The organism is Bacillus sp. (in: firmicutes) (genome assembly GCF_031983925.1).
Classification (GTDB): Bacteria; Bacillota; Bacilli; order Bacillales; family Bacillaceae_G; genus Bacillus_A; species Bacillus_A pacificus.
Window position 1 is genome coordinate 469125 of the sequence record NZ_DALYZR010000001.1, and the last position, 230686, is coordinate 699810.

231 protein-coding genes, 4 pseudogenes, 1 riboswitch and 5 other annotated features (2 of these 241 only partly in view) are annotated in these 230686 nt (G+C 34.6%); of the genes and pseudogenes, 186 read left to right on the forward strand and 49 right to left on the reverse strand.

Going from position 1 to position 230686, the window contains the following annotated elements; translation table 11 throughout:
* From nagA to RTP99_RS02595, 9 genes and pseudogenes are all read left to right on the forward strand, one after another.
* On the forward strand, window positions 1-353 hold the 3' end of the coding sequence (gene nagA, locus RTP99_RS02555) for an N-acetylglucosamine-6-phosphate deacetylase (protein ID WP_001110429.1). The gene continues 811 nt to the left of window position 1, outside the view; 353 of the gene's 1164 nt are visible here — the last part of the coding sequence; the start codon falls outside the window, past its left edge; it ends in the stop codon at window positions 351-353.
* 4 nt (window positions 354-357) lie between these two features.
* Window positions 358-1203: a tagatose-bisphosphate aldolase subunit GatY gene (locus tag RTP99_RS02560; protein ID WP_000961492.1), complete on the forward strand. Its 846-nt coding sequence runs from the start codon at window positions 358-360 to the stop codon at window positions 1201-1203.
* Between the two features lie 12 nt (window positions 1204-1215).
* Entirely contained in the window at window positions 1216-2139 is a 924-nt protein-coding gene (gene pfkB / locus RTP99_RS02565; protein ID WP_000562124.1) for a 1-phosphofructokinase, read from the forward strand.
* A gap of 19 nt (window positions 2140-2158) precedes the next feature.
* Window positions 2159-3100, forward strand: coding sequence for an ROK family protein (locus RTP99_RS02570; protein ID WP_000521667.1), 942 nt, complete (start codon window positions 2159-2161; stop codon window positions 3098-3100).
* Window positions 3101-3372: 272 nt separating this feature from the next.
* Window positions 3373-4185 (forward strand): polyphosphate kinase 2 family protein, encoded by an 813-nt coding sequence (locus tag RTP99_RS02575; RefSeq protein WP_000427383.1) that lies wholly within the window; start codon window positions 3373-3375, stop codon window positions 4183-4185.
* A gap of 176 nt (window positions 4186-4361) precedes the next feature.
* Window positions 4362-4899, forward strand: a pseudogene (locus tag RTP99_RS02580) (PadR family transcriptional regulator).
* A 36-nt stretch (window positions 4900-4935) separates the two neighbouring features.
* Window positions 4936-6693 carry an MFS transporter gene (locus tag RTP99_RS02585; protein ID WP_000438143.1) on the forward strand — a complete coding sequence of 586 codons (1758 nt, stop codon included), beginning with the start codon at window positions 4936-4938 and terminating at the stop codon, window positions 6691-6693.
* Between the two features lie 285 nt (window positions 6694-6978).
* Window positions 6979-7314, forward strand: a complete 336-nt coding sequence (locus RTP99_RS02590; RefSeq protein WP_000023130.1) for a YrdB family protein — start codon at window positions 6979-6981, stop codon at window positions 7312-7314.
* Window positions 7315-7462: 148 nt separating this feature from the next.
* The gene (locus RTP99_RS02595; protein ID WP_041184660.1) at window positions 7463-8728 is read left to right on the forward strand and encodes an MFS transporter; all 1266 of its coding nucleotides are present in this window, start codon (window positions 7463-7465) and stop codon (window positions 8726-8728) included.
* Between the two features lie 50 nt (window positions 8729-8778).
* On the opposite strand, the gene RTP99_RS02600 is transcribed toward RTP99_RS02595, so the two are convergent.
* Complete coding sequence (locus RTP99_RS02600) at window positions 8779-9762, reverse strand: ketoacyl-ACP synthase III (protein ID WP_001086301.1); 984 nt, start codon at window positions 9760-9762, stop codon at window positions 8779-8781.
* A gap of 175 nt (window positions 9763-9937) precedes the next feature.
* On the opposite strand from RTP99_RS02600, the gene RTP99_RS02605 reads away from it, so the two are divergent.
* Both RTP99_RS02605 and hflX read left to right on the forward strand, forming a co-directional pair.
* Window positions 9938-10492 carry a hypothetical protein gene (locus RTP99_RS02605; RefSeq protein ID WP_000859753.1) on the forward strand — a complete coding sequence of 185 codons (555 nt, stop codon included), beginning with the start codon at window positions 9938-9940 and terminating at the stop codon, window positions 10490-10492.
* 483 nt (window positions 10493-10975) lie between these two features.
* On the forward strand, window positions 10976-12235 hold the full coding sequence (gene hflX, locus RTP99_RS02610) for a GTPase HflX (RefSeq protein WP_046646891.1): 1260 nt from the start codon (window positions 10976-10978) through the stop codon (window positions 12233-12235).
* A gap of 41 nt (window positions 12236-12276) precedes the next feature.
* Here hflX and RTP99_RS02615 read toward each other — a convergent pair whose 3' ends face one another.
* The gene (locus RTP99_RS02615; RefSeq protein ID WP_000725774.1) at window positions 12277-13917 is read right to left on the reverse strand and encodes a peptide ABC transporter substrate-binding protein; all 1641 of its coding nucleotides are present in this window, start codon (window positions 13915-13917) and stop codon (window positions 12277-12279) included.
* A 222-nt stretch (window positions 13918-14139) separates the two neighbouring features.
* Here RTP99_RS02615 and RTP99_RS02620 point away from each other — a divergent pair, with 222 nt between their 5' ends.
* The 4 genes from RTP99_RS02620 to RTP99_RS02635 all read left to right on the forward strand — a co-directional run bounded on the left by RTP99_RS02620 (window position 14140) and on the right by RTP99_RS02635 (window position 17789).
* Complete coding sequence (locus RTP99_RS02620; RefSeq protein WP_001149430.1) at window positions 14140-15351, forward strand: MFS transporter; 1212 nt, start codon at window positions 14140-14142, stop codon at window positions 15349-15351.
* Between the two features lie 10 nt (window positions 15352-15361).
* Entirely contained in the window at window positions 15362-16279 is a 918-nt protein-coding gene (cysK, locus tag RTP99_RS02625) for a cysteine synthase A (protein WP_000762260.1), read from the forward strand.
* A gap of 79 nt (window positions 16280-16358) precedes the next feature.
* Window positions 16359-16871 (forward strand): GNAT family N-acetyltransferase, encoded by a 513-nt coding sequence (locus RTP99_RS02630; RefSeq protein WP_000771306.1) that lies wholly within the window; start codon window positions 16359-16361, stop codon window positions 16869-16871.
* 93 nt (window positions 16872-16964) lie between these two features.
* Window positions 16965-17789, forward strand: coding sequence for a DUF4037 domain-containing protein (locus tag RTP99_RS02635; protein WP_000420654.1), 825 nt, complete (start codon window positions 16965-16967; stop codon window positions 17787-17789).
* A gap of 40 nt (window positions 17790-17829) precedes the next feature.
* Here RTP99_RS02635 and RTP99_RS02640 read toward each other — a convergent pair whose 3' ends face one another.
* Entirely contained in the window at window positions 17830-19464 is a 1635-nt protein-coding gene (locus RTP99_RS02640) for a putative polysaccharide biosynthesis protein (protein ID WP_000107870.1), read from the reverse strand.
* A 220-nt stretch (window positions 19465-19684) separates the two neighbouring features.
* Window positions 19685-19907: a binding site (T-box leader), on the forward strand.
* A gap of 300 nt (window positions 19908-20207) precedes the next feature.
* On the opposite strand from RTP99_RS02640, the gene RTP99_RS02645 reads away from it, so the two are divergent.
* Complete coding sequence (locus tag RTP99_RS02645) at window positions 20208-21545, forward strand: sodium-dependent transporter (RefSeq protein ID WP_001088180.1); 1338 nt, start codon at window positions 20208-20210, stop codon at window positions 21543-21545.
* Window positions 21546-21580: 35 nt separating this feature from the next.
* Here RTP99_RS02645 and RTP99_RS02650 read toward each other — a convergent pair whose 3' ends face one another.
* Window positions 21581-22285 (reverse strand): polysaccharide deacetylase family protein, encoded by a 705-nt coding sequence (locus RTP99_RS02650; RefSeq protein ID WP_000726884.1) that lies wholly within the window; start codon window positions 22283-22285, stop codon window positions 21581-21583.
* Window positions 22286-22611: 326 nt separating this feature from the next.
* On the opposite strand from RTP99_RS02650, the gene RTP99_RS02655 reads away from it, so the two are divergent.
* The 5 genes from RTP99_RS02655 (at window position 22612) to RTP99_RS02675 (ending at window position 25843) form a co-directional block, all read left to right on the forward strand.
* On the forward strand, window positions 22612-22875 hold the full coding sequence (locus tag RTP99_RS02655) for a CD3324 family protein (protein WP_000878311.1): 264 nt from the start codon (window positions 22612-22614) through the stop codon (window positions 22873-22875).
* Between the two features lie 160 nt (window positions 22876-23035).
* Window positions 23036-23722, forward strand: coding sequence for a DUF421 domain-containing protein (locus tag RTP99_RS02660; protein ID WP_001015537.1), 687 nt, complete (start codon window positions 23036-23038; stop codon window positions 23720-23722).
* A gap of 110 nt (window positions 23723-23832) precedes the next feature.
* Entirely contained in the window at window positions 23833-24474 is a 642-nt protein-coding gene (locus RTP99_RS02665) for a FusB/FusC family EF-G-binding protein (RefSeq protein WP_000387088.1), read from the forward strand.
* 163 nt (window positions 24475-24637) lie between these two features.
* On the forward strand, window positions 24638-25420 hold the full coding sequence (locus tag RTP99_RS02670; protein WP_001106808.1) for an RCC1 domain-containing protein: 783 nt from the start codon (window positions 24638-24640) through the stop codon (window positions 25418-25420).
* A 222-nt stretch (window positions 25421-25642) separates the two neighbouring features.
* A complete protein-coding gene (locus RTP99_RS02675; protein WP_000476275.1) occupies window positions 25643-25843 on the forward strand; it encodes a hypothetical protein in 201 nt (66 codons plus the stop codon).
* A gap of 162 nt (window positions 25844-26005) precedes the next feature.
* Here RTP99_RS02675 and msrA read toward each other — a convergent pair whose 3' ends face one another.
* Window positions 26006-26542, reverse strand: coding sequence for a peptide-methionine (S)-S-oxide reductase MsrA (gene msrA, locus RTP99_RS02680; protein ID WP_001291900.1), 537 nt, complete (start codon window positions 26540-26542; stop codon window positions 26006-26008).
* A 90-nt stretch (window positions 26543-26632) separates the two neighbouring features.
* Window positions 26633-27391: an SDR family oxidoreductase gene (locus RTP99_RS02685; protein ID WP_000911811.1), complete on the reverse strand. Its 759-nt coding sequence runs from the start codon at window positions 27389-27391 to the stop codon at window positions 26633-26635.
* A gap of 201 nt (window positions 27392-27592) precedes the next feature.
* Window positions 27593-27838, forward strand: a binding site (T-box leader).
* A gap of 62 nt (window positions 27839-27900) precedes the next feature.
* Window positions 27901-28140: a binding site (T-box leader), on the forward strand.
* A 153-nt stretch (window positions 28141-28293) separates the two neighbouring features.
* Here RTP99_RS02685 and ilvE point away from each other — a divergent pair.
* From ilvE to ilvA, 6 genes are read left to right on the forward strand one after another with little or no spacing between them, the layout of a single operon-like run.
* Entirely contained in the window at window positions 28294-29193 is a 900-nt protein-coding gene (gene ilvE, locus RTP99_RS02690; RefSeq protein WP_000528130.1) for a branched-chain-amino-acid transaminase, read from the forward strand.
* A gap of 22 nt (window positions 29194-29215) precedes the next feature.
* Window positions 29216-30931 (forward strand): acetolactate synthase large subunit, encoded by a 1716-nt coding sequence (gene ilvB / locus RTP99_RS02695; protein ID WP_000813479.1) that lies wholly within the window; start codon window positions 29216-29218, stop codon window positions 30929-30931.
* The gene (locus tag RTP99_RS02700) at window positions 30928-31158 is read left to right on the forward strand and encodes an ACT domain-containing protein (RefSeq protein ID WP_000019916.1); all 231 of its coding nucleotides are present in this window, start codon (window positions 30928-30930) and stop codon (window positions 31156-31158) included. Before ilvB ends, RTP99_RS02700 begins: the two co-directional genes overlap by 4 nt.
* 14 nt (window positions 31159-31172) lie before the next feature.
* On the forward strand, window positions 31173-32180 hold the full coding sequence (gene ilvC / locus RTP99_RS02705; protein ID WP_000861128.1) for a ketol-acid reductoisomerase: 1008 nt from the start codon (window positions 31173-31175) through the stop codon (window positions 32178-32180).
* 46 nt (window positions 32181-32226) lie between these two features.
* A complete protein-coding gene (gene ilvD / locus RTP99_RS02710) occupies window positions 32227-33900 on the forward strand; it encodes a dihydroxy-acid dehydratase (protein ID WP_001255810.1) in 1674 nt (557 codons plus the stop codon).
* A 31-nt stretch (window positions 33901-33931) separates the two neighbouring features.
* Window positions 33932-35194: a threonine ammonia-lyase IlvA gene (gene ilvA / locus RTP99_RS02715; RefSeq protein ID WP_000250332.1), complete on the forward strand. Its 1263-nt coding sequence runs from the start codon at window positions 33932-33934 to the stop codon at window positions 35192-35194.
* A gap of 79 nt (window positions 35195-35273) precedes the next feature.
* On the opposite strand, the gene RTP99_RS02720 is transcribed toward ilvA, so the two are convergent.
* Window positions 35274-35501, reverse strand: a complete 228-nt coding sequence (locus RTP99_RS02720; protein ID WP_000910223.1) for a hypothetical protein — start codon at window positions 35499-35501, stop codon at window positions 35274-35276.
* 52 nt (window positions 35502-35553) lie between these two features.
* On the reverse strand, window positions 35554-36657 hold the full coding sequence (locus tag RTP99_RS02725; protein WP_000854506.1) for a CapA family protein: 1104 nt from the start codon (window positions 36655-36657) through the stop codon (window positions 35554-35556).
* Between the two features lie 212 nt (window positions 36658-36869).
* Here RTP99_RS02725 and RTP99_RS02730 point away from each other — a divergent pair, with 212 nt between their 5' ends.
* The 3 genes from RTP99_RS02730 to RTP99_RS02740 all read left to right on the forward strand — a co-directional run bounded on the left by RTP99_RS02730 (window position 36870) and on the right by RTP99_RS02740 (window position 39839).
* A complete protein-coding gene (locus RTP99_RS02730; protein ID WP_000236008.1) occupies window positions 36870-37586 on the forward strand; it encodes a DUF554 domain-containing protein in 717 nt (238 codons plus the stop codon).
* A gap of 18 nt (window positions 37587-37604) precedes the next feature.
* Window positions 37605-38456, forward strand: coding sequence for a GNAT family N-acetyltransferase (locus RTP99_RS02735; protein WP_000390879.1), 852 nt, complete (start codon window positions 37605-37607; stop codon window positions 38454-38456).
* 168 nt (window positions 38457-38624) lie between these two features.
* Complete coding sequence (locus tag RTP99_RS02740; RefSeq protein ID WP_000179308.1) at window positions 38625-39839, forward strand: multidrug efflux MFS transporter; 1215 nt, start codon at window positions 38625-38627, stop codon at window positions 39837-39839.
* Window positions 39840-39889: 50 nt separating this feature from the next.
* Here RTP99_RS02740 and RTP99_RS02745 read toward each other — a convergent pair whose 3' ends face one another.
* Window positions 39890-40651: a DODA-type extradiol aromatic ring-opening family dioxygenase gene (locus tag RTP99_RS02745; RefSeq protein WP_000982923.1), complete on the reverse strand. Its 762-nt coding sequence runs from the start codon at window positions 40649-40651 to the stop codon at window positions 39890-39892.
* A gap of 204 nt (window positions 40652-40855) precedes the next feature.
* On the opposite strand from RTP99_RS02745, the gene RTP99_RS02750 reads away from it, so the two are divergent.
* The 7 genes from RTP99_RS02750 (at window position 40856) to RTP99_RS02780 (ending at window position 47229) form a co-directional block, all read left to right on the forward strand.
* Window positions 40856-41779: an alpha/beta hydrolase gene (locus RTP99_RS02750; RefSeq protein WP_001102608.1), complete on the forward strand. Its 924-nt coding sequence runs from the start codon at window positions 40856-40858 to the stop codon at window positions 41777-41779.
* 54 nt (window positions 41780-41833) lie between these two features.
* On the forward strand, window positions 41834-42439 hold the full coding sequence (locus RTP99_RS02755; protein ID WP_001288920.1) for a pentapeptide repeat-containing protein: 606 nt from the start codon (window positions 41834-41836) through the stop codon (window positions 42437-42439).
* 81 nt (window positions 42440-42520) lie between these two features.
* On the forward strand, window positions 42521-43165 hold the full coding sequence (locus tag RTP99_RS02760; protein ID WP_000389708.1) for a LytTR family DNA-binding domain-containing protein: 645 nt from the start codon (window positions 42521-42523) through the stop codon (window positions 43163-43165).
* A 127-nt stretch (window positions 43166-43292) separates the two neighbouring features.
* A complete protein-coding gene (scpC, locus tag RTP99_RS02765; protein ID WP_000429779.1) occupies window positions 43293-44807 on the forward strand; it encodes a succinyl-CoA:acetate CoA-transferase ScpC in 1515 nt (504 codons plus the stop codon).
* 212 nt (window positions 44808-45019) lie between these two features.
* Window positions 45020-45463 (forward strand): GNAT family N-acetyltransferase, encoded by a 444-nt coding sequence (locus RTP99_RS02770; RefSeq protein WP_000701906.1) that lies wholly within the window; start codon window positions 45020-45022, stop codon window positions 45461-45463.
* A gap of 27 nt (window positions 45464-45490) precedes the next feature.
* Window positions 45491-45850 carry a YunG family protein gene (locus RTP99_RS02775; protein ID WP_000342915.1) on the forward strand — a complete coding sequence of 120 codons (360 nt, stop codon included), beginning with the start codon at window positions 45491-45493 and terminating at the stop codon, window positions 45848-45850.
* Between the two features lie 53 nt (window positions 45851-45903).
* Window positions 45904-47229 carry a bifunctional S-methyl-5'-thioadenosine deaminase/S-adenosylhomocysteine deaminase gene (locus RTP99_RS02780; protein WP_113938121.1) on the forward strand — a complete coding sequence of 442 codons (1326 nt, stop codon included), beginning with the start codon at window positions 45904-45906 and terminating at the stop codon, window positions 47227-47229.
* Window positions 47230-47382: 153 nt separating this feature from the next.
* On the opposite strand, the gene RTP99_RS02785 is transcribed toward RTP99_RS02780, so the two are convergent.
* Window positions 47383-48765, reverse strand: coding sequence for an alpha/beta hydrolase family protein (locus RTP99_RS02785; RefSeq protein WP_001035253.1), 1383 nt, complete (start codon window positions 48763-48765; stop codon window positions 47383-47385).
* Window positions 48766-49351: 586 nt separating this feature from the next.
* Between RTP99_RS02785 and RTP99_RS02790 the strand changes: the two genes are divergently transcribed.
* Complete coding sequence (locus RTP99_RS02790) at window positions 49352-50980, forward strand: peptide ABC transporter substrate-binding protein (protein WP_000823508.1); 1629 nt, start codon at window positions 49352-49354, stop codon at window positions 50978-50980.
* A 51-nt stretch (window positions 50981-51031) separates the two neighbouring features.
* Here RTP99_RS02790 and RTP99_RS02795 read toward each other — a convergent pair whose 3' ends face one another.
* The gene (locus tag RTP99_RS02795) at window positions 51032-51562 is read right to left on the reverse strand and encodes a GNAT family N-acetyltransferase (RefSeq protein ID WP_000483966.1); all 531 of its coding nucleotides are present in this window, start codon (window positions 51560-51562) and stop codon (window positions 51032-51034) included.
* Between the two features lie 142 nt (window positions 51563-51704).
* On the opposite strand from RTP99_RS02795, the gene RTP99_RS02800 reads away from it, so the two are divergent.
* The 4 genes from RTP99_RS02800 to RTP99_RS02815 all read left to right on the forward strand — a co-directional run bounded on the left by RTP99_RS02800 (window position 51705) and on the right by RTP99_RS02815 (window position 55264).
* Window positions 51705-52403, forward strand: coding sequence for a response regulator transcription factor (locus tag RTP99_RS02800; protein ID WP_000414533.1), 699 nt, complete (start codon window positions 51705-51707; stop codon window positions 52401-52403).
* Window positions 52393-53460 carry a HAMP domain-containing sensor histidine kinase gene (locus tag RTP99_RS02805; RefSeq protein ID WP_000695286.1) on the forward strand — a complete coding sequence of 356 codons (1068 nt, stop codon included), beginning with the start codon at window positions 52393-52395 and terminating at the stop codon, window positions 53458-53460. Before RTP99_RS02800 ends, RTP99_RS02805 begins: the two co-directional genes overlap by 11 nt.
* Before the next feature lie 82 nt (window positions 53461-53542).
* Window positions 53543-54403: a M23 family metallopeptidase gene (locus tag RTP99_RS02810; RefSeq protein ID WP_000265707.1), complete on the forward strand. Its 861-nt coding sequence runs from the start codon at window positions 53543-53545 to the stop codon at window positions 54401-54403.
* A gap of 12 nt (window positions 54404-54415) precedes the next feature.
* Window positions 54416-55264 carry an alpha/beta fold hydrolase gene (locus RTP99_RS02815; RefSeq protein ID WP_000263703.1) on the forward strand — a complete coding sequence of 283 codons (849 nt, stop codon included), beginning with the start codon at window positions 54416-54418 and terminating at the stop codon, window positions 55262-55264.
* Window positions 55265-55332: 68 nt separating this feature from the next.
* Here RTP99_RS02815 and RTP99_RS02820 read toward each other — a convergent pair whose 3' ends face one another.
* On the reverse strand, window positions 55333-56628 hold the full coding sequence (locus RTP99_RS02820; protein ID WP_001030651.1) for an Nramp family divalent metal transporter: 1296 nt from the start codon (window positions 56626-56628) through the stop codon (window positions 55333-55335).
* A gap of 477 nt (window positions 56629-57105) precedes the next feature.
* Between RTP99_RS02820 and trhO the strand changes: the two genes are divergently transcribed.
* Window positions 57106-58065: an oxygen-dependent tRNA uridine(34) hydroxylase TrhO gene (trhO, locus tag RTP99_RS02825; protein ID WP_000246219.1), complete on the forward strand. Its 960-nt coding sequence runs from the start codon at window positions 57106-57108 to the stop codon at window positions 58063-58065.
* Between the two features lie 257 nt (window positions 58066-58322).
* Here trhO and RTP99_RS02830 read toward each other — a convergent pair whose 3' ends face one another.
* Window positions 58323-59798 carry a hypothetical protein gene (locus RTP99_RS02830; protein WP_000387446.1) on the reverse strand — a complete coding sequence of 492 codons (1476 nt, stop codon included), beginning with the start codon at window positions 59796-59798 and terminating at the stop codon, window positions 58323-58325.
* Window positions 59799-59973: 175 nt separating this feature from the next.
* Here RTP99_RS02830 and panE point away from each other — a divergent pair, with 175 nt between their 5' ends.
* Window positions 59974-60918 (forward strand): 2-dehydropantoate 2-reductase, encoded by a 945-nt coding sequence (gene panE / locus RTP99_RS02835; RefSeq protein ID WP_001221931.1) that lies wholly within the window; start codon window positions 59974-59976, stop codon window positions 60916-60918.
* Window positions 60919-60973: 55 nt separating this feature from the next.
* Here the strand turns inward: panE and RTP99_RS02840 are convergent, their stop codons facing one another.
* A complete protein-coding gene (locus RTP99_RS02840) occupies window positions 60974-61102 on the reverse strand; it encodes a hypothetical protein (RefSeq protein ID WP_000031869.1) in 129 nt (42 codons plus the stop codon).
* Between the two features lie 139 nt (window positions 61103-61241).
* Window positions 61242-61388, forward strand: a riboswitch (cyclic di-AMP (ydaO/yuaA leader).
* A gap of 144 nt (window positions 61389-61532) precedes the next feature.
* On the opposite strand from RTP99_RS02840, the gene RTP99_RS02845 reads away from it, so the two are divergent.
* The 12 genes from RTP99_RS02845 (at window position 61533) to RTP99_RS02900 (ending at window position 75191) form a co-directional block, all read left to right on the forward strand.
* On the forward strand, window positions 61533-63359 hold the full coding sequence (locus RTP99_RS02845) for an APC family permease (RefSeq protein ID WP_000254878.1): 1827 nt from the start codon (window positions 61533-61535) through the stop codon (window positions 63357-63359).
* Window positions 63360-63958: 599 nt separating this feature from the next.
* A complete protein-coding gene (nheA, locus tag RTP99_RS02850) occupies window positions 63959-65119 on the forward strand; it encodes a non-hemolytic enterotoxin NHE subunit A (RefSeq protein WP_000751819.1) in 1161 nt (386 codons plus the stop codon).
* Between the two features lie 31 nt (window positions 65120-65150).
* Complete coding sequence (gene nheB, locus RTP99_RS02855; RefSeq protein ID WP_000162964.1) at window positions 65151-66359, forward strand: non-hemolytic enterotoxin NHE subunit B; 1209 nt, start codon at window positions 65151-65153, stop codon at window positions 66357-66359.
* Window positions 66360-66619: 260 nt separating this feature from the next.
* Window positions 66620-67699, forward strand: a complete 1080-nt coding sequence (gene nheC, locus RTP99_RS02860; RefSeq protein ID WP_001172021.1) for a non-hemolytic enterotoxin NHE subunit C — start codon at window positions 66620-66622, stop codon at window positions 67697-67699.
* A gap of 678 nt (window positions 67700-68377) precedes the next feature.
* On the forward strand, window positions 68378-68521 hold the full coding sequence (locus RTP99_RS02865; protein ID WP_095209882.1) for a Phr family secreted Rap phosphatase inhibitor: 144 nt from the start codon (window positions 68378-68380) through the stop codon (window positions 68519-68521).
* A 653-nt stretch (window positions 68522-69174) separates the two neighbouring features.
* Window positions 69175-70122, forward strand: coding sequence for a DNA-binding transcriptional repressor DeoR (locus RTP99_RS02870; protein ID WP_046646893.1), 948 nt, complete (start codon window positions 69175-69177; stop codon window positions 70120-70122).
* A gap of 308 nt (window positions 70123-70430) precedes the next feature.
* On the forward strand, window positions 70431-71102 hold the full coding sequence (gene deoC, locus RTP99_RS02875) for a deoxyribose-phosphate aldolase (protein ID WP_001017443.1): 672 nt from the start codon (window positions 70431-70433) through the stop codon (window positions 71100-71102).
* A gap of 102 nt (window positions 71103-71204) precedes the next feature.
* Window positions 71205-72386, forward strand: coding sequence for a NupC/NupG family nucleoside CNT transporter (locus RTP99_RS02880; protein ID WP_000876191.1), 1182 nt, complete (start codon window positions 71205-71207; stop codon window positions 72384-72386).
* A 36-nt stretch (window positions 72387-72422) separates the two neighbouring features.
* A complete protein-coding gene (locus RTP99_RS02885) occupies window positions 72423-73724 on the forward strand; it encodes a pyrimidine-nucleoside phosphorylase (RefSeq protein ID WP_001983022.1) in 1302 nt (433 codons plus the stop codon).
* Window positions 73725-73757: 33 nt separating this feature from the next.
* Window positions 73758-74153: a cytidine deaminase gene (locus RTP99_RS02890; protein WP_000358527.1), complete on the forward strand. Its 396-nt coding sequence runs from the start codon at window positions 73758-73760 to the stop codon at window positions 74151-74153.
* A gap of 147 nt (window positions 74154-74300) precedes the next feature.
* Complete coding sequence (locus tag RTP99_RS02895) at window positions 74301-74696, forward strand: DUF2871 domain-containing protein (RefSeq protein ID WP_000737882.1); 396 nt, start codon at window positions 74301-74303, stop codon at window positions 74694-74696.
* A gap of 15 nt (window positions 74697-74711) precedes the next feature.
* Window positions 74712-75191 carry a CcdC family protein gene (locus RTP99_RS02900; RefSeq protein ID WP_000561063.1) on the forward strand — a complete coding sequence of 160 codons (480 nt, stop codon included), beginning with the start codon at window positions 74712-74714 and terminating at the stop codon, window positions 75189-75191.
* Window positions 75192-75238: 47 nt separating this feature from the next.
* Here the strand turns inward: RTP99_RS02900 and RTP99_RS02905 are convergent, their stop codons facing one another.
* On the reverse strand, window positions 75239-75469 hold the full coding sequence (locus RTP99_RS02905; RefSeq protein ID WP_000789787.1) for a DUF896 domain-containing protein: 231 nt from the start codon (window positions 75467-75469) through the stop codon (window positions 75239-75241).
* Window positions 75470-75658: 189 nt separating this feature from the next.
* On the opposite strand from RTP99_RS02905, the gene RTP99_RS02910 reads away from it, so the two are divergent.
* On the forward strand, window positions 75659-76942 hold the full coding sequence (locus tag RTP99_RS02910) for an aminopeptidase P family protein (RefSeq protein WP_000843007.1): 1284 nt from the start codon (window positions 75659-75661) through the stop codon (window positions 76940-76942).
* Window positions 76943-77052: 110 nt separating this feature from the next.
* Here RTP99_RS02910 and RTP99_RS02915 read toward each other — a convergent pair whose 3' ends face one another.
* Window positions 77053-77598: a hypothetical protein gene (locus tag RTP99_RS02915; protein WP_000458515.1), complete on the reverse strand. Its 546-nt coding sequence runs from the start codon at window positions 77596-77598 to the stop codon at window positions 77053-77055.
* Window positions 77599-77931: 333 nt separating this feature from the next.
* Between RTP99_RS02915 and topB the strand changes: the two genes are divergently transcribed.
* The 6 genes from topB (at window position 77932) to RTP99_RS02945 (ending at window position 85765) form a co-directional block, all read left to right on the forward strand.
* On the forward strand, window positions 77932-80076 hold the full coding sequence (gene topB, locus RTP99_RS02920) for a DNA topoisomerase III (protein ID WP_000766743.1): 2145 nt from the start codon (window positions 77932-77934) through the stop codon (window positions 80074-80076).
* A gap of 464 nt (window positions 80077-80540) precedes the next feature.
* Window positions 80541-81197 carry a TetR/AcrR family transcriptional regulator gene (locus RTP99_RS02925; protein ID WP_000070077.1) on the forward strand — a complete coding sequence of 219 codons (657 nt, stop codon included), beginning with the start codon at window positions 80541-80543 and terminating at the stop codon, window positions 81195-81197.
* A 53-nt stretch (window positions 81198-81250) separates the two neighbouring features.
* Window positions 81251-82195, forward strand: a complete 945-nt coding sequence (locus tag RTP99_RS02930; RefSeq protein ID WP_000268447.1) for an ABC transporter ATP-binding protein — start codon at window positions 81251-81253, stop codon at window positions 82193-82195.
* On the forward strand, window positions 82182-83063 hold the full coding sequence (locus RTP99_RS02935) for an ABC transporter ATP-binding protein (RefSeq protein WP_001128282.1): 882 nt from the start codon (window positions 82182-82184) through the stop codon (window positions 83061-83063). Before RTP99_RS02930 ends, RTP99_RS02935 begins: the two co-directional genes overlap by 14 nt.
* Window positions 83064-83078: 15 nt before the next feature.
* Entirely contained in the window at window positions 83079-83864 is a 786-nt protein-coding gene (locus RTP99_RS02940; protein ID WP_000491565.1) for an ABC transporter permease, read from the forward strand.
* A 653-nt stretch (window positions 83865-84517) separates the two neighbouring features.
* Window positions 84518-85765, forward strand: a complete 1248-nt coding sequence (locus tag RTP99_RS02945; RefSeq protein WP_000354058.1) for a DUF4153 domain-containing protein — start codon at window positions 84518-84520, stop codon at window positions 85763-85765.
* A gap of 126 nt (window positions 85766-85891) precedes the next feature.
* Here RTP99_RS02945 and RTP99_RS02950 read toward each other — a convergent pair whose 3' ends face one another.
* Complete coding sequence (locus RTP99_RS02950) at window positions 85892-86857, reverse strand: arsenic resistance protein (RefSeq protein WP_000108721.1); 966 nt, start codon at window positions 86855-86857, stop codon at window positions 85892-85894.
* 293 nt (window positions 86858-87150) lie between these two features.
* Between RTP99_RS02950 and RTP99_RS02955 the strand changes: the two genes are divergently transcribed.
* From RTP99_RS02955 to RTP99_RS02975, 5 genes are all read left to right on the forward strand, one after another.
* On the forward strand, window positions 87151-87843 hold the full coding sequence (locus RTP99_RS02955; RefSeq protein WP_000522523.1) for an FMN-dependent NADH-azoreductase: 693 nt from the start codon (window positions 87151-87153) through the stop codon (window positions 87841-87843).
* 240 nt (window positions 87844-88083) lie between these two features.
* On the forward strand, window positions 88084-89442 hold the full coding sequence (gene brnQ, locus RTP99_RS02960; RefSeq protein WP_001284773.1) for a branched-chain amino acid transport system II carrier protein: 1359 nt from the start codon (window positions 88084-88086) through the stop codon (window positions 89440-89442).
* An 83-nt stretch (window positions 89443-89525) separates the two neighbouring features.
* Window positions 89526-89945 (forward strand): VOC family protein, encoded by a 420-nt coding sequence (locus RTP99_RS02965; protein ID WP_000750843.1) that lies wholly within the window; start codon window positions 89526-89528, stop codon window positions 89943-89945.
* Between the two features lie 330 nt (window positions 89946-90275).
* The gene (locus RTP99_RS02970) at window positions 90276-91925 is read left to right on the forward strand and encodes a copper resistance CopC/CopD family protein (protein ID WP_000114295.1); all 1650 of its coding nucleotides are present in this window, start codon (window positions 90276-90278) and stop codon (window positions 91923-91925) included.
* Window positions 91926-91959: 34 nt separating this feature from the next.
* On the forward strand, window positions 91960-92580 hold the full coding sequence (locus RTP99_RS02975; RefSeq protein ID WP_000821417.1) for a YcnI family copper-binding membrane protein: 621 nt from the start codon (window positions 91960-91962) through the stop codon (window positions 92578-92580).
* A 42-nt stretch (window positions 92581-92622) separates the two neighbouring features.
* Here the strand turns inward: RTP99_RS02975 and RTP99_RS02980 are convergent, their stop codons facing one another.
* Complete coding sequence (locus tag RTP99_RS02980; protein ID WP_000192788.1) at window positions 92623-93528, reverse strand: DMT family transporter; 906 nt, start codon at window positions 93526-93528, stop codon at window positions 92623-92625.
* Between the two features lie 97 nt (window positions 93529-93625).
* Here RTP99_RS02980 and RTP99_RS02985 point away from each other — a divergent pair, with 97 nt between their 5' ends.
* The 7 genes from RTP99_RS02985 to RTP99_RS03015 all read left to right on the forward strand — a co-directional run bounded on the left by RTP99_RS02985 (window position 93626) and on the right by RTP99_RS03015 (window position 99600).
* Entirely contained in the window at window positions 93626-94495 is an 870-nt protein-coding gene (locus tag RTP99_RS02985; RefSeq protein ID WP_046646894.1) for a LysR family transcriptional regulator, read from the forward strand.
* A gap of 120 nt (window positions 94496-94615) precedes the next feature.
* Window positions 94616-95047 carry an Rrf2 family transcriptional regulator gene (locus RTP99_RS02990; RefSeq protein ID WP_000704072.1) on the forward strand — a complete coding sequence of 144 codons (432 nt, stop codon included), beginning with the start codon at window positions 94616-94618 and terminating at the stop codon, window positions 95045-95047.
* Window positions 95048-95117: 70 nt separating this feature from the next.
* The gene (locus RTP99_RS02995) at window positions 95118-95768 is read left to right on the forward strand and encodes a DsbA family oxidoreductase (RefSeq protein WP_000216684.1); all 651 of its coding nucleotides are present in this window, start codon (window positions 95118-95120) and stop codon (window positions 95766-95768) included.
* 57 nt (window positions 95769-95825) lie between these two features.
* Window positions 95826-96428, forward strand: coding sequence for a nitroreductase family protein (locus RTP99_RS03000; protein WP_001277021.1), 603 nt, complete (start codon window positions 95826-95828; stop codon window positions 96426-96428).
* Between the two features lie 126 nt (window positions 96429-96554).
* Window positions 96555-96686: a hypothetical protein gene (locus tag RTP99_RS03005; protein ID WP_000997344.1), complete on the forward strand. Its 132-nt coding sequence runs from the start codon at window positions 96555-96557 to the stop codon at window positions 96684-96686.
* A 111-nt stretch (window positions 96687-96797) separates the two neighbouring features.
* Window positions 96798-98408, forward strand: coding sequence for an amidase family protein (locus RTP99_RS03010; protein WP_046646895.1), 1611 nt, complete (start codon window positions 96798-96800; stop codon window positions 98406-98408).
* A gap of 178 nt (window positions 98409-98586) precedes the next feature.
* The gene (locus RTP99_RS03015; RefSeq protein WP_001006583.1) at window positions 98587-99600 is read left to right on the forward strand and encodes an AI-2E family transporter; all 1014 of its coding nucleotides are present in this window, start codon (window positions 98587-98589) and stop codon (window positions 99598-99600) included.
* 54 nt (window positions 99601-99654) lie between these two features.
* On the opposite strand, the gene RTP99_RS03020 is transcribed toward RTP99_RS03015, so the two are convergent.
* Window positions 99655-100599 (reverse strand): L-lactate dehydrogenase, encoded by a 945-nt coding sequence (locus RTP99_RS03020; protein ID WP_000715326.1) that lies wholly within the window; start codon window positions 100597-100599, stop codon window positions 99655-99657.
* Window positions 100600-100800: 201 nt separating this feature from the next.
* Here RTP99_RS03020 and RTP99_RS03025 point away from each other — a divergent pair, with 201 nt between their 5' ends.
* From RTP99_RS03025 to RTP99_RS03055, 7 genes are all read left to right on the forward strand, one after another.
* Window positions 100801-102237 carry a flavin monoamine oxidase family protein gene (locus RTP99_RS03025; protein WP_000983552.1) on the forward strand — a complete coding sequence of 479 codons (1437 nt, stop codon included), beginning with the start codon at window positions 100801-100803 and terminating at the stop codon, window positions 102235-102237.
* Between the two features lie 103 nt (window positions 102238-102340).
* Window positions 102341-103258 (forward strand): CobW family GTP-binding protein, encoded by a 918-nt coding sequence (locus tag RTP99_RS03030; RefSeq protein WP_001044953.1) that lies wholly within the window; start codon window positions 102341-102343, stop codon window positions 103256-103258.
* Between the two features lie 286 nt (window positions 103259-103544).
* Window positions 103545-104762, forward strand: a complete 1218-nt coding sequence (locus RTP99_RS03035) for a substrate-binding domain-containing protein (protein ID WP_000062013.1) — start codon at window positions 103545-103547, stop codon at window positions 104760-104762.
* A gap of 88 nt (window positions 104763-104850) precedes the next feature.
* Window positions 104851-105624 (forward strand): ABC transporter ATP-binding protein, encoded by a 774-nt coding sequence (locus tag RTP99_RS03040; RefSeq protein WP_000149326.1) that lies wholly within the window; start codon window positions 104851-104853, stop codon window positions 105622-105624.
* Window positions 105602-106303: a branched-chain amino acid ABC transporter ATP-binding protein gene (locus RTP99_RS03045; protein WP_001196702.1), complete on the forward strand. Its 702-nt coding sequence runs from the start codon at window positions 105602-105604 to the stop codon at window positions 106301-106303. The genes RTP99_RS03040 and RTP99_RS03045 overlap by 23 nt, the downstream gene beginning before the upstream one ends.
* A gap of 21 nt (window positions 106304-106324) precedes the next feature.
* Window positions 106325-107185 carry a branched-chain amino acid ABC transporter permease gene (locus RTP99_RS03050; protein WP_000382789.1) on the forward strand — a complete coding sequence of 287 codons (861 nt, stop codon included), beginning with the start codon at window positions 106325-106327 and terminating at the stop codon, window positions 107183-107185.
* Window positions 107186-107234: 49 nt separating this feature from the next.
* The gene (locus RTP99_RS03055) at window positions 107235-108188 is read left to right on the forward strand and encodes a branched-chain amino acid ABC transporter permease (protein ID WP_029141105.1); all 954 of its coding nucleotides are present in this window, start codon (window positions 107235-107237) and stop codon (window positions 108186-108188) included.
* Window positions 108189-108286: 98 nt separating this feature from the next.
* Here RTP99_RS03055 and RTP99_RS03060 read toward each other — a convergent pair whose 3' ends face one another.
* Window positions 108287-109075 carry a LysR family transcriptional regulator gene (locus tag RTP99_RS03060; RefSeq protein WP_000405018.1) on the reverse strand — a complete coding sequence of 263 codons (789 nt, stop codon included), beginning with the start codon at window positions 109073-109075 and terminating at the stop codon, window positions 108287-108289.
* A gap of 120 nt (window positions 109076-109195) precedes the next feature.
* On the opposite strand from RTP99_RS03060, the gene RTP99_RS03065 reads away from it, so the two are divergent.
* The 15 genes from RTP99_RS03065 to RTP99_RS03135 all read left to right on the forward strand — a co-directional run bounded on the left by RTP99_RS03065 (window position 109196) and on the right by RTP99_RS03135 (window position 125366).
* Window positions 109196-109735, forward strand: a complete 540-nt coding sequence (locus RTP99_RS03065; RefSeq protein ID WP_000579880.1) for a DUF4865 family protein — start codon at window positions 109196-109198, stop codon at window positions 109733-109735.
* A 41-nt stretch (window positions 109736-109776) separates the two neighbouring features.
* Window positions 109777-110184, forward strand: coding sequence for a tautomerase family protein (locus tag RTP99_RS03070; RefSeq protein WP_001117257.1), 408 nt, complete (start codon window positions 109777-109779; stop codon window positions 110182-110184).
* Window position 110185: 1 nt separating this feature from the next.
* On the forward strand, window positions 110186-110509 hold the full coding sequence (locus RTP99_RS03075; protein WP_000980852.1) for a carboxymuconolactone decarboxylase family protein: 324 nt from the start codon (window positions 110186-110188) through the stop codon (window positions 110507-110509).
* A gap of 153 nt (window positions 110510-110662) precedes the next feature.
* Window positions 110663-111106, forward strand: a complete 444-nt coding sequence (locus RTP99_RS03080; protein WP_001205526.1) for a MarR family winged helix-turn-helix transcriptional regulator — start codon at window positions 110663-110665, stop codon at window positions 111104-111106.
* Between the two features lie 120 nt (window positions 111107-111226).
* Window positions 111227-112282 (forward strand): LLM class flavin-dependent oxidoreductase, encoded by a 1056-nt coding sequence (locus RTP99_RS03085; protein ID WP_000417589.1) that lies wholly within the window; start codon window positions 111227-111229, stop codon window positions 112280-112282.
* A 605-nt stretch (window positions 112283-112887) separates the two neighbouring features.
* The gene (cydA, locus tag RTP99_RS03090) at window positions 112888-114291 is read left to right on the forward strand and encodes a cytochrome ubiquinol oxidase subunit I (RefSeq protein ID WP_000448882.1); all 1404 of its coding nucleotides are present in this window, start codon (window positions 112888-112890) and stop codon (window positions 114289-114291) included.
* Window positions 114278-115294: a cytochrome d ubiquinol oxidase subunit II gene (gene cydB / locus RTP99_RS03095; protein WP_000950072.1), complete on the forward strand. Its 1017-nt coding sequence runs from the start codon at window positions 114278-114280 to the stop codon at window positions 115292-115294. The genes cydA and cydB overlap by 14 nt, the downstream gene beginning before the upstream one ends.
* Window positions 115294-117009 carry a thiol reductant ABC exporter subunit CydD gene (cydD, locus tag RTP99_RS03100; RefSeq protein ID WP_000824088.1) on the forward strand — a complete coding sequence of 572 codons (1716 nt, stop codon included), beginning with the start codon at window positions 115294-115296 and terminating at the stop codon, window positions 117007-117009. The genes cydB and cydD overlap by 1 nt, the downstream gene beginning before the upstream one ends.
* A gap of 2 nt (window positions 117010-117011) precedes the next feature.
* Complete coding sequence (gene cydC / locus RTP99_RS03105; protein WP_000073483.1) at window positions 117012-118736, forward strand: thiol reductant ABC exporter subunit CydC; 1725 nt, start codon at window positions 117012-117014, stop codon at window positions 118734-118736.
* Between the two features lie 161 nt (window positions 118737-118897).
* A complete protein-coding gene (locus tag RTP99_RS03110) occupies window positions 118898-120046 on the forward strand; it encodes a hypothetical protein (RefSeq protein ID WP_000664269.1) in 1149 nt (382 codons plus the stop codon).
* A gap of 106 nt (window positions 120047-120152) precedes the next feature.
* Window positions 120153-122714 carry a glycosyltransferase gene (locus tag RTP99_RS03115; RefSeq protein ID WP_001260399.1) on the forward strand — a complete coding sequence of 854 codons (2562 nt, stop codon included), beginning with the start codon at window positions 120153-120155 and terminating at the stop codon, window positions 122712-122714.
* A 19-nt stretch (window positions 122715-122733) separates the two neighbouring features.
* Complete coding sequence (locus RTP99_RS03120) at window positions 122734-123864, forward strand: aminotransferase class I/II-fold pyridoxal phosphate-dependent enzyme (RefSeq protein WP_000427944.1); 1131 nt, start codon at window positions 122734-122736, stop codon at window positions 123862-123864.
* Window positions 123857-124423 carry an acyltransferase gene (locus tag RTP99_RS03125; RefSeq protein WP_001084178.1) on the forward strand — a complete coding sequence of 189 codons (567 nt, stop codon included), beginning with the start codon at window positions 123857-123859 and terminating at the stop codon, window positions 124421-124423. The genes RTP99_RS03120 and RTP99_RS03125 overlap by 8 nt, the downstream gene beginning before the upstream one ends.
* A gap of 184 nt (window positions 124424-124607) precedes the next feature.
* Window positions 124608-124829, forward strand: coding sequence for a hypothetical protein (locus RTP99_RS03130; protein WP_000459099.1), 222 nt, complete (start codon window positions 124608-124610; stop codon window positions 124827-124829).
* A 90-nt stretch (window positions 124830-124919) separates the two neighbouring features.
* Window positions 124920-125366: a DUF6376 family protein gene (locus tag RTP99_RS03135; protein WP_000695229.1), complete on the forward strand. Its 447-nt coding sequence runs from the start codon at window positions 124920-124922 to the stop codon at window positions 125364-125366.
* A gap of 44 nt (window positions 125367-125410) precedes the next feature.
* Here RTP99_RS03135 and RTP99_RS03140 read toward each other — a convergent pair whose 3' ends face one another.
* The 3 genes from RTP99_RS03140 to RTP99_RS03150 form a co-directional block, all read right to left on the reverse strand.
* A complete protein-coding gene (locus RTP99_RS03140) occupies window positions 125411-125749 on the reverse strand; it encodes an EamA family transporter (protein ID WP_001089876.1) in 339 nt (112 codons plus the stop codon).
* Complete coding sequence (locus tag RTP99_RS03145; protein ID WP_000805132.1) at window positions 125742-126083, reverse strand: EamA family transporter; 342 nt, start codon at window positions 126081-126083, stop codon at window positions 125742-125744. Before RTP99_RS03145 ends, RTP99_RS03140 begins: the two co-directional genes overlap by 8 nt.
* A 144-nt stretch (window positions 126084-126227) precedes the next feature.
* On the reverse strand, window positions 126228-127229 hold the full coding sequence (locus RTP99_RS03150; RefSeq protein WP_001130815.1) for a S66 family peptidase: 1002 nt from the start codon (window positions 127227-127229) through the stop codon (window positions 126228-126230).
* A gap of 206 nt (window positions 127230-127435) precedes the next feature.
* Between RTP99_RS03150 and RTP99_RS03155 the strand changes: the two genes are divergently transcribed.
* Complete coding sequence (locus tag RTP99_RS03155; RefSeq protein WP_000825886.1) at window positions 127436-128389, forward strand: D-alanyl-D-alanine carboxypeptidase family protein; 954 nt, start codon at window positions 127436-127438, stop codon at window positions 128387-128389.
* Window positions 128390-128632: 243 nt separating this feature from the next.
* Window positions 128633-129235: a nitroreductase family protein gene (locus tag RTP99_RS03160; protein ID WP_172656209.1), complete on the forward strand. Its 603-nt coding sequence runs from the start codon at window positions 128633-128635 to the stop codon at window positions 129233-129235.
* A gap of 108 nt (window positions 129236-129343) precedes the next feature.
* On the opposite strand, the gene RTP99_RS03165 is transcribed toward RTP99_RS03160, so the two are convergent.
* A complete protein-coding gene (locus RTP99_RS03165) occupies window positions 129344-129514 on the reverse strand; it encodes a hypothetical protein (RefSeq protein WP_011040231.1) in 171 nt (56 codons plus the stop codon).
* A 674-nt stretch (window positions 129515-130188) separates the two neighbouring features.
* Here RTP99_RS03165 and entFM point away from each other — a divergent pair.
* The gene (gene entFM, locus RTP99_RS03170) at window positions 130189-131469 is read left to right on the forward strand and encodes an enterotoxin EntFM (RefSeq protein WP_000755518.1); all 1281 of its coding nucleotides are present in this window, start codon (window positions 130189-130191) and stop codon (window positions 131467-131469) included.
* 97 nt (window positions 131470-131566) lie between these two features.
* Here the strand turns inward: entFM and RTP99_RS03175 are convergent, their stop codons facing one another.
* Entirely contained in the window at window positions 131567-132331 is a 765-nt protein-coding gene (locus RTP99_RS03175) for an alpha/beta fold hydrolase (protein ID WP_001194311.1), read from the reverse strand.
* Window positions 132332-132570: 239 nt separating this feature from the next.
* Between RTP99_RS03175 and RTP99_RS03180 the strand changes: the two genes are divergently transcribed.
* From RTP99_RS03180 to hitS, 3 genes are all read left to right on the forward strand, one after another.
* Window positions 132571-134331, forward strand: a complete 1761-nt coding sequence (locus tag RTP99_RS03180; protein ID WP_000453871.1) for an ABC transporter ATP-binding protein — start codon at window positions 132571-132573, stop codon at window positions 134329-134331.
* An 88-nt stretch (window positions 134332-134419) separates the two neighbouring features.
* Window positions 134420-135097, forward strand: a complete 678-nt coding sequence (hitR, locus tag RTP99_RS03185) for an envelope stress response regulator transcription factor HitR (protein WP_000937028.1) — start codon at window positions 134420-134422, stop codon at window positions 135095-135097.
* Window positions 135094-136167, forward strand: coding sequence for an envelope stress sensor histidine kinase HitS (gene hitS, locus RTP99_RS03190; RefSeq protein WP_312364013.1), 1074 nt, complete (start codon window positions 135094-135096; stop codon window positions 136165-136167). The genes hitR and hitS overlap by 4 nt, the downstream gene beginning before the upstream one ends.
* A 23-nt stretch (window positions 136168-136190) precedes the next feature.
* On the opposite strand, the gene RTP99_RS03195 is transcribed toward hitS, so the two are convergent.
* Window positions 136191-136712, reverse strand: a complete 522-nt coding sequence (locus RTP99_RS03195) for a DUF3139 domain-containing protein (RefSeq protein WP_373696333.1) — start codon at window positions 136710-136712, stop codon at window positions 136191-136193.
* Between the two features lie 260 nt (window positions 136713-136972).
* On the opposite strand from RTP99_RS03195, the gene RTP99_RS03200 reads away from it, so the two are divergent.
* The 5 genes from RTP99_RS03200 to RTP99_RS03220 all read left to right on the forward strand — a co-directional run bounded on the left by RTP99_RS03200 (window position 136973) and on the right by RTP99_RS03220 (window position 140874).
* Window positions 136973-137692: a 3-ketoacyl-ACP reductase gene (locus RTP99_RS03200; RefSeq protein WP_000818985.1), complete on the forward strand. Its 720-nt coding sequence runs from the start codon at window positions 136973-136975 to the stop codon at window positions 137690-137692.
* A gap of 148 nt (window positions 137693-137840) precedes the next feature.
* Window positions 137841-138512 carry an O-methyltransferase gene (locus RTP99_RS03205; RefSeq protein ID WP_000061725.1) on the forward strand — a complete coding sequence of 224 codons (672 nt, stop codon included), beginning with the start codon at window positions 137841-137843 and terminating at the stop codon, window positions 138510-138512.
* Window positions 138513-138645: 133 nt separating this feature from the next.
* The gene (locus RTP99_RS03210; RefSeq protein WP_001258521.1) at window positions 138646-139518 is read left to right on the forward strand and encodes an aminoglycoside 6-adenylyltransferase; all 873 of its coding nucleotides are present in this window, start codon (window positions 138646-138648) and stop codon (window positions 139516-139518) included.
* 117 nt (window positions 139519-139635) lie between these two features.
* Window positions 139636-140463, forward strand: coding sequence for a peptidoglycan-N-acetylglucosamine deacetylase (locus RTP99_RS03215; RefSeq protein ID WP_000291219.1), 828 nt, complete (start codon window positions 139636-139638; stop codon window positions 140461-140463).
* A gap of 72 nt (window positions 140464-140535) precedes the next feature.
* Window positions 140536-140874, forward strand: coding sequence for an SdpI family protein (locus RTP99_RS03220; RefSeq protein WP_000271089.1), 339 nt, complete (start codon window positions 140536-140538; stop codon window positions 140872-140874).
* Window positions 140875-140926: 52 nt separating this feature from the next.
* On the opposite strand, the gene RTP99_RS03225 is transcribed toward RTP99_RS03220, so the two are convergent.
* A complete protein-coding gene (locus RTP99_RS03225) occupies window positions 140927-141535 on the reverse strand; it encodes an NUDIX hydrolase (protein ID WP_000141400.1) in 609 nt (202 codons plus the stop codon).
* Window positions 141536-141617: 82 nt separating this feature from the next.
* Here RTP99_RS03225 and RTP99_RS03230 point away from each other — a divergent pair, with 82 nt between their 5' ends.
* The 16 genes from RTP99_RS03230 (at window position 141618) to bcbE (ending at window position 159218) form a co-directional block, all read left to right on the forward strand.
* On the forward strand, window positions 141618-142256 hold the full coding sequence (locus tag RTP99_RS03230; protein ID WP_000510724.1) for a pyridoxamine 5'-phosphate oxidase family protein: 639 nt from the start codon (window positions 141618-141620) through the stop codon (window positions 142254-142256).
* 234 nt (window positions 142257-142490) lie between these two features.
* Window positions 142491-142722: a binding site (T-box leader), on the forward strand.
* 114 nt (window positions 142723-142836) lie between these two features.
* Window positions 142837-143068 (forward strand) — a binding site (T-box leader).
* 154 nt (window positions 143069-143222) lie between these two features.
* Window positions 143223-144518: a homoserine dehydrogenase gene (locus RTP99_RS03235; protein WP_001067136.1), complete on the forward strand. Its 1296-nt coding sequence runs from the start codon at window positions 143223-143225 to the stop codon at window positions 144516-144518.
* The gene (gene thrC, locus RTP99_RS03240) at window positions 144511-145569 is read left to right on the forward strand and encodes a threonine synthase (RefSeq protein WP_000276440.1); all 1059 of its coding nucleotides are present in this window, start codon (window positions 144511-144513) and stop codon (window positions 145567-145569) included. Before RTP99_RS03235 ends, thrC begins: the two co-directional genes overlap by 8 nt.
* Window positions 145566-146459, forward strand: a complete 894-nt coding sequence (gene thrB / locus RTP99_RS03245) for a homoserine kinase (protein ID WP_000612678.1) — start codon at window positions 145566-145568, stop codon at window positions 146457-146459. The genes thrC and thrB overlap by 4 nt, the downstream gene beginning before the upstream one ends.
* A 112-nt stretch (window positions 146460-146571) precedes the next feature.
* On the forward strand, window positions 146572-146781 hold the full coding sequence (locus RTP99_RS03250; protein ID WP_000808278.1) for a DUF6366 family protein: 210 nt from the start codon (window positions 146572-146574) through the stop codon (window positions 146779-146781).
* 265 nt (window positions 146782-147046) lie between these two features.
* The gene (locus RTP99_RS03255; protein WP_000738133.1) at window positions 147047-149353 is read left to right on the forward strand and encodes a glycoside hydrolase; all 2307 of its coding nucleotides are present in this window, start codon (window positions 147047-147049) and stop codon (window positions 149351-149353) included.
* 399 nt (window positions 149354-149752) lie between these two features.
* A complete protein-coding gene (locus RTP99_RS03260) occupies window positions 149753-150754 on the forward strand; it encodes an LCP family protein (RefSeq protein ID WP_011040234.1) in 1002 nt (333 codons plus the stop codon).
* A 164-nt stretch (window positions 150755-150918) separates the two neighbouring features.
* Complete coding sequence (locus tag RTP99_RS03265) at window positions 150919-152166, forward strand: hypothetical protein (protein ID WP_001174820.1); 1248 nt, start codon at window positions 150919-150921, stop codon at window positions 152164-152166.
* Window positions 152167-152179: 13 nt separating this feature from the next.
* Window positions 152180-152869 carry a response regulator transcription factor gene (locus tag RTP99_RS03270; protein ID WP_046646896.1) on the forward strand — a complete coding sequence of 230 codons (690 nt, stop codon included), beginning with the start codon at window positions 152180-152182 and terminating at the stop codon, window positions 152867-152869.
* Window positions 152866-154227, forward strand: a complete 1362-nt coding sequence (locus RTP99_RS03275) for a sensor histidine kinase (RefSeq protein ID WP_000824510.1) — start codon at window positions 152866-152868, stop codon at window positions 154225-154227. The genes RTP99_RS03270 and RTP99_RS03275 overlap by 4 nt, the downstream gene beginning before the upstream one ends.
* Window positions 154228-154328: 101 nt before the next feature.
* On the forward strand, window positions 154329-155150 hold the full coding sequence (locus RTP99_RS03280; protein WP_000409389.1) for a peptidoglycan-N-acetylglucosamine deacetylase: 822 nt from the start codon (window positions 154329-154331) through the stop codon (window positions 155148-155150).
* Between the two features lie 14 nt (window positions 155151-155164).
* Entirely contained in the window at window positions 155165-155821 is a 657-nt protein-coding gene (locus tag RTP99_RS03285; RefSeq protein ID WP_000873548.1) for a YkyA family protein, read from the forward strand.
* A 159-nt stretch (window positions 155822-155980) separates the two neighbouring features.
* Window positions 155981-156661, forward strand: a complete 681-nt coding sequence (locus RTP99_RS03290) for an MgtC/SapB family protein (protein ID WP_000119508.1) — start codon at window positions 155981-155983, stop codon at window positions 156659-156661.
* Between the two features lie 94 nt (window positions 156662-156755).
* Window positions 156756-157280, forward strand: a complete 525-nt coding sequence (locus RTP99_RS03295) for a GNAT family N-acetyltransferase (protein WP_046646897.1) — start codon at window positions 156756-156758, stop codon at window positions 157278-157280.
* A gap of 266 nt (window positions 157281-157546) precedes the next feature.
* Window positions 157547-157753, forward strand: coding sequence for an alpha/beta-type small acid-soluble spore protein (locus RTP99_RS03300; protein ID WP_000113545.1), 207 nt, complete (start codon window positions 157547-157549; stop codon window positions 157751-157753).
* 235 nt (window positions 157754-157988) lie between these two features.
* On the forward strand, window positions 157989-159218 hold the full coding sequence (gene bcbE, locus RTP99_RS03305) for a bacillibactin exporter BcbE (protein WP_046646900.1): 1230 nt from the start codon (window positions 157989-157991) through the stop codon (window positions 159216-159218).
* Window positions 159219-159271: 53 nt separating this feature from the next.
* Here bcbE and RTP99_RS03310 read toward each other — a convergent pair whose 3' ends face one another.
* Window positions 159272-159886, reverse strand: a complete 615-nt coding sequence (locus RTP99_RS03310; protein WP_001287294.1) for a LysE/ArgO family amino acid transporter — start codon at window positions 159884-159886, stop codon at window positions 159272-159274.
* Window positions 159887-160001: 115 nt separating this feature from the next.
* On the opposite strand from RTP99_RS03310, the gene RTP99_RS03315 reads away from it, so the two are divergent.
* Together RTP99_RS03315 and RTP99_RS03320 are read left to right on the forward strand one after the other, a co-directional pair.
* Window positions 160002-161447: an aminotransferase-like domain-containing protein gene (locus RTP99_RS03315; protein WP_116733349.1), complete on the forward strand. Its 1446-nt coding sequence runs from the start codon at window positions 160002-160004 to the stop codon at window positions 161445-161447.
* A gap of 12 nt (window positions 161448-161459) precedes the next feature.
* Entirely contained in the window at window positions 161460-161627 is a 168-nt protein-coding gene (locus RTP99_RS03320) for a DUF3933 family protein (protein WP_000816383.1), read from the forward strand.
* A gap of 105 nt (window positions 161628-161732) precedes the next feature.
* Here the strand turns inward: RTP99_RS03320 and RTP99_RS03325 are convergent, their stop codons facing one another.
* Both RTP99_RS03325 and RTP99_RS03330 read right to left on the reverse strand, forming a co-directional pair.
* Complete coding sequence (locus RTP99_RS03325) at window positions 161733-162698, reverse strand: patatin-like phospholipase family protein (protein ID WP_000686819.1); 966 nt, start codon at window positions 162696-162698, stop codon at window positions 161733-161735.
* 87 nt (window positions 162699-162785) lie between these two features.
* Complete coding sequence (locus tag RTP99_RS03330) at window positions 162786-162941, reverse strand: YjcZ family sporulation protein (RefSeq protein ID WP_000540426.1); 156 nt, start codon at window positions 162939-162941, stop codon at window positions 162786-162788.
* A gap of 224 nt (window positions 162942-163165) precedes the next feature.
* Here RTP99_RS03330 and RTP99_RS03335 point away from each other — a divergent pair, with 224 nt between their 5' ends.
* From RTP99_RS03335 to RTP99_RS03350, 4 genes are all read left to right on the forward strand, one after another.
* Entirely contained in the window at window positions 163166-163918 is a 753-nt protein-coding gene (locus RTP99_RS03335) for a YwqG family protein (protein ID WP_001041264.1), read from the forward strand.
* A gap of 145 nt (window positions 163919-164063) precedes the next feature.
* The gene (locus tag RTP99_RS03340; RefSeq protein WP_000520871.1) at window positions 164064-165224 is read left to right on the forward strand and encodes a transglutaminase domain-containing protein; all 1161 of its coding nucleotides are present in this window, start codon (window positions 164064-164066) and stop codon (window positions 165222-165224) included.
* Between the two features lie 108 nt (window positions 165225-165332).
* A complete protein-coding gene (locus RTP99_RS03345) occupies window positions 165333-165530 on the forward strand; it encodes a DUF4083 domain-containing protein (RefSeq protein WP_014893815.1) in 198 nt (65 codons plus the stop codon).
* Window positions 165531-165561: 31 nt separating this feature from the next.
* Window positions 165562-166023, forward strand: a complete 462-nt coding sequence (locus RTP99_RS03350) for an NUDIX hydrolase (protein ID WP_014893814.1) — start codon at window positions 165562-165564, stop codon at window positions 166021-166023.
* Between the two features lie 48 nt (window positions 166024-166071).
* Here RTP99_RS03350 and nadE read toward each other — a convergent pair whose 3' ends face one another.
* The gene (gene nadE / locus RTP99_RS03355; protein ID WP_000174882.1) at window positions 166072-166890 is read right to left on the reverse strand and encodes an ammonia-dependent NAD(+) synthetase; all 819 of its coding nucleotides are present in this window, start codon (window positions 166888-166890) and stop codon (window positions 166072-166074) included.
* Between the two features lie 271 nt (window positions 166891-167161).
* On the opposite strand from nadE, the gene RTP99_RS03360 reads away from it, so the two are divergent.
* The 3 genes from RTP99_RS03360 (at window position 167162) to RTP99_RS03370 (ending at window position 170709) form a co-directional block, all read left to right on the forward strand.
* The gene (locus RTP99_RS03360) at window positions 167162-169042 is read left to right on the forward strand and encodes an FtsX-like permease family protein (RefSeq protein ID WP_046646899.1); all 1881 of its coding nucleotides are present in this window, start codon (window positions 167162-167164) and stop codon (window positions 169040-169042) included.
* Window positions 169043-169158: 116 nt separating this feature from the next.
* Window positions 169159-169446, forward strand: coding sequence for an AbrB/MazE/SpoVT family DNA-binding domain-containing protein (locus RTP99_RS03365; RefSeq protein WP_000648331.1), 288 nt, complete (start codon window positions 169159-169161; stop codon window positions 169444-169446).
* Between the two features lie 312 nt (window positions 169447-169758).
* Window positions 169759-170709 (forward strand): serine protease, encoded by a 951-nt coding sequence (locus tag RTP99_RS03370; RefSeq protein ID WP_001089044.1) that lies wholly within the window; start codon window positions 169759-169761, stop codon window positions 170707-170709.
* 40 nt (window positions 170710-170749) lie between these two features.
* Here the strand turns inward: RTP99_RS03370 and RTP99_RS03375 are convergent, their stop codons facing one another.
* Window positions 170750-171058, reverse strand: coding sequence for an ArsR/SmtB family transcription factor (locus RTP99_RS03375; RefSeq protein ID WP_001259918.1), 309 nt, complete (start codon window positions 171056-171058; stop codon window positions 170750-170752).
* Window positions 171059-171165: 107 nt separating this feature from the next.
* Between RTP99_RS03375 and RTP99_RS03380 the strand changes: the two genes are divergently transcribed.
* Window positions 171166-172101: an aldo/keto reductase gene (locus RTP99_RS03380; protein ID WP_000877939.1), complete on the forward strand. Its 936-nt coding sequence runs from the start codon at window positions 171166-171168 to the stop codon at window positions 172099-172101.
* Between the two features lie 169 nt (window positions 172102-172270).
* Window positions 172271-172534, forward strand: a pseudogene (locus RTP99_RS03385) (MFS transporter); the annotation flags it as partial.
* 193 nt (window positions 172535-172727) lie between these two features.
* On the opposite strand, the gene RTP99_RS03390 reads toward RTP99_RS03385, so the two are convergent.
* Entirely contained in the window at window positions 172728-172952 is a 225-nt protein-coding gene (locus RTP99_RS03390; RefSeq protein ID WP_000162606.1) for a hypothetical protein, read from the reverse strand.
* A gap of 84 nt (window positions 172953-173036) precedes the next feature.
* Window positions 173037-173384, reverse strand: a complete 348-nt coding sequence (locus RTP99_RS03395; protein WP_000426318.1) for a DUF4257 domain-containing protein — start codon at window positions 173382-173384, stop codon at window positions 173037-173039.
* A 193-nt stretch (window positions 173385-173577) separates the two neighbouring features.
* Between RTP99_RS03395 and RTP99_RS03400 the strand changes: the two are divergent.
* From RTP99_RS03400 to RTP99_RS03420, 6 genes and pseudogenes are all read left to right on the forward strand, one after another.
* Window positions 173578-174093, forward strand: a pseudogene (locus tag RTP99_RS03400) (DinB family protein).
* Between the two features lie 191 nt (window positions 174094-174284).
* Window positions 174285-175334, forward strand: a complete 1050-nt coding sequence (gene rsgA / locus RTP99_RS03405; RefSeq protein WP_001073064.1) for a ribosome small subunit-dependent GTPase A — start codon at window positions 174285-174287, stop codon at window positions 175332-175334.
* Between the two features lie 306 nt (window positions 175335-175640).
* Window positions 175641-176579, forward strand: a pseudogene (locus RTP99_RS27915) (HAMP domain-containing protein); the annotation flags it as partial.
* Between the two features lie 123 nt (window positions 176580-176702).
* Window positions 176703-177521 (forward strand): methyl-accepting chemotaxis protein, encoded by an 819-nt coding sequence (locus tag RTP99_RS27920; protein WP_416335412.1) that lies wholly within the window; start codon window positions 176703-176705, stop codon window positions 177519-177521.
* Between the two features lie 199 nt (window positions 177522-177720).
* The gene (locus RTP99_RS03415) at window positions 177721-178026 is read left to right on the forward strand and encodes a hypothetical protein (RefSeq protein ID WP_000539578.1); all 306 of its coding nucleotides are present in this window, start codon (window positions 177721-177723) and stop codon (window positions 178024-178026) included.
* Between the two features lie 296 nt (window positions 178027-178322).
* Window positions 178323-178691 carry a DUF3979 family protein gene (locus tag RTP99_RS03420; protein WP_000965086.1) on the forward strand — a complete coding sequence of 123 codons (369 nt, stop codon included), beginning with the start codon at window positions 178323-178325 and terminating at the stop codon, window positions 178689-178691.
* Between the two features lie 38 nt (window positions 178692-178729).
* On the opposite strand, the gene RTP99_RS03425 is transcribed toward RTP99_RS03420, so the two are convergent.
* Entirely contained in the window at window positions 178730-179770 is a 1041-nt protein-coding gene (locus tag RTP99_RS03425; protein WP_000370194.1) for a YkvI family membrane protein, read from the reverse strand.
* Window positions 179771-180011: 241 nt separating this feature from the next.
* Here RTP99_RS03425 and RTP99_RS03430 point away from each other — a divergent pair, with 241 nt between their 5' ends.
* The 3 genes from RTP99_RS03430 to RTP99_RS03440 all read left to right on the forward strand — a co-directional run bounded on the left by RTP99_RS03430 (window position 180012) and on the right by RTP99_RS03440 (window position 182218).
* Window positions 180012-180455 carry a Dps family protein gene (locus tag RTP99_RS03430; protein WP_000105198.1) on the forward strand — a complete coding sequence of 148 codons (444 nt, stop codon included), beginning with the start codon at window positions 180012-180014 and terminating at the stop codon, window positions 180453-180455.
* A gap of 155 nt (window positions 180456-180610) precedes the next feature.
* Window positions 180611-181066, forward strand: a complete 456-nt coding sequence (locus tag RTP99_RS03435) for a DUF3939 domain-containing protein (protein ID WP_000488187.1) — start codon at window positions 180611-180613, stop codon at window positions 181064-181066.
* A 207-nt stretch (window positions 181067-181273) separates the two neighbouring features.
* Window positions 181274-182218 carry an alpha/beta hydrolase gene (locus RTP99_RS03440; protein ID WP_000798305.1) on the forward strand — a complete coding sequence of 315 codons (945 nt, stop codon included), beginning with the start codon at window positions 181274-181276 and terminating at the stop codon, window positions 182216-182218.
* 45 nt (window positions 182219-182263) lie between these two features.
* Here the strand turns inward: RTP99_RS03440 and RTP99_RS03445 are convergent, their stop codons facing one another.
* Window positions 182264-183265 carry an LLM class flavin-dependent oxidoreductase gene (locus tag RTP99_RS03445; RefSeq protein ID WP_000594030.1) on the reverse strand — a complete coding sequence of 334 codons (1002 nt, stop codon included), beginning with the start codon at window positions 183263-183265 and terminating at the stop codon, window positions 182264-182266.
* Between the two features lie 105 nt (window positions 183266-183370).
* Window positions 183371-183562 (reverse strand): DUF3896 domain-containing protein, encoded by a 192-nt coding sequence (locus RTP99_RS03450; protein WP_000805517.1) that lies wholly within the window; start codon window positions 183560-183562, stop codon window positions 183371-183373.
* A 177-nt stretch (window positions 183563-183739) separates the two neighbouring features.
* On the opposite strand from RTP99_RS03450, the gene RTP99_RS03455 reads away from it, so the two are divergent.
* Both RTP99_RS03455 and RTP99_RS03460 read left to right on the forward strand, forming a co-directional pair.
* Window positions 183740-185212 carry a flavin monoamine oxidase family protein gene (locus tag RTP99_RS03455; RefSeq protein ID WP_001168132.1) on the forward strand — a complete coding sequence of 491 codons (1473 nt, stop codon included), beginning with the start codon at window positions 183740-183742 and terminating at the stop codon, window positions 185210-185212.
* 75 nt (window positions 185213-185287) lie between these two features.
* Window positions 185288-185872 carry a GNAT family N-acetyltransferase gene (locus RTP99_RS03460; protein ID WP_001068760.1) on the forward strand — a complete coding sequence of 195 codons (585 nt, stop codon included), beginning with the start codon at window positions 185288-185290 and terminating at the stop codon, window positions 185870-185872.
* A gap of 24 nt (window positions 185873-185896) precedes the next feature.
* On the opposite strand, the gene RTP99_RS03465 is transcribed toward RTP99_RS03460, so the two are convergent.
* A complete protein-coding gene (locus RTP99_RS03465) occupies window positions 185897-186799 on the reverse strand; it encodes an aldo/keto reductase (RefSeq protein WP_000442802.1) in 903 nt (300 codons plus the stop codon).
* Window positions 186800-186964: 165 nt separating this feature from the next.
* Here RTP99_RS03465 and RTP99_RS03470 point away from each other — a divergent pair, with 165 nt between their 5' ends.
* Window positions 186965-187915, forward strand: a complete 951-nt coding sequence (locus tag RTP99_RS03470; protein ID WP_000613443.1) for a CobW family GTP-binding protein — start codon at window positions 186965-186967, stop codon at window positions 187913-187915.
* A 96-nt stretch (window positions 187916-188011) separates the two neighbouring features.
* On the opposite strand, the gene RTP99_RS03475 is transcribed toward RTP99_RS03470, so the two are convergent.
* Window positions 188012-188482 (reverse strand): GNAT family N-acetyltransferase, encoded by a 471-nt coding sequence (locus tag RTP99_RS03475; protein WP_000172424.1) that lies wholly within the window; start codon window positions 188480-188482, stop codon window positions 188012-188014.
* Between the two features lie 135 nt (window positions 188483-188617).
* Window positions 188618-189568, reverse strand: a complete 951-nt coding sequence (locus tag RTP99_RS03480) for a metal ABC transporter substrate-binding protein (RefSeq protein WP_001126183.1) — start codon at window positions 189566-189568, stop codon at window positions 188618-188620.
* Window positions 189569-189835: 267 nt separating this feature from the next.
* Here RTP99_RS03480 and RTP99_RS03485 point away from each other — a divergent pair, with 267 nt between their 5' ends.
* Together RTP99_RS03485 and RTP99_RS03490 are read left to right on the forward strand one after the other, a co-directional pair.
* The gene (locus RTP99_RS03485) at window positions 189836-189985 is read left to right on the forward strand and encodes a hypothetical protein (RefSeq protein ID WP_000540926.1); all 150 of its coding nucleotides are present in this window, start codon (window positions 189836-189838) and stop codon (window positions 189983-189985) included.
* A 115-nt stretch (window positions 189986-190100) separates the two neighbouring features.
* Complete coding sequence (locus RTP99_RS03490; protein ID WP_001042754.1) at window positions 190101-190760, forward strand: oxidoreductase; 660 nt, start codon at window positions 190101-190103, stop codon at window positions 190758-190760.
* A gap of 29 nt (window positions 190761-190789) precedes the next feature.
* Here RTP99_RS03490 and namA read toward each other — a convergent pair whose 3' ends face one another.
* Window positions 190790-191827 carry an NADPH dehydrogenase NamA gene (gene namA, locus RTP99_RS03495; protein WP_001107020.1) on the reverse strand — a complete coding sequence of 346 codons (1038 nt, stop codon included), beginning with the start codon at window positions 191825-191827 and terminating at the stop codon, window positions 190790-190792.
* A gap of 133 nt (window positions 191828-191960) precedes the next feature.
* Here namA and RTP99_RS03500 point away from each other — a divergent pair, with 133 nt between their 5' ends.
* The 6 genes from RTP99_RS03500 (at window position 191961) to RTP99_RS03525 (ending at window position 196982) form a co-directional block, all read left to right on the forward strand.
* The gene (locus tag RTP99_RS03500; RefSeq protein ID WP_000283887.1) at window positions 191961-192413 is read left to right on the forward strand and encodes a methylated-DNA--[protein]-cysteine S-methyltransferase; all 453 of its coding nucleotides are present in this window, start codon (window positions 191961-191963) and stop codon (window positions 192411-192413) included.
* A gap of 25 nt (window positions 192414-192438) precedes the next feature.
* Window positions 192439-193428, forward strand: coding sequence for a DUF2628 domain-containing protein (locus RTP99_RS03505; RefSeq protein WP_041184661.1), 990 nt, complete (start codon window positions 192439-192441; stop codon window positions 193426-193428).
* A 234-nt stretch (window positions 193429-193662) separates the two neighbouring features.
* Window positions 193663-195324, forward strand: coding sequence for a peptide ABC transporter substrate-binding protein (locus RTP99_RS03510; RefSeq protein WP_000823005.1), 1662 nt, complete (start codon window positions 193663-193665; stop codon window positions 195322-195324).
* Between the two features lie 58 nt (window positions 195325-195382).
* Window positions 195383-195799 (forward strand): FosBx1 family fosfomycin resistance bacillithiol transferase, encoded by a 417-nt coding sequence (gene fosB, locus RTP99_RS03515; RefSeq protein WP_000931692.1) that lies wholly within the window; start codon window positions 195383-195385, stop codon window positions 195797-195799.
* A 13-nt stretch (window positions 195800-195812) separates the two neighbouring features.
* Window positions 195813-196358: a short-chain dehydrogenase gene (locus RTP99_RS03520; protein WP_000543148.1), complete on the forward strand. Its 546-nt coding sequence runs from the start codon at window positions 195813-195815 to the stop codon at window positions 196356-196358.
* Between the two features lie 12 nt (window positions 196359-196370).
* Window positions 196371-196982: a phosphoserine phosphatase 1 gene (locus tag RTP99_RS03525; RefSeq protein WP_000859178.1), complete on the forward strand. Its 612-nt coding sequence runs from the start codon at window positions 196371-196373 to the stop codon at window positions 196980-196982.
* Between the two features lie 44 nt (window positions 196983-197026).
* On the opposite strand, the gene exsB is transcribed toward RTP99_RS03525, so the two are convergent.
* Window positions 197027-197569, reverse strand: a complete 543-nt coding sequence (gene exsB, locus RTP99_RS03530) for an exosporium protein ExsB (protein ID WP_000817473.1) — start codon at window positions 197567-197569, stop codon at window positions 197027-197029.
* A gap of 181 nt (window positions 197570-197750) precedes the next feature.
* On the opposite strand from exsB, the gene cotH reads away from it, so the two are divergent.
* The 8 genes from cotH (at window position 197751) to RTP99_RS03570 (ending at window position 205454) form a co-directional block, all read left to right on the forward strand.
* Window positions 197751-198827 carry a spore coat protein CotH gene (gene cotH, locus RTP99_RS03535; protein WP_000937980.1) on the forward strand — a complete coding sequence of 359 codons (1077 nt, stop codon included), beginning with the start codon at window positions 197751-197753 and terminating at the stop codon, window positions 198825-198827.
* 105 nt (window positions 198828-198932) lie between these two features.
* Entirely contained in the window at window positions 198933-199550 is a 618-nt protein-coding gene (locus tag RTP99_RS03540) for an NUDIX hydrolase N-terminal domain-containing protein (RefSeq protein WP_000216928.1), read from the forward strand.
* A 104-nt stretch (window positions 199551-199654) separates the two neighbouring features.
* Window positions 199655-200257, forward strand: a complete 603-nt coding sequence (uptA, locus tag RTP99_RS03545; RefSeq protein WP_000881210.1) for an undecaprenyl phosphate transporter UptA — start codon at window positions 199655-199657, stop codon at window positions 200255-200257.
* 97 nt (window positions 200258-200354) lie between these two features.
* Window positions 200355-201734 carry a putative polysaccharide biosynthesis protein gene (locus tag RTP99_RS03550; protein ID WP_011040245.1) on the forward strand — a complete coding sequence of 460 codons (1380 nt, stop codon included), beginning with the start codon at window positions 200355-200357 and terminating at the stop codon, window positions 201732-201734.
* Window positions 201735-201918: 184 nt separating this feature from the next.
* Window positions 201919-202860: a magnesium transporter CorA family protein gene (locus RTP99_RS03555; RefSeq protein ID WP_000932390.1), complete on the forward strand. Its 942-nt coding sequence runs from the start codon at window positions 201919-201921 to the stop codon at window positions 202858-202860.
* 198 nt (window positions 202861-203058) lie between these two features.
* Entirely contained in the window at window positions 203059-203955 is an 897-nt protein-coding gene (locus RTP99_RS03560; RefSeq protein WP_000418724.1) for a permease, read from the forward strand.
* Window positions 203956-203958: 3 nt separating this feature from the next.
* The gene (locus RTP99_RS03565) at window positions 203959-204828 is read left to right on the forward strand and encodes a TIGR03943 family putative permease subunit (protein ID WP_000488039.1); all 870 of its coding nucleotides are present in this window, start codon (window positions 203959-203961) and stop codon (window positions 204826-204828) included.
* Between the two features lie 119 nt (window positions 204829-204947).
* Window positions 204948-205454 (forward strand): acyl-CoA thioesterase, encoded by a 507-nt coding sequence (locus tag RTP99_RS03570; protein ID WP_000141171.1) that lies wholly within the window; start codon window positions 204948-204950, stop codon window positions 205452-205454.
* A gap of 126 nt (window positions 205455-205580) precedes the next feature.
* On the opposite strand, the gene RTP99_RS03575 is transcribed toward RTP99_RS03570, so the two are convergent.
* Window positions 205581-205667 carry a YjcZ family sporulation protein gene (locus RTP99_RS03575; protein ID WP_000505094.1) on the reverse strand — a complete coding sequence of 29 codons (87 nt, stop codon included), beginning with the start codon at window positions 205665-205667 and terminating at the stop codon, window positions 205581-205583.
* Window positions 205668-205827: 160 nt separating this feature from the next.
* On the opposite strand from RTP99_RS03575, the gene cls reads away from it, so the two are divergent.
* From cls to RTP99_RS03595, 4 genes are all read left to right on the forward strand, one after another.
* On the forward strand, window positions 205828-207012 hold the full coding sequence (gene cls, locus RTP99_RS03580; protein WP_000680138.1) for a cardiolipin synthase: 1185 nt from the start codon (window positions 205828-205830) through the stop codon (window positions 207010-207012).
* A 30-nt stretch (window positions 207013-207042) separates the two neighbouring features.
* Window positions 207043-207501 (forward strand): spore coat protein, encoded by a 459-nt coding sequence (locus RTP99_RS03585; protein WP_000340558.1) that lies wholly within the window; start codon window positions 207043-207045, stop codon window positions 207499-207501.
* A gap of 179 nt (window positions 207502-207680) precedes the next feature.
* Window positions 207681-207860, forward strand: a complete 180-nt coding sequence (locus RTP99_RS03590; RefSeq protein ID WP_001045960.1) for a hypothetical protein — start codon at window positions 207681-207683, stop codon at window positions 207858-207860.
* 101 nt (window positions 207861-207961) lie between these two features.
* On the forward strand, window positions 207962-208582 hold the full coding sequence (locus RTP99_RS03595; RefSeq protein WP_000861638.1) for an NAD(P)-dependent oxidoreductase: 621 nt from the start codon (window positions 207962-207964) through the stop codon (window positions 208580-208582).
* Window positions 208583-208606: 24 nt separating this feature from the next.
* Here the strand turns inward: RTP99_RS03595 and RTP99_RS03600 are convergent, their stop codons facing one another.
* From RTP99_RS03600 to RTP99_RS03610, 3 genes are all read right to left on the reverse strand, one after another.
* Window positions 208607-209089, reverse strand: coding sequence for a DUF456 domain-containing protein (locus RTP99_RS03600; RefSeq protein ID WP_000217327.1), 483 nt, complete (start codon window positions 209087-209089; stop codon window positions 208607-208609).
* Between the two features lies 1 nt (window position 209090).
* A complete protein-coding gene (locus RTP99_RS03605; protein WP_000353746.1) occupies window positions 209091-210398 on the reverse strand; it encodes a hemolysin family protein in 1308 nt (435 codons plus the stop codon).
* A 208-nt stretch (window positions 210399-210606) separates the two neighbouring features.
* The gene (locus tag RTP99_RS03610; RefSeq protein ID WP_000055297.1) at window positions 210607-211476 is read right to left on the reverse strand and encodes a hypothetical protein; all 870 of its coding nucleotides are present in this window, start codon (window positions 211474-211476) and stop codon (window positions 210607-210609) included.
* Between the two features lie 244 nt (window positions 211477-211720).
* On the opposite strand from RTP99_RS03610, the gene cbpA reads away from it, so the two are divergent.
* From cbpA to RTP99_RS03630, 4 genes are all read left to right on the forward strand, one after another.
* Window positions 211721-212368, forward strand: a complete 648-nt coding sequence (gene cbpA / locus RTP99_RS03615) for a cyclic di-AMP binding protein CbpA (RefSeq protein WP_001220507.1) — start codon at window positions 211721-211723, stop codon at window positions 212366-212368.
* Window positions 212369-212804: 436 nt separating this feature from the next.
* A complete protein-coding gene (gene brnQ4 / locus RTP99_RS03620) occupies window positions 212805-214142 on the forward strand; it encodes a branched-chain amino acid transport system II carrier protein BrnQ4 (protein WP_073569329.1) in 1338 nt (445 codons plus the stop codon).
* A gap of 66 nt (window positions 214143-214208) precedes the next feature.
* Window positions 214209-214538 (forward strand): chaperone CsaA, encoded by a 330-nt coding sequence (gene csaA, locus RTP99_RS03625; RefSeq protein WP_001263035.1) that lies wholly within the window; start codon window positions 214209-214211, stop codon window positions 214536-214538.
* Window positions 214539-214555: 17 nt separating this feature from the next.
* Window positions 214556-215083, forward strand: a complete 528-nt coding sequence (locus RTP99_RS03630) for a DUF1572 domain-containing protein (protein WP_000351113.1) — start codon at window positions 214556-214558, stop codon at window positions 215081-215083.
* Here RTP99_RS03630 and RTP99_RS03635 read toward each other — a convergent pair.
* Together RTP99_RS03635 and RTP99_RS03640 are read right to left on the reverse strand one after the other, a co-directional pair.
* Window positions 215056-215361: a hypothetical protein gene (locus tag RTP99_RS03635; protein WP_011040252.1), complete on the reverse strand. Its 306-nt coding sequence runs from the start codon at window positions 215359-215361 to the stop codon at window positions 215056-215058. The two genes, RTP99_RS03630 and RTP99_RS03635, sit on opposite strands and share 28 nt — an antisense overlap.
* Before the next feature lie 4 nt (window positions 215362-215365).
* Window positions 215366-215662, reverse strand: coding sequence for a hypothetical protein (locus RTP99_RS03640; RefSeq protein ID WP_000770752.1), 297 nt, complete (start codon window positions 215660-215662; stop codon window positions 215366-215368).
* Between the two features lie 88 nt (window positions 215663-215750).
* On the opposite strand from RTP99_RS03640, the gene spoIIP reads away from it, so the two are divergent.
* From spoIIP to RTP99_RS03665, 5 genes are all read left to right on the forward strand, one after another.
* Window positions 215751-216905 (forward strand): stage II sporulation protein SpoIIP, encoded by a 1155-nt coding sequence (gene spoIIP, locus RTP99_RS03645; protein WP_001079296.1) that lies wholly within the window; start codon window positions 215751-215753, stop codon window positions 216903-216905.
* 224 nt (window positions 216906-217129) lie between these two features.
* Window positions 217130-217627: a GNAT family N-acetyltransferase gene (locus tag RTP99_RS03650; protein ID WP_000617585.1), complete on the forward strand. Its 498-nt coding sequence runs from the start codon at window positions 217130-217132 to the stop codon at window positions 217625-217627.
* Window positions 217628-217638: 11 nt separating this feature from the next.
* Window positions 217639-218379 (forward strand): M15 family metallopeptidase, encoded by a 741-nt coding sequence (locus RTP99_RS03655; RefSeq protein WP_000747655.1) that lies wholly within the window; start codon window positions 217639-217641, stop codon window positions 218377-218379.
* 23 nt (window positions 218380-218402) lie between these two features.
* Window positions 218403-218849, forward strand: coding sequence for an NUDIX hydrolase (locus RTP99_RS03660; protein ID WP_000217587.1), 447 nt, complete (start codon window positions 218403-218405; stop codon window positions 218847-218849).
* 184 nt (window positions 218850-219033) lie between these two features.
* Window positions 219034-220509 (forward strand): amidase family protein, encoded by a 1476-nt coding sequence (locus RTP99_RS03665; protein ID WP_000405424.1) that lies wholly within the window; start codon window positions 219034-219036, stop codon window positions 220507-220509.
* Window positions 220510-220554: 45 nt separating this feature from the next.
* Here the strand turns inward: RTP99_RS03665 and RTP99_RS03670 are convergent, their stop codons facing one another.
* Entirely contained in the window at window positions 220555-221772 is a 1218-nt protein-coding gene (locus RTP99_RS03670; RefSeq protein WP_001172136.1) for an MFS transporter, read from the reverse strand.
* 273 nt (window positions 221773-222045) lie between these two features.
* Between RTP99_RS03670 and RTP99_RS03675 the strand changes: the two genes are divergently transcribed.
* From RTP99_RS03675 to RTP99_RS03720, 10 genes are all read left to right on the forward strand, one after another.
* Entirely contained in the window at window positions 222046-222474 is a 429-nt protein-coding gene (locus RTP99_RS03675) for an NfeD family protein (protein ID WP_000741991.1), read from the forward strand.
* Window positions 222475-222476: 2 nt separating this feature from the next.
* Window positions 222477-223445, forward strand: a complete 969-nt coding sequence (locus tag RTP99_RS03680; RefSeq protein ID WP_000226264.1) for an SPFH domain-containing protein — start codon at window positions 222477-222479, stop codon at window positions 223443-223445.
* 243 nt (window positions 223446-223688) lie between these two features.
* A complete protein-coding gene (locus tag RTP99_RS03685) occupies window positions 223689-225161 on the forward strand; it encodes a 4-hydroxyphenylacetate 3-hydroxylase family protein (protein WP_046646903.1) in 1473 nt (490 codons plus the stop codon).
* 149 nt (window positions 225162-225310) lie between these two features.
* Window positions 225311-226057: an IclR family transcriptional regulator gene (locus RTP99_RS03690; protein WP_000561978.1), complete on the forward strand. Its 747-nt coding sequence runs from the start codon at window positions 225311-225313 to the stop codon at window positions 226055-226057.
* Window positions 226058-226073: 16 nt separating this feature from the next.
* A complete protein-coding gene (locus RTP99_RS03695; RefSeq protein ID WP_000022932.1) occupies window positions 226074-226622 on the forward strand; it encodes an FAD synthetase family protein in 549 nt (182 codons plus the stop codon).
* A 29-nt stretch (window positions 226623-226651) separates the two neighbouring features.
* Window positions 226652-227191, forward strand: coding sequence for a 3-hydroxyanthranilate 3,4-dioxygenase (gene nbaC, locus RTP99_RS03700; RefSeq protein WP_000047732.1), 540 nt, complete (start codon window positions 226652-226654; stop codon window positions 227189-227191).
* Window positions 227176-228213, forward strand: coding sequence for an amidohydrolase family protein (locus RTP99_RS03705; RefSeq protein WP_011040255.1), 1038 nt, complete (start codon window positions 227176-227178; stop codon window positions 228211-228213). Before nbaC ends, RTP99_RS03705 begins: the two co-directional genes overlap by 16 nt.
* Window positions 228191-228649: a RidA family protein gene (locus RTP99_RS03710; protein WP_001190047.1), complete on the forward strand. Its 459-nt coding sequence runs from the start codon at window positions 228191-228193 to the stop codon at window positions 228647-228649. The genes RTP99_RS03705 and RTP99_RS03710 overlap by 23 nt, the downstream gene beginning before the upstream one ends.
* Before the next feature lie 12 nt (window positions 228650-228661).
* Window positions 228662-230131 (forward strand): aldehyde dehydrogenase, encoded by a 1470-nt coding sequence (locus RTP99_RS03715; protein WP_001031166.1) that lies wholly within the window; start codon window positions 228662-228664, stop codon window positions 230129-230131.
* Between the two features lie 128 nt (window positions 230132-230259).
* On the forward strand, window positions 230260-230686 hold the 5' portion of the coding sequence (locus RTP99_RS03720; RefSeq protein ID WP_172656210.1) for a 2-keto-4-pentenoate hydratase. The gene runs 347 nt beyond the window's last position; the window shows 427 of its 774 coding nt (coding positions 1-427); the start codon lies at window positions 230260-230262; its stop codon lies beyond the right edge, outside the window.

A 230686-nucleotide genomic window follows, 5' to 3' on the forward strand; every position in this document is an offset into this window, starting at 1 on the left:
TTAGTGACTGTATGCGAGCGGGCTTATTAGGGGATGGCACATATAATTTAGGAGAATTTGTTGTCCAAGTGCAAGACGGCATTGCCCAAACAGAGGCGGGTTCTTTAGCAGGAAGTACACTTCGATTTATTGATGGTGTGAAGAATATAGAGAAATGGACAAATGCATCGTTATGGGAATGTGTTCATATGGGATCGTTAATTCCTGCTAAAAGTATTGGAGTTGATAATGAAATTGGAAGTATAGCACTAGGGAAAAGAGCTGATTTTCTTATATTAACAGAGGATTTAGATCTTATAGGAACAGTTGTAGGGGGAGAAATGAAATATAAAAAGAATAAAGAGAGGATTTGAGAGTATGCTTGTTTCAACTCAATTTATACTGAGAAATGCACAAGAACAGGGTTATGCGGTTCCGGCTTTTAATATTCATAATTTAGAAACTTTAAAAGCAGTAATTGAATCCGCAGTAGAGCTTAGGTCACCTGTTATTATAGCTGCTACACCAGGCACAATAAAATATATGGGAAAAGAATATCTTTTGCATATGATTGAAGCAGCGAGAAAGCAATATGAAATACCAATTAGCCTACATTTAGATCATCATGAGGATATAAGTGATATTAAAAATTGTATTGATTCAGGAGTTCGCTCTGTTATGATTGATGCATCGCATCATCCATTTGAAGAAAATGTTCAGATTGTTCAGGAAGTTTCGTTGTATGCAAAACAATATGGAGTAACAGTAGAGGCTGAATTAGGGCAATTATCAGGAATAGAAGAAGATATAAAAGTAGAAAACTCAATTTATACAGATCCTTACCAAGCGAAAGAATTTGTAGAACGCACGAATATTGACTCATTGGCAGTTGCAATTGGAACGGCACATGGACTATATAAAGGGGAACCAAAATTAGATTTACAAAGATTAATAAATATCAGAAAGCAAGTCAATATTCCTCTTGTACTACATGGTGCCTCTGGGTTATCGGATAGTTTAGTGCAAGAAACGATTCGTTTAGGAATTTGTAAAGTGAATATTGCAACAGAGTTGAAAATTGCATTCGGAACAGCATTACGTCATTATCTACATTCTCATCCAGAAGAAAATGATCCGCGTAAATATTTTTCAGATGCAATTATGGCGATGAAACGGGTTGTTGTAGATAAAATAAAGATGTGCAAAAGTTTCAATCGTGTGTAAGGGGATATTCTTATGATCGCGACAATTACATTGAATCCATCTGTTGATATGCGATATGAATTAGGGGAATTAAAACTAAACAAAGTACATCGTACGAAAGACTATGAAAAAACTGCCGGTGGAAAAGGTATTAATGTATCGAGAGTACTTCGTTTGCTGGGAGAAGAAGTAACAGGAGTTGGGTTACTCGGTGGTAGTAATGGCGAGTTCATAAGGGGGAAATTGGAAAATCTATCAATTGTTGATGAGTTTGTTTCCATTAAAGAAGAAACTCGTAATTGTATAGCGTTAATCACAAAAAAATCTGCGTCGGCTACTGAAGTGTTAGAAGCAGGGCCAACTATTTCGGAGGATGAAATAGCTCTTTTTATAAAAAAATATGAAAAGATAGTAAAAGATTTTGAGTTTATTGTTGCATCGGGAAGTTTACCTAAGGGTATTTCAAAGTCATTTTATAAACAGTTGGCACAAAAGGCGGCTGAAAATGGTAAGAAATTCATATTAGATACAAGTGGAGAGCCCTTATTTCATGGCATACAAGGAAAACCATTTTTAATTAAACCAAACAGGCAAGAAATTTGTCAGTTGCTTCAAAAAAAACGTGTGTCACAGGAAGAAATGATTGCGGAAGCAACTAAAATTTGTGAGAGGGGCGTGCAGTATGTTTTGTTATCACTTGGAAGAGAAGGAGCGATACTTATTACGAAAGATGAAAGCATAAGGGCAATTATTTCAGAAGTAAAAACTATCAATGCCGTTGGCTCAGGTGACGCAATGGTTGCAGGAATAACGTTAGCACTCGCAAAGGGGTATGGGATAAGGGATGCACTTCGTTTTTCAGTGGCGTGTGGAATGGCTAACGCAGCTGAGGAAATAACAGGTTACATACAACTTAAAAATGTAGAGAATTTCTATAATGAAATTACAATTGTCTAAAAGTAGGAAGGGGAGAAATATGGGGAAGTACGTTGCTTGTTTTGATATTGGAGGAACTTTTATAAAATATGCAATGATTGATGAACAAGGAATAGTACATGAACAAGGGAAAATAAAAACACCAGTACAAAGTCAAAAGAAAGAAATTTTGTATCGCATTTGTGAAGTAATATATGAGTTTGAAAAGAGCTATAAAATTCATTCTGTAGGTGTATCATCGTGTGGGATTATCGATAATATCAAGGGGGAAGTTCTGTATTCTGCCAATATTTCGGGATATAGCGGTACAAAAATAGCAGATTACATTTATAGTGAGACAGGGTATGTGGCGAGTATTGAAAATGATGTTCGTTCAGCTTGTCTCGGTGAAATGTGGAAAGGAGTAGGGCAGGGGAAAGAACATATTGTTTTAATCACACTTGGAACCGGGATTGGTAGTGGAATCATTACAAATGGCAAAATGCTTCAGGGAGTGAAAGGATTAGCAGGAGAGCTTGGTCATATGATAATTGTTCATAATGGAGAAAAATGTAGTTGTGGTGGAGAGGGATGTTATGAGAGATATGCATCGACTTCGGCATTGATTCGTCAGTATAAAGAAGCATCAAAAATTCAAGGGCTAGAGATAGGCACAATCACAGGTGAAGAAATTATAGAACGTATGTACAGAGGAGAACGATTGGCAAAGGATGTATATGAGCAGTTTCTACAGTATGTTGTTGCTGGTTTAGTAAATATTACTTATATATTTAACCCCGAATTAATTATTATTGGGGGAGGTATTACAGAGCAAGGTGAACCATTTTTGAAACAAATTCAAGAAAGGTTCCATGACAAAATAATGGATATCTATCAAAATAAGGTGGAAATCGCTTTAGCATCATTACATAATGATGCTGGTGTATATGGAGCTTGTTATGTAGCGTTGAATCAATGTGAGGAAAAATCAATGAATATATAATTTTAGAAGATATTTATCGAGAATAGTTAACACGTAGAGCTTTTTATTTTCAAACAACCATTATCTTGTTTATATATCAGCTGATGGTTGTTTTTGTTTGAAATATTAATAGGAATATACATTTGTTGATGATGTGCTATAAAATATGTACGGATGTGATTTATCATTTCGGTTCTCGATTTGAAGTATAAGTCAAAAGGAATATAATTATGAAGAAATTACCAAAAAGTATGGTAAGATAACATTGTCATACAACAAGGGGGATTTGTTTTATGGAAAATGGAGTTCTTGCTAAAGTAGATGTAACGAAAAGAATTGAATCGAAATCTAAGTACAATAAGAAACTTGAAAAATATCAAAGGCGCTTATTAGCGTTGCAGCAAATTGTAAAAGAAGAAAAAATTGCAGTTATGCTCGTTATGGAAGGCTGGGATGCGGCTGGAAAAGGCGGAGCGATTAAACGAGTGACAGAGCACCTTGATCCGCGTGGGTTTCAAGTAAATCCAATTGGAGCACCAGCACCTCATGAGAAACGGTACCATTACTTGCAACGTTTCTGGCGGAAACTACCTCAGTACGGGCAAATTACTATTTTCGATCGCTCGTGGTACGGCCGCGTGTTAGTTGAGCGTGTTGAAGGTTTTGCTACAAAGGAAGAGTGGATGAGAGCGTATGGTGAGATTAATGATTTTGAAAAACTACTAACAGATGATCATTATATAATCGGGAAGTTTTTCTATCATATTAGTAAAGATGAACAGTTAAAGAGGTTTAAAGATAGAGAGAATAATCCTTTAAAAAGATGGAAAATTACAGATGAAGATTGGCGTAACCGTGAAAAATGGGACGAGTATGTTGAAGCAATGGAAGACATGTTTGAAAAAACAAATAAGCCAAATGCAAAATGGCAAATAATCGCGAGCAACGATAAATTATACGCACGTTTGAAAACGTTGAAAGTGATTATTTCGTTAATTGAGGATTATTTTGTAGAGCATGGTATAGAATTGCCTTCTTATTATTATGAAATGAAAGAAGGTAAGACGGAAGACTTTGAAACGAATCAAGATGTAGTTGTAAAATAGTACAAGGTTTACATATGAAATATAAAGTAGAGATACCCTGTAATTTGGAACAACAAAATTACAGGGTATTTTTTATTTAGAAACATTTTACAATTAACAGAATAAGGTATATAATCAATAATCATATTAACAATGTTAATATGATTATTGATTATATGCTATGTGGGGGTCTTATTTTGAAGGGAAGAGATGTTGTTTTAGGTTTGTTGATGGAAAAAGAATTATCTGGTTATGATATTAAAATTGTGTTTGAAGACGTATTTACTCATTTCTTTGATGGAAGTTTTGGAATGATCTATCCAACGTTACGACAGTTGGAAAAAGAGGGGAAAATAAAAAAAGAAGTTGTTATGCAAGAAGGGAAACCAAATAAGAAAATGTACTTTATTACAGATGAGGGGCGTGAAGAGTTTTATCAATACATGCAAACGGATGTAGAGAAAGATGTTTTACGTTCAGATTTTTTAATGAGGATGTATTTCGGTAATTATAGCGATGATCAGGCGATAAAAAAATGGATTAAGGACGAAATTGAAAGGAAAGAAGCATACATTGCGGATCTACGTCTGAAATATGAAAAGTGGAGAGAAGGTATTACTTTTGTTGAGGAAATTTCACTCGATGTAGGTATCGCATCGTATAGTGCTCAAGTTGAGACATTGAAAAGAAAACTAGAACAATTAGAAACAAAAAAACAATAAAACAGAAGAATGAAAAGCACGTTCACAATAAATAAAGGGGTGGATGAATATGGAGCAATCAAAGGGTATTAAGATTGTCCTTTTAATGTGTTTAGGTATATTTCTTTGTATGATTGATACGACTATTATGAATATAGCTTTGCCAGCGATACAAACGAGTGTAAATACTTCATTGGAAAAGATGTCTTGGGTATTAAATGTTTATACAATGACAATAGCAGTACTTGCTATCCCACTAGGGCGGATAGCTGATATCTTTGGAAAAGCAAAGATGTATATTCTTGGTTTGGTGATTTTTGGTGGCGGGTCAGTACTGTGTGCTTTTGCTAATACGGGAGATTTTCTTATCTTTTCTCGCTTTATCCAAAGTGTAGGGGCAGCGATTTTATTTCCAACTAGTATGGTAATTGGTGTATCAGCTATGCCGTTAGCTAAGAGGCATGTTGCACTTGCAATTTTAGGCGTAACACAAGGTCTGTCAGCTGCAATGGGACCAGTAATAGGTGGAATTATTACACAAAATTTCGGTTGGAGATGGGTGTTCTTCGTAAATGTTCCAATTTGTATTCTTGGAATCCTTTTATGCTGCACTATGTTAAAAATAAAAAATGAAGAACGTATTATCTCAAAAATAGATTGGGTAGGACTACTATTAAGTAGCTTAGCAATTTTTTCTTTTACTCTCATATTAGTAAAAGGAAATACATGGGGATGGCAAAGTAATATAGCTTTGTCTTGTTATGCACTTAGTACTATTTCTCTTATTCTATTTGTTCTAGTAGAGCGAAAGATTCATAATCCGATGGTGAATTTAAATTTATTTAAAGATCGAATGTTTGTCGGAGCATCTATCGTTGTCATATTAAGTAATGTATTTTTAATTGGAGTTACTGTATTACTTCCAACATTCTTAACGAAAATACAAGGTCGAACGGAAATTGAAGCAGCTTTTTTAGTGACACCTATTTCAGTAATGATATTTTTTGTCTCACCAGCTGCAGCAACTTTAATTAAAAAACTCGGAAAAGTAACTATTATTTTATCAGGCTTTCTTGTTATGGGCCTATCTTATTATTGGTTGCAAATGATTGATGTTAATTCAACAAATATAGAAATTATTATTCCATGTATGATATTAGGTGCTGGATATGGTTTAGTAGTAGGGCCAATTACAGTTTTAAGTGCGTCTTCGTTTGAAGGAGAATTATTAACTGCTTCTCAAAGTGTTGTATCGATGTTACGACAAGTTGGAATTGTATTAGCGGTCGCAATATTTGTATCTAACTTAACTCACAACTTAACTGTAAATAAAGAGAATGTATATCGTTATGCAGAAGAAAAGGTGCGTAATATTCATGTGAGTAGTGTCGAGCAAGCTGAGATATTACAAGTAACAAAAGAAAAAATAGAGAATCAAAGTATAGAAACGAATGTAGAAAAGCATCAAAATGAAAAATTTGTAGGGTTAAATAAAGAGAAAAAAGACGAATTAATTCACCAAAAAGTAGATGAAGTATTAAATGCTGTTCCAGTAGAATATAGAGATATAAAAAGAGAAGAAGTTATGAATCAAGTGACAAATGAAGTTGAAAAACAAGAAGAAAGTATAAAGAAAGAAGTACGTGCATTTTCGAACGATGTGAATCATTATGCTAAGAATCAGATGGCTATGAGTTTTACAGATTTATATAAAGCGAGTGTGCCAATTATTTTACTCTTTGCTTTAGTGAGTTTGTTATTTTGGGAAGGGAAAGCTTTGAGTAAAAGAAGGGAAAAAAGGGTAGTAGGGGGATTGGAAGGGAAATAGGCCAAACATGAATTTTATTCTAATTATTGAAAGTTGGCTATTAACAAAGGAAAGAACTCCACGGACGAAACATGAATGGCGGAGTTCTTTCCTTTGTGCTTATAGACATATGTGTCACTATCATGAAGTATTTACTCTCATTCATTATCAGCCAAAATCAAAGATGAACTGAATAGTATGAATAAGTATTTTTACATACAATGAATAGGTACGTATCAAGTTCAAATATAGGATGCATAATATTACTTTTATAGGATTCTACATATGTTTTCAAGGAGGTTGTATATGTCTATAAAACATATAAATCTGGGGATTCGATTTTTTCTAGAATTATGTGCTCTTGCATCACTATGTTATTGGGGCTTTCAATTTTTTTGGAATGTATATGGGAAATATGTTTTTGGTATTGGTTCACCACTACTTTTTGCAATAATATGGGGGCGGTTCATTGCACCTAAAGCATCATTAAAATTGCCAGAACCATATAGGTTTATGCTAGAAATCATCTTGTTTGGAGTTAGCTCTGTTGCTCTATATGTTGTTGATCAAAAATCCTTTGCTATTATTCTTGCCGTGTTATTTATAATAAATCGCACTTTAATCATTGTCTGGAAACAGTAAATTTACTACAGTATCTATATAAAATTACATGTCATGTAGTTTTATATTGTATTTTAATAATACAAAAGAGCGGTGTTAAAAATTAGAGGATTTTGTTGTTCTATAGTACATTAACAAAGGGGATTAGTTTTATAGAGAGGATGAGGAAATAATAGATACAGCAGATGTTTCAATAAGCAATCGTATGTATACAGAAGATGAGCAACAAAAATTATACAAACGAACGTTAATAATCGTAAGTATTTCACAAATGTTCGGCGGAGCAGGATTGGCTGCTGGCATTACGGTAGGTGCACTTCTTGCGCAGCAAATGCTAGGGACAGATGCATTTGCAGGTTTACCGGCTGCTATGTTTACGATGGGATCGGCGGTAGCGGCTTTCTTTGTTGGGAAGTTATCACAAAAGTATGGTCGCCGCGTAGGGCTTGCAGCAGGTTTTATAGTAGGCGGACTAGGAGCTATTGGCGTTGTGTTGGCAGCTTTAATAAATAGTATTATTCTTTTACTAGTTTCTTTACTCATATATGGCGCGGGCACAGCTACAAATTTACAAGCGCGTTATGCTGGAACGGATTTAGCGAATAAGAAGCAAAGAGCAACTGCTATTAGTATTACGATGGTAATGACGACTTTTGGTGCGGTCGCAGGTCCCAATTTAGTAGGTGTAATGGGAAGGTTTGCTCATTCAATTGGAATTCCTGAACTTGCTGGTCCGTTCATATTATCAGCAGCTGCATTTATACTGGCGGGTCTTGTACTATTTGTTATGCTTCGTCCCGATCCGTTACTTATTGCTAATATGATAGAATCATATAAACAAGAACATACATATAAAGGCCAACCGGTAACAGAAGAAGCGAAAGAAAATAAAAGAGGCATTACAGTTGGAGCTATCGTAATGATACTTACGCAAATCGTGATGGTTGCGATTATGACGATGACGCCAGTGCATATGGGACACCACGGTCATGGATTAAGTGCAGTAGGACTTGTGATTGGTTTTCATGTGGGTGCAATGTATCTTCCGTCTCTTGTTACAGGAATGTTAATTGATAAAATCGGTAGAACTACGATGAGTATAGCAGGCGGAGTAATTTTACTAGCAGCAGGTGTCATAGCGGCGATAGCGCCAAGTGATTCTTTAATACTATTAATTGTTGCTTTGTCATTACTTGGATTAGGATGGAACCTCGGTTTAATAAGTGGTACGGCTCAAATTGTTGATGCAACTATCCCTTCCACACGTGCAAAGACACAAGGGAAAATAGATGTGTTTATTGCGCTAGCTGGAGCTTCAGGTGGAGCGATGTCAGGAATGGTAGTGGCGAATTCAAGTTATGCGGCATTATCATTAGCTGGAGGGGGGTTAGCTTTCATGCTTATTCCTGTTGTGATATGGTCCCGAAAAGGATAACGAAATTGAAGTGAGGTTCTAGTTACTAACTAGAACCTCTTTTTATAAACTTAAATTAAATCCCACTTCACAATAAGCCCTAAATGCGTAAGACCACCGCCAAATCCGTATAGTAAAAGTGTGTCTCCGTTACTTAATTTTCCATCTTTTCTAGCTAAATCTAGTGCGAGTGGAATAGAGACGGAAGATGTATTCCCCATAAATTCCACACTCGTTAATGTTTTTTGTATTGGAATTTGAGATTTTTCACAAATAGATTCGATCATTCGTAAATTAGCACTATGAGGAATGAACCAGTCTATATCATCCTTTTGCATATTTGCGGTATGTAATAGTTCTTTTATCCCTGTTGGCACCGTGCGTGTTGCCCATTTATATACTTCTCTTCCATTTTGCACGATTTTTTCATTTGTTTGCAGTGGTGTACCATTCATAGTTGTAGATAAGTTTGTTCTGTATAGATGAATACCACCGTCCCCATTTGTTCCCATGTGTGCGGCAATAAAGCTTGGTTTGTTTTCATCTCTTTCTAATAAAATAGCTCCAGCACCATCGCCAAATAAAATGCAGGTCGTTCTATCGGTGTAATCAGTAACTTTTGATAATGTCTCTGTCGCTATAACAAGTACTTTTTTATGTGATCCAGAAGTAATCAAGCTATTACCGACGTGCAAGCCATATGTGAAACCAGCGCAAGTGGCATTTAAATCAAATGCTATTGTATGAGGTATGTTGAAGTATTGTTGTATTTGGCAAGCAACACTAGGGAAAACGTAATCAGCAGTAGTAGTAGCGACAATGATACAGTCGACATCTTCTAAGTTTTTCTTATATGTTGTACATAAATTTTCAATTGCTTTAATGGCTAAGTGTGAGGAGTATTCTTCTTCGCTAGCAATCCTTCTTTCCTTCATTCCTGTTCTTTGTACAATCCATTCATCATTCGTATCGATCATTTTTTCTAAATCATTATTAGAGAGTATTTGATTTGGAACATGAGTACCAATTGCAGTAATACAAGATTTAGAATTCATAGGAACAGCTCCTAACTTTATTTTATAACCTGATACTAATATCAGGTTATAAAAATGTCAATATAGATTTTGGGTGTATTGAACGACTTAGCTTACTATGAAGGAATTTAGCGAGTGTTGTAAAAAATAATATACGAGAAGTTTTTAAAATTGATAATGAAGTGAGTTGAGCTCCTTGAAAACAGTTTTACGCATGTTGCCTGTTGTCATTATTTGTAGCTTTATTCTTATTATTTTTTCAGAGAAATCGTATGCTTGTGATTGTATTAACGTATCAGCAGAAGAGGCCTTTCAAAAAAACGATGTAGTGTTTGAGGGAAAAGTAATTGAGGTTGGAAGGAAAGAAGGGGTTGGAATTGAAGTATTATTTGAAGTGAAGAAAATTTGGAAAGGGATAAATTCTTCGCAAATTAGTGTATATACAAATGGTGGTGATTGTGTGTTTCACTTTGTGGAAGGAGGAGAGTACTTAATATATTCTTCTCAAAGAGGATCTGAAAAACAATTATACACAAATAGTTGTAGTGGAACGAAGAGATTAGATGAGGCAGGGGCGGACAAAGTTACTTTAAGTCAAATTGCAAAAGAATCTGTTCCGACAAAGAAAGTCGATTTAAAAGGTGGCATGTTGAACGTTTTAAGCTGGTGGCAAGTTGTTACTCTTTCTGTAGGTCTGTTACTGATAGTAGCTCTTGTGATTTTTATTGTAAGAAAAAAGCGCAAAAAATGACGATTAAAGTAAAAATACAAAGATTTTCTTTCAGTTTCTATAGGTGGTTTAACCTTGTGAAAGCGAATTACTTATGCTACACTTTATGTAACTTAAAATGAACGGAGGGGCTTCCTTTGATCTTAATCAGATTACGTCTCAATACTTTGTGCCAATAATTGAATAGCGCTCAAAGGCTCTGTCTGTGTGCAGAGTGAACGGGATTGGTCTGCCTATTTTAAAGGAACCCTTTATTAAGCTTATATGTGAAAAAGAGGGAGGGACGAATACGCCCTCTTTTTGTTTTGCCTTTATAAATAGAATGGGATCGTATAGGTGAACACTTATAGTGGATACGTATACGATCTTGGGACTTTTTAACTATGAGATAGGATGAAAGCACAACTTTCTTCTATTTCTTTGGTGAACCCTTATCCGTTTACGAAAACACAGGCAGCGACCTGTGTTTTTTATTTTACGTAATCGAAATGGAGGAATAAATATATGGAAGAATTATTACAAAGAGCAGTTTTAGTTGGAGTAAATTTAGGTAATGAGGATGATTTTGCATATTCGATGGAAGAGCTAACGAATCTTGCAGAAGCTTGTGATGTAGAGGTAATTGGACAAGTGACGCAAAATTTACAACGTGTAAATCCATCCCATTATATTGGAAAAGGAAAGATTGAAGAAGTAGCAGCCTATGTAAATGAAGTAGGTGCGAATATGGTAATCTTTAATGACGAATTATCGCCTTCTCAAATTCGAAATTTAGAAGCAGATTTAGATTGTAAAGTAATTGACCGTACCATATTAATTTTAGATATTTTTGCGCAACGTGCGAAAACGAAAGAAGCGCAGTTGCAAGTAGAAGTGGCCCACCTTCAGTATATGATGCCTCGTTTAATTGGTCTTCGTGAATCGTTAGGAAGACAGAGCGGCGGTGTTGGTACGAAAAATAAAGGTGTCGGTGAGAAGAAATTAGAGTTGGATCGTCGTAAAATTGAAGAACAAATTTCAGTTTTAAATAAAGATTTAGAAGCTCTTGTTGCGCAGCGTCAAACGCAGCGAAAACAACGTAAGAAAAATGAAATTCCTGTTGTAGCATTAGTAGGTTATACGAACGCGGGAAAATCAACGACGATGAATGCGATGCTTGAAATTTACAATGGTACAGAAGAAAAACAAGTATTTGAAAAAGATATGTTATTCGCGACGTTAGAAACATCGGTGCGAAATATTGATTTGCCAGATAACAAATCATTTTTATTAACGGATACAGTTGGATTTGTAAGCAAATTACCGCATCACCTTGTGAAAGCGTTCCGTTCAACGTTAGAAGAAGTAGCGGAAGCAGACCTACTTATTCACGTTGTAGATTACGCAAATCCAAATTACGAACAGTTAATTGATATTACAAATGAAACGTTAAAGAAAATTGGAGTAGAAAATATTCCAACCATTTATGCTTATAACAAATCAGATATGGTAGATGTTGAAATTCCAAAAGTACAAGAAGACCGCGTTTATTTATCAGCGAAGAAACATGTTGGGATAGAAGAGCTTGTCGAAATGATTCGTTCACACATTTATAAAGAGTATACGAAGTGTGAAATGTTAATTCCATATGATCAAGGACAGGTAGTTTCTTATTTCAATAATCATGCGCACGTCCTATCTACGAGTTATGAAAACGAAGGTACGAAACTAGAAGTAGAATGTAAGACGAGCGATTACGAAAAGTATAAGCGTTTTGCAATGTAATAAAAAAGGCGATCCTAATATGTTTTAGGATCGCCTTTTTCTTATTCTGTAATAGAGGCCCACTTATAAGAAAAAATTCCTGCAAATGGACGAACAACAACATCTTTTACTGTTGGACGTTCTAAATATACGAGTCCTGATTGGAAGATTGGAGCGATAGCTGCATCATCTTCAAGTAAGATTTTCTCAGCATCTTGGAACGCTTTCCAACGTGCTGGTAAGTCAGTTACTAAAGTAGAGCTCGTTTTCTCAATTAATTCGTCGTATTGTTTGTTTGAGTAACTCATCTTATTAAACGGTCCGTCTGTAACGAACATATTTAAAAATGTTGTAGGATCAGGATAATCTGGTCCCCATGTAGAAAGTGAAATGTCATAATCACCATTTCCTTCACGATCTAAAAATGCTTTTACTGGAAGGGGGTGTAATGTGATTTTTAAGCCAGGTAAGTTTTTCTCTAGTTCACCTTTTAAAAACTCACTAATTTTTTTATCGTTAGATTCATCAGTTGTTATGATTGAAAGAGAAGCGTTTTGTAAATTTGTTTCTTTTTTCGCAGTTTCCCATAGTGTTTTAGCTTCTTTCACATTTGTTTCTACTTTTACATTACTTGTACTGCGAAAATCTTTATTGTCAGGTCCTTTTACGAATCCTTTCGGAACGAATGCATTCGCAGGTATAGAACCATTGTTTAAAATCGTTGTTGCGATTCCTTGTTTATCAAAAGCAAGAGAAATAGCTTTACGAGCATTTTTGTTTGCTAATAAAGGATTCTTTTGACTAAATCGGAAAAACGTCACAGAAGGACGTTCCATTTTCTTTAAGCTCGGATCTTTTTGATACTTATCAACAAACTCTGAATTAATTGTAATTCGGTCTACTTGTTTGCTTTCAAATAAATTAACAGCTGTTGAAGTATCTTTTACGATATTTACATTAATTTCATTTAACTTCACATTTTTATTATCCCAATAGTTCGGGTTTTTCGTCATTTTATAACTTGTATCATGTTTCCATTCGCTTAATTGAAACGGCCCGTTATAAACTACATTTGCAGCTTCAAGTCCGTAATTTTTCCCTTGTGCTTCTACAACTTTTTGGTTTTGAGGATAAAATGTTGCAAACCCCATTAAACCTAAAAAGTATGGAACAGGGTGTTCTAACTGTACTTCAAGTGTTTTATCATCAATTGCCTTTACACCAAATGAATCAATTGGTAATTCTTTTTTATTTATTTTTTCAGCGTTTTTAATATCGAACATAATGTGTGCGTATTCAGAAGCAGTTTCTGGATTTACGGCACGTTTCCATGCATATTCAAAATCATGAGCAGTTACTGGATCGCCATTTGACCATTTTGAATCGTGTAATATAAATGTATATGTTTTTCCGTCTTCACTCAGTTTGTATGATTCAGCAGCTGCAGGAACAGGTTTATTGTCAGGACCAGGCATATATAATCCTTCCATTACGTTGTTTAATGCAGCGTAAGAAAACCCATCGGTTGCGACAGATGAATCAAGTGTAGAAATTTCCCCAGCTTCTACAATGTTTAATACTTGTTTCGAAGATTCTTTTTTCTTCTCCCCGGTAGTTGTTGCCTCTTGTTTTTGACCACATGCTGTTAAAAACATAGATAATGTGATTGAGAGTGCAACGATCCCTTTTGCTTTTTTCTTCATATTTGTCAACCTTCCCTTCATCTCTGCCTTAGTATAAAAGAAAATATAGAAAATTTCTATAAATAAATCCGATAAAGCATATAGAAAAAATGTATTATGTAAGAAGTGATATTTCTGGAAAAAGAAATGAAACCAGTATAGAATAGAAATGTTTCAAAAGTCAGAATTTATTACACCTACTGTAATAAATATATATTTTGTACAGGAAGGAGAGATTCATATATGCAGGCAGTTTCGCAAAAAAACACGGTAGAAACACCGACAATATATCGAATATTATTTGCGATTAGCTTCGGTCATTTTTTAAATGATTCGATGCAAGCAGTTGTGCCCGCTTTATTTCCTATTTTGGAAAAAACGATGAATTTATCCTATATGCAAGTAGGGTGGATTGCGTTTGCATTAAATATGACGTCATCGATTATGCAGCCAGTTTTTGGTATGTATTCGGATAAGAAGCCGTCACCATTTTTATTACCGCTCGGTATGTTTTCAAGTATGCTCGGGATGATCGGACTTGCATTTGCACCGAATTTTATTATTGTTATTATTTCTGTTTTATTTATCGGATTAGGTTCCGCAGTCTTTCATCCAGAAGGTGCCCGAGTGGCTTATATGGCGTCCGGTGCAAAACGGGGATTAGCGCAAGCGATTTATCAAGTGGGAGGAAATACAGGGAATTCTCTAGCTCCTATTTTTACAGCGTTAATTTTCGTTCCGCTCGGTCAAATTGGTTCTTTAGGTTTTACAGCCTTTGCAGCGGTAGGCATTGTGTTATTAATTTTCGTATCAAATTGGTATAGAAATGAATTAGCAACTGGCGCTGTGAGAAGAAAAAAGAGGGCTGCGCTTGAGGCGGAACATGCGATTGTAAGTACACATATTAAATTTGTTATTTTACTTCTTGTTTTTCTTACTTTTGTACGCTCTTGGTACGGTGCTGGTATCGGGAATTTTTATCAATTTTACTTAATTGAGCATTACGGTTTATCGATAAAAAATGCTCAGTATTTCGTATTCGCATTTATGATTGCTGGTGTGTTAGGAACTTTCTTCGGTGGTCCATTAGCAGATCGATTTGGAAAGAAAACAATTATTGTATTTTCAATGCTAGGTTCAGCGCCACTCGCACTTTTATTACCTCACGTTTCGCTCGTGTGGGTCGTACCGCTATTTTTATGTATCGGTTTTATTAGTTCAAGTAGCTTTAGTGTAATTGTTGTATATGCGCAAGAGCTTGTTCCTGGAAAAGTAGGAATGGTATCAGGATTAATTGTAGGGCTTGCGTTTGGACTCGGCGCTTTAGGCTCTGTAGTTCTTGGGAAATTGGCTGACATATATAGTCTACAATTCATTATGTTACTATGTAGTTGTCTACCATTAATTGGACTTACTTCATGGTTACTACCAAATGATAAGAAAACGATAGAATAGGGGATACGCTATGAAATTATGTGAAAACGTAACAGAATTAATAGGAGATACACCTGTCGTCAGATTATCTAAATTTATTCCAGAAGACGCAGCAGATGTGTATGTAAAACTAGAAATGTTTAATCCATCACGCAGTGTGAAAGACCGTGCTGCCTATAATTTACTGCATGTTGCAGAAGAGAATGGTCATATCAAACCAGGAGATACAATTATTGAGCCAACAAGTGGTAATACAGGGATAGGTTTAGCGATGAACGCGGCTGCAAAAGGGTATAAAACGATTTTAATTATGCCGGATAATATGTCTAAAGAAAGAATTAACTTATTGAAAGCATACGGAGCAGAAGTAGTTTTAACACCAGCAGAACAAAGAATGCCAGGAGCAATTGCGAAGGCGTTAGAATTGCAAAAGCAAATTCCAAATAGTTTTATTCCGCAGCAATTTGAAAATCCAGCAAACCCGAATATTCACCGTTATACGACTGCACTTGAAATTTATGAACAAATGGATGGAGAGCTTGATGCTTTTGTAGCAACTGCTGGAACGGGTGGAACTATTACAGGGACTGGAGAAACGTTAAAAGAGAAACTACCAAACTTATATATCGCAGTAGTAGAACCGAAAGGATCTCCCGTACTATCGGGAGGTGTTCCAGGTCCTCATAAACTAGTAGGAACAAGTCCGGGATTTATCCCGAAAAACTTAAATACAGAAGTGTATAACGAAATTATTCAAATTGCAGACGAAGAGGCTTTAACGACAATGAGAAACTTAGCTAGACAAGAGGGATTGTTAGTTGGGCCGTCTTCAGGCGCTTCTGTTTACGCAGCGATTATGATCGCAAAACGCTTAGGCGCTGGTAAAAAAGTTTTATGTATTGCACCTGATACAGGGGAGCGGTATTTGAGTATGGGATTATTTGAATGAAAATGATAAAAACACCTTACTCGTGAAATTGTTACGAGTAAGGTGTTTGTTTTAGGTTGTAAAGAGGGGGAGAATAAAAATGAAACTATTAAAACCAACACATGAATATAGTGGAGAAATTATGGAATATAAACATGCGTTTTTACAATCAGGAGAACAACCACATGGCAGTAGTTCTTTACAAAATTTTGATTCTCTCGATGATTGGTTTGAAAAAGTGAATATACAAGAACTTGAGGAAAACTTAAAAGCTAATCGAGTACCATCTAGTCAATTTTTAAGTTTTGAAAAAGGGGAACTTATAGGTTTTGTGAATATTAGACATCGATTAAACGAAGAATTATTGCGGGAAAGTGGTCATATTGGATATAGTGTACATCCAAATAAACGTCGTCAAGGTTACGCGACAAAACAATTGAAACTCGCATTATATGAAGCGCAAAAGTTAGGGTTGCAGAAAGTGTTAATAACTTGCGATAAAGCTAATATTGCTTCGGCTAAAACGATTCAAAAGGTTGGCGGTGTGCTAGAAAATGAAGTAGTTTCTTCTCATACTGGGGAAATTGTTCAGCGTTATTGGGTAGAAATATGATTTAGTGGAACATTGAAAAGGGAGTGCAATGCATAATATCGAAATAGATAAATGAAAAGTTAAATGTGTACTGCAATTATAGGGGGAAATGAAGTGGAATTAAAAGAGAAAGCAATAGAAATGTCGGAGGTTTATAGGCAAAATCCGAAAGTGGAGGCTATTATTTTAGCTGGTTCAGTAGCTAGAAAGCTAGAAGATGAACATTCAGATATAGAACTACATATTTTATGGTCAATGCCACCAGAGGATGAGGATCGTAAAGGGCCTATTAACTATATTGGTGGAACAATTTTGTCATACCATCCTTACGAGGAAGAAGAATGGTCAGAAACATATTTGACGAAAGAAGGAATTAAATTAGAGATTAGTAACTTTTTAACAGAAACAGTAGAGAAAGTTATTGAGGATGTGGTGGTTCAATATGATATAAGTTATGAAAAACAATGTATCGTATCATCCATTCATGACGGTGCTAGTTTGTATGGAGAAGAGAAAGTACATGAATTAAAAGATAGGGTGTTGGCATATCCAGAAGACCTAGCGAAACGGATGATTTCAGAAAATCTTTGGTTAAGCAATCGCTGGCATAATCGAGAGGCTCTTTTAAAGCGAAAAGATTGGCTTATGCTATATGATGTTATTTGTGAAGCGCAAAGAAATATATTTGGGGTCTTATTTGGTTTGAATAAAATGTATGTACATCACCCAGCGTTTAAATGGATGCCATATAATGTGGAACGAATGATTATTAAGCCTGAAAACTTATATGAGCGTATGACGAATACGTTAATAGGGAAACCGGAGTATAGTATACAGGAGTTAGGAGTGTTAATCGAGGAGCTATTACAGTTAGTAGAACACCATGCTCCGGAATTACATATTGCTGAACAGCAAAAGCGTATTCAATATGCGAAATAAAAAACAAAGAGATGTAACCCTTGTTACATCTCTTTGTTTTTTATTTTACTAATTTCCCCAGTATAGGTAAGCGTTGAATTCTATCACCGAGAATATGTGAAGCAAGTCCACTAGTTAATACGAATAAAAGGTAAACAAGTCCTCCTACAGCGCCGCATATAACAACAATGAGAAGTGATTCGATATAAGATTGTCCAGGAATTAACCATGTTAAAATTGATTTTAATGCCATCACAACAGCAGACATTGCTGCGGAGTAAATTGTAATAAGAAATACTGTTTTTGCTGTCTCACCAATTTTAAATTTCGCAAACTTAACGATGCAGTACAACATAATACTATTGGAAACGAGGTATCCAAGAATGGTTCCAAGTACAGCACCGTGTCCGCCAAATAAATGTAAGAGCGGTGTATTTACTACAACTTTAACGAGAATCCCGGCTGAGAATGCAATCATTGTTTTTCTTTGATAATCGATTCCTTGTAAAATAGCTGCTGAAACTGTGAAAATCGCACTTAATATAGCAGACGGTGCGAATGAAATTAAATATTGTGATCCACCAAGTGCGATTTCAGGATTTACATAAACCATGCGGAATGCATCGTAAGCGATGCTAGCAAGACCAAATGCAGCCGGGATCGTGAAGAATAACAAGACTTGAAATATCTTTGAAATTTGTTCTTGTAATTCTTCTAATTTCCCGCTTGTATAAGATTTCGTTATAGCCGGAATGATCGTTAAGGAGAATCCAGTTGCAAGTGAAGCTGGAATCATAATTAACTTTTGGGCATAGTTCGTTATATAAGCGAAAACTGCATTTGCTGTTTCTAACGGCTCTCCCATCGCTCTAAGGACATCAGCTACAGTATATTGATCTACTAACGTGTAAAGTGGAATTGCGATGCCGACAAATACAATTGGGATTGCATAGCGAAGTAATTCTATATAAATATTTTTTAATGGGATATTGGATGCTCTTGATTTTAATTCACCTTCGGGAGGTTTTAACCCATTATATTTTTTCCAGTACATCATTAAAATAGAAACGCTTGCAAGTGCTCCAATAACAGCACCAAACGTAGCAACTGCAACCGAAGAAGCTACTGAACCCCCTAATAATTTTGAGACGATGAAGCTACCAACTAAAATGAAAACAACACGTGCAATTTGTTCCACGACTTGAGAAACAGCACTTGGCTTCATATGTTGAAAACCTTGGAAATAACCACGTGTAACACTCATAGCTGGTACGATAATAAGTGCAAAACTTAATGCTCGCATCGTAAGTGTTACGTCAGCGATAAATTGTGGATCTGGCGTTTTCGAGCGAATAATAAATTGTGATATGTACGGTGCTCCAATAAATAAAATTAAAAATCCTAAAAATCCCATAAACAACATTAATTTTACACTAGAGTTGTATAATTTTTTGCTTGTACTATAATCACCAAGCGCATTATGCTTTGCAACGAATTTGGAAACGGCAATAGGAATACCCGCTGTTGAAAAGCTTAATAAAATACCGTACCAAGAGTATGCATATCCATATAAAGCAACCCCTTGCGTTCCAACTAGTAATTGAAAAGGGAAGAAGTATATAAAACCTAATATACGTGAAATCATTGTGGCCCCGCTTAATAAAGCAGTTCCTTTTAAAACTTTTGACGTAGACAAAATTATTTCCTCCTACTCTTGCTGTCTTGCATTCATCGTATACTACTATAAACCTGCTAGGGAAGTTAATACAGTATAAACCATAAATGTTCTAATACTATTCATTTAAAAGTCATATTTTGAATTTTTAAATAGAATGTAATACATAAAAATTCAAAATATAAGTTGACACTATTTTTAATGTATGATAAAAATGATAGTAATCAATTCGGAAAATAATATTTGGGCAATGAAAGGGTATAGTAGTGAATATCTCCCTATTTCAGAGAGCTGATGGTTGGTGTGAATCAGTATATAGATTATTCATGAAGTTCGTCCTGGAGCATCTTTCATAAATCTCACATTATGAGGAAATGAAAGACGGTAGTTTATACCGTTATCAAATAAAGTGGTGAAGATTGTTTCACAACTAGGGTGGTACCGCGATATTTATCGTCCCTACGTATTTACGTAGGGACGTTTTTTATTTAGGTCTTACTTTGTTGTGGCTTCATAACTAGGGTGGTACCGCGATAATTTATCGTCCCTACGTATTTGCGTAGGGACGTTTTTTATTTAGGTCCTAACTTTGGTGTATCTTCATAACTAGGGTGGTACCGCGATATTTTTGTCGTCCCTACGTATTTACGTAGGGGCGTTTTTTATTAGTAGAGAGGAAGTGAACGTATTAGAAAAGAGTGTGGATAGAACAATATAAATACCGAATTGTAAAACAGAAAAAGATAAAGAGAGGAGATTAACAAATGAATTCACAGCAATGGACATCGAAATTAGGTTTCGTATTAGCTGCAGCAGGTTCAGCAATTGGTCTAGGGGCAATTTGGAAGTTCCCGTATATGGCCGGAATTGGAGGGGGCGGCGCGTTCTTCCTTATTTTCATCGGTTTCACATTATTAATTGGTTTACCGCTATTATTAGCTGAATTTGTTATCGGAAGAAGTACACAAAAAGAGGCCGTTGATGCGTATAGAGAAATCGCACCAAAAACACTATGGCCATGGTTAGGGAAATTAGGGATTGTAACATGTTTCATATTACTTTCTTTCTACAGTGTTGTAGGAGGCTGGATTTTATTATACTTATGGAATGCAATTACAGGTAGACTATGGGAAGGAAATGGGGCATACGAAGCTACGTTTGGTGAAATCATTTCTAATCCGTATTTAGCAGTTGGCTCGCAGCTATTATTCATCCTTATTACTATTTTTATCGTAAGTAAAGGTGTACAAAATGGTGTTGAAAAAGTAAATAAATATTTCATGCCAGCACTATTCGTTTTATTCTTTGTATTAATCGTTCGTGCACTTACGTTAGATGGTGCGGGAGAAGGAGTTCGTTTCTTCTTACAACCTGATTTCGCAAACGTAACATCAGAAGTCATTTTATATGCAATGGGGCAATCGTTCTTCTCGCTATCTGTCGGTGTAGCTGTTATGGTAACGTATAGCTCATACTTGCCGAAAGAAGAAAGCTTACCGCGTTCAGCATTTTCTATTGTAGCTTTAACACTTGTGATTACATTACTTGCAGGACTTGCAATTTTCCCAGTAGTGTTCGCATTTGGAATGGAACCATCTCAAGGACCGGGGTTATTATTTATCGTACTGCCAGCTATTTTCAGTAAAATGGCATTTGGAAAATTATTCTTCATTGTTTTCTTATTACTATTCTTCTTTGCTACTATTACATCAGCGATTTCGATGTTAGAAATTAGCGTGGCATCTTTAACTGCAAAAGGTAAAGGGAAACGTGAAAAAATGGCTTTAATCGTAGGTTTATTAATCTTCGTTGTAGGAGTACCGTCAGCATTGTCATTTGGTATATTAAGCGATCTGAAGATTTTCGGAAAGACAGTCTTTGATTTAGCGGATTATGCAGTTAGTAACGTACTCATGCCACTGGGTGTTTTATTAGTTTCTATCTTTGTTCCTTTAAAAATGAAGAAAGATGTATTAATGAGAGAGCTTGGTGTAAGTAAAAATAAAGGCTATAAATTGTTTGTATTATGGTTATTCTTACTTCGCTTCATCGCACCAATTGCGATTATTATCGTATTCTTAAATGTACTTGGCATTATTTAAAAACGGTAGCGTATCGCTCTGGATACGCTACCGTTTTATTTTGCTCTTTTTTGCAATTCATTTACTGTTACGAACTGATAGCCCTTTTTAGTTAAAGAGTCTAAAATACCTTCTATGGTCTGTAAATTTTCATTAGACTCATCATACATAGAGTGCAGTAAAATGATAGAACCTGGTTTTACATTTTTATTAACATATTCAATTTTATCAGTTGCAGATTTATAAAAAGTATCAGGTTCAAGGTCCCAGGTGATTGTTTCGATATTGTTTTTCTTTAAATAATAGGGCAGGCCAATTAGTTTTTTCCCGTTAGGTGGTCTAAAATCAATTGCGCCTGTAAATCCTGTTTGGCGGATTAATGAATTTGTTTTTTCGATTTCTTCTTTAATAAAAGAAGGTGTTTTAAAAACCATTCTGTTATGAGAATATGTATGGTTTCCAATTTGGTGTCCAGATTGTACGATAGCTTCTCCTAACGATAGGTTTTTCTCTAATTCATTTCCGATTAAAAAGAAAGTAGCTTTTGCATTGTATGTATCTAGTAGCGGTAATATTTGTTTTACATTGTTAGTAGGGCCATCATCAAAAGTTAAAGCAATCACTTTTTCATTTGTTTCTACTCGATTTGTTAAATCTCCAAACAATTGAAAGCTTCTTGCATTCATCAATTTGTATGTTCCAAATAATGCTACAGTAATACTGAATAATGTAACGATTGTAATGATTATTTTCTTTTTCATAAAGCAACCTCACTATACTTTTCGATTGGACTAAAAAGTATTATATCAAACTAAGTAGTTTCATGCTTTAAAAAGGATGTGGATGCAAGAGGAAGGAATTTATCATATAATGTAATGAAAAAGGTATATTAGGAGGTGTTTACATGGCGATTACAATTCAATTGCCGGACACTGCAGCGTCTCATGCAAAGCCAAGTATGGAAATGGCGATACTTTGCGTGAGGTAGACAAGTAATATACAATCGCCTAAATGAGCTCGTATCATTTTTTATATTTGGCTTTGCACCTTATTGAAATGAACCATAAAAAATAAGGGGCGAGCAGAAATGAAATACGTTAAAGCAGCGACGGTTTTACCAGAAAGTTTAATTGTTGAAATTCAAAAGTATATACAAGGTGAAACAATTTACATTCCAAAACAAGAAACAAAACGTTATAAATGGGGTACACGATCTGGAGGAAGAAAACAGTTAGATGAAAGAAATAAAGCGATTAAAGAAGCGTTTAAAAGCGGAATTGCTATTCATCAACTTGCAGAAGAGTATTTTCTTTCCGGAGAAACGATTAAAAAAATTGTGTATTCTAAATAAGAGAAAAAGAGTCTGATGCAAATGTTATTTTGCATCAGACTCTTTTTGTTTTATATGTATTGGATATATGGACTGTGACAGGGCATACTAATAGAAAAAATGTGCCGTTTTTTTATTAAAAGTTATACCGAGCACTTGAAAAGTAGAAAGGTGAGCTTCTATGAATCATATTGGACAAATAACGATAGAGCTTTTAGTTGGCTTTTTTGTGCTGTTAATTGCTACGAAAATATTAGGGAAAACACAAATATCACAGCTAACACCCTTTGATTTTATTTCTGCTATCGTCCTTGGTGAGCTTGTTGGAAATTCAATATATGACCCTAAAATTAAAGTGTGGTCTATTTTATACTCAGTATTTGTATGGGTAATTTTAATTTATTCAATAGAAGTGATAACGCAAAAAATAAGAGGAACAAGAAGGTTTTTTGAAGGGTATCCTTCCATTATTATTCGTAACGGAAAGATTGACCGAGAACAATTAAGTTCAAATCATTTGGATATTAATCAATTACAACAAATGCTTAGACAACAAAAAGATATTTTTTCAATTCGAGAAGTTGAATATATGATATTGGAACCTAACGGAAACATAAGTGTTCTGAAAAAGAGCGAATATGAATCTCCTACTATAAATGATTTAAGTTTAAAACATAAGCCTGTATACTTACCAATTTCATTAATTAGTGACGGAAAAGTAGTGAAAGATAATTTGAGAGAAGCTGGTTTTGATGAAGGATGGCTGTATAAGCAAATAAAACAAAAGGGGATTACTAAGTTTGAAGACGTATTATATGCGGAATGGAAAACAGATGATGGCTTCTTTTGTCAGGAAATGCAGCGGTAGAGTACAAGCTATGTATGTAATGTTTATTTCCAAGTTATCTTTTACATATCAAAAAACGTAATCATTGTATACAATAAAACTAGATCAACAATTTGTATGGAGTGATAAAGATGGAAGCATTTATTAGAAGTGATCAATACAATTTTATAAAATCACAAGCTTATAATTTAGCAAACGGGCATGCAACTGCAAATGATAGAGGTGTTATTCAAGCGTTAAAATCACTTGCGATTGAAAAGATAATACATGTATTTGAGAATTTAACAGATGAACAGAAAGAGTTAATCGATACGGTATTAACAGTTCAAAATAGAGAAGATGCAGAAGCATTCTTAATGAAAATAAATCCGTATGTCATTCCTTTTCAGGAAGTGACAGCACAAACATTAAAAAAATTATTTCCTAAAGCGAAAAAATTAAAACTTCCTGATATGGAAGAAATAGATATGAAAGAAATATCTTATTTAAGTTGGGTTGATAAGGGGTCAAGCAGGAAATTTATTATAGCGAAAAATGATAAAAATAAGTTTGTTGGTCTGCAAGGAACGTTCCAAAGTTTAAATAAAAAAAGCATTTGTTCATTATGTCATGGACATGAAGAAGTTGGGATGTTTTTAGTTGAAATTAAAGGTGATATACCAGGAACTTTCGTTAAAAAGGGAAACTATATTTGCAAAGATGGTGTAGCTTGTAATCAGAATATGAAATCACTTGATAAATTACATGATTTTATTGAGCGATTAAAGAAATAAAATGGAAGACCTCTAGTGCTTAAACTGGAGGTCTTTATTTTGGAAGAAGTAATAACAGGTTTCTTTTGTAGCTGTAGATTTATAAAAAAAGTCAGGTCATTTATAATGAAATTTGATGAAAATATCTAATTGGACACGGTTGTTTATATGCAAGGAGGTAAACATGAATTATATTTCACCGAAAGAAGAGGTATTAAAAGTGAAACGGTGGCCTAAAAATACGATAGCAGCAGGTCGTGGTCATACCGTTGCTCTTAAATCGGATGGCACAGTTGTGGCAGTGGGGCGAAATAAAGAAGGAGAATGCAATGTAAGCAGTTGGTGTGATATTGAAGCCGTCGCAGCGGGCAATGTTCATATGGCGACGAACACAGGTAATGCTCATACAATCGCTCTTAAAAGTAATAATACTGTGGAAGCGGTGGGATGGAATAAGCATGGTCAATGTGATGTGAACGACTGGCATAATATTGTAGCGGTAGCGGCTGGGTGGCGTCGTACCATTGGCCTTAAACTGGATGGAACGGTAATGGCAGTAGGGCGAAATAAAGAAGGAGAATGTAATGTAAGCAGCTGGCGAAATATTGTGGCTACGGCGGCGGGTGACTGGCATACAGTCGGTCTTAAAGTGGGCGGCACAGTGATGGGGGTGGGGAATAATCGATATGGACAATGCGATGTGAGCAGCTGGCGAGATATTGTAGCGGTAGCGGCTGGGTATCTTCATACTGTTGGCCTTAAAGTGGACGGCACAGTGATTGCAGTGGGGAATGATAAACATAACCAATGCGACGTAAGTGGCTGGCGAGGTATTGTAGCGATAGCAGCTGGTACGAATCATACAATCGGCCTGAAATCAGACGGCACGGTGGTAGCAGTAGGTGAAAATACATACGGTCAATGTGACGTAAGTAGCTGGCGTAACATCCGGTTGCCTGGAAAATAGTCAATTTACAATAAATCATTAGTAATATTATTCTATTTAGGAGTAATTATGGAATAGGATATGTAGAAAATAATTAAACTTAAATCTGCTGAATAAGAATCCCTTTTGAAAAGGGATTCTTATTGTTTTTCGTAAAATGATTGTCTAAATGGAATTTTTGAACAAACTTTATTGCAAAGTTGACAGTAGAAGAGATAAATAAAGTAAAGGGGAGAAAAAGGAATGTTTAAAAGGTTTTTACTTTCTTTACTGGATGTTTTACTTATATGTATCGTTCTCTACATAACATATACAAATTCTTTTAGTTTTGGAAAGATGTTAGTAATTTCAATTGCAATTGGAATTATTGGTGGTTTTATTATAAGAATATGTAAGGATTTATTTACTTTTATCCAGTGGACAATTGAACAAAAGAAGTCTTGACTATGCTTAATTGTTACTAGGAGGGGATGGAATGAATCAGAAAAAGAGTAGGGTGAAAAACGAGATAGTACTTTGGGCATTAACAGCTGTTGTTTTTATCATTGTATGGTACTTTTATCAAAAATAAAAACGCATCGTACTAAAAAGCACGATGCGTTTTTATTATTTTTTTTGCCAATTTTCTTTTATAAAGTCTTCACGGCCAGATTCTTTTTGCTCAGTAGCATATTTTTCTGGGTTCTTTTTATAGAAATGTTGGTGGTATTCCTCGGCTTCATAAAAAGGTGCAGCCGGGCGAATTTCAGTTACGATTGGCTCTTTAAACATACCGCTTTCTGCAAGAGCTTGTTTTGATTTTTCAGCAAGCTCTTTTTGTGTTTCGTTATGATAAAAAATAGCAGTGCGATAAGAGGGACCGCGGTCAAAGAATTGTCCGCCATCATCAGTTGGATCGATTTGTGGCCAATATAAATCTAGTAATTTTTTATACGGAAAAATAGAAGGATCGAATGTAATTTGTACAACTTCTAAATGACCAGATGTTCCAGCTTTTACTTGTTCATATGTTGGGTTTTCTACATGACCACCTGCATAGCCAGAACGTACTTTATGAATACCAGGAAGTTCATCAAATGGCTTTACCATGCACCAAAAGCAACCGCCTGCAAAGGTTGCGAGTTCGTATGTTTTTTCGGACATTGCTGTAATCCTCCTAAATATATATGTTTTATATAGTATTATACAATTTGTTTTATTGCGCAATAAAAAAGATTTGAAAATATATGTTTTTTATAAACAAGATCCTCCGCTCACATCAATTAATTGTCCAGTAACCCAGCGGCTGTCTGGAGAAGCAAGAAATGCGGCAGTATCGGCAATGTCTTCTACTTCACCTAAGCGATTGAAAGCGGAAATAGTAGTAGCGTACTGCTTCATCATTGGATCGCTCAAGAGTTCTGCATTCATATCCGTTTTAATAAACCCTGGAAGTATTGCATTCACCGTTATTCCTCGTGCTCCAAGCTGTTTTGCTAGTGTAAAAGTCATTGTATTAATAGCGCCTTTCGTCATACTATATGCAACAAAATCAGGTAAAGAAATGCGGGTCGCAGCGGATGAAATATTAATAATTCGGCTATTGTCACGTAAACGTGGAAGTGCTTGTTGAATGATAAAGAATGGTGCTTTTGCATTTACTGAAACCATTCTATCAAAAAATTGTTCAGTCGTTTCTTCAATAAAAGCACCAGGACCAATGCCAGCATTGTTTATTAAAATATCAAATTGTGTTTCACCAGTGCGCTTTTGTAATTCAGTATCTAAAGCGTTATAAAGGTTTTCTACACCGTGTAAGGATTCTAAATTTGCGCCGATAGAAAAAGCTTGACCACCCTCTGATCGAATTTCATGAACAGTTTCTTCAGCGTCATCTTTTCGATTACCGTAATGAACAGCAACCAATGCACCGTCATTTGCTAAACGTTTAGCGATCGCTCGTCCAATTCCTCGGCTTGCTCCTGTAACTAACGCTACTTTCCCTTTTAACATAGTCTCCTCATCTCCTCGTAAACTTTATAAGTTTTTCTTTATGTAGTAATGCAAACATACTTAAGTAATATATGAGTGTATGTAAGTAATGTATTCCAATTTTGATTTTTTTGAAAAAACATGTTGACAATGAAAAGAACAACGTCCTATAATACGTGTAACAAATAAAAGTTAATTAAGAATTTTCTAACTTTATATGTTATATATGCAAAGAAGAGGAAAGTAGATGGTTATGATCGTTTCAGAGAGCTGCTCCTAGGCTGTGAGAGTGGTAACAATCGAATCATTGAAGATCACCTCGGAGCATCGCTTGCGAAAGGGAAACTGAGTAGAGAGCGACGGCATCGTCTCCGGTAAAAGGACGGGGGTCTAATTGGACCTACAGAGCTTATATTTCGCGAGAAGTATAAGGAAGCTGAGTGGTAACGCGAAACTCTCGCCTCAGCAATCAAAGCTACTAAATTGTAGTAGTTGATTGCTGAGGCGAGAGTTTTTATTTTTAAAAATAAGAGAATGCGTAGAAGAGGAGAGTAAATGATAAAAATTGTTTCAGAGAGCTACCCAGATGCTGTGAGGGTGGCAACAATTTCATCATTGAAGATCACCTCGGAGCACTACTTTTGAAAACTAGTAAAAAGTAGCGGAGTTGTTTCCGATAGAAAAACAAAAGTCTAATTGGACTTGCAGAGCTTATATTTCGTGAGAAGTGTAAGGAAGCTGAGTGGTACCACGATTCCCTCGTCTCAGCAATGGATCGCTACAAGTATGTATGTAATCGATTGTTGAGACGAGTATATTTTTAAGGTTTATATACTGAATATTCTGTTAAAAAACACTCATCTCAGCAATCGATATAGAAATAGATTGCAAAAATAGAGAGAAAAAAAGAGGAGCGATGTGAGATGGGAAATCAGTACATTTATATGAATGGGGAATTTGTAGAAAAAGAAAAGGCAGTTGTTTCAGTATATGATCACGGTTTTTTATACGGAGACGGTGTATTTGAAGGGATTCGTAGTTACGGTGGAAATGTATTTTGTTTAAAAGAACATGTAAAACGATTATATGAATCGGCAAAATCTATTTTACTTACAATCCCGCTGACGGTTGACGAAATGGAAGAAGCGGTTTTACAGACACTTCAAAAAAATGAGTATGCAGATGCTTATATTCGGTTAATTGTTTCAAGAGGAAAAGGGGACTTAGGGCTCGATCCGAGAAGTTGTGTGAAACCGAGCGTTATTATCATTGCAGAACAATTAAAGTTATTCCCACAGGAATTTTACGATAATGGATTAAGCGTTGTATCTGTTGCATCAAGACGTAATACACCAGATGCATTAGACCCACGCATTAAGTCGATGAACTACTTAAATAACGTACTTGTAAAAATTGAAGCGGCACAAGCAGGAGTGCTAGAGGCTCTTATGTTAAATCAACAAGGATATGTTTGTGAAGGATCTGGAGATAATGTTTTCGTTGTGAAAGATGGAAAAGTATTAACCCCGCCATCCTATTTAGGAGCATTAGAAGGTATTACAAGAAATAGTGTTATTGAGCTATGTGAACGACTGAATATTCCGTGTGAGGAAAGACCATTCACTCGCCATGACGTATATGTAGCAGATGAAGTGTTTTTAACAGGAACGGCAGCGGAGTTAATTCCAGTTGTAAAAGTTGATTCAAGAGAAATTGGAGATGGGAAACCAGGAAGTGTAACGAAACAATTGACCGAAGAATTTAAAAAATTAACGAGAGAAAGAGGAGTACGTGTCCCCGGGCTGACGGAAAGCTTAGCATAAATAAAGAGAGGAGTTAATTGAAATGAAGCAGCAGTATACAGCGTATGAGAAGTTACAGTATGAAGAAATGACAGGCGCTGGGCACGTGATTCAATGTTTGAAGAAATTGGGTGTAACGACTGTTTTCGGTTATCCGGGTGGAGCGATTTTGCCAGTATACGATGCGTTATACGGAAGTGGTTTGAAGCACGTTTTAACTCGTCATGAACAAGCTGCCATTCATGCGGCAGAAGGATATGCGAGAGCTTCTGGAAAGGTCGGGGTAGTCTTTGCTACCTCTGGCCCAGGGGCGACGAATTTAGTTACGGGTTTAGCGGATGCTTATATGGATTCGATTCCTTTAGTTGTCATTACAGGGCAAGTTGCAAAGTCTTTAATTGGTAAAGATGGATTTCAAGAAGCGGATGTTGTTGGAATCACAGTACCTGTTACGAAGCATAATTACCAAATTCGTGATGTGAATCATTTATCACGCATCGTACAAGAAGCTTTTTACATCGCCGAAAGCGGGCGGCCGGGGCCGGTATTAATTGATATTCCAAAAGATATTCAAAATGAAAATGTAACAAGTTTTTACAATGAAGTGATTGAGATTCCAGGGTACAAACTAGAGCCTATGCCAGACAGTATGAAACTGAAAGAGGTAGCTAAAGAAATTTCAAAAGCGAAACGCCCACTTCTTTATATTGGAGGAGGTGTCATTCATTCAGGTGGATCTGATGAACTTATCAAATTTGCGAGAGAAAATCGTATTCCAGTCGTGTCAACTTTAATGGGACTAGGTGCATATCCGCCGGGAGATTCATTATTTTTAGGAATGCTCGGTATGCATGGAACGTACGCTGCAAATATGGCAGTAACAGAATGTGACTTATTACTTGCTTTAGGTGTTCGCTTTGATGATCGTGTAACAGGAAAATTAGAACTCTTTTCTCCCTATTCAAAAAAGGTACATATTGATATAGATCCTTCGGAGTTTCATAAAAATGTAACTGTGGAATATCCAGTTGTTGGGGATGTGAAAAAAGCGTTACACATGTTGTTACATATGCCGATTTGTACACAGACGGATGAATGGCTTACGAAAACCGAGGAATGGAAAGCAGAATACCCTCTTTCCTATAATCAAAAAGAAAGTGATTTAAAACCGCAGCATGTTATTAGCTTAGTAAGTGAATTAACGAATGGTGAAGCGATTGTTACGACAGAAGTAGGACAGCATCAAATGTGGGCTGCGCATTTTTATAAAGCGAAAAATCCACGAACTTTTCTCACATCTGGCGGACTAGGAACGATGGGGTTTGGTTTCCCGGCGGCAATTGGTGCTCAGCTTGCGAAAGAAGAAGAACTCGTCATTTGTATTGCGGGTGATGCTTCTTTTCAAATGAATATTCAAGAACTACAAACAATTGCTGAAAATAACATCCCTGTAAAAGTATTTATTATAAACAATAAATTTTTAGGGATGGTAAGGCAATGGCAAGAAATGTTTTATGAAAATCGTTTATCAGAATCAAAAATTGGATCGCCAGATTTTGTGAAAGTGGCAGAAGCTTATGGAGTGAAGGGGTTAAGGGCTACAAATTCAATAGAGGCGAAACAAGTGATGTTAGAAGCAATTGCTCATGAAGGTCCTGTCGTAGTTGATTTTTGTGTAGAAGAAGGTGAAAACGTATTTCCGATGGTTCCGCCAAATAAAGGGAATAACGAAATGATTATGAAGAGGTGGGAAGAATGAGTCATACTTTTTCACTCGTTATTCATAACGAGCCAAGCGTCTTATTACGTATAAGTGGGATTTTTGCTCGGCGTGGCTATTATATTTCTTCTTTACATTTAAACGAAAGAGATACTAGTGGCGTTTCTGAAATGAAACTCACAGCAGTTTGTACTGAAAATGAAGCGACATTACTCGTTAGTCAGTTGAAAAAATTAATTGATGTACTGCAAGTAAATAAATTATAAGGAGTGTATCGAATATGAAAACGTATTATGAAAAAGATGCAAATGTAGAGTTATTAAAAGGGAAAACAGTTGCGGTAATTGGTTATGGATCTCAAGGTCATGCGCAGGCACAAAATTTACGTGATTCTGGTGTGGAAGTTGTAGTTGGTGTTCGACCAGGTAAGTCTTTTGAAGTAGCAAAAACAGATGGATTTGAAGTAATGTCTGTTTCAGAAGCAGTTCGAACCGCGCAAGTTGTACAAATGTTACTGCCAGATGAACAGCAAGCACATGTGTATAAAGCAGGGGTAGAAGAGAATCTCCGTGAAGGGCAAATGTTACTTTTCTCACATGGATTTAATATTCACTTCGGACAAATTAATCCGCCAAGTTACGTAGATGTAGCGATGGTCGCGCCAAAAAGTCCAGGACATCTCGTTCGCCGTGTATTTCAAGAAGGAAATGGTGTTCCGGCGTTAGTCGCAGTACATCAAGATGCAACGGGCACCGCATTACATGTAGCACTTGCGTATGCAAAAGGTGTAGGGTGTACACGTGCAGGTGTAATTGAAACGACATTCCAAGAAGAAACAGAGACGGATTTGTTTGGTGAGCAAACGGTACTTTGCGGAGGTGTAACTGCACTTGTGAAAGCTGGTTTTGAAACGTTAACAGAAGGCGGATATCGCCCTGAAATTGCATACTTCGAATGTTTACATGAATTAAAGTTAATTGTTGATTTAATGTACGAAGGTGGTTTAACGAACATGCGCCATTCTATTTCCGATACGGCAGAGTTCGGAGATTATGTAACAGGATCGAGAATTGTTACAGATGAAACGAAGAAAGAAATGAAACGAGTACTTACAGAAATTCAGCAAGGTGAATTCGCGAAGAAATGGATTTTAGAAAACCAAGCTGGGCGTCCAACGTATAATGCGATGAAAAAAGCAGAGCAAAATCATCAGTTAGAAAAAGTAGGGGCTGAGCTTCGTGAAATGATGAGCTGGATTGATGCACCGAAAGAATTAGTAAAGAAATAGAGTAATAGATTGCAAGTGAAAAATACGTAAGAGGGGATTTGACAAGATGAGAAGTGACATGATTAAAAAAGGTTTTGATAAAGCGCCGCATCGTAGTTTATTAAAAGCAACTGGTTTAAAAGATGAAGATTTTGATAAACCGTTTATAGCAATCTGTAATTCTTTTATTGAAATTATTCCAGGTCATAAGCACTTAAATGAGTTTGGGAAACTTGTTAAAGAAGCAGTGCGTGCAGCAGGTATGGTTCCATTTGAATTTAATACAATTGGAGTAGATGACGGTATTGCGATGGGGCATATCGGTATGCGTTATTCGCTTCCGAGTCGTGAAATTATTGCAGATTCAGTAGAAACGGTTGTAAATGCCCATTGGTTTGATGGTATGATTTGTATTCCAAACTGTGACAAAATCACACCTGGTATGATGATGGCGGCACTTCGTATTAACATTCCAACTGTTTTTGTTTCAGGTGGTCCGATGGCGGCCGGGAAAACATCTAAAGGAGAAGTTGTCGATTTAAGTTCTGTGTTCGAAGGAGTAGGAGCATATCAATCTGGGAAAATTTCAGAAGAAGAATTAAAGGATATTGAAGATCATGGCTGTCCATCTTGTGGTTCTTGTTCTGGTATGTTTACAGCGAATTCTATGAATTGTTTATGTGAAGTATTAGGTTTAGCTCTTCCTGGTAACGGTAGTATTTTAGCTATTGATCCAAGACGCGAAGAATTAATTAAACAAGCAGCAGAGAAATTAAAGATTTTAATTGAAAGAGATATTAAACCGAGAGACATCGTAACAGAAGAAGCAATTGATGATGCGTTCGCGCTTGATATGGCGATGGGCGGTTCAACAAATACAGTGTTACATACATTAGCACTCGCACATGAGGCAGGACTAGATTATGATATGAGCCGTATTGATGCCGTTTCAAGGCGTGTACCACATTTATGTAAAGTAAGCCCTGCTTCCAATTGGCATATGGAAGATATTGATCGTGCAGGCGGGATTAGTGCAATTTTGAAAGAGATGAGCCGAAAAGAAGGAGTACTTCATTTAGATCGTATTACTGCTACGGGGCAAACATTAAGAGAAAATATTGCTCATGCAGAGATTAAAGATAAGGAAGTTATTCATTCTCTTGAAAACCCTCATAGTGAAGAAGGGGGATTACGTATATTAAAAGGAAACCTCGCGAAAGATGGAGCAGTTATTAAAAGCGGAGCAACTGAAGTAAAACGATTTGAAGGACCATGCGTTATTTTTAATTCACAAGATGAGGCTCTTGCGGGTATTATGCTTGGGAAAGTGAAGAAAGGAGATGTAGTTGTTATTCGTTATGAAGGACCAAGAGGCGGTCCTGGTATGCCGGAAATGTTAGCACCAACGTCAGCAATTGCTGGCATGGGATTAGGTGCAGATGTTGCGCTATTAACGGATGGTCGTTTCTCTGGTGCTTCACGTGGTATTTCGGTAGGGCATATTTCACCAGAAGCAGCTGCGGGCGGGACGATTGCACTTCTTGAACAAGGGGATATCGTTTGTATCGATGTTGAGGAAAGGTTGTTAGAAGTAAGAGTGAGTGACGAAGAATTAGATAAGCGTAAAAAAGAATGGAAACGACCAGAACCGAAAGTGAAAACGGGCTGGCTTGGGCGTTATGCACAAATGGTAACATCGGCGAATACAGGTGCAGTCTTAAAAGTCCCGAATTTTGATTGAGCTAATTAAAAAGAGATAAGGATGATATGAAATGGTGCAAAAGGTAAAGGAGAGAGTGAAAATTGAAGATATCTTAATGGCTCATAATTGCATGAAAGATATCGTTATTAAAACACCGTTACAACGTGATACAGTTTTATCTGAGAAATATGATTGTGACGTTTATGTAAAACGAGAAGATTTACAATTGATTCGCTCTTTCAAAATTCGTGGTGCGTACAATTTAATTCAAAGCTTACCGAAAGAACAATTACAAAACGGTGTTGTTTGCGCAAGCGCTGGTAATCACGCACAAGGGGTAGCTTTTACGTGTAATTTATTGAAGATTCCGTCAAAAATCTTTATGCCAACAACGACGCCGAAACAAAAAGTATCGCAAGTACAATTTTTCGGTGGTGATTTCGCAGAGATTGTATTAGTTGGTGATACATTCGATAGCTCTTTTCAAGAAGCACAGCGTTATTGTGAAGAAAATAGAATGACGTTTGTTCATCCATTTGATGATCCGTATGTGGTTGCTGGTCAAGGAACAGTGGCAGTTGAAATTATGCATGATATGGAGAAACCAGTGGATTATATCTTTACAGCAATTGGCGGCGGTGGATTAGCATCAGGTGTTGGTACATATGTGAAAGGTGTTAGTCCTGCTACAAAGGTTATTGGGGTAGAGCCAATGGGAGCAGCATCTATGAAAGAGGCTTTTCTTCAAAACGATAATGTCGCATTGGAGAAAATAGATAGTTTTGTTGATGGAGCAGCAGTTAAAAAGGTAGGAAAGTTAACATTTGAAACGTGTAAAGATGTAATTGATGACATCGTTTTAGTACCAGAAGGAAAGGTTTGTACGACGATTTTAGAACTGTATAAGAAAAATGCGATTGTAGCAGAGCCTGCTGGTGCACTTTCTATTGCCGCACTTGATCTATACAAGGATGAAATTCAAGGTAAAACAGTTGTATGCACATTAAGCGGTGGAAATAACGATATTGATAGAATGCAAGAGATGAAAGAACGTTCTCTCATTTACGAAGGATTAAAACATTATTTCATCATTGAATTCCCGCAGCGTTCAGGTGCGCTAAGAGAATTTCTTGATAAAGGATTAGGACCAGAAGATGATATTACGCGCTTTGAGTATATTAAGAAACATAATAAGGAAAATGGTCCAGCGTTAGTCGGAGTAGAGTTAAAACATAAAGAAGATTACGCGCAGTTAATTACCCGTTTTAAAGAAAATAACATTCAATTTATGGAGCTTAATAAAAATCCTGTTTTGTTTGATTTACTTATTTAATAGAAAGAAAGAGTTAGCATCCAAATAAAAAAGATAGATACAAGCAATGGAAATGCTGCTTGTTCTATCTTTTTTATAGTTAAACTATATACTTTCCATATTCAAGAAGGATAAAGCTAGTTAACCAAAAGAGTATCGCAATGCGAATAATTACATACATAGTAAATTCAAAGGTAGTAAGTTTTCGCTCGCGTTTTATTTTTTTTAGAAGTCTAACAGAGAAAAATGAACATAAAAGTAGAACGGCTATAGATATTTTATAAATGTTTTCTAACAAACTTACATTTTCTAATAAATCTTTCAGCATGTTCATCACCTATTCTGTAAAGTATGTTACAGAGAAATAGATCTTGCGTTGTCTAGTTTCGTTTGTTTTTTATGTTCCCTGTATCATCAATGTCTACATCAGTTGAAATTGTTTGTAAGTATTGTAGAGCTTTTCTCTTTTCTTCCTCATTTACAGGGGAAACTTGATTGTTACGGATGATATAAGGATTGAATGACATTTGGACATCCTTTCCTTTAAAAGTTAAAGTTAATACGCCAGTTTCGGCACTTTTTCCGTTCACATAACTTGGGAATAAAAAGTTACCTAATGAATAAGCGATAGGAACTTTATTATAATACTCAAATCCTTGTAACCAATGCGGGTGACTCCCGACAATCGCGTCAGCCCCTGCTTCAACCATTTTAGGTACATATTGTTTTTGGTATTCTACAGGACGATTTGATTTCTCAACGCCCCAATGCATATAGACGATTAAATAGTCTGCGTCTTTCTTTTGTTCTTTAATTGTTTTTGTTACGAGATTTAAATCATACCCATTCGCAACACCAGGTTTATTGTCACCAGCTACCCAATTCGTATCAGGCATAAATCGAACGAAGGAAAGAAATTTGAATTTTTTTCCTTTTACAGTCATTTCTCGTGCTGTATATGCATCTTTTGCATTTTTTCCGGCTCCGATATAAGGGAACTTTAATTTTTCTACATGAGAGATTGTATCTAATAATCCATCTTGCCCATAATCAAGTGTATGGTTATTCCCGATATTTACGATGTCATAACCGGTGTTTTTTATAGCTTGAAGCGTGGATGGATCACTTTTAATCCAAAACAGTTGTCCTGGAGCTTTCTTTTCTCTCGTTGTAAATGCTGACTCTAAATTAACGAAAGAAATATCAGCTTTTGTTATTTCTTCTTTTACATGTTGGAATGGATAATCAGCCCCGTTTTTTTCGATTACCGGACGTAATTGCCAATCGAACATTGTATCACCAGAAAAGGTGAGGGTAATTTCCGGGTTTTCTATTTTCTTCTCGCTCGTTGAAGCAGTTTTGCTAGATTTGTTTTGGAAATCGGGTTTGTCTTTCGCTTTTGAAGTAAAAGAGTGGTTAATTAATACAACAATTGGCGTAATGCAAAAGGCTATTAACAAAAATCGTTTTAGTAAAGTTTTCATAAATACCTTCCCTTTTGAGTTTATCCCGCAATTCAATTAGCAATGAGTCTACAAAAAAGTAATTGGTTTATGTACAGATATAAAAAATGCGGTTTATGCAGTGGAAAACATTTGTTAATATTCTCAATATTAAGTTAACATATAGATAACCTGTAAATCAATGAATAAACCAAAATATAGAAATAAAGAATTTGAAGGGTGAAGAATGAGAAATGGTTATATTAGGAGCAGTTGTAAATGGAATTTGCATTATATGTGGTACTTTACTAGGTAAATTATTTAGTAGAATTCCAGAAAGTATGAAGGGAACAATTATGCATGCAATCGGTTTAGCGGTTACTGTACTTGGACTTCAAATGGCATTGAAAAGTGAAAATTTTCTTGTTGTCATACTAAGTTTAGTAATTGGTACCGTTATCGGGGAATGGTTACAATTAGAGGGAAAGTTAAAACAGTTAGGAGATTGGCTAGAAAATAAAGTTGGATCGAAAGGGAAAGGGAGTATATCAGAAGGTTTTGTAACAGCTACTTTAATATTTGCAATTGGTGCGATGGGTATACTTGGTGCACTCGACAGTGGGATTCGCGGAAATCACGATATTTTATTTACAAAGGCAATTATCGATGGATTTATTTCTATTATATTAACGACAACTCTAGGGATTGGCGTAGTATTTTCAGCGATTCCAGTAATTTTATATGAAGGTGGCATCGCAGTTTTTGCAACACAAATTAATAGTTTGGTCCCGAAAGAATTAATGAATCAATTTATAGTAGAAATGACAGCTACAGGTGGTATTATGATAGCCGCTATCGGATTGAACTTACTTAGTATTATTAAAATTAAAGTGGCAAATTTACTGCCAGGTATATTGATAGTTGGAATCATTGTTTCACTTATTTATGGTTACGGTTTAATAGTAAAGTAGTAGGGGATGAAGGTACATATGGAGGAATTTCAATTTACAAAACGTGTTCATAACATATTGAAGATTGCAGCAGAAGAGGGAGAAAGTAATATCATTCAACCAGTTCATTTATTTATTGGCATGTGTAAAGAAGGTACTGGCGTATGCAGCGAGTTGTATATGTATTTGTTTCGTAACGTGGGGACGGATTTTTTAGAAAAACTTTCATTACGAAAACAAGACGATTTAACGGATCAAGAGTATGAAAAAATAGGGCAATATAAGGTATCTTATAAGGTGCTAGAAATTTTACAAATAGCGAAGAAACGTATGGAACGTTTTCAGCAAGTATTAATGAACGAAGGACATGTTATATATGCACTCTTTCGCGCGGATACGTTTATTGAAAATCCACAAATACAAAAAGAGATATTACGTATTGTAGAAGAGCCAAGAGATTTAGCGGTTGATTTAAAATGTTTTGTTCCTGCTTATACTCATTTAACTTGTCATGTTAGAAAGGCTAACTCTTCTGATTTTGGGAAATTAGTAAGTTTTGTTAGTGAGGAATTTGGTGAACGTTGGTTACATTCGATAGAGTACGGATTTCGTACATATAAAGAAAATGTACCTATTTATATAGCAGAACAAAAAGAAGTGATAGTAGGTTTCGCTTGTTATGACGTAGTGAGAGGAAAGAAAGGATTGTTTGGTCCAATGGGCACGGCGAAACAAAATCGTGTGAAAAGTGTAGGGAAGCAATTGTTACATTGTAGTCTGCATAGTATGAAGCAAGATGGATATGAATATGCAATTATTGGACAAGCAGGTCCGGTAGAGTTTTATGAGAGATGTTGTAATGCGCGTTTAATACCAATCATGGATTATTAACCAACTTCATTTAGGTGGAGTTGGTTTTATTATGAAAATAATGTAGAGATGTAGTGATTCTTATTAGAAAATAGCGGGTTTTGTAGTAAATTTTACATATAAAGCAAATTACTAAACTTTTTACAAGAAAGGGTGTAGAATGGGTATCTAAAGAAAGAAGGTGTGAAAATGGCCAGCTGGAAACGAAATTTAATGATTTGTTGGCTAGGTTGTTTTACCACTGCAGCCGGTATGAGTTTAGTAATTCCTTTTTTATCTTTTTATATTGAGGAATTAGGTGTGACTGGCACTTCTAGTATTGCACAGTGGTCGGGACTTGCATTTGGTGTAACATTTTTAATGGGTGCGATCGTATCACCAATATGGGGAAAGCTTGGTGATATACATGGACGGAAATTGATGCTAATTCGTGCTAGCCTTGGTATGGCGATTATTATGACGCTTATGGGGTTTGTAACGGATGTATATCAATTAGTCGCACTAAGATTTTTAATGGGAGCAGTATCTGGTTTCCTTTCAACCGCGATGACATTTATTGCAGCAGAAACTCCGAAAGAACATTCAGGTTGGGCAATTTCTACAATTTCAACTGGTGGCGTGAGCGGTTCTTTACTTGGTCCATTACTTGGAGGATATTTGTCTGAGTTAATTGGAATGCGCCATGTTTTTCTTGTTACAGGAGCTTTTTTATTCCTTTCCTTTCTCATCGTTTTTTTCTTCTTACATGAAGAAAATCACTCTGCTCAAGCAAAAAAAGTACAAACGAAAAAAGTATGGACGATGGTTCCAGCTAAGCATTTAATTATTAGTTTGTTTGTAACAACATTTATTATTCAACTTGCTAATATGTCTGTTCAGCCAATCGTTACATTATACGTGAAAAATTTAGTTGGTCCTCAAACTGCGCATATTGAAACAATTGCGGGCGCTGTTATGTCAGCGACAGGATTAGCTGTTATTTTGGCAGCACCAAGACTCGGACGATTATCAGATCATATCGGTCCTCAAAAAACGTTAGTTGTAGCGTTGTTTGCTGCAGGAATTATTTTTATTCCACAAGCATTTGTAACCTCAGCTTGGCAACTATTAATTCTTCGATTTTTATTAGGTATCGCACAAGCAGGATTATTACCTTCCGTACAAACTCTACTAAAACAACATACACCAACCCATGTAACGGGGCGAATATTTGGGTATAATCAATCGTTTCAGTTTTTAGGAAATATGATTGGACCAATACTTGGTGGACAAATTGCAGCGCATGCTGGTTTCCAATATGTTTTCTTCTCTACATCATCACTATTGTTTATTGCATGCATTTGGGTTTATTTTCATAATAAGAACGAAGAGGTATCAGAGAAACGACATTTGGAAGTTAGTTAACTAAGTGAAAGAAAAAAGGATGAAGCAATGAATGCTTCATCCTTTTTTCTTTAAAATTGGAGACAAAGATAACTTAATGTACCAAGCTCGTAACTGCGATGAATGACTTCACCGCTATTTTCACCACTTCCCATAGCGATAAATAAAGGTACAAAATGCTCTGCTCTTGGTACTGCTAATTGTGCATGAGGGGCATTTTTCTCCCAATTAAATAATGCATCTTTATCAGCAGCCTGCATATGTTTAATAATCCAATCATCAAATTCAATTGCCCATTGTTCGGGCGTAGTTTGATTCCATTTCAGTGCTCGTAAGTTATGAACGGTAACACCACTACCGATTACTAAAATATCTTCCTGTCCAAGTCCTTTTAATGCTTCTCCAATCTTAAATTGTTCTTTTGCAGAAAGGAATGGATTTACTGATATTTGGACGACAGGAATATTTGCTTCTGGATACATGCGATGCAAGAGTGTCCATGAGCCATGATCTAAACCTCTCGTCATATTATGATGGACTGGAATACCTTTGTTTTTAAACTTTGTTTCTAACATGGATGCAATGCTAGAAGAACCTTTTGCACGATATTTAATTTCGTATAACTCTGGAGGAAAACCTCCAAAATCATAAATTGTTTCATATTCGTTATCTGATGAGGAAATCGTTAATACTTCACTTTCCCAGTGAGCAGTGAAAATAACAATTGCTTTCGGTTTATACGTTTCTCCAAGTATTTTTAAAAAACTTGTATAATCTGTATCTTGAATAGCGAGCATTGGTGAACCATGTGCTAAAAATAGTGATGGCATCATAGTAGAAACCTCCTAAAAATATAATGATTACTTTATGTAAGTAACTATATAATTTTATGTCGTTTTCGTCAACAGAAATAGTTTGACAGCTAATAGGAAAAGGAAGGCATTTGTCATAATGAAAGCAATTGCATATAATACATAATAAGAATAATGAATAGATATTCATTTTTGAGATACATAATAGAGTTGGGGGCTGACGAAATGAACGTACAGGAAAGTTTCGTTACGGCAATGGATGGATCGGAAATTTATTTACGCAAGTGGTTACCAGAAGGTGAACCGAAAGGGATTATTCAAATTGCACATGGTATGACAGAACATGCAGGTGTTTATACAGATTTTATTGCTGCTTTATTAGAAGCAGGCTATGGTGTTTATGCACATGATCATAAAGGCCATGGGAAAACGGTAAAAAGAGAAGAAGATTATGGTCATTTTGAACCAAATGTAGGTTGGAGTAAGGCTGTATCTGATGTTATTTTTGTATCAGAAACGGTAAGAAAAGAGCAGACATGCCCGTTATTTTTACTTGGCCATAGCATGGGTTCTTTTTTATCAAGACGTGCTGTACAACTGAAAGGTGGATTATATGATGGATTCCTTATTTCAGGAACCGGTGGAAACCCAGGGCTTTTAGGAAGTATCGGTCATAAAGTAGCGACAATTGAGATGAAATTACGCGGGGCAAAAACGAAAAGTCCGATGCTAAACTTTTTATCTTTCGGAAATTTCAATTCGCACTTTAAACCAAATCGCACAAAATTTGATTGGCTATCTTCAGATAACAGTCAAGTAGATAAATATATTGCGGATCCATTATGTGGATTCATTTGTACGACTAGTTTTTATCGAGAATTATTTTCTGGTGTGTTAGAAGTAAATAAATTAGAAGAGTTTAAGAAAACACCGCAAAATCTTCCAATACATATTTTTTCAGGAGATTGTGATCCTGTTGGAGATATGGGAAAAGGTGTAAAAGAAGTATATGAAAATTATAAAAAATGTGGCGTGAAAGATGTAACGCTGCGTCTATATGAAAATGGAAGACATGAAATGTTCCATGAAGTGAATAGAGAAGAAGTATTTCAAGATTTGATTTCTTGGTTAGATGGACATAGTGTATGAGAAGAAACCTCACTTTTTGAAGTGAGGTTTCTTTAAGGATATGGAGGAATAGTTATGAGTGAATTTGTAAATAAAGAATATGTAGAAATAGATTTTCAAGATATTTTGATTAAAGAAGAGGAATTGAAGAATTGTACGTTCATAAAATGCCGTTTTAGAGGGATAGATGCATCGGAAATTTCTACTGAAAATTGTAATTTCATAGAATGTGATTTTACCGGTGCTCTTTTTAACGCTTCTATCCATCAAGGAACTACATTTGCAAATTGCAAGTTTGTTGGTGCGAATTTATTTGTATCAAAGTTTGAAGAATGTAAAATGACTGGCTCTGATTTTGAAGAAGCGAATTTAGACGGAATAACTATCATATCGGGTGATTGGTCATACACGAATTTAAGGTTCGCGAACTTAAGCAAACAAATGTTAAAGGGGATACGTTTAATGGAAGCTGACCTATATGAATGTAATTTAGAAAAAGCAGATTTACGTGAAGCGGATTTAACCGGTGCACAGTTAGGTAAGGCGAAACTTAGCAGTGCAAATTTAAAAGGAGCGATAGTTGATAGAATTGATTTTACAAGTTTCGATTTGAAGAATGTAAAATTAGATATAGCGCAGGCGGTTGCAGTAGCAAGGTGTTATGGAGCTAAGGTGAACTAAATTGTTTGAAAAACCGTTCAAAACGCTGAACGGTTTTTCAAATCATAATAGTAGTATAATAGTGAATGAGGTGTTAATAGAATGGAAGATAAAACATTAGGTTTACTATTAGATGTTGTTGGGGAATTATTTTCAGATGAAATTTCAATTGCTGTATCGAATACGAAAGAATATATATACTATCGGCCGAGTAAACGAATTGATTTAAAGATTAGCGCCGGGGATCCTATAAAGGAAGGAACGATTGCTCATAAAGCAATGGTGACGAACCAAAAAACCTCTGAGTTTATGAATCGTGATGTTTTTGGTATTCCTTATCATGGTATGGCCGTACCATTCTCAAACAATGGAAAGCTTGAAGGGTGCGTGACAGCCATTTATCCAGCTTTAACGGACGGAAAATCAGTCGTTACTTTAAAAACAACGGACGGCTGGATTCCGGTTCCTTTTTCAAAAGTCATGTATTTAGAGGCGAAAGATAAAAAGACGTATGTAAATGCAGAAGAGTTAACAGGGACACATAAATACTCGTTACAAGAATTCGAATATTTACTTCCGAAAGATTCATTTATTAGATGCCACCGTTCCTTTATTGTAAATGTGAATCATATTAAAGCAATTTATCCTGATACGCATTCAACTTTTTTACTTTCTATGGATAATGGTGAAAGGGTACCAGTGAGTCAGTCATATGCTAGTTATTTTCGTAAGCTTCTAGGATTCTAAATTATTCTGCTTTAGAGGTTAGATTCGCTGTTTTGTCTGAATTTTTGCCATTGTATACTGAAATCCCTATTTAGATACTGTTAAAGTGTAAAATAATTATGAATATTCATAGGGAGAGGAATTACATATGGAGAATAATTTGGATAGAATTAGGGATGAACGTCTGAAAGATCGCGTAGTTACACCTGAAGAAGCAGCTTCATGGATTGAAAGTGGAATGACTTTAGGCTTAAGTGGGTTTACACGTGCAGGTGATGTAAAAGCAGTCCCATTTGCGCTTGTAAACCGAGTTAAGAATGATACATCTTTTAAAGTAAATGTTTACACTGGTGCCTCTTTAGGTTCTGATGTAGATAAATTATTTGCGGAAGCAGGAATTTTAGGGAAAAGATTGCCTTTCCAAGCTGATGCGACTATGCGAAAAGGAATTAATAACGGAGATTTTTTATTTGTGGACCAGCACTTATCTCATACAGCAGAGTTACTTCGCGCTGATGTTATGGATGTAGATTTTGCTATTTTGGAAGCGGTTGCAATTACTGAAGATGGCATGATTATTCCGACAACTTCAATAGGAAATTCTTTAGCGTTTTCTTTAAATGCTAAGTCCATTATTATTGAAATGAATATGGCTCAATCCACGCAGTTAGAAGGACTGCATGATTTATATGAACCAGGTAAGCAAGGAGAAAGACTTCCAATTCCGATTGTGAAAACGGATGATCGAATTGGAACGATTGGCATTCCAATCGATGTTGAAAAGGTGAAAGGGATTGTGTTTACGAACCAATTAGACTCACCCTCGACAATTGTTCCTCCGGATGAAGAAACTGTTATTATGGCACAGCATTTAATAGAGTTCCTTCGAAAAGAAGTCGAAGTAGGTCGATTAACAAATCGTTTAGCGCCGCTACAATCAGGAATTGGCTCAGTGGCTAATGCAGTTCTTCATGGAATGTTAGATTCGGAGTTTGAAGATTTAGAAGTGTATTCTGAAGTTTTACAAGATGCGGTCTTTGATCTTATGGATGCTGGAAAAGTCAATTTCGCTTCATGCTGCTCAATCACACTTTCTGAGGAGAAAATGCAAAAAGTATTTTCCAACTTTGAAAAATATCGTGACAAATTAATGATGCGCCCGCAAGAGATTTCTAATCATCCTGAAATCATTCGTCGCCTCGGATTAATCTCGATTAATACTGCTTTAGAATTAGATATATACGGAAATGTGAACTCTACTCACGTTTTAGGCACAAAAATGATGAACGGTATTGGTGGTTCTGGTGATTTTGCGAGAAATGCTCGCCTAGCTATCTTTGTTACGAAATCGATTGCGAAAGGTGGTAACATTTCAAGTATCGTTCCTTTTGTTTCACATGTGGACCATACGGAACACGATGTAGATGTTATCGTCACTGAACAAGGGTATGTTGATCTAAGAGGACTTGCCCCAAGAGAAAGAGTGGAATTAATTATAGAGAATTGCGCACATCCAATGTATCGTGATCAGCTAAGAGCTTATTACGAAGAAGCTAAAACGAGAGGTGGACAAACTCCTCATGTTTTAGAAAAAGCTTTTTCTTGGCATACGAATTATGCTAAAAATGGAACAATGCTTGAAGCGGTAGTAGAAACTGTATAGGTGTATCGTTAGAAATAGTAAAACGAAAGATTGAGTTTGAAAAAAATTTTAGAAGAAGAAAACGCCAACTTTCAAAGATGGCGTTTTTTTCTTTAAATACATTGTTACAGGCCGTACTGATTATAATAAAGATTTATGAAAATAAGAGGGTTTTTTAATTACTTTTCGAATCATTTTAATAGTTTACATATCGAAGGTGAGGAGAAAGAATCATGAAGATAAGAGAAGCGTTATTAAGTGAAGCAAATGAATTAAGTGAACTCGCACTACAATCAAAAGCGACGTGGGATTATAGTGAAGAATTCATAATTGCCTGTAAGGAAGATTTAACTATTACAGAAGAGTATATAAATAATAATTTTGTATATGTTTTTGAAAACGATAATACGAAGATTGGATTTTTCTCATTTTTACGTAATGATCAAGCTCTCGATTTCCTGTACATTCATCCTCGTTATAAAGGGAAAGGCTATGGGAAAATACTTTGGAAGTATGTAATAGAAAAAGCAAATGAACTAGGCTTAAAAAGTTTTACGATTGATAGTGATCCGAATGCAAAAGGATATTACTTGAAAATGGGCGCACAGTTAATCGGAGAGACACCATCAACGGTCTTTAAGAATCGTTTACTGCCTCTTTTAAAATATGATGTGTAAAACTATTAATAGTAGGGGAAGATTAGAGTGGATGATGTAAAGGAAAAAAGAATATATGAAGCACTAATAAGATCGTGGTCGATTGAAACAAGTTCAAAGTGGACGACTGAGAATCCAGCAAAGGGACAGTGTGGTGTTACAGCTCTAGTCGTTCAAGACATATACGGAGGAGAGATTAAAAAGACAAAAGTAAGAGAGGCGTGGCACTTTTATAATTTTATAGATGGACAGAGGTTTGATTTTACAGCGGCTCAATTTAATGAAAAACTGAATTATATGGATATAGAATCAAATCGAGAAGAAGCATTTGCAGATACAAATGAAAAACAATATAGCATGTTGAAGAAAAAGATAACGAAAGAATTGAAATTATCTTTTGACTCTTAATCTTTAATAAGTTACTATAATGGTGGTAACTTATTAAAGGGAACTTCATAGAGTTGAAAGGGGAAATACTTTTGAAAACAACTTATGTAAACGCTACAATCGTAACGATGAATGAACAAAATGAAGTGATAGAAAATGGATATATCATTGTAGAAAATGATCAAATTATAGATGTGAAGAGCGGAGAATTCGCTAATGATTTTGAAGTAGATGAAGTAATTGACATGAAAGGAAAGTGGGTTTTACCAGGGCTTGTAAATACACATACACACGTTGTAATGAGTCTCTTAAGAGGTATTGGTGATGATATGTTATTACAGCCGTGGCTTGAGACGAGAATTTGGCCACTTGAAAGTCAGTTTACTCCAGAGCTTGCGGTCGCTAGTACGGAATTAGGATTACTTGAAATGGTGAAAAGTGGTACAACATCATTCTCTGATATGTTTAATCCAATTGGAGTAGATCAAGATGCAATTATGGAAACGGTATCAAGGAGCGGGATGCGAGCTGCTGTTTCAAGAACTTTATTTAGCTTCGGAACGAAAGATGATGAAAAAAAAGCCATTGAAGAAGCTGAAAAATATGTGAAGCGTTACTATAACGAAAGTGGTATGTTAACTACGATGGTTGCACCGCATAGTCCATATACATGCAGTACAGAACTGTTAGAAGAGTGCGCTCGTATTGCAGTAGAAAATCAAACGATGGTTCATATACATCTTTCGGAAACAGAGCGTGAAGTACGTGATATTGAAGCACAGTACGGAAAACGTCCAGTAGAATATGCAGCAAGTTGCGGATTGTTTAAACGCCCAACAGTTATTGCACACGGTGTAGTATTAAATGAAAATGAGCGTGCATTTTTAGCAGAACATGATGTTCGAGTAGCACATAACCCGAATAGTAATTTAAAACTAGGTTCTGGTATAGCGAATGTAAAAGCGATGCTAGAAGCAGGAATGAAAGTAGGAATTGCAACAGATAGTGTGGCATCAAACAACAATTTAGATATGTTTGAAGAAATGCGTATAGCGACTTTACTACAAAAAGGTATTCATCAAGATGCAACAGCGTTACCGGTTGAAACAGCTCTTACACTTGCAACTAAAGGAGCGGCTGAAGTAATCGGCATGAAACAAACAGGATCACTTGAGGTTGGAAAGTGCGCTGATTTCATTACAATTGATCCGTCTAATAAGCCTCATTTACAACCAGCGGATGAAGTGTTATCACACCTTGTATATGCTGCTAGTGGAAAAGATATAAGCGATGTAATTATTAACGGAAAACGTGTCGTTTGGAATGGCGAATGTAAAACGTTAGATGAAGAGCGTATTATATTTGAAGCAAGTCGTTATAAACGAGGTTTGCAAAGATAGGTATTTTCAGGCTGTGGAGAAAGACTTCTCCACAGCCTGTTTTTGTGTCTGAACCTTTTTTATTAATAAAACAGAAGAGAATGAGTTAGATAAAATCACTAGTTTCAAAAATCCTTCACGTAATAATGATTATATGAAGGATTTGAATGTTTCTTATTTTTTTGTGTCGTTGACCCATTTAATAATGTCCTGGATAACGTACTCAGGAACATTAGCAGGGATTTCATATTCACTAGGAAGGCTTAATGCCCCATCACCCTCCGTGAAGAAATGATTCAATTTTGGGTATTCATTGAACTGAACATTCTTGCGATTTGAAAGCCCTTCCTGCCATTTTGTATATTCATTTTTTACTGTTACTTGATAATCGCGTGTTCCTTGCAGAATCAGTAAAGGCTCTTTTCGTGATTTTGCTTCTTCAACTGGACGCCACCTAGAAACATCATACATAAAATGGGGTGACCCAAAATTGTAGCCGGCTGGAGGGTGGTCAGGATTGAAAGTAGGATCCTGGATAAAAGCGACTTGTCTTTTTAGTTCATCCATTACTTCCTTTGGGGCCCCGAGGTATTGATTCTGATCAATGGCAATGTCAGTTAATGCCCGTGCAGGTGGTGCGAGTAGGATACTTCCTCTAACAAGTAAGGAAGGTGCTTTGCTTAGTATACGCGGCATTGTGCCAGCTCCTAGACTATGTCCAAGAATGAAAATATTGTTTGGATCAATGCCTTCCTGCTGCGCTGCTGATTTTGCTGCATATATGGCATCATCTGTAGTATCACGGTCTAACGTAACAGGTTCTGCACTCATCTTTAATGCGTGTTCTAAGGTGCGTTTTTCATAGCGCAACACTGCAATTCCGTTGGACGAAAGGCCTACCGCAAGGTCTCGTAAAATTTTTGTTCCCATATATGTACTATCGCGATCGTGGATGCCAGCACCATGAACAAGAACAACTACGGGTACCTTCTCACCAGCTTTATGTTTCGGAACTGTTAATGTGGCTGGTAACGGATAGGTAGAATTTCCAATGACGATTTCACGTTCTTGATAGAAAGCAGGTTGATCATAGCTAGGATGCGGGATAATATAAGATTCCGGAGGCGTCCTTACCCCAACCTCATCTACTTTCCCCCCAGGTGTGAATTTAAGGAGTAACGGTATGGTAGTACCTTGGGTAGTTCCTGAAATTTCCACCGTCTGATGGACTAAGTTTCGTTCTTTTATCACGGGGGTTCCTATGATTTTTATCACGCTCCAACCACTTTGTGTCCACCAGTTTTGTAATGTGTTTGCTGTGAACTTGGATTGAAAAGCAGCAGACGTCAACTGAAGTGCCTCTACATAATTACCTTGCTGGAGATATTCAAAAAATAATGATGTACGCTCCGTTAAAGAGACTCGTTTTTTTTCTACAGATGGTTCCTCACGTGTATCTGCGTGAATAGCTGTTGTAAGCGAAAAAGATGAAATGCCTAAAGAAAAGAGCAGGGTAAAGGAAAGTACTGATTTTTGTATTTTCTTTTTTTTATTCATGTTTTAACCTCCCATATGTGATGGTAAAAAACAGGTATGATAAATTAAGGTTTTGTTGTAAAAACGTCTAAACCATTGATATGTTCATCTAAAACCAACAGTTCTTGTTTTGGCTTAATCGCTCTGGTAACTTCACCCCTCTCTTTCTTCCTTCACTTTATATTTTGACTATACGAAACAAAGTTCTCGTTTTTCTTACTTGATTCTTACAAAATCCTTAAGTGTATAAGATTTGTAAAATATCATTTTCTACTTAACCTGAATTCCCAAAAACAAAGTGGCATTGCTGAATGGAGATACGAAAATATCCTAACCAAACTGTAACCTATACGTCTATTAAGTTAGTTATGGGGCATTTACATGAAACAGAGAAAAGTTAAAATAAAAAAGGAGGTATGCAATAAGAGTTTTTTATAAACACTTGAGCGAACAGCGCAGATTAAACATTCAATATTTAGCTATCCTTTTTAAAAGAGTAGCTTTTTTTGAACGAATAAATATTCAAAAGAATGTCGCATCTTTCTGTTCATATTTCTGCTATAATATATAACGCTTTATAATATTTTATATTTAAGGAGAACGATTCATGAAGCGAAAAAAGAGCCATTTAATGGTAATGGCACTTGTTACATCTTTATTATTAACAGCTTGTAATAATAAAGCGAATAAAAGTGACAGAGAGGCAAAAAAACAAGTATTAAATGTAACAGTATCAGAAGAAATTCCTTCACTTGATACAGCGAAAACGATGGATGGTACGTCAGCGCACGTTATGCAGAACATATTTGAAGGGTTGTATGTATTAGATGATCAAGATCAGCCGATTCCAGCAGTAGCAAAATCGTTTAAAAGAAGTGAAGATGGTAAAAAATATACATTTGATTTGCGTAAAGATGCAAAATGGTCAAATGGAGACAGTGTGACAGCAAATGATTTTCTGTTTGCATGGAAACGTGCAATTAATCCTGAAACAGCGTCTCAATATGCGTATATGCTTTTTTACGTGAAAAATGCAAAAGAGATAAATAAGGGAACAGTGCCTCTTGCTGAACTTGGGGTTAAAGTTATAAATGATTATAAATTGGAAGTGGAACTTGAACAGCCAATCCCGTATTTTTTACAGTTGTTAGCGCTACCTATTTACTTACCACAGCATGAATCATTTTTGAAAGAACAAGGAAAGAATTATGCATTGGAACCTAGTAATCTCATATATAATGGGCCATTTGTATTAGAGAAATGGAAGCATGAACAAGAGTTTCAATTAAAGAAAAATGCTACATATTGGGATGAAAAGAAAGTGAAATTAGACGAGATAAACTTTCAAATTGTAAAGGATACAATGACCGCTGTTAATTTATACGAAGCTGGTAATTTGGACCGGGTGCCTATTAATTCTCAATTTGTAGACAAGTATAAAGGGCATAAGGAGTTACATATGTCGAGCGAACCTGCAATTGCTATGCTACGTTTTAATGAAAAAAATAGTGCGTTAGCAAATAAGAAAGTGCGTCAGGCTATTTCATTCGCGTTAAATAAAGAGGATTTCGTTGCTCATTTTATTAATAACGGAGCAAAACCTGCAACTGGGCTAGTACCAGTTGGGCATATCAATGAAGAAACGGGAAAAGATTTCAGGGAAGAAAACGGAAACCTTTCTTTATATGATGTACAAAGTGCGAAAAAGATTTGGGAAGAAGCGAAAAAAGAGCTTGGAGTAGAACAAGTAAACCTCGAGTTTTTAACGTTTGAACAAGATAACGCAAAACGTATGGCAGAATATATAAAAGGTGATTTAGAAAAGAATTTACAAGGATTAACGATACAAATTAAACAACAGCCATTTAAGCAAAAATTACAGTTAGAACAAACAGGTGATTACGATATAACTATGGCAAATTGGGGACCCGACTATAAAGACCCAATTAGTTATTTAGAACTATTTACGACGGGTAATCAAAATAATAAAATGAATTATTCTAACCGTCACTACGATGAATTAATAAAGAAAGCGAAAAGCGATCTAGTATTAGATCAGAAGAAAAGATGGGAAGCATTGCAAGAGGCCGAGCGTATTCTATTAGGGGATGCTGCGGTCGCACCGCTTTATCAAATGGGCTCAGCTTACGTACAAAATGATTATGTAAAAGGAATTGAAAAGCATCAATTTGGTGGTATTTATACTTATAAGAATGCTTATATTGCTAATGAATAAATACAAAAAACCTTACTTTTTAAAAGTAAGGTTTTTTACACATGAATTTTATTAAACCGATTTTAATAAAGAATAAAAATTCGTATCATATGGAATATCATCTTGATACATATAATTTTTTAGAACGCCTTCTTTTTCAAATCCTAATTTTAATAGCACTTTATTGGAAGCTTCATTTTCAAGAAAGACAATTGCTCCGATCCGTTTTAAATGAAGTGTGTGGAAACCGTATGATATAACTTCAGAAATAGCTTCTGTCGCATATCCCTTTCCCCAGTGTTCAGGGAGAAAGGCATAACTTATATTGGCCCGTTTATGCTCAGAAGACCAATCGTGAAAACCAATTGTTCCAATGAGTTCTTTCTTGTTTTTTAATTCGATTCCCCATTTTATACCACTTCTTGCATTGTAACTCAACTTAAAGTTATGAATGATTTGTTTTACTTGATCAATATCCTGTAATGGCTTTTGCCCATAATAGCGCAGTACGTCAGTATTAGAAAAGCATTGTAGTATACCCGGTGCATCTTCTTCGGTAAGTTCTCTTAAAATGAGTCGATCGGTTTTCAATATAGGAAACATGCTTTCACTCCATTTCTTCTGAAACTAGAATGTGTTGTTATTATATAATGTAATCTGAAAAAAAAGATTATTCAAGAGGGAGGTATGGTTTTGATTTATGATAAAATTGATTGTGGAATATATTTCAAAAAGAGGTTTGTATATGGAGAAAAATTCAATTTTAATTGTAGATGATGATCAAGATATTGTTAGATTTATGAACGTGAATTTAATGCAAGAAGGTTTTAAAGTTTTTAGTGCTCATAATGGAGAAGAGGCTTTAGAAATAATAAATAAAAATAACATTCAACTTGCTATTTTGGATATTATGATGCCACAAATGGATGGGATAGAATTGTGCAGAAGGATTAGAGAGAAACATAGTTTACCAATTATGTTTTTAAGTGCAAAATCATCGGATGTAGATAAAGTAATTGGATTTAGTACTGGGGCAGATGATTATATAGTGAAGCCGTTTAGTACAATTGAATTTATAGCGAGAGTGAAAGCTCAATTAAGAAGGTATACATATTTCAATCAAAATGCTGTCCAAGTAATAAAAAAGAAAATAAACATTAGAGGTTTAGAAATAGATGAAGTGTCTAGAACAGTAATGTTATATGGAGAAACAATCAATCTTACAAAAACGGAATATGATATTTTGTATTTAATGGCAGCTGCAAAGAATCGTGTATTTACTATTGAAGAAATATATGAGAGCGTTTGGAAAGAAAGAGCCTATGAAAGCAATAATACAGTAATGGTTCATATCGCAAGGTTAAGAAATAAAATTGAAGAGGATCCAAAAGAACCGAAGTTTATTCAAAATGTTTGGGGAGTCGGATATAAAATTGAAGATTAAATCATTACAAGGCATTAGAGCTAAGTTTTTTACCGCATTCATATGTAGCATCTTGTTAGCAACTGTAAGTATAATAGTGCTTCAAATTTTAATTGGAAATATATACAGTCATGTTACTGCGTTAGAAGAAAAATATTCATTTTTATATTTTATAGTTTTTTTAATTTTTACTACGACATACTTTGCATGTATGACAAAAACAATGATGAAAAGATTGTCTGAAATTAATAAGAACGTGAAGGAAATAAGTAATGGTAATTTTGAAGTACATATACCTATTTCAAAAAATGACGAGATTGGTGAATTAGCAGCGAATGTTAATAGAATGGCTAAAAGTTTAAAAGAGTCTATTGAGAATGAAAAAAAATCACAGGAAATGAAAAATGAAATGATTAGTAATATTTCGCATGACTTACGAACACCTGTAACATCTTTAATCGGTTATGCGGACTTGTTAGGAAATAAGTTGCATTCAAATGGAGAAGAATGTGAACAGTATGTAAGCATATTAAAGCGAAAAAGTTATGAATTAAAAAATCAAGTAGATGATTTGTTAGAATACTGTCAAATAAATTATAGAGAGATTGAATTACATAAAAGTGTAGTAAATATGAAAGCGTTAATGGAACAAATTATGATTGATTTTGTGCCACAATTAGATGATGCTGATATGAGCTTTTGTATTAAGGGGGATAAAGAGTTACATGTGGAAATGGATGTAGCACTTATGGTGAGGTTATTCGAAAATGTAATTAGTAATAGTATTATGTACGGGAAAGACGGAAAGGAGATTGTAATTCAAGTTTCTAAAAGAGACATGAATGTTGAAATAGAAATTAAAAATTTTGGACAATGTATTCCAGATGAGAACCTTCCTTACGTTTTTGAGAAGTTTTATCGTGGTGAAAAATCACGTAGCTCCCATACAGGTGGAAAAGGAATGGGACTTGCAATTGCGAGAAGTATAGCAGAGCTTCATAAAGGGGATATCACTGTGCGCAGTAACGAGAAAGAAACTGTTTTCACTATCGCTTTACCGCAGCATAAAAAATTGTAAAAAAGTCGTAAGTATTTCTTTTATATGTCGTAATTTTTAATTCGTATCATGTAGAACAAAGATATGAGAGTAGGGATACGACATGTGGAAGAAATATGTATTAGTAATTTTAGTTGCTTTTGTACTTACAAGTTGGAGTATAGTTTATTTAGCTAAAGGTGTTATATCAGTCATTGGGTGGTGGAGTATACAAGCCTTTAGCATAGTATCACTCTTTATTTTAATAGGGGTAACGTTACTAATTGTGTGGAAAGGAATTTTCAGACAACGAATAGATGGAGCGCTACTCTTCATCGTTATTTTCTCTATCATTGGAGCTTGGCCTTTAGGATGGTTTGCGAACATTGGTAGACTTGCTTACCCGGCAGATGTACATTCTACGAGCCCTAAAGTAGTCGTGCGCTTTCCTTTGAATGAACGAGCATTAATTGGCTGGGGTGGTGATCGTTTAGAATCGAACTATCACGTTATCAAACCGAATGAACGATGGGCATATGATATTCTCATTCCACCTGCTGAAGTGAAAAGTAGTAAGTTAGAGGATTACGGAATATATGGAGCGAAAGTAATGGCACCAGCTTCTGGGACGGTTGTATCAATTAATAATAATGAACAAGATTTAGTTCCTGGATCGGATGATTTTCAATCAATGGCGGGTAATCATATTTATTTACGACTAGATGAATCAGGGACATATTTAATTCTTGCCCATTTAAAGCAAGGATCCATTAAAGTTAAAGAAGGACAACATGTAAATGAAGGAGAATTTCTTGCTCAGGTCGGTAACTCAGGAAGTTCAAGTGAGCCACATTTACATATTCATCATCAAAGGCAGGATCCATCCAAGGTAATCATATTTCTTTCGGAAGGATTACCACTTTACTTTCGAACTGAGAAGGGTGTGATAATGCCGGAAAAAGGAGAATATATAAAAAGACATTAGGGGGAAACGCTGATGTGGGAGAAATATTATATCGAAACTGATAGAGGGAAATTTGAGTATTTTCAAAAGGGAGAAGGAAAACCACTTTGTGTAACACATTTATACAGTGAGTTTAATAGTAATGGTAATTTATTTGCTTCTGCATTTACGAATCATTACACAGTGTATCTTATAAATTTAAGAGGATGCGGAAATTCTACACATGACACCACTAAATATAATTTGGGAATGGTAGATGCAGTACGTGATTTAGAAGCGATACGTGAGGCGTTGAATTTTAAAGATTGGACATATGCAGGTCATTCAACAGGTGGAATGCTAGCTTTACAATATGCGATAATGTGTCCAGAGAGGCTTGTAAAAATTATAGCTGGCGGATTATGTGCATCAGCTGAGTATATGAATCACAAAAATAGTATTTATTGTAGAGATAATAATCAAAATGCTCGTTTAAGAGAAATATTTGCAGTGCTCAGGGACGTAGCTTCTACAATTGATGAGAGGCGTGCCGTAAATAAAGAGTGGACAATGATGTCTTTATATAATGAATCAGCGTATGATGAAATGATTGCTAGACCGAACAGCGGTAAAACAGTATCAAAGCGCCTTGATTATTTTTCTTATAAGGAGTTACCTACATTTGATTTACGTTTACAATTAGAGAATGTAAATATACCAGCCCATATTTACGCTGGAATTTATGATGCACAGTGTCCGCATGAATTTGCAGTGGAAGTAGCGGAGCTTATGCCAAATGCGATAATGTCGACATTTGAATACAGTAATCATTTTCCATTTATTGAGGAGGAAGAAGAGTTTATAAAATTTGTTGAAAGCACGGTCTGTCATGTAAATGGATGATGAAAATCTATAATTTAAAAAGAAGAAGGCTGTCTTCAACACAAATTTGAGACAGCCTTCTTCTTTCATTATCCTACAAACGTTTGATACAGTAAGAAAATATTTAAAATGATAACAAGTATAGCAATGATCCAAGCGATCAAGGTTGTTATACGGTGGTTAACGAGCGCACCCATAATTTTTTTATTACTTGTAAACATAATAAGTGGTACTAATGCAAAGGCAATACCGAATGATAAGACAACTTGACTCATGACTAGAGCGTAAGTTGGATTTACGCCTAAAGCGATAATCACTAGTGGTGGAATCATTGTAATAAATCGGCGTAAGTATAACGGAATATGCATTCGAATGAAACCTTGCATAATAATATCACCTGACATTGTACCGACAGAAGAGCTTGATAGTCCTGCTGATAAGAGACCAATTCCAAATAAAGCAGCTGATACAGGGCCCACTAAAGTACTGAACTGGTTAAAAGCAACATCAAGATCTTCGACATGCAAGCCGTTTTTAAAGAATAGTGCAGCAGCAACAATTAACATACTTGCATTAATTGCTCCAGCGATAACCATTGCAATAATGATATCAATAAACTCGAAGCGGAAAATCTTTTTCTTTTGTTCATCATTTGTTCCGACTACGCGGCGTTGCGTTAAGGCGGAATGTAAATAGATTGCGTGCGGCATAACTGTCGCCCCTAAAATTCCGGCTGCAAGTAATATACTGTCTACACCTTGGAATTTTGGAATAAATAGTCCTGAAAGCAAAGGGCTTAATTCCGGTTTTGCATAAAAGACTTGTACACCGAAAGCGATAACAACGATAAAAATCATTCCTGTTATAATAGCTTCTAATGGACGGAAGCCTCTGCGTTGAAATTCAAGAATAATAAATGATCCAGCAGCTGTAATTAAAGCAGCTGGTAACATTGGAATTCCAAATAATAAATACAATCCGAGTGCTGCCCCGATAAATTCAGCTAAATCAGTAGCCATAATAACGAGTTCACCTTGTATCCATAAGCCGATGGAAACAGGTTTTGGGAAGTTTTCTCGAGCAATTTCAGGAAGGTTTCTACCTGTAGCGATTCCTAATTTAGCTGATAAAGTTTGGATTAATACAGCCATTAAATTAGAAGCGAGAATTACCCAGAGTAATAAATATCCATATTGTGATCCAGCGGCAATATTTGTCGCGAAATTGCCAGGGTCAATATAAGCGACTGAAGCGATGAAAGCGGGACCTAAGAATGGTAATAGTCTTTTTAAGCCTTTCGTTTGTCCGCTTAATGCTAAATGCGCTGATTGAACAGTTGTACTTTGAGAAGGGACATGTTCATCTTTTGATATATCTTTATTCATAGTAGTTTTCCCCTTTGGTATGTTAACTTGATGAAATTATTGTAAGTATTCTTATTCTTTATTTCAATACATTTAAATGTACTAGGTTATATTTTTTATTTGAACATAAATGTTTCCTTAGTGCAAATTATATGCCTTAATACAATGAATGGTGTGGTGTTATTAAAAATTGGGAGTTTATGGTGTGATGACGTGGGGAAACATAATGAATTAAAGGGCTGTTTTTGAAATTTATGTGAACATAAAGCCGATAATACAGCATATTAATTGATGGAATTGCATTTGTATGATATATAATATATTGGGATTACAACATAACCATAGTGTTTTGGTGTGTAATCTTGTTTTTTATTTTTGTTAACTGATAGAAAATAGTATAAAGAGAAGAAAATGGGATTCATTTTCTTATTATATATGTTTTGATATGAACGTTAACTTATACATGATTTTAAAAATTAGATAGGTGGTAGAAATACATTGGCAACTACAAAACCATACAGAGTATTACTATATTACATGTACACAACAATTGAAAACCCAGAAGAATTCGCGGCAGAGCATTTAGCATTTTGTAATTCACTTGAATTAAAAGGTAGAATTCTTGTAGCAAAAGAAGGTATTAACGGAACTTGTTCTGGTACTGTAGAACAAACAGAGAAATACATGGAAGCTATGAACAACGATCCACGTTTTGACGGTATCGTATTTAAAATAGATGAAGCTGATGGTCATGCATTCAAGAAAATGCACGTGCGTCCTCGCCCAGAATTAGTTACACTTCGTCTAGAAGATGATATTAATCCACACGAAATAACTGGGAAGTATTTAGAGCCAAAAGATTTTTATGAAGCAATGAAACAAGAAGATACAGTTATCATTGATGCACGAAATGATTATGAATTTGATTTAGGTCACTTCAAAGGTGCGATTAAACCTGATATCGAATCATTCCGTGAATTACCAGATTGGATTCGTGAAAATAAAGAAGTACTTGAAGGTAAAAAGATTTTAACGTACTGTACAGGCGGAATTCGTTGCGAGAAGTTTTCTGGTTGGTTAGTTCGTGAAGGTTATGAAGATGTAAGTCAGCTTCACGGCGGTATTGTAACGTACGGAAAAGACCCAGAAGTACAAGGTGAGCTTTGGGATGGACAATGTTACGTGTTCGATGAGCGTATCGCTGTACCAGTAAACCAAAAAGAACATGTTATCGTTGGTAAAGACTACTTTACAGGTGAACCTTGTGAGCGCTATGTAAATTGTGCCAATCCAGAATGTAACAAGAAAATTTTATGTTCTGAAGAAAACGAAGCGAAATATTTACGTGCATGTTCTCACGAATGCCGTGTAAGCCCACGTAACCGCTACGTAATACAACATGAATTAACGGAAGAACAAGTAGCTGCTGCATTAGAGAAAATCGAAGCAGGGAAGTAAGAGGAATTCGTGTAATAAAAAAGGGTACTCCAAACTTTATGTTGGAATACCCTTTTTATATTGTCCGGTTCAGCCTTTTGTCGGTTTCTGTCGGTAAGTCGATATATCTGGAAAATCGCCGATATATTTTGAGTTGCGCTGATATATTTAAAAAATCGCTGATATATTTCGAGATGCGCCGATATATCCGAAAAATCGCTGATAAAAATTTCAATTACTGTAGCGTACCACATACTTCAATGTAAAAATAATCTTCTTTATTTCGAATCATCTTTCTCTCTCACAGCAGAAAGTACAGTTTGTTTAACCCATGCTTTTCTTCGTTTATGTTGTAGACCCCATTGGTATAAACTTTGCGCACCTAAAATAAGTGAAATGACGATGCCGCTAATTGCTATTAAAAGCGCGAAAAATTCAAGTGGCGACGATATTTTGTTTGAATCGGTGTTTCTTAATAGGTCAATCATAGTAAACCCTAACATTTGGCCCACAACAGAGTAAAGCGTTAAAATTAATAATAAAAGACTATCCTTTTTAGAAGCGACATTTTCTTGATATTTAAACAAACTATCAAGATTTTGTTTTGCATTCGAGTATAAAACCTCGATGTTAAAAAGCTTTCTTAAGCGAAAGAAAATATCTTCACTCTGTGATTGGGATACGAGCTCTAAAGAAAAGTAATTCGCAGTAAATGAATTGATTGAATAAATTAATTTCTCGATTTCATTTGTATCTTTTTCAATGTTTAGTTCAGCATAAGCGTTTGCCATTTTTAACAAAACAATTTTATGAAATAGATTTAATAATAAAGCGTAATAAAACTCCCCATACATTTGACTCGCAAGCTTAGTAAATTCGTGTTCCCCCTCATTTGTTACACAGGTGAATATATGTTCTTCCATTATGAAATAGCGATTTGGAGCCCACCTCTGGTAAGCGTGTTGTTTTAAATAATCATGAATATAAGGAAGATTATTTGCACTTACATAAGCCTTGCCGTTACTTGTTAATCCAGAAAGGCTGGAAGTACGATAAACATCCACTTCGGTAAGCTCCATATCTGCTTTTATACATAGTAAAGTTTGAACGTACATTCTTTGATCTTCAAAGAAAGGAAAGGTTTGAAAGTAAGAACTTCTTAATCTCTTCTTCTCAAAGAAATCTGTTACGCCATGAAATAAATAACCAAAAATGAATCTTTCTACTTGGGAATATTTTTTTCCATTACATTCAATGCAAATCGTTTCATTTGTATCATTTTTAGTTTCAAGTACACGGAAGCGGGCGGCGAATTCAATTGCTTCTGATAATGTCATGTTTGGAGCGGTCTCTACTTCTGTCCGAATTGTTAAGAAGCCAAGCTCATAAGGACAAAGTGTTACGTCAATAGAATGAATCTTAAATGGAACGGAAATAAGATTTGTTGTTAAATGTCCAGTTAAATTAAGGTCTTTAGAATAGCGCTGCAACCCCTTTTGATGTTCTGAATGAGGAAATAAAATTTTATTTGTAAATGAAAGATAGTATGCTTCCATATTTTGATGTGAAACTTGAAACTTTCCATAGTATGTATTTTCATTTTCAAGATGATCGAGTCGAAAAGGGCGAAAGTCATTTTTCTGTAAGAAAGGGAACATATTTTGTTCATACCCAGTTTTAAAAGAAAACGGGAATATAAATTGAAATATAGCTGTTGTTACATCTTTTTCTTCAATTGTTTGTATTGCCTCCATTTACATTGTTTCCTTTCCATATATGCTATAAAAACAACATGCCCAAATTTATTTGAAAATAACCACTGTTTTATACTTGATTAAGAATGAAAATTCAGCTTATTTAGTAGGGGACATGTATAATGTTATGTATACTAAAAGTTATAAATTGATATTTTGAAAAGGGGGATGTTGTATGCGGATTTTAGTATTAGGAGCTGGCGGCGTTGGAGGATTTTTTGGGGGACGCTTAGTAGAAAAGAGAGAAGAGGTTACGTTTCTTGTTCGCAGTAAAAGGAAAAAACAATTGGAGGAAAGAGGACTTGTAATCCGCAGTGTTAACGGGGATTTTTCCTTCCAACCGAAATTAATAACGAAAGAAGATCGAACTGCTCCATTTGATGTCATTTTATTTTCAACAAAAGCGTATCACTTAAACGAGGCAATTCAAGATGTGAAGCCGTTTGTAGGTGAAAACACTGTAATCATTCCATTGTTAAATGGTATCGCTCATGTATCACTATTACAAAAAGAATTCGGCGAGGAAAAAGTAATTGGTGGTTTATGCTTTATCGAGACGACTTTAAACGATCAAGGAGAAATTGTACAAACTAGCACTGCCAACAGACTTGTGTTTGGAGAAATGAAGTCTCAAGATTCAGAGAGAATAAAGCATATTTCTAAAGCATTTGCAGGTACGAAATCTAGTTTTGTTTTAAGTGAAAACATTATGCAAGATATGTGGCATAAATATTTATTTATTACTGTAATGTCGGGTGTGACGACATTAATGCGGGCACCGATAGGACCGATTCGTGAAAGCGAAGGTGGACGCGATTTTATCCAAAACTTATTTGAAGAATGTATGCAAATTATGAGATGTATAGGAGCGCCAATTAAAGATAATATTGTCCAAGAACATATGAAAACAATTGATAAAATTTCGTATAATATGAAGTCATCGATGCAGCGTGATATGGAAAAAGGTTCGTCTATTGAAGCGAAGCACTTACAAGGATACTTACTAGATGTAGCAGAACAATTTTCTATAGAAGCACCATTATTAGGAGCAGTATATCAAAATTTGAAAGTGTATGAAGAAATGACCTTTAACAAATCAGCAATACAATTGGATGTATGAAAAAATAAAAAAGAAAGCAATATATAAGTGTATTGCTTTCTTTTTTTATGACAAATCATTTATTTCTTTTTGTTCTATCTGTCAAATTTATTTCCTGTTCACGTTTACCGTATAATTGATTAATTTCATTTGCTAATGCATCTAAATAGGAATCGGAAAAAATAGGCTTCTTTTCTTTAGACATATAGGTCTCCTTTATTGATTTTTTAGTATTCATTATGTATATTTACCGGCGGATTATGCGCAATCATTTTAATTTTTTCTTTTTAAAAATTTTTGTTTACATTTTGAAAATAAAGGAGTATTATAATCCACAGTTTCAATTTTCTAAATCGCTGAAACCGCATGGTACGGGGGACCCGTTCTTATGGATTAGTTCTTAATCCAATGGGGTGAATCCTTGAAAAAGGTAGGGCTACTCATAGGCCCGAATCCGACAGCTAACCTCGTAAGCGTTATATTGAGAAGGAAGGTGGAGCTTGTGCGACAAAAAAAATAATGTCTACAAGTCTATTTCGCTATGGCTTGTAGACATTTTTTGTTTTCTGAAGAAATAGTTTACTGGCTGTAACAAGCAGAATCGTTCGTACAAAATTATTGGAGAGTGGACAGCATTGGTTTCATCTATTAAAAGGTTTTTAATTGGAAGGCCCTTAAAATCAACTGAGTTAGGAGAGCAAAAGCTTAATAAAACGAAGGCGCTAGCCATTCTTTCTTCTGACGCATTGTCATCAGTTGCATATGGTCCAGAGCAAATATTAATTGCACTAGCAGGTGTTGGAGCGATCGCTTATTGGTATTCTATTCCGATAGCCATTGGGGTATTAGTATTATTGACAGCCCTTATTTTATCTTATCGTCAAATTATTTTTGCTTATCCGCATGGCGGAGGCGCGTATGTTGTATCAAAAGAAAATTTAGGGATGAATCCGGGCTTAATTGCTGGAGGATCTTTATTAGTCGATTATATTTTAACTGTTGCAGTAAGTGTGTCTGCAGGTACAGATGCGCTAACATCTGCTTTTCCTAGTTTACATGCACATAATGTAATCATTGCGATTATATTTGTTATATTTATTACCATCTTAAATTTAAGAGGGGTAACGGAATCAGCTTCCGTTTTAGCATATCCTGTTTATTTATTCGTTTTAGCATTATTTATATTAATTGGTGTAGGGATATATAATATTTTAACTGGTCACGTGTCACCGAATTTACACACGCCGATTGGAACACCAGTTGCAGGGATTAGTTTGTTTTTACTGTTACGAGCATTTGCATCAGGAAGTTCTGCTTTAACAGGTGTTGAAGCAATTTCAAACGCAATTCCAAACTTTAAAGATCCTGCACCTAACAATGCAGCGAAAACATTACTTGCAATGGGTGCATTACTTGCAGTTTTATTTTCAGGAATTGTGTTCTTAGCTTATTATTACGGAATTTCCCCAAGTAAAGAAGTAACAGTTGTTTCACAAATTGCTGAACAAACATTTGGACGTAATTTCATGTACTATTTTATACAAGGTACAACAGCTTTAATATTAATCCTTGCTGCTAACACAGGCTATTCTGCATTTCCACTATTAGCAGTTAACCTTGCAAAAGACAAATTTATACCGAGAATGTTTACGATAAGAGGAGACCGTCTAGGTTATTCAAATGGTATTATTATACTTGGAATTGCATCAATTATTTTAATTGTAGCTTTCCAAGGACAAACGGAACATTTAATCCCGTTATATGCAGTAGGCGTATTTATTCCATTTACCCTTTCTCAAAGTGGTATGGTATTAAAATGGCTTCGTGAAAAACCGGAAGGATGGGCTTTACGATTAACGGTCAATTTAATTGGTGCAGTCATTAGTTTTATCGTAATGAGTATGTTCTTTTTAACTAAATTCGCACAAGTTTGGTCAATTCTTATTTTCTTACCAGTTATTATCTTCTTATTCCATCGAATTAAGAAGCATTATGATGCAGTGGGTGATCAATTAAGCTTAAAAACTTGCGAACCTCTTATTCCAATTGAGGGGAATGTAATTGTCGTTCCGGTAGCTGGTATGACGCATGTAGTAGAGAATTCATTAAACTATGCGAAGTCTCTTTCTGCAGATCAAGTTATCGCTGTATATGTTGCTTTTGACAGAGAAGAGGAAAAGAAATTTGAAGAGAAATGGAAGAAGTGGCAACCTGAAGTAAGACTTGTTACTTTACATTCTCATTATAGAAGTATTATTCAACCGCTAACGAAGTTTATTGATACAGTACAATATAAAGCGAGTGAATCAAATTACCGAGTTACTGTCGTTATACCACAGTTCATTCCGAAAAAAGGTTGGCATAATATTCTCCATAATCAGTCTAGTTTACTCATTCGTGCGTATTTACTCTATAAAAGAAATGTTGTTATTACGACAGTTCCATATCATTTGAAAAAGTAAGAAGTTTTTTAAAGGATAGCTTTACGAAAGTGGAGCTATCCTTTTTGTGTATACGCTATGCATAATTGCATATGAGTCCAAAAGATATATTGATATAATTTTTGTATCTGTGAGTAAGTAGAGGTTTTTGTTGTGATATATGGATATTTTAATTGAAAAAGTGAAGTGGATTATATTTTGAAATAAAGACATGAAGGCTTGAAAATAAAGGGAATGAAAATACTTCTTTACGTTATATAAATAGCTGTGTTTAAATGACCTTACAGTACAAAACTTATATGAAAACAAAACGGAATTTCATATTTACGTACGTTATTTAGTTTAAGATGAATAATATTTTTATGTAATATATTCACTGTGTGAATGTGGAAATCGCTATAAAATAGAAATTTTATACAATGTTATTCATACTAATCACATATGAAAAAATAATAAAATGTTTTGTGACGATAAGTAAGTACTGTAGCAATACGAGAGAGGTGGTTCATACATGGATTGCGGTGAGAACGTTCTCTATTTTAACCATCTCAAATTATGGGTAAGAAAATAGAATAATAAAATGCGATAGTAATAGTTGCTAATACATAGGAGGAGTTAAAGTGAAAAAGACTTTAATTACAGGGTTATTGGTTACAGCAGTATCTACGAGTTGCTTCATTCCTGTAAGCGCTTACGCTAAGGAGGGGCAACCAGAAGTGAAAACAGTATATGCACAAAATGTAATTGTTCCAAATACATTATCCAATTCAATTAGAATGTTAGGATCACAGTCACCACTTATACAAGCATATGGACTAGTGATTTTACAACAGCCAGACATTAAGGTGAACGCGATGAGTAGTTTGACGAATCATCAAAAGTTTGCAAAGGCAAATGTAAGAGAGTGGATTGATGAATATAATCCGAAGTTAATCGACTTAAATCAAGAGATGATGAGGTATAGTACTAGATTTAATAGCTATTATAGTAAGCTCTATGAACTAGCAGGGAACGTAAATGAAGATGGACAAGCAAAAGCAGATTTTACAGGTGCATATGGAAAATTACAATTGCAAGTACAAAGCATCCAAGAGAGTATGGAGCAAGATTTATTAGAGCTAAATCGATTTAAAACGGTATTAGATAAGGATAGTAACAACTTATCAGTTAAAGCTGATGAAGCAATAAAAACACTACAAGGATCAAGTGGAGATATTGTGAAATTAAGAGAAGATATTAAAAGAATTCAAGGGGAAATTCAAGCTGAATTAACGACTATTTTGAATAGACCTCAAGAAATTATTAAAGGTTCTATTAATATCGGTAAACAAGTATTTACAATTACAAATCAAACTGCACAAACGAAAACAATTGATTTCGTTTCTATCGGTACTTTAAGTAATGAAATTGTAAATGCTGCAGATAGCCAAACGAGAGAAGCAGCTCTTCGCATTCAGCAAAAGCAAAAAGAGCTATTGCCACTTATTCAAAAGTTATCACAAACTGAAGCAGAGGCAACACAAATTACATTCGTTGAAGATCAAGTAAGTAGTTTCACAGAACTAATCGATCGTCAAATCACAACTTTAGAAACGTTATTAGCAGATTGGAAAGTTTTAAACAGTAATATGATCCAAATTCAAAAGAATGTTGAAGAAGGCACATATACAGACAGTAGTTTACTACAAAAACATTTCAACCAAATTAAAAAAGTAAGTGATGAAATGAATAAACAAACGAATCAATTTGAAGATTACGTTACAAACGTTGAAGTACATTAAAAATAAGTAACGATATAGGGAGAGAAGAAAAATGACAAAAAAACCTTATAAAGTAATGGCTCTATCAGCACTTATGGCAGTATTTGCAGCAGGAAATATCATGCCGGCTCATACGTATGCAGCGGAGAGTACAGTGAAGCAAGCTCCAGTTCATGCGGCCGCAAAAGCTTATAATGATTATGAGGAATATTCATTAGGACCAGAAGGCCTAAAAGATGCAATGGAAAGAACGGGTTCAAACGCTTTAGTAATGGATCTGTACGCTTTAACAATTATTAAACAAGGTAATGTTAACTTTGGAAATGTATCGTCTGTTGATGCGGCTTTAAAAGGGAAAGTGATTCAGCACCAGGATACAGCTAGAGGAAATGCGAAGCAATGGTTAGATGTACTAAAGCCACAGCTTATTTCAACGAATCAAAATATCATTAATTACAATACGAAATTCCAAAACTATTACGATACTTTAGTTGCTGCGGTAGATGCAAAAGATAAAGCGACTCTTACGAAAGGTTTAACTAGATTATCAAGTAGTATTAATGAAAATAAAGCGCAAGTAGATCAGTTAGTAGATGACTTGAAGAAATTCCGAAATAAAATGACGTCCGATACGCAAAACTTTAAGGGAGACGCAAATCAAATTACATCTATTTTAGCTAGTCAAGATGCAGGAATCCCGCTTCTGCAAAATCAAATTACAACGTACAATGAAGCAATTAGTAAATATAATGCAATTATTATCGGTTCATCAGTTGCGACAGCTCTAGGGCCAATTGCCATTATTGGTGGTGCAGTAGTGATTGCTACAGGTGCAGGAACGCCGTTAGGAGTCGCGTTAATTGCAGGTGGTGCAGCAGCTGTAGGCGGTGGCACAGCTGGTATCGTATTAGCGAAGAAAGAACTTGATAATGCACAAGCTGAAATTCAAAAAATAACAGGACAAGTTACAACTGCTCAATTAGAAGTAGCTGGGTTAACGAACATTAAGACACAAACGGAGTATTTAACAAATACAATTGATACTGCAATTACAGCGTTGCAAAACATTTCAAACCAATGGTACACAATGGGATCAAAATACAATTCTTTACTTCAAAATGTAGATTCAATTAGTCCGAATGACCTTGTTTTCATTAAAGAAGATTTAAACATTGCGAAAGATAGCTGGAAAAACATTAAAGACTATGCAGAAAAGATTTATGCTGAAGATATTAAAGTAGTAGATACGAAAAAAGCTTAATTAAATACAAATCGTTAGAGCGTTACGTATTGATGAAAGATTTGAAGCTCCTGTTCAGTTGTGAGCAGGAGCTTTTTATCCGACTTTAATGGGCAGTAAGACCCCCAACTCAAAATGCAGCGAAAGCAAAGAATTTAGGTGGGGATCGGGCTGCCCCTAAAAGTCCGATTGGTGAGGGCTAATAATCAGTGGGGGATGAAGAAAACCCCCACTGATTAAAGTTTCACTTTATACCCTTATAAAGAAAACAGGTGAAAAGTATGCAGAAAAGATTTTATAAAAAGTGTCTTTTAACGTTAATGATTGCTGGGGTGGCAACGAGTAATGTATTTCCTTTACATCCTTTTGCAGCAGAACAAAACGTAAAAACATTGCAAGAAAGTGCGGGAAATTATTCGTTAGGGCCAGCTGGATTCCAAGATGTAATGGCGCAAACGACATCGAGCATATTCGCAATGGACTCCTATGCAAAATTAATTCAAAATCAGCAAGAGACTGATTTGAGTAAAATAAGTTCGATTAATAGTGAGTTTAAAGGAAATATGATTCAGCACCAACGAGATGCAAAAATTAACGCGGCGTATTGGTTAGATCATATGAAGCCGCAAATTATGAAAACGGATCAAAATATTATTGATTACAATAATACTTTTCAAGCGTATTATAGTAGCATGCTAATAGCAATTGATCAAAAAGATAGCGTAAAGTTAAAAGCGGATTTAGAAACATTGTATGCGGATATTGTAAAGAATCAAAATGAGGTAGATGTATTATTAGGTAATTTGAAAGCCTTTCGCGATAGAATGGCGAAAGATACAAATAGCTTTAAAGCGGATACAAATCAACTAACCTCGATTTTAGCAAGTACGAATGCTGGTATTCCAGCTTTAGAGCAACAAATCAATACATATAACGATTCAATTAAAAAGAGTAATGATATGGTTATCGCTGGTGGTGTACTTTGTGTAGCGTTAATAACATGCCTTGCTGGCGGACCGATGATTGCCGTTGCGAAAAAAGATATTGCAAATGCAGAAAGAGAAATTGCCAATTTAAAGGATAGAATTTCTGGCGCACAAGCAGAGGTCGCAATTTTGACAGATGTAAAAAATAAAACAACAAACATGACTGAAACGATTGATGCAGCAATTACAGCATTGCAAAATATATCGAATCAATGGTATACAGTAGGGGCAAAATATAATAATTTACTACAAAACGTAAAAGGAATTAGTCCGGAAGAATTTACCTTCATAAAAGAAGATTTACATACAGCGAAAGATAGCTGGAAAGATGTAAAAGATTATACAGAAAAATTACATGAAGGTGTGGCGAAGTAAACAGTGGGCTAGTTCCGGTGTTTATTTTTTGCCGAGAGTACCAACATTCTTATCTCAAGGTATTTACTCTTCTTGGTATGATTGGTCGTCAGTTCTATTTATAAAAAATAGGCCTTAATAGAAATTTATATAATCCTTTCAAATAAGTGCAATTGGATATTAGCCATCTGTATTTTAAGTGCGAAATATATAGTTTGATCCTAAAATATTTCTCAACCTCAAAATTGCATGCATTCAAAATAATTGTGTTAATATTTAAAAAATATGCAGGTAATATCTAAAGAGAGGGTGACGGGCGTATGAAAAATTCAGTTCCCCACGATTACCGTACCAGAAAAAAGGTATACATACCTTAGCGGAAGTTCACTATAAATTAGGGAATTATGAAAAGGCAAAATTCTTTATTGATGAGGGGCTAAAAGATTGTACGGAAGAATACCACCACCGTTATAATATCTTGAGTGCTTTAGTTAATAAGGTTTCTATTGAAAAATTAGAGTTTGTTGTTTTGGAAGCTATAGCTTATTTTAAGGAACAAAATATTTGGAAATAAATTCAAAATTATTCTGAACTTTTAGCTAATGAGTGTTATAATGTAGGAATGAAGGATAAGGCTTCAGAGTATTATCGTATGAGTTATGAAGCTAAAATTTCAATAAAGGAAAAGGGGTATTTAAGATGAAAAAGATTAAGGTTTTCGTCATAAGTCTAGTAACTGTCACTTTATTATCTATTGGATTAAATAACCCTGAAATTCATCAAAATACATCAAAAAAAGCACCTGTTGTACAACATATGACTGAACCAGGTGGAGGAATCTAGTAAAAGGTTCATTCCCCTTTTAAAAAACGATAATTATAATTCCTAAGAAAAGCCTATTTCCTAAAAAGAAATGGGCTTTTTAATATGTGGTAATACCCCATTGTCCATCAAGCGAAAATTTTAAGACGCTCTTATAACAAGAAATCAGCTCATCTTTTCTTAGCTGTCTAACAAAAATTAAATTTCACTAAAACAGGTAAATCTTGTTTTAATTTTTCACTTCAAACTGAAGATTTAATGCATATTACGTATGGAATTAAGAAAAAAGCATGAAAAAGGGACAAAAAATGGTCTCTTTACTAACCCTTACAGAAAACGCGAATGGAAATTCCATAAGTATGAGAAAAACAGTTTTTGATATCCTGGGCCTCATATACAACTTTTCTATGTTAAATAACTTGATTCTACCGTGCGTTTTTGAGCGGTCTTGTTATCGTTATTGCAGAAAATGCGTGAATTAAATGATAATGGATTTACATGTCTCACGCGTAACTATATTGAGTTAGTAAATCTACACAATAATGTTTCATTTCATACAGTAAGTGTAGTGGAAGTTCAGTTAGATAAAATTCTGTAGTCGAAATTTATTACATAAAGCTGTATAATGCTTGTAACGAAAGGGAAATACAGGAAAGGATTTGTATTGAGTTACTATGGATAAAGATAAACAACAATTAAGCGTTGAGGTTGCAAGATTATATTATCAATCAGATTATAGTCAGCAAGAAATTGCTAACAAACTAAATATTTCAAGACCGACTATCTCTAGATTATTAAAGTACGCGAAAGAAAAAGGATTTGTTCAAATTAGTATAGCTGATCCATTTGCTGATTTAGATAACGTTGGAAATTTACTGAAAGAAAAGTACAATTTGTTAGAGGCGCATGTCGTTTTTTCTCCAGTGCCAGAATACGCAACGATTACAGCGTATATTAGTAAATATGCAGCTGAGTATATGGAAAAGACGGTTAAAAATGGTGATATCGTTGGTGTAAGCTGGGGAATGACGATGTATGAAATCGCTAGAAAAATCGTACCGCAACATGTAAAAGGTGTAGAAGTCGTTCAGTTAAAAGGTGGTATTAGTCATTCGAGTGTAAATACATATGCGAATGAAACAATTGCTTTATTTGCAGATGCTTTTCAAACGACGCCAAGAAATCTACCTCTTCCAGTTATATTTGATAATGCAGTGACAAAGGAATTAGTAGAGCAGGATCGACATATTCATCACATTATCGAAATGGGGAAACAAGCGAATATTGCAATTTTCACTGTAGGGACAGTGCGAGACGAAGCGCTATTATTCCGATTAGGTTATTTCGATAAGGATGAAACAAGTTTACTCAAAAAACAATCGGTCGGTGACATTTGTTCACGTTTCTTTGATGGGGATGGAAATATTAGTAGTGAAGAAATTAATAAGCGGACCATTGGAATTGAGTTAGAGGAACTGAAATTAAAGAAACGTTCTATTTTAGTTGCTGGTGGTAATAGAAAAATAAAAGCAATTGATGGTGCGTTACGTGGCGGATATGCAAATGTATTAATTATCGATCAGCATACAGCAAAAGAATTGTTACATTATGAAAAAGGTTAGAAATAAAAGGCTTTCTCAAGATATTAATTTTGAGAAAGCCTTTTATTTTGTTATGTATGAATTATGGGAGTGCTGTTTGAATACAAATTGCCTTTTTAAAAATAATTATGGATATTGAGATACATACTACCATTGTTAATATAAAAGTTTTGATTTTAAATAGGAAGTGTTTCTTAGTTAGAATGAGCTTTATTTACTATAGGAAAATTCCTTTTTTAAAAAAAATGAACAAAATTTCAAAAGTGTATTTACATTTGTTCAACTAAGAGTTAGAATGAAGTTGTTAAAAGATATGAGGAGTGAAGATAATGAACATTGCAAAGTTAATTGACCATACAATTTTAAAAGCTAATACTACTAAAGAAGATGTTATGAAAGTAATCGAAGAAGCAAAGGAATATAAATTCGCTTCTGTTTGTATTAATCCTACATGGGTAAAGCTAGCTGCTGAGGAATTAGCTGGACATGATGTAGATGTTTGTACTGTAATCGGTTTCCCATTAGGCGCAAGTACTACTGAAACAAAAGCTTTCGAAACAAAAGATGCTATCGCAAAAGGTGCAACTGAAGTTGACATGGTAATCAACGTAGGCGCTTTAAAAGATGGCGACGACGAACTTGTTGAAAAAGACATTTATGAAGTAGTACAAGCAGCAAAAGGAAAAGCTCTTGTAAAAGTAATCATTGAAACTTGCCTATTAACAGATGAAGAGAAAGTACGCGCTTGTGAATTATCAGTAAAAGCTGGGGCTGATTTCGTAAAAACTTCAACTGGATTCTCAACTGGCGGAGCAACTGCTGAAGATATCGCATTAATGCGTAAAACAGTTGGACCAAACGTTGGTGTAAAAGCATCTGGTGGCGTTCGTACACGTGAAGATGCAGAAAAAATGGTAGCTGCTGGAGCTTCTCGCGTTGGAGCAAGTGCTAGTGTTGCAATCGTATTAAATGATGCAAAAGGTGCTACAGATAACTACTAATCATTAATGATGTCAAAAGCAATAGATACACAAAGTAAAGTGTATCTATTGCTTTAACAATTGAAAAAGATGTAAGCGGATACGAATGGGAGGAGACGGCTTATGAAATACTTAATCGGTGTTTTAGGCCTCGTATTGATTTTAGGTATCGCTTGGCTTGCTAGTAATGATAGAAAAAAAGTCAAATATCGCCCAATCATAACGATGGTTATATTACAATTCATTTTGGGGTTTTTATTATTAAATACAAGTGTAGGGAATATATTAATTAGCGGAATAGCAGATGGTTTTGGAGAGCTATTAAAATATGCCGCTGACGGTGTGAATTTCGTATTTGGTGGATTAGTAAATCAAAAAGAGTTTTCGTTCTTTTTAAGTGTATTAATGCCAATCGTATTTATCTCAGCTTTAATCGGTATTTTGCAACACATTAAAGTGTTACCTATTATCGTGAAATCTATCGGTCTAGCATTAAGTAAAGTAAATGGAATGGGAAAACTAGAATCATATAACGCTGTTGCTTCTGCGATTTTAGGACAATCTGAAGTGTTTATTTCAGTTAAGAAACAACTAGGATTATTGCCAGAGAAAAGAATGTATACATTATGTGCATCTGCAATGTCTACCGTTTCAATGTCTATCGTTGGATCGTATATGGTGTTATTAAAACCGCAATATGTTGTAACCGCTTTAGTGCTTAACTTATTCGGTGGCTTTATTATCGCTTCTATTATTAACCCGTATGAAGTTACTGAAGAAGAAGATATGTTAGAAGTACAAGAGGAAGAGAAAAAGACTTTCTTTGAAGTATTAGGAGAATACATTATAGACGGATTTAAAGTTGCGATTACAGTAGCAGCTATGTTAATTGGTTTCGTTGCTCTTATCGCATTCATTAACGCTGTATTTAAAGGTGTAATCGGTATTTCATTCCAAGAAATTCTTGGTTATGTATTTGCGCCATTTGCATTTATTATGGGTGTACCTTGGCATGAAGCTGTTAATGCTGGAAATATTATGGCAACAAAATTAGTATCAAATGAATTTGTCGCTATGACAGATTTAGCACAAGGAAACTTTAATTTCTCAGATAGAACGACAGCGATTATATCTGTATTCTTAGTTTCATTTGCAAACTTCTCTTCAATTGGAATTATTGCAGGGGCAGTTAAGAGCTTAAATGAAAAGCAAGGGAATGTAGTCGCAAGATTTGGTTTGAAGTTGCTTTTCGGTGCAACATTAGTAAGTTTTTTATCAGCAACAATCGTGGGCTTATTATTTTAATAGATTCATATCATATAAAAAGGAATGGTGATTGTAATGAGAATGGTAGATATTATTGCGAAAAAACGTGACGGTAAAGAATTAACGACTGAAGAAATCAAATTCTTTATTAATGGATATACAGACGGAAGTATTCCTGATTATCAAGTGAGTGCACTTGCAATGGCAATCTTCTTTAAAGATATGACAGATCGCGAACGTGCAGATTTAACGATGGCGATGGTTGAGTCTGGTGAAACGATCGACTTATCAGCAATTGAAGGAATTAAAGTAGACAAACATTCAACTGGCGGTGTTGGTGATACAACAACTTTAGTATTAGGACCATTAGTTGCTGCTTTAGATGTACCAGTAGCAAAAATGTCTGGTCGTGGTTTAGGACATACAGGCGGAACAATTGATAAATTAGAAGCGGTAGAAGGATTCCACGTTGAAATTACAAAAGAACAATTTATTGATATTGTAAACCGTGACAAAGTAGCTGTTATTGGACAAACAGGAAACTTAACACCTGCAGATAAAAAGATTTATGCATTACGCGATGTAACCGGAACGGTTAACTCAATTCCTTTAATCGCAAGTTCAATTATGAGTAAAAAAATTGCAGCTGGTGCAGATGCAATCGTACTTGATGTAAAAACAGGTGCTGGCGCATTTATGAAAACAGAAGAAGATGCAAAAGAATTAGCACATGCAATGGTACGTATCGGAAATAATGTAGGACGTCAAACTATGGCTGTTATTTCAGATATGTCACAACCACTTGGTTTTGCAATTGGTAACGCTCTAGAAGTGAAAGAAGCGATTGATACGTTAAAAGGTGAAGGACCAGAAGATTTAACAGAATTAGTACTTGTATTAGGAAGTCAGATGGTTGTACTTGCGAAAAAAGCAAATACACTAGAAGAAGCGCGTGAAATGTTAATTGAAGTTATGAAAAACGGAAAAGCAACAGAGAAGTTTAAAGAGTTCTTAAGTAATCAAGGCGGAGATAGCTCAATTGTAGACAATCCAGAAAAAATGCCACAGGCGAAGTATGTAATTGATGTACCTGCAAAAACTTCAGGTGTTATTTCTAACATTGTTGCAGATGAAATTGGTATCGCAGCTATGTTACTTGGTGCTGGCCGTGCGACAAAAGAAGATGAAATCGATTTAGCAGTAGGATTAATGTTACGTAAAAAAGTTGGCGATGCAGTAAAAGAAGGCGAGCCATTCGTAACAATCTACGCAAACCGCGAAAATGTAGAAGATGTAAAAGCAAAAATTTATGAGAACATTTCTATTGCTGAAACAGCAGTGGCTCCTAAATTAGTGCATACAGTTATTACTGACTAATCATCATTACACTTACTTTGAGGAGGAAATAATATGGATAAGAAAAAATATATTGAAGAAGCAAATAAAATGTTAGAAAAAGCATATATTCCGTATTCAAAATTTCCTGTTGGTGCAGCGTTAGTTACGAAAGAAGGTAAAATCTATACTGGTTGTAACATAGAAAATGCTTCTTACGGCTTATGTAACTGCGCAGAAAGAACAGCGATCTTTAAAGCAGTATCAGAAGGTGAGCGCGACTTTAGTTACTTAGTTATTACAGGAGAAACGGACGGACCGATTTCACCGTGTGGTGCTTGTAGACAAGTAATTGCTGAATTCTGTGAACCGAAAATGCCTGTATTACTAACGAATGTAAAAGGCGATGAAAAAGAAGTGACTGTTGAGCAATTACTGCCAGGTGCTTTCTCAATACAAGATTTAAAATAAGTTGAAAAACCATTCCACAAATATAAATTGTGGAATGGTTTTTTTATATTTAAATGTTGAATGTAATATTTTGTTCATATTCCGTTCATAAACTTTGCGTAAAATGATTGCAGCGAATAATAGAAAGTTTACAGCAGGAGGAATAGAATGAAGAAATTATATAATGCAGCATTCAGCTACTTAATTATCGGTTTATTATCAGGAGTTTTTGCAAGAGAGTACTCGAAAGCACAAGGAATTAAAGGATCCACAATGTTGCAATTGGTGCATACACATGTATTAGTGCTCGGTTTCGTATTCTTTTTAATTGCTTTAGCTTTATGTAAAGTGTTTCATGTACAAGAAACAAAGAGTTTTCGTGCGTGGTTTGTTGTTTATAATGTAGGATTACTTTTTACTATTGCTACAATGCTATGGAGAGGTCTTCTACAAGTAAATGGAACTGACTTTAACGGTTTAAGCCATATGGCTGGATTAGGTCATGTTATTATAAGTATCGGGCTCGTTTGGTTTATGATTTTGCTCAAAAAGTCTGTTAAATAGATAGGAGTGGAAAGTATGATAGCACTTTTATCAAGTATTGTAGCAGTCTGTATGGCTGTTGGTGTCATGTTTCTTCGCTTTAAAGCAGCGAAAAAGCCGGTAACGAAAAAGAAAATTATATTGCCGCCAATTTTTATGAGTACTGGCGCAATGATGTACTTCTTACCAGAGTTTCGATTAACATCGTTAGAAATAGTAGAAGCAATTACTGTAGGACTTATTTTCTCTATATTCCTTATTAAAACAACGAAGTTTGAGATAAGAAGTGAACAAATATATATGAAACCGTCAAAAGCATTTATATTTATTTTAGTCGGATTATTAGCTGTACGAGTAGCGTTGAAATCATATTTAAGTCAATCGATTGATTTAGCGGAGTTAAGTGGAATGTTTTTCTTACTTGCATTTGCCATGATTGTGTCATGGAGAATTGCGATGTATCGTTCGTTTACTAGATTAGAAAAGACAATAAAAAGAGCTGGAATTTCTAAATAGGAAATCCAGCTCTTTTTATGTTTTATTAAAATTCTTTAGCGCGGAACTCATTTGCTTAATTTTAAACGTATTTGAGCATCTTGTAATGCCGCTGGTGTAACGTTATGACCATTTTGATCCACAATTTTTGTGTTTAATAAAATGGAATCTAAGCTTCCACGAAATGTTTGTGTATAGTTTTGACGCAACATTTGTTGTTCTTGTTTTTCATCAACTGTTAATCCAGATACTTTTTCTTTTTTTGATAATTCGTTAATACGGAATAAAATGTTTTTCATTTGTTTCACCTCTAGTTAAAGTTAATTTCATTAGTTACTTACTAATATATAGTCATTTTAACGTGTAATTTTAATTATGTCAACACCATCAAAAAAGGTTAAAAATTGACGAAAAATTGTAACAATAATAAAATGAATTGATTAGATCATTAGTTTTTTTATTATACATAGAACGCTAGGGGGATTATTATGAAATCAACATTTTTTGCTCAAAATAGAGAACGATTAGTAAACACATTACCAGATGAATCCATTACTATTTTATTTGCTGGACAAGCACCTCATATGTCAGCCGATGCACATTATAAATTTGTGCCAAATCGAAATTTTTACTATGTAACAGGAATCGATGAACCAAATGTTATTTTCATGTTGAAGAAGGTTGGAGGTAGTGTAGAGGAAACACTTTTCATTGAAAAGTCAGATCCAGTAATGGAAAAGTGGGTCGGTAAAACAGTTTCTAACGAAGAAGCAGAGAAAATTTCAGGTATAAAGAAAGTTGTATATTTAGATAGCTTTGAAAAAACAATGTCAAATGTACTTTTTACAGAAAATGTGAAACATCTATATTTAGATTTAGAACGTCGTGAGTGGAATGGTACGGAAACAAAAACATTAGCATTTGCTAAACATGTAAGAGAACAATATCCACACGTAACAATTGGTAATGTATATCCGAATATTTGTGAATTGCGAGTGTTTAAAACAGAAGAAGAAATTGAAATTATGAAAGAAGCGATTGCTGTAACGAAAGAGGGCATTTACAACGTACTTAAGCATGCAAAAGCAGACATGATGGAGTATGAATTAGAAGCTCAGTTTGATTTCACATTGAAATCATCTGGCATTAAACATCATGCGTTCAATACAATTTTGGCAAGTGGGAAAAATGCTACAGTTCTTCATTATGAAGATAATGATGCGCAAATTCAAAATGGTGATTTAGTATTACTAGATTTAGGTGCTCAAAAAGACTACTATAACGCTGATATTAGTTATACATTCCCGGCAAATGGAACATTCTCTAGTCGCCAAAAACAAATTTATAATATCGTATTAAAAGCATTAAAAGAAACAACAGAGATTATTAAGCCAGGCTTAAAGTTCGCTGCATTAAATGAGCATGCTAAAAAAGTACTCGCAGAAGGGTGTAAAGCGGTTGGTTTAATTCAAGAAGATGAAGAGTTATCAAAATACTATTATCATGGTGTCAGCCATTTCCTTGGCCTAGATACGCATGATGTAGGAACATATAAAGATAGGGTGTTAGAAGAAGGTATGGTTATAACAATTGAACCTGGTCTTTATATTGAAGAAGAATCAATTGGAATTCGTATTGAAGATGATATTCTTGTAACGAAAGATGGACATGAAAACTTGTCAAAAGATATCATTAGAGAAGTGGAAGAGATTGAAGAGTTTATGAGAGAAAATAATGTACATGTAAAAAAAGATGAGGTTGTTACGAAATAATAAGTAGAAAAGGTGCTCAATTTTGAGCGCCTTTTTATTTTGTTCATTTTAAATCTCCATATTTTCTTGAAAATCATCTTCAATTTATAAAGTAAATTATATTATAAATGTCAATGTATATGTTGATCATGCCCGGGTGAAGGCGGGGGAGTATGATCTGGGAATGTCACGAATACGGCAACGATAATTACCACACTAATTGATAGTAATAACAAAAAACGCCTTTGGATAAAGGCAGAAAAAGTTTCTGATAAAAGTTGAATCATACATGACATAGTTATTGTTATCGTAAGTAAAAGGCTAATAAACAGTATACTGTGAGCTTGTTGAGCATTTAACATTTCTGTAATCATTGCTCCCATCATACTTGCCATTAATCCAGAGAACATGCCTTCTAAAGCAGTATATAGGTGAAAACGTAGACCTACTAAAAAACCGATACAACCACTAATCGAAATCGCAAGCAAAGTAGAATAGAGTAATTCTCCTTTAAAAAGAATACCTAAATAAAATCCTATGCTTAAACCGATACTCATACTAAAAGACATGATAAATACCATATACTCCATTAGGGTACCGTTACGTTTAGAAATATATGATGTGATAATAATCGAGATACAACAAAGTGTTAAGGCAGTTAACGTATAAGCAAACATCATGATACCTCCCTGTCTTATCGTTCATTTCATCATATGTTCATATGGAGAGAAATCATGCGTATTTAAATCTGCATATTATCTGCACAATTTAATTAATGTGAGTAAGAAGGCTCCTGATTTTTTGGGACGTCTTTTTAATTATGAGCATGTGAATGTAAGAGTTAAATGAAGAGTTTCTATTGTGAAGCCATAAAGAATAAGCGTATAATATTATAGTTATCCCATTACAGGGAGTAACCCGCGAATGATAAATAAGATTGTTGTTTTATCATCGCCTCTAAACAGATAGACAACGAAAGTAACACTGGAATACAGATAGGGAGTTATAAAATGAAATTAATTATTGCCGAGAAACCAGATCAAGGTTTGGCTCTTGTTTCACAGTTTAAATATCGCCGGAAAGATGGTTATTTAGAAGTAGAAGCAAATGAGTTATTTCCAAATGGAGCGTACTGTACATGGGCAATTGGTCATTTGACGCAGTTATGTAATCCAGAACATTATCACGCAGAGTGGAAAAAATGGTCACTTGATACGTTACCTATGATTCCAGAGCGTTTTCAATTTGAAGTAACAAAGTCAAAGTATAAGCAATTTAATGTTGTGAAACAGCTGTTACATAATCCTCAAGTAACAGAAATTATTCACGCGGGCGATGCTGGGCGTGAAGGGGAATTAATTGTACGAAACATTATTAATCTTTGTAACGTGCAAAAGCCGATGAAGCGTCTTTGGATTTCATCTTTAACGAAACAAGCTATTTATCAAGGATTTAAAAACTTGCTTGACGAATCAGATACAATCAATACGTACTATGAGGCGTATACAAGGTCATGTGCGGATTGGGTTGTTGGTATGAATGCATCACGTGTGTTTAGTATTTTGTTAAAGAAAAAAGGAATGAATGATGTATTTTCAGCTGGTCGTGTACAAACACCGACACTCGCGTTAATCGTAAAGCGTGAAAAGGAAATAGAAAACTTTAAGTCAGAGCCGTTCTGGGAAGTGTTCGCAACCTTTAATATAGAAGGAAAGAAGTATGAGGGGAAATGGGAGAAGGATAGTGAATCCCGCTTAAAAGACCCTGATATGGCGAATAAAATTGCGGCATTTTGCCAAGGTAAACCAGCAGTAGTGAAGGAAATGAAAACGGAGCGTAAAGAATTTCAGCCTCCGCTTTTATTTAACTTATCATCACTACAAGCAACGGCAAATAAAGCATTTAAATTCTCACCGAAAAAGACGCTTGATATAACGCAAGCACTATATCAAAAAGGAATTGTCTCTTATCCTCGTTCAGATTCCAACTATGTTACACAAGGTGAAGCGGCAACATTCCCTGATATTTTACAGAAGTTAAGTCAGTTTGATGAATATAAAGGTTTATTACCAGCTCCGGTTGAATCGATTATGAATAATAAGCGTTATGTGAATGAAAAGAAAGTAACAGATCACTACGCCATTATTCCGACAGAGCAAGTTACAAACCCAAGCAAATTATCAGGTGATGAAAAGAAAATTTACGATATGATCGTAAGAAGACTGATTGCCGCTCATTATGAAGTTGCAATCTTTGACTATACAACGATTGTAACGCTTGTAGATGAACGTGCTGAATTTATTTCAAAAGGAAAACAGCAAATTCAAGAAGGATGGCGTAAAGTTATTTTCCAAGACGATAAAGATGACGAAACCATTCTTCCAATTGTAGCTGAAGGTGAAGAAGGAAAAGTTGTAAAGGTGAAAGTGAAAGAAGGAAAAACACAACCACCGAAGCGTTATACAGAAGGACAACTTATTACGTTAATGAAAACAGCTGGTAAGTATTTAGAGAACGAAGAGCTTGAGAAAGTATTAAAGAAAACAGAAGGTTTAGGTACGGAAGCAACTCGCGCTGGAATTATTACGATGCTGAAAGACCGTAAATATATAGATGTGAAGAAAAACCAAGTGTATGCAACCGATAAAGGAAAAGTATTAATTACTGCAATCGGTGATAAAATACTGGCTTCACCAGAAATGACAGCGAAATGGGAGCAGCGCCTTGCGGAAATTGGGGAAGGTACAGCATCACCAGCAACTTTTATGGAACAAACGAAAAAATTATCAGCTAAAATTATTGAAGATGCGGTGGAAATGTCGGAGAAGTGGGATTTCACTGGATTACATGTTGAATCGATTGAGCGAAAAGGATCGAAATTTACAACAGGTAAAAAGGTTGGTAGCTGTAAAAAATGTGATGGCGATGTAATTGATAAATCAACGTTTTACGGCTGTTCTAACTACAACACAACGCAATGTGACTTTACCATTTCAAAGAAAATATTAAGTAAAACGATTTCGCAAAAGAATATGACAAAGCTTTTAAAAGGTGAAAAGACCGATTTAATTAAAGGCTTTAAAAAGGGCGAAAAAACATTTGATGCGAAGTTAGAGTGGAAAGATAATAAGATTAATTTTGTGTTTGAGAATTAAGTTGTCAACAAATAAAAAAGTCCTTTACTTAGATGAAGTGAAAGTTATTCACAATACAAGAAGGTATATGTTTAGAAATGAAGTTACTTGTTAGATTATATGGGAAAAAGCATGACAATTTTATGTCATGCTTTTTGTTTTTACAAAAATGGTTCATTCGCTAAGGGTTTTGATGTGTTAGGTGAAAACTTATTACACTAGAGAAAAATTTAAATGATGAATCTTTTATATATATTGTAAAATACGTATTTAGTATAAAAAAATAAACAAACGATCAGTCTATAAAATGCTAATTTGGGCAGATGTCTGAAGACTTATATATAACGTTAATTTTTTGTTTCTAAATAATATTTTTCAGAACACAAAAGTGAGTGATTACTCACTTTTGTGTTGACTTTAATATTTGTGTTTCTTATAATAAGTTCAGTGAGTGATTACTCACTTTTTTAAAAGGAGGAATAGAATTGTCAAATCCAATTTTTGATAAAATACTTGCTCAAGGTCTCATAAAAGGTAAGACAGAAAAGCAGCAAAGGATTATTGAGACAACGATTAAATTGTTTGCTGAGAAAGGTTATGCGAATACATCGACAGCAGAGATAGCAAAAGTTGCAGGCGTATCCGAAGGAACAATTTTTAAGCATTACGGAAAGAAAGACCAATTATTACTTTCTGTTATTTTACCGTTTGTAAATGACTTTTTCCCGAACATGGCTAAGGAATTGATAGAGGAAACTATGTTAGAACAGACAACATCTTTTGAGGAGTTTTTACGTAATTTATTGAAAAATAGGGTTGCTTTTATTACGGAAAATAAAGAAATATTTCGAGTCATTGTTAAGGAGATTATTTATAAAGAAGAATTGAAAAAAGAGCTAAAACCATACTTTATAAAACATGTTCCTGTATTATTTGAAAATATTGTAGAACAATTCAAAGAGCAAGGAGAGCTGATTGATCTTCCAGCTGATCGAATCTTAAAGATGTTATTTACCTTACTGGCAGGATTTTTTGTTTCTCGTTTTGTACTCATGGAAAATCACATTATTAGTGAAGAGGAAATTGAGGATGTCGTTCAATTTGTTATGAACGGTATAAAAAATAAGCAGTCTGCTGAATAACTCAAAGTGTTAGCACAGAAACGAAATGAAACAAGAAGGGAGTTTTTATTCATATGGCTGTCATACAGATAGATCATTTAACAAAAGATTATGGTCATAATCGTGGCGTATTCGATGTTTCGTTTAAAGTAGAAAAAGGTGAAGTATATGGGTTCTTGGGACCGAATGGAGCGGGAAAGACAACGACAATTCGTCATATTATGGGATTCTCTCGTCCGCAAGTTGGGAAAATCTCTGTGAATGGAATGAACAGTTGGGAAAAAGCAAGTGAAATTCAACAGGACCTTGGTTACTTACCAGGTGAAATAGCCCTACCCGAGTCGTTGACAGGAACAGAGTTTATTGAGATGATGGCGCAATTGCGTGGAATCGAGGATATGTCACATACAAATTATTTAATGAAAAAATTTGAGCTAGATCCGTCAGGTAGCCTGAAACGTATGTCTCTTGGTATGAAACGTAAGCTCGCCATTGTAACTGCTTTTATGCATGATCCAGCAGTACTCATTTTGGATGAACCGACTAGTGCTCTCGATCCGATTATGCAAAAGGTGTTTATTGAATTTATTAAAGAGGAAAAGGAAAAAGGAAAAACGATACTCCTTTCAAGTCATATTTTTAATGAAATTGATGCTACATGCGACAAGATTTCCATTATTAAGGATGGAAGATTAATATCAACGTTTGTTGCAGACGATTTGCGCCATAATGCGGAGAAAACATTCAAACTGGAATTTGATTCAAAAGAAGTGTTCGAACGTTTTAAGAACGAAGTACCTTCTCATAAAAAAATAAAAGTGATTTCTCTAAAATCTCATAAAAATCAAGTGGAACTTCGGGTGAATGATGCAGATACAAACGATTTTATAGCTTTCATAAGTGACTATGATTTAAAGTTTTGTTCTGAAATTAAGTTTACGCTTGAAGATTATTTTATGAAGTTCTATGATCGTAATTCTAAAAATGAGGGAGGAGGCGAGCAAAGTGCCACTAATTGAGATAAACAACATGACAAAAGATTATGGAGACGGACGGGGAATTTTTGACGTCAGCCTCTCAATTGAAAAAGGGGAAGTTTTTGGTTTTGTCGGTACGAATGGAGCAGGTAAAACTACAACAATCCGTCATATGATGGGATTTTTAAAGCCGCAAAGCGGGAACGCAACGATTAATGGAATGGATTGTTGGAAAGATTCAGCTGAAATCAAAAAAATGATTGGCTATATACCAGGAGAAATTGCATTCCCAGATGCACCAACAGGAACCGAATTTTTGAAAAGACAAGCCGAATTATTAGGTCTAAAAGATATGTCTTATGCGGAATCAATTATTAAAAAGCTACAGCTTGATCCTACTGCTAATTTAAAAAGAATGTCAAAAGGTATGAAACAGAAGACAGCCATTGTAGCTGCTTTGATGGCTGATCCAGAAATCTTGATTTTTGATGAACCGACAACGGGTCTTGACCCACTTATGAGAGCAGAGTTTATAAGTATTTTGGATGAACAAAAGAAAAAAGGAAAAACAATTTTCATGTCGAGTCATATGTTTGATGAAGTCGAACATACCTGCGATAAGGTTGCCCTTATAAAAGACGGGAAAATTATTGCTGTTAAATCGACAAAAGAGATTAAGTACAATCAGGAAAAGGCTTATAAAATCGAGTTTAATTCACATGAGGATTATAAGCTGTTTTTAGCAGAGCCATTTGATTTTACGGAAAAACGTGAATCTCAAAACCAAGTAATTGTAAATGTGCATGACCGCCAAATTAATACACTACTAAAAACGTTAAAAGGTTACAATATCAAGTTCATTACAGAAATTAAGTATACACTTGAGAAATATTTCAATAGTCAGTATTAAAAAGGAGAGAAAGCTATGTTTAGTAAAGCTATTTTCAAACAAACATTAAAAGCTAATTTTAAACTATGGATCATATTCACAGTCATAACTAGTGCTATGCTAGCTGTTATGATTGCCGTTTTTGAACCAACTACTCTAACTGGTATGACAGATATGGTAAAAGGGACACCGCTTGCGGATATGATGAAAAATACAACGTTCCTTGGCATGCTTGCTTCTACTTTTTACTCAATGCATGGTGTCCTTCTACCAGTCATATTTATTATGATGACAGCTAATAGTCTCATTGCTTCTCAAGTAGATAGAGGATCAATGGCTTACTTACTGTCGACACCTACAAAACGAAGTACCGTTGTTAGAACTCAAGCTTTATATTTAATTACATCACTTATCATGATGTTTGTAATCGTAACTGGTGTTGGTCTAGCTGCGATTCAAATTTTCCAAGGCAATGTAGATATCAATATTTCTGATTTTATTATGCTTAACGTAGGTTTATTCTTATTAATGTTTGCAACTAGTGCTATTTCTTTCTTTTTCTCTTGCCTGTTCAATTTATCAAAAAACTCATTAGCTTTAGGAGCAGGGATACCAGTTGCATTCTTTCTATTCCAATTGATGGGGCAAGTAAGTAAAAGTCTTGAAAAGATGAAGTATTTATCATTGAATACGTTATTCGATACAAGTGCAATTCTGAATGGAGATAGTGTAGCAATTCCATTTATTATTCTTATCGGTGTAGGTATAATACTTTATGGATTGGGGATGAGAGTCTTCCAGCAAAAAGATTTACCGCTTTAAAATTTAACTAGATGAATAAATTCACTTTACTTATTTGTTAATGAGAAATGAAAAAATTAATAAAGAAAAGTAATAATTAATGGAAACAGATGGCGTTCCCTGAATAGTGGAAGGCCATCTTTAGGATATGGAATTAATTAATAAGCATTCTAATTTCTGTTTTTAAATCTTTCTGATTCAAAGAGAAATGATAGCAACATTAGAAGAGATATGACTTACTAAATTATTTAATAAAAGAACAATTTGATTTGGAGCCGCCGAGAAATAATACAATCATTACAAGTGCTTTCAACAAACAAAAGGTTCTATAACAGATTAGGTTTGGAAAAATATATGGATAAAAAAGCATGACAATTTATGTCATGCTTTTTTATTTTATAATTACAGTTTTTTCAGTACTATCACTAAAAATCATTTAAAAAGCTAGTGTTAACTAGGATATTAATATCATCTTTCTCATTTCTTTTATATAAAGGGGAGATAAGAAGATAAGAGGAAAACTGAAAATATGCAATAAAAATATCATCTAAAATAATAAACTTTTATTGTAAAACGATAAAAGTTATATTAAAATCAAAATCATAATAAATAAGTGTGGGCTTTTTATGGAAAAGGTAACAACTTTATTTTTTTTAATTAGAGGAGGTATAAATATGGACATTAACAATTTGATTATTGAAAATATGGATAACCCTCATGAGTTGGAGAGAATGTATAGAAAAGACCCGAGAGCTTTTAGAAAGTCATTCTCACAAGCGTGGGATGAAAATCTTGATTCGCAGGTTCTAGCTGCTTGGTATGAAAGATTACATTTCAAGGAGACGGCAAATAAAGAAAAAGTATCGCTGTTTCAAAAAGGTTTCTTATTCATGGGCATGCTAGCTATTTTAGCAGGGCTAAGCACGAGAATCATTTTCCACTTTGTTGAGCAGGAAGCAATTGCTCCAATTAACTTGGCTTTTGGTGTAATTCCCTTTATCGCTGCTTATTTTGTTTACAATAATACTCCGAAAAAAAGTATTATTTATTCCCTTGCAGCGTTGTTCCTAATTGCCGGGTTGTATCTCAATATGTTGCCATTAAATTATAAAGACAGCAGTATCCTTGCGTATTTACATCTTCCTATATTGCTATGGGTCTTATTGGGACTTGCGTTTACGGGAAATGAATATTCAAAAGGCAGTACAAGATTAGCGTATATTAAATTTAATTTAGAATATTGCCTTCTCTATGCGAGCATGGCAGTGAGTGGAATGATACTAGCAATATTCACCATGCGATTATTTAGCTTTGTTGACTTGGATATAGGAGAGTTCTATTTTAGTAATGTTGTTTTATTTGGAGCTGCCGCTCTCGCTGTAGTGGCTGCATACTTAGTATCATTGAATCTTAAACTTGCTAAAAATATTACGCCATACATATCTAAAATTTTTAGTCCGCTTGTCTTGATCACATTGTTTATTTATCTTATAACGGTAATTTGGGTCGGGAAAAATCCATTCTTGGATCGTAATTTTCTAATGGCCTTTAACGGAATACTCCTTGGTGTATTGGCTGTTACTATATTTTCTATCGTTGAGAGTGATTCAGACGAGAAAAAGAGCATTTCAGATTATATAAATTTCGCCTTAATTGTTCTGGCACTTATTATTGACACTGTAGCATTGTCAGCCATCGTATTCAGACTTTCTTCTTACGGTATTACACCTAATAGACTTGCTGTTTTAGGAGTAAACATACTGATTTGGGCAAATCTCATTTGGATTATGTTTTCCTATATGCGTTTCTTGCAAAACAAATCAGGACCGACAGCTATCCAAGATGCTGTTACGAAGTATTTGCCAATCTACGGACTTTGGGCAGCTTTCGTTATATTTACGTTTCCTTTAATTTTTAATTAGAAAGGAACTGTTAATGTAACGACAAATTAATTCTTCTATAACGTATAAAATGCTTAGAGCCGATAATGATCGTTCATTATATAATTTCTCGACAATAAAAAACGTCCTATAGCAGGACGTTTTTTATTATGTATATTGCTTCTTCTTCTTAATAAGTAACAACACCTGTGAAACACAAGCAAGTACTGGTAGCTCAATTAACGGTCCAATAACGAGTGCAAGTGCAATAAGAGGCTCATTTGGAAAAGCTGTTACAGCAATAGCGAGTGCAACAGGTGAGTTTCTTGCTAACGTTGTTAAGTTTAGACTTACTGTATCTTTATAAGATAAACGCATAACGCGCCCGATAAATTGTCCTAGTACAAAATTAATGATGAAGAACAATAGAACAGGAATGAGTAATAATAAAACGACATTCATATTTTGTAGTAAATATTTACCTTGTGATGCAAACATTGCTACGATTGCTAAACTTAAAAATACAATTTGGGCAGAGCTGAAAAACGGAATGAGTTTATTCTCGAGCGTTTCAGCTTTTTTCAGTTTATTCATAATGAATTTTGTAGCGTGTGCAAGTAAAAATGGTAAGACGATTACGATAACAATACTTTCTACTAAAACAGAAACCGCTACAGTCTTCATAACACCAGCGAATAAAAATAAATAAATGGGAAGGAGTAGTACTTGTAAAATTAAATTTACAGGTAAAATCGCAGTAGAAAGTGCTACATTTCCTTTCGCTATTTCAGTAAAGATTAAGTACCAGTCTGTACACGGAGTAACCATTAACATAATAAATCCAACCCAAAGTGCGGGATGATCTGAAAGAAATAGTGCACCTAATCCCCAAGCGAGTAAAGGTGTCCATAAGAAGTTAATAGTAAGACTTGTTCCCGCAAATTTTAAATTGCGGAATCCGTTTTTTATTTCTTTTAATGGGATGCTGAGGAATAATCCATACAGCATGAAAAATAAGAAGGGGACAATAAATTGCTCTGAATACATATGAATCAAATGAAATTGTCCGAGTACGATGCCGCATGTAACAGCAAAAAGAATAATAAAAGTTTGAATCTTTTCTACAGTGCTCATGAGTAAATCCTTTCTAAATATGAATTTTCCTCTCTAATTTTATTATACAAGTAATAAAGTCGTATTTGGTGTTCAATTGTATTTTAGTAAATGTTTTTAATTTGAGATTTATTTTTTTATTAAAAGTTACTTGACTAAAGTAAGTTGCTATATTACAATCACTTACATAAGGTAATTAAATAACAAAAAGTTCAGATTAACTTTCCTTAAGGTATCAATTGGAACTTTTTATTAGAATAAGAATTTTTATGATGTTGAATAATGAATATGATAAGAAAGTTTAGGTGAAGAAAATGGGATTATTTAGCTCGTTATTTGGTAAAAAAGAAGAAAATACAAAAGTAGAGGGGAATAAAACAATGTCAAAAGTATTATTTGTAAAAGCAAACGATCGTCCAGCGGAGCAAGCAGTTAGTTCAAAAATGTATGAAACATTTGTAAGTACTTATAAAGAAGCAAATCCGAATACAGAAATTACAGAGTTAGATTTATTTGCATTAGATCTTCCTTATTACGGAAATATTGCTATTTCAGGTGGATACAAACGTAGCCAAGGTATGGAGTTAACAGCTGAAGAAGAGAAGGCAGTTGCTACAGTAGATCAATATTTAAATCAATTTTTAGAAGCTGATAAAGTTGTATTTGCGTTCCCATTATGGAACTTTACAGTACCAGCACCATTAATCACATATATTTCATACTTATCTCAAGCTGGAAAAACGTTTAAATATACAGCTAATGGCCCAGAAGGTTTAGCTGGTGGTAAGAAAGTAGTTGTGTTAGGTGCTCGTGGTTCAGATTACTCTTCAGAACAAATGGCTCCTATGGAAATGGCAGTTAATTACGTAACAACTGTACTTGGATTCTGGGGCATTACAAATCCAGAGACTGTTGTAATTGAAGGGCACAACCAGTATCCAGATCGCTCACAACAAATTGTTGAAGAAGGTCTAGAGAAGGTTAAGAAAGTAGCGGCGAAATTTTAATTAATTGATAGTAAAATGGAAAAACCAACATGGATGACCATGTTGGTTTTTTAGTCTATATTTCATGTTAAAAAATGTATATTTATAAAATAAAAGAAAAGTTTGAAAATAGTATTGCAAAATATTATATAGCAAACTATAATGAGTTCAAGAATAGTTGATACTTAAATTAAATATTCAGAAAATTCAATTAGTTAAAATTGGAAAATGAGATAAGGAAATTTGAATGGGGGTTATATTATGGCGAATAAAGTACCGTTTTCGTTCATAGTAGTTATTGGATTAATGTTATTTGCACTATTTTTTGGAGCAGGAAATTTAATTTTTCCGGCAATGCTTGGTCAATCGGCAGGAGAAAATGTATGGATTGCTAACGCTGGATTTTTAGTAACAGGTGTTGGATTACCATTACTAGGTGTACTAGCATTTGGTTTTTCGGGTAAAGATGATTTACAGTCATTAGCAAGTCGTGCTCACCCAGTATTCGGGATTGTGTTTACAACAGTTTTATACTTGGCGATTGGCCCGTTATTTGCAATACCAAGAACAGGAAATGTTTCTTATGAAATTGGTCTTAAACCGTTTATGCCAGAGGGATTAGGTTCTACACCTTTAATTCTTTTCACAATTGTATTCTTTAGCATCACTTGTTTTTTTTCGCTAAATCCTGCGAAAATTGTCGATATTGTTGGGAAAATCTTAACGCCAATTAAGTTAACTTTCATCGGTATTTTAGTAATCGTTGCTTTTATTCATCCGATTGGAGAAATGCAAGCACCAGTTGAAGCTTATACATCACATGCATTCTTTAAAGGGTTCCAAGAAGGATACTTAACGATGGACACGCTTGCATCATTCGTATTCGGAATCATCATCATTAATGCAATTAAAGAAAAAGGTGCAAAAACGAAAACACAAATTATGGTCGTTTGTGCAAAAGCAACAATCATTGCAGCATCTATTTTAGCAATTATCTATACAGCACTTTCTTATATGGGTGCTTCAAGTGTTGCAAAGCTTGGACATTTAGAGAACGGCGGAGAAGTATTAGCGAAAGTTTCTAACTACTATTTTGGATCATATGGCGGAGTATTATTAGGGTTAATGATTACAGTAGCTTGTTTAACAACTAGTGTGGGACTTGTATCAGCATGTTCTTCATTCTTCCATAAGTTATTCCCAAATGTTCCTTACAAAGCAATTGCAATCACGCTATGTATATTTAGTGCAATTGTTGCAAATGTAGGATTAACACAATTAATTGCAGTTTCTGTTCCAGTATTAACAGCAATTTATCCACTAGCAATCGTATTGATTTTCTTAACATTCTTCCATTCATTATTCAAAGGAAGAGCTGAAGTTTATCAAGTGAGCTTAACTGTAACATTTATTATCAGCTTATTCGATGGATTAAGTGCAGCTGGAGTTAACGTTGAAGTAGTAAGCCAAGTGTTCACTAAATTCCTTCCGATGCAGGAAGTAGGATTAGGCTGGATCTTCCCAGCGATTATCGGTGGATTTATCGGATATGGCATTAGCGTTTTAAAAGTAAAAAATCAAATTCAACCAGCGGCTAGTGCGAATAAGAAAATAGGTTAAATAAAAAAGTTATAGAACTTGTTTCTATAGCTTTTTTTGTTACTATTGATAATGAAAGAAAATAAAGTAGTAGGGGAAATAAAATGAAAAAAACAATTGATCATATCGGCATCGCAGTTCGAGATATAGATAGTACGATACGTTTTTATGAAAAAGTGTTGTCAGGAACTTTAATAGATCGTTACGTAAGTGAAGCGCCTGGTGTTGAAAGCGAAGTAGCCATTCTTGAAGTGGAGGGAGATAGAATTGAATTGCTTGCGCCGACGAATAATACGACGTCGCCAATTGCCAGATTCATCAAACAAAAAGGTAAAGGTGTACATCATGTTGCATATCGAGTAGATGATTTAGATGTAGCTTTAGAAGAGTTAAAGGAGCAAGGCATTCGAACGTTAGAGCATACACTTCGAATTAATAAACACGGCAGAAGATTAATTTATCTTAACCCAGCGGATACAGAAGGAACAATCATAGAGTATTGTGATTATCCGGAAGAGAAATAGAAGAAGGATATTTTTAAGAAGGTGTTACGTAATAACGTAATACCTTTTTTATTTATGTATTTCACACTTTCTTCACAAATGATTCACGATAACTTTTCCTCTTCAGGAACTTACATAAATATATTTTATGATATAATAACAATCGACTTTAAAAATGTAAGTTGTATCTATGAAGGTAGTTACTATTGTATTGGAAGTTTAGAGGTGAGAGAGAAATAAATAGTTATACTGTATAGAAGATTATATTTAATCAGGTTAATATTTCGTCCGAGAATCCAACTTGGGAAGTAAAAATAATGAAAATATAGCGATGAGGAAGAAAGAAGTGAAATGAGTGTGAAAGTAATGAAAAGGTTAGGGACATTGTTATTCATTGTATGTGTGCTTATCATATTGATACCGAAAAGTGCATCTGCTCATGCATACGTTGTGAAATCAAACCCTACTGAAAATGAAACATTGAAGAAAGCACCGTCTGTTGTGAAAATCGAGTTCGATGAGGACATACAAATCTCAAGTTTTAATACATTGTACGTGAGAGATACATCAGGTAAAAGGGTCGATTTAAAAGATGCTCATATTGATAAAAAAAATAAAAAGCTATTAGAAGCTGGATTGGAAGAGAATCTTAAAAATGGTCTCTACTCTATTCAGTGGAAAGTGATTTCAGCTGATGGACATCCAATTCAAGGAGTTATTCCATTCCGTATTGGATTAGCGGAAGCTGGAGCAGATGATATACAAGTAGAAGAGATGGGATATGTTCCGCAAATTGATATGATCATGGAACGTGGAATTTTATATACAAGTTTCTCGCTATTTATAGGAGTGCTATTTTTTAACCTTATTATGTATAAAGGGAATGCAACCTCGGTTCGATCAAGGAGTAAGAACATAATATGGATTTCCTTATTAGGGATATTTATTAGCTTGTTATTCAATCTACCACTGCAAGCGAAAATAAATGCTGATGTTTCATGGCTAGAAGCATTCAATCCTTTACTATTAAAAGAAACGTTACAACTTTCTGTTTTTAGTTATGTATGGGTCACTCAAATGGCTTTAATTAGTTTGCTTATAATCGTTACGTATTTTGCGATGAGGCGTGAGAAACTATCGTCGTTTAAAGTATGGAGTATTCCAATAGTATTGTTTATCGGGATACTTGTTATGAAAGCCTTTAATAGTCACGCTTATGGTTTAAAGTTTAAAGACATTGCTGTTGTTATGGATTTTTTACATTTATTCGCAGCTTCATTATGGATTGGTGGTTTATCGTCTATTATTCTTCTGTTACGTAAAGAGGATAACAAATGGAATATGTATTGGGATATGATTAAGCGTTTTTCACCGTGGGCAACATGTGCTGTCATTGTGATTTTAATAACAGGTCTTTTTAACAGTACATTTTTTATTCCAACAATCCACTCGTTATTTGATACGAAGTATGGATTAGCTTTATTAGCAAAGGTACTTTTATTCATTTTCATGGGGATATTGGGAATTATTCATTATGTGAAAGGGAGAATGAGAGCGGAGCAAGAATTAGGTGCTACGGTGAAAGTAGAGTTTATCATTGGAATTATCATTTTCGTAATCGTAGCTTTTATGACAAACGTACAAACACCACCTATGCCTCCTACTGGACCTTTTACAGAGAGTAAACAATTAGATAATGGATATGAAATGACGCTAAATGTAAGTCCTAATAAAGTAGGACAAAATACATTCCATATTACTTTAAAGGATGAGAACGGGCAACCGGTTCCTGATATGGAACAAATTATATTAACGACTCAATCGTTAGATATGAATATGGGAAAAGGATCATTTAAAGTTTCGGCAGTTTCACCGGGAGAATATGAAGCAGAAGGTATGTATATTAACATGACAGGAAACTGGAATATACAAGTGCACGGATTAACAAAATCTCTTGATAGCTTTGATACGGATTATAGATTTATAGTAGGCGGCAGATAAAGAAAACGTATAGATAAAAAGGAGCTAATAGAAAATGAAACGAATAAAAAAATTGGGTACAACAATGATCACAATAATAATCGCAATGGTGATTTTTTCATTACCTGTAAGTGCGCACGTTACTGTAAAGCCAGCAACTTCTGACATTGGTTCTTGGGAGACTTACACGATAAAAGTACCAGTTGAAAAGAATGTAGCAACGACAAAAGTTACATTGAAAATACCGTCTGGATTGGAGTTCCAACAGTATGAGCCAGTGCCAGGATGGAAAGTGGAAGAACAAAAAGATAATGATGGAAAAGTTAAAACTGTAGTATGGGAAGCAACAGGAGAAGGGATTTTACCCGGTCAGTTTCAGCGATTTACTTTCGTCGCTAAAAATCCGGATAAAGAGCAAAAAATAGCTTGGGATGCATATCAACAATATAAAGACGGAGAAATTGTTGAATGGACAGGCGATGAAAAAGCTGAAAAACCACATTCACTTACTACAATTGCAAAAGGTACGTCACTAACAGGAGAACATGGTGAAGTATCTAATGTAGAAAAGAATGAAGATACTAGTAAAATACAAGTAATAGCGATAGTCTTATCTATTTTAGCGATTGTATCGTCGGTAGGTGCGTGTGTTTTTGTAGTACGTCGTAAAAAGTAAGATATAAGAAAGAGCCTACAAACAGTAGGCTCTTTTTCATATTTATTTCACTTCAACCTGCTGCCTTACAGCAAGTGTTTTCGGCTTTATATTTACGAAGCAAATACTCACTACAATAAATAATAGTCCGATGAATAAGCTAATCGTAATGGCCTCATGTAAGAAAATTGAACTTACAATAATAGCGATTAGTGGAATAAGAAATGTATAAGCCCCAACTTTACTTGCTTCACCAGCTCCAACGAGTGTAAAGTAAGCAAGCCACCCCATTGCAATAACAAAGAATGAAATAAAGAGTAGTACACTAACAAATGGCATACTCCAAGCAATACTAGACCAACTTTCAAATTCTGAGCCAAATCCGACTAAACAAAGACCGCCGATAAGCAGCTGAATTGTTACCATCCAAATGGCGTTCACACGGTGACCAGTTTTTTTAATAAATACTGTTCCAAGTGCCCAGCCAATCGCACATCCTAATGCAAGAAGAATTCCAATGACAGAAATATGTCCAGTTAAACTACTAGAGCTAATCACTCCTACACCAATAAATCCAAGTACAAGCCCGAAAATTTTTAAACCGTACATTGATTCTTCAAGCCATATCCACGAGAAAATACCAAGTAAAACAGGTTGTAAAAATACGATAGCGGAAAATAGACCAGCAGGCATATATTGAAGACCTACAGTTTGTAACCCGTAAAATATAATGATGTTAAGTAAAGAAGAAATAACGTATAAATGCCAAGTTTCTTTTAAGTGTAACTCTTTGTATTTTGGTAAGGCGAACAGGAGTAAAATGAATCCTCCAATTAAAGTTCGAATGCCTGCAAATAAAACGGGTGGTGTATAATGCAAGGCAAACTTAGATAAAGGCCAATTGATTCCCCACATGAAAACGAGAAAGGTAAGGATTATGGCCGTCTTAGTTCGAGAAAGCTGTGTCACTGTAAGACCTCCTTGTTGTTATTCATTTCACTATGATATGATATCGACTGTAATAAATAAAATGAATCTTTTTTATGAGGAGTATAAGTGATTAGTTATGACCATTACACAACTACAAGTATTAATAAAAACTGTTGAGTTAGGTAGTTTTACGAAGGCTGCTCGGGTGTTAAATATGACGCAGCCAGCTGTAAGTCATGCGATTTCAAGTATAGAATCAGAGTTAGGAGTTACGATTCTTATACGGGATAAACGAAAAGGGTTACTCGTTACGGATGTAGGAAACAGAATTCTTGTACATATTAGAGAGATTTTGAGCAGTGTAGAGAAGATTGAACAAGAAGTTGCAATGGAGAAAGGGCACGAAGTTGGGACGATTCGAATTGGGAGTTTTCCGAGTGCTTCTGCACATTTTTTACCGAAAATGATAAATCATTTTAAGGAAAAGTATCCGAACTTAGAAGTCGTTCTTTGTGAGGGAACGATTAAGGAAGTTGAAGATTGGTTAGTATCGAGGGTTGTTGATATAGGAATTGTTATTTTGCCTAATAAAGAGATGGAGATTGTCCCATTAACGAAGGGGAAAATGGTTGTTATTTTAAGAGAGGATCATCCTCTTTGCAAGAAGGAAGCTATTACAATTCGTGATTTGGAGAATGAACCGATCATATTATGTAAGGGTGGATACGAACCCCCGATTATCGATATGTTTAAACAATCAAACGTACCACTCCGAGCTGAGTATGTAATTTCGACAGTTACGACAGCTTTAAATATGATTCAAGAAGGATTAGGTATTGCAATATTAGCTGAATTATCTTTAACGAATTTACCAAAAAATGTGCAAACGAGAGAATTAGAACCACAAGTATGGAGAGAAATTGCTTTAGCTGTTCCTTCATTAAAGGATTCTTCAATCGCTGTGCAGCTATTTATTGAAGAATTTCAAGCGCTATTTGCAGAATAAAAAGAGGTGTCTCATATATCGTAATGGGACACTTTTTAATTTGCTTATAAAAAATCTATGAAAAGGATTGACTTATCTTTTAGTTGTAACTATAATGATTACATCGAGGTGGTGATCACGATGAAAATTAGTAGCCGCTTTTCCATAGCTGTTCATATTTTATCTATTTTGAAAAACAATCCATCTTCACTTTGTACTTCAGACTATATGGCTGAGAGTGTCAATACAAATCCAGTAGTCATTCGTAAAATTATGTCGTATTTGAAACAAGCTGGCTTTGTTTACGTAAATCGTGGACCGGGTGGCGCGGGATTACTAAAGGATTTACATGAAATCACATTGTTAGATGTGTATCATGCAGTGAACGTAGTCGAAGAAGATAAGCTATTTCATATTCACGAGAAACCGAATCCAGATTGTCCAATTGGAGCAAATATTCAAGCTGTATTAGAAGTCATTTTGATTCAAGCGCAATCCGCGCTGGAAGAAGTTTTGAGAAATATTACGATGGGTCAATTGTTTGAATCGTTGCAAGAAAAAATGCATGCTTAAATCATATTTATATTTTTTTTATCATTAATGTAACTAATGTGATTACAACTAAAAGAAAGGTGTAAAAGTTATGACTGTAAAAATGAAAGTATACTCAGATTTTATATGTCCGTTTTGTTTTTTAGCAAAAGGTCCATTAGATGAGGTAGCGAAAGAAAAAGATGTAGAGATTGAATGGATGCCATTTGAGCTGCGTCCAAGTCCATATTCAAAAATAGATCCATGGAATGAACCAGAAAAATTAGGTTCATGGGATGCTTTCATTCTTCCGACAGCGAAGAAGTTAGGAATTGAAATGCGCTTGCCACGTGTTTCACCACATCCATATACACATTTAGCTTTTGAAGGATGTCAATTTGCGAAAGAACGTGGACTAGGTAATGAGTATCATCACCGCGTATTCACAGCGTTTTTCCAAGAAGAGCAAAACATTGAAGATATTGATGTGTTAACAAAATTAGCGGTAGAAGTAGGTCTTCCTGAAGCCGAATTTAAAGATGCTTTAGTAACTCGTAAATATAAAGAAAAGCATCAAGAAGCAATTCAGCACGCATATGAGGAAGCGAATATTATGGCTGTTCCAACTGTCATGATTGGAGATGAAGTCATTCAAGGGCTTGCTAGTAAAGAAACATTAGAAAGGGTCATTGATAAAGAAATTGAAAAGGATAAAACAAATTCATTTGAAGGTATGCAATGTAATACCGATGGATATTGCTAATTCGCTTGTTATGAAATAACAAAATAGATCATAAAACAAACATTTGGAGGAATTAAAATGTCAGCAACTACAACAAACTTAAAAGAAGCAATCGTGAACCGCCGTTCCATTCGTAAAGTAACAAAAAATGATGCAATTACGAAAGAAAGAATTGAAGAAGTGTTAAAAACAGCTTTACACGCACCAACATCTTTCAATATGCAAAGTGGTCGTATGGTTGTATTAATGGATGGAGAGCATGAAAAATTTTGGGATATTGTAAAAGAAACATTAAGAGCCCGCGTACCAGCAGAAAACTTTGAAGCGACTGTAGAAAGACTAAAAGGTTTTCATGCAGGTGTAGGGACTGTACTATTCTTTGAAGATCAAGCAACTGTAGAAAAAATGCAAGAAAACGCACCATTATATAAAGATCAGTTCCCATTCTGGTCTCATCAAGGAAATGCAATGTTACAACATACTGTGTGGATGTTATTATCTGCTGAAGGAATTGGGGCGTCATTACAACATTACAACCCAATCGTAGATGCTGAAGTGAAAGAAACTTGGAACATTCCAGCTGAGTGGAGCTTAGTAGGTCAAATGCCATTTGGTGAACCAAACGAACAACCAGCAGAAAGAACGTTCTTGCCTACTGAAGATGTAGTGAAATTTTATTAAGAAATACAATATGTAACGAGAAGGAAGCTGTGCTTAAAAACAGCTTCCTTTTTTGTAGTGGTGTTAATTTATGCGCATTTAGGGAAGAAATATAAGAAATAATCCGTTGAGAAGGGAATTAGGAAAATGAATGATGAGAAAAAATATACAGTGGTAGGTACTGATGTTGAGGAAGTAAAGCGTTTAAATAAAAATTCAGGGTTAACGTATAATCAAGTGAAAGAAATGTTAGCAAAGCAAATGCAAAAAAAGAAGTAATTAGATTGAAATCTTTCATTTTTTCATTTAGCATTTTGATTGGAGAGAGTTAAGTAAAAGGTAACTCTCTTTTTCGTATAAAGAAGCACCTTATAGAGTGGAGGAAGCAACATGAAGAAATGGGTAAAGGTAACGCTGTCTATCGCTGGAGGCATTGTTTTATTAGCGTGTGCTGGCGGATATTACGTATATAAAAATTATTTTCCAAAGGAACCTGAGCGTATCGTATATGATAAAGATAGAGTGTTAAAACCGATACATAACCAGTTAAAAGGAATTAACATAGAAAATGTAAAGATAAAAGAAAAAGAAGTCGTAAATGCGACTATAGATGAGCTTCAAAAAATGATTGATGATGGAAAGTTGTCATATGAAGAATTAACGAGTATTTATCTTTTTAGAATACAAGAACATGATCAAAATGGAATAACATTAAATGCTGTTACAGAGATAAACCCTAATGCGATGGAGGAAGCAAGAAAGTTAGATCAAGGGCGAGGTAGAAATAAAAAATCGAATTTATATGGTATTCCTGTCATTGTAAAAGATAATGTACAGACGGAAAAAGTGATGCCGACTAGTGCAGGAACGTATGTGTTAAAAGATTGGATTGCAGATGAGGATGCGACGATTGTGAAAAAGTTGAAAGAAGAAGGTGCTTTTGTTTTAGGAAAAGCGAATATGTCTGAGTGGGCAAATTATTTATCCTTTACAATGCCTAGCGGATATAGCGGGAAAAAAGGACAAAATTTGAATCCGTATGGTCCGATTACGTTTGATACATCAGGATCAAGCTCTGGATCTGCTACAGTAGTTGCAGCAGATTTTGCACCGCTTGCAGTCGGAACAGAAACGACAGGATCGATTGTAGCACCTGCAGCGCAGCAATCAGTAGTTGGGTTACGTCCATCACTAGGTATGGTGAGTAGATCAGGCATTATTCCATTAGCTGAAACACTTGATACAGCAGGACCGATGGCAAGAACGGTAAAGGATGCTGCAACGTTATTTAACATAATGGTAAGTTATGATGAAAAAGATGCAATGACAGAAAAAATGAAAGATAAAGAAAGAATGGATTATACGAAAGACTTATCAATAGACGGTTTGAAAGGGAAAAAAGTAGGAGTACTATTTTCAATAGATCGACAAGATGACAATAGAAAAGAAGTAGCACAAAAGATAAGAAAAGACCTTCAAGATGCAGGTGCAATATTGACTGATGATATTCAGTTAAACGCTGAGGGTGTAGATAATCTACAAACATTAGAATATGAATTCAAACCTAATGTTAACGATTTTCTTTCAAAGCAAAAAAATGTACCGGTAAAATCGTTAGAAGAGATTATAGCGTTTAATAAAAAGGATAGTAATAGACGAATAAAATATGGACAAACATTAATTGAGGGATCTGAAAAATCTGCTATAACGAAAGATGAGTTTGAAAAAGTAGTGCAAACGAGTCAAGAAAATGCAAGAAAAGAGCTAGATAGATATTTAGTAGAAAAAGGTTTGGATGCTCTAGTTATGATTAATAACGATGAAGTTCTTCTATCCGCTGTAGCTGGCTATCCAGAATTAGCGGTGCCAGCAGGATATGATAACAATGGAGAGCCAGTAGGTGCAGTGTTTGTCGGGAAGCAATTCGGTGAGAAGGAACTGTTTAATATTGGATATGCGTATGAGCAGCAGTCTAGAAATAGAAAATCACCTAAATTGTAAAAGGTTAAACGAAAAAAAGAGCTCAACTGAAGTAAGTAGGTGGGCTAATATAAATAGAATCTAACAATATAAAAAGAAAAAAAGGATTCTTCCTAATTAGTAAGAAAGATTGTCTATAGAAGTTCATAAAATGTAATATATTCAATTTCCATCCATTGAAGGGGGAGGTTAAATTTTAATGAATGAAGTGAAAAATTTTTTTCGAAGTAGAGGGTTTCAACGGTTTCTCGTTTTAATAATAGTAGCGCTTGTATTATATGGATTAAAAAGTATGATTAATTTAATATTAATTACGTTTATACTGACATTTTTAATGGATCGATTTCAACGTTTTATTTCAAAGAAATTGAAAGTGAATCGGAAAATTGTTATTGCCTGTTTGTATATCATATTAGTTTCCTTTATTGGCACGACATTGTATAAATATTTACCTGTGCTAACGATACAAATTTCTCAATTGATTTATCAATTTAAATTGTTCTTTCAAAACCCGCCTGATAATGAAATTATTAAATATGCACTTTCGACAATTAACGGAATGGAAGTATCAAAGTATATAGAACAAGGTGTAGATGTTATCTATCAATCGATAGCAAATATAGGGAAGGTAAGTTTACAAATATTATTGTCTCTCATATTAAGCTTATTTTTCTTATTAGAAAAAGAGCGTATTATTACATTTACTTCTAAATTTAAAGAGAGTAAGCTAAAGATTTTTTATGAAGAGATTGCATATTTTGGCGAAAGGTTTGCAAGATCATTCGGTAAAGTAATTGAAGCGCAGTTTTTAATTGCGGTTGTAAATTGTATTCTTACTGTTATTGCATTAATTGTTTTAGGATTTCCGCAGCTTCTCGTATTAGCTGTTATGATTTTTCTACTAGGGTTAATTCCGGTTGCAGGTGTGATTATTTCTTTATTTCCACTTTGTATCATTGCTTATAACGTAGGAGGAGTTATATATGTAGTATACATACTCGTGTTCATAACAGTCATCCATGCTCTTGAAAGTTATTTTTTAAATCCGAAGTTTATGTCTGCGAAAACAAATTTACCAATCTTTTATACATTTATGATTCTCATCTTTTCTGAACATTTCCTTGGAATATGGGGGCTTATTATCGGGATACCAATCTTCATCTTCTTATTAGATGTACTTGATGTAAATAATGAGGAATCGATTAAAAAATAGAAAATAAAGTAAAAAGCAATCCAACAAATTTTGGATTGCTTTTTGCATATATCATTAAAGAACAGGAGCCATTGTTTCTTTCAACACTTGAACAGAGTGATCGAATTTTAATTCTTCGTCTTCACTTAATTCTACTTCTAAAATTTCACGAACACCGCCGCGATTTAAAACAGCAGGTACACCGATATACACATCTTTTTGACCATATTGACCTTCTAAGTAAGCCGATACAGTTAATACACTATTTTCATCATTTAAAATCGCTTTAGTAACACGTAGAAGTGACATACCAATACCATAATAAGTTGCACCTTTTCGCTCAATAATATGGTAAGCTGCATCACGAACGTTTATGAAAATTTTGTCTAAATCTTCTTGATTATACGTGTTGTCTTTTTCAAGCAGTGTTTGTAGTTTTTGAATACCTACTGATACGTGGCTCCAAACTGGAAGTTCAGTATCGCCATGTTCGCCGATAATATAAGCGTGAATGTTGTGTGGACCAATATTGAAGTACTCACCTAACATATAGCGGAAACGAGCAGAATCAAGTGTTGTACCAGAACCAATTACGCGCTCTTTCGGTAAACCAGATTCTTTCCAAGTTACGTAAGTTAAAATATCGACAGGGTTAGTTGCGATTAAGAAGATACCATCGAAGCCGCTATCCATAATACTACGAACAATTTGTTTAAAGATTTTTGCGTTTTTCTCAACTAAATCTAAACGTGTTTCGCCTGGTTTTTGTGGTAATCCAGCCGTAATGACTACAAGATCAGCATCTTTACAATCTTCATAGCTACCTTTCCATACTCTAGTTGGAGCTGGCGCGAATGGAACAGCATGACTTAAATCCATTGCTTCCCCTTCAGCTTTTGCTTCGTTTACATCAACTAAAACAAATTCTTCAGCCACAGCTTGATTAATCATACAGTAAGCATAACTACATCCAACCGCTCCTGTTCCTACTAATACAACACGGTTAATCCCTTTTTTCATTTCAAAATTCCTCGCAATTTCATTAATTTTATTATGTAAGATAATACGTCTTACTTCTATAGAGTCATATCTAGTTTATTACATTTTATAAAAGATATTCAAGTAATTGAAAATGTATCCGTGCAATTCTTTGCATGAAACATAGGAAGTAAGTTAATCGAATATAATGCAATAAAATCCTTTATTGAAGGGGAAAAGGGCATGATGCAGCCATTAACGATGGAAAGAATGCTTCATATTATTAATGTGGGGCTCGTTAAAACAAAGAATCCAAAGCATATTATTATTGCTGGTGCAGGGATTTCAGGTTTAGTTGCAGCATCATTATTGAAAGAAGCAGGTCATAACATAACCATTTTAGAAGCGAATAACCGAATAGGCGGAAGAATATATACGATGCGTGAACCGTTTAGCAGAGGTTTATATTTTAATACAGGGCCGATGCGAATTCCTGAAACACACGAGTTAACTTTAGCATACATTCGTAAATTTAAATTACCGTTAAATCTTTTTATAAATAAAACCGCTTCAGATATTATTTATACGAATAATATTAAAACGAGATTGAGCACCTTCGAAAAAAATCCAAGTATACTTGGATATCCAATTTTGGAGAGCGAAAAAGGTAAAACAGCAGAAGAATTAATGTTGGCAGTATTAGAACCCATACTAAATTTTATAAAGAAGGATCCTAATAAAAACTGGCTTATCGTTGAAAAAAAGTATAAAACGTATTCGCTCGGCACATTTTTAACTGAATATTATTCAGACGGTGCAATAGACATGATCGGGGTACTTCTTGATATGGAAGCTTATATGGGAATGTCTTTAATTGAAGTATTACGTGAAATGATTTTCTTTACTTCAACGACGAAATATTATGAGATAACAGGTGGCATGGATGCATTACCAAATTCATTTTTACCAGATTTAAAAGATAATATTTTTATGCCGTATAAAGTAGAAAAAATTATACAGGAAGATAATAAGGTAATGATGCAAGTAACAAATGAACGAACGTTACATTCGTTTATGGTAACAGGCGACATTGCTATTGTCACAATTCCATTTTCAGCGTTACGATTTGTAGAAGTTCAACCATACCATTTATTCTCTTATTTTAAAAGACGAGCAATTCGTGAATTAAATTATATTGCTGCAACGAAAATTGCGATAGAGTTTAAAAGTAGATTTTGGGAGAAAGCGGGACAGTGTGGTGGTAAATCTATTACAGATTTACCTATACGTTTTACATACTATCCGAGCTATGGCATTCATACTCCAGGACCAGCTATCGTTATAGCAAGTTATACGTGGGCAGATGAGGCATTAACATGGGATAGTCTCTCGCAAAGAGATCGTATTCGTTACGCATTAAAAAATTTAGCGGAAATATACGGTGACATCGTCTATAGTGAGTTTGTCACTGGAACCTCTTTTAGCTGGAGTCAAAATCCGTATTCTTGCGGCGCATTTACAGCGTTCGAACCGGGCCAAGAGCTCGAGTTATTTCCGTATATTACACCACCATCTGGGAAAGTACATTTTGCAGGAGAGCATACGACATTAACACATGGATGGATGCAAGGAGCAATAGAGTCTGGGATTAAAGTTGCGTATGAAGTAAACGAACAGTGAAGATATATTTACAAATCACGACTCTTTTAATAAAATAATAAATATAAATCGTAATTATTACGCTTTGAATACGTTTGAAATAAAGAAATGGATGGTCGATCAAATGAATAAAGTAGAAATTCATATATTAGGTGGCTTTTTAGGTAGTGGAAAATCAACGCTATTACAAAATTTATTGTTAGCGGAGAAAAAGAAGAATAGAAAAGTTGCAGTATTGATGAATGAAATTGGTGAATACTCGGTAGATACCGATATTATTGGAAAAGAGAATGTTTTAAGGGAACTTCTGAAAGGATGTATTTGTTGTACGTTAAAAGAAGAGCTTGAAATACAGTTGCATTCGTTATATCAGCAAGAAAGACCAGATGTCATTTATATAGAAACGACAGGTGTTGCGCATCCAATTGAAGTGTTAGATGCATGTGTATCACCAATTTTAGCACCTTTCTTAGAAGTGAAATCCATTGTAGTCGTTTTAGATGCAGTAAGATGGTTAAATCGAAGTGTATTAAGTGCAAACGTTCAGCAATTATTGCATGAGCAACTGAAGTTTGGTAGTCACATTTTAATTAATAAATCAGATTTACTAACAGGTGCGGATAAGAACAAAGTAATAGAAGAAGTGAAAGTGATAAATAATCATGCGAAATTGTTTGAAACAAAATATTGTAATATATCTTTAGAAGACATAGAAGAAGCTGAATTTACGAATGACGCGGAACATGAGACACTACATGTAAAACAGCATTTACATATACAAACGATGACGTATCAATTTACGAAATCGATTGATCAAGATAAATTATACGAATGGCTTTCAAATTTACCAGATAGTATTTATCGCGTAAAAGGTTTTGTGAAATTTCATGGGGACAAATATCCTCACTTATTCCAATACTCGTTCGGAGTACCGACTTTACTGGAACAAGACTTCGGTTTCCCAACGAACTTAGTAGTAATAGGGGAAGGGCTAGATAAGAAGCAATTGGCTGAAGGGTTAGAGGAAGTGGAAAATAATTAAGTGTTTTTTACATAGGCTGCAATAATTGACTTAAGAACTTAAGTTAATTATTGTAGCTTTTTTCATGATTAATACTGCAACGAAACAGTATTTTCAATTGGAAAGTAGAATATATATTGATTGTATGTCCGTTTCCATTAAATAGGAAGGTGATTATAGATTTGTGCCGAATGTAGAGGATACTACAAGAGTTTTCCATTACCTATCTTATAGTTAGTCATGATTACGGAAAGGGGACTTTGGCGTATTTGATTCTATCAGAAAGTAAAATATGGGGAGGATCACAATGTCGATGAAAAAACGTAAATGGCTAAGAATGATGGCTACTGGTTGTGTTTTAGGATCGTTATTCATAACGGCAGCTTGTTCAGGAAAGAAGGCAAGTACAGAAGATGAAAAGACGATTAAAGTAGGGGTTCTTGCTTCATTAACAGGTCCATTAGAATCATATGGAAAACAAACAGTGAACGGATTTGAATTAGGATTAGACTATGCAACCGGTGGAACTGGGAAAGTGGAAGGGAAGAAGATTAAGTTTGTTGTAGAAGATACGGAAACAAAAGCAGAGGTAGCCGTTAAAAAAGCTACGAAGTTATTAGAAGAAGAGAAAGTCGATTTTTTAGTCGGATCGTCTAGCTCAAGTGATACATTAGCAGTTTTACCATTAGCTGAAGAATATGAAAAAATAATGGTCGTAGAACCGGCAGTTGCTGATAGTATTACCGGAAAGAATTGGAATAAGTATGTTTTTAGAACAGGAAGAAGCTCTTCGCAAGATGCAATTGCAGGAGCAGCTGCAATTGCAAAAAAAGATGTAAAGATTGCGACATTTGCCCCGGATAATGCATTTGGCCGTGAAGGGATTGCTGCATTTAAAGCTGGAGCGAAGAAATTAGGTGCAAATATTGTGAACGAGCAATATGCTGATACAAATTCGACTGACTTCACTGCAAATATTCAAAATATCATTAGCTCAAAACCAGATTATTTATTTATTGTTTGGGCAGGGGCAAATTCACCTTGGAAACAGTTGAAAGATATGAATGTGGAAGCGCAAGGTATTAAAATTTCTACTGGTGCACCAGATATTCCGGCATTAAAAACGATGGATGCGTTAGTAGGAATGCAAGGGTTTTCGGTATATTATCATACACTCCCGAAAAATAAGGTGAATGATTGGTTAGTAGAAGAACATAAAAAACGATTTAATGGTGCGGTGCCAGATTTATTTACAGCAGGGGGAATGTCAGCGGCAATTTCTATTGTAGAAGCGTTAAAGAAAACAAAAGGTGATACAGATGTAGATACATTAATTAAGAAAATGGAAGGAATGGAATTTGATACACCGAAAGGAAAGATGAAGTTTAGAGAAAAGGATCACCAAGCGATGCAGACGCTTTATTCTATCACGTTGAAAAAGCAAGATGGTGTTGACTATCCAGTGCCAGTATTAGAGCGAGAATTAACGATGAAAGAGACAGAGCCACCAGTTCAAAATAAATAGACTGAATTTTCTGTTGTTTTTGTATAAAGAGGGGATCCCCTCTTTGTACGTATTTTTTTCATACTTAAAGCTTTAAAGGGGGGATTTCATGACACATTTGCTAGAAACGAAAAATCTTAGTGTATCTTTTGGCGAGCATCATGTTATTAAAGATGTAAATTTAACTGTACAAAAAGGAAAACTCATTTCTATTATCGGGCCAAATGGTGCGGGTAAGACAACATTATTTAATTTACTAAGTGGACAGATTTCACCCACAACAGGTGAAGTGTATTTTAAAGGGCAAGATATTACAAAACTATCGATTTCAGATCGAACACGCTTAGGAATCGGTCGCTCTTTTCAGCTTACAAACATATTCCCAGAATTAACGGTACTTGAAAATGTCCGTTTAAGTGTTCAATCATTCGTACAAGATTACTATAGTTTTTTCCCGAGTCCAGCAAAATTAAAGCAACAAGTTGGAGAGGCGAGACGTTTCTTAAAAACAGTATTACTTCAGGAGAAAGAGAATGTATTAGCAAAAGATTTGGCACATGGAGAGAAAAGAAAGCTAGAACTTGCGATGTTATTAGCTTTAAAAACGGATGTGTTATTACTTGATGAGCCGACGGCAGGTATTTCGGTTGAGGAAGTCCCGGCTATATTACAAGTGATTGAAAATATTAAGAAACATCCAGAGAGTACAATTGTACTGATTGAACACAAAATGGATATGGTACTAGATTTGTCAGACCATCTAATCGTTTTATTTCATGGAGAGTTATTGGCTGAAGGTTTACCCGAAGAAATTATGAAAGATGAGCGTGTACAAAGTGCTTATTTAGGGGGATTATATAGTGGCACTATTACAAGTGAATAATATAGAGACGTATTTAGATCAGTTTCATATTTTACAAGGGGTATCTCTTACTGTTGAGAAAGGAACGATTACTGTACTGTTTGGAAGAAATGGGGCAGGGAAGACTACGACGATACGTTCGGTTATGGGGTTTCACCATATCGCACATGGTGAAATTTATTATGATCGTACACAAGTAAATGGATTATCTACACATTTAATTTCAAGGAAAGGGATAGGGTATGTACCAGAAAATCAAGGTATTTTTCACGATCTGACAGTAGAAGAAACATTCGCTCTTGCTAGAGGTAAGGGCGAAGAAGCGGAAGAAAAGATAGAATGGATGCTTGAACTATTTCCAGATTTAAAGCAATTTTGGCACAAAAAAAGTGGACTCTTAAGCGGGGGACAAAAGCAAATGTTAGCAATTTCAAGAGCATTTATTAATAGTGATGGTTTACTACTTATTGATGAGCCGAGTAAAGGCTTGTCTCCTATTATGATAGAAAAATTAATGATAGCTATTTTGAAAATGAAGGAGAGAACAACAGTTTTACTCGTTGAACAAAATTTTATGATGGCTAGTCAAATTGGTGATTATTTTTATATTATGGATAACGGAAAAATTGTTCATAACGGTTTTATGCATGAATTAAAAGAGGATAAGGAAATGTGTCACAAATATTTAGGAATCTCTTAACATGAATCCGGGGTGAGAAGGATGGATGTGTTAATCAATTTATTTGTAAATGGGATTTCAACAGGGATGCTCATTTTTTTATTAGCATCAGGTCTTTCACTTATTTTCGGTTTAATGAGTGTTCTAAACTTCGCACATGGTGGTTTATTTGCATGGGGAGCATTTACAGGTGTTTGGCTATTTAATATGACAGGGAGTTATGTGTTAGCTTTAATTGGAGCAATAGCTATGGGAATGTTCCTTGGATTTATTTTAGAAAGATTCCTTATTAGACCGGTATACGGAAATCATGTTCGACAGCTTCTTGTTACACTTGGAGGAATGCTTGTACTTAGTGAATGTATTAAAGTATTTTGGGGACCAAATCCAATTGGGGCAAAGTTACCGTTATGGCTACAAGGAAGTTTTACGTTCGGAGGCGTTATATTAATTAAATATCGTCTATTCGTTATCATAATTGGGGTTATCATATACATTGCCTTATTATTATTGCTCAAAAAAACAAAGATAGGTCTTATGATACGCGCAGGTGTAATGGATAAAGAGATGGTTCAAGCGCTCGGTATTAACGTAAAAGCTATATTTTCTTTCGTCTTTTTATTAGGAGCAGGGATGGCTGCCTTAGGTGGCTTCTTATTAGCACCATACTCAGGCGTTATTTTCGCTGAGATGGGTATGCAGTATGCGATTTTAGCTTTCATAGTAGTAATCATTGGAGGGCTAGGAAGCGTACAAGGTTCAGCCATCGCTTCTTTAATTGTCGGATTAGCTGGTGCTTTTACAGCGTATTTTATACCGGATTTATCACTTGCAATCAATATGTTAATGTTACTATTTTTCTTAATAGTGAAGCCAAATGGACTTGTTGGTGAAAAGGGGTGAAATGGTGAACAGCACATCAAATCGAATTAAAGTATACTTCGGAGTATGTATGCTCATTTGTTTAAGTGTATTTCCATTCGTAAATGATTCACGGAGCTTGTTAATTTTGTTCACTCAAATCTTCATCTTTGCTATTTTTGCAATGAGTTTTGATGTATTGCTTGGATATACCGGAATTGTATCGTTCGGCCATTGTATGTTCTTTGGAATCGGAGCATATGGCGTAGCACTTTTATTTGATCGACAAGGAGTATCCATAACGAACTTTTTAATAGGGATAGTAGCTGCAATTATCATTTCAGCCATTGTTAGTTATATAATTGGTTTGCTTTCTTTACGGCTGAAAAGTCATTTTTATGCGATGTTAACACTTGCTATTTCACAGTTGTTTTTCGTACTTGCTGAAAAATGGCGTGGGCTCACTCACGGAGGAGATGGTTTTACATTTGGTGTACCAGAAGTATTCCGTGATCGTTTTACGTTTTATTATGTAACACTTATATGTTTACTTATCATTTTTGTTCTGTTACGTCTTTTCACCAAATCTTCTATTGGAAAAGTATTAAAGGCAATTTCACAAAATGAGCAACGTGTTGAAGCACTAGGATATAAAGTTCTTCATTATAAAATTATTGCTAGCATTGTTGCAGGAGTAGTAGCTGCAATTAGCGGTGGTTTATTTGTTATCACTTTACGTTTTGTTAATACAACTGTATTTTCAATTGAAATGACATTAAATGCATTATTGATGACTATGATTGGAGGCGTTGGAACGTTAATAGGAGCCATTGCAGGAGCTGGAATTATTGAATCCCTAAAATATTATTTATCAGAACTAGCTACAGAGTATCCGATCTTTGAACGATGGACGATTATTCTTGGTGTATTGTACATTATCGTATTGCTAGTTTTCCCGAAAGGATTAGTTGGCACGGTTAAGAGACTGAAGAATATGAAACGGAATAAGAAGGAGAAAAGTGCAGAAGTGGAGCAAAATGTGTGAAAAATCAATTGTATAGAATATGAAAATCCCTCTTTTAGATTCGGAAAGGAGGGATTTTTATTGCTGTATGTAAATTTAGTTCGTTTATAGCTATTATATTAATCAAATAGTTCATCAGGGATTTGTTTGAAAGAATTTTGATTCGTAAAGAAATGAACAGCTAATTTCTCAATTGGAACATTTTCAATTGGTACTAATTTATCATTTTTAATCGGTAAAAAGGCTATTCCTTTTCCGTCCTGAATAAACTCTTCTATAAGCGAATAAGAATCTAATTGTTGAAGTTGACGCTGAGATAAATTATTTTCTTTTAGAAATTGTATCGTCTTATTCCTAAAAGGGCACTTTTTGTCATTACTAACGAAGAAGAGTTCCTTTGAAAAGTCAATGGTACACTTTTCTTTCGGTTTTAATAAGCCGATAGAAATTGAAGTGGAAAATACTTTTTTGAACGATATGTCTGGGTAATCCTCATAAGTAATGACCATATCAACTTTTTGTTGCTGCAGTAATTTTTGCAAATGACTACTATTTTCTACATATATTTGATAACTCCTAAAATTTTCTTTAATGCGCTTGCTTACATAATTAGTCAAAATAGATTGTGATGTTGCGATTATATAAGAAGACCCACTCGTTTTAATTTTATCTTTTGCTTCTTCTACTAGCGTTAATATTTGATTTGTGTAGTCTAATAAAAGGTCACCAGAAGGTAATAAAGAAACGCCTTTGTTATCTCTATGTAGTAAAGGTGTTTCTAACTCTTGTTCTAATTTTTTAATTCGCTCAGTTACGTTCGGTTGAACATACCCTAACTCTTTCGCAGCTTTACTAATAGAACCTTCGCTAGCCACAGTTTTGAATATAATAAGATCATTTATTTCCATTTATCACAGCCCCTTATACGATATCATTATAAATGATACCAAACATAATTTATACCTATTTTACGTTAGTCAATCATCGGTTTATCATTGTGTATATAAGATGGAAAGTGAGTGATAAACATGATTGGAATGCAATATAAGGTCATTTTGCCAAAGGATTATGACATGGATATTATTAGAAAAAGGGTAGAGGATAATGGATATAAAACGGACGGGTTTCAAGAATTGAATTTCAAAGCGTATTTAATTACTGAGGCGGGTAAGGAAGGGAATTTCTATAACTGTTATGCACCTTTATATATTTGGAATGGTCATGAAGGAATGAACAAATTTATCTTTGAAGGGTATTACGATAATATTTTACAATCTTTTGGATGGCAACAAATAAATATAGGTGTTCCATTAGTTGTTAATGTAAAGGGTAATTTTAAGAAATGTAGATATGTTGTTGAATATGAAGGAAGTATTTCTCCAAGTGAATCATTGAGTGGGATTCAATCTATCATTGTGGATCAAAAGGTAGAAAATTGTTTAGGAAATGTAATAGTATATAATCCAGATAAATGGGGATATAGTCAGTTTAATTTTTATGAAGAGAAGCCTGATATTATAGCGAATAAAGGTGTTACATTATATGAGATTTTGCACATTTCACGATGAAAACTTGTTGAAGTTAAATTAAGAAAAAGGAATGACAATGTATGCCTTTTGTGAACGTCTATTATCATGAAAATAAATTAAATAAAGAAGAAATCAAAAAGATAGGTGAATGTATTCATCTTTCATTAATTGAACATTTTAACATTCCTGAAAATGATTTCTTTCAAATGTTTTTACCCTATCAACAAAATCACTTTTTATATAATCCATATTATTTATTAGAAAGAGGAGAAAAGAGAACAGAGAATATGATGTATGTTTCTATCACATGTGGACCGGGAAGAACGATAAAACAGAAAAGTGATCTATATCATTCGATATCCTCGAAGGTTTCTGAATGTTCTAGTATAAAAAGTGCAAATATTTTTATTACGGTAAATGAGACATCTGCAGAAAATTGGTCATTTGGTCAAGGAATGGCACAATTGGTAAAAGTGAAGGGGGAGTGAAATGATGAATGAATCCATTGGATATTGTATTCAAGAGAAAATGAGAGAAATGGCACCTGTATTTGCACATTATAGTGAAGAGATACTGTTCGGGGAAGTGTGGCGAGATGACACTTTAACATTACGAGAAAGAAGTTTATGTACTGTGTCAGCACTAATCAGTCTTGGTAATACAGAACAATTACCATTTCATCTGAAGCTAGCTAAACAAAATGGGATTATGGAGAATGAGTTGGTTGCATTAATAACACATATGGCTTTTTATGTTGGTTGGCCCAAAGCAGCGGGAACTTTACATATAGTAATGAATGAAATGGAAAGTTAAGAATAACGATAAGAAAGAATTCGTTTAAACATGAATTCTTTCTTATCGTTATGTATGCAATACTTTAATGAGATATTTTTCACGGTTTCTCTTGCTTTTTTATCACTTGCGTAGTAAAGTGATAGTAAGATTCACGATAGGAAGTGATCAAACATGCGTGATAATACGATAGGATCATTAATATGGTTACGTTTAATACGATTTACGAACCAAAGTAATCAGATGTCAAATGAGTTTTTAAAACGCTTTGATTTAACGACTGCTCAATTTGATGTGCTTTTGCAAATACGTACGTATCAACCACTAACACAAATGGAGTTAGCTGAAAAGGTAACTGTTACACAAGGCGGTATTTCTCGAATGTTAACACGTCTTGAAAAAGAAGGATATATTGTACGAAAACAAGATTGGAAAACGAAAACAATTAGTCTGACAGAGCAAGGGGAAGCGGCCTTAGAGAGAGCACTGCCAGAGCAGCTTGCATTTCAATCATCGTTTTTTGATGATGTATTAAATGAAGAAGAGCAGAAAATGTTATACGAGCTAATGACGAAAGTTCATAAGCATAGTGAAAAAAAAGAATTACCGCAAGAGTAATTTTTTTTACACTATCAATTGACTAATCAAGTGATGTTGTAAGCAATAGGGAAAAACATTTGACTTACAAATGTTTTTAAAAGAGAAAATAATAACACCTCATCAAAGGAGAGAGCAATGATGGAAAAATACCGTATGAATACAAGTAAAGGAATGGAGTTTGGATTATATTCAATTGGGGATCATGTTTTAAATCCACATAACGGAGAGAAAATTAGTGCTGAACAAAGAATTCATGAATTAATTAAAACAGCAAAGTTAGCGGATGAAGCTGGACTTGATGTATTTGCTATCGGTGAAAGTCATCAAACGCACTTTACAACGCAAGCTCATACAGTTATTTTAGGAGCGATTGCGCAAGCTACGAAAAATATAAAAATTGCAAGTTCAGCAACGATAATAAGTACATCTGATCCGGTACGAGTATACGAGGACTTTGCTACACTTGATTTGATTTCTAATGGACGTGCAGAAATTGTGGCTGGTCGTGGATCTCGTATTGGGGGATATAGTTTACTTGGTTATGATGTGAATGATTATGAAGAGTTATTTGAAGAGAAGATGGATCTTTTATTAAAAATTAATAAAGAGGAACATGTAACATGGAATGGACAGTTCAGAGCACCGCTTGCGCATGCATCGGTTATTCCAAGAGCTAAAAATAATAACTTACCAATTTGGCGTGCAGTTGGTGGCCCACCAGCTAGTGCGATTAAAGCAGGACGTGCAGGTGTACCAATGATGATAACAACACTAGGTGGCCCAGCTATTAACTTTAAAGGATCAGTAGATGCTTACCGTGAGGCGGCTGCGCAAAGTGGATTTAATCCAGCGAGTTTGCCAGTTGCAACAACGAGTTTATTTTACACAGCAAAAAATTCACAAGACGCACTTAGTGAATACTATCCTCACATTAATGCTGGTATGCTTACGCTACGCGGTGGTGGGTATCCGAAACAACAATTTACAAATGCAATAGATTACCGTGACGCGTTAATGGTTGGTAGCCCACAACAAATTATCGAAAAAATGCTTTACCAATATGAATTGTTTGGGCAACAACGTTTTATGGCAGAAATTGATTTTGGTGGTGTACCATTTGATAAAATTGAGAAAAACATCGAATTAATTGCTACTGAAATTTTACCGGCTATTAGAAAACATACAGCAAAGTAATTTGAAAAATACCGAGAGTCTAATCGATTCTCGGTATTTTTTTATGTATGAATTTAGTTTGAAAAAATGACAATAAAATGAATTTTTAGTCTAGAAAGAGGGAGTATATTTTCTATTTTTGAATAACATTATTTCGTGTTTGAATTTTAGAAATACATTTTTCTCTTGACAAAAAAATAACGAATTTATCCATTGATTAATAGGACATTTTTTCGTAGAAAAGTCAAGTGTATAAAGAGAGAAACGATTATTTTATTGATGCAAAGATAAGTCTCATATTAAAAAAACACATTTTATCGATGAGAAAAATATAATTCAAAAAAATACCAAAAGACATATTTCAGACAAAATGATGTCAATAATACGTCAAAAATCAGCTGAATTTACTATGCAGGTATATTATACAATTCGATTAACGAATAAAACACTACAGAAATAGTGAAAAGGTAAAAAATAGCATTACAATAGTTTGAAAAACTGAAACTTCATATTTTTCGACAATACATACAAAATGTTTTTGTCTTTTCGTATTTCTTAATAATTGAGTTTGATAAGATTGCTCAATTAACTTTTATTATAAAAACTATGAAGGAAGTGATTGTAGTATGGAAACGCTCGAATTGGCACGAATACAATTCGCATCAACAACGATTTTCCATTACTTTTTTGTTCCGCTGTCTATTGGTTTAGCTTTTATCATTGCGTTAATGCAAACGTTATATGTGGTAAAGGGACAAGAAATTTATAAGAAGATGACAAAGTTTTGGACGCAAATATTCCTTGTTAACTTTGCAGTAGGTGTAGTAACTGGTATTCTACAAGAATTCCAGTTTGGCATGAACTGGTCAACCTATTCACGTTTCGTAGGCGATGTGTTTGGTCCATCACTTGCGATTGAAGGTTTATTAGCATTTTTCATTGAGTCTACATTTTTAGGTTTATGGGTATTCGGTGAGGATAAATTACCGAAGCGCATTCATCTTTTATGTATTTGGCTCCTTTCAATTGGAACAATGTTATCAGCATTTTGGATTTTAACTGCAAGTGCATTTATGCAATCGCCAGTAGGATATGAAATGGCAGCAGATGGACGTGCACAAATGAATGATTTCTTAGCAATTATTCAAAATCCACAATTATGGGTACAATTCCCGCATACCATTACAGCGGCAATTGCAACTGGTGCATTCTTTATTGCCGGTGTGAGTGCATGGAAAATAACGAAAGCGCAAGAAACTGAAGTGTTTAAAAAATCATTCCGCATTTCTATCATTGTTGGAACACTTACAACGGCGCTAGTACTATTCTTCGGTCATGCGCAAGCACAACAATTAATTAAGACACACCCAATGAAAATGGCAGCAGCTGAAGCGTTATGGAATACGAGTGAAGATCCAGCGCCATTTACAGTATTTGCGAAAATTGATGCGGAGAAGAAAGAAAATTCGTTTGAAATTCAAATCCCGTATATGCTAAGTCTATTATCATATGATAAATTTAGCGGCCAAGTAGAAGGGATGAATCAAATTCAAAAGCAATATGAAGAAAAATATGGGCCTGGAGATTATATTCCACCAGTACACACGATGTTCTGGAGCTTTAGAGCGATGGTAATGAGTGGAACATTTATGCTTCTTCTAGGAGCGTACGGTTGGTTCTTATCAAGAAAAGATCGTTTAGCTGAAAAAACTTGGTATTTAAAATTAATGGTGTATGCAATTTCACTACCGTTTATCGGTAATACAGTAGGATGGATTATGACTGAAATGGGACGTCAACCTTGGGTAGTTTTCGGTGTTATGAAAACGGAAGATGCTGTATCTCCAAATGTTACGTTCGGAGAAGTGCTATTCTCTTTAGTTTCGTTCACATCATTATATTTAATTATAGGTGGAATTACAGTTTACTTATTCGTTCGTATTATTAAAGGACATGAGAATAAGAAAGCGAAACAGGATTCTCAAAGCCATGATCCATTTGATAAGGAGGATGAGTATGTTATCTCTTAATGAGTTGTGGTTTATTATTATTGCAGTTTTATTCGTTGGCTTCTTTGTACTTGAAGGTTTCGATTTCGGTGTAGGTATAGTTTCAAGGTTTTTAGGAGAAAACGATTTAGAGAAAAGAATATATTTAAATACAATTGGTCCATTTTGGCACGCGAATGAAGTATGGCTTGTTTGTGCAGGTGGCGCTATGTTTGCGGCATTCCCGCATTGGTATGCAACTTTATTTAGTGGGTTTTACATTCCGTTTGTATTTATGCTTCTTGCTTTAATTATTAGAGGTGTTTCTTTTAAATTCCGTGCGAAAATAGATAATCATAAATGGAAAGGCTTTTGGGATTGGGGTATGTTTTTAGGAAGTTTACTACCGCCTATCCTTTGGGGAGTTGCCATTGCTAACTTTATGGTAGGTATTCCAATTGATGAGACGAAAAATGCTGTAGGTGGATTCTTACAATTACTTCATCCATTTGCATTACTTGGAGGAGTCATGTTCCTTCTGTTATGTATTGTTCATGGATTGCAATTCCTTACTATACGTACAACAGGTAAGTTAAGAGAACGTGCACGTATTGCCGCGTTGAAAATTGCACCACTCGCAATTATAGCACTTCTTATTTTTGCCGGTGTAGGGTTATGGAAAACAGATATTTTCACTGGTCATGGTACAGAGTGGATTATGGTTCCAATCGGAGCTTTTGTAGCATTATGTGCGTCAACATTATTAAATAAAAGAAGAAGAGATGGTTGGGCTTTCTTTATGACAAGTTTAACAATCATTTTACTAAGTGCGAGTGTGTTTGCTGGCATGTTCCCACGTGTCTTAATTAGCTCGTTAGGGTCAATATACGATTTGACAATTTATAATGCAGCATCAGGAGATTATGCACTAAAACTGATGACATATTTTTCAATTGCTATATTGCCATTTGTTTTGGGAAGTCAAATATGGAGTTTCTATGTGTTTAGACAACCTGTTAAGTCAGATAAAGATTTGGAGTACTAATGAAAAGAAAAAGAGGACTTCCGTCGTATCCTGGTAGCCGAGTTTTATATGTAGTGTTAACAATCATTAGCATGTTAGAAGCTTTTAGTATTATTGCACAAACAGTGTTTTTAGCGCGAGCTATTACGTTTTTATTTCAGGGAGAAGTAGTGCAATCTGTGTTAAATGAAACAGTTTATTTCGGAATCACGTTTGCAGTACGTCACTTGCTAGTTCAAATGTCACAAATATTAGTGGAACGTTTCGCTGAAAAAACAGGATCGCTACTGAGAAAACAATTAATAGAGGCGTATTTCACATTAGGTCCACGGTATGTTCAAACTGTTGGAACAGGTCATCTGGTTACCTTATCGATAGAGGGTATTGAGAAATTTAAAACATATATTGAATTAACAATTCCTAAAATGATTAGAAGTAGTATCGTACCAGGACTAATTGTACTATATGTTTTTACACTAGATATTGAGTCTGGAATCATTTTAGTTGTAACGATTCCTATCGTAATTATTTTTATGATCCTACTAGGATTAGCAGCGCAGAAAATGGCGGATAGCCAATATGAAACATATCGTGTTCTTTCTAATCATTTTGTAGATACGTTAAAAGGATTAGAAACATTAAAGTATTTAGGTCAAAGTAAACAACACGAAGGAAAGATTGAGAAAGTAAGTAAAAGATATAGAAAAGCAACGATGCGTACTTTGCGAGTTGCTTTTCTTTCTTCATTTGCATTAGATTTCTTTACGAGTTTATCAATTGCATTTGTAGCGGTCGGATTAGGGATACGTTTAATAGATGGAACAATTGTACTATTGCCAGCCCTTACGATTTTAATTTTAGCTCCGGAATACTTCTTGCCGATTAAACAAGTTGGAGCAAATTATCATGCTACGTTAGATGGACAACTTGCAATGGAGCAAATAGAAGAGATTTTACAGCGACAAAAAGAAATAGGGAAGAAAGAATCTAATGTAGACTTAATATGGAATTCAACTAGTAACTTGAAATTACAAGATGTAAAAGTAAAGAATGATGAATCTGAAAAAGCTATATTAGAGGGAATTGATTTTACTTGGAATGGAAACGGCGCTATAGGTGTAATTGGTGAAAGTGGAGCAGGGAAATCGACGTTAATCGATGTATTAGCTGGATTTTTAACTCCTTCGGGTGGAAAGATGATCGTAAATGGTGTAGAAATTGACGGGTCTACTCGTGAAGAGTGGCAAAAGAATATTGCTTATATTCCGCAGCAACCTTATATTTTCCCGCTTTCATTAAAAGATAACATTTGTTTCTATGAAACAAATACAACTGATGAAGAAGTGGAAAGAGTTATGAATGAAGTCGGTCTTCGTTCACTTGTTACATCGCTTCCAAATGGAATGTATGAAAGAATTGGAGAAGGTGGGCGTATGCTGAGTGGCGGACAAGAACAACGTGTCGCAATGGCGCGAGCCCTTTTAAGCAAAAAGCCAATTATTTTATTAGACGAGCCTACGGCACATCTTGATATTGAAACTGAATTTGAAATAAAGCAAGCGATGTTACGTCTGTTTGAAGGTAAGTTAGTATTTCTTGCAACACATCGTCTTCACTGGATGAAACAAATGGATCATATTCTTATTTTAAATAAAGGGAAAATGATAGAAAGTGGAACGTATGAAGAACTTGTAAAGAATGAGGCATTACATGTTCACAGGAAAGAGAGGGGATAGAGATGAGTAACTGGATTAAACCGTATATACAGCAAAATAAAGGTAGAATGACTGTAACTCTTTTCCTTGGTCTTCTTGGAGTTAGTTCAGGTGCAATGCTACTTTTCATTTCAGGTTATTTAATCTCTAAATCTGCTCTTAGACCAGAAAATGTAATGGCAGTTTATGTACCTATCGTTGCAACACGTGCGTTTAGTATAGGACAAGCGGTATTTCATTATGTAGAGCGTTTAGTTGGACACGATGTTGTATTACGCATATTAGAAAAGATGAGAACGAAACTATATGGGATAGTAGAACCACAGGCGTTATTTTTCCGTTCACGATTTCAAACGGGCGATATGTTAGGCGTATTATCCGAAGATATAGAGCATTTACAAAACCTATATTTACGTACAATATTTCCTAGCATATTAGCATTAGTTGTATATAGCATATTCGTACTTGTTATCGGTACATTTGACGTAGTGTTTGCACTTATTGCAGGGTGTATGCTAGCTATTATCGTTTTTCTGCTTCCATTTGTATCGTTACTTTTAATGAAGCGACATCATGTTACTTTAAAACAAGGAAGAAACCGTTTGTATCAACAACTAACAGATGCTGTTTTTGGATTATCTGATTGGCAAGCAAGTGGTAGAAAAGATGAATTCATTGATAAGTATGTAGAGCAAAATGCTCAGTTGTTAAAAACGGAAAAAAGAATGAAGCGTTGGAATCATATTCGGGACAGTATTATTCAATTAGTAGTGGGTATTGTAGTTATTGCAATGATTATATGGACTGGAAATGAGGCTGCGAGTGAACAAATTGCTCCTACCGTTATTGCGGCTTTCGTCTTAATGACGTTATCTGTCACAAACGCGTTAATTCCTCTGTCAGATGCTATCGATCGAATTCCATCATATGTAGAATCCGCTCATCGTCTCAATCAAGTAGAAGGTAATGGTGTTTTACAGGATGAAAAGGAATTACCTAGAGATAAAGATTATGTTGCACCAAAACATATAGACATTGAATTAAATCATGTATCGTATAGTTACCCACATAGTAATGAAGTTGCATTGAAAGACGTATCATTACAAATAAAAGCAGGAAAGAAAATTGCCATTTTAGGAAGAAGCGGAACCGGAAAATCTACTTTGTTAAAATTGTTAACAGGTGCGCTAAGCCCGTTACATGGTGAAGTTTTATTGAATAGTGAACATGCTCACACGAATCTTTTATCAAAATATATTTCTGTATTGAATCAAAAGCCGCATTTATTCGATACGACAATTGGAAATAATGTGCGAATCGGCAAACAAGAGGCAACAGATGAAGAGATATGGAAAGCTTTAGAGAAAGCACAATTAGCTTCTCATATTGTTTCTCTTCCAGATGGATTACAAACAAAAATGCATGAGATGGGAAAAAGATTTTCTGGTGGGGAAAGACAACGGGTTGCTTTTGCAAGAACGCTAATGCAAGAAGCACCAATCATTGTACTAGATGAACCTACAATCGGCTTAGATCCAAAGACAGAATTATCTTTAATAGAAACGATGTTTTCTGCAACGGAAGAAAAGACAGTAATTTGGATTACGCACCATCTTGTAGGAATGGAGCATGTTGATGAAGTAATATTCCTTGATCGTGGTCAAATTGTGATGCAAGGTAGTCATGAACAACTTCTGAAAGAAAATGAGAAGTATCGTATGCTTTATGAGTTAGACAAAGGAATATAATTTTATTAAGTATGTAATGGAAAAATAGCTACGCCTAATGGTGGAGCTATTTTTTGTTTTGAAATAAATATTCTATTCTTTTTTTGATGGATGGCAAATGTATATGATGGTTACGAATGAAAAATGAATTTCATATTATACATATAATGGAGGGGATATACGTGAAGGAGCAGTATAAAATTATTGTTTTAAGTGATGAATTATCAAAGGAGAAGATTCAAAATACATTAGACAAAAATAAATGTAAAACAATCGTTCATCTTGTAGACGTGTCAGCTATTGTTCAAATAGAAAATTCTTTTCAATATATAGTCATTTGGAGAATGGATGCAGAAAAAATTACAAATGAATTGATAAATAGGGGCGTGCAAAGTACAAAAATTATTAATTTAACAAAATACATGTATGAATGGAGGAATAAATTAATTTCTATCTATCAAATAAATCCGGATCTTATGTCTTTATACATTTCTATGAAAAAAGCAAAGGGTGATCCGACGTATGAATTATTTGCGACGGGCTTATCTTATCCGCATTGTGGCATAAGTACGGAGCTCCTCTCAAAAAAGTCAATAAAACTAACACTTCCATCGCAAGATTTATACTATGATTATTTAATAGCATCACAACTTCTATCAAACAATCATTCCTTTCAATATTGTTTAATAGGAATAGCTTATTTCTCGTTTTATTTTGACATGTCGTTATCATCTGAATCATATAGAATTCACAAAGTATATTATCCATTGTTTCAGGACGGTCATCATACTGTCGTTCATTCTCATCTACCCACTGATGGGTTCTCACACCTAGATACGCCGAAACCGCTTTTTTCTATTTTTAACATGCATTTTGAGTATATTTTATTAGATGAACTAAAAAATGAATCATTGATACTGCCTTGGATACACGCTGAATGGAATACCACTCCTCCTCACATTCCTTTTGAAGAACACGGGAAAATAAGAGCAGCTTCACATGCTAAATTATCATATCCTCATACTTTAGTTGAAAATAAAACGATTTTCAAAAAATATTTAGAACTATTGTTAAAACATGATATAAAACCACTAATTGTTGTATTTCCTGTTACTTCACATTATTTCAATTGTAGTAGTAAGAAATTAAAAGAAGATTTTTATAACGTTATAAAAGATTTTCAATCTCAATATTCTTTTCAAATTATAGATTTATTTGATTCGCCATTATTTTGCGATGATGATTTTTATGATAGTGATCATATGAATAAAAAAGGTGCAAATAAAATGTCCGTGTTATTAAATATGTTTATTCAGGAACGAAAAGTATGATATTTCGTTTCATGTCTGCATAAAAGTATATAGGCTCCATTCGGTTACAGTAATGTGATTTTTGTGTCGCGTATATAAATAATATGCGAAGAGGTGAGAGAGTAAAATGAGAACTCGTATTGAAAGAAATGAAGAGGTGGTAGATCAACTTCCGTTGGTAAGTGTATTAATTCCTACATATAATCGTCCACGCTACTTTGAAGAGGCGTTATGTAGTGTGTTAGAACAAACGTACCCTAATATAGAAATTATAGTTGGAGATGATAGTACGAATGATGAAACAGAAAAGGTGTTACAAAAATACTTATGTGATCATTCAAATATTACTTATATAAAAAACAGGTCAACTCTCGGGCAGTTTGAAAATGCTCTAATGTTATTTAATGAAGCGAGCGGTGAGTATATAAATTTTTTAATGGACGATGATATCTTTCATGTGGATAAAATTGAAAAAATGATGAAGTATTTTTTCAATGATCTAGCTAATGAAATTAAGCTTGTAACATCCCATCGTCAAGTAATTGATGAAAAAGGGAAAGAACTACGACATATTTATTCAACTGTCCGTTTATTTAAAGAGGATACGATTATAGAGGGAACAGAATTAGCAAATAGGGTAATTGTCGATCAAAAAAATTATATTGGAGAACCGACAACAGTTTTATTTCGTAAAAATGATTTACAAGAACCGTATGGGATTTTTGATAAGAGGAGGTATCTTTGTAACGTAGATATAGCTTCATGGTTATCTTTATTAAGTAAAGGAAAAGCAGTATATATAGCAGAGACACTGAGTTACTTTCGATTACATCCAGATCAACAGTTAAATGAATCTAATAAAATGATGGATGGATTAGAAGATTTTTCACATAGTATTTTAGCAGGAGAAAAATATGGTTTCTTATCTAACGAAACAGAGTTAGATAAAGCGATAACTAATTTTCTAGATTATGCAAGAAGGATAGTTCCATCATCAATATTATATACATTAGACTATTATCAAAAAATTAAAGAAAAGAAAATAAACATAGAAAAGAAAAAACAACATATAAATAATAATTCGCCTTTACCGAAAGTAAGTATACTTATTCCTGCGTACAATAGGCCGTATTACTTGGAATTGGCGCTTAACAGCGCTCTGAATCAAACATATGAAAATATTGAAATTATTATTTCTGACGACAGTACAAATAATGAAGTCAATGCTATGATTCAACCGTATTTACGTGAATATGAGTGTATTACATATGTTAAAAATGAAACGCCGTTAGTTGCTGAAAACTTTAATAAGTGTATAGAACTTGCGAACGGGGATTATATAAACTTTTTATTAGATGATGACTTATTTCATCATGAAAAGATCGAGAGAATGATGAAATACTTTTTGACGTTAGAAAATATTTCATTTGTGACGTCTTATCGTGAACTGATTGATGAGAACGGAGAGATATTACCACCTTCAACTTTGAATATGAAAATTGCGAAAGAAACTACACTTTTTGAAGGAAAAGAATTAGGGAATTACATATTGAAAAATTTAAAAAATATAGTGGGTGAGCCGACAACTGTTCTGTTTAATCGGAACTTGTTTGAAGGGAAGTTTGGGTATTTTAAAGGGAAGGCTTATTCTGCTATTAATGACATTGCAACTTGGTTAGATATGATGAGGAAAGGGAAAGTAGTTTATATAAAAGAGCCTCTTAGTTATTTTAGACAACATAGTGGACAAAATCAAAAACAAATGCATTTTATTTTAATGACAATTGACGAATGGATTGAATTAATTATAGATGCATATAATAGTGGTTTTTTAAGTTCTGAGAGGGATTATAAAGAGAGCCTATCTTATTGTTTAGAAAATGCAGGATTTATAGTTAAAGATGCAGTAAAAAATGGAGAACTAGATCAAATTTATAATGAAAAGATTAAAAAAGGATTAAACAAGCTAGTTGCTCATATGTTTGAGAAAGAACCTTGTTATTGTCAATATTGCAATCAACAATTTGAAAAATTTTTACCTTGGCCAGCAGATTATGATTTTCCGAAATATAAATTTGAGATGTGGAATAAAGATACAGGGATATGTCCAGTTTGTAGTTCAATGGATCGTGAAAGATTATATCGTGCGTACATTGAAACGGAAACGGACTTGTTAAGTAGAAAATATACTATGCTTCATATTGCACCTGAAGCGAATTTAAGGGATTGGTTTAACGAGTATAAAAATATTACGTATGTATGTGGGGATATAGAACCAAAGGATCCATTAATGAAGGAAATTGATGTTACAAGTATTACATATGATAGTAATACGTTTGATGTAATTTTGTGTAGCCATGTATTAGAACACGTTCTTGACGATGATAAAGCAATGCGAGAGTTATATAGGGTTTTAAAACCAAATGGATGGGGAATTATTCAAGTACCAATCGTAATGAATGTAGATTCTATTATAGAGAATAAATTAATTGTAACACCACAATTGAGAAAATTAGCTTTTGGTCAAGAAGATCATGTGAGAATTTATAATCAATCGGGATTCATTCAACGATTAACGAATGCAGGATTTAAGGTGGAATTATATAACATAGCTGAAAGACAAGGAATGAAAAGTGCGAGGAAATTTGGATTATCTGAAACAGATATGCTCTATATTGTCCGAAAATGATAGGAAGGAATAAATAGATATGGAGAATATTCCTTTTTTACGTGCTTCAACTGTACCAGTAATTGAGTATTTAGATGAATTGAAGGAAATTGATGCATCGCACATATATACGAATTATGGACCTATAAATCAACGTTTTGAACAAACAATTATGTCGGGATTTTTTCAGAACAGGGGAGCTGTTACAACAGTAGCAAACGCAACGTTAGGGTTAATGGCGGCCATTCAACTTAAGAAAAGAAAAAAAGGAAAGTATGCCCTCATGCCTAGTTTTACATTCCCTGCAACTCCATTAGCGGCTATTTGGTGTGGGTTGGAACCTTATTTTATTGATATTTCAATAGATGATTGGTATATGGATAAAACAGTACTCTGGGATAAGATTGAAGAATTAAAAGAAGAGGTTGCGATTGTTGTCCCGTACGCAACTTTTGGCTCATGGATGAACTTAGAAGAATATGAAGAATTAGAGAAAAAAGGTGTTCCGGTTGTCGTAGATGCGGCACCGGGATTTGGATTAATGAATGGAGGGATGCATTACGGTCAAGATTTTAGTGGAATGATCATATATAGCTTTCATGCAACAAAGCCTTTCGGAATTGGTGAAGGAGGGCTCATATATAGTAAAAATGAAGAAGATATACAACGTATTAAAAGAATGGGGAATTTCGGATTTGATACAAATCGTGAATGTACGATGATGGGGTTTAATTGTAAAATGTCTGAATATGCAGCCGCGATTGGGATTGCAACTATGAAAAAATGGGATGACAAATTAAAAGAACGCACCCGTATTTCTGAATGGTATAAACAATTGTTACAAAGTAATGGGTTAATGAAAAAAGGGTGGCAACTCCAAAAGACAGAAGCAGTTATTCAGCAATTTATGCCTATTCTTTGTCCGGAAGAAGTTCGCAACAAACAAGTAATAGAAGACCTGAAAAAACAGAAAATAGAAGCTAGATTATACTTTTCGCCCTCTTGCCACCAACAAGTTCTTTTTAGAAACTATAAGTCTACAGATTTAACAAGAACGAATAAAATAGCAAAACGAATAGTAAGTTTGCCTTTATGGGAAGGAATGACGAAAGAAATAGTAGAACAAATTGTAATCTGTTTAGGACAGAAGGTGGTGTCGGCAGATGAATAGTTTTTATAGTCAAGAAGAGCTAAAGAAAATTGGATTTTTATCTGTTGGGAAAAATGTATTGATTAGTAAAAAAGCAAGTATATATAATCCAGGTGTTATATCAGTTGGTAATCATGTAAGAATTGATGATTTTTGCATTTTAAGTGGCAAAATCACAATTGGAAGTTATTCGCATATATCAGCGTATACAGCGTTATATGGAGGGGAAGTTGGAATTGAAATGCATGACTTTGCAAATATCTCAGCTAAAACAATCGTATATGCAGTACTAGATGATTTCAGTGGGAATACATTAATGGGGCCAACCGTCCCGAATCAATATAGGAATGTGAAAACAGAAAAAGTTATTTTAAAAAAACATGCGATTATTGGTGCTAATTCTATTCTTTTTCCAAATGTAACTATAGGAGAAGGCACGGCAGTAGGTGCGATGAGTATGGTAAAAGAGAGTTTAGATGATTGGTATATTTACGCTGGAATTCCCGTAAGGAAAGTAAAACCTCGTCAAAAAAAGATGCTAGAGTTAGAAATTGATTTTTTAAAAAGCATTCATTCTTAACAAAAAAGAATGAATGCTTTTTATTTTTATCCCGCTATTTGCCGATAAAGATTCCACTGGTGAGGGCTAATTAAAGTTTCACTTTATGATAGAGCAGAGTGTATCTTAACTTATTATGTTTTAAATTTTGCTGACCAAGGCAATACTGAGCCATAGTGAATGTAAAGTTGGAGGGCGAGCGTATATGTTTGATGAGGATGGGATTGTTTTAATTATGGAACCAGCTGATGAAAGAAACTTGAGGAGATTTATTTTTTCAGTGCCAAAGTCAGTGTATGAAAAGAAGGGGCTTACATTACACTATGGAACAGCTATAGGACAAGGGTATATGGATATAATTGAAGATATTATAAGTGTACATATAGAAATAGATGTTGTAACGATAATAGGGCATGTAAGAGGGTAAATAGCTATTTGAAAAAGGTTATAAACAATTTAGCTAGAAGTTATGTATAGAGAAAATTACAGACAATTATAAGGACGAAGGGGGTCTAAAATGAAAATAAAATCAATTGTATTAGTATTCATAGTTTCAATTGGTTTAATGGGATGTTCAATAGTGGAAGAAGGAAAGAACTCCATAGATTATGCTCAAAAGGCGACAGACTATGTAAATGAAATAAGTGCATTTGCAAATGATGCACCAGCATTAGCAGAAAAGGCCGTTAATGATAGCGAGGCTCGAAAAGAATTAGAAACGAAGCTTAGTGAAATTAAACAAGATATACCCGCATTCAATGAATTAACGCCACCTGATGTAGCAAAGGATCTTCATCAACAAATCGTCGGATATAACGAAAAGTTAAATACGTTAATTGATACGGCGAAGACAAAGATAGAAGAAGGCAAAGTGGATGTAGAGCAATTTAAAAACTCTGAGCTTATGCAGACGGTAGATCAAGTTCGAGATTTGAAAGATAAAGTGCAAAATTTAGGTCAATAGTAAAAAGCTCCGTTTGTGATAAACGGAGCTTTTTGTATAAGTGATTACTTAATAAAATACACCACAACACCCATTAAAATGATAGTATTCCCAATTACTTTTCTTTTCGTTACTTTTTCACCTAAAAAATACCAACCGAAAATTAATATGATGATATAACTTAATGATTCTAATGCAGAGACTTGATTTATTGTCAGTCCCTTTAAGGCGATAATATTGAATCCTGCGTTAAGTACAAATAAAGAGTAACCGATGATTACATATGGATTTACATATTCTTTTAATTTAGAATCATATTGCTGTAAAGTAGCCTTTTTTAATAAAATTTGTGAGTAATTGGCCAATACGATTCCAAAGATCAATAACAACATATAACTATTCATCTTTTGTCACCACCACAATTCCGACGATAATAATAGCCGCACCAAGTAAATGATTCCACTGTATCGTATCTCCAAATAGAACTACTGACCAAAGCATTGACCACAGTATAATAATTCCGCGATGTGAATATGCTTTCGATATTTCGAAATGCTTAATTACTTGTTGCCATAAAATTGCATATCCGAATAAAAGTACAACTAGTCCGAAATAAGCAATAAAAAATGAGATGGAAGCAATGGGAAACTTAGCTGCCCATTTCATGTAAACCACAATGATAGAATATATCAAAAAAGCTACATGTAAAAATACGTAATTTTTAATAGTTGGTTTCATTTATTCACTCTCTTTTACATATAAATATATATTTATATCTATCTTTTCCTAATAATAGATATTAGAACGTATTTTGTTTAATCTTTCACATTCCAAATTATATAGTATCATGGCTTTTATTGTAAAACAATAGAAGCTATGCATTCATTTTTTCCAAGGTTCTACAACATGTATCGTTTTATTTGTTGCATCCAACTTTACTTGAATACCGATAGGCATGGTAATCATGGGATGTGTATGACAACAATCGAAGTCAGCTAGAAAAGGAATTCTTTGATTTTGAAGTACTTCTAATAGTATTTCAAAAGGTTTTCGATTTGTACCACAATCATCAAATTGCTCATGTTTTCCAAGAATGATACCTGAAATTTTATCGAATACACCGTTAATTTTAAGTAATGAAAAGCTTCTTTCAATAGTAGCTGCATCTTTTGAACTGTCCTCAATGAAGAGAATGTCGCCTTCTTGAATATGTGGCATATAGGGGCTACCCAAAATTCCTTGTATCGTGTTTAAATTCCCGCCAATAATACGCCCAGTAGCTTTTCCATCAATTACTGAAATCCAATCGTTTGGTCGAAGTTCTTTCTCCTTCGTCTTTTCTTCCCAATTAATAAATTCATCTGACCAAAATAATGGTTGTTTTATATGATAAGGAAGAGAATGATCATGTAGTAAAGTTTCAGCAAAATATTTGTATGTGCAATCAACAAAAGGTTCAAATTCGCCAAAGGAAGGGACGAGAGCTGGTCCATAAAATGTAGGGATTCCTGTTTTGGCGTAAATTGCTAGTAATAAAGCAGTTGCATCTGAATACCCAATCATTATTTTAGGGTTCTTTAGAAAAGCATCATAATCAATATAAGGTAATATTGAATTTGAATTCATCCCACCAATTGTTGACATAATACAAGAAATATTAGGATTTCTTATTAAGACATTTAGCTCCTCAGCACGCTCTTGTATACTACCAGAACGATAAAAATCATATCGACCTGTTAGTGAACCTTCTAATATATGAAATCCTTTCTGTTGTAAGTAAGATTTCGCTCGTTCAAATCTTTTTGGAGAAGTGTAGGTTACTGGAGAAGAAGGTGAGTAAATCCCAATTGTGTCTCCGTATTTTAATGATTTTGGAAGTGGCATTTGTATGAATCCCTTCTATTAATAGTTTTATTCATAAGGATTTATCATTGAATATTCTTATATTTCAGTATTGTTATTGTAACATACATGCATTGAAATAATAATTACTGTAGATGAATAAATATGCTTTTTACCTTGACGATATAAAGGGAAAGTTGTTATGGTTAAATGTGAGTGTATAAAAGGTTTGTTAAAGGAGTTTTGAAATGAAGCGGTTAAAATGGGGAAGGCTGACAGTCCTATTAGTCATTGTTTTAGGGATATGTTGGTTCTTATTCCAAGGAACTCAAAAGAGTGCAACAAGTATAGAGGGACAACCTTTACAAGTGGCAGAACTACCTAAAACAGGATTAGTTGAAAAAGTAGTCCCACCAAAGTACATACCACCGGAAATTGATGCAAAAGCAGCTATGATTATTGATGCGAGTAATGGAGATATTATTTATCAACATAATGAAAATGAGGCTTTTGCGCCAGCAAGTATGTCTAAGATGATGACAGCATATCTTCTATTAGAAAATGTACATAATGGGAAAGTTCGCTGGGAAGATCCGGTGAAAATGAGTGCGAAAGCGGCACAAACAGAGGGAGCGAGAATCCCAGTACAAGTTAATGACACATTAACTGTTAAAGATTTATATCATGCATTAATGATTGAGTCAGCTAATAATTCAGCTGTGGCTTTAGCAGAACATATGGCAAAATCGGAGAAAGATTTCGTTCAGCTTATGAATGCAAAAGCGAAACAGTTAAAAATGTCGGAACATGCTAAATTTGCAAATGCTTCTGGATTACAAGAGCCCGATGGAAGTGAAACAAAAATGACGGCTGGTGATGTAGCAAACTTGGCGTATCATCTTATAAAAGATTACCCAGAAATATTAGAAGTGACTCACTTACGTCAAAGTCAGTTAGCATTTAATAATATTAATGTTATAAGTACAAATGATATGTTAAACAAAAATAATAAAGCTTTATATATAGAAGGAATAGACGGATTAAAAACAGGATTTACAGATAGCGCAGGGTATTGTTTTACGGGTACAGCAAAACAAGGTGATACTCGTATTATTACAGTTGTTATGGGAACAAAAGGTAAAACAAAGCGTTTTACAGAGACGAATAAGCTAATGTCTTATGCATTTGGGTTAGTTAATTAAGTGAAATACTGAGTTGGATCATCATATAAGAAAGGCAATTTGTTGTTACGTATTATCGGTAACAACAAATTGCCTTTTATTTTTTAGCACTAATAAAGTAAAAAGGTAAAAAATGTGAGTGTTATTATTTGAGTTTATTATTGTTTGTTTATATTATAAAGTTAGAAACTTATTAATGATAAGTTTTGAGGGGCATATGATGTGTACATAGGAAAAAGCCTCAAATGAAAATTGGAGGGAATTATGATGGCAAAAGATTTTTACTCAGCAATTGAAGACAGAAGATCTATTTACGCAATTAGTAAAGAACAAGTAGTTTCTGATGAAAAAATTCAAGAAGTGATTTATCATGCTGTAAAACATACACCTTCAGCTTTTAACTCTCAGAGTGCTCGTGTTGTCGTCTTGCTTGGAGAACAACACGATAAGTTATGGGATATTACGAAAGAAACGTTACGAAAAATTGTACCTGAAAATAACTTAGCTTCTACGGAAGAAAAAATGAATGCATTTAAAAGTGGTTATGGAACAGTTCTATACTTCGAAGATAGTGAAGTGGTGGAACAACTGCAAGAAAAATTTGCATTATACAAAGAGAACTTTCCAATTTGGTCTCAGCAATCCTCTGGAATGTTACAATTTGCAATTTGGACAGCTTTGGAAATTGAAGGGTTTGGTGCTACATTGCAACATTACAATCCATTAATTGATGAAGAAGTGAGAAAAGAATGGGGAGTTCCAGAAAATTGGAAGCTTATTGCGCAAATGCCGTTTGGTAAACCAGTTGTACCTGCAGGTGAAAAAGAATACCAGCCTTTAGAAAACCGTGTGAAAATTTATAAATAATGTAGGAACGAGTGGGGGAATTGTTTATCCCCCACTAATTATTATTTGAACCAATCGGGGTTTTGCTACTTATAAAAAGGTGAACAGGGATACAACCTGTTCACCTTTTTATAAGTAGTAAGGATTTTTTTGATAGGAATTTTTCATCTGATTTTTTAATTCGTTTTTACGTGTTTCAATAGTTGATATTTTTTGTAAGGTAATAATTGAAACGAATTGAAAAAAAGCATAGTACAGTTCTATATTTTTATTTATAGGATCATCTATTATGTTTTTCATAAATATACCTCCCTTTTGATTCCACTATTTGCAAGCAATAAAACGCTCATCTTAAAATTCAATTGCTTTCCGTGTAGGGTAAATAAAATGTGTATAGATTAAAACGCTACTATATATGATAATATAAATACCCTATAAATTCCATAGACAGTTAAAAATGCGTAGCGGAATGTGTATTTTCGTCAAATTAGAACAAAATTTTTGAAGTTAAATCTTACAAATCGTCAAATCTTTTAAAAGCGATAGATAGTATCAAAAATAGTTTTCTAAAAATATTATACTATTGATAAAAAAAGTGTTTTTTGTCATGATAAGAGTATACTTCATAGGAGGAACTATACTAGGAAATACATTCTTTGCATTGTGTTAGATGAATAGAAATTTTTTAAGTGGATAGAAAATATATACTAAGATAATGAATGATATGTCGAATTTTCAATAAAATACATAAGAAATATAAAAAAAGCATTGCAAAAAGAGTAAGTTTAATGGTAAAGTTCACATGAAGTTCACACGGATTTCACTTCGCTCGTTTAAAATGAACTCTGTGTGAAAAATAAAACTCTTGTTAAAAAATGGAACTTAATGAATATTTTACTTTGATAATATTGTAAAGTATTAAGTTTATAAGTTTTTTTAAAGAGGATAGTAGGGAAAGGAAGTAAAGACAACTTATGAAAAAAGTAATTGCAGGTTTAGCAGCAGCTTCAGTAGCAGGTGTTGCAGTTCCAGGTATGGATTCTGCTCATGCACAAGTTTCAAACGAAGCGCTAAAAGAAATTAATGGACAAACTCAAACACAAACGACTGTAACTGAAACAAAAACTGTAGAAACAAAATCTGACTTAAAATACACAGTAACTGCTGATGTATTAAATGTTCGTTCAGGTGCTGGTACAGGACATAGCGTTATTTCTAAAGTAAAACAAGGTCAAGTACTACAAGTAATTGGACAAGAAAACGGTTGGTTCAAAGTAACTGTAAACGGTCAAACTGGTTATGTAAGTGGTGACTTCGTAACGACTGGTGGTAAAACAGGAACTACTGCTCAACAAGGAACTGGTACTTACACAGTAAACGTTTCTTCACTTAACGTACGTACAGGCCCAAGTACATCTCATACAGTATTAGGCTCTGTAAATAAAGGTAAAACAGTACAAGTTGTTGGTGAAGTACAAGATTGGTTTAAAATCAACTTCAATGGTGGAACTGGATACGTAAGCAAAGACTTCGTAACAAAAGGTGGTTCTGCTGTATCTAACCAAACACAACAACCAACTACAAACAACAATACTACTACAGTTCAAACTGGTGGTTCTTATGTTGTTAACACTGGTGCTTTAAAAGTACGTACAGGCCCAGCTACATACAACGCTGTAATCGGTGGTGTAACAAACGGTACAGTATTAAACGTTACTGGCGCTGAAAATGGTTGGTACAAAATTAACCATAACGGCCGCACAGGTTACGTAAGTGCAGACTTCGTTAAGTTTGTAAAAGGCGGAGTAAACAACGTTACAAATAACAATAACGTTACAAATAACGTTCAACAACCAGGTAAAGACGTACAAAAACCAACAACTGGTGGAGATACATCTTCAATCGCTGGATTCGCTAGATCATTAAATGGTTCACCATACAGAACAGCTGGTACAACACCTGCTGGTTTTGATTGCAGTGGATTCATTCACTACGTATTAAATCAAACTGGTCATAAAGGCGCTCGTCAAACAGTTGCTGGATACTGGAGCTCTAAAACAAAAACTAGCAATCCACAACCAGGTGATTTAGTATACTTCCAAAACACTTATAAATCAGGTCCTTCTCACATGGGTGTTTACTTAGGAAACGGTCAGTTCATTAGTGCAGAAACTGATGCAACTGGTGTACGTATTAGTTCTGTAAGTAACTCTTACTGGAGCAAGCACCTATTAGGTTACACAAAAGCATACTAAGAAAAAGTAGATTATATACTTTTCGTATAGAGAAAAGGCTTTCCAGGGAAACTTGGGAAGCCTTTTTATAGTTTAATAAATTGGAAGGTAATAGTTTTTACTGTAACTTCCCGTTTAAAAATCGAGCGTATAGATCATGAAAGTAGTTGGGGCGGAATAAGTTTGCTGCATGTCCTGCTAACGGTATTTCTTTATATAAAACGTTAGGAAGAATGGACTTTAAATCAAAAAGACAAGATTTATAGAGATGATCATGTTCGCCCATTACCCATAGAATAGGGTGGGGAAGTGATTTTAATTTAGATTTTAAATCGAATTCTAACCGGTGACGTAATGATTGAGCAATAATTGATGAATGTAATTGCAATCCGAACCGATAATAAATATTTCTTGAAATGACTGCGAACGGATTTGCCTTTAGTATGCCACTTGGAAAAATGGTATTTGCGTATTGAGAGAGCCATTTAGAGTAATCGTCTCCTCGCTTCTCCCAAAACTTTTGAAATACGTTATATAAAAGGGACGGGTTATTATAATGTCCACCAATATGACAAATGCTCAAAACTTTTTCTGGATGCATTTGTGCAAAAATGGTAGAGATATAACAGCCGTAGCTTAAAGCGCAAATGTGAGCCTTTTGAATGCCTTCTTTTTCGTATAAATTCAATAATTGATCAACGAGACGCTGTAATGAAAATTCGATAGCTTCTCCTTTATCATCGCCGTGACCTAATAAGTCATAAGTAATAATGTTGTAAGAGGCGGAAAATCGTTTATGCTCTTTTTTGAAAGCACGACGATTGCCGACTAAACCATGAATAAAAATAATTGTTTCCTTTTTAGAATGTATATTTGTTTGCAAAAAGGATACTCCTTTCAATAACTGGAGATTTATATAGTATTGTAAATTGGTTATCTATCATTCACATAGAACAATATTAAGTACCAGGTAATAATATCAGATGTTTATATCTGTTGTAAAGATGAGTTTTTATGTATATTTTGTAAAAACAGAAAAAGTGTGTTTACATTCAGTTTACATTTGTATTGTATTCTATTTTTAGAAAGAACAGTTTTGTTTAACACGAGGAGATGACAGAAATGGAAGTTAGAAATGAAATAAAGAAAAAAGGGAGTTGGAGGCAGTTTTTACGCCTTATTCAAGATACAAATCCTTCGAAAGGGATTCTTGTTTTTGCGTTATTCATGAGTTTGCTTTCTACGGGAGCGAGTTTATTTATTCCGATGTTAACAAAAGGATTAGTAGATAATTTTTCACTTTCGTCAATTAGTACAGGACAAATTGTTGGGCTAGTTGCATTCTTTATTATGCAAACTATAGCTGCAGGATTATCTATATATTTACTAAATTATATCGGGCAGAAGATTGTAGCCGGACTGAGAGAACGTTTGTGGAAAAAGGTACTTATATTGCCAGTATCTTATTATGATCAAAATAGAACAGGCGATACAATTAGCCGAATGACAAATGATACAGGTGTTGTGAAGACATTAATTTCTGAGCATTTGTCAAATTTATTAACAGGCGGTATTTCAATTGTCGGATCATTAATCGTATTATTTGTTTTAGATTGGAAAATGACACTTTTACTTTTAACGGTTATTCCATTATCAGTACTGATCTTAGTTCCACTAGGACGAAAAATGTATAAGATTTCAAAAGCACTTCAAGATGAAACAGCTTCTTTTACAAGTGTGCTAACGCAAGTATTATCAGAAATTCGTTTAGTGAAATCTTCGAACACAGAAAAAAGAGAATATGAAACTGGAAATAAAGGTATCGAGAAGTTATTGCAATTTGGTTTGAAAGAGGGAAAAGTGCAAGCGTTAATTTCACCAGTTATGTCGTTTGTTTTAATGGCATTGCTTGTTATTATCGTAGGATATGGCGGGATGCGAGTTTCTAGCGGTGCATTAACAACTGGGGAATTAGTAGCGTTTATTTTATATTTAGTTCAAATTATAATGCCGATGAGTCAATTATCTATGTTCTTTACACAATTCCAAAAGGCAATTGGTGCAACGGAAAGAATTAATACTATTTTAGAATATGAAGTAGAAGACCATGAAACTGGTGTGAAAGTCACAAATGCTAAGCAACCAATTGTTCTTGAAAATGTATATTTCGAGTATAACGAAGAAGAGCAAGTGTTAAAGAATATTGATTTCACAATTGAATCAGGAAAAGTAACAGCGATCGTAGGGCCAAGTGGTAGCGGGAAAACGACATTATTTTCACTATTAGAACGTTTTTATGAGCCAACTAGCGGTGCTATTAAATTAGGGAAAGATGCAATTACGAGCTATTCATTACAATCATGGCGACGTCAAATTGGTTACGTTTCACAAGATAGTCCGTTAATTGATGGAACGATTCGGGATAACATTTGTTACGGCGTTGAGGGAGAAGTGACAGATGAAGAAATTGAAAAAGTAGCGGCGATGGCATACGTTGATGCATTTATTCATGATTTGCCAAATGGATATGCAACAGAAGTTGGAGAACGTGGTGTGAAACTTTCTGGAGGACAAAGACAGCGAATTGCCATTGCCCGAGCGTTACTTCGAAATCCACAAATTCTTATGTTAGATGAAGCAACTTCTAGTTTAGATAGTAAATCAGAGTCTGTCGTTCAAAAGGCATTAAATAACTTAATGAAAGGCAGAACAACGTTAGTTATTGCACATAGACTTTCTACTGTAGTAGATGCAGATAAAATTATTTTTATAGAAAAAGGGAATCTTACAGGAAGCGGTACACATGATGAATTGTTACGCACACATGACATGTATCGTGAATTTGCAACGCAACAATTGAAAATTAAAGAGGGCGTATTATAAAATGAATCATCAGTGGGGCTTATACTCCGCTGATGATTCATTTTTACAAGTTATATAAAAGATGCTACGTAGAAAGGAGAGGTTTTCTTTGCTACCAAAAATTTTAATAGTAGATGACGATCCACATATTAGAGAACTTGTTTCTGTATTTTTAGAGCGGGAAGGATTTCAAACATATGAAGCAATTGATGGTCTAGATGCACTTCAAAAAATAAATGAAGTGAAAGTTGATATGGTTATTCTTGATATCATGATGCCGAATATGGATGGATTTGATGTATGTTTTGAATTAAGAAAATACTATGATATCCCTATTTTGATGCTAACTGCTAAAGGAGAAACATCTCAAAAAGTAAAAGGGTTTCATCTTGGTACGGATGATTATCTTGTAAAACCATTTGATCCGATAGAACTAGTAGTGAGGGTAAAGGCGTTATTGAAACGTTATCAAATTACTGTGTCGCAATCAATTCAAGTTGGAAATGTACTGTTAAACCGTAAAACATTTGAAGTTATAACCGGAGAACAAACGGTTACGTTACCACTAAAAGAATTCGAATTGCTCTTTACTTTAGGTTCTAAAGCGGGAAGGACTTGTTCGAGAGAGCAATTAATTGAAGATGTATGGGGATATGATTTTGAAGGGAATGAGCGTACACTAGACGTTCATATAAATCGGTTACGTGAGAAGTTCCAAGAAGAGAAGTCGAAATTTAGTATTAAAACGATAAGAGGCTTAGGATATCGCTTAGAGGTAAGTAAATGAGAAGAAGAGAGCGAATGAATAAGGTGAAGATATTGAAAATAATTGGAGCGGTACTAGCTCTCTTTTCTTTTCTCACAATAATTTGGTCTATAGCCTTTTATGTATCATCAAGTGTAATAAATGCTCTTGAAATACAAGTATCACCTTTTGTTACTTTTTTAATTAGTGATATGGTCGGCTTTGTATTTATTGTTCTTATTTGGGTGTTGATTGGGGTATTAATGAGACCGAAGCGAGAGGCGATGATTTGGACTATTATTGAACCGATACAAAAAATTGCAAAAGGGGACTTCTCCGTAAAAATACGAAATGAAGAGAAATATGATGGAGAAATTGGTGTGCTCGTAAAAAGTATAAATGATATGACAGATGAACTAAATGCGATGGAGAAAATGCGCCAGGAATTTGTATCGAATGTTTCTCATGAAATACAGTCACCATTAACTTCTATAAAAGGATTTGCTAGAGCGCTACAAGATAACAATCTTTCCGAGGAAAAGAGAGAGCATTACCTTACCATTATTGAAACGGAAACGACGAGATTATCTAAACTAAGTCAAAATTTACTGAAGCTTACCCTTTTAGAGTCGGAAGAATATACACCAGAAAGAGCGACTTATCGATTAGATCAACAGTTAAAGCAAATTGTGTTAAATAGTGAACCGCTCTGGGCTGAAAAAGAAATTGAATTGGAACTTAATTTAGAGAAAGTGCACATTACTGCTGACCAAGAAAGTATGAGTCAAGTTTGGATAAATTTAATTCATAATAGTATTAAATTTACGCCAAATGGTGGCACGATTACAATTCAGTTAAAAGAATATAAGAAAGTAGTGGAAGTACGTATTCGCGATTCAGGAATTGGTATATCAAAAGAACAGAAGCAACATATTTTTGAGCGCTTTTATAAAGCGGATTCTTCACGAAATCGTGCTTATGGAGGAAGTGGCTTAGGTTTGGCTATCGTAAAAAAAGTACTCGACCTTCATCAAGGAGAAATAAAAGTCGAGAGTGAGGAAGGGAAGGGTACGGAATTTATTGTATGTATTCCTAAGTATAAAGAGAAATAGTGTTAGGGGCATATCTTCTAACACTATTTTTCTTTATACATACATTTACCATTGCTGCAGCTATACTGATAAGCTTTTCCTTCACTATTCATACGGTATGAGTAATCAGATTCTTTATCTTTTTTAAAGTCAACGTATGCTTCTGCACCGTTTTTATCATCATCAATATCAACGAATTGAACATGGCGTATAGAATAATCTTTCTTTTTACTTAAACCTCTTTCTTGCAAGTTTTTATGAATACCGTCTACTAACTCGTCAAACAATGACCAGTTTAAATTAAGATTTTCAAATGACTCAGTATGTCTTCCTAAAATGCCGTTGTCTTGTATTATTTTATTATTATCGTATGTATAAGAGTATGTAAAATAAGGTTCGTCTTTATATACGACTTCCGCATAATAGCCGATATTATAAAGAGGAGTATATTTTCCGGTTATGCTTTGTATTTCTTTTTGCTTATATCCTTTTATAGTATGGAGATATTCGTTAGTATCTTTTTTTATTACTTTATAATGTAGTGGATTACCAAATATAAAGTACATAGCCAAAAATATGATGCATAGTCCGACTGCAGTTAGTGGCAAGAACCATTTTTTTTCTTGTCATACACATATACTCTCCTATGTAGAATTTATTTTTATTTTACATGAATTATGGCAAATCCATAAGAATTATAAATAAAAAATTTCTATAGTTACCTACAAGTAACCTACGCACATGAAAGTGCATCATTGCCTTTTTACATAAACATAGATACAATTTTAATATAGTACATAACTGAGATGATTAAGGAGTGTTATACTTGGCAGAATTATTACAAGGCAAAAATGCTTTAATTACAGGAGCAGGTAGAGGGATTGGTCGCGCTGTAGCGATCGCATTAGCGAAAGAAGGCGTAAATGTCGGTCTTTTAGCTCGTTCAGAAGAAAACTTAAAAGCTGTAGCGAAAGAAGTAGAAGCAGAAGGCGTAAAAGCTGTTATTGCGACTGCTGATGTTTCTTCATATGAAGAGGTGACTACTGCAATTGAAACGTTAAAAAACGGTTTAGGATCTATCGATATTTTAATTAATAACGCTGGTATTTCTAAATTCGGTAAGTTTTTAGAATTAGACGTTGCTGATTGGGAAAAAATCATTCAAGTAAACTTAATGGGTGTATACTATGCAACTCGCGCAGCTTTACCAAGCATGATTGAACAACAATCTGGTGATATTATTAATATTTCATCTACAGCAGGACAAAAAGGTGCACCTGTAACAAGTGCATATAGTGCTTCTAAATTTGGTGTTCTTGGCTTAACAGAATCGTTAGCGATGGAAGTTCGCAAACATAACATTCGTGTAACAGCTTTAACTCCAAGTACAGTAGCAACAGACATGGCTGTTGATTTAGGATTAACTGACGGAAATCCGGATAAAGTAATGCAAGCAGAAGATATTGCAGAGTTTATCGTAGCGCAGCTGAAATTAAATAAACGTACATTTATTAAATCAGCAGGACTTTGGTCTACTAATCCGTAAGGGATACATGTATAAACAAAAGAAGGGATATCTATTTTGTAATGAAGTAGATGTCCCTTCTTTATTTTTTGTATATAAGACGGAATTTTCGGTATAATCAAAAGTGGATAGTAGAAAAGCATTGAAAAATTGAAGGGATGGTATTTTCATGAGTATGATTGAGACATGGACGGCCGTTGATCAATATGTGAGTGATGTATTAATACCGAAAGATTCTACATTAGAAGAAGTTCTTCAAGTAAACGCTGCAGCTAATTTACCAGCACATGACGTATCGCCAACGCAAGGGAAGTTTTTGCAACTATTAGTTCAAATTCAAGGAGCTCGAAACATTTTGGAAATTGGTACTCTAGGTGGATATAGTACGATATGGCTTGCAAGAGGATTGTCATCGGGAGGCCGAGTTGTTACATTGGAAGCAAGTGAAAAGCATGCTGACATTGCGCGTAGCAATATTGAACGCGCTAATTTGAATGATAGAGTTGAAGTGCGAACAGGATTAGCTTTAGATTCTTTACAACAAATAGAAAATGAGAAGTATGAACCATTTGATTTTATCTTTATAGACGCTGATAAACAAAATAACCCTGCTTATTTTGAGTGGGCACTGAAACTATCACGCCCTGGTACTGTAATTATTGGGGATAACGTAGTACGTGAAGGAGAAGTGATTGACAATACGAGTAATGACCCTCGCGTACAAGGGATACGTCGCTTCTATGAGCTAATAGCTGCTGAGCCACGTGTAAGTGCTACAGCGCTTCAAACAGTCGGAAGTAAAGGGTACGATGGATTTATAATGGCAGTCGTAAAAGAATAACGAAAGGAGATAAATAGAATGAAAAAGATGTTTGAAAAGTTATAACATGTATCGTATACAACGCAGTTAACTCGTGGACCTCCAACGTACTTCAAAATATAAGTTTATATTAAAAATTGGAGGTTAGGAATAGATGAGAACTGAAAAAGAAATGCTGGACTTAATTATAAATACAGCAAAAGAGGATGAAAGAATTCGAGCTGTCATCATGAATGGATCGCGTGTAAATCCAAATGTGAAAAGAGATTGTTTTCAAGACTACGATATTATATATGTTGTAAAAGATATACGCTCTTTTACGTCTAATCATAATTGGATTCATAGGTTTGGAGAAATAATGATTGTACAAATGCCAGAAGAAATGTCATTAGTTCCACCAGATGGAGACGGGAAGTTTCCGTATTTAATGCAGTTCATGGATGGAAATCGGATTGATTTAACATTAGTTCCGGTTGATTTAATAAAAAAGTTCGTTGGACAAGATAGCTTAAGTAAATTACTTCTCGATAAAGATAATTGTATGGAAGAATTCCCGCCAGCAAGCGATAAAGATTACTTAATAAAAAAGCCTACAGAAAAAGAGTTTTTAGGTTGCTGTAATGAATTTTGGTGGTGTAGTACGAATGTGGCAAAAGGATTATGGAGAGAAGAGCTTTCTTATGCGAAAGGAATGCTTGAAGGACCAGTACGAGATATGTTCATCGTAATGCTAGAATGGCATATTGGTATGAAAACAGACTTTACAGTTAATGCAGGGAAGTTTGGAAAGCATTTTGAGCAATATTTCGAAGGAGATATGTGGGAGCAATTTAAAAAGACATTTTCTAATGCAGAATATGAAAACATATGGGAATCATTCTTTGTCATGGGTGATTTATTTAGGGAAGTGGCGAATGAAATTGCTAGCGCTTATGGATATCAGTACCCGCAAGGTGATGATGACAGAGTGACGAGTTATTTAAAACATGTGAAAGCTTTGCCAAAAGATAGCACATCAATTTATTAACAATAGTAAGCAGTAAGACTGTCCAAATTACGGACAGTCTTATTTTTGTTTATGAATAAGAATTTCTCTAACAAAGTGTAGAGGAATCACATATGAAATTTTAGGGAGGTTTTTATTATGTATTATTTTTATTCGCCACAAATGTTTGCTCCATATCAATGGGGACTAGAACGAGATGTTCCGTATACCTATATGCCATATAACTTATTTTATTACGGAAATTATATAAGCACATTGCCATACACATATACCCCTCAAAGCTATGAAGTACAAATGAAAGCAGATGAACGTGGATCGTGGACACCATTTTCATGGGTCGAAAAATATGCGTACGCATTTTCAGGACCGTACAATAAAGCGGAAGTCGCACTTACATTTGATGATGGACCGGATTTAGAATTTACGCCGAAAATATTAGATAAGTTAAAACAACATAATGTAAAAGCGACTTTTTTCTTACTTGGTGAAAACGCAGAAAAGTTTCCGAATGTCGTAAAGCGTATTGCGAATGAAGGGCATGTAATTGGCAATCATACGTATAGTCATCCAAATTTAGCGAAAGTAAATGAGGTCGAGTACCGTAATCAAATTATAAAAACGGAAGAAATATTAAAACGTTTAGTCGGCTATGCTCCTAAATTTATACGCCCGCCGTATGGTGAAATACTTGAAAATCAATTGCATTGGGCAACTGAGCAAAACTTTATGATTGTACAGTGGAGTGTGGATACAGTTGATTGGAAAGGTGTAAGTGCTGATACGATTACAAATAATGTGTTAGGGAACTCATTTCCTGGTAGTATCATACTTCAACATTCAACTCCAGGTGGACGCCTGCAAGGATCTGTAGAGGCACTGGACCAAATCATTCCGCAGTTAAAAACGAAAGGGGCACGTTTTGTAACGCTGCCAAGCATGTTCCAAACATCGAAAGAGCGAAAGTGAATGTGTTGTAAAATTGGAAAAAACAGGATTGTGTCGTATAATGAAGCTGTAGGTTAGGAGGGGATATAATTGATGTATGCACTAATAAACATAGGAATGAGTATTTTAATAGGTATTATATTTATACTTGCGGCAATTGTCCTTCAAAAAAATCCACCGACCGATATTAATGCGGCATATGGTTATCGTACGAAACAATCTATGAAAAATAAAGAATTATGGGATGCAGGTAATAGGTATAGTGCAGAAGTGATGAAGCAAAACGGATTCATTATGATGTTAATTGGAAGTGTGATTAGTATACTGTTTAGATATCCTCATACAACAGCAGTGATTATGGCGATCATGGCATTGTTAATCATTCACTTATTTATACGAGTAGAGAAGGAATTAAAGACACTTGAACAATGATGATAAGGAAAATAGGACTCTCAGTCAATGATAGATAGGAGTCCTATTATATTTACAAACTATTATTTTTAAGTAGTTCTTTTCCTTGTTCAACAACAAATTCATAGTATGCAAAATCATATGGATAAATATCATCAAAAGTTATTGTTAGCGGTTTATTGCTCAAAACAGAAATAGCTGTAAAAGATGAAATCTCTCTTTTTAATAGTTTTAGAAAAGAAGTTGCATGTATTTTCATCACATCATCTACTTCTTCACCTGGTGCGAATGGAAGTGGATTGATGACATTGTGGAAATACATATGACAAAACTCGCGATCTGTAAGATTTGAAATTTCATAATCTATTGTAAAGATGCCCTTATATGCTAAATCAGTCGTTTGAAAAGAAAGCCCCAATTCTTCTTCAATTTCACGAAGGCCACCAATTTGTACATCTTCATCATGCATAATATGTCCAGCGGAAGTAATATCCCAAATGTTCGGAGCTTCTTTTTTATTTTTAGAGCGTAATTGGAAATATAAAAACATATCTTCCTCATCTTTCTCTACAAACCAACAATGAAATGTTTCGTGCCAATCACCGTCACGATGCACTTCATCACGTAATTTCTTCCCAAGTATATTTTTTTCAGTATCAAATATTGTTAACCACTCTGTCATTTAAATTCCCCTTTCTGCAAATTTTATTATACAATATTTGTAATGAATTTTGGGAAAATAAAGAAAAAAGGAGAGGGTATAAGTGGGTATAGAGAGGACGGAAATAAAATCGATTATTTCAACAGAGGAAGAATTACGGAAAATATTGGGGCAACCAAGTGAGAGAGCGTTAAAGAAAGTTATTTCATCACTAGACCACCATTGTATAGATTTTCTATCCAAATCTCCTTTTCTAGTATTATCTACAGCAAATAAATTAGGAGAGTGTGATGCTTCACCGAGAGGAGATGCACCTGGATTTGTTTACGTATTAAATCATAATAAAATTATCATTCCAGAAAGGCCAGGCAATCGTCGTATAGACTCCATTTTGAATATTATTTCCAATCCACGTGTAGGATTAATCTTTTTTATCCCAGGACTTGGGGAGACACTCCGAATAAATGGCCGAGCGTATATAACAAACGACGAAGAAATTTTGCAAGAAATGCAGGCAAATGGACGCGATCCGCTACTTGGAATTGTGGTTGAAATAGAAGAGTGTTATATTCATTGTGCAAAAGCTTTTATTCGTTCTAATATGTGGGATCCAGAATCTTGGTTACATAAAAAAGAGTTACCTTCAGCAGCAAAAATGTTGCTGGAGCATGCAAAAGTGAATACTTCAGAAGAGGATGTTGCACGTTCTTTAGAAGAAAGTTATACGAAAAGATTGTATTGAAAAATTTTATTTATATAGTTTTGTAAGGTGAATATGTACATAATTTAGAATGGGATATTTATATATAAACCGTCGATTTATAAGAAGGAGAAACTACAAAATAGGTAAATTGAGTGGTAATTGTAAAATGTTATTGTGAAATATAATAAAAAATGATTTTGAAAATAGTTAGTAAAAATAGGCTTGCTTTTTAAAAACTTCATAACTATAATAAATTAACAAATAGACATGAACGAAAAAGTAATGATAAGGACACGGAATCATTTTTACGGTTTACAGAGAGGGAAGTCAAGGGTGTGAGCTTCCTAACACGAGAAATGATTTTACCACCTTTGAACTTCAATAGTGAACGAGTAATCTAGTAATTATTGACGGAATCAGCCGTTATCTGAACTTGAGCAATCTAGAGAGAAATACGTCTAGATTGGAACAAGGGTGGAACCACGAAAACACATTCGTCCCTTTCCTAGGGATGAGTGTGTTTTTTTATGGTTTTAGAGATTGAAAATTAAAAATAATTAAAAAATAGTATTGATTTTGTTTTTTATGCGAGTATAATGAGTTAACAAATAAACATGAACGAAAAGTAACGATAAGGACATGAAATCATTTTTACGGTTTACAGAGAGGGAAGTCAAGGGTGTGAGCTTCCTAACACGAGAAATGATTTTACCACCTTTGAACTTCAATAGTGAACGAGTAATCTAGTAATTATTGACGGAATCAGCCGTTATCTGAACTTGAGCAATCTAGAGAGAAATACGTCTAGATTGGAACAAGGGTGGAACCACGAAAACACATTCGTCCCTTTCCTAGGGATGAGTGTGTTTTTTTATTACTTTGAAAGGAGGTGCTGTAACATGAAACGATTTGTACGTACGGAAATAACCACCACCTGCATGATTGAAAAGCAGAGTAAGGTGATTGATAAAGATAAAAAATAAAATTGTAGGAGGAGATTAGAAGATGAATAATGTTGTTAATGTAGGGGTGTTAGGATTAGGTACGGTCGGAAGTGGTGTTGTCCATATTTTGAAAGAACATTGTAAAAAAATTGCGCTTGATACAGGGTATGAAGTGAAAGTGAAGACAGTTGCTGTACGTGATTTAGAAAAAGAACGTGATGTTTGTATTGATGGAATCGTAGTAACAAGTCATGTCGATGAAGTTCTAAATGATTCAAATATTGATATTGTAGTAGAGGTAATGGGCGGAATTGAAGAAGCGAAGCAGCATATTGTTAAAGCTTTACGAAATAAGAAACATGTCGTAACAGCAAATAAAGATTTAATGGCTGTATATGGTGCAGAGCTTCTCCAGCTGGCGAACGATAATGATTGTGATTTATGTTATGAGGCAAGTGTAGCGGGCGGTATTCCGGTGTTAAGAGGGTTAACAGACGGATTAGCATCAGATCAAATTGAAAAAATAATGGGAATTGTAAATGGTACAACAAATTACATGTTAACAAAGATGAGTCAAAATGGATGGTCGTATGAAGAAGCTTTACAGGAAGCACAAAAATTAGGTTTTGCAGAATCAGATCCGACAGCGGATGTAGATGGGCTAGATGCGGCGAGAAAGGTAGCGATTCTTGCAAACTTAGGTTTTTCGATGAATGTTTCTTTAGATGATGTACAAGTAAGAGGGATTCGAAAGGTCGAAAAAGAAGATTTACAAATGGCTGAAAAGTTAGGGTTTACAATGAAATTAATTGGTAAAGCAGAGAAACAAGGATCAGCCATTCATTTAAGTGTAGAACCGACTCTTTTACCTAGTCATCATCCATTATCGAATGTAAATAATGAATTTAATGCAGTATATGTTCACGGTCAAGCAGTAGGGGAAGTAATGTTTTACGGACCTGGAGCTGGGAAGTTACCGACTGGTTCTGCTGTAGTAAGTGATATTATTTCAATCGTTAAAAATATGAATCAAGTTCAGAAAAATAAAAGTGCGTTAAAAGAACCAGAGCCGTACGAATTACAGGGAGATGAAGAAGTCGTTTCGAAATATTTCTTGCGTATTTCATTACGAGACGAACCAGGGATGTTGCAAAAAATAACAGAATGTTTCGTTAATTATTCCGTAAGTTTAAAAGAAGTGATTCAATTACCTTTAAATCGTGAACTTGCAGAAGTCGTTGTTGTAACACATCAAACTTCAAAATATCAATTCGAACGAGTTTTAGGAGCGATAGAAGATGTCGCAAGTGAAATAAACAGTTACTACATTATTGAGGAGGAAAAACAATATGTATAAAGGATTATTAAAACAGTATGCTTCTTATTTACCAGTAAATGAAAATACACCTGATGTGAGCTTAATGGAAGGGAATACACCGCTTATCCCGTTATTAAATATATCAAAACAATTAGGAATTCAGTTATACGGTAAGTATGAAGGAGCGAATCCGACAGGTTCTTTTAAAGATCGTGGTATGGTAATGGCAGTTGCGAAGGCGAAAGAAGAAGGTTCAGAGGCTATTATTTGTGCATCGACAGGTAATACATCAGCATCGGCCGCAGCATACGCGGCACGTCTTGGAATGAAATGTATTATCGTAATCCCAGAAGGGAAAATTGCACATGGGAAATTAGCGCAAGCAGTTGCCTATGGTGCTGAAATTATTTCAATAGAAGGAAATTTTGATGATGCACTAAAGGCTGTAAGAAATATTGCTGCAGAAGAGCCAATCACATTAGTTAACTCGGTAAATCCTTATCGAATTGAAGGGCAAAAAACAGCAGCATTTGAAATTTGTGACCAATTGCAAAGTGCACCAGATGTTTTAGCGATTCCTGTTGGGAATGCCGGAAATATTACAGCGTACTGGAAGGGTTTCTGTGAATATGAGAAAGAAAAAGGATATAAGAAGCCAAGAATTCATGGATTTGAAGCGGAAGGAGCAGCTGCTATTGTAAAAGGGCATGTAATTGACGAGCCAGAAACAATTGCAACAGCGATACGCATCGGTAACCCAGCAAGTTGGTCATATGCAGTAGAGGCTGCTGAGCAGTCTCACGGTGAAATAGATATGGTATCAGATGAAGAAATTTTACATGCGTATAGATTATTAGCAAAATCGGAAGGGGTTTTCGCTGAGCCAGGATCGAATGCTTCATTAGCTGGCGTAATGAAACATGTTCAATCTGGAAAAATCAAAAAAGGAGAAACAGTTGTTGCAGTTTTAACTGGAAACGGCTTGAAAGATCCTGATATCGCAATTTCTTCTAATACATTAGATATTGCAAGTGTTTCAAATAATATAGAACAAATTAAAGAGCATATTAAAGGGGTGATTATGTCGTGATACCATTAAGTATTCGTGTTCCTGCTAGTACAGCGAATGTTGGACCTGGATTCGATTCAGTAGGAATAGCTTTGTCATTGTATTTGCATGTAGTAGTAAAAGAGAAATCTAATAAATGGCAAGTGATCCATTCTTTTGATGAGTCGATTCCGACAGACGATAAAAATTTAATCGTTAGTACGGCATGTAAAGTGAGTCCTTCTTTATCACCTTATATAATAGAAGTTACTAGTAATATCCCATTAACAAGAGGACTAGGAAGTAGTGCATCAGCAATTGTAGCTGGGATAGAGCTTGCGAATCAACTAGGTAACTTGAACTTAACGACTGATCAAAAAGTTCAAATTGCTACAAATTTTGAAGGTCATCCTGATAATGTTGCTGCTTCTATATTAGGAGGAACGGTAATCGGAGCACTTGATGGAAAGAATGTTTCGGTTGTAAGAATTGAAAGTAAGGAATTAGGCGTTATTTCTCTTATTCCAAATGAAGAGCTAAATACAGATGAAAGTCGATCTGTATTACCAGATGTATTCCCGTTTCATGAAGCTGTTAAGGCTAGTGCAATAAGTAATGTATTAGTAGCTGCTTTATGTCAAAAGAAATGGGAAGTTGTAGGCGAAATGATGGAAAGGGATCATTTTCACGAGCCATATCGTTTAGAGCTAGTACCGTTATTACCATCTATTCGTAAATGTGCAAAAGAATTCGGTGCATACGGTACAGCGCTTAGCGGTGCAGGACCATCTATTTTTATATTAACGCCTTATGAGAAACGTCAAGAAATTGCTGAGCAATTAGCGAGAGTATTTACGTCTATGAAAGTGTGTGAGCTAGAAATCGATCATACAGGAATTACTGTAAATAAAGAAGAACGTATAGAACTATAAAAAAGCTAGCATTGCTAGCTTTTTTTGTTGTAAATAGCTTTTCAGTTGGCATATAAAAGAAAAGTAATCATGTATAATTTAGTAAAGTGTGTATTCATTTGGAGGTGATCCTATGAAGCAAGAGTCACCAGAAGAAAAAAGAGAACGTATAAGGCAAAGTGAATTGAAAAATAATCCTACAGGTTCTTTAAAGGATGGATTAAACAGAGCTGAAACAGGTAGTCCAGTTGATATGGCAGGTGGTATGAATTGGAAAGGTACAGCGCTAGTAATTTTAGTGCTAGCTTTAGGCTATATTATATACACTTATTTCTTTAGTTAAGAAATAAGTGTTACTTCCGCGTTAACGGACAGTAAAACTCCCATCTCAAAATTCAGTTGGAGCAAAGAAGTTAGGTGGGAGATGAACTGTCCGTAAACGTCCGATTGGTGAGGGCTAATAATCAGTGGGGGATGAACAAAACCCCCACTGATTAAAGTTTCACTTTATTTTTAATACGCAAATAGAGCTAGTTTATGCTAGTTCTATTTTTTTGCCACATTCCTGTAACAAAGCCCCTGTATATTCGGTGGTGGAGGTGCAGAAGATGAAAAAAATGATAGCGATATGTCTTCTTACAACGATGTCATTTTCGACTTTAGTCGGGTGTGATGTAAAAGATAGCAATACTGTTCAAGAGTCTAAAATAAAGAAAGCAACGTATAAAGAATTTACTTATGATGTCAATCCAGAGACTTTCACGTTAACTGTAGAACATGATGGTGTAAAGGAACAGGCGTCACAGCCCTTGCCGAAAATGAAGGTGTCGAATGTAAAAAAAGATAAGGATCGTACATCTTGGGAATATCCAGATCAAAAAGTAAAAGTGAGTCTAGAGAAGAAAAAAGATCACTTAAATATTGAAGTAGAATCGACTGGTGCAGAAAGCTTTACTTGGCCGAAAGTACAAGCTGAAAATTATACACTTCCGTTATGGGAAGGGAAGCAAATTCCGAGTAATGATGAAAATTGGAAGAAGTTTTTAAAGGATGATGCATATTCATTTGCTGAATCATTTTCTATGAAGTTTTTTGCGTTAAATGGTTCTAAATATTCGATTGTATATATTGCGAACAATATGTTTAATAATGAATTGAAATTTCATTCGGATCCGAAAATAGGATTTGATTTTACACATGAATTTCCGCGTATAAATAAAAGTAAAACATATGGATTTCAATTATATGTGACAAATAATGATGCAGTCAGTATTGCTAAACTGTATAAGGATAATATTGCTGGAAAAGGTGAATTTAAAACATTAAAAGAAAAGGCTAGAAAAAATAAAGAGATAGAAAAGCTTTACGGTGCGGCTCATTTCTATTTTTGGAATCAAAATGGTTTGTCTGACAGTAATGTAAATTGGCCGAAGATAAGAGAGCAAATAAATAGTCCTGTATTTAGCCATATAAAAGAACTTATCCAAAAGAATAGTTCGGAGTCTGGGGAATTGAATGTATTAGATCAAGTAAGTAAACAAGATTTCATTGATAAGTATCAAAAAAATGTTATTTTACGTTATATAAACGAAGTGTTATCTATGAAAGAATTTTATAAAGAGGATATTTTTCAAAACGTTAATCAGGAAGCTAGTGTGCTATTAAAGAAAGGTGTAGGTCACTTAACGAATACAGAATTGTATAGCTTAAATAAGCATTTATTAAAGTCGCTACTTGGTGATGCGGTTGATGAGGTAAGTAAATGGGGTAATGCAGATGGAACGGACATACTAAAGGAAATGAAAGAGGCAGGAATAGAAAAAGCGTGGATTGGTCTGCCGAACTGGGAACAAGGATTTATGCAACCTAATTTCGTGACAAAAGCTAAGGAAATGGGGTATTTAGTTGGTCCGTATGACTCATATCATTCCATTCACGAAAAAAGTGATAAAAATTGGAACACAGCATCCTTTAATGACCCATCATTATACGAAGAGGCTACTGTAACGAAGAAAAATGGAGAAAAGGTGCAAGGGTTTTTAGGTAGAGGGCGAAAATTAAATCCAACTTTATCTCTTCCTAGTGTAAAAGAACGAATGAACGATATATTACAAAATGGACCTAAATATAATTCATGGTTTATTGATTGTGATGCAACAGGTGAAATTTATGATGACTATTCGGCTAAACATATAACGACACAAGAACAAGATTTAAAAGCAAGACTGCAACGAATGGATTATATTTCACAAGAAAAAGGTATGGTAGTGGGTTCTGAGGGTGGAAATGATTTTGCAAGTAGCACGATTGCATTTGCTCATGGTATTGAAACACCTGTAATTAAATGGGACGATGAAGATATGAGGAAAAACAAAACAAGTCCGTATTATGTAGGCGGATATTGGTCACCGAATCAAAATGTTCCAGAAAAATATGCAAAACAAGTACCGTTAAAAGAAGAGTATAAACAAGTGTATTTAAATCCTGTATATTCAGTACCGTTATATAAATTAGTATACAATGATTCTGTAATTACAACGCATCACTGGGAATGGGGAAGTTTGAAAGTAAAAGATGAGGTCGGAAACCGTATGCTATACGAATTATTGTATAACGTTCCTCCGTTGTACCATTTAGATGAAGTAGAGTGGAATAAGCATAAACAAGAAATTACGCAGCACCTGAAAGTTTGGAATGAAGTTCATGAAAAGGCAGTAAAAGAAGAAATGACGGACTTTGCATATTTGTCAGAAGATAAGTTAGTACAATTAGCTTCGTATGGAAAAAATATTAAAATTATTGTGAATTTCTCAAATGAAGAGATAGAAATACAAAGGACGAAAATAAAAGCAAAATCAGCTTTCATTAATAATCATGGGAAGAAAACAATGTATACACCGTTGGAGAAAAAATAATATGAAATGTACATTACTATATTCATACGGATTGTATTACTAATTTTGTTCTTTATTCTTGCTGCCCATTAAAGTCCGATTGGTGAGGGCTAATAATCAGTGGGGGATGAAGAAAACCCCCACTGATTAAAGTTTCACTTTATGGGGGAATTGAACGATTCGAAATGAATGAATTTATAAATCGGTAATTTTGGAAAATGCGAAATGCGAAATGTTAAATATTTGAAGTTGAAAAATAGTGACTTGCCAAAAATAAGCACGAGAGTATAATGTGAAATGGAGTACATATTGAATTTGCGCAGTAACATTACAAAATTGTAAGGTAATTGAAAGGAAATTCAATATGAAGGTTAATAGACTTGCATTATAATTGGGAAAGAGAAAGAGAGGCGAATGGATATGAGCTCTGAATTAGAACAAAATACGAGAAGCAGTAAAAAACGTTCTAAAAGAAAGTCAATAAAATGGTTCATTTTAATTCCGTTTTTCCTACTTATTTTTGGTGGAGTAGGATATGGATCGTTAATATATAATAAAGCAAAAGCAGTAGTAAGTGATGCATATGCACAAATTGATAAATCATCGAAGCGTGATAAAGAAGTTGAACCTTTAAAGGATAACATTTCAATTCTAATCATGGGTGTTGATGGTAGTGAAATGAGAAAAAGTCAATACGGAGAAGCTGTTCGTACAGATGCACTCTTATTAGCAACAATTAATAAAGATGATAAATCAGTTAAATTAGTAAGTATTCCGCGTGATTCACGTGTATATATTCCATCTAGAAAGAAATTAGATAAAATTACACATGCACACGTATTTGGTGGTGTTGAAAGTACACGCGATACAGTGGAAAGATTTTTAAATGTTCCTGTTGATTATTATGTGAAGTTTAATTTTGAATCATTTGTACAAATTGTCGATTCACTTGGTGGTATTGATATTGATGTACCAGTTACTTTCACAGAACAAGATAGTAAAGACCAAGCTGGTATGATCCATTTAGAAAAAGGGTATCAACATTTAAATGGAGAACAAGCACTTGCGCTTGCAAGAACGCGTAAAATTGACAGTGATGCAATGCGTGGTCAAAGACAACAACTTGTAATTGAAGCAATTGCTAAAAAAGCGATGTCTGTTCAATCTATCAGCAAAATGGGCTCTTTACTTGATGCGGTTGATAAAAATATGAAAACGAACTTAACTTTCGATGATATGCTTGCTATTACGAAAAATATGGCAGGATCTAATTTGGAAATGGAAAAAATGCAAGTGGAAGGTACGGATAAACGTATCGGAGGTATTTATTATTACATTCCAAATGAAAAAAATGTAAAAGATATTTCGAAAAAATTAAATGAACATTTAGGTGTAGCACCAAAGCCAGTTCGAAATGAATAATAAAAAAAGATTGGCCTTTGCCAATCTTTTTTTATCGGAATGGATTTGTAACTTTTCTGTAACGATTTTTTATTTTAGAAAAATTATACTCATATGTATGAGAATATTGGAGAAGCAAAAAGTAAAGGGAAATAATTAAAATTTGTAATAAGGAAAGATATCATATGCAGAAATGGATAGGCATTATGGGAATCATTTTTATGTTAACTGGATGTAAAATGTCTGAAGCTCCAACAAGTTTAATGGGTGCTCCTGCCAATGAAAAATGGATTAATGAACTAAAAGAGCAAATAGATAAAGATTTGCCTGTAAATTATCGATTGCTTACTCCAATGTCTAATAAAGATAAACAGATGATTTGGTCAATGGATTTTAAACAAGATAATAAGAAAGAAGCCATCTTATTTTATAAATTGCCGAATGAAGATTATAACGTATATTTAGCTGTATATGAAGAATTCGGAAATGGCTGGAAAGTAAAGTCCACGCATAGGTTTGATGGTGGAGATGTAGATATCGTTGAAGTTGGTGATTTTACAGGGAACGGGAAGCGGGAGCTATTAATTGGAATTTCTGTCAATCGTGAATCGTTAGAACATGTTATGTATGTTTTTTCGGAAGAAAATGAAGATATGAAGGAAATATATAATCGAAGTTATACAAAGTTATTCATAGAGGATTTAAATAAAAATGGACTGAAAGATATAAGCCTAGTTACGTATGAAAAGGATGAGAAATTGACAGTTGAGTTCATGGAACAATTCAAGACTTTATCTGAAACGTCATTCGATCCGTTTATAAATAGCATTCAAAGAATACAAATAGGCCGCATTTCTAAATCACTAAAGGCAGTTGTAATTGATGCAGGTGTTGGCGCTCATTCAGGGATAACGTATGTAGCAAAATTTGATAAGGGTCATTATAAGCCACTACATATAGATGGAAAAGAAGACTTATTCAGTGATTATGTAGTCGAAAGCAAAGATATAAATGAAGATGGCATTATTGAATTTGTTCGTACAGTGCGTCCAAAAGGTTGGGAAGAGGTATCGTACGGAGAGAGTACGATGTTTGAACGTTATCTTCAGTGGAGTGAAGATGGAATTAAGCCGATAGAAGAAAGATATGTAAATATAGAGAAAGGTTATTTTGTCAAAATCCCGCAAGCGTTAATTGGAAAAATAACTGTTCCAGTTCAGCAAGGAGCATCAGATGTACAAAAATTTATAGATACTACGACAAATGAACTATGGCTTGAGGTCCATATATTTAAGCGGAAAGAATGGTTCAAAATAAAAGGATATGAGGCAGCAGTGAAAACGGCTTCTCACGTATATGCTGTACCGAAACAACCACATTTTGAAAAGGTGAAAGAATATGTAAAACCGCTAGCGGATTATCAACAAGAGTAGGGAGGTGGGAATTATGCCAACAATTTTAGTTTTAGAAGATGAAATACCTATTCGTAGTTTTATCGTATTAAATTTGAAACGTGCTGGATTTTATGTGTTAGAAGCTAGCACGGGAGAAGAGGCGTTACAGATTTTATGTGAACATACTGTTGATGTAGCATTGCTTGATGTAATGTTACCAGGAATTGATGGTTTTCAAGTTTGTAAAGCGATCCGGGAAGAAAATAAAAAAATCGGTATTATTATGTTAACCGCACGTGTGCAAGATGAAGATAAGGTACAAGGATTAGGAATTGGTGCAGATGATTATATCGCAAAGCCGTTTAGTCCAGTGGAATTAACTGCACGTATACAATCGTTATTAAGAAGAATAGAAGTACATGATGAAAAAGCAGATATGATCACATCTGGTCCGTTTTCGTTAAATGTTATAGAAGAAAGATTATATAAAAATGGACAATTAGTTGATTTAACCCCTACAGAGTATATGATATTACATTATTTAATGAATCAGGCTGCAAAGCCGGTTTCACGTGATGAAATTTTAAATATGATTTGGGGAACGAATTATGTAGGTGAGACGAAAGTAGTAGATGTAAATATGAGGCGGTTACGTCAAAAGCTAGAATGTAATCCGTCAGAACCTGAATTTATTCTTACTGTGTGGGGAAAAGGATATGTGTGGAAGGAAAGTATAAGATGAAAAGAAAAGTGACTTTATATTTTATGACGGTCATTATACTTATGCTTGTATTATTTGAAGTCGTATTTTCAGTCTCCATTTATCGTTATTATTATAATGGTATTGTGCAATATATAGAATCTCATGCGAAGACAAGTACACGATTTTTCTCTGAATACAATTCCCTATACTTTATTCGTTTGCAAGAATACAGTGGTGATATAATTGAGAGCTTTCAGTTAGAAGGAACAGAATTACAATTAATTGATCGACATGGTACGATTATACAGTCTTCAAGTGGACAAAAGGTAAAAGGTAAAATAGTTATTCCGTATTCGCTACTAGAAGGAGAAATGTATCATCAAGTGGCTACTACGAAAGATAATGTGAAACAATTAGAAGTGATTAGTCCGCTTATTCATCAAGGACAAACGATAGGTGTTTTGAAATATACGACTGTTTTAACGAATGTAAATGCAAAGATTATCGAAATCATTATGTTTACTATTTCTGTAGGCATTGTTATTTCAGGAATTGTCTTCTTAATCAGTAGACGATTAGCAAATTCGTTTGTTAGACCTATCGAATCTATTATTCATGCTTCTTCACAAATAGCAGAAGGTACATTAAAGAAGAAAATTAAAGAGGATTATCCTGGTGAATTAGGTGAATTGGCACATAGTTTAAATCATATGTCTAATAAAATAGAAAAAGCGGAACAGATGAAAAATGAATTCATTGCTTCGATTTCTCATGAAATACGAACGCCTTTAACTGGAATTAAAGGTTGGAGTGAGACGTTAAAAACGGTAGATCATTTAACGGAAGAAGAGATAAAGCAAGGCATGGGAATTATATCAGGTGAGACAGACCGATTGATTCATTTAGTAGAAGAATTGCTAGATTTTTCAAGATTACAATCAAATCATTTCAATTTATATAAACAAAAGGTGCAATTATACGATATACTAGAGGAGACGATTTGGCAATTAACTCCTAATGCTGAAGAGAAGCAAATGCAATTCATCAAAACTATAGAACGAATTGAATTGATAGGAGATCGAAATAGGCTAAAGCAAATTTTCTTGAATATTGTTCAAAATGCCATTAAATATTCACATAAAAATGGTAAAGTATATATTGAAGCGACTAAAAATGAAGGACAAGCAGTGATAAAGGTGAAGGACGAAGGGATTGGAATTGCTAAAGAGCACTTACCATATATAGAACAGTCATTTTACCAGATTAATAATCATGCTACAGGTGCGGGTCTTGGTTTAGCTATCGTTAAAAAGATGGTGGAGCTTCATGGAGGTACAATAAATATTATAAGTAAAGAAGGAATAGGAACGACCATTTTGATAAAACTCCCATTATAATACATATACAGTTTGTTTTATATAGTGTAATAAAATAAATAGATGTATAATTACATTGGGTGATTTATATATAAGATTAATAGGGAGAGGAATTCGATAGAATGGAAAAAGCTTTTAAAATTAAACGAGTAGTATTCGTTTTAATAGCGATTGCAGCAGTAGCTATTGGGTATTTCATGTTTCAATCCATTACTTCACCAGCAAAGGCTGTTGCAAAACAAGAAAATGTAGTACAACTCGCAAGTGAACAACCAAAAGTAGAAATGAATAAAACGGCACCAAGTCGTTTTAATGGCAAGGAAAGAAAAGTTGCTTATCTTACATTTGATGATGGCCCAGGGAAATATACGGCTGAATTATTAAATACGTTAAAACAACATGATGCGAAGGCGACATTCTTTTTAATTGGAGCGAATGTAAAAGAGTTTCCAGATTTAGTGAAACGTGAAAATTCAGAGGGTCATTATGTAGGAATGCATAGTATGACGCATAATTTTGCAAAGTTATATAAAAATGGCGAGTATGTAAATGAGATGAAAGAAGATCAAAGTTTAATCGCTAATATTATTGGGAAATCACCTAAATTAACACGTCCACCATACGGTTCAATGCCTGGATTAAATGAAAGTCTTCGAAATAAAGTGGTAGAAGGCGGCTTTAAAGTGTGGGATTGGACAATTGATTCATTAGACTGGAAATATAACAAAATGCAAGTTGATGCAGCTGCAGCACAAATTGCTCAAAATGTATTAACAAATGCAACAAAACCACAAGAAGTCATTTTAATGCATGACATTCATCCACAATCAGTTGCTGCTGTGCCAGCAATTTTAAAAGGGTTAAAAGAAAAGGGTTATGAGTTTGAAGCTTATCATGAAGAGAGTCACTTCCCAGTGAATTTCTGGCATGATAACCGTATGTAATGGAGGAATGAACGTTGAAGTATGGAAAAGTAGCAGTAGTTGGAGCACTATCAGTAGGACTATTAACAGGTTGTTTCGGTGAAAAACCAGAAGAAAACTTATATACAGCTTTTGAAACAGCGGCGAAGCAAGAAAAATCATTAGTTGATGAAGCGAAAAAATTAGAGAAGTTAGAGAAGGAAGGCCAAGAACTATATTCTCAAATTTTACAAGAAGGTAAAGATCATAATGACGCTGTTATGAAGAAAATAGAGCAAGCTACTGCAAATGTAGATGATCGTGAAAAAGCATTGAAAAATGAGAAAGAAATGCTAGAAAAAGCTCAGAAAGAAACAAAATCTGTTCAAGGAAATATAGAGAAGCTTGAAGATAAAAAGTTACAAAAACAAGCGAAAGCAGTAGAAGAGTCGTATAAAAACCGTTATGATGCATTCCAAAAGATGAATGAAAATTATACGAAGGCGTTGGCGACTGAAAAAGAACTGTATGAAAAATTAAAAGTAAAAGAAACGAAATTAAAAGAGATTGGTGAAAAAGTTAAAGCTGTTAATGAATTAACTGTGGAAGCACAAAAATCAAAAGAGCAATTTAACAATTTTACAAAAGAGTATAATGACAGTAAATTAGCATTCTACAAAGATGCAGAGATTAAGATTAAAGATCAGAAATAAAGAAGAATCTTAAACGTAATAAAAAGCCGGGGAAACATCGTCACAAATGTTTTTTCGGTTTTTTACGTTAAATGAATAGAAAAGACTGGAATTGATATCATAAAAGAGTTATAGTGAATTATTCTAAGGGAAACATTGTTAAGTAAGGAGACTAGAAATATGTCATATGAATTTTTACTCAAATTAGGTTTAGCACTCTTTTTAGGATTATTCATCGGGATAGATAGGCAGCTAAAGAATAAACCGCTTGGCGTGAAAACAAGTATGGTTATTTCTGTAGCAAGTTGTTTAATTACGATGGTTTCAATTGAATCTGTACATGTATATTCTGTTCCAGGGCATACCAATATGGATCCAATGCGTTTAGCTGCTCAAATTGTGAGCGGGATTGGTTTTCTTGGAGCAGGTGTTATTTTAAGAAGAAGTAATGATGTTATTTCGGGATTAACGACAGCTTCTATGGTGTGGGCTGCTTCAGCTTTAGGTATTGCGATTGGAGCAGGATTTTATTTGCAAGCGACGGTTGCTATGATTTTAATCATTTTAGCAATTAATGTACTTCCGCAACTTGTGAAAATTGCAGGACCGTATTCATTAAGACAAAAGGACTTGTCTATTAAAATTACTGTAAAAGAGCATCATGAGTTAGATGGTATATTTAAGCAGATTAAAAATTTAGGAATGCATGTAAAACGCGTGAAGATTAAAGATATAGATAGTGGGGCATTTCAGCAATTAGAGATGGTTATTTTAGCTCCAGAAGACTTGTATACGACGGAGTTATATAGTTCCCTAAAAGAGATTGATCGAGTAGTTTCAGTTGAAGTGGAAAGTAGATAATGGTGCTAAAAAAGAGTGAAGTGAATTTACTCTTTTTTAATTTGGATTTTTTAGGAAATAAATTGATATAATGGTGAATAACAAGGGGGGAGAAATGATGGAAATACATATTAGAAGAGCGATAAAAGATGATATACCAGGTATAGCAAAGGTCCACGCTGATAGTTGGAAAACGACATATAAAGGCATATTCCCTAACGAGATTTTAGAAAATATAACATATGAGCAACGGGAAAAACAATGGGAAAATATTTTTCAAAAAGAATGTAATCATCAATTTAGATTTGTAGCAGAGACGTTAAATGGAGAAATAGTTGGATTCATCGATGGGGGAGTTGAAAGAAGTGGTGCATATAATTGTAATGGAGAATTATATGCGATCTACCTTTTACAAGAGTATCAAGGAATGAAAATAGGACAAAAGTTATTTCAAGCTTTACTATCTGAATGTATAAAAAATGATATGCAATCACTTTTAGTATGGGTTGTTACGAATAACCCTTCTAAAACGTTTTATGAAAAATTTAATCCAGAAAAAATTGATACAAAATTTTTAGAGAGATTACAGGTGGAAGAGACAGCGTATTGTTGGAAAGATATTAATAATATTATTATGTAAAGTGTATGTTTGAGAGAGGTATACCAATTAAAGTTTACCTCTTTTGTTTCACTCGAATGGTTTGGACATAATGCGAAAGATATATGAAAAGAAGAAATGAAAGTACTAACAAATAGAAATTTAGAAGTAGTAACTTCTTAGTATAAAATGATGTAAGAGTCTCTCATTGTAGAGACTCTTTTTTTAAAATACAAATAACCAAAAATTACCATGTATTTAAATTAAAATTTAACACAATTTATATATAAATAAGGAGGTGATTGGTAATGGCTAGAAATCGTAATTCTAATCAATTAGCATCACATGGAGCACAAGCGGCTTTAGATCAAATGAAATATGAAATTGCACAAGAGTTTGGTGTACAACTTGGCGCTGATACTTCTTCACGTGCAAACGGTTCTGTAGGCGGTGAAATTACAAAACGCCTTGTAGCGATGGCAGAACAACAACTTGGTGGCGGATATACTCGCTAATTGTAGAAGGTTATAGGAGAAAGGAAGGATTCTTCCTTTCTTTTTTTTCAATTAATTGGTATGGATATATTGTGAACTGGATTCAAAGAATAGGAATAATACTATATTTTCCCCAATTTCTTTTGTTATGAATGGGAAGTAGTAAAAATGTAATAGCCCTGGTGGAATGAAAAGTTACGTTCCAGCAGGGCTATTATATGGTAAGAAATATATGATGAAAGGTTTCGAAGCCAACATGTTAAAAAAAGAAAACTGTTGTTTAATTGCGCTTGCATCAGTTCCACTTGTTATGACATTAGGGAATTCAATGCTCATCCCAATTCTGCCGACTATTGAAAAGAAATTACATATTTCATCATTTCAAGTATCCATGATTATTACAATTTACTCTATCGTAGCCATTCTACTTATACCGATTGCTGGTTATTTATCAGATAGATGGGGACGAAAGATGGTAATGGTTCCGAGTTTGCTGATTGCGGCTATAGGAGGAGCGATAACTGGTTGGGTATCTTGGAAAGTTGATAATCCCTACACTTGGATATTGATTGGTAGAGCGATTCAAGGTATTGGTGCTGCTGGTGCAATGCCAGTTGTTATACCGTGTGTTGGTGATTTATACAAAGATGAAAAACAAGTTAGTACAGGTTTAGGAATCATCGAAACATCCAATACATTTGGGAAAGTGTTGAGCCCTATTTTAGGGTCTGCTCTTGCTGCCATTGTATGGTTCCTACCGTTTTGGGCGATTCCAGTTTTATGCGTAGTATCAATTGTTTTATTACTTGTTCTAGTAAAGGCAAAGAAACAAGAAGGAAAAGTACCACCGCTTAAAGAGTTTATAAAATCAATTCTTGCTACGTTTCGAGAAAAAGGAAGATGGTTAATTGCCATTTTTGCATTAGGTGCAATTATTATGCTTATTTTATTCGGAATTCTCTTTTATTTGTCAACTATACTGGAATCAAAGTATGACATTCATGGTATTTGGAAAGGGTGTGTACTTGCAATCCCGTTACTTGTACTGTCACTTAGTTCATATATGGCTGGCAAAAAAATTGGAGACAACCAAAATGTGATGAAGAAGTGTATTTACATTGGTTTTTTAATGGCTGCTGCATCAGTCATCATTCCTTTATTTATAAAAGGAATTTATTTACTACTTCTTTGTCTCGTTATTATGGGGGTAGGAATTGGTATGGCACTCCCATGTTTAGATGCTCTCATTACACAAGGAATTGAAAAGGAGCAAAGGGGGACGGTTACGTCATTTTATAGTTCTATGCGATTTATCGGTGTAGCAGCTGGACCACCTCTATACTCTTTTTTCATGAAAGGTGCTGACCATGAAGTGTTTTATTTAACAAGTATTTTCGCTGGGATCGGTGCTGCTATAGCAATCATTTGGATTAAACCAGCAAAAGATGCAAAGAACGTAAAAAAGAAACCAGAACCTACTTCATAATTTGAAAGAGAATTGCATGATGTTTTCAGTAACATGCAATTCTCTTTCGTTCATTAGGAATAAATAACTTGTTTTAACATATAAAGTGCGACACTCCATATGATGAGACCAGAAAATTTATTTAATAATACGATTGTCTTTCCGGTCGAGTCTAGCCTTTTTAGAAATTTCCCCGCTAAAGCTAAACTTATAAACCAAATCCAAGAAACGATAATAGTTGCAAGTGTGAAAGCCCATTTTTCATTTCCTATGTATTGAATAGAATTGGTTCCAATTACACCGATTGTATCTAAAATTGCATGTGGATTTAATAACGAAACCGATGCGGCGAAAAGGATTTGCTTTTTTAAGGGCATGCTTTTTTCTTGTTTTACATCGTTGGAAGGGTTACTTCTCCAAATAACAAAGCCCATGTATAGGAGAAAGAAAAATCCAATTATATATAACGAGTTAGTTAGCCAAGAAAAAGTAAGGAGTACAAGGGAAACACCTTGTACCGCTATCAATATGAGTAACGTATCACATATAGAGGCAGTTAATACGACAGGGGCTGCTCTCCAAATATTCGGTTGGCTCGCACCTTGGTTAAAGACGAAAACATTTTGAACACCTAATGGAATGATAAGGCCAAATGCAAGAATGATACCATGAATAATTGCTTCACTCATCATATTACCTCCTATTTTAATTCGTTATGATAGTGTATATTGTATAGAAGAAATGAAAATTTGTATCCATCCATATGGTTGGGGAGGTTACCAACCAAAAAGAATGTAAGGTGATATGATGGAAAGAATCGTTTGGAAACCGAATATGTCTCTAGCGACGCCTCTATATAAACAAATAGAAATGTATATAAAAGAAAGAATCGTTAATGGAGAATGGACTGTTGGAACGAAATTACCTTCACAAAGAGAATTGGCATATACATTTGGTGTGAATCGAAGCACAATTGTAATGGCTTTCGATGAACTAGTTGCAAAGGGGTACATTGAAGGGAATGGCAGGAAAGGAACAATTGTTGTAAATAATAATGTGAATGCTTCCACATACGCACCCCCGCCTAATTGGCAGTCTTATGTAGAAACAGGACTTCATTATCCGAATCTGCCTGCTATTCAAGAAATAAATCAAGCTGAATTTGATCCGCATGTAATTCGTTTAGGAACAGGTGAGCTCGCGCCAAGTCTTTTACCTGAAAAAAAGATGAAAGATATTATGAATAAGCTTTTAGGAGCCAAGATGATACTTGGCTATGAAGAACCGAAAGGAAATCTTTCTTTAAGGAAGAAGATTGCAGATTATTTAAAAGGACAGGGTATATATGTATCTCCTGACTCTATATTGATTGTTTCAGGAGCAATTCAAGCGCTTCAACTTATTTCTATTGGGCTTCTTCCGAAAGGAGCGTCAATTTTATTAGAAAAACCATCATATTTATACTCTCTCAATGTTTTTCAATCAGCAGGAATACGTTTAATTGGAATGCCATTGGATGAGAGTGGGCTAGATGTGTCATATATTGCGAAATATAAGAAGCAATTTAATGCTTCTATTTTATATACAATCCCTTCTTTTCATAATCCAACTAATTTTAGCATGGATACGAAGAAGCGGACAGAAGTGATGGAGATATGCAATGAGATTGGATTGCCTATTATAGAGGACGCAGTGTATCAAGACTTATGGTTTGATGCTCCTATTTCGAAACCTTTAAAAGCATATGATAAAAATGGAATCGTACTACATATTGGAAGTATGTCTAAAGTTATTAGTCCGGGATTAAGAATTGGATGGATTGTTGGGTCTGAGCCTGTTATTCAAAGATTGGCAGACATAAAAATGCAAACAGATTATGGATCGAGTTCTATATCCCAGCAAATTGCAGCGGAATGGTTTACAAATGGATTGTATGATGAACATTTACAGTTTGTAAGAACTAAGTTGAAAAAACGCAGAGATTTTATGTTACAAATGTTAGAGAAATATTGCCATGATATAGCAACTTGGTATGAACCAGCAGGTGGTTTTTATATTTGGTTACATATGAATATCCCCGTTTCAAATCGTAGCTTATTTGACAAAGCTTTGAAAGAAAAGGTTTTATTAAATCCAGGTACTTTGTATGATAGAAGTGCAAATCAATTTTTGCGTTTATCATATTCATACGCAACGTTAGAAGAAATTGAAATAGGTATAAAAAAACTTGCACAACTAATGAAAAAGTAAGAGGAGAAAGTAATGAAACAATATGTAATTTGCCAAATTATCAATGGAGAAAAATATTTAGCTGCTTATGCGGAGACGAAGCAGGAAGCAATTGAAAAAGCAGAATTGTTAGGATTACGAACGGGAAATCGATACACCGTTATTACTGCAGAGGAAGCAGAAGGGTTAACTTATCCTTAAACAACGTATAATAATGATGCAGAAAGTAAATAAGCTTAGTAATATATTATTACTAGGCTTATTTTTTTGAAAGCGTTACGTGTTCTCGTATAAAAGATAATAATATTATGAGTCAAGTTGACGGAAATAACGATTTGATTTTCGATCCTGATTTCCGTTTCTATAGTTATCAATATATTGTCTGAAGTTCCACGATTGTAAAAACTTATTTGCGGCGTTATAACCAGAATTGTATAGCCACTCTTTTTCTTCCATTGTTAACTCAAAGTTTGTACTAGTAATGGACCCTGTTGGGATTGTAATTGTTCTTGCTTTTGATTCCTTGTCTAAATGACGTAAATCATGGGCTTGCATCATTGTTTTAAAAAGTCCTTTGAACATGGAGATCGGCTCGTTGTAGTGGGCTGGGTCAGCTTGAATCTCATCTTTTACGAAATGAAACCCAAAAGTCGGCCAGCGGGGAGAGGTAGGGGAGTCGAAAATCCAAATTGGATAATTGCTTAAAATTCCTCCATCAACCATATAACAAGGCTGCTTCCATTTTGGGGTTCTCCATTTCACCGGTTCAAAAAAGAAGGGGATTGTACTACTCATTCGTACAGCTTTAGCAATAGAGAAGCGATAATTTAAAAATCCGTAGTTTGGTAAATCATCGGGAAAGATAACCATTTTACCATTACTTATATCAGAAGCGATAATTTTAAGCTTATTTAAATCAGGTAAATCTGTAAATAAATGAACTCCTTTTTTTCGAAGTAATTCTTCAATCCATTCTTCTATAAAAATATTAGAGTAAATACCAAGAGTAGTCCATGCGCTTAATCCTTTTCCGATAAATGGGATTCTGTCAATAAAGGTTTTCTTCGTAAATTTATTATAATCAATATTTGTTATAATCGTTTTTAGCTCTGAGCAAGAGTATCCTGCTGCTAGGAGCGCAGCGATAATCGAACCAGCTGATGTTCCAGCTACACGTTCCCATTCATAGCCTTTTTCAGCTAACGCGCAAATTGCCCCTACATGCGCAATTCCGCGTACACCGCCTCCTTCAAAAACACCATCAATCTTCATAAAGCATACTTCCTTTCACATAAAAAATTTGAAAATGGCAAAAAAGCACGTATTGTACGTGCTTTTTTACAATAGTTTTTAAATTTACTAGCAGCCTACAAAGCCGCCCCAACAGCTAGCTCCGATGATGATTAGAAGGATGAATAAAACGATTAATAAAGCGAAACCTCCATAACCACATCCACCACAACTACCGCCGTAACCGCCGTAACCGTAGCCGCCGCAACTATATCCGTAACCCATGTGGAATTCCTCCTTATATTAAAAATAAAAATGAACGAGGGGAAAATGTACTGGAAGAAATAATGAACTATCGTGTTTGTAGGAACAATGTATACTATGCTTTTTTAAACTTGTTCGCGTATGAAGGAAGAGCCCGTTTTTTCGGAGGCTTGTTGTTTTTATAAAGAATGGAGTATAATTTTTGTGCGATGATACAAATAAGTATGTAAATATAAGGAGAATGTATGAATAAACAAATTGAAGTATTAATTGATAAATATGGGCTGACGCATTTAAAAGAGGAACTTATGAATACTGTATTTCCTTGTATAAAAGTTGTGCCAAAGCAGGAGGAAACAGTAGCGATAGGTAGTTCGAAAATGGGAGGGGTTCCTGACTTGCCATTTACATTTGAATATCCAACGCATAAAGGAAATCCGTTACAGTTTATTGCACAATTTAATTTAAAGGATTTACAAAATGTTGGTATAGATCATAATCTTCCTAAGACAGGGATGTTATATTTCTTTAGCGTTGAAAATTACTTTGAAGAAGATGTGAATCCAACCGAAGCGGGACGTGTACTTTATTATGATGTTCCTGTTGAGCAATTACGGAGAGCGGATGAATTGCAAACGGATTATAACCAGTGTGCAACTACTTTTGAACTGACATATAAATTGCCAGAGCTTTTCATTGAAGATGAGAATGATTCAGATCGTTTCTTACAATTACTTGAAGAGCTAATCCCAGATAACTACGATAACCATCAAATATTTGGTGAGCCATTTTCTGTACAAGATGAGGTATTGTACGAAACTGGACAGTATATGGAAATAGACCCGCAGCAAATGACGCTTTTATTCCAAATTGACTCAGATACTAAAAATTGTAATATGATGTGGGGAGATTTAGGGATGCTTTATTTCTGCATTGGAAATGAAGACTTGAAAAATCGACGTTTTGAAAATGCATGTTGTGTATTACAAACTTGTTAAGGAAGAAGGTTGTTCTTATAAAAAGAACAGCCTTTTTACAATGTTAAATATGCATAATCTCATATGACCTATACGAAAAAGTATTGTATACTCTGAAACTATACGATACTTTTTCGTATAGTTATAGAATGTAAGGAGTGACATGATGGGAAAGACAAGTAAGTATGTGACAGCTGCCGCACTTTGTTCAACGATAGTAATGGGAGGCTTACAGGCTTCATCTGTATCTTATGCAGCTACGAATTCAACTGTAGCGACATCACAATCAGATGCAAAGTTGTTAAATGATTTTAGAAAAGAATTAAAAAAACAGGTTGATAATCGAGAAGAAAATATTACAATCACATATAAAACGAAAGATAGAAATGCTAGAAATGTGATGGACCAATTGTACGGCGAGTTTAATAAAGTTGTAGATGCAGATGAGTATGTAAAATATAATGTAGCGTCTACTAAATATTCTATTAAAGGGTTACCAGGAAACTATACGTTTACACTGCAAGTTAAGTACCGTGAATCAAAAGAGCAAACACAATATGTAAAATCCCAGGCGAAAGCGATTATAGGCTCGATTGTAAAACCAGGAATGGATGAGCATGAGAAAGTGAAAGCTATTCATGATTACGTTGTAAAACATGTATCGTATGATACGTCTTATGGAGCATATACAGCATATGAAGCGTTAGCGAATCGTTCTGCCGTTTGCCAAGGATATACGTTATTAACATATGAATTACTAAAAGAAGCGGGTATCCAAAACCATATTGTAACAGGTACAGGAAATGGACAAGCTCACGCATGGAATTTAGTGAACATTGAAAACAAATGGTACCACCTTGATACTACATTCGATGATCCGGTACCGGATAAAGCTGGGCGCGTAACATATTCATATTTTAATATGTCTGATGAGCAATTAAGTAAAGATCACGACTGGGATCGTAGTAAATATCCTGCAGCATCTACAAGTTATTTTAATGAATTAACAAACAAAATAAAAGCGGGTAGTTCAAAGACTGCGGCGTATGAACAAATGTTAAAAGAAACAAATTTAAAATATATGTCTACACAATACGGAGCAGAGAATTATAGTGAGTTTAAGAAGAAATTACAGCAACAATTTGCTTCTAAGCCAGAAAAGGTAGAAGTACGATATAAGCAGTCTATGGATGGAACAATGCAAGATATAAAGAAAGTGTTAAATGAAATAAATTGGCCAAAAGGTGCAAAGCGTGTATCTTATCAAGTAGCACCTTATAGTGCGATGGCAGATTATTCATTAGCGACAATTACATTTACGTATTAAGTAATGAAAAAGAGCATCTGTAAAAAGGTGCTCTTTTTACATTTGTTTATCATTTTAAAATATTGGGAATTATGTGATAAAATAACGAGGAGAGGATGTGAATGCTGAATGAACTTCTTCGAAAGTAATATATTTACATTGATATATACTTGTTTAGTAATCGGACTTATTGTTTTGTTTTTCATATCATTTACTTTGTTTATTAGAAGAGTATTACAAAGCAGTGCTGCAAAGAAACACCACGCGATTAATATGAACCAGAAGCTAGATCGAATTATTGAATTGCTTGAAAAAGATAAGAAATAGTGATAAAAGAAGTATGAAAAGGGGAAAGAGAATGGCCAATTATATAAAAGAATTACGTGAAAAAGTAGGACATGATTATGTTTTCTTAAACTTTGCCGGTGGTTGTGTATTTAATAAAGAAGGAGAAGTATTACTGCAAAAAAGAGGAGACTTTAATGCCTGGGGCTTTCCTGGCGGGGCAATGGAAATTGGAGAATCGGCTGCAGAAACTGCAATTCGAGAAATAAAAGAAGAAACCGGGTATGATGTAGAAATAAATGAGCTTATTGGAGTGTATACAAAATATTTTCAATCATATCCAAATGGAGACAAGGCACAGTCAATTGTGATAGTCTTTTCATGCTCAATTGTTGGAGGAGAGAAAAGAACAGACGGTGATGAAACATTGGATTTGCAGTTTTTCCCGTTAGATAAAATGCCGCCTTTATTTTGTAAACAACATGAAGATTGCTTGCAGGATGTATTGGAGAAAAGAGTAGGGGTATATCGTTAACATATAAAAAAGAAGCTAAATGAGATTAGCTTCTTTTTTATGTTTTACTTACTTCCACCAATCATCAAACATAGATGCTGGAACTTGTCTCTTATGTTCGCTCACTGTGTAACGTTTTTCAATTTTTTCTGCAACGTCAGTTGGAACTGCTTTACCTTCTAAATAGTCATCAAGTTGATCGTATGTAATACCTAACTCTGTTTCATCAGCTTGACCAGGTTTTTCATCCAATAAATCAGCTGTTGGCATTTTTAAATAAAGTCGCTCGTCTGCACCTAATTCTTGTAGTAAAGCACGTCCTTGGCGCTTCGTTAATCCTGTTAATGGTAATAAATCTGCACCACCATCTCCGAATTTTGTAAAGAATCCCGTTACAGCTTCTGCAGCGTGATCTGTTCCGATAACAAGAAGGCTGTTTTGTCCACCGATTGCATATTGTGTAACCATGCGGATACGTGCTTTCACGTTACCTTTATTGAAATCTGTTAATGATTCACCTAATAAGTTTTCGTATTGATTTGAGAAAGCATCAACTGTTGAAGCGATATCAAATGCAACAGATTGATCAGCTTGAATAAATTGTAATGCTAATTGCGCATCATCTTCGTCTTTTTGCACTTTATAGGGAAGGCGCACGGCGATAAACGTTGCGTTACCACCTTCATTACGAATTTCTTCAACTGCAAGCTGGGCTAAACGTCCCGCTAATGTAGAGTCTTGTCCGCCACTAATTCCAAGTACAAATCCTTTCGCACCTGTTTTTTTTACATAATCTTTTAAGAAATCAACACGTTTACGGATTTCTGCTTTCGGATCAATTACAGGTTGAACGTGTAATGCTTTCATAATCTGTTCTTGCAATGTCATTATGTTTTCCTCCTATTCATATTAAAGCGGTAAATAAGTTTATATGTATATTGGTACATACTTCTATCCTTTATTATTTCGCAAAATTAACGAATATACAATAGGATGTGTGTATGAATATGAATGTAGTCATTATAATGAAACTGCATCGTTTAAGCAATTTTTTTGAAACCTTTCAATAATGTAAGGTTTTTGTCATTTGAATCGATGGAAGCTATTTCCGCATTTTACTAATATAAGAACATAGTTAGTAGAAGGGCGGAGAAGGAATATGAACATTAGAGAACTTGCATACCGAAATGTAACGCGAAATAGACGAACATACTCAGCATATTTTTTAAGTAGTGCATTTGCTATTATGGCTTTTTTTGTTTATTCATTTTTTGCGTTTCATCCGGCGTTAAGTGCTGGAGAATTGGGACAATACGTGTTCGTAAGTATGTCGTTTGCACAGTCCATTATTTACTTATTTACATTTTTCTTTATTTTATATTCGATGGGAATGTTTTTAAAAACGAGAAAGCGTGAATTAGGAATTTTAATGATGTTAGGTATGACGAAATATCAATTAAAGCGTCTTATCTTTTTTGAAAATATTATGATTGGGATAGGGGCAATTATTTTTGGAATTCTAGCAGGAATGTTATTTTCTGGAGTATTAATGTTTGTAGCTCCCATGATATTAAAGTTAGATATTTCCTTGCCTTATTACATTCCAATGAAAGCCATTGTTGTAACGAGTATTATGTTTTTCGTATTATTTATGATTATTTCATTGTTTAGTGCAGGAATGATCCGGAAGAATAAAATTATGAAATTGTTTAGAGGATCAGCAGAAGCGAAGCCGGAACCGAGAGCATCCATTATTTCTTCTATATTAGCAGTCATATTGCTTAGTGCGGGATATGCAGGAGCGCTTATGTCACACGGTGCAATGGTATTTATCATGATGATTCCTGTTACAACGGTAGTCATTATTGGTACGTATTTGCTGTATAAGCAGTTGAGTGTCTTTATTATTAGACTATGTAAAAAAAGTAAACGTTTCTATTGGACACAGACAAATATTATTACGTTGTCAGATTTAGCTTACCGTATGAGAGATAATGCAAGAATGTTCTTTATTGTAACCATAATTTCAACTGTAGCATTTTCAGCAATAGGTACATTAGTTGGCTTTACATCAATGACAAAGGCGATTATGGAGAGACCAATTGCGTTTCACTATCATTCTAAGCAAGGAAATAGTAATGAATCACAGCATTTGAAAATGATTGATGAAGGATTAAAGAAACATAGTATAGCAGCTTCAAAAACTAATATTTCAACGAAGAAAACGGAGGAGCAGTCGTTAAAAAGCGCCACCTTTATAAAGGAATCAGACTATAAGGAATATGCGAAGTTAACAGGAGAACCCTTTCATGCGGTATCCCAAAAAGAAGTTTTATTTTTGTCAGTCGATATACCAGGACCACCGATGAAGGAAAGAAAAGAAATTACTTTACCACATTTGAGTGAACCTTTACATGTGAAAAAAGTTAATACTTCTTCATTAAGTAAAATATTAAGAGGTAACGTTTATGTAATCTCTAAAAATCAATATGATGCATTACAAGATGGGTTTAAAGAGGAAAAAGATTATGTGTACAAAACAGAAGGAACGAAAGATGAAGTTGAGGTTGGTAAAGAACTAACGCATCTGATGAAGCCTTATGAAGAACATACAACGTTTAGTGCAGAAGAGTACGAACAAAACCAAAGTTTACAAATTGCAGGACCAATTCTATTTGTAGGTTTCTTTATTGGTATTGTATTTTTCGTATGTGCAGGAAGCTTCCTTTATTTCCGTTTGTTTTCTGACTTGGAGGATGATACTCGTTTGTTTGAAATGATTCGAAAAGTAGGCTTAACAAGTGGAGAATTATCGAAAGTAGTTACAATTCGATTGGGACTTTTATTCTTCGTTCCAATAGGTGTTGCAACATTACATGGGGCAGTAGCGTTAACTGCACTCGGACAGATGTTTGAGTACTCACTATTTAAAGAAAATGCGATTGTATTAAGTATTTTCATAGGAATTCAAGTTGTATATTTTTTACTGATTCGATCTCGTTATTTAAAACAATTGAAAGAGAGATTACGTATTCGTTAAATGTGTTTTTTTAACTTGAGTACAAAATTTTCTAAAAAGAGGCAGGTATTACCAAAAAGTGATAAAATGGAAAAAGCGAGGTGGAAAAATTAATAAAAAGTAAGGGAGGAAGTAATATGAAAGCAACAGGAGTTATTCGAAAAGTAGACGAATTAGGACGAATTGTAATTCCTAAAGAATTACGTGATGTATTGGGAATACAAATTAAATCACCGCTTGAAATTTTCGTAGAAGAAGACAAAGTCATTTTACAAAAATATCAACCTTACAATGCTTGTCAAATAACAGGTGATGTTTCAAATCAAAACATATCATTAGCAAATGGAAACATTACTGTTAGTATAGATGGAGCGAAATATTTAATAAAAGAAATAGAAAAGTTTTTAAACAAGAGTGAGGTTTAGTCTTAATTCAAATTATTTTTAAAATTTCATATCATTCTTTAAAAACTATAAAAGGACCATTCAATTGGTCCTTTTATTTATCTCGTAATTTTTCGTTTCTAAAAATTACGAGATAAATAAAGTGAAACTTTAATCAGCCCTCACCAATCAGGCTGCCCATTAAAGCGGGATAAAAGAGTAGTATAAAATTCGTAAGCCTTATTGAGAAACATTTTTAAGGAAGGAAAACGAAACACATAAAACGAATGTTACATGTAAGTGTTTTCAAAAGTGGTCTGAAATGAAAATAATATATTTTCAGGAGGGATTACGATGAATAGTAGTACAGCGAATAAACAAAAAGGTATACAATTGATTCCTTTTACAGTAGATAAGGTGGTTGAACAAGTAAATGAAATTCCACCAGGTGTACAACTCATTCATGCTCCGCAAGTATGGGAGAAGAGTGCGAAAGGAAAAGATATTGTCGTTGCCGTATTAGATACAGGGTGTGATACGAATCATATAGATTTAAAGGATCGTATTATCGGCGGAAGAAATTTCACGAAAGATTACGAAGGAGATCCAAATATTTATCTTGATAATAACGGACACGGTACTCATGTAGCGGGGACAATTGCAGCGACTGAAAATGGAATCGGTGTTTTAGGAGTGGCACCACTTGCTAAAATGCTAGTGTTAAAGGTTTTAGCAGGGGATGGTTCTGGAAGTTATGAGCAAATTATTGAGGCGATTCATTATGCTGTAAATTGGAGAGGGCCTAATAAAGAAAGAGTTAGAGTCATTTCCATGTCACTTGGTGGCCCGCAAGACGTTCCGGAATTACATGAAGCAATTCAAAATGCGGTAAAGCAAGATGTTCTCGTCGTATGTGCTGCTGGGAATAATGGAGATTGTAATGATAACACGGAGGAACTAGATTTCCCAGGTGCATACTCAGAAGTAATTGAAGTCGGCGCTGTCAATTTAGATCGGAAAATCGCATGTTTTAGTAATTCAAATCAAGAAATTGATTTAGTGGCGCCAGGCGATGAAATATTATCTACGTATCCTGAAGGGAAATATGCTGTATTAAGTGGTACTTCTATGGCGACACCGCATGTCGCTGGAGCACTGGCATTGCTCATAAAGCAGTGTGAAAGGGAATATGGTAGAAAGTTATCAGAACCAGAAATATATGCACAACTTATTAAAAGAACTGTACCTTTAGGATATGAACGTACATCTGAAGGGAATGGTTTATTAGATTTATTGAAAGAATAACAATTACTAAAAAACATCTCATATTTTTATGAGATGTTTTTTAGTATGGCTCTGTCGCATGTAATACGACATCTAATAAACCGGGGAATCTAGCATTTAAGTCATCTTCACGAATTGAAATGAAACGTTGAGTTCCTTCAAGGCGTGTATACATAACACCGGATTCACGTAAAACTTTGAAATGGTGTGATAAAGTTGATTTCGCGATTGGAATGTTTAACGCGCCACAAGATTGTTCGTTTTTTTCTAGTAGCATAGTTACAATTTGTAAACGAATTTGATCGCTAAGTGCATATAGAACAGAAGAGAATTGAATTTCTTCTCGATTTGGATGATAGAGAGTACGCATTTTTTCACCTGCTTGTATAAGTTAATATATTTGCACTATAACATATAAAGTGGTATATTTCTATTGTTCGAATATATTCGAAAAATAGAAATATAGGGGGAGAAAAAATGAAGTATACAAAATTGCAAAAGGCAGGACTACATATTTCAAAATTGGGGTTAGGAACAAACGCTGTAGGGGGACATAATTTATATGCTGATGTGAATGAGGAAGAAGGAAAACGATTAATAGAAGAAGCTATCGGGCAAGGGATTACATTTTTTGATTCGGCAGATTCATACGGTTTCGGTAGATCAGAGGAATTGGTGGGAGAAGTATTGAAAGGAAAACGCCATGAAGTTGTACTTGCTACCAAAGGTGGAATACAACCGTTATTAAATGGAGAGGTTTATATGAATAATGAACCGAGCTATTTAAGAAATGCTGTAGAAAATAGCTTAAGAAGATTACAAACTGATTATATTGATTTATATTATTTACATTTTACAAACCCAGAAACAAGTTACATAGATTCAATTGGAGAACTTACTCGCCTAAAAGAAGAAGGGAAAATTCGTTCAATTGGAATATCTAACGTAAACGTAGAGCAATTAAAAGAAGCGAATCAGCACGGACACATAGATGTTGTACAATCACCGTATAATATGTTAGATCGTACTGCTAGGGAAGAACTTTTGCCATATTGTATAGAATCAGGTATTTCATTTATTCCTTACGGGCCTCTTGCTTTTGGGATACTAGGTGGTAAATATACAGAAGATTTCAAATTGAATAAAGGAGATTGGCGTCAAAGTGTAAATCTATTTGAAGAGAATACATATAAGAGTAACTTTAAGAAAGTTGAAAAATTAAAAGACTTAGCTAAAGAAAAGGATCTCGAATTATCGCATTTAGCTTTAGCGTGGTTATTAAACCAAAAAGGAATTGATACTGTTATTCCTGGTGGGAAACGAGCGGAGCAAATAAGAGAAAGTGTAAGAGCGGTGGAAGTTTCATTGAATGAAAAAGTCATGAAAGAGATTGAATCTATTTTAGAAGATTAATTGAAAGGGGGATAGTTTCCTCTTTTTATCCCGCTTTAATGGGCAGTAAGACCCCCATCTCAAAATTCAGCGAAAGTAAAGAAGGTAGGTGGGGGGATCAACTGCCCATAAAAGCCCGATTGGTGAGGGCTGATTAAAGTTTCACTTTATATAAAAGGAGAAGATTTAAATGAAAAGAGTACTAGCTGTATTCTTTACAATCATGTTTATGATCGGTACAGATACTTTCTTAATTTCACCACTTTTACCAACTTTACAACAGGTGTATCATATTTCAACTGAGTTGTCAGGGTGGATGGTAAGTTCATATGCTTTAGGATACGCTGTATTTGCACTTATCGCTGGTCCTATATCAGATGGATTAAATAGAAAAAAAGTGATGGTAATAGGAATGAGTTTTTTTGCGTTAAGTACGTTTTTATGTGGGATTGCGTCATAAAGTCTTTACAAATAAAAAAAGAGCCCAAAAATAAAAATCCCTATAGAGATAGGGATTAATATATCGGCATATAGTTCCTTGGAAAAGGATATACTGAGTATAACATATAGGACTACTTATAATTGTGAAATAGATGTGAAAGTAATGTGAAAAATAACATAATAAAAGCACTGTTTTAGCTAATGAACTAAAACAGTGCTTTTCTTTTTGATTGAACAGTTGCTGCATTTTCATCATGTATGCCTGCATCTTTAATAATTCGTTGTTTTGCTTTATTTAATAGATGGTTTACTGCTTCACCAAAATAGTTAGCTTCGCTTTTTGTGCGGGCTTCTCGTAAACATTTATAGTTTTCTAGCAGTTCCTCTTTTTCAGTGTTTGTTAAGAAATCTTCTATTTTCTTTTTTGTCATACGAAACACCCTTTCTTCTGACAAACGACGCAATAGAAAATATTTATTGTTTATTATAGCAATAATTTTTAAAGAAAGTACAGACTAACGTCGTAATAATTTGTCAATTTCTTGAATCTTCTCATCAGCTTTCCCAATTTGTTTATTTTTAGCCTGCTCACCACCGAGCGCTTGGTGTAGTAAGAAAGTCTGACCGGAAATAGCAGTCACAATGGATACTTTAATAATTTCTTTTATTAAGGTGACATCGAATAAAACGAGTCCAAGAAGTGCAGCTAGACTACCAGTGAAAATATCAGTCAAAAACCCAAAGTGAAAAAAAGTTTTCAAACGGCGTGGAAGCAATAACTTACCTTGGTTATTGATTAGATGGGAAACGAAACCGGTAATGCCACCAACGAGAACAGCAGTTAGCCATTGATACATTTCCATCGAATCCACTCCTTTTAGTGAATAAGATTCGATTATTTTATATTGATTCCTTTTAATATTTCATAGAAGCATATTGAGAAAGTTTGTTTGGTTTTTTCTATATTCAATTTAATTGTATCAGAAAAATCTGATATATATGAGTCTATTATGAAGCAGTTATTCCTTAATATGAATGTAGAAAGGGGTGCGTGATATGAATATAGATTACCGAATAAGAAGTGTGGATGGTTATACAAAAAATATAGGGGAATTAGTCAGCATGCTGGAGCATACGAGGGCTGTAACATTACAGGAAATTAGCAATCTATCAGTTGAGCAATTAGACTCAATGCTAAGTGGTGGAAATTTCATCGGAGCTTTATTAAAGCATATAGCAGCTATTGAAAAAGCATATCAGCTTATTTCATTTCAAGAGCGTGACTTTACAAAGGAAGAATTAGAAATATGGAAAGACGCACTCTATTTAGGAGAATAGGGGAAAACGATTCGTGGTCATGAAATAAAGTATTATGTACAACTTCTACAAAGTGTTCGAGAAGAATCTCTGAAGTATTTGAGTAAACAAGATGATGAATGGCTTATGTCAGAAAGAAAGTGGCTTAACGGTGTAGCGCATAACCAGTACTATTTGTGGTTTCACGTGCTAGAAGATGAGATGAGTCACCGTGGGCAAATTAGAATGATAAAAAATAAATTATTCGAAAATTAAGTTAAATAAGGTAGCTTTTTGTATGGATATTCCATATAATGAGAGTAATTAAAATGAGAACGGGGTGATGTATTATGGCGAACATAACTTATATGAATAATAAACCAAATACAAAGGTGGATGGAAAGGGCGAGACTGTATAAGTTAGCGCACGATCCTTCCGCTTAGCTTACACTAGGGAGGATATCAATTTGAATCAAAATATTTTAGAATCGTTCGGCTGGGATTCTTTCTTTGAGGAACAGGCTGTAGAGAACTTTGAGGTAGGGCGTATTTTACTTGAGCATAAGCATATATATCGAATTATTTGTAATGATGGTGAATATATGGCTGAGCTGTCTGGTAAGTTTCGGCATGAAGCAGTAACGAAGGGGGATTATCCAGCGGTTGGTGATTGGGTGTATATAAAGAAAATAGAGAATGAAAAGAAAGCGATCATTCATCGTATTTTTCCGAGAAGAAGCTCTTTTTCTAGACAAGAGGCTGGTACTCGAACGGAAGAGCAAGTAATAGCAGCAAATGTAGATTATCTATTTTTAGTGAATGCACTTAACCATGATTTTAATGTAAGAAGAATGGAACGTTATTTACTATTAGCGTATGAAAGCGGTGCAATGCCTGTAATTGTTTTAACAAAGAGTAGCTTATGTGAGGACGTGGAACAGAAAATCGTTGAAACAGAAGCTGTGGCAATTGGTGTTCCGATCTTCGTTGTTGATAGTTTAGAACATACTGGTATTGAATCGTTGCAGCAATTTGTTTCTTCAGGAAAAACAATTGCTCTAGTCGGATCATCTGGGGTTGGAAAATCCACTTTGTTAAATGCACTTATAGGAATTGAAGTAGCAAAAACGGGTGATATTCGTGAGGAAGATAGTAAAGGAAGGCATACGACAACTCATCGTGAATTGTTCCGATTACCGAGTGGTAGTTTAGTTATTGATACTCCTGGTATGAGGGAGCTACAGCTTTGGGAAGGAAGCGATGCAATTCAAACAACATTTTCTGATATTGAAGAACTAGCAAAAACGTGCCGTTTTAGGGACTGTAAGCATGAAAATGAGCCAGGGTGCGCAGTGCATAGTGCAATTGATAACGGGATTATGACGATAAATCGTTTGCAAAGCTATAAAAAATTACAAAGAGAACTAGCGTATTTCATTAGAAAACAAGATGCTATTCTTGCAAGGGCAGAGCGTGATAAGTGGAAAAAGATTTCTAAACAGCATAAAAAAATGTGAAAAGTCAAAGGGTGGTTCCCTTTGGCTTTTTGCATTTGTAAATTTTATAATAATATTATTCATATATATGGACAAAGGGAAATTAATTGTTTAAACTTTACAAAGTATTCATCATAATAGGTTATGAAAATAATAATTAGGGAATGGGAAATATTTATAATTCGTTAGATTTAACTTTTAAAATTGAAAAGCAGGAGGTTTGTAATGGGTAGACTATTAAATTGGTTTCGTGATATGAAAGTAGCAAAAAAACTATTAATTTCATTTTTTGTTATTTTAATTGCGGCTGTCTCTATTATAGGAGGCATGTCTTATCAAACAGCTAAAAAGAATTTTGAATCACAAATTACGAGCAGTGCTCACGACAATATAAAAATATTAGATAATTTAATCAATCAAATGATTGAGGCGAAATTTAATGATGTAAATAATTTTGCACGGGTGATTCAAGGGAATATGTATCAAGGGGATAATCAAGAGGAATTAAGAAAAATATTATCACAATATATCAATTTGAATAAAGATGTTGAACAAGTATATGTTGCTGGAAACGATAAAAAATTTGTACAAGAACCAAATATACAAATGGCAGCAGACTACGATCCAACAGAACGTTCTTGGTATAAAGATGCAGTAGCAAAACAAGGTGGTATTGTAATTACTGAGCCGTATAAGGCAAAAGGAAATGGACATATTGTCGTAACGATTGCAAAACAAGCAGAAGATAAAAACGGTGTTGTAGCGGTAGATTTAAGTTTAGATAATTTATTAAAAACAACGAAGTTAATTAATATTGGTAAAAAGGGATATGCTTTCATCTTAGATGGGAAACAAAAAATAATTGCACACCCTCAAGAAAAATCAGGAGAAAAAGCAGCCGATTCTTGGGCAAAGAAAATTTATGAAGATAATCATGGGGCTTTTTCTTATACGTATGACGGTAGTGAAAAACAAATGGTATTTGCTACAAATGTAAAAACAGGTTGGAAAATTGGCGGGACTATGTACTCAAATGAAGTAATTGAAGCTGCGCAGCCTGTATTTTATAATATGTTAATTGTTATGTTCATTTCATTAGTTATAGGTGGGGCACTTATTTATTTTGTGACACTTTCTATAACAAAGCCCTTAAAAAGATTAGTTGTCACTTCTAAAGAAATAAGTGAGGGAGATTTAACGCAAACAATTGATATTCATTCTAATGATGAAATCGGTCAACTTGCAAAAGGATTTAATGAGATGACAGATGCATTGCGAACATTAATCGGAAGAATTAATACTTCGGCTGGACATGTTGCAGCAGCATCAGAAGAGCTAACAGCAAGTGTAAGACAGGCGAGTGAAGCGACTGAGCAAATTACGATGGCAATGGACGAAATATCAAGCGGGGCAACAACGCAAACGACAAGTGTAGAAAATGGGGCAATGTTACTATTTGATGTAACAGAAGGCATTCAGCATGTAGCAAATAGTTCATCATCAATTAGTACGGCTTCGGCTCATACTCGTGAAAAAGCAGAAAATGGTGGGAAACTAGTCGGAAAAACAGTAAATCAAATGCAGTCAATTGCAGAATCTGTTTCACAATCAGATGAGGTTATTCAGTTACTAAATAATAAATCAAAGCAAATTGGTGACATATTAGAAGTAATTCAAAATATTGCAGATCAAACAAATCTTCTAGCTTTGAATGCAGCAATTGAAGCTGCAAGAGCGGGAGAGCACGGAAGAGGATTTGCAATTGTTGCAGATGAAGTACGTAAATTGGCGGAGAAGTCTAGCGTATCTTCTAGTGAAATAAGTAAATTAATATGTGAAATACAAGATGACATGAGTAAGACGGTAAAGTCTATGGGTCATGTAAATGAAGAAGTTCAATCTGGACTTGTTATTGCAAATGAAACGAAGCAAAACTTTACTGAGATTTTACAATCTACAAATGAAATTGCCAATCAAATTAAAACGATGGTTGAAACGGCTAACGGGATGTCAAAAGGTGCAAATGAAGTGTCTATTTCGGTAGGACAAATTGCAATGACAGCGCAGAATAATGCGACGAGTACTCAAAACGTTGCAGCATCAGCAGAAGAACAATTAGCGTCCATTGAGGAAATTAGTTCTGCGGCGGGTACATTATCTCAAATGGCTGAAGAGTTACAAGGGTTAATTGAAAGATTTAAAGTGTAATAAAGGACAGACTACTCCAAAATAGCAGTATGCGATTTTGGAGTAGTCTGTTTTTACTATGTAACATGAAATGTGATAAAGAGTATGTTTATGATGTTTAAAGGTATATCATGTATAATATTTGTCGAAAAATAGAGGTATTTGTTAACTTTATGTATAATTATAATCATATAGAATGCAAATAAAGGAGATTATTAATATGGGAGTGTACTGGGGGACCAAAAGACATTCTTGGCTTAGTTATGTCTCATTTTGGTTAAGTATTTCGTTTTTCATGGTTTTTCTCATTGAAGTGTTTATTTTAAAAACACTTTCAAATAGTTCGGTGCAAATTGTTAAATACTTTTATTTTATATTTGTACCAGTAAACATCTTTCTTAGTTTAAAGTTACTCTTTAAGAAGAATGAAAAGAAAGCATTACCTATTTTTAGTTTCATTGTATCCTTATTATTTACAATTTTAATACTAGTATTAGCATTAGCAGCTACGGGGAAATTCTTTTAAGGAGAGTGTTATAAGTCACTCTTCTTTTTTGTTGTTGCAAGGAAATAATAAGTGGAGGATGGACAAAGAAAGCATTTCCTTAAGTTTGATATGATTTGAAAGCTTTAGAAGGGTATTAAGAAATGAATTAAGATACAATCCACAAAGTAATACAGAGAATCAGGTGTTTTATATGCAGTTATGAAGCAAATGAATACGGTAAAAACGGCGATATATGGTACAATACATATGGATAGTGATAGAGATAAAGGGTATATAAAATACTCATCGTTTTTTAGTAAGAGAGGGGTTATCTTATGCTATACGAGGATTTGATGACATTGTTTCAAGCAGCTCCGAAAGAAGAAGGTAGAGGCGGCTGGAAATATATAATCCAGGAACGAAATGATAAATATGAAATTGTTAATGAAATGTTGAAAAATCAAATGAGTGTTGAATTGTATTTTAATGAATATGATGAGGTGAAAATCACTTTATATAAAGATGGAATGCCTATTTCGACGATGCAAAGAATTGCGATTTCAAAAGTTGAATTAGACGAAGAAGAAGAAGGGATTCAATTCGTTTTAGAACGTATGCCTAGTCGGATGATTCGGTTGCAATTAAAGCCGTATTTAGCACTCGAAATGGGGCCGTACTGGGAAGTATGTGATGATTGTGAATGAACATATAAAAAAAGCATCCAATAACATGGATGCTTCTTTTATGTTTTTTGAAGTTGTTTAAAAGCAATAATCGGAAGTAAAATGATGCTGACCCACCCGATTATAGGATATAGAATGTGGAGTAATTCACTGTAACCAACGTAACTAAAGCAATAACTTATTAGTAAAATGAAGAAAATAATATTATTATTTTTCCAGCCAGTGATGGATTGCATTTGTTTTGTCATTCCGAACACATTGCCAACTAAAGTTGTGAATACTTCACCGAAAATGATAAGAACAAAGAAAAAGTGAAAAGTGGCATTGAATTTTCTTATGACTTCAGCCATTGGAATGTTATATTGATAAAATTGGTCGACTGATAAGATAGCTAAATGGCTACATAATAATATTAAAGAAAGTCCTGCCCCACCTAAAATACCGCCCCATAAAATGGCCTTTCGATCTTTTACTTCACTGGCTAACGGGACGAGGACGCTTTGGGCGAGAGAAAGATTTAAGGCGACATATGTAATAGGACTAGTTATCCACTTCATATTCCAGCTTTCTGCAGGAATAGTATTACTAATAGGAGTTGTACCGTGAAAAAACGTTGTAATAGCAAGTCCGATAATGAAAATCATCATAATAGGTACGACAAGTGTATTAACTTCAAAAACCCCTTGTAATCCGCGACTACCTATAATGAGACAGGCGATTACTGTAATGAAAATACCGAGTTGTCTTGGTAAACGAAGTTGCTCTTCAAATACCGCTCCAGCGCCTGATAACATAACGCTCGTTACACCAAATAATACGAGTAATAATAGTGTATTTACAACATTTCCAAATACATCCCCAAATAAGTATTTGTTAAATTCTTGCGCTGAAAATGCACCGATTTGTGAGGAGAGTAACATCATCTTTGTGCCAAGCCAAATAAAAAAAAATCCACTTACACATATACCAATAGTTCCATAAAATCCGTTCACTGTAAAAAATTCAACAATTTCTCGTCCAGTAGCAAATCCAGCTCCAACGACTGTTCCAATATAAGTAGCAGCGACTTTCTTTGCTACTTGCCATTGTTGATTGTCCATGTTATCCCTCTTTCTACTACGATGAGCTTGATTTACTATTATGCATATGTATGAGCTTGGACAATTAGACGTATGAACTGTTAGAAAACATACATGAATGAAAAGATATTAGGGAAGTATTAAAGGTGTTAAAACTTTGTTACATATGAGCCAATCGTTCGAAAGGATAGGAAAAGTATGGTAATATGTAACTAGGTTCTTAAAAGACAAACATTATGAAATGATAAGAGGAGTGGATTGTATGAGTACGAAAACAAATGTTGTTGAAGTATTAAACAAGCAGGTAGCAAACTGGAATGTGTTATATGTGAAACTACATAATTATCATTGGTATGTGACAGGACCACACTTCTTTACATTACATGAGAAATTTGAAGAGTTTTACAATGAAGCTGGAACGTATATTGATGAATTAGCAGAACGTATTTTAGCATTGGAAGGTAAGCCGTTAGCGACAATGAAAGAATATTTGGCAACATCTAGTGTGAATGAAGGGACAAGCAAGGAATCTGCAGAAGAAATGGTGCAAACATTAGTGAATGATTACTCTGCATTGATTCAAGAATTAAAAGAAGGCATGGAAGTTGCTGGTGAAGCTGGCGATGAAACATCAGCGGACATGTTGTTAGCAATTCATACAACATTAGAACAACATGTATGGATGCTAAGTGCGTTCTTAAAATAAAGTGAAACTTTAATCAGTGGGGGGCTTACTGCCCATTAAAGTGGGATAAATATAAGAATATAAAGAAAAAAGTCATTGAAAAATTCTTTCAATGACTTTTTTGTGATTTTTCAGTTTTCTTTTATGCTATAATATAGTAAAAAGGAGGCGATGCGATGTTTCGCTTTTTCAAAACTGGAAAAGAAGAGCGTGAAATTACGAAAGATGAATTGGAACAAGCGATGGCCAAGTTTTTAGAAAAGAATGCTAATATCGTTTATACAGTATTAGTAAATGATGATTATACAGTGAATTATGATTTGTTAAAGCCGTATTTACCTGCATTTCCAACAAACCATTTTCTTATTACGAAGGAAACGCTTGAGGTATTTGAACATACAGAAGAAAACTTAAACTTAGTGAAAGAAATTGATATCGTACAAAAGGCAGTAGATCAGTATGTAACAGAAAAAGAAATGTTTCCAATTGTAGAAGGTAGTGAAGATCGCCTCATATGCGGAATGAAACTAGGACCTTACTTAGATCGTATATTAAAAAGAGACTTATATATTTCAGAAAAACATTATTTAGTTTCAAGTAAACCAGATAGAAAAAAACAAAAGAGTGGGTAGATGTATTGAGAACAACAATAAATATATTGTTGTCTTTTTTTGTTTATAAAAATATTGATTTTTCAGTTTATTCAACTTTATACTAAACTTATTGGACGAAGAGGAGTAATGATTAAGTACCATTAGCGTGAGTTATATATAGTGATTACAAAATAGTAAAAAGGCTTGAGAAATACATATTATAAAAGAATATGGGGGAATGCGTGTATGAAAAATAGCATGACTTACATTCAATTATTAAATGAAACGTTACATTGCTATGCAAGTAAAGGAAGTTTGGAAGCATACACTTATATAATGGAGCATGCGAAAGGTATAGTAGGGAATGAGGCTCAAATATATAATTTTAAATATGCATTAGCGAGTGCAGCAGGACTTGAAGAAGAAGCGATGCATGTAATGAAGGAAGCTATTATAGAAAAGGGTTTTTGGTATGGAAATGAGTATTTAATTTCGGACGACGATTTAAAACCACTACATAAATTTGAAGAGTTTCATCAAATGGTTCAATTATGTAAAGAAAGAGAAGAGTTAGCAAAGAAAACAGAACGAGCAGATGTGAAATATATAGACAGTAAGAAAAAAGAAAAACTATTTATTGCAATGCATGGTGATCAAGAAAATATAGCAATAGTAGAACCATATTGGAAATCTGTTTTGGATCAAGATTATACGTTAGCTTTACCACAGTCTTCGCAAATTCAGTTTTCAGATGGGTTTGTTTGGGATGATATACAGAGAGGGAAAGAAGAATTAAAAGAGCATTACGTTAAGTTTATAGAAAATCATAGGGGAGAAAGTGTAATAATTGGTGGTTTTTCTGCTGGTGCCAGAGTAGCTTTGTATACAATTTTACATAAAGATATAGATGTAGATGGTTTTATTTTTATGGCGCCGTGGCTTCCAGAGATTGATGAATGGAATGAGTTGTTGGAAGTGCTACAAGATAAAAATATAAAGGGATATGTAGTGTGCGGGGATCAAGATGAAGATTGTTTCGAATGTACGCAGCAATTTGTACAAGTATTAAAAGATAAGAATATAGAACATGAGTTTAAAGTTGTACCTAATTTAAAACATGATTATCCTGAGGATTTTGATGAACTATTAAAAGAAGCTATTAAATATATAGAAGACAAAAGTAATAAGTAGTAAGAAAGGGAGATGCATCATAATGGATGTATCTCCCTTTTATCCTTATAAATGAAAAGCATTCGCTAGTAAGCGATAAGAATTTAATTTATCTTCAAATCGATGAGTAATTGTGACAATCATAAATTCATCAGTATTGTACGCTTTGCTTAAGTTTACGATTTGTTCTTTCACAGAAGAGGGATCACCGACGATCATACGTTGACGATTCTCTTTTATACGGAATAAATCATAGGCGCTGTATGAATAATTTTGTGCAGTTTCAATAGAAGGTGTACCAGTTGTACGCTTTCCTTGTTCTAGTAATAAGATTGATAAATCTAAACTAGAAGCAATTTTTTCCGCCTCTTCAGTTGTTTCACCGCAAATAACAAAAATAGCGACGATTGATTTTGGTTTATCTCCTAAATAGGAAGGGTGGAATTGTTTTTGATAGGCCTCCATTACCTCGGGTCCACCGTATCCGTTTATGAACTGTGCGAATGCAAAAGAAGCACCTTGTTGTGCGGCAATCTTTGCACTCTCTCCGCTAGAGCCAAGCAACCACATGTCAGGAGATGTGGGAATTACAGGAGTAGCCTTTAAATTTGCATAATGATGGTTTTCTGGTACTTGATCATGTAAGTACATTGCAACATCTGCAATTTGCTCTGGATATTGATCAAGTGAGACCATTTTTCCTTCTTGAAGCGCGCGAGTTGCAATGGGCATACCGCCAGGTGCTCTGCCGACACCAAGGTCAATACGATTTGGATAAAGCGCTTCTAAAACACGGAAATTCTCAGCAACTTTATACGGACTATAGTGTGGCAACATGACACCACCCGAACCGACTCTCATCCGCTCCGTTTTCGCTGCAATATGAGAAATAAGTATTTCTGGACTTGAGCCAGCAAGGCTTACAGAATTGTGATGTTCTGATACCCAAAAGCGTGTATATCCGAGTTTGTCAACTTCTTGCGCAAGCGTAACTGTATGTGAAAAAGCTTGTGCTGCCGTACTACCATCTGAAATAGGGGATTGGTCTAATACACTTAATTTGATCATAGAATATACCTCTCAATCTTAATGTACATCCTATTATATATTTACTTACGAAAAATGCGTAATGAAATGCTCAAAATAAAAAGTGGATAAATTACATATCCACTTTTAACGTGAAAATCCTCGTTCATAATGATTCATTTCGACTACATTTAGAATATATTCGTAGTTATCAATCTCAAGTTTTAGTTGTTCACGTTCTTTTTTAGATAGATGCATATTACTAAGTTTGTTGCATAGCTGTTGTTTCTTTTCTTCTAAATACTTCTTTGTAGCATTGTAGTCGTAAGTTGGTTTCATTTTCAACCACTCCTTATTTGCTGTTGCTATATTATACGAAGCGTGAAGAGATGTGAGAGCGATCTCTTATGTATTTTTAGTGAATATTCAACTTGCTCTGTTGTTATGTTTATGGAAATTTATGAATAAAATGCACTAAACGACTAATGCCCATTTGATGAAGTAAGGGGTGGAATTGTGCAGAAAGATATAATGTATAACACGGAGATGGATGAAACGTTAAAAATTATAGATAAAGGATTAAAGAAGACGACGAGCCCGAAGCAAATTATTGTAGTAGGGGCCGGCATGGCTGGATTAATTTCGGCATCTTTATTAAAAGCTGCGGGACATGAAGTGAAGATTTTTGAGGCAAACAACCGGGTAGGAGGCCGCATAGAGACAGTTAGAATGGAAGATACCGGTTTATATTTGGATGTAGGGGCAATGAGAATTCCGTATTCTCATACATTAACGATGGCATATATAAGAAAATTTGGGCTACAGGTAAGCCCTTTTATTAATAGGAATGAGACTGATATTATTTACGTAAATGGCCGGAAAACGACATTAAAACAATATGAAAAAGATCCAAGTATATTAAAGTATCCTGTAGAAATGAATGAAGTGGGGAAAACGTCTGAGGAGCTATTATTGTTAGCGGTACAGCCTATTATAAATTTTATTAAAAAGAACCCAGAGAAAAATTGGGATGTTGTAGTAAAGGATTTTGGGAGATACTCTACAGGACAATTTTTAAAATATCACCCTTATCAATATAATACTTACTTTTCACCAGTAACAATTGAGATGATTGGCGTTTTGTTGGATTTAGAAGGGTTTTTAGAAAGGTCATTCGTTGAGACATTACGTTTTTTATACATTATGCAAGAGGAGAGCGGATTTTGTGAAATAATAGGCGGGAATGATAGATTGCCAAAATCTTTTTTACCACAATTAGAGGAAGATATTATATATAATCAAAAATTAATGAAGCTACATCAGCATGATAATGGTGTGACAGCTTTCTATCGAAACGAAGAAACGTTTGAATATAGTAGTATTACAGGGGACTTAGTTATTGTGACCATTCCATTTTCAACAATGCGGTTTGTAGAAGTAGATCCATTTGATTCTATATCGCATGAGAAATGGAAAGCAATTCGTGAATTGCATTATATGCCTGCGACAAAAATAGGAATTCAATTTAAAAGTCGATTTTGGGAAGAACAAGGACAATTAGGTGGCAGAATTATAACGGATTTGCCAATTCGTTACGCCTATTATCCAAGCTATGGAATTGGAGGAAAGGGACCAGCAATGATGCTAGGAAGCTATACGTGGTCATATGATGCGTTGTTATGGGATGGATTATCAAAGGGAGATCGTATTTATTACACATTACAAAACTTAGCAACGATATTAGGTGGTCAAGTATATGATGAATTCTTATCTGGTATATCAAAAAGTTGGACGTTGGATCCATATGCACTTGGAGGGTTTGCTCTATTTCAGGCAGGTCAAGAATCAGAGTTGCAACCAGCGATTGTCAAACCAGAGGGAAGAATATTCTTTGCTGGAGACCATACAACGTTATATCACGGATGGATACAAGGGGCAATTGAATCTGGCGTTCGTGTTGCGGTAGATGTAAATGAATTAAATGTATAAAATTCAGAAATTTCTTTACTGTATAGTTTGAGATGGATATTATTATATATAAAAGAATTATAGGGAGTGTTGAAAGTGAATCCGTTATTATTCGATTTTCCTTCTGAATTTTATACTGAAAGGCTATTGATTCGAATGCCGAAACCGGGTGATGGTAAAGCTGTATACGATGCCATTCAAGCTTCTATGAAAGAATTAAAACCATGGATGGTTTTTGCACAAAAAGAGCAAACAGAGGAAGAAGTAGAAGTGAGCATTAGAAAGTCACATATTCAATTTTTACAGCGTGAGGATTTAAGGTTACTAGTATTTTCGAAAGAAACAGGCGAGTTTATCGCATCTAGCGGATTGCATCGTATTAATTGGGATATACCACAATTTGAAATCGGGTATTGGATTGATTCGAGGTTTAGTGGAAAGGGTTATATGGTCGAGGCTGCAAAGGGGATAAAAGATTATGCTTTTTCTGAACTGAAAGCAAACCGCGTAGAAATTCGTTGTGATGCTTTAAATAAGAAGAGTAGAGCGATCCCTGAAAAATTGGGCTTTAAATTAGAAGGTACGTTAGAAAGTGCGAGTGTTGCAGTAGATGGAAATGGATTAAGGGATATGTGTGTATTTGCGATGACTAGAAATACATATGAAAAAGAAGAGCTGTAGAGAAACGGCTCTTCTTTTTGTGCATTATGGTACAGGATGTCCGTTAGAGCTTTCGAAAATTGTAAACCATTGTTGACGGTCTAAGTTAACTTTTGTAGCAAGAGCGGCTGTTTTAACACGATCTAATTTACCTGAGCCGATGATTGGCAACATTTTAGCTGGATGTGCAAGTAACCAAGCATACATAACCGTATCGATACTAGAAACACCTAGCTCAGTAGCGACTTTTTGCACAGTTTCACGTACACGTACAGCACGTTCTGATTGACCAGTAAAGATTTCTCCGCCAGCAAGAGGTGACCAAATCATTGGATTGATTCGTTTTTCCTGACATAAATCAAGTGTTCCTTTTTCAAAATGCTCAAGTTGCAGAGCTGATACTTCAATTTGGTTCGTAATAAGCGGGAAATCTAAGTATGAACTTAACATATTGAATTGGGAAGGTAAAAAGTTAGATACACCAAAATGACGAACTTTTCCTTCTTGTCTTAAGCGAGAGAACGCTTCTGCCACCTCATTTGGATCCATGAAAGGATCAGGACGATGGATAAGTAATACGTCAATATAATCTGTATGTAAATTTTTAAGTGAAGCTTCTGCGCTTTGAATAATATGTTCTGCACTAGTGTTGTAGTGAGCAACATAACGCTCTGGAAATTTCGGTGATGGGGGAGCGATTCCAGATTTTGTGATGATTTGCATGTTTTCGCGTAAGGAAGGCTTTAGTTGTAATGCCTCTCCGAACAGTCCTTCACACGTATAACCGCCATAAATATCAGCGTGATCAAAAGTAGTAATTCCCATATCCATACAATCTTCAATGAAAGAAAGTAACTCTTGTTTCGTCATATTCCATTCTGCTAAACGCCAAAACCCTTGAATAATACGAGAAAATTCTAGCGTTTCGGCCATTTGAACTCGTTCCATTATAAGTACCCCCTTGATGAATGATTATTATTTTGAAAAGGCTTTCTTACTACATATTATTATATAGTTTGAGGGGCGTACAAACAATAAATATGTTTTGCTATAAAAACGATTTTTTCTATGTGCTATAATGTAGAAACATATAGCTATAAGGAGATGTAAGGCATGATTCCAGTAACAATATTAACTGGTTTTCTTGGATCAGGGAAAACGACATTATTAAATCGTATTTTATCAGAGAATCACGGTCAGAAATTAGCGGTGATCGTAAATGAAATCGGGCAAATTGGTATTGATAATCAGTTGATTATGAATGTTGAAGAAGAAATTATGGAAATGACAAACGGCTGTTTGTGCTGTACTGTACGTGAGGATTTACTCGTTGCGTTAAAACAATTACTGGACGTAAAAGCAGAAGGGAAAATGGACTTTGATGGATTAGTAATTGAAACGACTGGTCTTGCAAATCCAGGTCCTATTATTCAAACATTCTTTTTAGATCCTGTTATTCAATCTGCATACCAAATTAACGGTGTTGTAACAGTAGTAGACAGTTATCATATATATAAACATTTTGAAAAAGGGCTAGAAGCAAAAGAACAAATTGCATTTGCTGATGTTGTATTAGTGAATAAGTTAGATTTAATTGAAGAGAGTGAAAAAGAAAATCTCTTACATGAACTTCAAGGAATAAACCCGACTGCAAAGTTAATTCAGTCGACTAATTGTGATGTGGATATTCCATCGTTACTACAAATTCAAACGTTTAAAACGAAAGATACGTTACAAATTTATCCTCATACAGAGCATAATCATTTAGAAGGTGTAAAATCGTTTGTACTACGCGAAGAGCGTCCGTTAGATTTACAAAAACTAAATGAGTGGATGTCAGCTGTCGTTCAAGAACTAGGAGAATATTTATATCGCTACAAAGGAATTTTATCGATTGATGGAGTGGATAAACGTATCGTTTTCCAAGGCGTACATACGTTATTTGCTGCTTCGTATGATAGAGAGTGGCAAGAGGGCGAAGATCGAGTAAGTGAAGTTGTTTTCATCGGAAAAGATATTAATAAAGAATGGTTCCAAGCACATTTTGAGGAGTGTGTGAAATAAGTCTGCGCATATTGCAGGCTTATTTTTGGATTAACTAAGCACTTTGTAGAAAAATGCTAGATTGCAAAAAATGAAGGATAATAAAAAAGCCTGTTTTCACAGGCTTGTATGTTCATCTAAAAGTAACTCCATTACAACACCTACAACAGGGCCTTCATCATCAATATCGCCATTTAAACGGAATCCAAATGATTCATATAATCCCATTGCAAGTTTGTTATCTGGATGTAAACTTAAATAAATTGTTTTACATTCAAATTTATTTTGTAAGAATTGAATGAGCAAGCGAAGGAAACGTTTTGCGTATCCTTTTCCTTGATATTGTTGGTCAATCATAAAGCGATCTAACCATACGCTTTTACGTTTTTCACAATACCATCCATACATTGCATATCCTACAAGTGTTTCTCCATCATATAAACCTACTGACGTTCCGTTTCCCTCATATAATGATTCTGCTAAAGAAAACGCATTGCTTTCAATAAATTGCTGCTGGTCTTTTGCGACGTTTAAAGCAGCTACCGAACGCCAATTTTTTTCTGTTACTTCACAAATGTGAAGAGTCATAATTCCAACTCACCTTCTAAATTGATATAGCTTGAAAGCTAATATGGATAATTTTACTTGTTATTTTGGTCAAGTCAAGCAGAAACACATAAAAAAGAAGCTGAATGTCGTATTCAGCTTCTTATCAAAAGTTGGTTAGTTAGTAGCTTCTTTCAATGTGTTTACGTTTTCTTCCATTAAAGTGAAGTAATCTTTATTATTTTTCGCATCGTCTTCAGAAATAGTAGCTAAGTGATTTAAGCGTAAAATCTTTGTACCTGTTTCTTTTTGAATAACGGATGCTACTTTTGGAGTAGAAAATGTTTCAAATAAAATATATTTTAGATTATGTTCTTTTACTGTTTTTGTAATGTCAGCAAGTTGTTTTTGAGATGGTTCATCAGAAGCTGAAATACCGGCGATAGCAATTTGTTTCAGGCCATAGCGTTGTTCCCAGTATCCATAAGCCGCATGAGAAACTAAAATATCTTTCGTTTTTGCATTCGCAACTGCTGCTTTAAACTGATCATCTAAATCAGTAAATTTTGTTTGAAGTGCTGCGAAGTTTTTTTCGAACTCTTGTTTATGGTCAGGTTGTAATGCTACAAGTGCATTTTTAATTTTTTCTGCCTGTTTCATTGCTAGAGTAGGGTCTAACCAAATGTGTGGGTCTTTATCGTGATGATGTTCATCCTCTTTATGGCCGTCTCCGTGATCATGATGCTCTTCTTCAGTAGAAGTACGCAGTTCAATACCTTTTGATGCATTTACAATTTTAACGTTTTCTTTTTGTAATGTTTTTTCCATTTTTTCAGCAAATGGTTCTAATTCAGCGCCGTTATAAACGAATAAATCGGCTTTTGCAACTTGTACTGTTTGTTTCTGACTTGGTTCAAATGTATGAGAATCTGCACCAGGTGGGTAAATTGCTTCAACAGTTACATAGTCACCACCAATTTTTTTTGCAAAATCTGCAAGAGGAAAAATAGTTGTATAAACAGTTAGCTTTCCGTCTTTCTTGGCATTACCTTCTTTTGTATTTGAGCAGCCAGTAAAAATTAAAGTGAAAATAAGTAAGAATGAAAGTATAGTCAATCTTTTAGGCATGAAGTTCTCCTCTTTTCTTTTTTTACGGATATATTTTCCCCAATTATAGAAGAAAAATATCATTTTAATACAAAACGGAATAATTACGTTTTAGTTTGCGAACTTAGTATAATACATCTTTTATAAAGTTGCAATAAATAATAATCATTCCGATTTGATTTTGTTATAAAGTTGTCAAATATAGATGTGTTATTTTTGCGAATACATGCATATGTGACAACGTAGTGTTCATATATATGAAAGGAGGGTGTAGAGGGGGATGAGTATTTGGGTTACTTAATGGAAGCTATTTTATTGATATTAGCGGTAGTACTACCATTAGCCGTAGTCTTAATTTTTTTAAGAAGATTAATAAGTAATTTAGGAGATGCATCAACCGTAACAAAATTACGAGAGAAAGATGAGAAAAAAGATTGAGTAAAGCACTATGCGTACGCATAGTGCTTTACTTGTGGTAAAATGAGAGAAGGAAACTCCTAAAAGTTGTATGTTACTAAAGGAGAGAAAAGTAAAATAAGAGGTATATGCATATATGAATAAGCGAACAGCGTTAGTACTTGGTGCAAGTGGTTTAGTTGGGCAAGAGATAACGCGTCTATTACTTGAATCAGATTACTACGATTCGGTTACTATTTTTGTAAGAGAACCAATGCAATGGCAACATGAAAAGTTACAGCAAAAGCAAGTAGATTATTTGGCATTAGAGGAATATAAAGAGTTCTTTGCTGTAGATGACGTATTTAGTTGTCTAGGAACAACAATCAAAAAAGCAAAAACGAAAGCTAATTTCAAAAAGGTAGATTATGAATATACGTTACGAGCGGCTTGTTTAGCTGAAAAACAAGGTGTGCAAAATTTCCTTGTTGTGTCCTCAATGGGAGCGAATCCTAAATCGTTTTTCTTTTATTCACAAGTGAAAGGAAGAATGGAAGAGGAATTGCAAAAGTTAGTAATCGGTGGTATTCACATTTTTAGGCCATCTTTATTAGTAGGAAATCGACAAGAATTTCGCTTTGGTGAACGAATGGCGGAAAAATTATCTCGTATGATTCCTTTTATATTTAAAGGAGCCTTCAAAAAGTATAAACCAATTTCAGCTAAAGATGTGGCAAAAGGGATGTATATAACTGCATTGCGAGAAGAATCAGGTATCCACATTTATAATTCGAATGAAATTACAACGATAGAATAAATAAAACCGAGAAGAAAAGCTTCTCGGTTTTATTTATTTGTACTGATTTTCCCAGGCGCTCGCTCGTATTGATACGGTTCTTCTAACTCAAAGCCAAGTTCATTGGCGGCTATTCGTGGGAAGTAAGGATTGCGAAGTAACTCACGTCCGATAAAAATTAAATCTGCTTCGTTATTATTTAAAATTTGCTCTGCTTGTGCCCCAGTCGTAATCAATCCAACTGCACCAGTTGCAATGTTAGCATGTTCTTTAATATGTTTAGCATATTGTACTTGATACCCAGGATAAACATCGATGCGTGCAGGTACAACAGCCCCAGAGCTACAATCGATTAAATCTACTCCTTGTTCTTTCATCCATTTCGTATACTGAACATAATCTTGAACTGTTAACCCGTCAGGATGATAATCATTTGCTGAAATACGAACAAATAACGGTCCGTTCCAAACTTCATTTATGGAGTCAATGATTTCGCGTAAGAAACGATAGCGGTTTTCAGGTGAACCACCATATTCATCAGTCCGCTTATTGGTAAGTGGAGAAAGAAATTCATTAATAAGATAACCGTGAGCACCGTGTATTTCAATAACGTCAAATCCAGCTTGTTTGGATCGTACTGCAGCTTGCTGAAAAGCTAATACAGTATCTTTAATTTGGTGTTTGCTCATCTCTATTGGCATTTTCATTGTTTCATTAAATGGAATGGCTGAAGGAGCTAACGCATCTGTTTCTAATTCTGCTTTTCTTCCAGCGTGAGCGAGTTGGATGGCAGCTTTTGCACCATTATCGTGTATAAAAGTTGTCGTTTTATGTAAGCCTTCAATTAAACTGTCATCCCAAATGCCTAAGTCTTTATTTGAAATTCGACCTTCAGGTAACACGGCTGTTGCTTCAATCATAACTAAACCAACTTGACCGGCAGCTCTTGTTCCATAATGAATGAGATGGAAATTTGTTACTTGGCCATCCCCGTTTTCCGATGAATACATGCACATAGGTGACATAACAATCCGGTTTTTTAATGTAACATCCTTAATTGTATAAGGTGAAAAAAGTTTGTAATTCATCCAATAGCCTCCTAGATTGAATTTTCTTACATTGTATCATTCTCATTTTTGTTTCTCGAATAAAACGCTTATACGAAAAATTTTGTCTATTCGTGTTACAATAATGAATATGAATTGAATTGGAGGATGACATATGTACCAAGCTTATTATGAAAGTGAATTAGGCTTGCTAGAAATTACAGCGAACGATAAAGGAATTACGTCTGTTATATTTGTTGATGAGAGACAAGAAGAACATATAAATGAAATGATAGATCAATGTATAAATGAGCTAGATGAATATTTTAAGGGGAATAGAAAAGAGTTCACAGTCCCGTTGTCTGCTGAGGGAACAGCATTTCAAAAAAAAGTATGGGATGCGCTCTATACGATTCCTTATGGCGTAAGTGCTTCATATTTAGATATTGCAGAGAAAGTCGGAAATACGAAAGCTGTACGAGCCATAGGAGGAGCAAATAGTCGCAATCCGATTTCAATAATCGTTCCGTGTCATCGTGTAATAGGAAAGAGCGGGAAACTTGTTGGGTATGCGGGCGGTTTATGGAGGAAAGAGTGGTTATTAAAACACGAAGGTATTTTGAAATGACGTATGGATGGGAAGAGGGATTGTTTTGAAATGTATAAATTGTGGGCAACTTTGCGAGGGAAATCAGTTAAATTGTGAAAGTTGCCAGCGGACTTTGCATACTGAACAGAGTGAAGGAAGTTCGCTAATAGACAAGGAATTAGAAGTATATGTAGGGAGACAATATCCGTATTACAAAAGGAAATGGGAGCTTGAGGAAAAGCGGATTGCTAGGTGGAGCTGGAATGGTTGGGCAGCTATTTTCAATGTAGGTTGGCTCGGATATCGTAAGTATTATTTACCTGCAGCTTTATTTGTATCGTTATTATTAGCGTGTGATGCGTTTTCTTATTATATGGGCTTCAACGTAGCATTGCCGATCATTAATATGGTGCCTCTTACGTTTCTATTACTCGTTTTTATTTTATTTGGAATGGCGATTTTTGCGAATGGATTATATTATCAATTTGCAGAAAGGCGTATATATCGAATAAAAGCACGAGAAATTCAAGATGAATCGGTTGAAAAGTACCTCATTCGTGATAGTGGTGGAACGAGTAAAATGGGAGCAACAATTGTTACGATTTTAGCGGTTGCTAGTATTTTTATCAGCCATTTCTTTTTCCCGACTGATCGAGATATTATTCAAAAAGTTCGTACAAGCTCGCTATATGAATATCCATTCTTTTCAATTGGTGAATCGTTTGAAAATTATTTTAGAAATCCGGGTTGGGCATATTATCGTGGCACTGAAGGATTAGAATTGGTAGAGTTCCAAGGGGATAGTCCGGATATGTCGAAGAAAAAGGTTACGATCCAATTTGTTGTTGATTATAAATTGGGTGAGATCGAGCCATACTCACTTATGATTAATGGCGAATCTAAAAATGAGGAAGAATTTTTAAAGATAATGGACGAAATATTTAAAGTTCAAAATCCATTTGACATAGAGGATGGATTACAAGTAAAAGAAATAGAAAAAGAAGTGGATAGTAGAGCTCTCTATCCGCTTCTTTTTTTGTATATACGAAAATAATATTTGAAATAATCTGAATCTTTTGTATAATAATATGTATTATACTGGCTTTCATTTATCCCGCTTTAATGGGCAGTAAGACCCCCACCTCAAAATTCAGTGAAAGTAAAGAAGTTAGGTGGGGGGGCAACTGCCCATAAAAGCCCGATTGGTTCAACTAATAATCAGTGGGGGATGAAGAACCCCCCACTGATTAAAGTTTCACTTTATACATATAGATTGGGGGAAGGAACAATGAAGAGAAAGGCAACAACGATTGCTGCAGTTGCATTATCGACTAGCGTATTAGTTGCAGGTTGCGGAAATGGGGAGAAGGCATCTACAACGAAGAAAGAAGCAGGTAAGGGGGTAGCAGATAAGCAAGTATTAAACTTACTAGAAACAGCAGAAATTCCTTCAATGGATACGTCAAAATCAACAGACTCTGTATCATTCCGTGCCTTTGTAAATGCAATGGAAGGATTATATCGCTTGGATAAGGATAATAAACCAACTCCAGGTATGGCAAAAGACGTGAAAATTAGTGAAGATAAAAAGACATATACATTTGAATTACGTGATGCGAAATGGTCAAATGGTGATCCAGTTCGAGCACAAGATTTTGTATATGCATGGCAACGTACATTAGATAAAGCAACGGCAGCTGAGTATGCATTTATTTTATTTGATGTGAAAAATGCACAGAAAGTAAATAAAGGAGAGTTACCGTTAGATCAATTAGGAGTGAAAGCGAAGGATGATAAAACGTTAGTAGTAGAATTAGAACAACCAGCACCATATTTCCTTGAGCTTACTTCATTCCCAACATTCTTCCCTTTAAATGAAAAATATGTGAAAGAACAAGGAGATAAATACGGATTAGAAGCAGATAAATTATTATATAATGGACCGTTTACGATGAGTGAATGGAAACATGAAAGAAGTTATCAGTTAAAGAAAAACCCTAATTATTGGGATAAAGATACTGTGAAGTTAGAAGAAATTAATGTGAATATTGTGAAGGAAACAAGCACAGGAGTAAATTTATATGATAGTGATCAAGCGGACCGTGTTATTTTAACTTCTGAATTTGTTGATAAATATAAAAAGAATAAGCCAGATGAATTTAAAACGAAGTTAGATCCACGTATGTATTTCTTACGATTTAACCAAAAAAATGCAACGTTTAAAAATCAAAAAGTTCGTGAAGCAATTGACCTAGCATATGATAAAAAAGGAATTGCAAATGTTATTTTAAATGACGGATCATTGCCAGCATATTTCTTAGTACCTGAAAAATTTACGACAGGACCAGATGGGAAAGATTTCCGTACTGTAAATAAAAATTTCCGTGACAGTAAAGATAATGCAGCAAAAGCGAAAAAGTTATGGGAAGAAGCAAAGAAAGAACTTGGCCAAGATACAATTACAGTCGAATTACTAAATGATGATAACGGTAGTCGTAAAAAAGTAGGAGACTTTATTAAAGAAGAGTTAGAGAAAAATTTACCTGGTATTAAAGTGAATTTAAAACAACAGCCATATAAACAGAAGTTAGATTTAGAAAAGAAATTTGAATATGAATTCTCTTTATCTGCATGGAGTCCAGACTATCCAGATCCAATGACTTATATTGATATGTTTGTTACTGGAAGCTCATTTAATGAAATGGATTATTCTAATCCGAAGTATGATGAGTTAGTAGCGAAGTCAAAAGGAGAACTATTAAAAGATGATAAAGCACGCTGGAATGCACTTGCAGAAGCGGAAAAAATCTTAATTGGTCAAGATGCTGCCATTTCTCCTACGTATCAACAAAGTACAGCATATTTAGAGAAACCGTACGTAAAAGGTATTGCGAATCATACGTTTGGTGGGGACTTCAGTTATAAGTGGGCATATATTACAAAAAAATAGTATAATAAAAGATGAGTGAATTTTCGCTCATCTTTTATTTGTATAGGAGGAATTATAGTTGTTAAACGGAATCAATCATCTTTGTTTTTCAGTATCTAATCTAGAAGATTCTATTGAATTTTACGAAAAAGTATTGGAAGGAGAATTATTAGTTAGAGGAAGAAAACTTGCATATTTTAATATATGTGGAGTATGGGTAGCACTTAATGAAGAAATACATATTCCGAGAAATGAGATTTATCAATCTTATACACATATTGCGTTTTCTGTTGAACAGAAAGACTTTGAAAGTCTACTGCAGCGATTAGAAGAAAATGATGTTCATATTTTAAAAGGAAGAGAACGTGATGTAAGGGATTGTGAATCTATCTATTTTGTTGACCCAGACGGGCATAAGTTTGAATTTCATTCAGGGACATTGCAAGACAGACTTAATTATTATAGGGAAGATAAACCTCATATGACATTTTACTAAGGAGGAAAAGAAGTTGCATGCGCTAGTAATTGGTGGAACAGGAATGCTAAAGAGGGTGTCTATGTGGCTTTGTGAGCAAGAGTTTCATGTTTCTATTATTGGAAGAGATGAAGTGAAATTAGAAAATGTTAAACGAGAGAGTGCTATACCAGAAAATATTACATGCCTTCCGTTAGATTATCATAATGATGACGATGTAAAGGTAGCTATTAAAAGCACAATTGAGCGGAATGGCCCAATAACATTAGTTGTCGCATGGATACACTCAAGTGCAAAAGATGCGTTATCACTTATTTGTAGAGAATTAGACTTGTCGTCTGAAACATACGAAGTTTTTCATATTTTAGGCAATAAAGCGTCGAGAATAGCCTCACAAAAAATAGGCGGTACGCGATGTAGCTATCATAGAATAATTTTAGGTTTTATATTAGAAGATACATACGCAAGATGGCTTACTCATGAAGAAATATCGGATGGGGTAATAAAAGGAATTGAAAGTAAATGTAATGAATGGATTGTAGGACGAGTAGAACCGTGGGAATTGCGGCCAACATGGTAAGGGGGAATTGAAGTGAAGACAACGGTATATGTAACAAGGCATGGTGAAACGGAATGGAATGTAGCGAAGCGAATGCAAGGACGGAAAAATTCTGCTTTAACTGAAAATGGTATACTGCAAGCTAAGCAATTAGGAGAGCGAATGAAAGATTTATCTATTCATGCGATCTATAGTAGTCCGAGTGAAAGAACCCTTCATACTGCAGAGTTAATAAAGGGAGAACGTGATATACCAATAATCGCGGATGAGCATTTCTATGAAATTAGCATGGGTATATGGGAAGGACAGACCATTGATGATATAGAAAGGCAATACCCAGACGACATACAGTTATTTTGGTATGAACCACATCTTTTTCAGTCAACATCAGGAGAAAATTTTGAGGCTGTTCATAAAAGGGTAATTGAGGGGATGCAGATTCTTTTAGAAAAGCATAAAGGAGAAAGTATATTAATTGTTTCTCATGCGGCAGCGGCAAAGCTACTTGTAGGACATTTTGCAGGTATTGAAATAGAAAATGTGTGGGATGATCCATTTATGCATAGTGCTAGTTTGAGTATTATAGAATTTGAAGAAGATAAAGGTGAAGTGAAGCAATTTGCAGATATAAGTCATTTTCAGTAAGCATACAAAAAAGGCCGTGAAAACGGCCTTTTTTGTATGAAAAACTAGCAATTGCGTTTTTTATACCAGAAGTGATCGAATTTCTTGTTTTTGCAAGATGGGAATTTATGTCCGCCACCTTTGCAATCGTTCCATTTCTTTCCATCGTTACACGAATCGTCGCAAGAGCCACCGTGTCCATTAGGGAAGAATTCGCATTTTTTACAGTAACATCGTTTTGTCCAGTAAAATTTCTTTTCAAAGCGTACACATTTTGTAACGAACGTACAATGCTTTCTGCGAGTGCGTTTTGTAACTAACACACATTCTTTTCTACGTGTTACTTTCGTAACGAACGTCCATTTTTGAATGCGAACACGCGTACATTTCGTAACAAATGTCCATTTTTTAACATGCGTACATTTTGTAACGAACGTACAATGTTTCACGCGAGTGCATTTTGTTGTAGGGCAGTTACAATCTTCGCTACAGTCTATTTTTGTAGTGCAATCATCATCGCAATCAAACGTACTTGGATCTTGATGTAAGAAATCTTCCATCCCCGCACTTTTGATTTCCTCAACAGCTTTTCTAATATCACGTTTCATAGAAATCCTCCTTATCATGTATTCAGGTGAAAAGGTATTCTTTTTCATTAACAGGATATGTATATAGGTATCTTTCTGAACAGGACAAGAGTGTAATTTTATATAAATGGTTGATAGCGGATGTATGGACAAGGCAAAGTGCATACATTGAATGAAGAGAACTGAGAAGGGATGTGAAAATATGCTACCTTCATATGATTTTTTTATTCATCCAATGAACCTAGTGGAATTGAAAAAAGACATTTGGTCAGACAGTCCAGTGCCAGCAAAATTAACTTATGGAAAAAAGAAGTATGACATTGATATCGTATACCGGGGTGCTCATATTCGTGAATTTGAGAAGAAATCTTATCATGTTATGTTTTACAAGCCGAAAAAATTTCAAGGTGCGAAAGAGTTTCATTTAAATTCTGAGTTTATGGATCCGTCTCTCATACGAAATAAATTATCTTTAGACTTTTTTCATGATATTGGTGTACTTTCACCGAAATCACAACATGTGTTTATAAAAATTAATGGTCAAATTCAAGGTGTATATTTACAGTTAGAATCAGTTGATGAAAACTTTTTGAAAAATAGAGGATTACCGAGTGGTTCTATTTATTATGCGATAGATGATGATGCAAATTTTTCTTTAATGAGTGAGAGAGATAAAGATGTTAAGACCGAGCTTTTTGCAGGTTATGAATTTAAATATTCGAATGAAAATAGTGAAGAACAGCTGAGTGAATTTGTATTTCAAGCGAACGCTTTGTCAAGGGAAGCTTATGAAAAAGAAATTGGAAAGTTTTTGCATGTAGACAAATATTTAAGGTGGTTAGCTGGCGTCATTTTTACGCAAAACTTTGATGGTTTTGTTCATAACTATGCACTATATCATAACGATGAAACGAACTTATTTGAAGTGATACCGTGGGATTATGATGCGACTTGGGGGCGAGATGTACAAGGGAGACCACTTAATCATGAGTATATTCGTATTCAAGGTTATAACACGTTAAGTGCAAGATTGTTAGATATACCTATATTTAGAAAACAATACCGAAGTATTTTAGAAGAAATATTAGCAGAACAATTTACCGTTTCATTTATGATGCCGAAAGTAGAAAGTTTGTGTGAATCGATTCGTCCTTATTTACTACAAGATCCATATATGAAAGAAAAATTAGAAACATTTGATCAAGAAGCTGATATGATTGAGGAATATATAAATAAAAGAAGAAAGTATATACAAGATCATTTACATGAATTGGATTAATTTTGAAAGAGATTGGAACATTATCAATCTCTTTTTTTGTATAATAAAGATGTATTGGTAGAATTGACGTAATATGTACTTAATAAAGAATGGGGATGTGGAAACATGACGGTAAAATGGATTGAGTGGGCAAAACAAATACAATCTATAGCTCAAGCGGGTTTAACGTATTCTAAGGATGTGTATGATATAGAACGTTTCCAACAATTACGGGATATTTCCATTTCGATGATGTCACATTACACTAAGACAGATTGGGAAGTTGTAGAGAAGTTATTTGCAAGCGAGACAGGCTATCAAACACCTAAAGTCGATATAAGAGCAGTCGTTTTTCAAAATGAAAAGTTATTATTTGTGAAAGAAAAAAGTGATGGGAAATGGGCATTGCCAGGTGGATGGGCTGATATCGGTTATACGCCGACAGAAGTAGCAGCAAAAGAGGTTTTCGAGGAGACAGGTTATGAGGTAGATCATTTTAAGTTACTCGCTATATTTGATAAAGAAAAACATCAACCATCGCCTTCAGCAACGCATGTATATAAAATTTTTATTGGCTGTAAAATTATTGGTGGTGAAAAGAAAACTAGTATTGAAACAGATGATGTGGAGTTTTTTGGTGAGGATGAATTGCCTAATTTATCGATTGCTAGAAATACAGAAGAGCAAATTAAACAAATGTTTGCCTACATAAAAGAACCGCAGAAAGAAATAGTAATAGATTAATAATGTTTATGCCGATAATAATGTTGGAATGAAGATATTGGCAGAATGCAACCTTTATGTAATAATGGGATGGTATGTGAAGAAAAAAGGAGATAGAAAATAAAATGTTAGCAAGCATAATAGATCAGTTATTGCAGTTCTTTGCAAGCTTAGGTTATTTTGGGGTAGCGCTCGGTTTAATGATTGAAATTATCCCAAGTGAAATTGTACTTTCATATGCCGGTTTTTTAGTGGCAGAGGAGAAAATTAGTTTTGTTGGTGCTGTTATTGCAGGAACGATCGGTGGTACGCTAGCACAGATTTTTTTATACTGGCTTGGATACTACGGAGGACGTCCAGTTGTAGAGAAATATGGGAAATATCTGCTTATTAATAAACACCATTTAGACATAGCAGAAAATTGGTTTAAGCGTTACGGAGCAGGCGTAATCTTTTCGGCACGTTTTATCCCAGTCGTACGTCATGCAATTTCTATTCCAGCAGGATTAGCTAAGATGCCATTAAAACTATTCACACTGTATACAGTAGTTGCGATTATTCCGTGGTCAATACTATTTATATATTTAGGTGAAAAGCTTGGTGGAAATTGGCGACATATTAAAGAATATGCATCTGATTACACACATTACATAATTATAGGAGCGATTCTCTTTATTGCTCTATACTTCGGTTTAAAGTATTTCAAAAAGAAAAAAGCAGCGCGTTAAAGTCAATGATTTTTCATTGGCTTTTTTTACTTGTTTCGGTTCTAAAAAAAAAGAGTTGTCCATAATGTGTAATAATAAAGTGTAGCGGGGGAATGTGATGAAAGGGTCACCGTTTATACGTGGAACGATATTTTTAACAATGGCAACGATGATATCTAAAATGTTAGGGTTTATATATGTTATACCATTTACAGCTATGGTCGGTACGAGTGGGTACGTTTTATACACGTATGCTTATCGTCCATATACAATTATGCTCAGCATTGCGACGATGGGACTACCACTTGCAGTTTCAAAGATGGTATCAAAATATGATCAACTAAATGATTATCATACGGTTAAGAGAGTGCTGAAAAGTGGAATTGTTTTTATGTTTATAATGGGAATTATTTCGTGTTTTACGTTGTATATGCTAGCTCCGCATTTGGCTAAACTTGTAATCGATGGAAATGATCAAACGGGGAATAGTATAGCGGCGGTCACTACTAATATTCAAATTGTAAGTTTTGCGTTAATACTTGTACCAGTCATGAGTTTATTAAGGGGCTTTTTTCAAGGGTTCCAATCGATGGGGCCTTCTGCTCTAAGTGTAGTTGTAGAGCAATTTTTTCGGGTATTAACCATCTTGATAGGAAGCTTTGTCGTTATATATATTTTAAAAGCTTCTATCTCACTAGCTGTTGGTATTTCAACATTCGGTGCTTTTATGGGAGCGATAGGTGGACTAACTGTTTTAAGTGCGTATTACATAAGGAGGAGAAAGCACTTAAAGAAAAAAGAAATGGCAAGTATACCACAAACAACGAAATCTTTTTTCTCACTCTATAAGGAGCTCTTTACATATTCAATACCATTTGTTGTGGTTGGTTTAGCAATTCCGTTGTATCAGACGATTGACACATTTACAATTAATAAATTGCTTATACAAATGGGATATATGCAAGGAGAAGCAGAGAAGATTAATGCAATAATTGGACTTGTTCAGATGGTTGTACTTATCCCAGTTTCCGTTGCGACTGCTTTTAGTATGTCACTCGTACCTGAGATGACAAAAGCTTATACAGCAGGAAATGTGAAGTTGCTGTACAAACATTTTACGAGGACGAATCTATTAGTAGTAGGTATTACGGTACCAGCGGCGATTGGAATGATGATGTTAGCAAAACCGGTATATACTCTTTTATTCGGCGCCGGAAATGATCCAGAGATGGGAAGTATTATTTTACAGTATTACGCTCCTGCCTGTATACTATTTTCGCTTTTTACAGTAACAGCTGCGATGCTCCAAGGAATCAATCAGCAACAGAAAACGGTGCTAGGGTTAGTGATTGGCATTATTGTAAAGATAGTTTTAAATATTGTATTGCTTCCGTATTTCGATTATGTAAGTTTTATTATTTCAACATACGCTGGTTACACGATTTCAGTTGGCTTTAACTTGTGGATGCTTTCTAAATATGTTATAAAGGCAACATAAGCTTTTTAAGGCAGAGAGCGCTCTGTCTTTTTCTTTGTTTAAAATATTTTTCTTGTAAAAACGTTTTCAAAATAATTTTTCTATTGAAATTTAAACGTATGTTTCATATGCTGAGAATGGCGGTTCAAAAACTGTTATGTAAGAGAGGTAGATTCCTACATGTAAAAAGAATCGGGGTGATAGTATGTTAAATATTTATTTAACAGACCGAAACGGAAAACTACAAGAGATTGAGGAAATGCAAAAGGGTTGCTGGATTAATGTACTTCATCCAACGGAAGAAGAAATTCAATATCTAGTACAAACTTTAAATGTAGACTTAGATTTCATTAAAGACCCTTTAGATGATGAAGAACGTTCTCGTATTGAAAAGGAAGACAGTAATACTTTAATAATCGTGGATATTCCAACAGTTAGACATGATGAAGAAGGAAATTCGATTTATGACACGATTCCAATAGGTATGATTGTTATGCCAGATTGTTTTGTGACAATTTGTTTAGAGGAAAACCCAATATTTGAACGTTTTATTAATCAACGTATTAAAGAATTTTATACGTTTAAAAAGACACGATTTGCACTTCAGCTCTTATATACGATTTCTACTTATTATTTAAGATACTTAAAGCAAATTAACAGAAAAACAATTGATTTAGAGCATCAATTAAATCAGTCGATGAAAAATAAAGAGATTTTCACATTGCTAGGTCTTGAAAAAAGTTTAGTTTACTTTACCACATCATTAAAGGCGAATAAAATCGTAATTCAAAAGTTAATGCGTAACAGTACATTTTTAAAAATGTATGAAGACGATCAAGATTTATTAGAAGATGTATTAATTGAAAATAAACAGGCTATTGAAATGGCGGAAATATATAGTCACATTTTAAGTGGAATGATGAATACTTTTAGTTCCGTTATATCAAATAACTTAAATAGTGTTATGAAACTGTTAACGTCTATTACAATCATTTTATCGTTACCAACGATGGTTTCTAGTTTCTTTGGAATGAACGTAAAAGTTCCGTTTGAAGGGGAAGCGCACGGTTTTGTAATTGTACTTATAATATGTGTAACACTATCTTTCACATTAGCATTTGTTTTTTGGAAGAAACGTTACTTTTAACGATAAGAAAGCTGCTCTAGCATAGTTATATAACTGCGCTAGAGCAGCTTTTTTGCTATGAAATCGAAAGTTTTGAATAGAATATAGCTTATGAAATGTAATGTATATGATAGAGGGGAATTTCGTATAAGTCTTGTTCAATTAATGAAATAGGGTTAAAATTACATATTGTTAATGAAAAGTTGGAGGAAATACATCATGGAATTGTTTCAATTACCGAAAGCATTCCTGCAAATGAATACAATCTTTATCTCCATATTGATCGAAGCACTTCCTTTTGTGCTCATTGGTGTATTTATTTCAGGATTCATTCAAATGTTTGTTACAGAAGATATGGTAGCAAAATGGATGCCGAAAAACCGATTTCTGTCTGTTTTAATGGCTACTTTTTTAGGGATGATGTTTCCAGGCTGTGAATGTGGAATCGTTCCGATTGTAAGGCGATTAATCGGAAAAGGGGTTCCGCCATATGCCGGGATTGCATTTATGTTAACTGGACCAATCATTAATCCAGTCGTATTATTTGCAACATACGTTGCCTTTGGAAGTAGTATGCACATGGTATGGTATCGTTCTATTGTAGCGATTATCGTAGCAATTATCGTTGGAATTATATTATCATTTATGTTTAAAGAACATCAATTACGAGATGATCACTTCCCAGAAGTGAATCATAAGCGTCCATTACGTAAAAAAATGTGGGATGTATGTACGCATGCTGTTGAGGAATTTTTCTCAATGGGGAAATATTTAGTATTAGGTGCGTTAATTGCAGCAGCAGTTCAAACGTTCGTACAAACTTCAACACTTCTTGCTATAGGACAAGGTCCGTTTTCTTCACCAGCTGTTATGATGGGACTTGCTTACATTTTATCACTTTGTTCAGAAGCAGATGCATTTATTGCTTCGTCATTCCAAAGTACATTTTCAACAGCATCACTTGTCGCGTTCCTCGTATATGGACCGATGGTGGATATTAAAAATATGTTTATGATGCTTGCGACATTTAAAACAAAATTTGTAATTGTCGTTACAGTTACAGTTACACTTGTTGTTTATGCAAGCTCACTACTCATTTATGCGATGGGGTGGTAGGTTATGTTTCGAGCATATATATTATTAGGTTTTACAATCTTAATCGCGCAGCTTCATATTTCAGGTAATATTACGAAGTATATTAATATGAAGTATGCCTACTTATCAAAAACAGCAGCTATTATATTAGGTTTTTTAACTGTTGTTCAAATTATAATCGTTTTCCAAAAAGAACATCAAAAAGAAAGAGAACAGCATAATTGTGGTTGTAATCATAGCCATTGCGGGCATGATCATTCGAAAGATGAAAATACTTGGTGGAAAAAAGCATTTTCGTACACATTGTTTTGTTTTCCGATAGTCTCAGGTTTGTTTTTCCCGATTGCAACGTTAGATTCAGATATTGTTAAGGCAAAAGGGTTTCATTTTCCAGTAGTACAAGCAGAAAGTAAAGATCCATTTATGACAAGGCAATTTCTAAGACCTGACACGAGTATATATTACGGAAAAGAAGGATACCGTGGTGTAATGGAAAAAGGAAAGAAAGAGTTTGTTACGAAAGATAGTATTGCTTTAAAAGATGAAGATTTCTTAAAAGGGATGGAAACAATTTATAATTATCCTGGCGAGTTTACTGGGAAGAAATTATCTTTTAAAGGGTTTGTTTTCAAAGATGATTCTTCTAAAAAAGAACAATATTTCTTATTCCGTTTCGGTATTATACATTGTGTAGCGGATTCTGGTGTATATGGTATGTTAGTGAAAAAGCCAGAAGGGGTAGAATGGACCAATGATGATTGGATTCAAGTTGAAGGAGAAATATCAACGGAATTTTATCAGCCATTCCATGCGAATATTCCTGTTTTAGAAGTAACGAAATGGAATAAAGTTGAACAACCGAAAGAGCAATATGTATTTAGAGGAGCCGATTGATAACATCGGTTCTTTTTTATGGACTAAGAGTTCTGAATGTTGTTAATATTAAACGTGTAGTTCATTTAGTATAGTGATTATTGAGATATTAGGGATACATCATTAAAGGGGTGATAACAATGACAGAAGTAAAGGGGAAAACGGCCAATGAATCAAGGGTGTTCAAAACGAGCCGAGTATTTCCAACAGATTTAAATGATCATAATACGTTATTTGGTGGAAAGATATTAGCCGAGATGGATATGGTTGCTTCTATTTCAGCGACGAGGCATGCAAGAAAAGAATGCGTCACAGCATCTATGGATTGGGTAGATTTTTTACATCCTGTTCGTTCTACCGATTGTGTGAGTTATGAATCCTTTGTAATTTGGACGGGTAGAACGTCTATGGAAGTATTTGTGAAGGTAGTAGCAGAAGATTTAATTTCAGGTGAGAAGCGCATCGCAGCAACGTCATTTGTTACTTTTGTTGCACTTAGTAAGGAGAACAATCCAGTTCCAGTTCCTCGAGTAATTCCTGAAACAGAAGAAGAGAAAGAATTACATCGCATTGCTGTATTGCGTGCAGAACAACGTCATATACGTAAGGCGGAGAGTAAGAAAGTAGCCACATTACTAACTTTTTAAGTTGAATATTAAGTCGTTAAAGGTATTATAACGGACTGAAATGTTTTTCATATGAAAAGCGGGCACCTAACAATAGGTGTCCGCTTTTATAGTTTTTTCATCCACATATCATATGACTGTAACTACTTAGCAGAAGCAAGCAGCACCGACGATGATTAAGAGGATAAATAATACGACTAATAGCGCGAATCCATTACCATGTGCGAAGCCCATTGTTATTTCCTCCTTTTATTTTAAGATACAACATACAATATGCAAATGAGCTATCGTTTGATATGGACATATATCATGCAATGACATATTTTCTTGAATGATATTGTATTAAAAAAGGGAAGATATAGAAATAACAGTAAGTGGAGAAAGGAAAATATCCATGAAACACTTTTTCGTTGTAATCCTTTGTGTAATAGGTGTATTCATTTGGATGAACATCGATGTGGAAATGGGGAAAAAAATGGCTAGTGAATATGAAGTAGGACAAGTTCGATTAGGTGAATTTCAACTGTATACGAACGGTGAAGAGTTATATACGAATTTATTTGAGGATATACGTAATGCGGAGAAGTACATATATATCCATTTTTATATTGTAGGTAAAGATGAAATAAGCAAAGAGTTTTTGCAGTTGCTCGAGAAAAAGGCATCTAGCGGAGTAGAAGTGAAATTGTCAGTCGATCGAATAGGTGGATATAAGCTGAAGAAAAAGACAATTCGTCAACTACAAAGCAACGGTGTCCAGTTTACGTTTAGTAAAAAACCTAAATTGAAACATTTATTCTATTCGTTGCATCAGCGAAACCATAGACGAATTGTTACGATAGACGGAAAAGTATCATATATCGGCGGCTTTAACATTGGAAAGGAATACCTTGGACAAGATCCGAAATTTGGCCCGTGGCGTGATTATCATGTGCGAGTCATTGGGAATGGTGCCACGGATATGGAAAGACAATTTGCTGCTGACTGGAAAGAAGATACAGGAGAAAAAATGCCTGTACATGAAAGTCTACCTGCAATTGGGAATGTAAAATATCAATATTTATTTTCAGATGGAAAAGGGTTATGGGAAAAATATGGAGCGCTTTTAAAGCAGGCTAAAAAGTCTTTAATTATTGCTACACCATATTTTGTACCAAGTAAAGAAATGATGAAAGAGTTAAAAGGTGCATTAAACCGCGGTGTCAATGTGAAAATTCTCGTACCATTTAAAAGTGATGCAGTATTGTTAAAACAAGCTGCCTACCCGTATTTGAGAGAGATGAACCATGCTGGAGCGGAGATTTATCAATATCGGAATGGTTTTTTTCACGGGAAAGTAACAATCATTGATGGAGAAATTGTTGATATAGGTACAGCGAATTTTGATAATAGAAGTTTTTATTTAAATTGTGAATCTAATTGTGTCGTATATGATAAAACAGTTGTTGCTGACGTATGGGATCGACTAAAAGAAGACTTCCATAAATCAAAAAGATTTTCGGAAGAAGATTTTGAGAAAATTAGTAAATGGGATTGGTTTTTAGCAAGAATAGCAAATGTTATAGCATCATATTTATAGCATATAGACAAAAAGTAGGGAGGCACTTTCATGGATTGTATGAAAGAATTGATGAGGTATAGTTATATGCTTATATATAAGGTTGGGGAGTATACAGGACAGGTAAGAGACGAAGAATTAAAGGAGCTATTACAGCATCATTTACCATATATGTTGCAAGCATATAATGAACAAGTGAATTTTCAAGAAGGAGAGAATGTACAGCATATAACTTGTGAACCAATTTCATTTCATTTTCATGAAATGGAAAAGGAAACTGATAGTAAATATACAGGTGATATTTATATTGCAACTTGTTATATTTCGCATTTGAAACGGTTAGCGTTAAAGTTTGCTCAAGTGGCAGTTGAAGTTGCAAATCCAGAATTTCGCTCGTTTTTAGAAAACTGCTTCCTGAAAATGAATCGTTATGCCTATAGTGTATGGCAATATGTCGTGAAGAAAGAGTATAAGATTAAACATGTATATGAAAAGGAGAAGTTTGTATAAGAAACTAAGGCGGAAAGATAGGCGCCTTAGTTTTTTACTTTTTGTGGAGAAAAAATGACTATATATATTATCAGAAAATTTACAAATATTTACCGTTTATTTACTATTTTTCAATCTTTCCTTTAAAAATAAAGAGTAATATGGGATTGTACATATTCTATCAAAAGGAGGAAACGCAAATGAACAAATGGGTTAAATCATTAACTGCTATGGCACTTGCAAGTTCTTTATTAATGGTAGGTTGTAGTAAAGGTGAGGACAAGAAGAAAGAAGACGATACAACAACACAACAAGAGGATAAAAAGGATAAAGAAACAAGTGGAACTGAGAAGTCTACGGATTCTAAAGAAAAGAAATAATGTAAGAATAGAGCTTCCTCTTTTATGTGAGGAAGCTTTTTTGTTGTAAATTGATTGAGATTATTGAAAAATAGAGAAAGAATGAAAGAGGGGGAAAACAAATGAAAGTATGCATATTGGGAGCAACAGGGCGAGTAGGTTCAAACATAATTAAATTAGCATTAAAAGATTCAGTAGAAGTGACTGCATTAGCGCGTGATTCAAGTAGAGTAGAAATAAACCATGAAAGATTACGAGTTATAGAAGGTAATGTATTAAATGAAAATGATATAAAGAAAGCGATAGAAGGAAGCGATATAGTAATTAGTGCACTTGGAACGGATCAAAATGGGACGTTAGCGAAGAGTATGCCACAAATTATAAAGAAAATGGAAGAAGAAGGAGTTCGTAAAATCATTACAATAGGAACAGCCGGTATTTTACAAGCAAGAACAAATCTAAATTTATATCGTTTTCAATCAACGGAATCAAAGAGAAAGTCGACAACAGCAGCAGAAGAGCATTTAGCTGCATATAAGATACTTAGTAGTAGTAATTTATGCTGGACGGTCGTTTGTCCGACGCATTTAATTGACGGTGATGTGACAGGTATATATCGAACTGAAAAAGATGTATTACCAGAAGGAGGAGCAAAAATAACAGTTGGTGATACAGCGCAATTTACGTGGAATCTATGTAGTAAAAACAAATATGAGAATAGCCGAGTAGGTATTTCCTATTAAAAAACCATCCCGCAATTGGGATGGTTAAAAGACGATATAACATACAAATATGATAATCATAATGATTTGGAGAATGGCTTTCGCTACTGTGCTGCTTAAAAAACCAACTACAGTAGCAACTCCTACTAGAAAGGCGTCTTTTGGCGCCTTTTTATGCATGAGTTCTGTAATAAATACAGATAAGAACGGTATGATAATTAAACCGAATGGTGGGAAGAAGAAAGATCCGACAATGATAGAAATCATACCGACACGTTCTCCCCATTTAGAACTTCCATATTTTTTTAAGAAATATCCATTTGCAATAAAATCAGCAACGAAAATGAATAGTGTGAAAATGACTTGAATAATCCAAAAGGAAGTTGTTAGTTCTCCACCATTTATACCGAAATGGTAAATGAAATATCCAGCCCAGACAGCGAGGATGCCTGGAATGATAGGGTAAATAAAGGCAAGAAATGAAACAATAAAACAGGCAATGATACAGATTGTTAATAATACTGTCACTTTATAGCTCCTTCTTCGTGTCTAATTTATGTACCGCAATTTTTTTCACTTGATGTCCATCAAGTTCTAGTGCTTTAAACTGAAAACCGGCAAATTCAATGGAATAACCAGCCTCAATATTTAAGTCCACTGCTTGAGAGAGGAGCCAGCCTCCAATTGTATCTAAATCACTATCATCAATATGTAGGCCAAACATATCATTCACTTCAGAAATGAGCACCTTACCGTCTAAAACAGTAAGCTTCGGCGTACGCTTTTCAATCATAGGTGATTCATCCGCATCAAACTCATCTTGAATTTCTCCAATAATTTCTTCGAGAATATCTTCCATTGTTAAAAGTCCAGCCGTACCACCATATTCATCCATAACGATTGCCATCTGAACGCGATTCTTTTGTAGATGAACTAACGTTTTGCGAATTGGAACAGTTTCAAATACAGTTAGTACTGGATGTATGTAAGATTCAAGTGGCTTATGAATGCCTTTCGTTTGATCATGAAATACTTCTTTCGTATTGATCATACCGATAATATCATCTTTATCTTTTTCGATGATAGGGTAGCGTGTATACTTTTCAGTTGCGACGATATCCATATTTTCTTCTAACGTATTTTCAGTAGATAAGCAAATCATTTCTGTACGAGGGACCATAATTTCTTTCGCAACTCGATCATCAAATTCAAAAATATTATTTACATATTTATATTCGGCTTGATTTATTTCGCCGCTTTTGAAACTTTCACCTAAAATGAGTCGTAGTTCCTCTTCAGAATGGGCCAGTTCATTTTCTTTCGCAGGTTCTAAACCGAGTAGTTTTGTGAAAAAGATAGCCGTACTATTAAGTAACCAAATGAACGGGTACATAATTTTATCAAATAAAATAAGTGGTCGTGCAAACTTAAGTGTGATTGCCTCTGCTTTTTGAATTGCAAAAGACTTTGGAACTAATTCACCTAATACAACATGGAAAAATGTAATCACGCTAAAAGCGATAATAAAGGATAAAGTATTTGCCATTGTTCCAGTAATATTAATCTTTTCAAAGAGCGGTCGTAGTAAATGTTCCACAGTCGGTTCACCAAGCCAACCAAGCCCTAAAGAAGTAATTGTAATCCCGAGCTGACAAGCTGATAAATAAACATCTAAATTAGATATGACACTTCTTGCAGCTAAAGCTTGTTTATTGCCTTCATTTGCAAGCTGGTCAATTCGACTTTTTCGTACTTTTACAACAGCGAATTCTGATGCAACGAAAAAGCCGGAAATAAGGATAAGTACAATGATGAGAAAAATATTTAATATGTCCAAGTGTATTCTCTATTCCGTCGCTTGGAATAAAGATGTCACCTCCTGCAATTATGTTATACTTTTATAATAAATCCAAATGAAAAGAATAGTCAAAGAAAAAGGGTAAATATTGGTATGTTTCTGCAATGGTTTTTGAATTTGCTGTTATTTTGTCCGCTATACAAAAGGAATAACCCTCTACTTTCAGATTCTAGAGGGTTATTTCAAATTAAGGTTTTGGAATACTTCTCGTTAAAGCGTATGATTGTTGTTTAAAGTGGTTTGTCGTCCATAGCGTTTGAAGGAATGAGAGTATACAATACGGGATATACAAAAGTAATAAGCTAATTGTAACAATAATAGGTGCATTTCCGCCGAATTGAACGATAAATTGCAATAGTCCACTTGCGTGAAAAACGCATTCCATAAAAACGAATGAAAGAATAATGGAACCTAAAATAGATTTATGATTCGAAGTAAGCGCTAAAAACAATGTATCTACAAGGAAAGAAGCTTGTTTTATTTCATATTCATTTGTATTACTTAAGAAAGGAATCCATTTTTTTATTGCTTGCATAACGATAATCATGGAAGTACTACAAACGATGATAAAAGATGAGTAGTAAGGAATCTTTATAAATTTTGTGATGTATAGGAGTAGTAATAAGACTGCGCATTGTAATAATACAGTACATAAAGAATAAGGAATCCATCTTAATAACGAAGCGAACTTTTTAACCGATTGAGGTGCTTTAAAAAATAAATGGCCAATCCCTAAGCTGATGAAGAATCCGATTGCAAGAGTAAAGGTAAAACGAACAATCGATAAAAAATATATTTCCCACATGTAAGGGAATAACGGTGTTGATTGATTAGCAGTATGTACCATCTGATTTGCTGAGAAAAAGATAGATTCGTGCATCCAATCAATCTTTGGAATTGTCATCGAAGAAAGTTGTGCGAAGTTATGGAAAATGCTTATAAAGCCGGTGATGTATGAGTATTTATGTGTAATGAATAAAGCTGGAATAGGACTAATGATAAATATAATGAGAACACCAACGATAAATTTATATATATGTGAGCGCAATAAAGACATGTAACCACCTACTCTTTGAATATTCAGAAAATTCTTATTCTTATTTTAGCTTTTTTCGGAGTAAGTTACAATATATTTTTCTTAAAGAAGTTTAGTATTGTAGTGGATAGAATTGAATGAAACGTGAATAAATTATGACAAGAAAATGAATAATTTTCAGAAAAATAAAATAAATTATTTATTTTTTTCTGAAAATATAATATAGTTATGGCACAGAAAGTATTTTAACATAAGGAGGCTGTTTATGAGGATTAAAGGGAATTATGTGCCGAAAAGGGAAGTTTTATTTTGCTCAAGTTCAATTACGATAGGGGAAGCGCTAGAGCATTTAAATAAAACTGGTTATCGTTGTGTACCAGTTTTAGATGAAAAAAAAGAGAAATATTTAGGGAATATATATAAAGTAGATATTTTAGAATATAAAGGTTCTCTGGAAGAAAATGTATTACGATTATTAAACGATAAAGAAGGATATGTCAGAGAAGATTCTTCGTTCTTTAAAGTATTTTTTACAATAAAAAAATTACCTTATTTATCAGTAGTTGATGAAAAAGGAGCCTTTCTTGGGATTTTAACGCATAAAAAGGTTTTTGAGCTATTAGAAGATGCCTGGGGCGTTCATTCTAGTAAATATTCTGTCATGATTGGGACACAAGATTATAATGGGGCTATTCAAAAATTATCGACAGTATTAAAAAAATATACAGGTATCCAAAGTTTAATGACTTTTGATAATGATGCCTTATTAGTTCGTAGAATTATGTTTACATTAGGAGAAGAGTTTAACGATGGGGAATTAGAGACGTTATTGAAAGATTTAGAAGATCACGGATTTAGAGTGGTTTATGTGGAAGAGATGAAAAATCCACGTGAAGTTGAAACGATAGAATAATATGCAAAAGCCGTCTAATTATGTTGGATGGCTTTTGTTATGTTACGTGTATAAAGTTATTTGAAAATAACGATAGGATAATAAGTGAGTCTGAAACAATATTTGTGCAAAAGAATAAAAAATGTAGATAATTTTGATTTTCAAAAAAGTCAATTTGAAAATATGTTTTTATTTTTCAACTAAATATGTTACTATATGTGTGATAAAAACAAAGAGGTCTGACAACTATACTCCACGCAATACCACTCTAATGATTTAAAAATTCAAAAAAATCAAAAAATAACAATTAGAGTAAAAATAAGGGGACTGGAGAAAATATGGAGAAAGACACTGCTTTGTAAGGGGCATATTTTATTAGCTTGAACAGAGAGGAGGATGCATAGCATATTGTGAAAATAGAGATAAACAATGAAAAAGTGCTATGCAAATGAAAAGCATGAAGGGACGTTTAAGGCCAGGTGATACGGTAGCAATTGGTTTAATGTTATTTGCACTATTTTTAGGAGCAGGAAATTTAATTTTCCCACCAGTTTTAGGACAACAAGCTGGAGAGAATGTTTGGGTTGCTACAATTGGATTCCTTGTAACGGGAGTCGGATTACCTCTATTAGCTGTAACAGCTGTCGCGTTTGTAGAGGGGGACTTGAAAGCGTTATCTTCTAGAGTTCACCCTATATTTGCGTTTGTTTTCCCATTGATTAGTTATTTAGCGATTGGACCTTTTTTCGCGATTCCGCGTACGGGAGCCGTTTCATTTGAAATGGGTATGAAGCCATTTTTATCAGAAGCATTAGTTTCCGAATGGTACATGCTATTTCTTTTCACTATAATTTTCTTCGGAATAACTTGGTATTTATCTTTAAATCCATCAAAATTAGTGGATTGGTTCGGGAAATTTCTTACACCGTTGTTAGTATTAATTGTTGCTGTAATTGTCGGAAAGGCAATTGTTGATCCGATTGGAGAACCAGCTGCACCGCTAGAGGCATACAAGGAAAATGCTTTCTTTGGTGGATTTATTCAAGGATATTTAACGATGGATGCAATTAGTGCGCTTGTATTTGGAATTGTAGTTGTACAAGTTATCCGCTCTAAAGGAATAAAAGAGAGTAATCAAATTGCAAAAATAACAGTAGTATCAGGTATTATCGCTGTACTTGGTTTAACGTTAATCTATTTATCACTTGCTTATCTTGGTTCAACAAGTACATCACTTGGGGTATCAGAGAATGGTGGACTTATTTTAACGAATGTTGTAAATGAGTTATATGGAACAAGTGGTAAAATTTTATTAGGACTTGTTATTGTACTTGCTTGTTTAACAACTTCTGTTGGATTAACATCAGCCTGTGCTGGCTTCTTTACAAACTTATTCCCAAAACTTTCGCATAAAACGATTGTAACAATGGTATGTGTATTTAGTTTAATTGTATCTAACCTAGGTTTAACACAATTAATCGCAGTTACTTTACCAGTATTAATGATCATTTATCCAGTTGCAATCGTATTAATTGTACTTTCTTACTTCCATAAATGGATTGGGAAGCGTAATACCATTTATATTGGAGCTATTTTAGGTGCGTTGTTAATTAGTTTCTTTAACGGTTTAGAAAGTGCGAAGATTAAAATTGACGCGATTTCTAACGTACTACAAATGTTACCATTATATAAAGAAGGAATAGGATGGTTAATCCCATCATGTATTGGCGGGATCCTCGGTTTCTTCTTCTATAAATCAAATGAATCAAGTGAACTACAAAAGAAAGGTGCTTAGGCGCCTTTCTTTTTTTAAAGGGGATTTTTTTGTTTTGTCTAAGTAATAAATGAAAGGAGTGATAAAATGGCTAATTTTGAAGATTTTTTAACTTTGGATTTACGGATTGGGACTGTAACACATGCAGAGGAATTTAAAGAAGCGAGAGTTCCAGCGATTAAACTAGAAATTGATTTTGGAGAGCTTGGAATGAAGCAGTCAAGTGCTCAAATTACGAAGAGATATACCCCAGAAGATTTAATCGGTCAGCAAATCGTTGCTGTTGTAAATTTTCCGCCAAAGCGTGTAGCGGGATTTAAATCAGAAGTGCTTGTTTTAGGAGGAGTACCTGAAGCGGGTGATGTTGTATTACTGCAGCCTAATATGGAATTACCAAATGGAACAAAAATTAGTTAATGTAAAGGCGGGGGAACATGGATATTGGACGCGAATACGTACAGTGTGCCGTTTCGAATTTTGAAGCAACAAAGAAACAAGGGGAACGGGTGCTTTCACAATTATCATATGAACAGATTGAATGGTCTTCTCATGAAGCAACAAATAGCATAGCAATTATAATTAAGCATCTGCACGGTAATATGCGTTCTAGATGGACGGATTTTTTAACATCTGACGGTGAAAAAATAGATCGTAACCGAGATGCTGAATTTGAAGGTGGTTATTCTTCTAAGAAAGAGGTACTCGCAGCATGGAATGAAGGTTGGGAATATGTTTTTAAAACGATGAATGCGCTAACGCCAGAACATTTATTGCAGACGGTATATATTCGCGGTGAAGCACATACTGTCATGCAAGCAATTGAAAGACAAATTTCTCATTATGCTTTGCATATTGGACAAATGATTTACATCGGTAAAATGTTAAAAGAAAATGAGTGGGAATGTTTAAGTATTCCTAGAGGAAAGTCTAACTTTCATTTAGAGAAAAAGCGTTCAACATAATAATAGGAAAGAAACCGATATAAAATTGGAAGTAAGAAAACAAGCCAAATGATAGATGGCTCTGCAGTCATAAGAATGCTACCAACAATCAGCCCATATATAATAAGAAAGAAATTAATAAGTGTATTCACAGGGATAAATCGTGAGATAAAAACTTGCTGTCGTTTAAAACAATCACTATGAAATACATAAAAGCGGAAGTACCATGTGGTAGTAATAAGATCTTTCTTTCGCGTAATTCTTTTTTGGCATGTATGACAGATGAACGGTGGTTGCATTTCATTACGCTCCATTTTCTATATTTGTAATAATGTAGGACAAAAGTAGGTACAAAGTGTATATCCCTATATACGCTCCTGATATAAGAAAAAATGGATTTAGTAAAATCCCATGAATACTTGTCATAAAAACTAAGTCTTGTATTAAAACATCATATGTATGAATAGAAATGATTGTACCGAGTACATAAAGTGCTAGATATGCTGAAATATGTAACGCAACACGGATGGTAGGATGCTTAGCAAGCCAATAAAAAATAAATGATAGTACAACGGGTAGTGTTCCTATTAGTAGTTTCAATTCATTTCACCTCATTAACAATATAGCCTGAATTTAGACGGTCTATTCTCTAGAGCTTGTACATAACTTGAAATAGAGAGGTGATAGTATGAATCGAGGCTTTTTTTATGTGAAATTCACGAGTGTACGTAAGTTAGTATTATTTATTATTGCTACAGTACTAGCGACTTTTTTTCTTATTAGTATGATGGTAACCTCTATGAAAGAGACGAAGTCAACGTATTTATATAATTGGTTAAATGAGTTATCAATGAATGGTTACATGTACGTTCTTGGGAAAGAGAATCATTATTTTACACAGGAATATCGAAATTTAAATCAAGATTTTTCAATATCTTCGTTTCTCTTTTCTATGGCTACGAATATTCGTTTTAACGATGTACGCAGTTTTGTCGGCAAAGAGCTACCTGGTTTCGGTAAGTACGATACAGAAATTGTTATTGCGGGGGAAGGAACAAATTATTCTAACTTGCCTATAGAGTCGAGCGTTCCACTTGAAGAAGTAGTAAAAGAACGGACTGGAGAAGGTGGACAGGCTCAAAAGCCGGATACGAATAAAGAGAAAAAGCAACCAGCTCAAACGACAGGAAAACGACAAGTTGCATTTATTTATCATTCGCATAGCTGGGAATCTTATTTGCCATTATTGAATTTAACAAATGATCCAAATCCGAATAAAGCCACAAGTTCCGTAACGAATATTTCAATAGTCGGCGACCGATTTCGTGAACAATTAGCAAATGAAGGAATCGGAGCAACTAACGACAAGACTGATGTTGGTCAAAAGTTGATTAGTAAAGGGTTAAATAGTAATAGTTCTTATAAAATGTCACGGGAAATTGTACAAGAAGCAATGGCCGGCAATAAAGAATTACAATACTTCTTTGATTTACATCGTGATAGTGCTCGGAAAAATGTCACGACAAAAATAATCGGTGATAAATCATATGCGAAGCTTGCGTTTGTAGTAGGGAAAGGTAACAAAAACTATGAAAAAAACTTGCAATTAGCAACGGCTTTACATGAGACGATTAGTAAAAAATATCCAGGCGTTAGTCGTGGTGTCATTCAAAAAGGATTTCAAACAGGAAATGGTGTCTACAATCAAGATTTGTCAGGACAAGCGATATTAATTGAAGTTGGTGGCGTAGATAATACAGAGGAAGAACTAAATCGATCGATTGATGCGCTAGCTAAAGCGTTTGGTGAATATTTCTGGCAAGCAGAAAAAGTGAATGGATAAAGTGAAACAGAAATGAATGCGAGAGTCTGAAAAAACGTGAGTGTAATGCTTGCGTTTTTTTGTAATTAATGATGCGTCACAGAATAGACATAATTTGTCGATGTTATAGTAATATCGAAATTTGTCAAATTATACTGGGAGATTTACAAAGGGATTTTCGGGAAAGTAGAGAAAATCTTTTTACAAGGAAAGCTTTTTATTATGAAATTGGTAGGGTGATTGAAGTGATTAGGGAAATCAAAGTAGAAGATGCAGCATCATTTTTGCAATTAAGTAAGCAATTAGATGAAGAAACAAAATTTATGTTGTATGAACCAGGAGAAAGGAAATTCACAGCCGAGCAACAAGAGCAAATGATTCAGCGCTTTGTAGAAAATAAATATGCAACAATATTGGTAGCAGTTGAAGAAGAGAGAATAGTAGGGTTTATTTTAGTGAATGGAAATCATATTCAAAGAAAGAGACATGTAGCAAGTATTGTAATTGGGATTTTGCAAGAGTATAGTGGGCAAGGTATTGGGACTAGATTGTTTAAAGAGGTCGAGAAGTGGGCAAGATTACATGATGTATGGCGTTTAGAATTAACGGTAATGGCCCACAATACAAGAGCTCAGGCACTATATAAAAAAACTGGATTTGAGAAGGAAGGTGTCAAAAGAGCTGCTCTTATTATCGATGGAGAGAACATCGATGAGTATGAAATGGCCAAATTATTAAAATAAGAGGTCGTTATATGAAAAAAAGATGGATACTACTTGGTATCGTAGCGGCGATACTCATTGTTGGAGTAGCGGGAATCAATTATAAAATGTATAAGGATAAGCAAGCGCGCGAGGTGAATGTAAATAACATATTTCCGAAAGCGAAAGAAACGATTGCGAATATGGATGGAGATATTGCGGTAATTAGTAATCCGAATTCAATGCTTGTGCTTGTGAATAAAAGTAGGCGTTTACCAGATGGGTATAGACCGCCAGATTTAGTTATTCCGAAAGTGCGCTACTCTAGTGAAGGTGATCAAGAAAAGAAAAAAATGAGAAAAGAGGCGGCCGGTGCGCTTGAGGAAATGTTTCAGCAAGCGGATAAGGAGCGTGTTTTCTTATTTGCAGTCTCTGGATTTAGATCTTTTGATCGGCAAAAAGCGTTAAATACAATGTATAAAAAACAAGATGGAGAAGCAAAAACAGCGATGTCGAGTGCAGTTCCTGGAACGAGTGAACATCAAACTGGACTAGCTATGGATATCACATCACAATCTGCTAAGTTTCAGTTAGAGACAATTTTTGGTGAAACGAAAGAAGGGCAGTGGCTTTCTGAAAATGCCCATAAATTTGGTTTTGTCATTCGATATACAAAAGAGAAAGAATCGATTACGGGCTATCGATTTGAACCATGGCACGTGAGGTATGTGGGAAATCCACAAGCTACATATTTATATGAAAATCAACTGACACTTGAAGAAGTAGCGCAGTGAACAATTGAGGGGAGAGAAGGATTATGACGGTGTTATATAAGAAAAAAGTACACGCATATGTGACAAGAGAAAAAGAAGGAGTTATGCAACTGCTTGTTTTTAAACATCGTGATATACCTGAAGCTGGTATACAAGTGCCAGGGGGAACAGTTGACGAAGGGGAAACGCTAGAAGCAGCGATTTTACGTGAAGTACAAGAAGAGTCTGGGTTACGTCATTTATGCATAGAACGATTCCTAGCTGATTATATCATACATGTGAGAGAAAAAAAGGAATATGAAAAACGCCATTTCTTCCACGTAACATTACTAACAGATGTAAAAGATCGTTGGGAACATATTGTAAGTGCCGGTGAGGAAGATGAAGGCCTAGTATTTTGCTACGAATGGATTGATATTGCAAAATGCCCTGAATTAGCGGGGAAACAAGGTGAGTTTTTACATTTGTTAGATGAGGTATATGTAAAATAATAAAAGAGTCTGAAGCGGAAGTTAATTCGTTTCAGACTTTTTTTATTTTTCAGGAAATAAAAGGTTTTTACATCGGTAAGTTGAATTCTTATAGAGGGATTGTAGTTGTATATGTGAGGAGCGGAGAAAATGAAAAAGTAATAGAGACATGCTATCAATAAAGGTTTATAGAAGGAGAATGAAAATGGAGATTCAGTTCAATACACTACTACAAAAAGAATTAACAATTCATGATATACAAAGAGCGATGGAAGATGGAAAGTTAACTTCAAAAGAACTAGTTATGTATTACCTTCATAGAATCGCAAAGTATGATCAAGATGGACCGGAAATTAATTCTATTTTAGAAATCAATCCAGATGCCATCTTTATTGCTGAAGCGTTAGATTATGAAAGAAAGATTAAAGGTATAAGAGGTCCATTACATGGTATACCGGTTTTACTTAAGGATAATATTGAAACGAATGACTCTATGCATACAAGTGCAGGTACGATTGCGTTAGAACAAAATATAAGTAGTGAAGATGCATTTCTCGTTACGAAGCTGCGAGAAGCAGGAGCAGTGATAATAGGGAAAACAAATATGACAGAATTAGCAAATGCAATGTCATTTGAAATGTGGGCTGGATATAGTGCGAGAGGTGGGCAAACAATAAACCCTTACGGTACGGGTGAGGATGATATGTTTGTTGGTGGCTCAAGTACAGGATCTGCCATAGCAGTTGCTGCTAACTTTACAGTAATATCGGTTGGAACAGAAACGGATGGTTCTATTTTGAGTCCAGCTGTTCAAAACTCTGTAGTCGGTATTAAACCGACTGTTGGTTTAATTAGTCGTAGAGGCATTATTCCGTTTACGTATTCGCAAGATACAGCGGGGCCATTTGCTAGAACAGTAACAGATGCCGCTATTTTGCTAGGGAGTTTAACAGGGATAGATGAGAAAGATGTAGCTACTCGTAAAAGTGAAGGGATAGCAGAACATGATTATACAAAGTATTTGGATGTTAACGGTTTAAATGGAACAAAGATTGGTGTATATAACAACGCACCAAAAGATTATTATAAATCTGGTGAGTATGATGAGAATTTGTTTAAGGAAACAATTGAAGTATTACGTAGTAAGGGTGCGACAGTAGTAGAGGATATTAATATTCCGTCTTTTCATAGAGAATGGAGCTGGGGTGTATCGCTCTATGAATTAAAGCATAGTTTAGATAACTATCTTTCGAAATTGCCTTCTACTATACCAGTCCATTCTATTTCAGAGTTAATGGAGTTTAATGAAAACATAGCAGAAAGAGCTCTGAGATATGGACAAACTAAGTTAGAAAGAAGAAAAGATTTTCCTAATACGTTAAGAAATCCACAATATTTAAATGCAAGATTAGAAGATATATATTTTTCACAAGAACAAGGCATTGATTTTGCACTGAAAAAATATAATCTTGATGCGATTCTGTTCCCTTCTTATATAGGCTCCACTATATGTGCGAAAGCAGGTTATCCGTCTATAGCAATACCTGCGGGATATATGGATAACGGGAGACCATTTGGAATTACGCTTGCAAGCACTGCTTTTCGTGAGGGGACTTTAATTAAACTCGCATACGCTTTTGAACAAGCGACAAAGCATCGGAAATCTCCTAACTTATCATAAATAAAATAAATAGGGCAGGAAATCCTGTCCTATTTATTTTGTTCATTAAAGTGACATGTTTTTTTGCTTTGTCTTATCATATTTTAATAAGTTAAATGATAAACAAGCAGAGCACAATATAAGGATTGAAGAGAGAATATAGATCGTACGAACACCGAACAAATCGGTAATAATGCCAACACTCAGCATAGAAAGGCCAGAAGCTGTTGAGAGAAGAGCGCCGTGAGCTGTATACATCTTTGATAATAAAGATGGAGCGACGCTGGATTGTAAAACAGTTGTTTGAGAAATATCTCTAATTTGATAACATGGTCCCATTAGAACGCACAGAAAAAGCGCAATAAAGCCGCTACTTGTCATACCATATAAAAATGTAAGAATACTAAACAGAAGAGAGCCTACCGCCATAGAGCGTATTAAATTGTTTTGAATGTATGTACTCATTTTCCACGCTAATAGACCGCCAATTAACGTCCCAACATAATAACTTGTATTAATAAATCCCCACCATTCTTCTCCTTTATGAAGGACAGTTGTTACATAAGCCATCGTAATAGCACCCATCCATATCGTCCCTGCAAAAGTTTCAATTAAGTCCATACATGTAACAGTACGGAGAGAAGGGTTTTGAAATAAGAGCTTCCAACCTTCCAATAAAGTATCACCTTTTGAAGAAGAAGGCTCTATTACTCGTTCAGTATGTATGGAACGTAATGAAAAGTGTAGTGCAACACATCCGAAAATCATCAAAATATTATTCATCATGAGTGTAGAAGAAGCACCGATAAGAAGCACAATAACACTTGTAAATGAATAAGCAGCGGCTTGCGCAATTTGTGTGGAAAAGGAAAAAATGCTATTTACTTTTACTAATTTTTCTTTCGGTGTAAGGCGCGGAAGAATACCGTATAGTAATGGAGCGCTCCAGCCACTACATAATGAAATGAAAAAAATGAAAATGAATAGTACTACAATGTTTGTGGAAAGGATCGGGAATAATATCATTAATAAAAATAATAGAGCAGTTTTTATCCACTGCAGTGTAAAAAGTAATGAATAAGATGGAAAACGATTCATTATAAGTGGTGCAGATGTATTTGCTATAAGATTAGTTATAACTTGTAATAATGGAAAAAGAGCAGTTAATGTAGCTGATTTCGTTGTGATATACATATGAGTTGTAATAATCATTACGTATACGATGTCAGCGAGAGTAATGCATATTTTCGATCCTAAATAGTAAGTCAATGAGCGTTTTTGCAATAAGTACACACCCTTTCTGGGGAAAATATGACAGTAGTTATAATAATTATAATTTAAAAAATAAATTTTGAAAGAATTAAATTTTTTGTCACTTTTTGAAAGGGAAATTCATGTATAATGAAGAATATATTAATATAGTATTTTAATAATACTCATTATAACAGTGAATATGTACAATAGCTCGTAGTAAGCGCCCACGTATGAGAAAGGGCGGATAAACCATTCTTTTCTTCATATACATATAGAAAATGAGAAAGAAAGTGAGGGTTGCATATGGCTGCTTGGGTAATTTGGTTTATAATAGCTGGTATTTTATTTATTGCGGAAATGCTGTCGATTACATTTTACATGCTTTGGCTTGGAATTGGAGCTGTTGTCGGAGGTCTTATTGCTTTGTTTGTTCCTGAAGCACTACTGTTACAAGTTGTTGCTGGCGCGATTGTAAGTTTAACATTGACTTTCTTTACAAAAAGAATATCAAAAAACTTTCGGGAAGCAAAAGGTTTTACTGATACAGTAGATATGCTTGCAGGTAAAAAAGGGATTGTTATGCAAGCGATTACAAATGAAGCGAACGGCATTGTGAAAGTGGATGGAGATACTTGGACAGCTATTGCAGATGATCCAATTGATGCCGGAGAAAAAGTTATTGTTATAAAGAGGCATAGTACTATATTACAAGTAAAAAAGGAGAGTGAATAAATATGGTAGCATTAACGTTAACGATTATTTTCGCATTAATTGTTGTTACATTTATCGCATTAACAATCAAAATTATTCCACAGCAAAAAGTTGGAGTCGTTGAAAGATTTGGTAAGTTTCAGCGTGTTATGCAGCCGGGATTAAATTTATTAATTCCGATTGTGGATCGCGTTCGCGTATATCACGACTTGCGTATTCAACAAACAAATGTACCACCGCAGAAGGTAATTACGAAAGATAATGTACAAGTGGAAATTGATACAATTATTTTCTATCAAGTCGTTGAACCGGAACTTGCGACATATGGTATTTCGAACTATGAATACGGTGTACGTAACATTACTTCAGCAACGATGCGTCAAATCATTGGTAAAATGGAACTGGATGAAACGTTATCTGGTCGTGAAAAAATTTCAACAGAAATTCGCTTAGCACTTGATGAAGCTACAGAAAAATGGGGCGTTCGCATTGAACGTGTTGAAGTTGTCGATATTAATCCGCCGAAAGATGTGCAAGCATCAATGGAAAAACAAATGAAAGCAGAGCGTAATAAACGTGCGATCATTTTAGAAGCTGAAGCTGCAAAACAAGATAAAGTCCTTCGTGCTGAAGGGGAGAAGCAAAGTAAAATCTTAATGGCTGAAGGGGATAAAGAAGCACGTATTCGAGAAGCTGAAGGTATTAAAGAAGCAAAAGAATTAGAAGCACAAGGGGAAGCAAGAGCGATTGAGGAAATTGCGAAAGCAGAACAAAATCGAATTGAATTACTTCGTGAAGCAAATTTAGATGAGCGTATACTTGCTTACAAATCATTTGAATCATTAGCTGAAGTTGCGAAAGGGCCAGCAAATAAAGTCTTTATTCCGTCTAATGCAATTGAAACACTTGGTACTCTTGGGGCAATTGGTGAAATTTTTAAAGAAAAACAGGCGAAGAGATTACCTTCTTCAGATACACCAAACGAACAATAAGAGTGGAAAGAGAAATGGGAAGCCGTTTCTCTTTTTATTTTTTAGCATGGTTTTATAGATTACATGTGTGTGGGACGGAAAAGCGTTCTTTTGCATATTTACTAAAAAAATTTAAAAATTTCATAATATGAAATCAAAGAGAATTTGTAAGAAATAAAATTGATATAATAATTGAAAATTCAGTCATCTAATGAAGTTTCTAAACTTTTTATTATATTATTATGGGAAATTGGAGGGGAAAGAATGGGCATTAGAACAGGGGAACAGTATATTGAAGGATTGCGAAAAAGAAATCCTGAAATTTGGATTGGCGGGAGAAAAGTAACGGATGTAGTAAATGAAGATGTTTTTCGTGAACCGATTTTACAAATTGCGAACTTATATGATATGCAGCACCATCCAGAATATCAAGATAAAATTACTCATATATGCGAAGAGACAGGGGAAAGAGTATCAAATGCATTTTTAGTTCCTAAAAATTATGAGGACTTAAAGGCACGCCGTGAATTATTTGAAGTATGGGCAAAAGCTACTTTTGGTTTAATGGGCAGAACACCTGATTTTTTAAATGTAACGGTTACCTCGATGGCAAGTAATTCGTGGTTTTTTGAGAAGTTTAATCCAGAATGGGGAGCGAATATAAAAAATTACTATAAACATATAAAGGATAATGATTTGTTTTTAACACATGCAATTATTAATCCACAAAATGATCGGAGTAAGGCTTCCCATCAACAAGAAGATGAAACAATGCATTTAGGGGTAGTAAGTGAAACAGCAGAAGGGATGTACGTGAGTGGTGCTAAAATGTTAGCGACACTGGCGCCGATTACGGATGAGGTAATTATATATTCATATCCGAGTTTTAAACCAGGTGATGAACGTCATGCGATCTCTTTTGCAGTTCCGATTGATGCGCCAGGACTCAGGGTTCTATGTCGTGAGCCGATGCAAGATGGAAAACGTTCTTTATTTGATCATCCTCTTGCATCAAGGTTTGAGGAAATGGATGCATTACTAGTATTTCATAATGTGTTTATCCCGTGGGATAAAGTATTTATTTATCAAAGTGTAGAAGCTGGTAATCAATTGTACCCAAAAACAGGAATTGGTCATCAACCAGCGCATCAATCTGGAGTAAGAGGATTAGTAAAACTATCATTCGCTGCTGAAGTAGCTATGAAAGTAGCAGATTCGATAGGAGTAGATGGGTTTTTAAATGTACAAAATCAGTTAGCAGAGCTGATGCAAGATGTCGAAACGATACGTGCACTCCTGCAAGTAGCTGAATATGAGTATGAAACAAATTCATATGGAGAAGTTATTCCTGCGAGGCTACCGCTTGATACCATTCGTAGTTTATTACCAAAGATGTATCCACGTGCTATTGAGATTATTCAAACCATTGGTGCGGGTGGATTATTAATGTCACCAACAGGTGCAGATTTTATGACCCCCGAGATCCAAGATGATATGCAAAAGTATTATATCGGGCGTGAAGGCGTATCCTCTGAGGAACGAGTTCGTTTGTTTAAATTAGCGTGGGATTTATGCGGTGAAGCTTTTGGGCAACGATTATTACAATATGAGCGTTATTATTCTGGAGATCCGGTGCGTAAAATGGGAATGTTTTATAATGCGTATAAAAAACAACAAACTTTTTCACTTGTGAACAATGCGTTGCAATCGAGTTCATCTGAAGAAGCCTTAAGTTAAACGAAAATGTTTACGCTTACATTTATATTTAAAAAAGGAAGGAGCAATAGATGATAAAAAGAATTTTACTGTTAGGATGTAATTCTTCTTATATTTTTAATAATATCTAGAACTTTGGGATTGTAACTGGAATAGGGGAGGTAAATGATTTGATCGCTTCTATCAGTAAAATTTGTAAAATTCTAAATTGTTTTACTAGTGAGGAGCCGGTACTAGGAAATTCTGAAATAGCTGAAAAGTTAAAGATGAATGCTAGTACAGTTCACCACCTTGTTCGTACGTTGTGTGCAGAAGGAATGCTCATACAAGATGAGCAAAGAAAATATAGATTAGGTTGGAAATTGTTAGAGTGGGGAAATCAAGTCATGTTTCAGCAAGAGATTTATAGTGGAGCAATTCCGCTTGTTGAAGAGCTAGTAAGAAATTTTAGCGGTACTGTGCATATCGGTATGTTTGATCGTGGTGATGTTGTATTTATATTGAAAGTTTCATCGAAGGAGTCCGTTCAAATTTCAACACATGTTGGATCAAGAGAACCTGCATATTGTACAAGCACAGGGAAAGTGCTGCTTTCATTTCATTCATCACCCTTAGAATATACTTCAGAAAAAGGGCTTTTACGACGAGCACCCAATACCATTACATGTGTCAAACAATTCCAAACAGAGTTACAGAAAATTCGTAAGCAAGGTTATTCAATTAGTGATAACGAAAATGAGCATGGACTATATGGAATTGCAGCTCCTATTCGATCTTATACTGGGAGAACTATTGCGGCGCTTAATATTGTTGGACCTATATCGTATATGCAGGGAAGTAATCGTGAAATCATAATTCAAAGTGTGATGAATACAGCAAATTTGATTTCCAAGGAATTTGGTTATTTGGAAATTTAATTTTAGAAGAAAAGAGATGAGTATCATTTATATACATGAGCAGTGTATACCTGAATTAACGAAATCTATTGTTTCAATTGGAGCATTTGATGGTGTGCATAAAGGTCATCAAGCTGTAATTAAAAATGCAGTTGAGAAGGCAAAGGTATTAAGGATAACAAATGTTGTGTATACATTTGATCCACCACCACGCTCATACTTTCAAGGGGCGAAAGTATTAACACCTATTGATGAGAAGGTGAAACGTATTCAAAGTCTTGGTGTTGAACATGTGATTGTAATTCGGTTTGATGAGTCTTATATAACAAAAAGTGCGAGTTGTTTTATTCAAGATATAAAAAGACTAAGCCCTGTAGAAATTTTTGTTGGCCAAGATTTTAAGTTTGGAAAAAATCGGGAGGGCAATATAGATTTGCTAAGAGAGCACTTCAATATTTCTATAGTGAAAGATATTTGCTGTGATGAAGGTGAGCGAATATCTTCAACGAGAATTAGAGATTATGTTTATCAAGGAGATTTACAAAAGTCTAACTCTTTGCTCGGTTGGTCTTTTAAAACAATATAACTAAAAAGGAATTATGAGGAGGAAATAATATGTCTAAAACATTGCAATCTTTTAATTTACTAAAATGGATTGATGAGAATAAGGAGTTATTGAAGCCACCAGTAAATAACAAAGTGATTTGGCAAGATTCAGAGTTTATCGCCATGATATTAGGTGGTCCAAATAGAAGACGTGATTTCCATGTGGATCCTTCAGATGAATTTTTCTATCAAATTAAAGGTGAATGTTATGTGGAATGTATTACAGAGGAAGGTAAGCGAGAAGTTGTCACAGTAAAAGAAGGGGATGTATTCATGCTACCCGCTATGGTGCCACATTCACCACATCGCGTTGCTAACACATATGGGCTCGTAATTGAAAGGAAACGTAACCAAGGAGAGCTTGAAGACTTTGTTTGGTTCTGTGACGAGTGTAATCATGAAATGCATCGTGTACGTGTCCAATTAAGTGATATTGAAAAACAAGTAAAAGAAGCAATTCATAGTTTTAATTCAAATAAAGAAATTCGAGCATGTAAAAACTGCGGTCATATTATGCCAGAAGAAGTGGAGGAATGGAAGTGCGAATAGATTTTCATACACATATTATTCCTGAAACTTTTCCGGATTTTGAAGAGAAGTTTGGCGGAGGACGTTGGCCGATATTAAATCGGACTTGTACATGTGGTGCAAGCATAATGGTTGGAGGTAAAAATTTTCGTGATGTGACAGATCAAGTATGGTGTCCTGAGAAAAGAATTGAAGATATGAATCGTGAAGGTGTTGATATTCAAGTTTTATCACCAATCCCTGTTACATTTTCGTATTGGGCAAAACCAGAGGAAGCCGAAAGTATGGCACGTATTCAAAATGATTTTATTGCAGAAACAGTTTTAGCATATCCAGATCGTTTTGTAGGATTAGGAACGGTTCCGATGCAAGATGGAGAAACTGCGATTCGTGAAATGGAGCGTTGTATAACAGAATTACATTTACACGGTATTGAAATTGGCACAAACGTAAATGGTAAAAATTTAGATGACCCATCGTTTATTGAATTCTTTCGGATGGCTGAAAAGTGGCAAGTTCCAATCTTTATTCATCCATGGGAAACATTAGGACGAGATAGAATGCCACATCATAATTTTATGTACACAGTAGGGATGCCGAGTGAAACGGCACTTGCAGCAGCTACATTAATATGGAGTGGGATAATGGAGAAGTTTCCACAGCTAAAGGTTTGTTTTGCGCATGGTGGGGGATCTTTCCCATATATTTTGCCGAGGTTAGATCAAGGCTGGAAAGTATGGCCGCATTTACGATTGACTACGCATCCTCCTAGTTATTATGCAAAGAAATTTTATTTTGATTCTTTAAATTATGATCCTATTAATTTGAAATATATGATTGAAAGATTTGGACATGAAAAAATTTTCATGGGTTCAGATTATCCGTTTTTATTGCGAGAAGTGGACCCGGGAAAGGTGATTGATGAAACAGCCGGTTTATCAGAGGAACAAAGGGCAGCGATGCTTGGGGGAAATGCAGCGGAATTTTTAAATATTGATATAAGAAAAAGAGGTGTAGCATATGCAGAGAGTACAAACACCTGAGGACAAACTAAGTGAGTTAGGAATCACACTGCCAGCTATTCGTCCGGCAGTTGGAAATTATGTTAGTTGTGTAAAAGTAGGTAATTTACTATTTACTGCTGGACAAGGCGTAGATGAGTATCACGGAAAATTAGGAAAAGATATTTCAATTGATGAAGGATATAAAGCGGCAAGGCAATCAATGTTGAATTTATTAAGTGTTGTGAGGAACGAACTAGGTGATTTAAATAAGGTGAAACGAATTGTAAAGTTGCTTGGTTTTGTAAATAGTACGGAAGATTTCATTAATCAGCCAAAAGTAATGAACGGGGCATCGGATGTATTAGTAGATATTTTTGGGGAAAAAGGAAAACACGCTCGTTCTGCAGTCGGTATGGCTCAGTTACCTAATAACACAACAATTGAAATTGAGATGGTTTTAGAAATTGAAGAATAGGAGGTAAGGAAGGTGAACAAAGAATTATTAGCTGACAAACTGAAAGTAAAAGATGCGAAATTGTTTATTGATGGAAAATATGTGGATTCTGTATGTGGTGAAACGTTTGATACGTTCAATCCGGCGACGAATAGAAAGCTTGCATCTATTGCAAAGGCAAATGAAGAGGATACTAAAAGAGCAATTGATGTGGCAGAACGTACATTTAAAAGTGGCATTTGGAGTAAAATGCCTGTGGAAGAGCGGTCGAATATTTTATGCAAAATGTCGGATTTGATTATGGAAAGAGTGGATGAACTAGCGTATATAGAAACTCTAGATGTTGGAAAACCAATTAAAGAGAGTAAAGGATTCGATATACCACGTTCGGCTCATAATTTTCGCTTCTTTGCTGAAATGGCTAAATATATAGTACATGAGCATTATGATAAACATAATTTTATGTCATATGCAAAGTATGCTCCAGCAGGGGTAACTAGCTTAATCATTCCTTGGAATTTGCCATTTATGCAAATGACGTGGAAAGCATCAGCTGCACTTGCTTCTGGTAATACTGTTGTTGTTAAACCGGCCTCCTATACTCCATTAAGCGCAGTTATGCTTGGTGAAATTGCAAATGATGCAGGATTACCACCAGGTGTACTTAATATTATTACAGGTCCTGGAAGTACTGTCGGGACAAAAATGACAACACATCCAGCTGTTAGAAGAATTTCATTTGTTGGAGAAAGTAATACAGGTAAGACAATTATGCGTAATGCTTCAGAAAACTTAATTCCTGTTTCATTAGAATTAGGAGGTAAATCAGCAAATATTGTATTTGAAGATGCAGATTTAGATGAAGCAGTACAAGGATCAATTGAAGCTATTTATCGAAATCAAGGAGAAATTTGTTTAGCTGGTTCCAGATTACTTGTGCAAGAAAGTGTATATGAACAGTTTTTAGAGAAATTTGTAGCGGCTGTGAAAAGAATAAAGGTTGGAGATCCTCTTTCTGAAGATACAGATATGGGAGCGCTTGTCTCAAAATCTCATTTAGAAACAGTTGATCGCTATGTAGAATTAGGAATTTCAGAAGGGGCAAAATTAGCCTATGGGGGAAAAAGAGTGGAAAGTCTAGTAGAAGGGAATTTTTATGAACCTACTATTTTATACGATGTTGATAACAGTATGCGTGTAGCGCAGGAAGAGATATTTGGTCCAGTTCTAGTTGTTATTCCATTTAAAACGGAGGAGGATGCCATTCGCATTGCAAATGATTCTATTTATGGACTAGCTGGAGTGGTTTGGACAAATGATCTTAGACGAGCACAACGAGTCGTTTCGCAAATTGATTCAGGCTTACTATGGATTAATTGTTGGTATGTCCGAGATTTACGCACTCCATTTGGAGGTTCAAAGGCAAGTGGAATTGGTAGAGAAGGTGGGCGTCATAGTTTTGAATTTTATACAGAAGCTAAGACGGTAACGATGAAATTATAAGGATAATATTTTAACTTAACATACAAAGAGCTCCCATCTGATGTTTATAAAAATAAGTAGATGGATGGGGGCTAGTCTACAATGTAAAGGATTGAGGATATATAAATTAAAAAATGAGGTGAGAGCAATTGTTAATGAAAGAGTTAGCAGATGAACTATTGCAGGCTGAAGATTCACGTATAGGAATACCTCCTTTTACTGAGAGATATGCTAATTTATCAGTTGAGGATGCTTATAATATTCAGCTTGAAGTAGTAGAAAGAAAGTTGGAGAATGGGCGTTGTGTAATCGGGAAAAAAGTTGGACTTACGAGTGTTGCAATGCAGCAGATGCTTGGGGTAAATGAACCAGATTATGGACATTTGTTAGATGACATGAAAATAGAAAATGGAAGTACAATTGCAATAAGTTCTTTTGTATCTCCGAAAGTAGAAGCAGAAATAGGATTTGTTTTAGAAAAAGATTTAAAAGGGCCTAATATTACATACATTGATGTACTGATGGCAACAAAGTATGTTGTACCTACACTTGAAATAATTGATAGTCGTATTGCTG

Bases quoted from the DNA above. Each gene is read 5' to 3' on its own strand.
- RTP99_RS02560 (WP_000961492.1), top strand. From the start codon at position 358: ATGCTTGTTTCAACTCAATTTATACTGAGAAATGCACAAGAACAGGGT.
- pfkB (WP_000562124.1), top strand. From the start codon at position 1,216: ATGATCGCGACAATTACATTGAATCCATCTGTTGATATGCGATATGAA.
- RTP99_RS02570 (WP_000521667.1), top strand. From the start codon at position 2,159: ATGGGGAAGTACGTTGCTTGTTTTGATATTGGAGGAACTTTTATAAAA.
- RTP99_RS02575 (WP_000427383.1), top strand. From the start codon at position 3,373: ATGGAAAATGGAGTTCTTGCTAAAGTAGATGTAACGAAAAGAATTGAA.
- RTP99_RS02585 (WP_000438143.1), top strand. From the start codon at position 4,936: ATGGAGCAATCAAAGGGTATTAAGATTGTCCTTTTAATGTGTTTAGGT.
- RTP99_RS02590 (WP_000023130.1), top strand. From the start codon at position 6,979: ATGTCTATAAAACATATAAATCTGGGGATTCGATTTTTTCTAGAATTA.
- RTP99_RS02600 (WP_001086301.1), bottom strand. From the start codon at position 9,762: ATGAATTCTAAATCTTGTATTACTGCAATTGGTACTCATGTTCCAAAT.
- hflX (WP_046646891.1), top strand. From the start codon at position 10,976: ATGGAAGAATTATTACAAAGAGCAGTTTTAGTTGGAGTAAATTTAGGT.
- RTP99_RS02615 (WP_000725774.1), bottom strand. From the start codon at position 13,917: ATGAAGAAAAAAGCAAAAGGGATCGTTGCACTCTCAATCACATTATCT.
- RTP99_RS02620 (WP_001149430.1), top strand. From the start codon at position 14,140: ATGCAGGCAGTTTCGCAAAAAAACACGGTAGAAACACCGACAATATAT.
- cysK (WP_000762260.1), top strand. From the start codon at position 15,362: ATGAAATTATGTGAAAACGTAACAGAATTAATAGGAGATACACCTGTC.
- RTP99_RS02630 (WP_000771306.1), top strand. From the start codon at position 16,359: ATGAAACTATTAAAACCAACACATGAATATAGTGGAGAAATTATGGAA.
- RTP99_RS02645 (WP_001088180.1), top strand. From the start codon at position 20,208: ATGAATTCACAGCAATGGACATCGAAATTAGGTTTCGTATTAGCTGCA.
- RTP99_RS02650 (WP_000726884.1), bottom strand. From the start codon at position 22,285: ATGAAAAAGAAAATAATCATTACAATCGTTACATTATTCAGTATTACT.
- RTP99_RS02655 (WP_000878311.1), top strand. From the start codon at position 22,612: ATGAAATACGTTAAAGCAGCGACGGTTTTACCAGAAAGTTTAATTGTT.
- RTP99_RS02660 (WP_001015537.1), top strand. From the start codon at position 23,036: ATGAATCATATTGGACAAATAACGATAGAGCTTTTAGTTGGCTTTTTT.
- RTP99_RS02665 (WP_000387088.1), top strand. From the start codon at position 23,833: ATGGAAGCATTTATTAGAAGTGATCAATACAATTTTATAAAATCACAA.
- RTP99_RS02670 (WP_001106808.1), top strand. From the start codon at position 24,638: ATGAATTATATTTCACCGAAAGAAGAGGTATTAAAAGTGAAACGGTGG.
- RTP99_RS02675 (WP_000476275.1), top strand. From the start codon at position 25,643: ATGTTTAAAAGGTTTTTACTTTCTTTACTGGATGTTTTACTTATATGT.
- msrA (WP_001291900.1), bottom strand. From the start codon at position 26,542: ATGTCCGAAAAAACATACGAACTCGCAACCTTTGCAGGCGGTTGCTTT.
- RTP99_RS02685 (WP_000911811.1), bottom strand. From the start codon at position 27,391: ATGTTAAAAGGGAAAGTAGCGTTAGTTACAGGAGCAAGCCGAGGAATT.
- ilvE (WP_000528130.1), top strand. From the start codon at position 28,294: ATGGGAAATCAGTACATTTATATGAATGGGGAATTTGTAGAAAAAGAA.
- ilvB (WP_000813479.1), top strand. From the start codon at position 29,216: ATGAAGCAGCAGTATACAGCGTATGAGAAGTTACAGTATGAAGAAATG.
- RTP99_RS02700 (WP_000019916.1), top strand. From the start codon at position 30,928: ATGAGTCATACTTTTTCACTCGTTATTCATAACGAGCCAAGCGTCTTA.
- ilvC (WP_000861128.1), top strand. From the start codon at position 31,173: ATGAAAACGTATTATGAAAAAGATGCAAATGTAGAGTTATTAAAAGGG.
- ilvD (WP_001255810.1), top strand. From the start codon at position 32,227: ATGAGAAGTGACATGATTAAAAAAGGTTTTGATAAAGCGCCGCATCGT.
- ilvA (WP_000250332.1), top strand. From the start codon at position 33,932: ATGGTGCAAAAGGTAAAGGAGAGAGTGAAAATTGAAGATATCTTAATG.
- RTP99_RS02720 (WP_000910223.1), bottom strand. From the start codon at position 35,501: ATGCTGAAAGATTTATTAGAAAATGTAAGTTTGTTAGAAAACATTTAT.
- RTP99_RS02725 (WP_000854506.1), bottom strand. From the start codon at position 36,657: ATGAAAACTTTACTAAAACGATTTTTGTTAATAGCCTTTTGCATTACG.
- RTP99_RS02730 (WP_000236008.1), top strand. From the start codon at position 36,870: ATGGTTATATTAGGAGCAGTTGTAAATGGAATTTGCATTATATGTGGT.
- RTP99_RS02735 (WP_000390879.1), top strand. From the start codon at position 37,605: ATGGAGGAATTTCAATTTACAAAACGTGTTCATAACATATTGAAGATT.
- RTP99_RS02740 (WP_000179308.1), top strand. From the start codon at position 38,625: ATGGCCAGCTGGAAACGAAATTTAATGATTTGTTGGCTAGGTTGTTTT.
- RTP99_RS02745 (WP_000982923.1), bottom strand. From the start codon at position 40,651: ATGATGCCATCACTATTTTTAGCACATGGTTCACCAATGCTCGCTATT.
- RTP99_RS02750 (WP_001102608.1), top strand. From the start codon at position 40,856: ATGAACGTACAGGAAAGTTTCGTTACGGCAATGGATGGATCGGAAATT.
- RTP99_RS02755 (WP_001288920.1), top strand. From the start codon at position 41,834: ATGAGTGAATTTGTAAATAAAGAATATGTAGAAATAGATTTTCAAGAT.
- RTP99_RS02760 (WP_000389708.1), top strand. From the start codon at position 42,521: ATGGAAGATAAAACATTAGGTTTACTATTAGATGTTGTTGGGGAATTA.
- scpC (WP_000429779.1), top strand. From the start codon at position 43,293: ATGGAGAATAATTTGGATAGAATTAGGGATGAACGTCTGAAAGATCGC.
- RTP99_RS02770 (WP_000701906.1), top strand. From the start codon at position 45,020: ATGAAGATAAGAGAAGCGTTATTAAGTGAAGCAAATGAATTAAGTGAA.
- RTP99_RS02785 (WP_001035253.1), bottom strand. From the start codon at position 48,765: ATGAATAAAAAAAAGAAAATACAAAAATCAGTACTTTCCTTTACCCTG.
- RTP99_RS02790 (WP_000823508.1), top strand. From the start codon at position 49,352: ATGAAGCGAAAAAAGAGCCATTTAATGGTAATGGCACTTGTTACATCT.
- RTP99_RS02795 (WP_000483966.1), bottom strand. From the start codon at position 51,562: ATGTTTCCTATATTGAAAACCGATCGACTCATTTTAAGAGAACTTACC.
- RTP99_RS02800 (WP_000414533.1), top strand. From the start codon at position 51,705: ATGGAGAAAAATTCAATTTTAATTGTAGATGATGATCAAGATATTGTT.
- RTP99_RS02810 (WP_000265707.1), top strand. From the start codon at position 53,543: ATGTGGAAGAAATATGTATTAGTAATTTTAGTTGCTTTTGTACTTACA.
- RTP99_RS02815 (WP_000263703.1), top strand. From the start codon at position 54,416: ATGTGGGAGAAATATTATATCGAAACTGATAGAGGGAAATTTGAGTAT.
- RTP99_RS02820 (WP_001030651.1), bottom strand. From the start codon at position 56,628: ATGAATAAAGATATATCAAAAGATGAACATGTCCCTTCTCAAAGTACA.
- RTP99_RS02830 (WP_000387446.1), bottom strand. From the start codon at position 59,798: ATGGAGGCAATACAAACAATTGAAGAAAAAGATGTAACAACAGCTATA.
- panE (WP_001221931.1), top strand. From the start codon at position 59,974: ATGCGGATTTTAGTATTAGGAGCTGGCGGCGTTGGAGGATTTTTTGGG.
- RTP99_RS02840 (WP_000031869.1), bottom strand. From the start codon at position 61,102: ATGTCTAAAGAAAAGAAGCCTATTTTTTCCGATTCCTATTTAGATGCA.
- nheB (WP_000162964.1), top strand. From the start codon at position 65,151: ATGACAAAAAAACCTTATAAAGTAATGGCTCTATCAGCACTTATGGCA.
- nheC (WP_001172021.1), top strand. From the start codon at position 66,620: ATGCAGAAAAGATTTTATAAAAAGTGTCTTTTAACGTTAATGATTGCT.
- RTP99_RS02865 (WP_095209882.1), top strand. From the start codon at position 68,378: ATGAAAAAGATTAAGGTTTTCGTCATAAGTCTAGTAACTGTCACTTTA.
- RTP99_RS02870 (WP_046646893.1), top strand. From the start codon at position 69,175: ATGGATAAAGATAAACAACAATTAAGCGTTGAGGTTGCAAGATTATAT.
- deoC (WP_001017443.1), top strand. From the start codon at position 70,431: ATGAACATTGCAAAGTTAATTGACCATACAATTTTAAAAGCTAATACT.
- RTP99_RS02880 (WP_000876191.1), top strand. From the start codon at position 71,205: ATGAAATACTTAATCGGTGTTTTAGGCCTCGTATTGATTTTAGGTATC.
- RTP99_RS02885 (WP_001983022.1), top strand. From the start codon at position 72,423: ATGAGAATGGTAGATATTATTGCGAAAAAACGTGACGGTAAAGAATTA.
- RTP99_RS02890 (WP_000358527.1), top strand. From the start codon at position 73,758: ATGGATAAGAAAAAATATATTGAAGAAGCAAATAAAATGTTAGAAAAA.
- RTP99_RS02895 (WP_000737882.1), top strand. From the start codon at position 74,301: ATGAAGAAATTATATAATGCAGCATTCAGCTACTTAATTATCGGTTTA.
- RTP99_RS02900 (WP_000561063.1), top strand. From the start codon at position 74,712: ATGATAGCACTTTTATCAAGTATTGTAGCAGTCTGTATGGCTGTTGGT.
- RTP99_RS02905 (WP_000789787.1), bottom strand. From the start codon at position 75,469: ATGAAAAACATTTTATTCCGTATTAACGAATTATCAAAAAAAGAAAAA.
- RTP99_RS02910 (WP_000843007.1), top strand. From the start codon at position 75,659: ATGAAATCAACATTTTTTGCTCAAAATAGAGAACGATTAGTAAACACA.
- RTP99_RS02915 (WP_000458515.1), bottom strand. From the start codon at position 77,598: ATGTTTGCTTATACGTTAACTGCCTTAACACTTTGTTGTATCTCGATT.
- topB (WP_000766743.1), top strand. From the start codon at position 77,932: ATGAAATTAATTATTGCCGAGAAACCAGATCAAGGTTTGGCTCTTGTT.
- RTP99_RS02930 (WP_000268447.1), top strand. From the start codon at position 81,251: ATGGCTGTCATACAGATAGATCATTTAACAAAAGATTATGGTCATAAT.
- RTP99_RS02940 (WP_000491565.1), top strand. From the start codon at position 83,079: ATGTTTAGTAAAGCTATTTTCAAACAAACATTAAAAGCTAATTTTAAA.
- RTP99_RS02945 (WP_000354058.1), top strand. From the start codon at position 84,518: ATGGACATTAACAATTTGATTATTGAAAATATGGATAACCCTCATGAG.
- RTP99_RS02950 (WP_000108721.1), bottom strand. From the start codon at position 86,857: ATGAGCACTGTAGAAAAGATTCAAACTTTTATTATTCTTTTTGCTGTT.
- RTP99_RS02955 (WP_000522523.1), top strand. From the start codon at position 87,151: ATGGGATTATTTAGCTCGTTATTTGGTAAAAAAGAAGAAAATACAAAA.
- brnQ (WP_001284773.1), top strand. From the start codon at position 88,084: ATGGCGAATAAAGTACCGTTTTCGTTCATAGTAGTTATTGGATTAATG.
- RTP99_RS02965 (WP_000750843.1), top strand. From the start codon at position 89,526: ATGAAAAAAACAATTGATCATATCGGCATCGCAGTTCGAGATATAGAT.
- RTP99_RS02970 (WP_000114295.1), top strand. From the start codon at position 90,276: ATGAGTGTGAAAGTAATGAAAAGGTTAGGGACATTGTTATTCATTGTA.
- RTP99_RS02975 (WP_000821417.1), top strand. From the start codon at position 91,960: ATGAAACGAATAAAAAAATTGGGTACAACAATGATCACAATAATAATC.
- RTP99_RS02985 (WP_046646894.1), top strand. From the start codon at position 93,626: ATGACCATTACACAACTACAAGTATTAATAAAAACTGTTGAGTTAGGT.
- RTP99_RS02990 (WP_000704072.1), top strand. From the start codon at position 94,616: ATGAAAATTAGTAGCCGCTTTTCCATAGCTGTTCATATTTTATCTATT.
- RTP99_RS02995 (WP_000216684.1), top strand. From the start codon at position 95,118: ATGACTGTAAAAATGAAAGTATACTCAGATTTTATATGTCCGTTTTGT.
- RTP99_RS03000 (WP_001277021.1), top strand. From the start codon at position 95,826: ATGTCAGCAACTACAACAAACTTAAAAGAAGCAATCGTGAACCGCCGT.
- RTP99_RS03005 (WP_000997344.1), top strand. From the start codon at position 96,555: ATGAATGATGAGAAAAAATATACAGTGGTAGGTACTGATGTTGAGGAA.
- RTP99_RS03010 (WP_046646895.1), top strand. From the start codon at position 96,798: ATGAAGAAATGGGTAAAGGTAACGCTGTCTATCGCTGGAGGCATTGTT.
- RTP99_RS03015 (WP_001006583.1), top strand. From the start codon at position 98,587: ATGAATGAAGTGAAAAATTTTTTTCGAAGTAGAGGGTTTCAACGGTTT.
- RTP99_RS03020 (WP_000715326.1), bottom strand. From the start codon at position 100,599: ATGAAAAAAGGGATTAACCGTGTTGTATTAGTAGGAACAGGAGCGGTT.
- RTP99_RS03025 (WP_000983552.1), top strand. From the start codon at position 100,801: ATGATGCAGCCATTAACGATGGAAAGAATGCTTCATATTATTAATGTG.
- RTP99_RS03030 (WP_001044953.1), top strand. From the start codon at position 102,341: ATGAATAAAGTAGAAATTCATATATTAGGTGGCTTTTTAGGTAGTGGA.
- RTP99_RS03035 (WP_000062013.1), top strand. From the start codon at position 103,545: ATGTCGATGAAAAAACGTAAATGGCTAAGAATGATGGCTACTGGTTGT.
- RTP99_RS03040 (WP_000149326.1), top strand. From the start codon at position 104,851: ATGACACATTTGCTAGAAACGAAAAATCTTAGTGTATCTTTTGGCGAG.
- RTP99_RS03050 (WP_000382789.1), top strand. From the start codon at position 106,325: ATGGATGTGTTAATCAATTTATTTGTAAATGGGATTTCAACAGGGATG.
- RTP99_RS03055 (WP_029141105.1), top strand. From the start codon at position 107,235: ATGCTCATTTGTTTAAGTGTATTTCCATTCGTAAATGATTCACGGAGC.
- RTP99_RS03060 (WP_000405018.1), bottom strand. From the start codon at position 109,075: ATGGAAATAAATGATCTTATTATATTCAAAACTGTGGCTAGCGAAGGT.
- RTP99_RS03065 (WP_000579880.1), top strand. From the start codon at position 109,196: ATGATTGGAATGCAATATAAGGTCATTTTGCCAAAGGATTATGACATG.
- RTP99_RS03070 (WP_001117257.1), top strand. From the start codon at position 109,777: ATGCCTTTTGTGAACGTCTATTATCATGAAAATAAATTAAATAAAGAA.
- RTP99_RS03075 (WP_000980852.1), top strand. From the start codon at position 110,186: ATGATGAATGAATCCATTGGATATTGTATTCAAGAGAAAATGAGAGAA.
- RTP99_RS03080 (WP_001205526.1), top strand. From the start codon at position 110,663: ATGCGTGATAATACGATAGGATCATTAATATGGTTACGTTTAATACGA.
- RTP99_RS03085 (WP_000417589.1), top strand. From the start codon at position 111,227: ATGGAAAAATACCGTATGAATACAAGTAAAGGAATGGAGTTTGGATTA.
- cydA (WP_000448882.1), top strand. From the start codon at position 112,888: ATGGAAACGCTCGAATTGGCACGAATACAATTCGCATCAACAACGATT.
- cydB (WP_000950072.1), top strand. From the start codon at position 114,278: ATGTTATCTCTTAATGAGTTGTGGTTTATTATTATTGCAGTTTTATTC.
- cydD (WP_000824088.1), top strand. From the start codon at position 115,294: ATGAAAAGAAAAAGAGGACTTCCGTCGTATCCTGGTAGCCGAGTTTTA.
- cydC (WP_000073483.1), top strand. From the start codon at position 117,012: ATGAGTAACTGGATTAAACCGTATATACAGCAAAATAAAGGTAGAATG.
- RTP99_RS03115 (WP_001260399.1), top strand. From the start codon at position 120,153: ATGAGAACTCGTATTGAAAGAAATGAAGAGGTGGTAGATCAACTTCCG.
- RTP99_RS03120 (WP_000427944.1), top strand. From the start codon at position 122,734: ATGGAGAATATTCCTTTTTTACGTGCTTCAACTGTACCAGTAATTGAG.
- RTP99_RS03125 (WP_001084178.1), top strand. From the start codon at position 123,857: ATGAATAGTTTTTATAGTCAAGAAGAGCTAAAGAAAATTGGATTTTTA.
- RTP99_RS03130 (WP_000459099.1), top strand. From the start codon at position 124,608: ATGTTTGATGAGGATGGGATTGTTTTAATTATGGAACCAGCTGATGAA.
- RTP99_RS03135 (WP_000695229.1), top strand. From the start codon at position 124,920: ATGAAAATAAAATCAATTGTATTAGTATTCATAGTTTCAATTGGTTTA.
- RTP99_RS03140 (WP_001089876.1), bottom strand. From the start codon at position 125,749: ATGAATAGTTATATGTTGTTATTGATCTTTGGAATCGTATTGGCCAAT.
- RTP99_RS03145 (WP_000805132.1), bottom strand. From the start codon at position 126,083: ATGAAACCAACTATTAAAAATTACGTATTTTTACATGTAGCTTTTTTG.
- RTP99_RS03150 (WP_001130815.1), bottom strand. From the start codon at position 127,229: ATGCCACTTCCAAAATCATTAAAATACGGAGACACAATTGGGATTTAC.
- RTP99_RS03155 (WP_000825886.1), top strand. From the start codon at position 127,436: ATGAAGCGGTTAAAATGGGGAAGGCTGACAGTCCTATTAGTCATTGTT.
- RTP99_RS03160 (WP_172656209.1), top strand. From the start codon at position 128,633: ATGATGGCAAAAGATTTTTACTCAGCAATTGAAGACAGAAGATCTATT.
- RTP99_RS03165 (WP_011040231.1), bottom strand. From the start codon at position 129,514: ATGAAAAACATAATAGATGATCCTATAAATAAAAATATAGAACTGTAC.
- entFM (WP_000755518.1), top strand. From the start codon at position 130,189: ATGAAAAAAGTAATTGCAGGTTTAGCAGCAGCTTCAGTAGCAGGTGTT.
- RTP99_RS03180 (WP_000453871.1), top strand. From the start codon at position 132,571: ATGGAAGTTAGAAATGAAATAAAGAAAAAAGGGAGTTGGAGGCAGTTT.
- hitS (WP_312364013.1), top strand. From the start codon at position 135,094: ATGAGAAGAAGAGAGCGAATGAATAAGGTGAAGATATTGAAAATAATT.
- RTP99_RS03195 (WP_373696333.1), bottom strand. From the start codon at position 136,712: ATGTACTTTATATTTGGTAATCCACTACATTATAAAGTAATAAAAAAA.
- RTP99_RS03205 (WP_000061725.1), top strand. From the start codon at position 137,841: ATGAGTATGATTGAGACATGGACGGCCGTTGATCAATATGTGAGTGAT.
- RTP99_RS03210 (WP_001258521.1), top strand. From the start codon at position 138,646: ATGAGAACTGAAAAAGAAATGCTGGACTTAATTATAAATACAGCAAAA.
- RTP99_RS03215 (WP_000291219.1), top strand. From the start codon at position 139,636: ATGTATTATTTTTATTCGCCACAAATGTTTGCTCCATATCAATGGGGA.
- RTP99_RS03220 (WP_000271089.1), top strand. From the start codon at position 140,536: ATGTATGCACTAATAAACATAGGAATGAGTATTTTAATAGGTATTATA.
- RTP99_RS03225 (WP_000141400.1), bottom strand. From the start codon at position 141,535: ATGACAGAGTGGTTAACAATATTTGATACTGAAAAAAATATACTTGGG.
- RTP99_RS03235 (WP_001067136.1), top strand. From the start codon at position 143,223: ATGAATAATGTTGTTAATGTAGGGGTGTTAGGATTAGGTACGGTCGGA.
- thrC (WP_000276440.1), top strand. From the start codon at position 144,511: ATGTATAAAGGATTATTAAAACAGTATGCTTCTTATTTACCAGTAAAT.
- RTP99_RS03250 (WP_000808278.1), top strand. From the start codon at position 146,572: ATGAAGCAAGAGTCACCAGAAGAAAAAAGAGAACGTATAAGGCAAAGT.
- RTP99_RS03255 (WP_000738133.1), top strand. From the start codon at position 147,047: ATGAAAAAAATGATAGCGATATGTCTTCTTACAACGATGTCATTTTCG.
- RTP99_RS03260 (WP_011040234.1), top strand. From the start codon at position 149,753: ATGAGCTCTGAATTAGAACAAAATACGAGAAGCAGTAAAAAACGTTCT.
- RTP99_RS03265 (WP_001174820.1), top strand. From the start codon at position 150,919: ATGCAGAAATGGATAGGCATTATGGGAATCATTTTTATGTTAACTGGA.
- RTP99_RS03270 (WP_046646896.1), top strand. From the start codon at position 152,180: ATGCCAACAATTTTAGTTTTAGAAGATGAAATACCTATTCGTAGTTTT.
- RTP99_RS03275 (WP_000824510.1), top strand. From the start codon at position 152,866: ATGAAAAGAAAAGTGACTTTATATTTTATGACGGTCATTATACTTATG.
- RTP99_RS03280 (WP_000409389.1), top strand. From the start codon at position 154,329: ATGGAAAAAGCTTTTAAAATTAAACGAGTAGTATTCGTTTTAATAGCG.
- RTP99_RS03290 (WP_000119508.1), top strand. From the start codon at position 155,981: ATGTCATATGAATTTTTACTCAAATTAGGTTTAGCACTCTTTTTAGGA.
- RTP99_RS03295 (WP_046646897.1), top strand. From the start codon at position 156,756: ATGATGGAAATACATATTAGAAGAGCGATAAAAGATGATATACCAGGT.
- RTP99_RS03300 (WP_000113545.1), top strand. From the start codon at position 157,547: ATGGCTAGAAATCGTAATTCTAATCAATTAGCATCACATGGAGCACAA.
- bcbE (WP_046646900.1), top strand. From the start codon at position 157,989: ATGTTAAAAAAAGAAAACTGTTGTTTAATTGCGCTTGCATCAGTTCCA.
- RTP99_RS03310 (WP_001287294.1), bottom strand. From the start codon at position 159,886: ATGAGTGAAGCAATTATTCATGGTATCATTCTTGCATTTGGCCTTATC.
- RTP99_RS03315 (WP_116733349.1), top strand. From the start codon at position 160,002: ATGATGGAAAGAATCGTTTGGAAACCGAATATGTCTCTAGCGACGCCT.
- RTP99_RS03320 (WP_000816383.1), top strand. From the start codon at position 161,460: ATGAAACAATATGTAATTTGCCAAATTATCAATGGAGAAAAATATTTA.
- RTP99_RS03325 (WP_000686819.1), bottom strand. From the start codon at position 162,698: ATGAAGATTGATGGTGTTTTTGAAGGAGGCGGTGTACGCGGAATTGCG.
- RTP99_RS03330 (WP_000540426.1), bottom strand. From the start codon at position 162,941: ATGGGTTACGGATATAGTTGCGGCGGCTACGGTTACGGCGGTTACGGC.
- RTP99_RS03335 (WP_001041264.1), top strand. From the start codon at position 163,166: ATGAATAAACAAATTGAAGTATTAATTGATAAATATGGGCTGACGCAT.
- RTP99_RS03340 (WP_000520871.1), top strand. From the start codon at position 164,064: ATGGGAAAGACAAGTAAGTATGTGACAGCTGCCGCACTTTGTTCAACG.
- RTP99_RS03345 (WP_014893815.1), top strand. From the start codon at position 165,333: ATGAACTTCTTCGAAAGTAATATATTTACATTGATATATACTTGTTTA.
- RTP99_RS03350 (WP_014893814.1), top strand. From the start codon at position 165,562: ATGGCCAATTATATAAAAGAATTACGTGAAAAAGTAGGACATGATTAT.
- nadE (WP_000174882.1), bottom strand. From the start codon at position 166,890: ATGACATTGCAAGAACAGATTATGAAAGCATTACACGTTCAACCTGTA.
- RTP99_RS03360 (WP_046646899.1), top strand. From the start codon at position 167,162: ATGAACATTAGAGAACTTGCATACCGAAATGTAACGCGAAATAGACGA.
- RTP99_RS03365 (WP_000648331.1), top strand. From the start codon at position 169,159: ATGAAAGCAACAGGAGTTATTCGAAAAGTAGACGAATTAGGACGAATT.
- RTP99_RS03370 (WP_001089044.1), top strand. From the start codon at position 169,759: ATGAATAGTAGTACAGCGAATAAACAAAAAGGTATACAATTGATTCCT.
- RTP99_RS03375 (WP_001259918.1), bottom strand. From the start codon at position 171,058: ATGCGTACTCTCTATCATCCAAATCGAGAAGAAATTCAATTCTCTTCT.
- RTP99_RS03380 (WP_000877939.1), top strand. From the start codon at position 171,166: ATGAAGTATACAAAATTGCAAAAGGCAGGACTACATATTTCAAAATTG.
- RTP99_RS03390 (WP_000162606.1), bottom strand. From the start codon at position 172,952: ATGACAAAAAAGAAAATAGAAGATTTCTTAACAAACACTGAAAAAGAG.
- RTP99_RS03395 (WP_000426318.1), bottom strand. From the start codon at position 173,384: ATGGAAATGTATCAATGGCTAACTGCTGTTCTCGTTGGTGGCATTACC.
- RTP99_RS27920 (WP_416335412.1), top strand. From the start codon at position 176,703: ATGGACGAAATATCAAGCGGGGCAACAACGCAAACGACAAGTGTAGAA.
- RTP99_RS03415 (WP_000539578.1), top strand. From the start codon at position 177,721: ATGGGAGTGTACTGGGGGACCAAAAGACATTCTTGGCTTAGTTATGTC.
- RTP99_RS03420 (WP_000965086.1), top strand. From the start codon at position 178,323: ATGCTATACGAGGATTTGATGACATTGTTTCAAGCAGCTCCGAAAGAA.
- RTP99_RS03425 (WP_000370194.1), bottom strand. From the start codon at position 179,770: ATGGACAATCAACAATGGCAAGTAGCAAAGAAAGTCGCTGCTACTTAT.
- RTP99_RS03430 (WP_000105198.1), top strand. From the start codon at position 180,012: ATGAGTACGAAAACAAATGTTGTTGAAGTATTAAACAAGCAGGTAGCA.
- RTP99_RS03435 (WP_000488187.1), top strand. From the start codon at position 180,611: ATGTTTCGCTTTTTCAAAACTGGAAAAGAAGAGCGTGAAATTACGAAA.
- RTP99_RS03440 (WP_000798305.1), top strand. From the start codon at position 181,274: ATGAAAAATAGCATGACTTACATTCAATTATTAAATGAAACGTTACAT.
- RTP99_RS03445 (WP_000594030.1), bottom strand. From the start codon at position 183,265: ATGATCAAATTAAGTGTATTAGACCAATCCCCTATTTCAGATGGTAGT.
- RTP99_RS03450 (WP_000805517.1), bottom strand. From the start codon at position 183,562: ATGAAACCAACTTACGACTACAATGCTACAAAGAAGTATTTAGAAGAA.
- RTP99_RS03465 (WP_000442802.1), bottom strand. From the start codon at position 186,799: ATGGAACGAGTTCAAATGGCCGAAACGCTAGAATTTTCTCGTATTATT.
- RTP99_RS03470 (WP_000613443.1), top strand. From the start codon at position 186,965: ATGATTCCAGTAACAATATTAACTGGTTTTCTTGGATCAGGGAAAACG.
- RTP99_RS03475 (WP_000172424.1), bottom strand. From the start codon at position 188,482: ATGACTCTTCACATTTGTGAAGTAACAGAAAAAAATTGGCGTTCGGTA.
- RTP99_RS03480 (WP_001126183.1), bottom strand. From the start codon at position 189,568: ATGCCTAAAAGATTGACTATACTTTCATTCTTACTTATTTTCACTTTA.
- RTP99_RS03490 (WP_001042754.1), top strand. From the start codon at position 190,101: ATGAATAAGCGAACAGCGTTAGTACTTGGTGCAAGTGGTTTAGTTGGG.
- namA (WP_001107020.1), bottom strand. From the start codon at position 191,827: ATGAATTACAAACTTTTTTCACCTTATACAATTAAGGATGTTACATTA.
- RTP99_RS03500 (WP_000283887.1), top strand. From the start codon at position 191,961: ATGTACCAAGCTTATTATGAAAGTGAATTAGGCTTGCTAGAAATTACA.
- RTP99_RS03510 (WP_000823005.1), top strand. From the start codon at position 193,663: ATGAAGAGAAAGGCAACAACGATTGCTGCAGTTGCATTATCGACTAGC.
- exsB (WP_000817473.1), bottom strand. From the start codon at position 197,569: ATGAAACGTGATATTAGAAAAGCTGTTGAGGAAATCAAAAGTGCGGGG.
- cotH (WP_000937980.1), top strand. From the start codon at position 197,751: ATGCTACCTTCATATGATTTTTTTATTCATCCAATGAACCTAGTGGAA.
- RTP99_RS03540 (WP_000216928.1), top strand. From the start codon at position 198,933: ATGACGGTAAAATGGATTGAGTGGGCAAAACAAATACAATCTATAGCT.
- uptA (WP_000881210.1), top strand. From the start codon at position 199,655: ATGTTAGCAAGCATAATAGATCAGTTATTGCAGTTCTTTGCAAGCTTA.
- RTP99_RS03550 (WP_011040245.1), top strand. From the start codon at position 200,355: ATGAAAGGGTCACCGTTTATACGTGGAACGATATTTTTAACAATGGCA.
- RTP99_RS03555 (WP_000932390.1), top strand. From the start codon at position 201,919: ATGTTAAATATTTATTTAACAGACCGAAACGGAAAACTACAAGAGATT.
- RTP99_RS03560 (WP_000418724.1), top strand. From the start codon at position 203,059: ATGGAATTGTTTCAATTACCGAAAGCATTCCTGCAAATGAATACAATC.
- RTP99_RS03565 (WP_000488039.1), top strand. From the start codon at position 203,959: ATGTTTCGAGCATATATATTATTAGGTTTTACAATCTTAATCGCGCAG.
- RTP99_RS03570 (WP_000141171.1), top strand. From the start codon at position 204,948: ATGACAGAAGTAAAGGGGAAAACGGCCAATGAATCAAGGGTGTTCAAA.
- RTP99_RS03575 (WP_000505094.1), bottom strand. From the start codon at position 205,667: ATGGGCTTCGCACATGGTAATGGATTCGCGCTATTAGTCGTATTATTT.
- cls (WP_000680138.1), top strand. From the start codon at position 205,828: ATGAAACACTTTTTCGTTGTAATCCTTTGTGTAATAGGTGTATTCATT.
- RTP99_RS03585 (WP_000340558.1), top strand. From the start codon at position 207,043: ATGGATTGTATGAAAGAATTGATGAGGTATAGTTATATGCTTATATAT.
- RTP99_RS03590 (WP_001045960.1), top strand. From the start codon at position 207,681: ATGAACAAATGGGTTAAATCATTAACTGCTATGGCACTTGCAAGTTCT.
- RTP99_RS03595 (WP_000861638.1), top strand. From the start codon at position 207,962: ATGAAAGTATGCATATTGGGAGCAACAGGGCGAGTAGGTTCAAACATA.
- RTP99_RS03610 (WP_000055297.1), bottom strand. From the start codon at position 211,476: ATGTCTTTATTGCGCTCACATATATATAAATTTATCGTTGGTGTTCTC.
- cbpA (WP_001220507.1), top strand. From the start codon at position 211,721: ATGAGGATTAAAGGGAATTATGTGCCGAAAAGGGAAGTTTTATTTTGC.
- brnQ4 (WP_073569329.1), top strand. From the start codon at position 212,805: ATGAAGGGACGTTTAAGGCCAGGTGATACGGTAGCAATTGGTTTAATG.
- csaA (WP_001263035.1), top strand. From the start codon at position 214,209: ATGGCTAATTTTGAAGATTTTTTAACTTTGGATTTACGGATTGGGACT.
- RTP99_RS03630 (WP_000351113.1), top strand. From the start codon at position 214,556: ATGGATATTGGACGCGAATACGTACAGTGTGCCGTTTCGAATTTTGAA.
- RTP99_RS03635 (WP_011040252.1), bottom strand. From the start codon at position 215,361: ATGCAACCACCGTTCATCTGTCATACATGCCAAAAAAGAATTACGCGA.
- spoIIP (WP_001079296.1), top strand. From the start codon at position 215,751: ATGAATCGAGGCTTTTTTTATGTGAAATTCACGAGTGTACGTAAGTTA.
- RTP99_RS03655 (WP_000747655.1), top strand. From the start codon at position 217,639: ATGAAAAAAAGATGGATACTACTTGGTATCGTAGCGGCGATACTCATT.
- RTP99_RS03660 (WP_000217587.1), top strand. From the start codon at position 218,403: ATGACGGTGTTATATAAGAAAAAAGTACACGCATATGTGACAAGAGAA.
- RTP99_RS03665 (WP_000405424.1), top strand. From the start codon at position 219,034: ATGGAGATTCAGTTCAATACACTACTACAAAAAGAATTAACAATTCAT.
- RTP99_RS03675 (WP_000741991.1), top strand. From the start codon at position 222,046: ATGGCTGCTTGGGTAATTTGGTTTATAATAGCTGGTATTTTATTTATT.
- RTP99_RS03680 (WP_000226264.1), top strand. From the start codon at position 222,477: ATGGTAGCATTAACGTTAACGATTATTTTCGCATTAATTGTTGTTACA.
- RTP99_RS03685 (WP_046646903.1), top strand. From the start codon at position 223,689: ATGGGCATTAGAACAGGGGAACAGTATATTGAAGGATTGCGAAAAAGA.
- RTP99_RS03695 (WP_000022932.1), top strand. From the start codon at position 226,074: ATGAGTATCATTTATATACATGAGCAGTGTATACCTGAATTAACGAAA.
- nbaC (WP_000047732.1), top strand. From the start codon at position 226,652: ATGTCTAAAACATTGCAATCTTTTAATTTACTAAAATGGATTGATGAG.
- RTP99_RS03705 (WP_011040255.1), top strand. From the start codon at position 227,176: ATGGAAGTGCGAATAGATTTTCATACACATATTATTCCTGAAACTTTT.
- RTP99_RS03710 (WP_001190047.1), top strand. From the start codon at position 228,191: ATGCAGAGAGTACAAACACCTGAGGACAAACTAAGTGAGTTAGGAATC.